Origin of the sequence: uncultured Shimia sp., from assembly GCF_947498095.1 — a bacterium.
Classification (GTDB): Bacteria; Pseudomonadota; Alphaproteobacteria; order Rhodobacterales; family Rhodobacteraceae; genus Shimia.
The window spans coordinates 283206-511982 of record NZ_CANMJE010000003.1; the positions used below are offsets into that span (position 1 = coordinate 283206).

Annotated in this window: 217 protein-coding genes, 1 pseudogene and 1 riboswitch (2 of these 219 running past the window's edge); of the genes and pseudogenes, 117 read left to right on the forward strand and 101 right to left on the reverse strand. The window is 57.5% G+C overall.

The window, feature by feature from the left end:
* Positions 1 to 44, reverse strand: partial view of an NAD(P)-dependent oxidoreductase gene (locus Q0932_RS07605; RefSeq protein ID WP_299351041.1) — the 5' end (the start) only. The gene continues 919 nt to the left of window position 1, outside the view; the window shows 44 of its 963 coding nt (coding positions 1-44); its start codon is at positions 42 to 44; its stop codon lies beyond the left edge, outside the window.
* Positions 45 to 169: 125 nt separating this feature from the next.
* Between Q0932_RS07605 and Q0932_RS07610 the strand changes: the two genes are divergently transcribed.
* Entirely contained in the window at positions 170 to 1045 is an 876-nt protein-coding gene (locus Q0932_RS07610) for a LysR family transcriptional regulator (RefSeq protein WP_299351043.1), read from the forward strand.
* Here the strand turns inward: Q0932_RS07610 and Q0932_RS07615 are convergent.
* Positions 1042 to 1944 carry a LysR substrate-binding domain-containing protein gene (locus tag Q0932_RS07615; RefSeq protein ID WP_299351045.1) on the reverse strand — a complete coding sequence of 301 codons (903 nt, stop codon included), beginning with the start codon at positions 1942 to 1944 and terminating at the stop codon, positions 1042 to 1044. The two genes, Q0932_RS07610 and Q0932_RS07615, sit on opposite strands and share 4 nt — an antisense overlap.
* A 120-nt stretch (positions 1945 to 2064) precedes the next feature.
* Here Q0932_RS07615 and Q0932_RS07620 point away from each other — a divergent pair, with 120 nt between their 5' ends.
* The 5 genes from Q0932_RS07620 (at position 2065) to Q0932_RS07640 (ending at position 7244) form a co-directional block, all read left to right on the forward strand.
* Positions 2065 to 3801 carry an amidohydrolase gene (locus Q0932_RS07620; RefSeq protein WP_299351048.1) on the forward strand — a complete coding sequence of 579 codons (1737 nt, stop codon included), beginning with the start codon at positions 2065 to 2067 and terminating at the stop codon, positions 3799 to 3801.
* Positions 3801 to 4736, forward strand: coding sequence for a GTP-binding protein (locus Q0932_RS07625; RefSeq protein ID WP_299351049.1), 936 nt, complete (start codon positions 3801 to 3803; stop codon positions 4734 to 4736). Before Q0932_RS07620 ends, Q0932_RS07625 begins: the two co-directional genes overlap by 1 nt.
* A gap of 293 nt (positions 4737 to 5029) precedes the next feature.
* Positions 5030 to 5734, forward strand: a complete 705-nt coding sequence (locus Q0932_RS07630) for an ABC transporter permease (protein WP_299351050.1) — start codon at positions 5030 to 5032, stop codon at positions 5732 to 5734.
* The gene (locus Q0932_RS07635; RefSeq protein WP_299351051.1) at positions 5731 to 6444 is read left to right on the forward strand and encodes an ATP-binding cassette domain-containing protein; all 714 of its coding nucleotides are present in this window, start codon (positions 5731 to 5733) and stop codon (positions 6442 to 6444) included. The genes Q0932_RS07630 and Q0932_RS07635 overlap by 4 nt, the downstream gene beginning before the upstream one ends.
* Positions 6441 to 7244 carry a substrate-binding domain-containing protein gene (locus Q0932_RS07640; RefSeq protein ID WP_299351053.1) on the forward strand — a complete coding sequence of 268 codons (804 nt, stop codon included), beginning with the start codon at positions 6441 to 6443 and terminating at the stop codon, positions 7242 to 7244. Before Q0932_RS07635 ends, Q0932_RS07640 begins: the two co-directional genes overlap by 4 nt.
* Positions 7245 to 7258: 14 nt before the next feature.
* On the opposite strand, the gene dmdD is transcribed toward Q0932_RS07640, so the two are convergent.
* From dmdD to Q0932_RS07670, 6 genes are all read right to left on the reverse strand, one after another.
* Positions 7259 to 8068 (reverse strand): methylthioacryloyl-CoA hydratase, encoded by an 810-nt coding sequence (gene dmdD / locus Q0932_RS07645; protein ID WP_299351055.1) that lies wholly within the window; start codon positions 8066 to 8068, stop codon positions 7259 to 7261.
* A gap of 236 nt (positions 8069 to 8304) precedes the next feature.
* Positions 8305 to 9123, reverse strand: a complete 819-nt coding sequence (locus Q0932_RS07650) for a universal stress protein (protein WP_299351056.1) — start codon at positions 9121 to 9123, stop codon at positions 8305 to 8307.
* Positions 9124 to 9295: 172 nt separating this feature from the next.
* Entirely contained in the window at positions 9296 to 10243 is a 948-nt protein-coding gene (locus Q0932_RS07655) for a Gfo/Idh/MocA family oxidoreductase (RefSeq protein ID WP_299351057.1), read from the reverse strand.
* 14 nt (positions 10244 to 10257) lie between these two features.
* On the reverse strand, positions 10258 to 11109 hold the full coding sequence (locus Q0932_RS07660; protein ID WP_299351059.1) for a class III extradiol dioxygenase subunit beta: 852 nt from the start codon (positions 11107 to 11109) through the stop codon (positions 10258 to 10260).
* Positions 11109 to 11501, reverse strand: a complete 393-nt coding sequence (ligA, locus tag Q0932_RS07665; protein WP_299351061.1) for a protocatechuate 4,5-dioxygenase subunit alpha — start codon at positions 11499 to 11501, stop codon at positions 11109 to 11111. Before ligA ends, Q0932_RS07660 begins: the two co-directional genes overlap by 1 nt.
* A 155-nt stretch (positions 11502 to 11656) precedes the next feature.
* A complete protein-coding gene (locus Q0932_RS07670) occupies positions 11657 to 12877 on the reverse strand; it encodes a LysR family transcriptional regulator (RefSeq protein ID WP_299351062.1) in 1221 nt (406 codons plus the stop codon).
* Positions 12878 to 13037: 160 nt separating this feature from the next.
* Here Q0932_RS07670 and Q0932_RS07675 point away from each other — a divergent pair, with 160 nt between their 5' ends.
* Genes Q0932_RS07675 through Q0932_RS07700 form a run of 6 tightly spaced genes read left to right on the forward strand, consistent with a single transcriptional unit; the run spans position 13038 to position 17621 of the window.
* The gene (locus tag Q0932_RS07675; protein WP_299351063.1) at positions 13038 to 13775 is read left to right on the forward strand and encodes a PIG-L deacetylase family protein; all 738 of its coding nucleotides are present in this window, start codon (positions 13038 to 13040) and stop codon (positions 13773 to 13775) included.
* Positions 13772 to 14464, forward strand: coding sequence for a 4-carboxy-4-hydroxy-2-oxoadipate aldolase/oxaloacetate decarboxylase (ligK, locus tag Q0932_RS07680; protein ID WP_299351066.1), 693 nt, complete (start codon positions 13772 to 13774; stop codon positions 14462 to 14464). Before Q0932_RS07675 ends, ligK begins: the two co-directional genes overlap by 4 nt.
* Complete coding sequence (locus tag Q0932_RS07685) at positions 14457 to 15500, forward strand: 4-oxalomesaconate tautomerase (RefSeq protein WP_299351068.1); 1044 nt, start codon at positions 14457 to 14459, stop codon at positions 15498 to 15500. The genes ligK and Q0932_RS07685 overlap by 8 nt, the downstream gene beginning before the upstream one ends.
* On the forward strand, positions 15497 to 16387 hold the full coding sequence (locus Q0932_RS07690; RefSeq protein ID WP_299351070.1) for an amidohydrolase family protein: 891 nt from the start codon (positions 15497 to 15499) through the stop codon (positions 16385 to 16387). The genes Q0932_RS07685 and Q0932_RS07690 overlap by 4 nt, the downstream gene beginning before the upstream one ends.
* Before the next feature lie 15 nt (positions 16388 to 16402).
* Complete coding sequence (locus tag Q0932_RS07695) at positions 16403 to 16762, forward strand: protocatechuate 4,5-dioxygenase subunit alpha (RefSeq protein WP_299351072.1); 360 nt, start codon at positions 16403 to 16405, stop codon at positions 16760 to 16762.
* A gap of 13 nt (positions 16763 to 16775) precedes the next feature.
* Complete coding sequence (locus tag Q0932_RS07700; protein WP_299351074.1) at positions 16776 to 17621, forward strand: class III extradiol dioxygenase family protein; 846 nt, start codon at positions 16776 to 16778, stop codon at positions 17619 to 17621.
* On the opposite strand, the gene Q0932_RS07705 is transcribed toward Q0932_RS07700, so the two are convergent.
* Positions 17618 to 18496 (reverse strand): helix-turn-helix domain-containing protein, encoded by an 879-nt coding sequence (locus tag Q0932_RS07705; RefSeq protein ID WP_299351076.1) that lies wholly within the window; start codon positions 18494 to 18496, stop codon positions 17618 to 17620. The genes Q0932_RS07700 and Q0932_RS07705 overlap by 4 nt on opposite strands.
* Before the next feature lie 59 nt (positions 18497 to 18555).
* Here Q0932_RS07705 and pobA point away from each other — a divergent pair, with 59 nt between their 5' ends.
* Positions 18556 to 19728 carry a 4-hydroxybenzoate 3-monooxygenase gene (gene pobA / locus Q0932_RS07710; RefSeq protein WP_299351454.1) on the forward strand — a complete coding sequence of 391 codons (1173 nt, stop codon included), beginning with the start codon at positions 18556 to 18558 and terminating at the stop codon, positions 19726 to 19728.
* 52 nt (positions 19729 to 19780) lie between these two features.
* Here pobA and Q0932_RS07715 read toward each other — a convergent pair whose 3' ends face one another.
* The gene (locus tag Q0932_RS07715) at positions 19781 to 20770 is read right to left on the reverse strand and encodes an aldo/keto reductase (RefSeq protein WP_299351078.1); all 990 of its coding nucleotides are present in this window, start codon (positions 20768 to 20770) and stop codon (positions 19781 to 19783) included.
* A gap of 101 nt (positions 20771 to 20871) precedes the next feature.
* Complete coding sequence (pta, locus tag Q0932_RS07720) at positions 20872 to 21879, reverse strand: phosphate acetyltransferase (protein WP_299351080.1); 1008 nt, start codon at positions 21877 to 21879, stop codon at positions 20872 to 20874.
* A 425-nt stretch (positions 21880 to 22304) separates the two neighbouring features.
* Between pta and Q0932_RS07725 the strand changes: the two genes are divergently transcribed.
* Entirely contained in the window at positions 22305 to 23081 is a 777-nt protein-coding gene (locus tag Q0932_RS07725; RefSeq protein ID WP_299351082.1) for an IclR family transcriptional regulator, read from the forward strand.
* A gap of 6 nt (positions 23082 to 23087) precedes the next feature.
* Here Q0932_RS07725 and Q0932_RS07730 read toward each other — a convergent pair.
* The 8 genes and pseudogenes from Q0932_RS07730 to Q0932_RS07765 all read right to left on the reverse strand — a co-directional run bounded on the left by Q0932_RS07730 (position 23088) and on the right by Q0932_RS07765 (position 32854).
* Positions 23088 to 24452 (reverse strand): annotated as a pseudogene (locus Q0932_RS07730) (tryptophanase).
* A 169-nt stretch (positions 24453 to 24621) separates the two neighbouring features.
* Positions 24622 to 25395 carry a cyclase family protein gene (locus Q0932_RS07735; RefSeq protein WP_299351084.1) on the reverse strand — a complete coding sequence of 258 codons (774 nt, stop codon included), beginning with the start codon at positions 25393 to 25395 and terminating at the stop codon, positions 24622 to 24624.
* Positions 25392 to 26645, reverse strand: a complete 1254-nt coding sequence (locus Q0932_RS07740; protein ID WP_299351086.1) for an SDR family NAD(P)-dependent oxidoreductase — start codon at positions 26643 to 26645, stop codon at positions 25392 to 25394. Before Q0932_RS07740 ends, Q0932_RS07735 begins: the two co-directional genes overlap by 4 nt.
* Positions 26642 to 27817 (reverse strand): thiolase family protein, encoded by a 1176-nt coding sequence (locus tag Q0932_RS07745; RefSeq protein ID WP_299351088.1) that lies wholly within the window; start codon positions 27815 to 27817, stop codon positions 26642 to 26644. Before Q0932_RS07745 ends, Q0932_RS07740 begins: the two co-directional genes overlap by 4 nt.
* Complete coding sequence (locus tag Q0932_RS07750; RefSeq protein WP_299351090.1) at positions 27814 to 29439, reverse strand: AMP-binding protein; 1626 nt, start codon at positions 29437 to 29439, stop codon at positions 27814 to 27816. Before Q0932_RS07750 ends, Q0932_RS07745 begins: the two co-directional genes overlap by 4 nt.
* The gene (locus Q0932_RS07755; RefSeq protein ID WP_299351092.1) at positions 29436 to 29915 is read right to left on the reverse strand and encodes an aromatic-ring-hydroxylating dioxygenase subunit beta; all 480 of its coding nucleotides are present in this window, start codon (positions 29913 to 29915) and stop codon (positions 29436 to 29438) included. Before Q0932_RS07755 ends, Q0932_RS07750 begins: the two co-directional genes overlap by 4 nt.
* Complete coding sequence (locus tag Q0932_RS07760; protein ID WP_299351094.1) at positions 29912 to 32248, reverse strand: Rieske 2Fe-2S domain-containing protein; 2337 nt, start codon at positions 32246 to 32248, stop codon at positions 29912 to 29914. Before Q0932_RS07760 ends, Q0932_RS07755 begins: the two co-directional genes overlap by 4 nt.
* Before the next feature lie 135 nt (positions 32249 to 32383).
* Positions 32384 to 32854 carry a MarR family winged helix-turn-helix transcriptional regulator gene (locus tag Q0932_RS07765; RefSeq protein WP_299351095.1) on the reverse strand — a complete coding sequence of 157 codons (471 nt, stop codon included), beginning with the start codon at positions 32852 to 32854 and terminating at the stop codon, positions 32384 to 32386.
* Positions 32855 to 33073: 219 nt separating this feature from the next.
* On the opposite strand from Q0932_RS07765, the gene Q0932_RS07770 reads away from it, so the two are divergent.
* The 5 genes from Q0932_RS07770 to nadC all read left to right on the forward strand — a co-directional run bounded on the left by Q0932_RS07770 (position 33074) and on the right by nadC (position 38303).
* Positions 33074 to 33577, forward strand: coding sequence for a MarR family transcriptional regulator (locus tag Q0932_RS07770; protein WP_299351096.1), 504 nt, complete (start codon positions 33074 to 33076; stop codon positions 33575 to 33577).
* A 163-nt stretch (positions 33578 to 33740) separates the two neighbouring features.
* The gene (locus tag Q0932_RS07775; protein ID WP_299351098.1) at positions 33741 to 34478 is read left to right on the forward strand and encodes an SDR family oxidoreductase; all 738 of its coding nucleotides are present in this window, start codon (positions 33741 to 33743) and stop codon (positions 34476 to 34478) included.
* A gap of 363 nt (positions 34479 to 34841) precedes the next feature.
* Positions 34842 to 35879 carry a quinolinate synthase NadA gene (gene nadA / locus Q0932_RS07780; protein WP_299351455.1) on the forward strand — a complete coding sequence of 346 codons (1038 nt, stop codon included), beginning with the start codon at positions 34842 to 34844 and terminating at the stop codon, positions 35877 to 35879.
* A gap of 7 nt (positions 35880 to 35886) precedes the next feature.
* Positions 35887 to 37458: an L-aspartate oxidase gene (locus Q0932_RS07785; RefSeq protein WP_299351100.1), complete on the forward strand. Its 1572-nt coding sequence runs from the start codon at positions 35887 to 35889 to the stop codon at positions 37456 to 37458.
* Positions 37455 to 38303, forward strand: coding sequence for a carboxylating nicotinate-nucleotide diphosphorylase (gene nadC / locus Q0932_RS07790; RefSeq protein WP_299351102.1), 849 nt, complete (start codon positions 37455 to 37457; stop codon positions 38301 to 38303). Before Q0932_RS07785 ends, nadC begins: the two co-directional genes overlap by 4 nt.
* An 8-nt stretch (positions 38304 to 38311) precedes the next feature.
* Here nadC and Q0932_RS07795 read toward each other — a convergent pair whose 3' ends face one another.
* From Q0932_RS07795 to Q0932_RS07820, 6 genes are all read right to left on the reverse strand, one after another.
* Positions 38312 to 39148: a 3-keto-5-aminohexanoate cleavage protein gene (locus tag Q0932_RS07795; RefSeq protein WP_299351104.1), complete on the reverse strand. Its 837-nt coding sequence runs from the start codon at positions 39146 to 39148 to the stop codon at positions 38312 to 38314.
* Between the two features lie 74 nt (positions 39149 to 39222).
* Complete coding sequence (locus Q0932_RS07800) at positions 39223 to 42363, reverse strand: efflux RND transporter permease subunit (RefSeq protein ID WP_299351106.1); 3141 nt, start codon at positions 42361 to 42363, stop codon at positions 39223 to 39225.
* A gap of 1 nt (position 42364) precedes the next feature.
* Positions 42365 to 43702: a biotin/lipoyl-binding protein gene (locus Q0932_RS07805; RefSeq protein ID WP_299351108.1), complete on the reverse strand. Its 1338-nt coding sequence runs from the start codon at positions 43700 to 43702 to the stop codon at positions 42365 to 42367.
* A 217-nt stretch (positions 43703 to 43919) separates the two neighbouring features.
* Positions 43920 to 44954 (reverse strand): ACP S-malonyltransferase, encoded by a 1035-nt coding sequence (locus Q0932_RS07810; RefSeq protein WP_299351110.1) that lies wholly within the window; start codon positions 44952 to 44954, stop codon positions 43920 to 43922.
* Positions 44951 to 47134, reverse strand: coding sequence for a thiamine pyrophosphate-dependent enzyme (locus Q0932_RS07815; protein ID WP_299351112.1), 2184 nt, complete (start codon positions 47132 to 47134; stop codon positions 44951 to 44953). The genes Q0932_RS07810 and Q0932_RS07815 overlap by 4 nt, the downstream gene beginning before the upstream one ends.
* Positions 47135 to 47148: 14 nt before the next feature.
* Positions 47149 to 48351, reverse strand: coding sequence for a pyridoxal phosphate-dependent aminotransferase (locus Q0932_RS07820; protein ID WP_299351114.1), 1203 nt, complete (start codon positions 48349 to 48351; stop codon positions 47149 to 47151).
* Between the two features lie 108 nt (positions 48352 to 48459).
* Between Q0932_RS07820 and Q0932_RS07825 the strand changes: the two genes are divergently transcribed.
* A complete protein-coding gene (locus Q0932_RS07825; protein WP_299351116.1) occupies positions 48460 to 49353 on the forward strand; it encodes a LysR substrate-binding domain-containing protein in 894 nt (297 codons plus the stop codon).
* Here Q0932_RS07825 and Q0932_RS07830 read toward each other — a convergent pair.
* Positions 49350 to 50258, reverse strand: coding sequence for a LysR substrate-binding domain-containing protein (locus Q0932_RS07830; RefSeq protein WP_299351117.1), 909 nt, complete (start codon positions 50256 to 50258; stop codon positions 49350 to 49352). The genes Q0932_RS07825 and Q0932_RS07830 overlap by 4 nt on opposite strands.
* 176 nt (positions 50259 to 50434) lie before the next feature.
* Here Q0932_RS07830 and katG point away from each other — a divergent pair, with 176 nt between their 5' ends.
* Complete coding sequence (katG, locus tag Q0932_RS07835; RefSeq protein ID WP_299351118.1) at positions 50435 to 52624, forward strand: catalase/peroxidase HPI; 2190 nt, start codon at positions 50435 to 50437, stop codon at positions 52622 to 52624.
* Positions 52625 to 52700: 76 nt separating this feature from the next.
* Here the strand turns inward: katG and Q0932_RS07840 are convergent, their stop codons facing one another.
* The 3 genes from Q0932_RS07840 to xylF all read right to left on the reverse strand — a co-directional run bounded on the left by Q0932_RS07840 (position 52701) and on the right by xylF (position 55905).
* On the reverse strand, positions 52701 to 53462 hold the full coding sequence (locus Q0932_RS07840; protein ID WP_299351119.1) for an ATP-binding cassette domain-containing protein: 762 nt from the start codon (positions 53460 to 53462) through the stop codon (positions 52701 to 52703).
* Between the two features lie 12 nt (positions 53463 to 53474).
* Positions 53475 to 54740: a sugar ABC transporter permease gene (locus Q0932_RS07845; RefSeq protein WP_299351120.1), complete on the reverse strand. Its 1266-nt coding sequence runs from the start codon at positions 54738 to 54740 to the stop codon at positions 53475 to 53477.
* Between the two features lie 142 nt (positions 54741 to 54882).
* Positions 54883 to 55905, reverse strand: coding sequence for a D-xylose ABC transporter substrate-binding protein (gene xylF, locus Q0932_RS07850; protein WP_299351121.1), 1023 nt, complete (start codon positions 55903 to 55905; stop codon positions 54883 to 54885).
* 200 nt (positions 55906 to 56105) lie between these two features.
* Here xylF and Q0932_RS07855 point away from each other — a divergent pair, with 200 nt between their 5' ends.
* A complete protein-coding gene (locus Q0932_RS07855) occupies positions 56106 to 57299 on the forward strand; it encodes an ROK family transcriptional regulator (protein ID WP_299351122.1) in 1194 nt (397 codons plus the stop codon).
* On the forward strand, positions 57289 to 58827 hold the full coding sequence (locus Q0932_RS07860) for a CRTAC1 family protein (protein ID WP_299351123.1): 1539 nt from the start codon (positions 57289 to 57291) through the stop codon (positions 58825 to 58827). The genes Q0932_RS07855 and Q0932_RS07860 overlap by 11 nt, the downstream gene beginning before the upstream one ends.
* On the opposite strand, the gene Q0932_RS07865 is transcribed toward Q0932_RS07860, so the two are convergent.
* The 5 genes from Q0932_RS07865 to Q0932_RS07885 form a co-directional block, all read right to left on the reverse strand.
* Entirely contained in the window at positions 58821 to 60125 is a 1305-nt protein-coding gene (locus Q0932_RS07865) for a cytochrome c peroxidase (RefSeq protein ID WP_299351124.1), read from the reverse strand. The two genes, Q0932_RS07860 and Q0932_RS07865, sit on opposite strands and share 7 nt — an antisense overlap.
* Positions 60122 to 61216 carry an aldose epimerase family protein gene (locus Q0932_RS07870; protein ID WP_299351456.1) on the reverse strand — a complete coding sequence of 365 codons (1095 nt, stop codon included), beginning with the start codon at positions 61214 to 61216 and terminating at the stop codon, positions 60122 to 60124. The genes Q0932_RS07865 and Q0932_RS07870 overlap by 4 nt, the downstream gene beginning before the upstream one ends.
* Positions 61113 to 62417 (reverse strand): xylose isomerase, encoded by a 1305-nt coding sequence (gene xylA / locus Q0932_RS07875; protein WP_299351125.1) that lies wholly within the window; start codon positions 62415 to 62417, stop codon positions 61113 to 61115. Before xylA ends, Q0932_RS07870 begins: the two co-directional genes overlap by 104 nt.
* Entirely contained in the window at positions 62414 to 63868 is a 1455-nt protein-coding gene (xylB, locus tag Q0932_RS07880) for a xylulokinase (protein WP_299351126.1), read from the reverse strand. Before xylB ends, xylA begins: the two co-directional genes overlap by 4 nt.
* 158 nt (positions 63869 to 64026) lie before the next feature.
* Positions 64027 to 65019: a LacI family DNA-binding transcriptional regulator gene (locus Q0932_RS07885; protein WP_299351127.1), complete on the reverse strand. Its 993-nt coding sequence runs from the start codon at positions 65017 to 65019 to the stop codon at positions 64027 to 64029.
* A 156-nt stretch (positions 65020 to 65175) separates the two neighbouring features.
* Between Q0932_RS07885 and gap the strand changes: the two genes are divergently transcribed.
* Genes gap through pgi form a run of 5 tightly spaced genes read left to right on the forward strand, consistent with a single transcriptional unit; the run spans position 65176 to position 71774 of the window.
* Positions 65176 to 66207 carry a type I glyceraldehyde-3-phosphate dehydrogenase gene (gene gap, locus Q0932_RS07890; protein ID WP_299351128.1) on the forward strand — a complete coding sequence of 344 codons (1032 nt, stop codon included), beginning with the start codon at positions 65176 to 65178 and terminating at the stop codon, positions 66205 to 66207.
* Positions 66208 to 66210: 3 nt separating this feature from the next.
* Entirely contained in the window at positions 66211 to 67662 is a 1452-nt protein-coding gene (gene zwf / locus Q0932_RS07895; RefSeq protein ID WP_299351129.1) for a glucose-6-phosphate dehydrogenase, read from the forward strand.
* Positions 67663 to 67701: 39 nt separating this feature from the next.
* Entirely contained in the window at positions 67702 to 69510 is a 1809-nt protein-coding gene (edd, locus tag Q0932_RS07900) for a phosphogluconate dehydratase (protein ID WP_299351130.1), read from the forward strand.
* Positions 69511 to 69513: 3 nt separating this feature from the next.
* Positions 69514 to 70158 (forward strand): bifunctional 4-hydroxy-2-oxoglutarate aldolase/2-dehydro-3-deoxy-phosphogluconate aldolase, encoded by a 645-nt coding sequence (locus Q0932_RS07905; RefSeq protein WP_299351132.1) that lies wholly within the window; start codon positions 69514 to 69516, stop codon positions 70156 to 70158.
* A gap of 8 nt (positions 70159 to 70166) precedes the next feature.
* Positions 70167 to 71774, forward strand: a complete 1608-nt coding sequence (pgi, locus tag Q0932_RS07910) for a glucose-6-phosphate isomerase (RefSeq protein ID WP_299351457.1) — start codon at positions 70167 to 70169, stop codon at positions 71772 to 71774.
* A 7-nt stretch (positions 71775 to 71781) separates the two neighbouring features.
* On the opposite strand, the gene Q0932_RS07915 is transcribed toward pgi, so the two are convergent.
* Positions 71782 to 72384 (reverse strand): TetR/AcrR family transcriptional regulator, encoded by a 603-nt coding sequence (locus tag Q0932_RS07915; RefSeq protein WP_366141396.1) that lies wholly within the window; start codon positions 72382 to 72384, stop codon positions 71782 to 71784.
* Positions 72385 to 72497: 113 nt separating this feature from the next.
* On the opposite strand from Q0932_RS07915, the gene Q0932_RS07920 reads away from it, so the two are divergent.
* The 4 genes from Q0932_RS07920 to Q0932_RS07935 are packed head-to-tail and all read left to right on the forward strand — an operon-like array spanning position 72498 to position 78826.
* The gene (locus tag Q0932_RS07920; protein WP_299351136.1) at positions 72498 to 74063 is read left to right on the forward strand and encodes a trimethylamine methyltransferase family protein; all 1566 of its coding nucleotides are present in this window, start codon (positions 72498 to 72500) and stop codon (positions 74061 to 74063) included.
* A 10-nt stretch (positions 74064 to 74073) separates the two neighbouring features.
* Positions 74074 to 76119 (forward strand): NADH:flavin oxidoreductase, encoded by a 2046-nt coding sequence (locus Q0932_RS07925; RefSeq protein ID WP_299351138.1) that lies wholly within the window; start codon positions 74074 to 74076, stop codon positions 76117 to 76119.
* Positions 76119 to 76850 carry an NAD(P)-binding domain-containing protein gene (locus tag Q0932_RS07930; protein ID WP_299351140.1) on the forward strand — a complete coding sequence of 244 codons (732 nt, stop codon included), beginning with the start codon at positions 76119 to 76121 and terminating at the stop codon, positions 76848 to 76850. The genes Q0932_RS07925 and Q0932_RS07930 overlap by 1 nt, the downstream gene beginning before the upstream one ends.
* Complete coding sequence (locus tag Q0932_RS07935; RefSeq protein WP_299351142.1) at positions 76847 to 78826, forward strand: FAD-dependent oxidoreductase; 1980 nt, start codon at positions 76847 to 76849, stop codon at positions 78824 to 78826. The genes Q0932_RS07930 and Q0932_RS07935 overlap by 4 nt, the downstream gene beginning before the upstream one ends.
* 1 nt (position 78827) lies before the next feature.
* Here the strand turns inward: Q0932_RS07935 and Q0932_RS07940 are convergent, their stop codons facing one another.
* Positions 78828 to 80042: an acyl-CoA dehydrogenase gene (locus tag Q0932_RS07940; RefSeq protein ID WP_299351144.1), complete on the reverse strand. Its 1215-nt coding sequence runs from the start codon at positions 80040 to 80042 to the stop codon at positions 78828 to 78830.
* A gap of 238 nt (positions 80043 to 80280) precedes the next feature.
* Between Q0932_RS07940 and Q0932_RS07945 the strand changes: the two genes are divergently transcribed.
* The 11 genes from Q0932_RS07945 (at position 80281) to guaD (ending at position 94160) form a co-directional block, all read left to right on the forward strand.
* On the forward strand, positions 80281 to 81117 hold the full coding sequence (locus Q0932_RS07945; RefSeq protein ID WP_299351146.1) for a LysR family transcriptional regulator: 837 nt from the start codon (positions 80281 to 80283) through the stop codon (positions 81115 to 81117).
* Positions 81118 to 81291: 174 nt separating this feature from the next.
* On the forward strand, positions 81292 to 82092 hold the full coding sequence (locus Q0932_RS07950; RefSeq protein WP_299351148.1) for an enoyl-CoA hydratase family protein: 801 nt from the start codon (positions 81292 to 81294) through the stop codon (positions 82090 to 82092).
* Positions 82093 to 82158: 66 nt separating this feature from the next.
* Entirely contained in the window at positions 82159 to 83313 is a 1155-nt protein-coding gene (locus tag Q0932_RS07955) for an acyl-CoA dehydrogenase family protein (protein WP_299351150.1), read from the forward strand.
* A 22-nt stretch (positions 83314 to 83335) separates the two neighbouring features.
* Complete coding sequence (locus Q0932_RS07960; RefSeq protein WP_299351152.1) at positions 83336 to 84955, forward strand: AMP-binding protein; 1620 nt, start codon at positions 83336 to 83338, stop codon at positions 84953 to 84955.
* On the forward strand, positions 84952 to 85791 hold the full coding sequence (gene kynA, locus Q0932_RS07965) for a tryptophan 2,3-dioxygenase (RefSeq protein ID WP_299351154.1): 840 nt from the start codon (positions 84952 to 84954) through the stop codon (positions 85789 to 85791). The genes Q0932_RS07960 and kynA overlap by 4 nt, the downstream gene beginning before the upstream one ends.
* A 66-nt stretch (positions 85792 to 85857) precedes the next feature.
* Entirely contained in the window at positions 85858 to 86256 is a 399-nt protein-coding gene (locus tag Q0932_RS07970; RefSeq protein WP_299351156.1) for a RidA family protein, read from the forward strand.
* Positions 86257 to 86460: 204 nt separating this feature from the next.
* Positions 86461 to 87918: a xanthine dehydrogenase small subunit gene (xdhA, locus tag Q0932_RS07975; RefSeq protein WP_299351158.1), complete on the forward strand. Its 1458-nt coding sequence runs from the start codon at positions 86461 to 86463 to the stop codon at positions 87916 to 87918.
* Positions 87919 to 87932: 14 nt separating this feature from the next.
* The gene (gene xdhB / locus Q0932_RS07980; RefSeq protein ID WP_299351160.1) at positions 87933 to 90248 is read left to right on the forward strand and encodes a xanthine dehydrogenase molybdopterin binding subunit; all 2316 of its coding nucleotides are present in this window, start codon (positions 87933 to 87935) and stop codon (positions 90246 to 90248) included.
* A gap of 4 nt (positions 90249 to 90252) precedes the next feature.
* The gene (gene xdhC / locus Q0932_RS07985; protein ID WP_299351162.1) at positions 90253 to 91143 is read left to right on the forward strand and encodes a xanthine dehydrogenase accessory protein XdhC; all 891 of its coding nucleotides are present in this window, start codon (positions 90253 to 90255) and stop codon (positions 91141 to 91143) included.
* Positions 91144 to 91173: 30 nt separating this feature from the next.
* Positions 91174 to 92745, forward strand: a complete 1572-nt coding sequence (locus Q0932_RS07990; RefSeq protein WP_299351164.1) for a xanthine/uracil/vitamin C permease — start codon at positions 91174 to 91176, stop codon at positions 92743 to 92745.
* 80 nt (positions 92746 to 92825) lie between these two features.
* Entirely contained in the window at positions 92826 to 94160 is a 1335-nt protein-coding gene (guaD, locus tag Q0932_RS07995) for a guanine deaminase (protein WP_299351166.1), read from the forward strand.
* A 4-nt stretch (positions 94161 to 94164) separates the two neighbouring features.
* On the opposite strand, the gene bhcR is transcribed toward guaD, so the two are convergent.
* The gene (gene bhcR, locus Q0932_RS08000) at positions 94165 to 94992 is read right to left on the reverse strand and encodes an HTH-type transcriptional regulator BhcR (RefSeq protein ID WP_299351168.1); all 828 of its coding nucleotides are present in this window, start codon (positions 94990 to 94992) and stop codon (positions 94165 to 94167) included.
* Between the two features lie 196 nt (positions 94993 to 95188).
* Between bhcR and bhcA the strand changes: the two genes are divergently transcribed.
* From bhcA to bhcD, 4 genes are all read left to right on the forward strand, one after another.
* Complete coding sequence (bhcA, locus tag Q0932_RS08005) at positions 95189 to 96379, forward strand: L-aspartate--glyoxylate aminotransferase BhcA (RefSeq protein ID WP_299351170.1); 1191 nt, start codon at positions 95189 to 95191, stop codon at positions 96377 to 96379.
* Positions 96379 to 97350, forward strand: a complete 972-nt coding sequence (gene bhcB / locus Q0932_RS08010) for a beta-hydroxyaspartate dehydratase BhcB (protein ID WP_299351458.1) — start codon at positions 96379 to 96381, stop codon at positions 97348 to 97350. The genes bhcA and bhcB overlap by 1 nt, the downstream gene beginning before the upstream one ends.
* A gap of 16 nt (positions 97351 to 97366) precedes the next feature.
* Positions 97367 to 98530 (forward strand): 3-hydroxy-D-aspartate aldolase BhcC, encoded by a 1164-nt coding sequence (bhcC, locus tag Q0932_RS08015; protein ID WP_299351172.1) that lies wholly within the window; start codon positions 97367 to 97369, stop codon positions 98528 to 98530.
* 72 nt (positions 98531 to 98602) lie between these two features.
* Positions 98603 to 99568, forward strand: coding sequence for an iminosuccinate reductase BhcD (gene bhcD, locus Q0932_RS08020; protein WP_299351174.1), 966 nt, complete (start codon positions 98603 to 98605; stop codon positions 99566 to 99568).
* 81 nt (positions 99569 to 99649) lie between these two features.
* On the opposite strand, the gene puuE is transcribed toward bhcD, so the two are convergent.
* The gene (puuE, locus tag Q0932_RS08025; protein ID WP_299351176.1) at positions 99650 to 101065 is read right to left on the reverse strand and encodes an allantoinase PuuE; all 1416 of its coding nucleotides are present in this window, start codon (positions 101063 to 101065) and stop codon (positions 99650 to 99652) included.
* Between the two features lie 181 nt (positions 101066 to 101246).
* Between puuE and Q0932_RS08030 the strand changes: the two genes are divergently transcribed.
* Both Q0932_RS08030 and Q0932_RS08035 read left to right on the forward strand, forming a co-directional pair.
* Positions 101247 to 101741 (forward strand): hypothetical protein, encoded by a 495-nt coding sequence (locus tag Q0932_RS08030; RefSeq protein ID WP_299351178.1) that lies wholly within the window; start codon positions 101247 to 101249, stop codon positions 101739 to 101741.
* Positions 101742 to 101966: 225 nt separating this feature from the next.
* A complete protein-coding gene (locus Q0932_RS08035) occupies positions 101967 to 102392 on the forward strand; it encodes a hypothetical protein (protein WP_299351180.1) in 426 nt (141 codons plus the stop codon).
* On the opposite strand, the gene Q0932_RS08040 is transcribed toward Q0932_RS08035, so the two are convergent.
* Positions 102311 to 103228: a LysR family transcriptional regulator gene (locus Q0932_RS08040; RefSeq protein ID WP_299351182.1), complete on the reverse strand. Its 918-nt coding sequence runs from the start codon at positions 103226 to 103228 to the stop codon at positions 102311 to 102313. The two genes, Q0932_RS08035 and Q0932_RS08040, sit on opposite strands and share 82 nt — an antisense overlap.
* A gap of 103 nt (positions 103229 to 103331) precedes the next feature.
* On the opposite strand from Q0932_RS08040, the gene Q0932_RS08045 reads away from it, so the two are divergent.
* From Q0932_RS08045 to Q0932_RS08055, 3 genes are all read left to right on the forward strand, one after another.
* The gene (locus tag Q0932_RS08045; protein ID WP_299351184.1) at positions 103332 to 104561 is read left to right on the forward strand and encodes a urate hydroxylase PuuD; all 1230 of its coding nucleotides are present in this window, start codon (positions 103332 to 103334) and stop codon (positions 104559 to 104561) included.
* Positions 104562 to 104723: 162 nt separating this feature from the next.
* Positions 104724 to 105788, forward strand: coding sequence for an AbrB family transcriptional regulator (locus Q0932_RS08050; protein ID WP_299351187.1), 1065 nt, complete (start codon positions 104724 to 104726; stop codon positions 105786 to 105788).
* Positions 105789 to 105878: 90 nt separating this feature from the next.
* Entirely contained in the window at positions 105879 to 107882 is a 2004-nt protein-coding gene (locus Q0932_RS08055) for a putative 2-aminoethylphosphonate ABC transporter permease subunit (protein ID WP_299351188.1), read from the forward strand.
* Between the two features lie 2 nt (positions 107883 to 107884).
* Here Q0932_RS08055 and Q0932_RS08060 read toward each other — a convergent pair whose 3' ends face one another.
* From Q0932_RS08060 to Q0932_RS08120, 13 genes are all read right to left on the reverse strand, one after another.
* Entirely contained in the window at positions 107885 to 108127 is a 243-nt protein-coding gene (locus Q0932_RS08060) for a hypothetical protein (RefSeq protein ID WP_299351190.1), read from the reverse strand.
* On the reverse strand, positions 108124 to 108867 hold the full coding sequence (locus Q0932_RS08065; RefSeq protein ID WP_299351192.1) for a CbiX/SirB N-terminal domain-containing protein: 744 nt from the start codon (positions 108865 to 108867) through the stop codon (positions 108124 to 108126). The genes Q0932_RS08060 and Q0932_RS08065 overlap by 4 nt, the downstream gene beginning before the upstream one ends.
* Entirely contained in the window at positions 108824 to 110338 is a 1515-nt protein-coding gene (locus Q0932_RS08070; RefSeq protein ID WP_299351459.1) for a cytochrome D1 domain-containing protein, read from the reverse strand. Before Q0932_RS08070 ends, Q0932_RS08065 begins: the two co-directional genes overlap by 44 nt.
* 52 nt (positions 110339 to 110390) lie before the next feature.
* Entirely contained in the window at positions 110391 to 111605 is a 1215-nt protein-coding gene (gene nirJ / locus Q0932_RS08075; RefSeq protein ID WP_299351195.1) for a heme d1 biosynthesis radical SAM protein NirJ, read from the reverse strand.
* 4 nt (positions 111606 to 111609) lie between these two features.
* Positions 111610 to 112095, reverse strand: coding sequence for an AsnC family transcriptional regulator (locus Q0932_RS08080; protein WP_299351196.1), 486 nt, complete (start codon positions 112093 to 112095; stop codon positions 111610 to 111612).
* Positions 112092 to 112544 (reverse strand): Lrp/AsnC family transcriptional regulator, encoded by a 453-nt coding sequence (locus tag Q0932_RS08085; protein ID WP_299351198.1) that lies wholly within the window; start codon positions 112542 to 112544, stop codon positions 112092 to 112094. Before Q0932_RS08085 ends, Q0932_RS08080 begins: the two co-directional genes overlap by 4 nt.
* Positions 112541 to 113539 carry an AsnC family transcriptional regulator gene (locus tag Q0932_RS08090; protein WP_299351200.1) on the reverse strand — a complete coding sequence of 333 codons (999 nt, stop codon included), beginning with the start codon at positions 113537 to 113539 and terminating at the stop codon, positions 112541 to 112543. Before Q0932_RS08090 ends, Q0932_RS08085 begins: the two co-directional genes overlap by 4 nt.
* 3 nt (positions 113540 to 113542) lie before the next feature.
* Positions 113543 to 114688, reverse strand: a complete 1146-nt coding sequence (locus Q0932_RS08095; RefSeq protein WP_299351202.1) for a cytochrome D1 domain-containing protein — start codon at positions 114686 to 114688, stop codon at positions 113543 to 113545.
* Positions 114685 to 115038, reverse strand: coding sequence for a cytochrome c (locus Q0932_RS08100; RefSeq protein ID WP_299351204.1), 354 nt, complete (start codon positions 115036 to 115038; stop codon positions 114685 to 114687). Before Q0932_RS08100 ends, Q0932_RS08095 begins: the two co-directional genes overlap by 4 nt.
* A complete protein-coding gene (gene cobA / locus Q0932_RS08105) occupies positions 115031 to 115798 on the reverse strand; it encodes a uroporphyrinogen-III C-methyltransferase (RefSeq protein WP_299351206.1) in 768 nt (255 codons plus the stop codon). Before cobA (Q0932_RS08105) ends, Q0932_RS08100 begins: the two co-directional genes overlap by 8 nt.
* Before the next feature lie 225 nt (positions 115799 to 116023).
* The gene (locus Q0932_RS08110) at positions 116024 to 116440 is read right to left on the reverse strand and encodes a plastocyanin/azurin family copper-binding protein (protein WP_299351208.1); all 417 of its coding nucleotides are present in this window, start codon (positions 116438 to 116440) and stop codon (positions 116024 to 116026) included.
* 71 nt (positions 116441 to 116511) lie between these two features.
* Positions 116512 to 118311, reverse strand: a complete 1800-nt coding sequence (locus Q0932_RS08115; RefSeq protein WP_299351210.1) for a NapC/NirT family cytochrome c — start codon at positions 118309 to 118311, stop codon at positions 116512 to 116514.
* A 192-nt stretch (positions 118312 to 118503) separates the two neighbouring features.
* Entirely contained in the window at positions 118504 to 120180 is a 1677-nt protein-coding gene (locus Q0932_RS08120) for a cytochrome D1 domain-containing protein (RefSeq protein WP_299351212.1), read from the reverse strand.
* 261 nt (positions 120181 to 120441) lie between these two features.
* On the opposite strand from Q0932_RS08120, the gene Q0932_RS08125 reads away from it, so the two are divergent.
* The 7 genes from Q0932_RS08125 to Q0932_RS08155 all read left to right on the forward strand — a co-directional run bounded on the left by Q0932_RS08125 (position 120442) and on the right by Q0932_RS08155 (position 127211).
* Positions 120442 to 121632 (forward strand): NnrS family protein, encoded by a 1191-nt coding sequence (locus tag Q0932_RS08125; RefSeq protein WP_299351213.1) that lies wholly within the window; start codon positions 120442 to 120444, stop codon positions 121630 to 121632.
* Positions 121633 to 121788: 156 nt separating this feature from the next.
* Positions 121789 to 122241: a cytochrome c gene (locus tag Q0932_RS08130; RefSeq protein ID WP_299351215.1), complete on the forward strand. Its 453-nt coding sequence runs from the start codon at positions 121789 to 121791 to the stop codon at positions 122239 to 122241.
* A gap of 13 nt (positions 122242 to 122254) precedes the next feature.
* Complete coding sequence (locus Q0932_RS08135) at positions 122255 to 123622, forward strand: cbb3-type cytochrome c oxidase subunit I (RefSeq protein ID WP_299351217.1); 1368 nt, start codon at positions 122255 to 122257, stop codon at positions 123620 to 123622.
* Entirely contained in the window at positions 123622 to 124440 is an 819-nt protein-coding gene (locus Q0932_RS08140) for a CbbQ/NirQ/NorQ/GpvN family protein (protein ID WP_299351218.1), read from the forward strand. The genes Q0932_RS08135 and Q0932_RS08140 overlap by 1 nt, the downstream gene beginning before the upstream one ends.
* Before the next feature lie 8 nt (positions 124441 to 124448).
* Entirely contained in the window at positions 124449 to 126386 is a 1938-nt protein-coding gene (locus tag Q0932_RS08145; RefSeq protein WP_299351220.1) for a VWA domain-containing protein, read from the forward strand.
* Positions 126383 to 126934, forward strand: a complete 552-nt coding sequence (locus Q0932_RS08150) for a cytochrome c oxidase subunit 3 (protein WP_299351222.1) — start codon at positions 126383 to 126385, stop codon at positions 126932 to 126934. Before Q0932_RS08145 ends, Q0932_RS08150 begins: the two co-directional genes overlap by 4 nt.
* A 4-nt stretch (positions 126935 to 126938) precedes the next feature.
* Positions 126939 to 127211, forward strand: a complete 273-nt coding sequence (locus Q0932_RS08155; protein WP_299351224.1) for a cytochrome C oxidase subunit IV family protein — start codon at positions 126939 to 126941, stop codon at positions 127209 to 127211.
* Here the strand turns inward: Q0932_RS08155 and Q0932_RS08160 are convergent.
* From Q0932_RS08160 to Q0932_RS08185, 6 genes are all read right to left on the reverse strand, one after another.
* Entirely contained in the window at positions 127201 to 127764 is a 564-nt protein-coding gene (locus Q0932_RS08160) for a DUF4202 domain-containing protein (RefSeq protein ID WP_299351226.1), read from the reverse strand. The two genes, Q0932_RS08155 and Q0932_RS08160, sit on opposite strands and share 11 nt — an antisense overlap.
* 7 nt (positions 127765 to 127771) lie before the next feature.
* A complete protein-coding gene (locus Q0932_RS08165) occupies positions 127772 to 128455 on the reverse strand; it encodes a Crp/Fnr family transcriptional regulator (protein ID WP_299351228.1) in 684 nt (227 codons plus the stop codon).
* A 222-nt stretch (positions 128456 to 128677) separates the two neighbouring features.
* Positions 128678 to 129193: a DUF2478 domain-containing protein gene (locus Q0932_RS08170; protein ID WP_299351229.1), complete on the reverse strand. Its 516-nt coding sequence runs from the start codon at positions 129191 to 129193 to the stop codon at positions 128678 to 128680.
* Positions 129194 to 129208: 15 nt separating this feature from the next.
* Positions 129209 to 130108 (reverse strand): U32 family peptidase, encoded by a 900-nt coding sequence (locus Q0932_RS08175; protein ID WP_299351230.1) that lies wholly within the window; start codon positions 130106 to 130108, stop codon positions 129209 to 129211.
* A 3-nt stretch (positions 130109 to 130111) separates the two neighbouring features.
* Complete coding sequence (locus Q0932_RS08180) at positions 130112 to 131089, reverse strand: peptidase U32 family protein (RefSeq protein WP_299351460.1); 978 nt, start codon at positions 131087 to 131089, stop codon at positions 130112 to 130114.
* A complete protein-coding gene (locus Q0932_RS08185; RefSeq protein WP_299351232.1) occupies positions 131089 to 131634 on the reverse strand; it encodes an SCP2 sterol-binding domain-containing protein in 546 nt (181 codons plus the stop codon). The genes Q0932_RS08180 and Q0932_RS08185 overlap by 1 nt, the downstream gene beginning before the upstream one ends.
* Before the next feature lie 137 nt (positions 131635 to 131771).
* On the opposite strand from Q0932_RS08185, the gene Q0932_RS08190 reads away from it, so the two are divergent.
* From Q0932_RS08190 to modC, 14 genes are all read left to right on the forward strand, one after another.
* A complete protein-coding gene (locus tag Q0932_RS08190; protein WP_299351234.1) occupies positions 131772 to 133280 on the forward strand; it encodes a UbiD family decarboxylase in 1509 nt (502 codons plus the stop codon).
* Positions 133277 to 133843: a UbiX family flavin prenyltransferase gene (locus Q0932_RS08195; RefSeq protein ID WP_299351236.1), complete on the forward strand. Its 567-nt coding sequence runs from the start codon at positions 133277 to 133279 to the stop codon at positions 133841 to 133843. The genes Q0932_RS08190 and Q0932_RS08195 overlap by 4 nt, the downstream gene beginning before the upstream one ends.
* A gap of 103 nt (positions 133844 to 133946) precedes the next feature.
* Positions 133947 to 134429 (forward strand): DUF2946 family protein, encoded by a 483-nt coding sequence (locus Q0932_RS08200; protein ID WP_299351238.1) that lies wholly within the window; start codon positions 133947 to 133949, stop codon positions 134427 to 134429.
* Positions 134426 to 136609, forward strand: coding sequence for a NosR/NirI family protein (locus tag Q0932_RS08205; RefSeq protein WP_299351240.1), 2184 nt, complete (start codon positions 134426 to 134428; stop codon positions 136607 to 136609). The genes Q0932_RS08200 and Q0932_RS08205 overlap by 4 nt, the downstream gene beginning before the upstream one ends.
* A 12-nt stretch (positions 136610 to 136621) precedes the next feature.
* Complete coding sequence (gene nosZ / locus Q0932_RS08210; protein WP_299351242.1) at positions 136622 to 138529, forward strand: TAT-dependent nitrous-oxide reductase; 1908 nt, start codon at positions 136622 to 136624, stop codon at positions 138527 to 138529.
* Positions 138530 to 138542: 13 nt separating this feature from the next.
* On the forward strand, positions 138543 to 139799 hold the full coding sequence (locus Q0932_RS08215) for a nitrous oxide reductase family maturation protein NosD (protein ID WP_299351244.1): 1257 nt from the start codon (positions 138543 to 138545) through the stop codon (positions 139797 to 139799).
* The gene (locus Q0932_RS08220; protein ID WP_299351246.1) at positions 139789 to 140682 is read left to right on the forward strand and encodes an ABC transporter ATP-binding protein; all 894 of its coding nucleotides are present in this window, start codon (positions 139789 to 139791) and stop codon (positions 140680 to 140682) included. Before Q0932_RS08215 ends, Q0932_RS08220 begins: the two co-directional genes overlap by 11 nt.
* Positions 140679 to 141500, forward strand: coding sequence for an ABC transporter permease subunit (locus Q0932_RS08225; protein ID WP_299351248.1), 822 nt, complete (start codon positions 140679 to 140681; stop codon positions 141498 to 141500). The genes Q0932_RS08220 and Q0932_RS08225 overlap by 4 nt, the downstream gene beginning before the upstream one ends.
* Positions 141497 to 142018, forward strand: a complete 522-nt coding sequence (locus tag Q0932_RS08230) for a nitrous oxide reductase accessory protein NosL (RefSeq protein ID WP_299351250.1) — start codon at positions 141497 to 141499, stop codon at positions 142016 to 142018. The genes Q0932_RS08225 and Q0932_RS08230 overlap by 4 nt, the downstream gene beginning before the upstream one ends.
* A complete protein-coding gene (locus Q0932_RS08235; protein ID WP_299351252.1) occupies positions 142015 to 142908 on the forward strand; it encodes an FAD:protein FMN transferase in 894 nt (297 codons plus the stop codon). Before Q0932_RS08230 ends, Q0932_RS08235 begins: the two co-directional genes overlap by 4 nt.
* 57 nt (positions 142909 to 142965) lie before the next feature.
* The gene (locus tag Q0932_RS08240) at positions 142966 to 143337 is read left to right on the forward strand and encodes a winged helix-turn-helix domain-containing protein (RefSeq protein WP_299351254.1); all 372 of its coding nucleotides are present in this window, start codon (positions 142966 to 142968) and stop codon (positions 143335 to 143337) included.
* Positions 143338 to 143400: 63 nt separating this feature from the next.
* Positions 143401 to 144180 carry a molybdate ABC transporter substrate-binding protein gene (gene modA / locus Q0932_RS08245; protein ID WP_299351256.1) on the forward strand — a complete coding sequence of 260 codons (780 nt, stop codon included), beginning with the start codon at positions 143401 to 143403 and terminating at the stop codon, positions 144178 to 144180.
* 3 nt (positions 144181 to 144183) lie between these two features.
* Positions 144184 to 144876 (forward strand): molybdate ABC transporter permease subunit, encoded by a 693-nt coding sequence (modB, locus tag Q0932_RS08250; RefSeq protein WP_299351258.1) that lies wholly within the window; start codon positions 144184 to 144186, stop codon positions 144874 to 144876.
* Positions 144876 to 145955, forward strand: a complete 1080-nt coding sequence (gene modC / locus Q0932_RS08255) for a molybdenum ABC transporter ATP-binding protein (protein WP_299351260.1) — start codon at positions 144876 to 144878, stop codon at positions 145953 to 145955. The genes modB and modC overlap by 1 nt, the downstream gene beginning before the upstream one ends.
* A gap of 74 nt (positions 145956 to 146029) precedes the next feature.
* Here modC and Q0932_RS08260 read toward each other — a convergent pair whose 3' ends face one another.
* Both Q0932_RS08260 and Q0932_RS08265 read right to left on the reverse strand, forming a co-directional pair.
* Positions 146030 to 146407: a Rap1a/Tai family immunity protein gene (locus tag Q0932_RS08260; protein WP_299351262.1), complete on the reverse strand. Its 378-nt coding sequence runs from the start codon at positions 146405 to 146407 to the stop codon at positions 146030 to 146032.
* Positions 146408 to 146474: 67 nt separating this feature from the next.
* Entirely contained in the window at positions 146475 to 148814 is a 2340-nt protein-coding gene (locus tag Q0932_RS08265; protein WP_299351263.1) for a hypothetical protein, read from the reverse strand.
* A 278-nt stretch (positions 148815 to 149092) separates the two neighbouring features.
* Between Q0932_RS08265 and Q0932_RS08270 the strand changes: the two genes are divergently transcribed.
* From Q0932_RS08270 to ccmI, 4 genes are read left to right on the forward strand one after another with little or no spacing between them, the layout of a single operon-like run.
* Complete coding sequence (locus Q0932_RS08270; RefSeq protein WP_299351265.1) at positions 149093 to 149875, forward strand: Crp/Fnr family transcriptional regulator; 783 nt, start codon at positions 149093 to 149095, stop codon at positions 149873 to 149875.
* Positions 149865 to 151844, forward strand: coding sequence for a heme lyase CcmF/NrfE family subunit (locus Q0932_RS08275; protein WP_299351267.1), 1980 nt, complete (start codon positions 149865 to 149867; stop codon positions 151842 to 151844). The genes Q0932_RS08270 and Q0932_RS08275 overlap by 11 nt, the downstream gene beginning before the upstream one ends.
* Before the next feature lie 11 nt (positions 151845 to 151855).
* Positions 151856 to 152326 carry a cytochrome c-type biogenesis protein CcmH gene (locus Q0932_RS08280; protein WP_299351269.1) on the forward strand — a complete coding sequence of 157 codons (471 nt, stop codon included), beginning with the start codon at positions 151856 to 151858 and terminating at the stop codon, positions 152324 to 152326.
* Positions 152323 to 153732 (forward strand): c-type cytochrome biogenesis protein CcmI, encoded by a 1410-nt coding sequence (gene ccmI, locus Q0932_RS08285; protein WP_299351271.1) that lies wholly within the window; start codon positions 152323 to 152325, stop codon positions 153730 to 153732. The genes Q0932_RS08280 and ccmI overlap by 4 nt, the downstream gene beginning before the upstream one ends.
* Here the strand turns inward: ccmI and cobF are convergent.
* Genes cobF through cbiE form a run of 6 tightly spaced genes read right to left on the reverse strand, consistent with a single transcriptional unit; the run spans position 153729 to position 158898 of the window.
* The gene (gene cobF, locus Q0932_RS08290; protein ID WP_299351273.1) at positions 153729 to 154481 is read right to left on the reverse strand and encodes a precorrin-6A synthase (deacetylating); all 753 of its coding nucleotides are present in this window, start codon (positions 154479 to 154481) and stop codon (positions 153729 to 153731) included. The genes ccmI and cobF overlap by 4 nt on opposite strands.
* 39 nt (positions 154482 to 154520) lie before the next feature.
* Positions 154521 to 155243, reverse strand: a complete 723-nt coding sequence (gene cobA / locus Q0932_RS08295; protein ID WP_299351275.1) for a uroporphyrinogen-III C-methyltransferase — start codon at positions 155241 to 155243, stop codon at positions 154521 to 154523.
* Positions 155240 to 156553: a cobyrinate a,c-diamide synthase gene (locus Q0932_RS08300; protein ID WP_299351277.1), complete on the reverse strand. Its 1314-nt coding sequence runs from the start codon at positions 156551 to 156553 to the stop codon at positions 155240 to 155242. Before Q0932_RS08300 ends, cobA (Q0932_RS08295) begins: the two co-directional genes overlap by 4 nt.
* A complete protein-coding gene (gene cobM, locus Q0932_RS08305; RefSeq protein ID WP_299351279.1) occupies positions 156546 to 157340 on the reverse strand; it encodes a precorrin-4 C(11)-methyltransferase in 795 nt (264 codons plus the stop codon). Before cobM ends, Q0932_RS08300 begins: the two co-directional genes overlap by 8 nt.
* Positions 157337 to 157702, reverse strand: coding sequence for a cobalamin biosynthesis protein (locus Q0932_RS08310; RefSeq protein WP_299351280.1), 366 nt, complete (start codon positions 157700 to 157702; stop codon positions 157337 to 157339). Before Q0932_RS08310 ends, cobM begins: the two co-directional genes overlap by 4 nt.
* On the reverse strand, positions 157699 to 158898 hold the full coding sequence (gene cbiE / locus Q0932_RS08315) for a precorrin-6y C5,15-methyltransferase (decarboxylating) subunit CbiE (RefSeq protein ID WP_299351282.1): 1200 nt from the start codon (positions 158896 to 158898) through the stop codon (positions 157699 to 157701). Before cbiE ends, Q0932_RS08310 begins: the two co-directional genes overlap by 4 nt.
* Between cbiE and Q0932_RS08320 the strand changes: the two genes are divergently transcribed.
* On the forward strand, positions 158897 to 159631 hold the full coding sequence (locus Q0932_RS08320; protein WP_299351284.1) for a cobalt-precorrin-6A reductase: 735 nt from the start codon (positions 158897 to 158899) through the stop codon (positions 159629 to 159631). The two genes, cbiE and Q0932_RS08320, sit on opposite strands and share 2 nt — an antisense overlap.
* A 90-nt stretch (positions 159632 to 159721) precedes the next feature.
* Here the strand turns inward: Q0932_RS08320 and cobJ are convergent, their stop codons facing one another.
* Genes cobJ through Q0932_RS08355 form a run of 7 tightly spaced genes read right to left on the reverse strand, consistent with a single transcriptional unit; the run spans position 159722 to position 167679 of the window.
* Positions 159722 to 160474, reverse strand: coding sequence for a precorrin-3B C(17)-methyltransferase (gene cobJ / locus Q0932_RS08325; protein ID WP_299351286.1), 753 nt, complete (start codon positions 160472 to 160474; stop codon positions 159722 to 159724).
* Positions 160471 to 161199 (reverse strand): precorrin-2 C(20)-methyltransferase, encoded by a 729-nt coding sequence (locus Q0932_RS08330; RefSeq protein WP_299351287.1) that lies wholly within the window; start codon positions 161197 to 161199, stop codon positions 160471 to 160473. Before Q0932_RS08330 ends, cobJ begins: the two co-directional genes overlap by 4 nt.
* The gene (locus tag Q0932_RS08335) at positions 161196 to 161825 is read right to left on the reverse strand and encodes a precorrin-8X methylmutase (protein ID WP_299351289.1); all 630 of its coding nucleotides are present in this window, start codon (positions 161823 to 161825) and stop codon (positions 161196 to 161198) included. Before Q0932_RS08335 ends, Q0932_RS08330 begins: the two co-directional genes overlap by 4 nt.
* Complete coding sequence (locus tag Q0932_RS08340; RefSeq protein ID WP_299351291.1) at positions 161825 to 162958, reverse strand: cobalamin biosynthesis protein CobG; 1134 nt, start codon at positions 162956 to 162958, stop codon at positions 161825 to 161827. The genes Q0932_RS08335 and Q0932_RS08340 overlap by 1 nt, the downstream gene beginning before the upstream one ends.
* Positions 162955 to 166257 carry a cobaltochelatase subunit CobN gene (gene cobN, locus Q0932_RS08345; RefSeq protein ID WP_299351293.1) on the reverse strand — a complete coding sequence of 1101 codons (3303 nt, stop codon included), beginning with the start codon at positions 166255 to 166257 and terminating at the stop codon, positions 162955 to 162957. Before cobN ends, Q0932_RS08340 begins: the two co-directional genes overlap by 4 nt.
* 5 nt (positions 166258 to 166262) lie before the next feature.
* Positions 166263 to 167300 carry a cobalamin biosynthesis protein CobW gene (gene cobW / locus Q0932_RS08350; protein ID WP_299351295.1) on the reverse strand — a complete coding sequence of 346 codons (1038 nt, stop codon included), beginning with the start codon at positions 167298 to 167300 and terminating at the stop codon, positions 166263 to 166265.
* Complete coding sequence (locus Q0932_RS08355) at positions 167293 to 167679, reverse strand: DUF1636 domain-containing protein (RefSeq protein ID WP_299351297.1); 387 nt, start codon at positions 167677 to 167679, stop codon at positions 167293 to 167295. Before Q0932_RS08355 ends, cobW begins: the two co-directional genes overlap by 8 nt.
* 76 nt (positions 167680 to 167755) lie before the next feature.
* A riboswitch (cobalamin riboswitch) is annotated at positions 167756 to 167978 on the reverse strand.
* Positions 167979 to 168013: 35 nt separating this feature from the next.
* Between Q0932_RS08355 and Q0932_RS08360 the strand changes: the two genes are divergently transcribed.
* The 5 genes from Q0932_RS08360 to Q0932_RS08380 all read left to right on the forward strand — a co-directional run bounded on the left by Q0932_RS08360 (position 168014) and on the right by Q0932_RS08380 (position 172220).
* The gene (locus Q0932_RS08360) at positions 168014 to 169168 is read left to right on the forward strand and encodes an NnrS family protein (protein ID WP_299351299.1); all 1155 of its coding nucleotides are present in this window, start codon (positions 168014 to 168016) and stop codon (positions 169166 to 169168) included.
* A 79-nt stretch (positions 169169 to 169247) separates the two neighbouring features.
* Positions 169248 to 169862 carry a cob(I)yrinic acid a,c-diamide adenosyltransferase gene (gene cobO, locus Q0932_RS08365; protein WP_299351301.1) on the forward strand — a complete coding sequence of 205 codons (615 nt, stop codon included), beginning with the start codon at positions 169248 to 169250 and terminating at the stop codon, positions 169860 to 169862.
* Positions 169863 to 169992: 130 nt separating this feature from the next.
* Positions 169993 to 170337, forward strand: a complete 345-nt coding sequence (locus tag Q0932_RS08370; protein ID WP_299351303.1) for a Lin0512 family protein — start codon at positions 169993 to 169995, stop codon at positions 170335 to 170337.
* Positions 170334 to 170678, forward strand: coding sequence for a Lin0512 family protein (locus Q0932_RS08375; RefSeq protein ID WP_299351304.1), 345 nt, complete (start codon positions 170334 to 170336; stop codon positions 170676 to 170678). Before Q0932_RS08370 ends, Q0932_RS08375 begins: the two co-directional genes overlap by 4 nt.
* Positions 170679 to 170771: 93 nt before the next feature.
* Positions 170772 to 172220: a cobyric acid synthase gene (locus Q0932_RS08380; RefSeq protein ID WP_299351306.1), complete on the forward strand. Its 1449-nt coding sequence runs from the start codon at positions 170772 to 170774 to the stop codon at positions 172218 to 172220.
* Positions 172221 to 172292: 72 nt separating this feature from the next.
* On the opposite strand, the gene Q0932_RS08385 is transcribed toward Q0932_RS08380, so the two are convergent.
* Genes Q0932_RS08385 through Q0932_RS08410 form a run of 6 tightly spaced genes read right to left on the reverse strand, consistent with a single transcriptional unit; the run spans position 172293 to position 178197 of the window.
* Entirely contained in the window at positions 172293 to 172664 is a 372-nt protein-coding gene (locus Q0932_RS08385; RefSeq protein ID WP_299351308.1) for a Na+/H+ antiporter subunit G, read from the reverse strand.
* Between the two features lie 10 nt (positions 172665 to 172674).
* The gene (locus Q0932_RS08390; protein ID WP_299351310.1) at positions 172675 to 172944 is read right to left on the reverse strand and encodes a K+/H+ antiporter subunit F; all 270 of its coding nucleotides are present in this window, start codon (positions 172942 to 172944) and stop codon (positions 172675 to 172677) included.
* A complete protein-coding gene (locus tag Q0932_RS08395; RefSeq protein WP_299351312.1) occupies positions 172941 to 173432 on the reverse strand; it encodes a Na+/H+ antiporter subunit E in 492 nt (163 codons plus the stop codon). The genes Q0932_RS08390 and Q0932_RS08395 overlap by 4 nt, the downstream gene beginning before the upstream one ends.
* A gap of 1 nt (position 173433) precedes the next feature.
* Complete coding sequence (locus tag Q0932_RS08400; protein ID WP_299351314.1) at positions 173434 to 174978, reverse strand: monovalent cation/H+ antiporter subunit D; 1545 nt, start codon at positions 174976 to 174978, stop codon at positions 173434 to 173436.
* Positions 174975 to 175331, reverse strand: coding sequence for a Na+/H+ antiporter subunit C (locus Q0932_RS08405; RefSeq protein ID WP_299351316.1), 357 nt, complete (start codon positions 175329 to 175331; stop codon positions 174975 to 174977). The genes Q0932_RS08400 and Q0932_RS08405 overlap by 4 nt, the downstream gene beginning before the upstream one ends.
* 1 nt (position 175332) lies before the next feature.
* Positions 175333 to 178197 carry a monovalent cation/H+ antiporter subunit A gene (locus tag Q0932_RS08410; protein WP_299351318.1) on the reverse strand — a complete coding sequence of 955 codons (2865 nt, stop codon included), beginning with the start codon at positions 178195 to 178197 and terminating at the stop codon, positions 175333 to 175335.
* A 322-nt stretch (positions 178198 to 178519) separates the two neighbouring features.
* Here Q0932_RS08410 and Q0932_RS08415 point away from each other — a divergent pair, with 322 nt between their 5' ends.
* The 5 genes from Q0932_RS08415 to Q0932_RS08435 are packed head-to-tail and all read left to right on the forward strand — an operon-like array spanning position 178520 to position 181756.
* Positions 178520 to 179125 (forward strand): VOC family protein, encoded by a 606-nt coding sequence (locus Q0932_RS08415; protein ID WP_299351320.1) that lies wholly within the window; start codon positions 178520 to 178522, stop codon positions 179123 to 179125.
* The gene (locus Q0932_RS08420) at positions 179122 to 179601 is read left to right on the forward strand and encodes a GNAT family N-acetyltransferase (protein WP_299351322.1); all 480 of its coding nucleotides are present in this window, start codon (positions 179122 to 179124) and stop codon (positions 179599 to 179601) included. Before Q0932_RS08415 ends, Q0932_RS08420 begins: the two co-directional genes overlap by 4 nt.
* Before the next feature lie 42 nt (positions 179602 to 179643).
* The gene (locus Q0932_RS08425) at positions 179644 to 180324 is read left to right on the forward strand and encodes a molecular chaperone DjiA (RefSeq protein ID WP_299351324.1); all 681 of its coding nucleotides are present in this window, start codon (positions 179644 to 179646) and stop codon (positions 180322 to 180324) included.
* Positions 180324 to 181349, forward strand: a complete 1026-nt coding sequence (locus Q0932_RS08430) for an endonuclease/exonuclease/phosphatase family protein (protein WP_299351326.1) — start codon at positions 180324 to 180326, stop codon at positions 181347 to 181349. The genes Q0932_RS08425 and Q0932_RS08430 overlap by 1 nt, the downstream gene beginning before the upstream one ends.
* Positions 181350 to 181387: 38 nt before the next feature.
* Positions 181388 to 181756 carry a hypothetical protein gene (locus Q0932_RS08435; protein ID WP_299351327.1) on the forward strand — a complete coding sequence of 123 codons (369 nt, stop codon included), beginning with the start codon at positions 181388 to 181390 and terminating at the stop codon, positions 181754 to 181756.
* Here the strand turns inward: Q0932_RS08435 and Q0932_RS08440 are convergent, their stop codons facing one another.
* From Q0932_RS08440 to Q0932_RS08455, 4 genes are all read right to left on the reverse strand, one after another.
* The gene (locus Q0932_RS08440; protein WP_299351329.1) at positions 181757 to 183298 is read right to left on the reverse strand and encodes a Ppx/GppA family phosphatase; all 1542 of its coding nucleotides are present in this window, start codon (positions 183296 to 183298) and stop codon (positions 181757 to 181759) included.
* 53 nt (positions 183299 to 183351) lie between these two features.
* Positions 183352 to 185526, reverse strand: a complete 2175-nt coding sequence (locus Q0932_RS08445; RefSeq protein ID WP_299351331.1) for an RNA degradosome polyphosphate kinase — start codon at positions 185524 to 185526, stop codon at positions 183352 to 183354.
* 86 nt (positions 185527 to 185612) lie between these two features.
* Positions 185613 to 186287: a DnaA/Hda family protein gene (locus tag Q0932_RS08450; protein ID WP_299351333.1), complete on the reverse strand. Its 675-nt coding sequence runs from the start codon at positions 186285 to 186287 to the stop codon at positions 185613 to 185615.
* Position 186288: 1 nt separating this feature from the next.
* Positions 186289 to 187380, reverse strand: a complete 1092-nt coding sequence (locus tag Q0932_RS08455) for an AI-2E family transporter (protein ID WP_299351335.1) — start codon at positions 187378 to 187380, stop codon at positions 186289 to 186291.
* A 134-nt stretch (positions 187381 to 187514) separates the two neighbouring features.
* Between Q0932_RS08455 and Q0932_RS08460 the strand changes: the two genes are divergently transcribed.
* Positions 187515 to 188045 carry a hypothetical protein gene (locus tag Q0932_RS08460; RefSeq protein WP_299351337.1) on the forward strand — a complete coding sequence of 177 codons (531 nt, stop codon included), beginning with the start codon at positions 187515 to 187517 and terminating at the stop codon, positions 188043 to 188045.
* Positions 188046 to 188050: 5 nt separating this feature from the next.
* Here the strand turns inward: Q0932_RS08460 and Q0932_RS08465 are convergent, their stop codons facing one another.
* Positions 188051 to 189934, reverse strand: a complete 1884-nt coding sequence (locus Q0932_RS08465; RefSeq protein ID WP_299351339.1) for an SLC13 family permease — start codon at positions 189932 to 189934, stop codon at positions 188051 to 188053.
* A 202-nt stretch (positions 189935 to 190136) separates the two neighbouring features.
* Here Q0932_RS08465 and proS point away from each other — a divergent pair, with 202 nt between their 5' ends.
* The 3 genes from proS (at position 190137) to Q0932_RS08480 (ending at position 193691) form a co-directional block, all read left to right on the forward strand.
* A complete protein-coding gene (gene proS / locus Q0932_RS08470; RefSeq protein ID WP_299351341.1) occupies positions 190137 to 191489 on the forward strand; it encodes a proline--tRNA ligase in 1353 nt (450 codons plus the stop codon).
* 239 nt (positions 191490 to 191728) lie between these two features.
* On the forward strand, positions 191729 to 193015 hold the full coding sequence (locus Q0932_RS08475) for a lipoprotein-releasing ABC transporter permease subunit (protein ID WP_299351343.1): 1287 nt from the start codon (positions 191729 to 191731) through the stop codon (positions 193013 to 193015).
* The gene (locus tag Q0932_RS08480) at positions 193008 to 193691 is read left to right on the forward strand and encodes an ABC transporter ATP-binding protein (RefSeq protein WP_299351345.1); all 684 of its coding nucleotides are present in this window, start codon (positions 193008 to 193010) and stop codon (positions 193689 to 193691) included. The genes Q0932_RS08475 and Q0932_RS08480 overlap by 8 nt, the downstream gene beginning before the upstream one ends.
* 3 nt (positions 193692 to 193694) lie before the next feature.
* Here Q0932_RS08480 and Q0932_RS08485 read toward each other — a convergent pair whose 3' ends face one another.
* Positions 193695 to 194141 carry a DMT family transporter gene (locus Q0932_RS08485; protein WP_299351347.1) on the reverse strand — a complete coding sequence of 149 codons (447 nt, stop codon included), beginning with the start codon at positions 194139 to 194141 and terminating at the stop codon, positions 193695 to 193697.
* Positions 194142 to 194149: 8 nt separating this feature from the next.
* On the reverse strand, positions 194150 to 194560 hold the full coding sequence (locus tag Q0932_RS08490; protein ID WP_299351349.1) for a PaaI family thioesterase: 411 nt from the start codon (positions 194558 to 194560) through the stop codon (positions 194150 to 194152).
* A gap of 129 nt (positions 194561 to 194689) precedes the next feature.
* On the opposite strand from Q0932_RS08490, the gene Q0932_RS08495 reads away from it, so the two are divergent.
* The 3 genes from Q0932_RS08495 to Q0932_RS08505 are packed head-to-tail and all read left to right on the forward strand — an operon-like array spanning position 194690 to position 195886.
* Positions 194690 to 195058: a cytochrome c gene (locus Q0932_RS08495; RefSeq protein WP_299351351.1), complete on the forward strand. Its 369-nt coding sequence runs from the start codon at positions 194690 to 194692 to the stop codon at positions 195056 to 195058.
* A gap of 28 nt (positions 195059 to 195086) precedes the next feature.
* Complete coding sequence (locus Q0932_RS08500; RefSeq protein WP_299351353.1) at positions 195087 to 195485, forward strand: cytochrome c; 399 nt, start codon at positions 195087 to 195089, stop codon at positions 195483 to 195485.
* Positions 195482 to 195886, forward strand: a complete 405-nt coding sequence (locus Q0932_RS08505; protein ID WP_299351355.1) for a cytochrome c — start codon at positions 195482 to 195484, stop codon at positions 195884 to 195886. The genes Q0932_RS08500 and Q0932_RS08505 overlap by 4 nt, the downstream gene beginning before the upstream one ends.
* A gap of 12 nt (positions 195887 to 195898) precedes the next feature.
* On the opposite strand, the gene Q0932_RS08510 is transcribed toward Q0932_RS08505, so the two are convergent.
* From Q0932_RS08510 to Q0932_RS08525, 4 genes are all read right to left on the reverse strand, one after another.
* Positions 195899 to 196555 (reverse strand): DNA-3-methyladenine glycosylase I, encoded by a 657-nt coding sequence (locus Q0932_RS08510; RefSeq protein WP_299351357.1) that lies wholly within the window; start codon positions 196553 to 196555, stop codon positions 195899 to 195901.
* Positions 196556 to 196572: 17 nt separating this feature from the next.
* Complete coding sequence (locus tag Q0932_RS08515; RefSeq protein ID WP_299351461.1) at positions 196573 to 197631, reverse strand: YeeE/YedE family protein; 1059 nt, start codon at positions 197629 to 197631, stop codon at positions 196573 to 196575.
* 61 nt (positions 197632 to 197692) lie between these two features.
* Positions 197693 to 198031: a metalloregulator ArsR/SmtB family transcription factor gene (locus Q0932_RS08520; RefSeq protein ID WP_299351359.1), complete on the reverse strand. Its 339-nt coding sequence runs from the start codon at positions 198029 to 198031 to the stop codon at positions 197693 to 197695.
* Between the two features lie 217 nt (positions 198032 to 198248).
* On the reverse strand, positions 198249 to 198611 hold the full coding sequence (locus Q0932_RS08525) for a hypothetical protein (protein ID WP_299351361.1): 363 nt from the start codon (positions 198609 to 198611) through the stop codon (positions 198249 to 198251).
* 76 nt (positions 198612 to 198687) lie between these two features.
* On the opposite strand from Q0932_RS08525, the gene Q0932_RS08530 reads away from it, so the two are divergent.
* From Q0932_RS08530 to Q0932_RS08580, 11 genes are all read left to right on the forward strand, one after another.
* Complete coding sequence (locus Q0932_RS08530) at positions 198688 to 199425, forward strand: cytochrome c biogenesis protein CcdA (protein WP_299351363.1); 738 nt, start codon at positions 198688 to 198690, stop codon at positions 199423 to 199425.
* A 25-nt stretch (positions 199426 to 199450) separates the two neighbouring features.
* The gene (locus Q0932_RS08535) at positions 199451 to 200029 is read left to right on the forward strand and encodes a thioredoxin family protein (protein ID WP_299351364.1); all 579 of its coding nucleotides are present in this window, start codon (positions 199451 to 199453) and stop codon (positions 200027 to 200029) included.
* Positions 200030 to 200211: 182 nt separating this feature from the next.
* Positions 200212 to 200691: a sulfur oxidation c-type cytochrome SoxX gene (gene soxX / locus Q0932_RS08540; RefSeq protein WP_299351366.1), complete on the forward strand. Its 480-nt coding sequence runs from the start codon at positions 200212 to 200214 to the stop codon at positions 200689 to 200691.
* A 32-nt stretch (positions 200692 to 200723) separates the two neighbouring features.
* Positions 200724 to 201140, forward strand: a complete 417-nt coding sequence (soxY, locus tag Q0932_RS08545; RefSeq protein WP_299351368.1) for a thiosulfate oxidation carrier protein SoxY — start codon at positions 200724 to 200726, stop codon at positions 201138 to 201140.
* 18 nt (positions 201141 to 201158) lie between these two features.
* The gene (gene soxZ, locus Q0932_RS08550) at positions 201159 to 201488 is read left to right on the forward strand and encodes a thiosulfate oxidation carrier complex protein SoxZ (RefSeq protein WP_299351369.1); all 330 of its coding nucleotides are present in this window, start codon (positions 201159 to 201161) and stop codon (positions 201486 to 201488) included.
* Between the two features lie 70 nt (positions 201489 to 201558).
* Positions 201559 to 202413: a sulfur oxidation c-type cytochrome SoxA gene (gene soxA / locus Q0932_RS08555; protein WP_299351371.1), complete on the forward strand. Its 855-nt coding sequence runs from the start codon at positions 201559 to 201561 to the stop codon at positions 202411 to 202413.
* Between the two features lie 101 nt (positions 202414 to 202514).
* Positions 202515 to 204212 (forward strand): thiosulfohydrolase SoxB, encoded by a 1698-nt coding sequence (gene soxB / locus Q0932_RS08560; protein WP_299351373.1) that lies wholly within the window; start codon positions 202515 to 202517, stop codon positions 204210 to 204212.
* 96 nt (positions 204213 to 204308) lie between these two features.
* A complete protein-coding gene (gene soxC / locus Q0932_RS08565; RefSeq protein ID WP_299351463.1) occupies positions 204309 to 205580 on the forward strand; it encodes a sulfite dehydrogenase in 1272 nt (423 codons plus the stop codon).
* Positions 205564 to 206622, forward strand: a complete 1059-nt coding sequence (locus tag Q0932_RS08570) for a c-type cytochrome (protein ID WP_299351375.1) — start codon at positions 205564 to 205566, stop codon at positions 206620 to 206622. Before soxC ends, Q0932_RS08570 begins: the two co-directional genes overlap by 17 nt.
* 3 nt (positions 206623 to 206625) lie before the next feature.
* Positions 206626 to 207336, forward strand: a complete 711-nt coding sequence (locus tag Q0932_RS08575) for a c-type cytochrome (protein ID WP_299351376.1) — start codon at positions 206626 to 206628, stop codon at positions 207334 to 207336.
* Positions 207337 to 207372: 36 nt separating this feature from the next.
* Positions 207373 to 208635, forward strand: coding sequence for an NAD(P)/FAD-dependent oxidoreductase (locus tag Q0932_RS08580; protein WP_299351378.1), 1263 nt, complete (start codon positions 207373 to 207375; stop codon positions 208633 to 208635).
* A 159-nt stretch (positions 208636 to 208794) separates the two neighbouring features.
* Here Q0932_RS08580 and Q0932_RS08585 read toward each other — a convergent pair whose 3' ends face one another.
* Complete coding sequence (locus tag Q0932_RS08585; RefSeq protein WP_299351380.1) at positions 208795 to 209589, reverse strand: LytTR family DNA-binding domain-containing protein; 795 nt, start codon at positions 209587 to 209589, stop codon at positions 208795 to 208797.
* Between the two features lie 165 nt (positions 209590 to 209754).
* Here Q0932_RS08585 and Q0932_RS08590 point away from each other — a divergent pair, with 165 nt between their 5' ends.
* The 6 genes from Q0932_RS08590 to Q0932_RS08615 all read left to right on the forward strand — a co-directional run bounded on the left by Q0932_RS08590 (position 209755) and on the right by Q0932_RS08615 (position 213766).
* Positions 209755 to 210090: a multidrug efflux SMR transporter gene (locus Q0932_RS08590; protein WP_299351382.1), complete on the forward strand. Its 336-nt coding sequence runs from the start codon at positions 209755 to 209757 to the stop codon at positions 210088 to 210090.
* Positions 210091 to 210281: 191 nt separating this feature from the next.
* Positions 210282 to 210914 (forward strand): ATP-dependent Clp protease proteolytic subunit, encoded by a 633-nt coding sequence (locus Q0932_RS08595; RefSeq protein WP_299351465.1) that lies wholly within the window; start codon positions 210282 to 210284, stop codon positions 210912 to 210914.
* Between the two features lie 122 nt (positions 210915 to 211036).
* Positions 211037 to 212299, forward strand: a complete 1263-nt coding sequence (gene clpX / locus Q0932_RS08600; RefSeq protein WP_299351384.1) for an ATP-dependent Clp protease ATP-binding subunit ClpX — start codon at positions 211037 to 211039, stop codon at positions 212297 to 212299.
* Positions 212300 to 212417: 118 nt separating this feature from the next.
* Positions 212418 to 212804, forward strand: coding sequence for an NADH:ubiquinone oxidoreductase subunit NDUFA12 (locus tag Q0932_RS08605; protein ID WP_299351386.1), 387 nt, complete (start codon positions 212418 to 212420; stop codon positions 212802 to 212804).
* A gap of 15 nt (positions 212805 to 212819) precedes the next feature.
* Positions 212820 to 213269 (forward strand): outer membrane lipid asymmetry maintenance protein MlaD, encoded by a 450-nt coding sequence (gene mlaD, locus Q0932_RS08610; protein WP_299351388.1) that lies wholly within the window; start codon positions 212820 to 212822, stop codon positions 213267 to 213269.
* Positions 213266 to 213766, forward strand: coding sequence for a DUF2155 domain-containing protein (locus Q0932_RS08615; protein ID WP_299351390.1), 501 nt, complete (start codon positions 213266 to 213268; stop codon positions 213764 to 213766). The genes mlaD and Q0932_RS08615 overlap by 4 nt, the downstream gene beginning before the upstream one ends.
* Here the strand turns inward: Q0932_RS08615 and aat are convergent.
* From aat to Q0932_RS08635, 4 genes are all read right to left on the reverse strand, one after another.
* A complete protein-coding gene (gene aat / locus Q0932_RS08620) occupies positions 213697 to 214368 on the reverse strand; it encodes a leucyl/phenylalanyl-tRNA--protein transferase (RefSeq protein ID WP_299351392.1) in 672 nt (223 codons plus the stop codon). The genes Q0932_RS08615 and aat overlap by 70 nt on opposite strands.
* Positions 214368 to 215720, reverse strand: a complete 1353-nt coding sequence (gene accC, locus Q0932_RS08625; protein WP_299351394.1) for an acetyl-CoA carboxylase biotin carboxylase subunit — start codon at positions 215718 to 215720, stop codon at positions 214368 to 214370. Before accC ends, aat begins: the two co-directional genes overlap by 1 nt.
* A gap of 9 nt (positions 215721 to 215729) precedes the next feature.
* Entirely contained in the window at positions 215730 to 216230 is a 501-nt protein-coding gene (gene accB / locus Q0932_RS08630) for an acetyl-CoA carboxylase biotin carboxyl carrier protein (protein ID WP_299351396.1), read from the reverse strand.
* 170 nt (positions 216231 to 216400) lie between these two features.
* A complete protein-coding gene (locus tag Q0932_RS08635; protein WP_299351467.1) occupies positions 216401 to 216937 on the reverse strand; it encodes a helix-turn-helix transcriptional regulator in 537 nt (178 codons plus the stop codon).
* A gap of 117 nt (positions 216938 to 217054) precedes the next feature.
* Between Q0932_RS08635 and Q0932_RS08640 the strand changes: the two genes are divergently transcribed.
* The 3 genes from Q0932_RS08640 to Q0932_RS08650 all read left to right on the forward strand — a co-directional run bounded on the left by Q0932_RS08640 (position 217055) and on the right by Q0932_RS08650 (position 220514).
* The gene (locus Q0932_RS08640; RefSeq protein WP_299351398.1) at positions 217055 to 218563 is read left to right on the forward strand and encodes an AMP-binding protein; all 1509 of its coding nucleotides are present in this window, start codon (positions 217055 to 217057) and stop codon (positions 218561 to 218563) included.
* Entirely contained in the window at positions 218564 to 219370 is an 807-nt protein-coding gene (locus Q0932_RS08645) for a 3-hydroxybutyrate dehydrogenase (RefSeq protein ID WP_299351399.1), read from the forward strand.
* A 64-nt stretch (positions 219371 to 219434) separates the two neighbouring features.
* Positions 219435 to 220514, forward strand: coding sequence for an ABC transporter substrate-binding protein (locus Q0932_RS08650; protein ID WP_299351401.1), 1080 nt, complete (start codon positions 219435 to 219437; stop codon positions 220512 to 220514).
* Positions 220515 to 220565: 51 nt separating this feature from the next.
* Here Q0932_RS08650 and Q0932_RS08655 read toward each other — a convergent pair whose 3' ends face one another.
* The 4 genes from Q0932_RS08655 to topA all read right to left on the reverse strand — a co-directional run bounded on the left by Q0932_RS08655 (position 220566) and on the right by topA (position 225298).
* Complete coding sequence (locus tag Q0932_RS08655) at positions 220566 to 221195, reverse strand: CoA transferase subunit B (protein WP_299351403.1); 630 nt, start codon at positions 221193 to 221195, stop codon at positions 220566 to 220568.
* Complete coding sequence (locus Q0932_RS08660) at positions 221195 to 221917, reverse strand: CoA transferase subunit A (protein ID WP_299351405.1); 723 nt, start codon at positions 221915 to 221917, stop codon at positions 221195 to 221197. Before Q0932_RS08660 ends, Q0932_RS08655 begins: the two co-directional genes overlap by 1 nt.
* A 132-nt stretch (positions 221918 to 222049) precedes the next feature.
* Positions 222050 to 222616: a L,D-transpeptidase gene (locus Q0932_RS08665; RefSeq protein ID WP_299351407.1), complete on the reverse strand. Its 567-nt coding sequence runs from the start codon at positions 222614 to 222616 to the stop codon at positions 222050 to 222052.
* A 132-nt stretch (positions 222617 to 222748) separates the two neighbouring features.
* On the reverse strand, positions 222749 to 225298 hold the full coding sequence (gene topA / locus Q0932_RS08670; RefSeq protein WP_299351409.1) for a type I DNA topoisomerase: 2550 nt from the start codon (positions 225296 to 225298) through the stop codon (positions 222749 to 222751).
* A gap of 142 nt (positions 225299 to 225440) precedes the next feature.
* Here topA and Q0932_RS08675 point away from each other — a divergent pair, with 142 nt between their 5' ends.
* Complete coding sequence (locus Q0932_RS08675) at positions 225441 to 225878, forward strand: hypothetical protein (protein ID WP_299351411.1); 438 nt, start codon at positions 225441 to 225443, stop codon at positions 225876 to 225878.
* A gap of 21 nt (positions 225879 to 225899) precedes the next feature.
* On the opposite strand, the gene dprA is transcribed toward Q0932_RS08675, so the two are convergent.
* Entirely contained in the window at positions 225900 to 227039 is a 1140-nt protein-coding gene (gene dprA, locus Q0932_RS08680) for a DNA-processing protein DprA (RefSeq protein WP_299351413.1), read from the reverse strand.
* 84 nt (positions 227040 to 227123) lie between these two features.
* On the reverse strand, positions 227124 to 228545 hold the full coding sequence (tldD, locus tag Q0932_RS08685; RefSeq protein ID WP_299351415.1) for a metalloprotease TldD: 1422 nt from the start codon (positions 228543 to 228545) through the stop codon (positions 227124 to 227126).
* 184 nt (positions 228546 to 228729) lie between these two features.
* Here tldD and coxB point away from each other — a divergent pair, with 184 nt between their 5' ends.
* On the forward strand, positions 228730 to 228777 hold the 5' portion of the coding sequence (gene coxB, locus Q0932_RS08690) for a cytochrome c oxidase subunit II (RefSeq protein ID WP_299351417.1). 810 nt of this gene lie beyond the right edge of the window; the window shows 48 of its 858 coding nt (coding positions 1-48); its start codon is at positions 228730 to 228732; the stop codon falls past the right edge of the window.

Below are 228777 nucleotides of genomic sequence, written 5' to 3' on the forward strand. Positions count from 1 at the left end.
AGTTTGTGGCCGACATTGCCGAGGCCGATGAAACCAACTTTCATGTGATGTTCTCCTGATGGTGGCCTGCAAGGCCTCATGGATTGTTCTTCATAAGAAATAGAGAGGTGACACAATGAAAGTAAAACGAGTAATAATTGCGATAAGCACAAAGAAAATTTGGTGATACATGAGCAAGCTGCCCAATTTGATCTGGCTCCGGTCGTTTGAAAGCGCGGCCCGGCATTTGAGTTTCACCCAAGCGGCAGAAGAACTGGGCATCACGCAGACTGCGCTGAGCCTGCATGTGCGCTCTCTTGAGGCCTCGTTAGGGTGCAAACTGTTCACCCGCCAAGCCCGCAATCTGACATTGACCGAAGTTGGGCAGGCCTATGCGTTTTCGTTGCGCCGGTCGCTCGGTGACATTGCCCTCAGCACGACCAGCCTGTTTGGCGCGAAAGGCGCGCAGGTGTTGACGGTCAGGGTGCCGATTTCCACGGCCGCCTTGTGGCTGGCACCGCGCTTGCCGCAGTTTGCCGAGCGTCATCCGGGCATTTCCGTGCGGATTGTGTCCAACATCTGGGCGGAATCCATCGACCAACAGGAGGTAGATGTTGAAATTCGGTTGGGACGGGGCGGTTGGACGGGCGTGGCCTATAAGAAAATCTCAACTGAGTGCATTGTGCCAATTTCGCGTGACAGCAACGCGGGGCAAAACGGCGCTGACCTTTTGAGTGCGGCCCCCTTGGTGCAAATTCTTGGGTATGAGGACATGTCGCAACTATACCTGAGCGCGCATGATCTGGTGCCATCGTCGCGCGTGCCGACCTATACCGTGGACACGACCATTGCGGCGATCGACATCGTTGCCGCCGGAGGGGGATGTGCTGTGGTGTTGGAGCGGTTTGCCGACTACGTCATTTCCAGCGGGCGGCCTATTGCCAAGATCGGCGCTCCGATCCCGATTGCCCAAAGTCATTACTTGGTTGGCGTGTCGCCACCCGAGGTCAATGACACGGCCAAGCAACTGTTTGAGGCCTGGCTGGAAGAGATCTTTGAGGATTAGAAGAACCGCTCGTAGAGGGAAACCTCTTCCAGCAACCAATCGCGAAAGGCGCGTTCCGGCTCACTCAGGCGGTCTTCTGGGGACGAGACGAGGTAATAGTTGGCCTTGGCTGAGAGTTTTCGGGCGAAAGGCTGGATTAGATCGCCGCTGAGAAAGGTTTGCGGGGCATAATAGTTGTCCGAGATCGCAAACCCCAACCCATTGCGTGCGATGGCCAAGGCGTCATGAGTGGACCCCGCATAGATGTGTTGCCGTGCATCAATCTGTGGTGCCCCTGCAGCGGTGAACCACTTGGCCCACGCCTCGCCTTCGTCGCTGTGAATGAGCGTGCTGTTTCTGAGATCGCGGACATCGTGGGTGTGCCGCAACCCTTCGTAACCCGGAGCGCAGACGGGAAACATCTGGCATTCAATCAGCGGTACAACCTGGTGGCCAGGAAACTGCGCTTCTTCGAAAACGATGGCCATCTGAGTTTTCAGGTCAAGCGGTTGCATGCCGGGCAGCCAAAGCGTGCGGCGAAATTGCAGCGTCGGATGCGCCGTCAGAAAGTTTGGCAAGCGTTGCGCCAGCCAAAGCGCAATAAACGAAGAGGGCATGGCAACCGTCAGCGTGCCTTCGGTTTCCTGCGCGCCGATGTTTTGAACGGCCGAGGAAATGTCGCGCAGTGCGCCCTGCAATGGGGCCAAAAGGGCATGCGCCTTGGATGAAATCGCAATGCGGCGCCCGGTTCGATCAAACAGCTGTGTTCCCAGCGCCTCTTCGAGATTGCGGATTTGGTGGCTCACGGCGCTGCGCGTTACCCCCAGTTCCTGCGCCGCCGCGCTGAGGTTCTGATGCCGGGCGGCGACCTCAAAGGTTTCAAGCGCCTTGAGGGGGATCCATCGGTTGTTGATTTTCATAATGGCACTCTTGTCAAATTTTTCTCACCTAATTGATGGAAAAAATACCATTTTCAACAAAAAAATCATCGTTAAAGTGTCGATTGGTTGGAAAGATATATCACAAGCGGGATGGATCACATGAGCACACATTACTCAACGAACGCGCCCGATGGGCTGCCGGGCGCCGAATTGGTGTTGACCAATGGGCGCATTTACACGGTCGATCCTGAACGCCCCTGGGTCGAGGCGGTCGCCATTCGCCGTGGCCGTTTCATGGCGATTGGCAACCATGACGAGGTGGCCGCTCATATCGAGAGCTACACCAAGGTACACGATCTGAACGGCGCCTTTGCGATGCCGGGTCTTTATGACATGCACACCCATCCGGATTTGGCCTTGGGGCCGAAGTATTCGGATTATCTGGATGTGGGGCTGGAGACGCCAACCGCCCAAGAGGTTAAAGACGCCGTCCTGAACTACGCCGCGGCGCATCCCGGCGACGGTTGGATCTTCGGCAAGCATTTTGTGCACTACAACCTGCGCAAAGTGGGCATTGAGCCGGGGCGTGAGTGGCTGGACAGCTTCATCCCTGATCGGCCTGTGGCAATCATGGACCGCATGTGGGGCAGCTGCATGGCGAACTCAAAGGCGCTTGAGTTGGCAGGGGTCGACAAAAACACGCAAGATCCCAACAACGGCTATATCGTGCGCGACAATATCACTGGCGAACCGAACGGCATTCTGGTCGATGGCGCCTATGCCCTGATTATGGCTGCAATGCCGCCGCCTCCAACCGAGGCCTTGATGCGGGCCTATGAGGAAGGCGCCCGGTTCCAATCAAGCCGGGGCGTTGTGGCGACCAAATATGTGCATGTGTGTGAGCAGCGATTGGAAGCCTTGCGTCGGGTTGATTTGGCAGGGCGTCTGCCCCTGCGCGTTGAGGCCGCAATCAGCTGGCAAGATGACATTTTCCCGGTGCGTCGGCGTTGGGAGCTCTTGGCGGGCGAGCGGCACTACTATCGCTCGGCACGCATCAATGCCAACGCGGTGAAGTTCCATTTTGACGGCACCTCTGAGCCGCGCACATCTTTTCTGTTGTCGCCCTGGCCGAATGAAAAAGACTGGCGCGGGGCGTTGAACCTGACGCCAGAGCATATTGCCGACATGGTGACCGATATGGATCGCAAGCGTATCCGGGTGATTGCGCATTGTACGGGTGATGGGTCGTCGGACATCTTCTTGGACGCGGTCGCCGAATGTCGCCGCCGAAACGGTCCGGGTATGCGCCACCAATGTGCGCACACGACCCTCTTGGACGAGGCGAACCTCGCGCGGTTTGCCGAGCTTGACGTGATTGCCGAGTTCTCTCCGGTCAGCTGGTATCCTTCGAACTTTACATATGGCGCGCGCTCGACGCTCGGAGACCGCATGCCCGAGATTTTCAACGTGCGCGGCGTGATGGATGCAGGAGGCGTGACGGTGATGGGTACCGACTGGCCCGTCAGCAGCATTGATCCTTGGATCGGGTTTGAAACATTGGCCACCCGTCAGAACCCCTTTGGTGAGATGGAAGGTCAATTGGGCCAGCCTATCACTATGGAAGAAACCATTCGCATGCTGACGATCAACGGGGCTTGGGCGATGGGGATCGAGGGCAGCTCAGGTTCAATCTCGGTTGGTAAGACAGCGGATATGATCGTGCTGGATCAGAATATTCTGGACGGTGATCCGCATGGGCGCGTTCACAAGACCGAGGTAGAATTCACCATGATCGAAGGCGAGGTTGTGCATGATCCAAATGGCTGGATGGCTGGCAGTGACTTTGAGTCGACGCTGAAGACGCCCGTGCCGAACTTTCGCCCGGTGGAACTGTGATGCGGGTACCTGTCACAATCGTCGCGGGATTTCTGGGTGCCGGAAAAACCACGCTTATCAATCAGTTGCTGCAAGGTGACCATGGCTTGAATATCACCGTGCTGGTCAATGACTTTGGCGCTGTGAACATTGATGCCGAGTTAATCGCCAAGCGTCAGCGGGATGTGATGGAGCTGTCCAACGGGTGTGTGTGCTGCTCGATCCAAGGCGATCTGGTAGTGCAATTGGAAGAGCTGTTCAGGTCAGACGAGCCGCCCGAATACCTGTTGATCGAGGCCAGTGGTGTGTCACAACCCGGACGGATTGCGGCAGTGTTTGGCTATCCTCAATTGCGGGAACACGCCCGGCTGGATGCTGTGGTGACATTGGTGGATGCCGCCAACACTGCAGAGCTGGCCAGGAACAGTGCTGATTTGGTGCAAAGCCAGATTGAAGCGGCGGATATCATCGTGCTGACAAAGACTGATCTTGCGGGACAGTCTGAGGTGTCGAAGCTGCGAAAGGACTGGTTGTTACCAGACCAGCCAGTATTTGAGGCGATCGACGGGCGCGTCCCGGCTGAGGTATTGCTGGATGTCGGACGTGGCGACGAAACTCGCGATCTGTCCCATACCGCTAACCCGGGATTGTCCTTTGCGAGCGCGAGTTGGACGTCAAAGACGCCTGTGCCCTATGCCCAGTTCAAAACGGTTTTGAAATCCCTGCCTCTGTCCGTCTATCGCGCTAAGGGTGTGCTGTATTGCGCCGACTTTCCGATAGAGCGAATCGCCTTTCAAAAGGTCGGTGCGCGGGTTGCGTTTCAACGCCTTGGCGCATGGCCCGACGCACCGCGCACGCAGATTGTAGGGATTGGGGATGGCAGCGCCTTTGACGCCGAGCAGTTTTCGACCATGCTGGACGCCGGTTTGCTGTCAGCCCCTTCGCTGCCCGCCTGACACTGGAGGACGGCACGCTTGCTGGGGCGGATTTGGGCCTGACAACGGCCCTGCGCGTACTTGGCGAAACACTGGACGTCCCCCCCCCGCCACGCTGTTGCCCTATGCTACAACTATCCCCGCCAATCTGATCGGCTTTCGCGAGGATCGGACACTTCTGTCGCAGATGATCCGTGTTAAGGCGGAATTCTCAAGTGTGGCACCGATTGATCCCTGTTAAACCCGTCTGATCGACCTTGTAGGCCCACGCATCAGGGTTCAGACAGAGTGTATCAAAGAGGGGTTGCCAGCATATGGGTGATTTGTGGGACGGTTTGTCCCAAGCCTTTTTCCTGCTCGTGACGCTGGATGCCGATCTGGTTGAGATCACCCTGCGTTCGCTGAGGGTGACGCTGACGGCGCTTGTCATTGCGACGGTGATCGCGCTGCCGCTTGGGGCTTTACTGGCTGTGCGCCGGTTTCGCATGCGCCGCTTTGTGATTGCGGTGATGAATGCCCTGATGGGATTACCGCCTGTCGTTGTGGGCCTGATCGTTTACCTGATGCTCAGCCGATCCGGGCCCTTTGGGGTTTTTGGGCTGTTGTTCACGCCCACGGCCATGATCGTCGCGCAGGTGATCATCATCGTGCCGCTGATTGCCTCGATCGCGCATCAGGCGCTGCGCGAGTTGTGGTCGGACTATCATGACCTGCTGCTTTCATTGAACACGAATCATGTTCAACGCATGTCAGCGCTGTTGTGGGACGGGCGTCGGGCGCTTTTAACGGCATCCCTTGCCGGATTTGGCCGTGCGATTGGCGAGGTTGGCGCGATCATGGTGGTCGGCGGCAACATCGACCATCACACACGTGTCCTAACGACAGCGATTGCACTGGAAACCGGCAAAGGTGATTTCGCCTTGGCACTGGCGCTTGGGTTTGTGCTGATCGGATTGGCCATCGCAGTCAATCTGGCAATCCACTGGTTGACCCAAACCGAGCGGGAGGGACGCTGGTGAGTGCACTGTTTCCTCTGATCGTCGAAGCTGCGGTGACACGACGCCATGGCAAAGTTTTGGTGGGTCCGGTTGATCTGACACTGGACGCCGGGGGCGCGACGATCGTCATTGGGCCAAACGGGGCGGGCAAGACATCCCTGTTGCGGATGTTGCACGGCATTGCGCGGTTGCACTCCGGTCGGATTGAGTGGGCCTGTGATCAGGACACAGCCCGGGCGCGTCAAGCCTTTGTGTTTCAGACCCCTGTCATGTTGCGACGGACGGTTCAGGACAATCTGGCCTATCCGTTGCGGCTGATTGGAATGCGACGCACCGAGTCCCGCGCCAAAGCTGCTGAGATGGCGGCCCGCATTGGTCTGGAAGAGGCGCTGGGCCGCCCGGCGACTGTGCTGTCCGGAGGTGAGCGCCAAAAGCTCGCACTGGGTCGCGCTTTGATCCGGTCACCCGATTTGCTGTTTTTGGATGAGCCTTGCGCATCGCTGGATGGGCGCGCCATGCGGGAAGTCGAAGACATTCTGACCACTGCCGTTCGCGATGGCACCCGGCTGATTATGTCGACCCACAACATGGGGCAGGCCAAAAGGCTTGCCAGCGACGTGGTGTTTCTGCTGGGCGGAAAAATCCATGAACAGGGCGACGCCAAAAGTTTTTTTGAGACCCCAAGCACTGCGCAAGCCCGCGCGTTTTTGAAAGGAGACATCGTCGAATGAAATCCCTGTTAGGTATGTTGAGCATCGTTGTTGCTATGATGTCGCCGGCCGCGGCAGAGCAGATGAAACTGGCGGTGACAACCTCGTTTCACAATTCCGGCCTGTCCGACGTTCTTTTGCCGGAAATTCAAAAAGACTTGGGGCTTGAGGTGCAGCTGCTGGTTGTTGGTACCGGACAGGCTTTGAGGCTTGGTGAGGCTGGCGACGTCGACGCCATTCTGGTGCACTCGCGCATGGCCGAAGAGGCGTTCATTGCGGCTGGGTTTGGCACCCATCGGCGCGAGATCATGTACAACGACTTTGTGGTCATCGGGCCGAAATCGGACGCGGCCGCCGTGGGGATCGCCCAGAACGCCAGCGATGCACTGCAAAAGATTGCAGGCGCCAAGGCCCCCTTTGTCAGCCGTGGAGATGACAGCGGCACCCATAAGAAGGAACTGAGCCTTTGGGCCAAGGCCGGGCTGGACGTCGATGGTTTTGGGGATTGGTACCGTGCGGTCGGCGCAGGGATGGGGGCAGCACTGAACACAGCTTCGGGCATGAACGCCTACATCATGAGTGACCGCGCCAGTTGGCTGAACTTTGGCAACAAGGGCGATCTGGCGTTGCTGTTCGCAGGCGATCCGGTTTTGTTCAACCAATATGCCTATATCCCGGTGAACCCGGCGCGGCATGATCACGTCAGAAACGATCTGGCGCTTCAGCTTGAGGCGTGGCTGGTTTCGGACGCTGCACAGGCCCTGATTGACGGGTATCAGATCAACGGTGAGACGCTGTTTGTGTTTAACGCGGTGCCGTAAGCACGCGCGCCTGCCTATCCGTCGTTTGGACGCACCCGGGCAGCGGTCCTGTTTGCAAAGGCTTCCAGCCGGGCGCGCGCGTCAGGCTGGGTGTTGACGATGCCGCCGACAAAAGCCTCGGCATAGGCCGCATCCATGCCGGACATGTTGTTCATATGGCTGACCGCCGAGCAGATCGCAAAGTTGGTCAGCGGCAGGTTCTGCGCCACTTTTGAGGCAAGCTCCATCGCCTTGTCCATGCTGGAGCCTTCGACCAAGTACTGCGCCAGTCCCAGGTCAACAGCCTCTTGTCCCTGATAGACGCGGCCCGTCAGAACCATGTCGATCATGCGATATTTGCCGATCATGTCGCTGACGCGAATGGTGGCGCCACCACCGGTAAAGATGCCGCGTTGGCCCTCGGGCAGGGCGAAATAGGTGGTGTCATCCATCACGCGTACGTGGGCGGCGCTGGCCAATTCCAAGCCACCTCCGACGACGGCCCCCTTAAGCGCGGCGATGATCGGCACCCCGCCGTATTCCATCTTGTTAAAGGCCTCGTGCCAGCGCAGGCAGACATGCATGAAATCGTCGGCGCTGCGGTCAGCTTTCCAGTGTTCAACCAGGTCAAGACCTGCACAGAAGTGGTCGCCTGCGCCAGCCAGCACCACGGCCTTGACCCCGGCAATCCGTGCGCCGCTGAAAAAGCGGATCAGCTCTTCGATGGTGACCACGTCCAGCGCATTGCGCTTTTCCGGGCGGTTCAGAGACAGAACGTAAAGGCCGTTATCATGCGCGGTGAGCGCGAGGCGTTCATAGGTGTCAGGGTTCACAACATCGTTCATGGTCGGGTCCTTTTGGCAGGCGCTTTTTTGGGGGTGGCACTTCTTCTGTGCGCCACTCTTTCAGGATGTCGGACCAATGAACAGCGCGACGGGGCGTCGTTTGGACGAAACGGACGTGGACATGAGGGCGTTCGGCTGGGGGCGTAAAATGGCCCGTTGGCCACTCGGGTCTGATGCAGCCCACATGCCTGCGGCCTGCATCCTTTTCGTGACGAAGCGGTGTCTTCTACCGCTTGTCAGTGCGACATGAACACGGGCACAGGAGAGTCCTTCATGATGTCGGTCGTCACGCCACCAAAGAAGTCATGGCTGAACTTGCTGTGCTCATAGGCGCCCATCACGATGAGCTCGGCGCCAACTTCATCCATGGTGTTCAAAACGGTTTGGCCAACCGATTTCTTGCGCGGACGCTCGGCGAATTCGGCGTTGATCCCGTGACGCTCGAGGTTCAGCAAGACACGGTCGATGCCCTCGGGCGCTTTTGAGCCAACGCTGAGGAGCGTAACCTTGGCCTTGTTCTCAAGGATCGGCATGGCATCGCCCAAGGCCCTAGCAGCTGCGCGTTTTCCATCCCAGGCCACGATGGCGTGTTTTGCCAGTCCTTCGCTTTTGTAAGCATTTGGGACAATCAGAACCGGGCGGCCACTTTGCAGGGCCAAGGTGTCAGGGTTGGCTGCTAGGTGTACATCGCCGGCATCCGAGGTCTGCACACCCGTCACCACCAGATCAAAGCTGCGGGCAAATTCGCTGAGCATCAGATTGCTGTCTTCTTCAAGCTCCACAAAGTCTGAGCGATCACGGTAGCCTGCGCGTTCGGCTTCGAGGTAAAAGCGTTTCCCCATGTTTTCCACGCGTTCCTGATCTGCGGCACGGATCTGTTCAATCACGTCACGGGGCAACTGTCCGCCAAAACGGGTCTGAATTGTGGGCGCGCTGTGGGGCACAACACCGGTCAACCAACCATCGTGATATTTGGCGATCTTGATTGCATAGCGCAAACCACTCAGGCGCGCTTCTTCACCGCTATAGGCGCATAGAATGTTGCGAGTCGTCATATCTGTCTCCAATAGGTTAATTTGTTTACTTGTTTCGACATTAAGTGAATGCGTTACCGTTCGTAATTGATCTTAAGCAAGTTGGTAACATTTGATGTGGCGTTACGATGAAACAAAAAAACAGAGCGTTGTTTCCAGCGCTCTGTTCAAAAAGTGTCAGTGGGTGAGCTGTTTAACTCGCGAATGATCGTTCGATTTTATCAAGAGTTTCCATCGCACCCAGAACATCGGCGACGGCACCATTGGGCTGGCGACCTTCTTGAATGGCCGAGATGAACTCTCGATCAATCAGTTCGATGCCGTTGTTGGACACGGCGACATCTGACAGGTCGATCTGGTTCTCATAGCCGTCATAAAGATCGTCATAGCGCGCGATATAGGTGCCTTCATCGCAAATGTAGCGGAAGAAAGTCCCCAGCGGGCCGTCGTTATTAAAGCTCAGAGACAAGGTGCAAATCGCGCCCGAAGGCACTTTCATCCCGATCGTCATATCCATTGCGATGCCAAGGTCAGGGTGATGTGGTCCTTGCAGGCCGAATGCCTCAGAGCAAGTCTGGCCGGTCTGATACTGGAACAGGTCCACCGTGTGACAGGCGTGGTGCCACAAAAGGTGGTCCGTCCACGAGCGCGGCTCGCCCTTGGCGTTCATGTTGGAGCGGCGGAAGAAATAGGTCTGTACGTCCATTTGCTGAATGTTCAGCTCTCCGGCTTCGATCTTGTTGTGAATCCACTGGTGACTGGGATTGAAACGGCGAACCTGACCGGCCATGGCGACCAGACCGGTTTCCTGTTGCACGCGTACAATTTCCTGGCTGTCGGCCAACGTGTCAGCCATCGGAATTTCCACCAGCACATGTTTGCCAGCCTTCATGCAGGCAATCGCCTGTTCGGCATGCAACTGGGTTGGGGTCGACAGGATCACCGCGTCCACATCGTCGCGAGCGAGGCAGTCTTCAAGCGTTGTGGCCGCGTGTGGCACTCCACGTTCAGCGGCAAACGCGTCGATCTTGGCCTTGGTGGGGCCCATGACCGAGGTGACGGTAACGCCATCGATCTGGGCGAGGGCGTCCATGTGTTTCATGCCAAAGGCGCCATAAGCACCGGCTACGCAAATCCGCATGGTATTGTCCTTTGTTAGTCGTGATTTTCCAAAATGAGATGCCCAACGGCGGTGTTTGAGGCCGGGACATGATAGTGGCGGTGAACCTCGGTCACTTTTTCATCCAGCGCGCCGCGCATCACCAGCCACATGACCATTTCAATGCCTTCTGATCCGGTCTCGCGCAGGTATTCAAGATGCGTAATCTGGCTGGCCTTGACCGGGTTTTGCGACACGTCGTCGAGAAATTGTTTGTCCCATTCTGCGTTGATAAGCCCGGCGCGTTCAGCCTGAAGCTGGTGGCTCATGCCGCCGGTGCCAAAGACCATGACGTTCAGGTCTTCGGGATAACTGTCGATGGCGCGGCGAATGGCTTTGCCAAGCTGATAGCAGCGGTTGCCGGTGGGGGCTGGGTATTGCACCACATTCACGGCCAACGGGATCACCAGACAGGGCCATTCGGCGTCCTTGTCGACCTCACCGAACATAACCGACATCGGCACGGTCAGGCCGTGGTCTACGTCCATCTCGTTCATGATGGTGAGATCGAATTCATCGAGGATCACCGACTGGGCGATGTGGCTGGCGAGCTTCTGGTGGCCTTTGACGACCGGCACGGGGCGTGGGCCCCAGCCTTCGTCGGCGGGGGTGAATTCGGCCGCACAGCCAAGCGCAAAGGTGGGGATGCAAGAGGCATCGAACGCGGTGCAGTGGTCGTTGTAGACCAGAAAGATCACGTCGGGTTTGTTGTCTTTCATCCATTGGCGGCTGAATTCAAATCCTTTGAACACCGGCTGCCAATAGGGCTGTTCGGTGATCCCGGTGTCCATCGCCACGCCAATGGCGGGCACGTGAGAGACGGCGACGCCTGCGGTTACCTTGGCCATCACTTATCCTCCCATTCGGATTTAGAACGGTTGCCCTCAATCGAGCGCCCGCCATTGAGCATCATGTCACGGTATTCCTCGCGGCTGACACCAGTCATCATCGCTGCGAGGTTTTGAAAGTTGATCCCGTCAAAAGCGGCCAGCTTGGACGTGTAATAAATGTTGCCGCCCAGCTCCAACAGCCGGTTCCATGCGCGGTCGCGCACGGCTTGCTTTTGCTCTTCGGTCATGGCGAATTTCGCCATATGCTCCTCAGGATCGTCCTTCATCTCTTGACGCGCCTCTGCGGTGCGCAAGGAAATGCAAAACTGGTTCAGCCAATACCCCTGACGTGAACGATCGGCATCAAACACGATCGTTCCGGGTATGTCGTCATAGTCTTTATCGGTCATGTCTTGTCCTTCAGGGCAGTCACGAAATGATCGGCCAGTACTCCGAGCTGTCATGTGGCATTTGGGAAAACAGTGTTCGGCGCAATCAGGTATTTTTACAAGCTAACGGCCATACGCCGGGATGGGAAATTGAATGCGGGGGGCAGATATAAGTTTTACGTATAAGGTGTGGTCGCCGCCGCACGCACAAGGTCCAGAAAACGGGCCTGCGTCGGCGTTGGCATCCAGCCGTCTCGCGTGGTGACCCCGATGCCTCTGAGGCTTGAGGGCAGGGCAATATCCAGCGGCACCATAAGGCCCTCTGCGCGTTCAATTGCGATCTGATGGCGTGACATGATGGTCACGTAATCTCCGCGTGCCAGAAGACCGCGTATCAACACCAGCGAGCTTGAAACGACCCGCACAGGCGTGTTGTCTAGACCACCAATTCCAAGCCTGCGATAGAGATAAGACCCGGACGGCGTGGTCCTGGGCGGGGCGATCCATGGGAATTGCATCGCGTCTTTCAGAGTGAGGTTGTTGCGTCCAGCCAAAGGATGCTGTGGCCCGGCCACAATAGCCAGTGGGTCATCAAACAGGGTTTCCTGCAGGACGTCGTCGCTGGGCGCAGGGTCACGCATGGCGCCGATCAGAAAATCGAGATCACCGTAACGAAGACTGCGCAGCAATTCGTCATAGGGGCCCTCGACCGTACGTATTTGAACGCCTGCATTCTCTTTCATGAGATCGTGAATGGACTGTGGCAGTATGGATGTGCGCGACAGGGGCATTGAGCCAACCGTAATGCGCGTGCTGTCCTGTCCGCGCGACAGGGTGATCTCATCATAGCCTTGCTGCAACTCTGCGGCGGCGATCTTGACGCTGCGGGCAAAGTCCTCGGCGGCCTGTGTCAGATCAACGCCCTTGCGGGACATGGTGTAAAAGGTCACGCCGGCCAGCTTTTCCAGATCGCGGGCTGCTCGATGAACCGAGGGCTGGGCAATTCCAACTTTTCGAGCGGCGAGGCTGAAGCTGCCGGTTTCCCAGATCGCGATCAGGGCGCGAAGCTGGCTGGCCGAGATTTTGTGCAAAAATGAGGTGTCTGCACCGCGTGACTTTGCCTTGGCCGACTGCGTGGCCTGGCGTGAGCCACTCTCCAGATGGTCAAACATGCGCTGGACTCGGGTTAAAAAAACCTGTCCTGCCGATGTCGCGAACATGCCTTCGGCACGGCGGTCAAACAGGCTAAGTTCAAGGCGGCTTTCAAGGCCGCCAATAGCCTGGGTCACCGCTGGCTGGCTTAGATGCACATGGGCAGCCGCGGCACTCACGCTTTGGCGCTCTGCGACTTCCTTGAATGCCCTTAGATGGCGAAGATTCGGAAATTCCACTGTCATTTCATAGGCTCAGGCACGAATTTGAAGTTCCTTGAGAGCATACCTATAGCAATATTTTATATCCTTTCACACCCTTTGAAATGGCAGACTCAGGGCGACTGCACCTACACCTGATGCCGATCCCTCGTGTGCATCCAGATCAAACAGATGGAGTTTCAGAATGTCCGCCAAGAAAACTGCCCTCGTCATCAGCGCCCATGCGGCTGACTTTGTCTGGCGCGCAGGAGGGGCCATCGCCCTGCATCAAGAGCAGGGGTATGACGTCACGGTGGCTTGTCTATCTTTTGGGGAACGTGGCGAAAGCGCCAAGCTCTGGAAGCAAGAGGGCATGACGCTGGAACGTGTAAAAGAGGCCCGCAAAGACGAGGCCCAGAATGCCGCTGTGGCCTTGGGTGTCAGTGATGTGCGGTTCCTTGATCTGGGCGACTATCCCCTCCGACTGGACCGCGATGCACAGGACCAGATGGTCGACATCATCCGCGAAGTTCAGCCCAAGTGGATGATGTCGCACTCGCGCTGGGATCCCTATAACACGGACCATATGAACACGACCCAGTTCGCGTTGGAATGTCGGATGATCGCACAGGCCTGGGGCCACAATCCGGGGCAAAAGGTGCTGGGTGCACCGCAGCTATACCTGTTTGAGCCGCACCAGACCGAGCAGATGGGCTGGAAGCCCAATGTCTTTCTCGACATCACGTCGGTTTGGGACAAAAAGCGGGCCGCGATCGAATGCATGCAAGGGCAAGAGCATCTGTGGAATTTCTACACCAACGTCGCTGAGAACCGGGGCAACCATTTACGCCGCAACTCGGGTGGTATGGCTGGTGGTCGCAAGGCTGAGTACGCCGAAGGATTCGAGATGATCTTTCCCCAGACCGTGGATGAGTTGGTATGAGTTACGCAGTTGGCACAACAGGCGTTGTCGTTCAGAACATTGCGCGCGCCGAACAGTCCGTGATCGATGGGCTGGCAGAATGTGGCGTCGCGACGGTGCACGAAGCGCAGGGCCGCAAAGGTCTGTTGGCCGATTACCTGCGCCCGATCTATCCCGGTGCGCGGGTTGCGGCGAGTGCTGTGACGATCCTTGCGCCTCCGTGTGACAACTGGATGCTGCATGTGGCGATTGAGCAGCTGCAGGCTGGTGATATTCTGGTGCTGGGCACGACCACGCCATCGAATGCCGGCTATTTTGGCGATCTTCTGGCGACCTCGGCAAAGGCGCGGGGATGCAAGGGGCTGATCATTGACGCAGGTGTGCGGGACGTGCGCGACCTGCAACAGATGGATTTTCCGGTTTGGTCCAAGGCTGTCCATGCCCAAGGCACCATCAAGGAAACGCTGGGCAGTGTGAACATTCCTGTGGTCTGCGCCGAAGAGCTGATCAATCCGGGCGACATCATTGTTGCAGACGATGACGGGGTCTGTGTGGTGCGCCGCGAAGAGGCGGCGGAGGTTCTGGAAAAGGCTCGCGCCCGCGAAGCCAATGAAACCGCGAAACGCGCACGGTTCGAAGCCGGGGAGCTGGGACTGGACATCTACGACATGCGCGGACGTCTGGCCGAAAAGGGTTTGAAGTATGTCTAACGGCATTCGGGCCATGTGGATTCGGGGAGGCACGTCGAAAGGCGGCTATTTCCTTGCATCTGATTTGCCCGACGACCGGGACGCAGCGCTTCTGAGCATCATGGGAAGCCCTGACATCCGTCAAATTGATGGGATGGGGGGGGCTGATCCGCTGACCTCAAAAGTGGCGGTGGTGCAAAAGTCGGAGCGTGAGGGCGTCGATGTGGACTACCTGTTCCTACAGGTGTTTGTGGATCAGCCGATCGTGACGGATGCGCAGAATTGCGGAAATATTCTGGCAGGCGTTGGCCCTTTTGCGATTGAGCGGGGATTGGTGGTGGCGCGGGATGAGGAGACCCCCGTCACGATTTACATGGAGAACACCGGTCAGATTGCGACCGCTATTGTGCAAACGCCCGGTGGGCACGTGACGTATCAGGGCGATGCGCAGATTGACGGAGCCCCCGGCACATCAGCGCCGATCCCGATCGCGTTCAAGGACACGGCGGGCAGTTCCTGCGGGGCGCTTTTACCGACGGGCAACGTTGTTGATGTGATAAACGGCGTTGAAGTGACCATGATCGACAACGGTATGCCTTGTGTGGTGATGCGGGCCGAGGACATGGGGATTTTTGGTGATGAAACGCCGGAGGACCTCGAAGAGAACGCCGATTTACGGGCCAAACTTGAGGTGATCCGCCTGACCTGTGGTCCGATGATGAACCTTGGTGATGTGACCAAAAAGTCGGTGCCAAAGATGACAATGGTGTCGGCGTCAAGAAAAGGCGGTGCCATCGCAACCCGCACGTTTATCCCGCATCGCTGCCACAAGACCATTGGCGTTCTGGGGGCGGTCAGCGTGGCCACCGCCTGTTTGCTCAAAGGTTCGGTTGCTTACGATCTGGCTGACAAGGGCGCTGGCGCCAAACGGGATCTGAAGATTGAACACCCAACGGGCGAGATGACGGTTGTGGCAAAGCTAGAGGGCAAGAGTGTTGCCTCGGCGGCGATCCTGCGGACCGCGCGCAAATTGATGGACGGAGAGGTGTTTCCATGAGCAACGACGCACAGATGATGGACGCTGATTGGCTGGAATTTCATCCCGATCCTAAGAGGCCCGACTTTGTGTTGCCTGAAGGGGCGGTGGATGCGCATTGCCATGTGTTCGGCCCAAGCTCCGAGTTTCCCTTTGCGTCCGAGCGCAAGTACACGCCCTGCAATGCGGGCAAAGAGAAGCTGTTTGAACTGCGTGATTTTCTAGGGTTCTCTCGCAATGTGATTGTGCAGGCGACCTGCCATGGCAAAGACAACCGCGCGATGGTAGATGCCTGCCGGACTGCCGGTGATCTGGCGCGGGGCGTGGCCTCGGTCGGAGCTGACATCACGCGGGACGAATTGGCCGAGATGCATGAAGCGGGCGTGCGCGGTGTGCGGTTCAACTTTGTCAAACGGCTGGTGGATGCAACGCCGAAAGAGGTCTTTGTCGGCATTGCGGATAAGATTCAGGAGTTTGGTTGGTCTATCGTTGTTTACTTTGAAGCGGCCGATCTTGAAGAACTAGAACCTTTTCTGAAGAATTTGCCCGGTATCATCGTGGTTGATCACATGGGGCGCCCGGATGTCACGAAGGGCGTCGATCACGCGGATTTTGCCCGGTTCATCAAGTTGATGGACGACAATGAGAACATCTGGACGAAGGTGACCTGCCCTGAGCGGTTGACCGTAGCCGGGGCGCCCTATGATGATGTGATCCCTTTCTATCAGACCATTGTCGACCGGTTTGAAGATCGGGTGCTCTGGGGCACGGACTGGCCACATCCCAATATGAAATCGCACATGCCCGATGATGGGGCCTTGGTCGATTACATCCCAAAAATCGCGCGAACGCCTGAGCAGCAACGCAAGTTGCTCGTGGACAACCCAATGCGTTTGTACTGGACGTAACAGAGGAGAGAGCCGATGCATGACATGCCCGGTCACGACTATCATATCGATATTCCAGGCACGACGATCTTTGACGGCAAGATGGCCATGAAAGGCTATGCGCTGAACAAGATGTGCTATTCGTTCAACAAGGCGGTCAACCGTGATGCCTTTAGGGACGATCCTGAAACCTACATGAACGACTACAATCTGACCGAGGCGCAAAAAGACGCGATCCGGTCGAGCAATATTCTGGCCATGATCGAAGAGGGTGGGAACATCTATTACCTCGCCAAGCTGGCCGGGATTTTCAAACTGGGTGTGCAGGATGTGGGTGGTTTGCAAACGGGCCGTACCACGGAAGAGTTCAAAGAATTCCTGTTGAGTCAGGCGTAGGGAGAAGAAAGCTATGGCAAAGATTCTCGGTGGCATTACCACGTCGCACATCCCCGCCGTGGGCAATGCAATTCAACAGGAACTCTATGACGATCCCTATTGGAAACCGTTTTTTGACGGCTATCCGAAGGTTCACGAATGGATCAAGGCGAACAAACCCGACTATGTGGTGAATATCTATAATGACCACGGATTGGGGTTCTTTCTGGACCAGATGCCGACATTCGCGATTGGCGCGGCCCATGAGTACAAGAACGAAGACGAAGGCTGGGGCCTGCCCGAACTGCCGCCGTTTCCCGGTGCGCCTGAGCTGAGCTGGCATATCATTGAAAGCATGGTGGCGGATGAGTTCGACATTACCTCATGCCAGGAACTGCCGGTGGATCATGGATTTGTTGTGCCGATGCAGCTGTTCTGGCCCGGCGCCCCGAACAATCCGGACATGCCGCGCGCGGTGCCAATCTCAGCCAACACCGTGCAGCACCCGATCCCGACGCTGAAGCGCGCGTTGAATTTTGGCAAGGCGCTGAGGAAGGCCATCGAAAGCTTTCCAGAAGATGCCAAAGTTGTCGTGCTTGGCACCGGTGGTCTGTCGCACCAGTTGGACGGTGAACGGGCCGGGTTCATCAACAAGGAGTTTGATGAATACTGCCTGAACAATATCGCCCATAACCCGGAAGAGCTGACCAAGATCACCCGGATGGAATTGGTCGAAAAAGCCGGCGCGCAGGGTACCGAGTTTTTGATGTGGATGATGATGCGCGGAGCGCTGGGTGACAATGTGACCGAGCTGACGCGTAATTATCACATTCCGATTTCCAATACCGGGGCCGGGACGCTGTTGTTGGAGTGTGCCTAGGTCTCGAGAGCGAGACGGAAATCGCGGGGTGACTGTCCGGTCGCCCGCCGAAAGACTCGGCTGAAATAGGCCGGGTCGGTATATCCCAGTTGATAGGCAATCTCGGAGATCGTCAGGTTCGAAAAGGCCAAGTGACGACGGGCTTCTCGGATCAATCGGGCCTCGATTGCAGCAGAGGCCGATTGGCCGGTTGCCTGTCGCATTATCCGGCTGAGATGGGTGGGCGTGACAGCCAGAAGATCGGCGTATTCGGCGACCCCCAGATGCTCAAGATGATGTTTTTCCAAGTAGGCTTCAAAACGTCGTTGCAAGCCGTGATCTGCACGGGCAGCCGTCGGAGTATGCGCCGAAAGAGCGCGTGCAACCAAACCTGCCAAGACGCCTGACAATGTGCGCAATATGTGGGCGCGGGCGAAGCTTCGGGTTGGGTATTCACGAAATACCGCCTGTACCATCTGTTTGATTTCTGGCGTGAAGCGCACAATAGAAGCGCTATTGAGCAAGGGACGCAAGCCTTCTCCGTCGCGCAGACTCTCTTCCAGAAGCTCGGAGGCCAACGTCACGACCCAGCCTTGTGTGCCGGGCTCAAACGAAAACCCATGCACAACTCCCATCGGCATGTTCACCAGATACCCAGCGGTGATGGGATGCTGCTTGTCTTCGATCTGTGCTAGGCCGCGTCCTGTGTCGATCAGCAGGAACTGGTGTAAGCGGGCATGGCGATGGGCTTTAAATTCCCAGTCATGCACCAGCGAGCGGGCCTCGATTGTCTCGCAGTGGACAACGTCTGGCAAATCTCTGCTTTCGCCGAACAGGTTGAAGTTCTCGATCTCGCTCATGTTCGATTTGTACCAGAGATGGCGTGAAATATCCATTCACTTGTTATCTGATTGCCCCCAGACTGATCTCAACTCAGGAGGATTGCGCCATGACCATGAAAACCAAAGTCGGCATTATCGGGGGCGGCCCGTCGGGGCTGATGCTGAGCCAGTTGCTCGATCTGAAAGGCATCGACAACATCGTGTTGGAAAAACACAGCCGCGAATATGTTCTGGGCCGCATTCGTGCTGGCGTTCTGGAACACGGGTTTGCCGAACTGATGCGCGAGGCAAATTGCGGCGAGCGCATGGATGCCGAGGGCGAGATCCACGATGGGTTCTATATCGCTGAGGGTGGTGAGAAACGTCGCGTTGATCTGGCAGGTCACACTGGAGGCAACTCGGTTGTGGTTTACGGCCAGACGGAACTGACCCGCGACCTTTATGATGCGCGTGAGAAGATGGGGGGCAACGTCATTCACAACGTGGATGATGTGAAATTGTTCGATCTGAAGTCGGACGCGCCCTACATCACCTATCGCAGTGGGGATGACATTATCCGCATCGATTGTGACTATGTGATTGGCGCCGACGGGTTCCACGGTGTGAGCCGCAAGTCGATCCCATCGGATGTGTTGCGGGAGTACGAAAAACTCTATCCATTTGGTTGGCTCGGGGTGCTGAGCCGCACCAAGCCCGTTTCGCCCGAGCTGATCTATGCCAAGAGCGACCGCGGCTTCGCGCTATGCTCGCTGCGCAGTCAAGTTCTTAGCCGCTATTACATTCAAGTTCCGCTGACAGATACGGTTGAAGACTGGTCGGACGAGGCTTTTTGGACCGAGCTTAAAGCCCGCCTGCCAAAAGACGTTGCCGATGGGTTGGAAACGGGTGACTCGATCGAGAAAAGCATCGCACCCTTGCGCAGTTTCGTGGCCGAGCCGATGCGCTATGGCAACTTGTTCCTGGCGGGCGACGCTGCCCATATCGTGCCGCCCACCGGCGCACGGGGTCTGAACTCGGCGGCCAGCGATATCTACTACCTCTACCACGCGATGGTGGACCATTATCAGAACGGCGACGACACGGGCCTCGAAAACTATAGCGAGAAAGCTCTGGCGCGGATTTGGAAAGCGCAGCGGTTCAGCTGGTGGATGACCACGCTGCTGCATACTTTCCCGGACAACATTGACTATGACAACAAGCTGCAACAGACCGATCTGGAGTACTTGTTCTCTTCCGAAGCGGCGCTGACGTCGCTGGCCGAAAACTATGTTGGGCTTCCCTTCTAACACTCACGGAAATCCAATGAAAAAGGGGGCCGATTGGCCCCCTTTTGTTTGTTCAGCAATAGCGTTCAGGTCCGGCCCATTGGCCAACTGAATACCGGTCTCCATGCGCCCAACCAACGGGAAGAACGGTTTCGATCCGGGCGATCTCTTCTGCGCTGAGGCCAATCTCGGCGCCCCATGCGACCTCTTTCAAGTGATCGACGCTGCGGGTGCCGGGGATGGGATGGATGTGGAGGCCCTGATGCAGCAACCATGCAATCGCGACAGAGGCAGCAGGATACCCCATGTCCGCCGCAAGCGCGCAGAATTTGGCATTGTAGGCTAGGTTGGCGCTGATGTTAGGTTCTTGGAAGCGCGGGTTGTTTTTCATCCAGTCGAACGTCTGAGCCGTCTCGGCGCTATGCGGGCGGTCGGTCAGAAGGGCCCGGCCAACCGGCGAGAAGGCAACGAGCGAAGCGCCGATCTCTTTACAGGTCTGCAGCAATCCCAACTCGGGCGAGCGTACCGAAAGCGAATACTCGGATTGCACGGCCGCGATGGGGTGAACGGCGTGTGCGCGGCGCAGGGACGAGGGTGCAATTTCTGAAAAGCCGATGGCCTTGACCTTGCCTGCTTTGACGAAGCTCGCCAGCGTTTCCGTGACTTCTTCAATCTCAAAGCGGGTGTCGCGGCGGTGGACATAGTAGAGGTCAATCTCCTCGACGCCCAAACGACTTAGACTGGCGTCCAGTGCCTCTTGCAGATGGGCGGAGTCATTGTTCAGACGTTGGTCGGGGTCACGGGTGATCGCGCCTTTTGTGGCGATGGTAAACGGGCTGGAGCCGCCGCGTTTTTTCAGCCAATCACCGATGATGGTTTCAGATTTCCCCATGCCATAGGCGTTCGCGGTGTCGATGTGAGTAATGCCAAGATCGACGCAGGCATCCAAAATGCGCATGGATCCCTCTTGGGTCGCCGGACCGTAGAAATTTGTGAAAGACATGGCCCCATAGCCGATGGCGCTGACCATTGGCCCGTTTTGGCCCAATTGACGTTTTTGCATTCCTGTTCGCCCCGATAGTCGTTGTTCGGATCGCCCGTATGGGGCGGTTACGACATCATTTCAGGAATGCGAATTAGAAGAAAGCGGCAATTGCGATTGGGCTATTCTTCCAGGGCTTCGGCCTGTGCGGCGGTCACGGCGACCATATGCATGACATCCTCGGCGGAACACCCGCGGGACAGATCATTGGCTGGTTTTGCAAGACCCTGAAGCACCGGGCCGATGGCAGCTGCGCCGCCGATCCTTTGGGCGATCTTGTAAGCAATGTTGCCACTTTCGAGGTTGGGGAACACAAATATGTTGGCATCCCCGCCAAGCGGCGAGTCGCTGGCCTTGGCGGCGGCCACATCCGGCACAAACGCCGCATCAAACTGCAACTCACCATCGATCATCAGGTCAGGGGCTGCCGCCTTGGCGATTTCCGTCGCTTTGACCACCTTGGACACAGCCGCATGCGAGGCACTGCCGCGCGTTGAGAAAGACAGCATCGCAACGCGGGCTTTTTCGGTGGTCAGGGCCTCAAACGAGCTGGCTGAGGCCAAGGCAATTTGCGCCATTTCTTCGGCGTTCGGATCGACGACAAGACCGCTATCGGCAAAGATATAGGCACCCTTTTTGGCGTGGTGTGATTCACAAAACAGCATCAGGAAAAAGCTCGAGACCATGCTTGCCCCAGGCGCAACGCCGATCACTTGGATCGCCGTGCGCACGATCTCTGCCGTTGTTGCGACCGCGCCGCCGACGGTGCCATCTGCATGACCCGCCTTAACCAACAAAGCCGCATAGACATGCGGTTGGGTTACAGCACGCAAAGCCTTTTCCAGCGTCATCCCTTTGTGTTTTCGCAACTCGTAATAGAGGACAGCCAATTCATCGTGATGCGGGGATGTGGCGGGGTCATGAATTTCGATCCCGTCATCTGGTTCCGCCTTGAGCAGTGAAAACTGCAGCTTTACGGTCAATTCTTCGCCCACAAGGATGATTTTCGCGATCCCCCTTTTGCGGACTTCCAATGCGGCTTCGACGATGCGTGGATCGGTGCCTTCGCTGAGTACGATTGTTTTCTGAGACCGGGCCGCGTTGCGCAACAGGGTTTCCAGCGGTTTCATCGTCGATCTCCTCGGCTAAGCGACAGTCAGTCGCTCCTAATTACGTCAATCCGGTTTTGCGGCTAGGGCCAAGCATTTATCCAGGTTAGGTCCAAATTGTCCCACCGCTGCCCAATGGCGTTGGTTTAAGGCTTTGTTCCCACTAAGCCAATCAATAATACACGAAATAGACAATAAATGATACATTTGGTATCAATAATGTGGATTAGTTGTTCTTTGTGCATTTCCCAAACACCGTGGCAGTTCTTGTTTTTCTAAAACTCTGGCGCTGACAACAACAGCCGGGCCGCAACAAAACGGTGTGGATATGTGCCCATGTTGAAACAAGGGAACACCCGGAGAAATCTGGCAAATCACGTGTTGATCCTCTCGACCTAGGATAGGGCCACGGGGTAGAGTGCCGCAGACTTAACGGTAGGGCAGATATGACCGACAGCGACAACAAAGACGGGAACATTCCAACCAACCTGCGTTTGCTGATGGTTCTTGAGGCCATGGCCGAAGCCGGAGTTCCTGTGACCCCCACCGAGGTTAACCATGACCTCGGCTTGCCCAAGCCAACGATACATCGCCTTTTTTCCACGCTTGAGGCCGAAGGTTTCATTCAGCGAGAAATCGATGGGCGCGGGTATTCGCCGGGTCTGAGGCTTCGGAAAATGTCGGCCGGCATCCTGTCGTCTCTTCGTATCCGGACCTCGCGGGTCGCGATCTTGAACAAACTGGCGGACGACGTGGGCGAGACCTGCAACATCGCACTGCCCGACCGCGACGCAATGGTTTATATCGACCGGGTCGAAACCAAGTGGCCATTGCGAATCCAATTGCCTGTTGGGACGCGCGTGCCCTTTTACTGCACGGCCAGTGGCAAAATGTATCTCAGCAGCCTGGATCGGCGACACCTCAGGAATTATGCAAACTCGGTTAAGTTCGAAGCCAAGACACCCAACACGATCACATCTCCGGAGCGTCTTATTGAAGAAGCCCTGAAAGTACGCGAACGCGGATATTCGGTGGATAACAGTGAATTCATGGAGGGCATGGTCGCGGTTGCGGTGCCGATCGTTGATGGTCACGGGCGGCTGGTCTCGACATTGTCAGTTCACGCCCCCGATCAACGCCTGATGCTCGAAGAAGCCGAGAGCCACGTGGATACCTTGAAAGCCGCAGCAGAGCAGCTTTCAAGTTTGTTGAACGACGTCTGAGACCGTTTAGTCGGGTTCAAACTGGCACGTAAAGTGGCGCATCAGGTTGGGTTGCCGTGTGATGCGAAACCCTTTCAGAGCGCCTCGGATCCGGGTCAGTTCCTCGAAGACTTCGACAATATAGTCCGCATGGGACTGTGTGTAGGTTCGTCGAGGAATGGCCAGTCTGACCAGATCCATAGCAGCGGCCCGTTCTGAGCCATCCGGTTGCTGACCGAACATCACAGTTCCAATCTCACAGCTTCGGATACCGCCCATCTCATAAAGTGCCACCGCCAGCGCCTGGCCGGGATACTGAAGCGGGTCGATGTGCGACAGCCAGGCCCGCGCGTCGATAAAGACCGCATGACCACCCGCCGGTTTGACGACCGGCACACCCATTTGGTCCAATTGCTCTGATATATAGGCGTTGGTCCGGATGCGGTACCGCAGATAATCTTCGTCGATAATCTCGCTCAGCCCCTGCGCCAGCGCTTCGAGGTCGCGACCAGAGAGGCCGCCATAAGTTGGAAAGCCTTCGGTGCGGATCAGGTGATTGCGCGCCTGTTCGGCGAGCGCTGCATCGTTGAGCGCTAACCAGCCGCCGATGTTGCCAAAGGCATCTTTTTTGGCGCTCATGGTCATGCCGTCGGCCTCCGCAAAACAATCCCGCACGATGTCGGGGATACTGCGATCTTGTTGCCCGGGCTCACGATCCTTGATGAACCACGCGTTCTAAGCAAAGCGGCATCCATCAATAAAGAAGGGCTTGTCAAACTTGCGCGCCAAAGCTGCTGTGCCTTGGATGTTTTCAAGGCTCACCGGCTGTCCGCCACCTGCATTGTTGGTGATGGTCAACATCACGCATGGCACGCTGTCGCCGTGCTTGGTCAGGTAGGCTTCGAGTTTTTCGAGATCCATATTGCCCTTGAACGGATGCATATTGGCCGGATCATGACCTTCCTTGATCACAAGGTCATGGCCTTCGGCGCCAGAGGCTTCGATATTGCCACGGGTCGTGTCGAAGTGCGTGTTGTTGGGGATGTTGCGCCCCGTGCCGCCGAACATCGAGAACAGGATTGCCTCGGCGGCGCGCCCTTGGTGAGTGGGGATGATGTGGTTGAACGGCATGAGGTTTTTGACCGCCGCTTCAAAGCGATAGAAGGATGGAGAACCAGCATAACTCTCGTCGCCACGCATGACGGCAGACCACTGCGCCGCGCTCATTGCGCCAGTACCGCTATCAGTCAAGAGGTCGATCAGCACGTCGTCGGAGTGCAGCGCGAACAGGTTGTAGTGGGCATCTCGGATCAGCTTTTTCCGCTCTTCGCGAGTGGTCATACGGATCGGTTCTACGGATTTGATGCGAAAGGGTTCGATGATTGTTTTCATCACAGGGCTCCTGAATTCGGCCCCATAGGATTCGCGGCAACGATTACACGAAGGAGCCGATGCGCTGCGGTTGTCCCAAGCGGACCGCGCTCAGCGCCCATTCGTTGCGCCTGTAACTTTTCAGGAAATGTCAGGGGCGTCAAAGGACAAGTTGTCGCTCTGACGAGGGTTACTTTTCGACCAGCGCCAAAACCCGCAAAGGGCTGCCTGTGCCGTTGCGAATTTTTAATGGGGGGGCGATCAGGATCGCACCTGTGGCAGGCAATTGGTCAAGGTTGGCAAGGCATTGCAGGCCCAGTTTGCCCGCGCCGTGCAGGATAAAGTGTGCAGGATAGGGGGGCGTGTAATGCGCGCCTTGTCCAGCGTCTGTGCCGACCGTTTCTGTGCCAAAGCCACGAATGTTGCGTTCTTCGGCCAGCAAGCGCATGGCGTCGGGGGTGGGGCCGGGAGAGTGTGGCCCGTCTTCGCGCATGTTCAGGTAGTCCGCGCCGCGCCGTTTGGACCAATCGGTGCGCATCAGAACCCAGGCGTCTTCGGGGATACGGCCATGCTCCGCTTCCCAGGCTTCGATAATCTCGGGCGTCAGTTCAAAATCGTCGTCCTGTGCAGATCCTTCTGAACAGTCGATCACCACGACCGGGCCAACGAGTTTTTCCGCCGGGATCTCGTCCACAGCACCATTTGGCACATCGCGGCCCGAAATCCAGTGAACGGGGGCGTCAAAGTGGGTGCCTGTGTGTTCGGACATAGAGATATTGTGCCACTTCCATGCCGGTCCGCGATGGTCATAAGCGCTGACCTCTTCCATGCGAAAGCGGGCGCATTGGCCGAACTCGGGTGGCAGGATGATGACCGGGAAATCGGGATCGAGCGTGTGGGTCAGATCAACGATCTCGACCTCGCCCGAGGCCATGCGCTGTGTCAGGTCGGTAAGCGTGCTCATCCCTGCTGTCCCTTTGTCATTTCTCGCTCAAGAATTTTGGGGCCCGCGCGGAAGCGTTCGATCATGTCTTTTGCCACGTCGCCGCAATAGACATCTTCCAGCCCATCCTTCAGCCCTTGCACAACTGACCGTGCAACGGCGGGCGGCAGAACCTTCGGTGGGGGCAATTCCTGATGCCAGTCGTCCTCGGTCGGGCCGACAAAGACGTTCATGACGCGCAATCCTGAGGCGCGGAAGTCATTGCGCAGGTTTTGACTGAGCGAATATGCGGCGGCGTTGGAGGCGGAAAAACAGCCGTAGTCGGCAGAGTTCACCAACGCGTAGGCCGAGAGAATATTGACCCAAGCCACGGCGGAATTCACGCCGTCGGCCGTGCGCGAACACATGCCTGGCCCAAAAGCCTGAGCCAGTCGCATGAGGCCAAAGTAATTCACTTCCATCTCGTCCTGGGCAAAGCCCACGTCACCACGGGCCATCGCGCCGCCGGGGCGGACAAATTGAGCGTTGTTGATGAGAATATCGAGCTTGCCGCCGATCTCGCCTGCGAGTTCCTTTACCGAGGTTGTGTCAGTGACGTCCAGCGCCATGATCTCGACCCCGGGAATGGCGGTGAGTGCGTCGCGCTGGGGATTGGGGAGCCATGATTCAGCCTCACCGACAAAGATCATCGTGGCGCCTGCGTCGTGCAGAGCCTTAGCCAGTGTTGGCGCATTAGGGTTGCGCGCGTCGGTGATCAGGACGCGGCGGTGTTTCGGATCGGAGGACATGGCGCGCAATTCGGGGTCGTCTTCCATATCGGGTGTCCTTTGTTCAGGCAGGGCCATCATGACGCCTTGGCCGGAGCGGTCCAGCCGGTTCGACAGGATCACGCGGGATTTAGGGGCGACGTCGCCGTGAACGTGGCAGATGATCGTCGGGCCGGCGTCGAGTTGCACCGAGCCGAGCCGCCACGGCGCGCGTTCGCGAAAGTAGAGATTGGTAGAGGTGCGCACAGTGGATTCCGCCAGCAGGGTGCCTGTGGGGGAGATGTCTTTCCATGGCAGATCGACCGACAGGCATTTGCAGCAGGCGTCGCGAGGCGGGTATTGCACGGTGCCGCACTCGGCGCAGGTTTGCAGCATGAAACGGCCTTCGGCGGCGGCCGCGGTGAGGCCAAGCGTGGCACGGGACCGCACGCCGGGGGGCGAGGTTGGCGTGAGGCTGCGTTTCAGCGGGTTCTTTTTGGGCGGTGGTGTCAGCGGCGTGGTCATGCGGCACCGCCTTTCAGGATCGCGGCACTTGAACAGACGCCCCGGTCATAATTGATCATGCCAAAACCTGAAACCATGGCGCGGGTGGCGCCTGCAACTTGGGTTGGCCCTGCAAATCCTGTCACCTGTCTGATGGCCTCGACAAGGCCGATAAAGCCGCCAGCCGCCCCGGCTTGACCGGCGCTAAGCTGGCCGCCAGAGGTGTTATGAGGGAAGTTTCCGGTGATGGTGAGATCGTGGTTGCGCACGAAGTCGGGGGCGCCGCCCTTGGAGCAAAAACCAAGGTCCTCGATCTGCATCATCGAGATGACGGGGTAATCGTCATAAGTCTGCAAAAGGTCGATGTCTGTGGGCGCGCACTGGGCTTGGTTGTAAAGCTCGTCAATGTCGACCGTCCAGCCGCCGCGCAGTTGGATGGGGTCACTGGCGTGGGCATTGTGGCGTTCGATGGCGCCCTCGATAGTGGCATAGCGCAGGCCGCGTTTTTGTGCTTCGTCCACGGTCATGACCAGAAAGGCCTCGGACCCCGCGCAGGGCATGACACAATCAAACAGCGCGATAGGGTCAGCGATGGGGCGGGCATCAATGTATTGCTGCAGCGTCAGGGGTTTCTTCATCAAAGCCCCGGGGTTCTTCAGGGCATTATCGCGTTGGGCGACCGCGATACGGCCAAAATCTTCGCGGGTGGCGCCGTACTCGTGCATGTAACGGTCTGTCAGCAATGCAAAATTCGCGTTGGGGCCGCCAAAGCCATAAGGATAAGACGCGTCCATTGCGAAGCGCGAAAAAGACGAGAGCAGCGCGCGGAAGCTGTCGATGTGGTTGGTGTCGCCCGAGACGCAGGCAACAATGTCGGCATCGCCGGATTGCACCGCGCGGGCGGCCTTGCGCAGCGAGATCACACCAGACGCGCCACCCATGGGAATGTGGTCCAGCCAGCGGGGGCTGAGGCCGAGGTGCTGGGTCAGGCCGACGGCGGTGTCGGGAAAAAGCGTGAAACTGGCCACGGAAAACCCATCAAGATCGGCCGGTTTCAAGCCCGCAGCATCCAACGATCCACGCAGCGCGCGGGCGATCCACCAATGGGCGGTTTCAATCGAATAGCGCTGATAGGGGATCGACACTGGCGCAACCAGTGCCACGCCCTCGTATGATTGCCGGGGTCTGGTCACGCAACTTGCCTTTTCTTCAGGTGGAGTGTGTTGACAGTTGCGGGATCGGTCAAGAGGGCTGCGGCCATCGCTTTGAGGTCGGCGCGCTGGATTTTCTGTGTTGAGGTCAGCGGCAAGGCGTCGACAAAGGCGACATAGCCCGGCACTTTGTAATAGGCCATTTGCTCCAGCGCCCAAGTCACGATCTCTTCAGCCTTGGCCGACGACGGGTTGGCGACAGTCAGACAGGCGAACACTTCGTCTCCGCGTACAAGGTCAGGCACAGGGGCGACAGCGGCGGCGGCGATATCGGGGTGGCGCATGAGGATGGATTCAACCTCGACCGCCGCGATGTTCTCGCCAGAGCGGCGGATCACGTTTTTCTTGCGGTCGACGAAAAAGACGAAACCGTCGGCATCGGCGCGAACAACGTCACCAGTGTGGAACCAGCCGTTTTCCCAAGCCTCATCGGTGGCCTCTGGGTTCTTGTAGTATTCGCTGAAGAAGCCAAGACGCGGGCTGTCGCCCTTGCGGCGGACGAGGAGTTCGCCAGGGTCGCCGGGGGTAACCTCAACGCCTGCGTCGTCGATGATCGAGACGTCGAGCCAGTCGGGGACTTGCCCTAGAGCGGATTGGCCGATGAGGCGGTCGTGGGTGTGGTTTGAGATCACTGCGCCTGCACCGGTCTCGGTCATGGCCCAGGCCTCCATCAGGGGGAAGCCGTAGCGATCCTCAAAGGCCCCGTGCAGTTTGGGATCAACACCTGCTCCAAAGCCAAAACGGACGGTGTGGTCGGTGTCCGTAGGGGCTGAGTCCATGCCCATCAGCATTGAGGGCATGACACCGAGGTAGTGCAGGCAAGTGGCGCGGCTATCTTTGACGTCTTGCCACCAGCTGCGGGGATGGAAACGGTCGAGGGCTGTGAGACAACCGCCGACGGTGACCATCGCCATAAAGGAATAGGCCATGGCGTTCATGTGGAAGATCGGCAGGGGCGTGATCATGCGCTCGCCCTCGGTCGTCAGCGAGACGATGCCGCCAAGGGTGGAATACCAGCGGCCTACCTCGAGAAAGTAGGCGTTGGCCAGCACACAGCCTTTGGGTTTTCCGGTGGTTCCAGAGGTGTAAAGCACGGCCGTTTCACGGTGGAACTCATCGGCCACGTCTGCGGCCACCACGGCATTTGCGCGGGGAGAGGGGAGATGCGCGTTAGGCGTGATGGCCGCAAGGGGGACGCCCGCCGCGTCGGCTGCGGCTTGCAGTTCGGCTTGGCGGGACGGGATGGAGATGATGAGGGCAGGCTCGGAGTGGCCGATCAGGTACTCCAGCTCGGCCGCGCGCAGGTCGGGGTTGATTGGTACGACCGAGGCTCCGAGTTTGTTGAGCGCGAGCCAGATCAGGAAAAATTCAGGCCGGTTCTCCAACAAGAGTGCGACGCGCATGCCGGTGCCGTAGCCTGCGTCTGTGAGGCGGGTGGCCCACTGATCGACCGCGTCCAATGCCTCGGCAAATGTGATTTCGCCCGGCGCGATGCCGTAGACCTCTGCCGTGGCGGGCAGGACGTTCAGCAAAGGGCGCACTCTGTAGGCGGAGGCCGAGGCCCGGAAGACCTCGTAAACCGTTTTCGTGTCAGATGGGATCATGGCAGCAGCTGGATATTCCCAAAAGCGGCGTCGGAGTTTAGGAGTTCCACGCGCTTGTTGGCGATGCGGAGCTTGCCGTCGACGAGCTTCAATTCATGGGTGGCGGTGATGGCGAGCAGGAATTGCTCGTCTAGCCGGGTTTCGATGTAGTGCATCGAAGTGTTGGTGACGAAATGGCCTGTGTCGAGGTCAAACTCATCCACAAAGGGGCGCTGGATCACGTGGTGACAGCGGCTTTTGGGCTTTTGGCTGAAGGTGCGCTCGCCGTTTAGGCGTTCCACCCGCAAACGCCGCATGAAGTCGTCTTCATAGAGCAGCGAAGTGACCAGATCCGGGTCTTTCTGCTTGTAGTCGAGCGGCATCCAGTAATGACCCTCAGGGATCCAGAGGTCGAGCCATTCCGAGAAACGACCTTCGTCTAGCATGCGGGCTTCGTCATAGATGAAGTCGATGATGTTGTCGCGGGTCAGGGTCATTCTGCGGCCTCCGTTTCCGGTTCCATGCTCATGGTCATGAACTTGACCCAGGCATTCATCTGGTTGCGCATCTGGCGTTCGGTGGTGCCATTTTCGACCGCGATTTCGTCGTAGTCTTCTTCCTCGGTATGCAGGCGCTGGATGTTGATCCATTCGGTGCTTTGGGCGTGCAGACCCTCTTGCGCGCGCTCGTACATTTCCAGATCATCATGACCGACCATGGAGGTCGGCGCGTTGATCAGGCGGTTGTACATGGCGGTGCGTTGCAACAGGTAGTCCGGCGCACCGACGAGGCGGTAGATATAGCTTTCTACAAGCGTCTTGTCGGGGCCGAGGGGGATGAAGTTCCGCAGCTGCTGAACCGGACCCTTTATCATGATGTTGGGCCAGTAGACGGTGTTGTGGCGGTTTTCGCCCAAAGTTTTCGCGGCCTTTTCCTCGCCATAGGCCTCAACCAGGGCATTCCAGTATTCGGGGTCTTGGGAATAGTCTGAGTGGATCGAGTGGTGCACGCCCGTATGGCCGTGGCCATTGGGCCAGGTGCGGATGCCCATTTCCTCGAAGAACTCATAAGGGCTCATGAAGGGGGCGATGATCTCCATCGCCATGGGTTTGGGTTTGTCCGCGGGCCAGTTGGCTTCCTCGAAGAGCCGCACGGCTGTGCCGGCGCTGGATTCATGGGCCACCATCGGGTGACAGGTGTCGGTTTGGTTGTCGACCAGCATTTTCCAGTTGCACTGGTGCATGTAGCGCAAGGGGGGACCGGCGACTTCCAGACGCCCAGCGGGCGCGCGGTCGACCATGTTGTCAAAGGACGACATGGCGTCGCCAAAGTAGTCCTCAAAGCTCATGCCCTCTTTGGCGAGGCGGGCAAAGACGAAGCCGCGGTAATTTTTGACCGCGCCAACGCTTTCCAGACCGTTGTTGGCTTCGCTGTCTTCAAAGTCGGTCTCGGCGTAGCCCTTTTTCAGCGGGATCGCGAGCAGGCAGCCGTCAGTTTTGAAGCTCCACGCGTGATAGGGGCAGCGGAAGAACTTGCCCGTGTTGCCCGAGCGGTCAATGGCGATCTTGGTGCCTTTGTGGGGGCAGCGGTTGTAGAGAACGTAGATCTGGTCGTCGGTATGGCGCACCATGATCACGGGCTGATTGCCGATCTGGGTGGTGATGTAATCACCTTGTGTGAGTGTCTGGCTGTCGTGGCCGACAAAGACCCAGGTGTTGGAGAAGAGATGCTTCATCTCCAGCTCGTAAATCTCTTTGTCGATGTAAGTATCGCGGTGGACCTGGTGCTGTTGGACCAGCGCCCGGATCGCGTCTGCGTCTGTGGTGTTGTTGCCCATGGTTGATCGTCTCTCAGCGGCGCGGGTTTTGGCCTTGCTGGCCGGGGCGCCGATGTCGAGTTTCAGACGGTTAGACTTGGCCCGGCTGACGCAGATCTGCATGACTTTGCCGCTGTCGCGTTCGGATTTGGAAAGGACGACATCGCGGTGGTCGGGGATGCCCCCGAGGACTTTGGTCTGGCAGATACCGCAATCGCCGCGTTGGCAGTCGAAGGTTGCGTCGATGCCTTTTGCTTCCAGCACTTCTACGATGGTTTTGTCAGCGGGGATGGTGAAAACCCGGCCGTCCGCAATTTCGACCTCAAAGGGCTTGTCGCCTTCATGGCCACGGGGAGAGGCGAAGAGTTCAAAGTGGATGTGATCCTTGGCGATGCCCTGAGCTTCGGCCAACTCGCGCACCGCCTCGATCATGCCTTTGGGGCCACAGCAGAAGAAATGGGCGCCAGAGGGGGCGTCAGCGATGATCGATTGGAGATCCATCTGGCTTTCGTTGTCAAACCAGAGCGTGAGCGCGTCAGCAAAGCGAGCAGTCAGGGCACCGGCAAAGGCGCAGTTTTCGCGGGAGCGGGTGGCGTAATGGAATTGGTACCTTGCCCCACGTGCGTGTAATTCCGCTGCGAAAGAAATGATCGGTGTCACGCCGATGCCGCCTGCGATCAGAATTGTAGGGGCCTCGCTGGAATGCAGTTCGAAGTCGTTCTTTGGCTCAGTTGTCTCGATCGTGTCACCGACTTCGAGCGCGTGCATGGCTTTGGAGCCACCATCGCCCTTGTCTTCGCGTTGCACGGCAACCTGGAGCTGGCGAGCGTTTCCAGCGCGTCTTTCAAAATCGATCAGCGAGTAGGAGCGCGTGCCAGCTGCGCCAAGCTCAAAGTCGAGATGCGCGCCTGCAGTGTAATTGGGCAGGGATGCGCCATCGATGGCTTCAAAGGTAAACAGATCAATCCGGTCGATAACCGAATCCTTTGCCGTGAGTTTGAGCGTCAAAGTCACTTGTTTTTCCTCCCGCTGTGCGCCCGACGTTGCGGACCCATGGCTATGCTGACTGATCAGGGCTCGAATCAGAGCTTAGCAAGTTTATTTGCAAATACATATTAAATTTCATGTAATATGTCAAAACCTCGTTTGTCACCTGGCTTGATCCACGTTGTCGAACATCTTGCTAAGCGTCCGCAAAGTGGTTTTTCGGTCTTCCTCGGAAATGCCCTGCATCATCTTGTTATTCATGCCCAAAATGACGGGCCAGACCTTTTCGGACATCTGATGGCCTTTGTCGGTGAGGTAGACTTGGCGAATGCGACTGTCGTCTTCGTGGACTTTTCGAAAGATCAATCCATCGGTTTCCAGACGGTCAAGTGCGTGACTCATCGTGGGTTGCTCGGAAATTGTATGAGAGCAGAGATCGTTGACGGTCAGACCCGGAAAAACACGCAGTGCTGCGATGACCCGCGTCGCAATTGTATTCAGCTTCACGGACTTCAATTCAGTTCGGATTGCCTTCATGTAACGGTGGCTGATCCGGGTTAACAGATAGGATGGAAGGCCGCGCAGATCGTCTGGCTGTTGTTCGGGATCGGTGGGGGTCTTGGCTTCGGACATGTGGACTCCGCTTTGCAAAACCGACGGGCAGTGTCGGTGACGACCTTGGGCGTGGTGCGGTCAGATTAAGCGGTCAAAGTTGAAATTGCTACTACCGGCTGTGCCTTATGTGGCCATTTCATTGCGCTTGCATGCAATTTTGGGTTGTTGTTTGGACGGCTCAATGGGATGCTTGCGGCAAAGTAGGGCCGCAATGGTCGTTGATAGGAATTAAGTGCGATGTCTCGGGGAACAGAGCTGGATCATGGTCTTGCTGATGTTGGCGTTGAACCGTCTTTGGGCGAAATCGGGCTATCCAGTTTTATTCCATATCTTCTGAACCGGATATCCTCGAGTTGGAATATGGAGCTGCAGGACCCTTTGCGGCGGCAAAAGCTCAACACGGTTCGGATGCGGACACTCGCTGTTTTGACCATCAAGAACGGGCTGTCGATCAAGGAACTGATCCAGCTCACCGTGATTGAACAATCTACGTTAAGCCGGGCTTTGGATGCGTTGGAAAATCAGGGCATGATCGAGCGTATTGCGTCAGAGGATGATCGCCGTGTGCGCACGATCCACATCACCGAAGATGGTCGTGCCTCGTTCGCGCGGCTTTGGCCGGATATGCATAGGGAATATCAGGATATGCTGGCCGGGATTGATGAGGATGAACGGCTTGCGTTGATCCAGACCCTGCACAAGATCCTCAAAAATTTCGGCATTCGCGAACCCGGAAAGTGACGCGTTTGGCGTGGTTCCAGGGCGGCGCTCCAGCGAAGTGACTTGCAAAATTCAATTGATTAAAATGAAAAATCATATAAATTCTCTCAATGTGAGAGACACGACTTTGGTGTCTGTCAGAGAACGTTTCGGTCCAGAGAGGGGCTGGTAAGGGAGAGGTGTCATGTCCCGATTTAACGGAAAAACTGCTTTGGTAACCGGGGCAAGCGCCGGAATTGGCAAGGAAATTTCCCAACACCTGCTCGCTGAAGGCGCACGGGTCATTTCGGTATCTCGCCGGGAACTCGAGATAGAGTCAGACAAGGTAACGTCGTTATGCGTCGACCTTGCGGACCCCGAGGCGGTCAAGGCTTGCGCAGATCATCTTCGCGCTTCTGAGCAGGTCGATATTCTAGTGAACAATGCGGGCGTCGTGCGGAATACGATGCTGGGGAAGATCACGGATGATGAGTTTGACATGCTGAACAACTTACATGTCCGTGCGGCGATCACCCTGTCTCAGGCGGTTCTGCCGAATATGAAGGCGAAGGGATTTGGACGTATCGTCAATATGTCCTCTCGTGCCGTTGTCGGGCTTCAGCAGCGCACCGTCTACGCCGCGACCAAGGCGGCGATGATCGCGATGACGCGCACTTGGGCGTTGGAGCTGGGGCCGCTCGGAATTACGGTGAACGCCATCGCGCCGGGCCCGGTTGTGACCGATATGCTGACGACAGACATCCCCGAAGAAAGTGACAAGGCAAAATCACTTGCCGCATCGCTACCGACGCGCCGTTTGGGCAAGGCCGAAGACGTTGCGCGCGCAACGCTGTTTTTTGCTGATCCGGACAACGGCTGGGTCACGGGGCAGACGTTGTTCGTGTGCGGTGGTGCAAGCTTGGGATCGTTGACGTCGATCTAAGCCTGGCGTCACGCCATTTGGGTGGTTCCGAGCGGCCGAGCTCGTGCGCTTGCAAGATGCCCGTAGAATGCAAACGCAAATAGTCGCGGTGATGCGCGAAACACCACGGTTACAAGCCCGCCTGTCCTCCACGAGCACGCAAAAGCCAGCGATTTCAGGGAATTTTTTGTGGTTTTTCCCATTCTGCGTTGCGGAATGTTGGTGAGACAGTTAGGACAACGCCATCTTTTGTGATGTCCGTATCGCGCCTTGGTTTTCTGACTGAAAACTTCCCTGGAGGAGGGGGGGCGCCGGGCCTCGTAACCAACCCGGAGCGCTCGCCCAGGTTCCGACAGAACGGAGACGACCCCGTTGCTTGATCAAATGCATGTCCGCAACGTGCTGTCCCAGCATTACGACCTTAGCCCAGACGTCAAACTCGCCGAGTCGATGAAGGACATTTACGACCGGATGGACCGGGTCGTGACGCCGCCGGACTGGGTGTCTTTCGCGCCCTATGTCAAAGCCATCAATGCGCTGAAAAAAGAACGCAACGCGGTGATCCTGGGCCACAACTACATGACGCCCGAGATTTTCCACGGGGTTTCGGATTTTGTGGGTGACAGCTTGCAACTGGCGATGAAGGCCACTGATGTCGATGCGGATGTCATCGTGCAATGTGGTGTGCATTTCATGGCCGAAACCTCGAAAATTCTCAGCCCAGAAAAGACGGTTTTGATGCCGGACATGGCGGCGGGATGCAGCCTTGCGGAAAGCATCACGGCGGACGGTGTCGAAGAGATGCGGGCCAAGTATCCCGGCGCGCCGGTTGTGTCCTATGTGAACACCACCGCAGAAGTCAAAGCCGCTTCGGATATCTGCTGTACGTCGTCCAATGCGCTGCAGATCGTCAACGCGATGGAGAGCGACACGGTCATCATGACGCCCGATCAGTATCTGGCGCAGAACATTGCCAACGAAAGCCACAAGACCGTGGTTTACTGGCCCGGCTCTTGCATCGTGCACGAGCAATACACGGCCAAGGATCTACGCGATTTTCGTGAATGGAACCCCCGTACGCGGCTGATTGCGCACCCCGAGTGCCCGCCGGATGTTGTGGCCGAGGCGGATTTCTCAGGCTCTACCAGTGGCATCCTGAAGTACGTGACCGAAGAAAAGCCGGAAAAGGCGATGCTGATCACCGAATGTTCGATGGCCTCGAATATTGCTGATGAGCTGCCCGAGGTCGAGTTTGTCGGTCCCTGCAACATGTGCCCCTACATGAAGAAAATCACGCTGGAAAAGGTGCTCTACGTTCTGCACACGATGGACAATCAGGTCGAAGTGGATGCTGCGGTCGCCGAAAAAGCGCGGCTGTCTGTCCAGCGCATGATTGATCTGTCCCGCGAACTGGGTATCTGACAGGGCCATGCAAGAGATCATCACAGACCGCATCGTTATCGTCGGCGCGGGGCTTGGCGCATTATATGCTGCGCTTAAGCTGGCGCCGCGGCCTGTGGTCCTGATCTCGCCGGAAACACTGGGGCAGGGGGCAAGTTCTGCCTGGGCGCAGGGTGGCGTGGCCGCCGCAATTGGTGAGGGCGACACGCCCCAAAACCACGCGGATGACACGCTTAAGGCCGGTGCCGGGACGGTGTCAGCCGAGGTGGCTGACCTCGTCACCCGTGAGGCACGTGACTATATCCTTGATCTGACCCGCATGGGCACGCCCTTTGATCGCACCGAAGACGGCAACTATGTCCTGTCACGCGAGGCGGCCCACAGTTTCGCGCGCGTTGTTCGGGTCAAGGGAGATCAGGCCGGTGCCGAGATTATGGCGGCGTTGATCGAACAGGTGCGAAACGCGCCCTCGGTTCAAGTGCTCGAAGGCACAATGGCTGTTTCGCTTGAGACACAGGACAACGTGGTCACTGGTGTTGCCATTCAAGCTGCAGATGCTGCGCGCTCAAATGCCGTCATGCTGCGAGGGGCAGCCTATCTTCTGGCCGGTGGTGGTTCAGGGGGATTATACGCGCTGACGACAAACCCTGCACGTATCCGCGGGCAAGTTATTGGCATGGCAGCGCGCGCTGGCGCCGAGATTTCAGACGCCGAATTTGTTCAGTTCCACCCCACTGCGATGGATGTTGGGGAAGACCCGGCGCCCTTGGCGACCGAAGCTCTGCGCGGAGAAGGCGCAACTTTGATCAACCGCCTTGGTGAGCGGTTTATGATGGCGTTGCACTCGGACGCGGAACTGGCCCCGCGCGATGTGGTCGCGCGCGAGATTTTTGCCCAAACGCAGGCGGGCAACCGGCCTATGCTGGATACCCGAGACGCCTTGGGCGCGCGCATCAAAACGCAATTTCCAGCTGTGGCAGAGGCCTGCGCACGCAACGGAATTGATCCGGCAGTTGACCCAATCCCGGTTGCAGCCGCAGCCCACTATCACATGGGCGGCATTGCCACGAGCACCGAAGGTCGCGCCAGTCTGGGCAATCTCTGGGTCTGTGGCGAAGCGTCATCCACCGGGTTGCATGGTGCCAACCGGCTTGCCTCAAACGGGTTGCTGGAGGCGCTGGTTTTTGCCCGCATATGTGCCGAAGGGATTGAGGCCGCTGTGCCCAACGCAGCCAATGATTGCGATCCGGTGACAATCACCTTTGGAAGCGGTGGCCATGCACCCGACCCGCAGGCAGTACAAAGCTTGCGCGAGACGATGACATCTTTGGTGGGTGTTGTCAGAACCGGCGAGGGGCTGCGCGCGGCCTTGAAACAGATTGCTGCGCTGGAAAAGGATTATGGGGAGAGCCCGTCGTTCCTGAACATGTGCGCAACGGCCACGTTGATTGCAGCGGCGGCGCTGCTGCGCGAAGAAAGTCGTGGCGCGCATGAGCGTTCAGACTTTCCTGACCCAGCCCCGGGGCCGGCCAAGCGATCGCATATGTATCTGCGTGACGCGCTCGCAGTGCGTGACCAGAACGGCAAGGAGACATCATGACCTACGCAACTGTTCCCGACCTTGTGCTTGAGCCGATTGTTCGCAATGCGTTGATGGAAGACCTCGGCAGCTATGGCGATGTGACCACCCGCGCGGTGATTCCGGCAGAAACCCAGTACCATGCTCGCATTAATGTGCGCGAGGACGCGGTTGTCTCAGGCATGCAGGTTGCGGCCTTGGCGTTTCGTCTGGTTGATCCAGCTCTTGAGATCACGACCCTGATTGGCGATGGGAGTTTTTGTGCCAAAGGCGACACGCTGATGGAGATCAAAGGATCGGCGGCATCGATCCTGTCGGGCGAGCGTGTTGCGTTGAATTTCGCCGGACGGCTAACGGGGATTGCGACCAAAACGGCCGGGTTTGTTGAGGCGGCCAAGGGCCACAAGGTACGCGTCACCTGCACACGGAAAACCACGCCGGGATTGCGGATTGTTGAGAAGCTGGCTGTGCTCCACGGCGGCGGTTTCAATCATCGCTATTCCTTGTCCGACGCCATCCTCATCAAGGACAACCACATCGCGGCGGCGGGGGGCGTAAGTGCCGTTCTGGAGGCGACCAAAGCACATGCCTCACACATGATGGCGGTTGAGATTGAAGTGGACCGGCTGGATCAACTGGCCGAAGTGCTTGAGGTTGGTGGTGCCAGCGTAGTGTTGTTGGACAACATGGACAACGACAGGCTGCGCGAAGCTGTCCGCATGGTGGATGGGCGAATGCTGACCGAGGCAAGCGGTAATGTCACGCTTGAACGTATCTCGTCGATTGCTGCAACCGGAGTTGATTACATCTCGTCGGGCGCGCTGACACACTCGGCCCGCACGGTTGATTTGGGACTGGATTTCTAAGAAATCGGTCAGACGTTTGCGGACCGTAGGCCAAGGATTTTCCGAGCGTCTTGCCATGTGGCAACCGGGCGCTCGTACTTCTCACACAGGTCTACGGCACGCTGCACTAGCGCGGCATTTGACGGCGCGAGCGTGTTGCGATCCAGCCGAACATTGTCTTCCAATCCGGTGCGGGTATGACCACCTGCGGCAATGGACCATTCATTGATCTCAATCTGGTGTCGGCCAATGCCGGCAGCGCACCATTCGGCCTCGGGCGCCAGTCGCTCCATCGTCTTGATGTAATAGTCAAAGACATCCCGATCCACGGGCATCGCGTTTTTTACGCCCATGACAAATTGCACGTACAAGGCACCGGGAATGCGGCCATCGCGGTTCATTGCCACTGCTTGATGGATGTGGCTGAGATCAAAGGCTTCGATCTCGGGTTTTACTTCGTATGTGCGCATTTCGCTGGCCAACCAATCCACAAGGTCGGGCGGGTTCTCATATACGCGCGTGGGAAAGTTGTTGGACCCCACTGAAAGCGAGGCCATATCCGGACGCAGTGGCAGCATGCCACCCCGAGCGGACCCGGCCCCGGACCGACCCCCGGTGGACAATTGCGTGATCATGCCCGGACAGTGGCGTTCAATCCCCTCTTTCAACAGGGCGAACTTGTCTGGGTCCGAGCTGGGGGTGCCGTCGTCATTGCGGACGTGGCAATGTGCGATGCTGGCGCCCGCTTCAAAGGATTCGTGCACACTTTCGATTTGTTCCGGCACGGTGATTGGCACTGCAGAGTTGTCATCCTTGGTGGCGACGGAACCAGTGATCGCAACACAGATAATACAGGGTTTGGTCATCATCGCCTCATTGCGCGTAGCTGAATATGGATTGGGCAGACCACGACAGCCTGCCCAGTTCCACCTAACATGCCCTATAGCGGGGCCAATGTGCCAGCACTGTCTTTGGGTTCTTCCACTGCATCAACAGGATCGAACTGACTGACCCATTTGCGCACCGAGGCCACGTCGAAGTAAATCGACAAGAGAGCGGGCAGTACAATGATCACGAGGATCATGGATGCGGTCAGACCAGCCGCAACAGCGACGACCAGAGGAACCATGATCTGAACCTGTGGGCTTGTGTCCAAAATCAGAGGCACCAGACCGACAACGGTTGTTCCCGTCGACAGCAGAATTGGCCGGAATCGGGCGCGCACGGCGTCCAGTGTCGCAGCCACATGGTCGTCTCCTTCCAAATGTGTCTGAAAGAACGTCAGGAACAGGATGGCGTTGTTCACGACGATCCCAGCAAGAGAGGCAAAACCGATCAAGGAGGGCATCGCCATGTCAATGCCCAGTGCCCAATGCCCAAGGATCGTTCCGATCAGGGCAAAGGGGATAGACAGCATGACGACCAGCGGCAGGGTATAGCTGCGAAACTGGAAGGCCAGCACCATGAACACGCCGCCAAGTCCGATCAACATCATCGTCATCATTGAAGACTGTGACTCGGCCTGATCTTCGGTTGCGCCGCCAATGCTGATCACAACACCGGGATACTTGGCTTGCAGTTCAGGGCCCAATTCATTCGTAACAACGCCTGAAAGGAGTGAGGACGTGGTGGCGCTTCGATCGATCTGACCAAGGATACGCGCAACCGCCAATCCGTTCTTTCTGGTAATGGCCGGATAGCTCTGGGTCAGTCTGATATCAGCAATGGATGACAGAACCGTCTGTTCGCCATTGCCAACAGACACCGGGAAGCTTTCTAGCAGGGTCAGGTTGGACACCGTGTCATCCAGTTGGACCTGTACGGCGACACTGGAGACACCCGTGCGGAAACTGTCGGTCTCGGATCCGGCAAAGGCACTACGAAGTTGATCCGCAAGGAATTGAGGCGTCAGACCGACGGAATAGCCATACTCATTCAGGGTCAGCTGGACCTCTTGCCGCCCACCATAAAAGTCGGTGAAGGCTTCAGTCACATCCGGTCGGGAAATGAGCGCGGCCAGCAGGTCGGCCGTGGCGTCTTCGACTTGCTCAAGATCACGCCCAGACACCTCAACATCCAGATCGGACCCGCCGGGGCCAACCTCGGCCTGCACAAAGCTGGCTTGGATCAGGTCCGGGATCGGTCCGGTTTCGTCGCGCCACATTGCCAACATGTCGTCAGCTGCAACGTTGCGCTGCGCGCTTTTCAACAGATCGACCGTAATCGTCGCAGTGTTTGAGCCGTTGTCTTTGACATCTGCGTTGGTGCCATATTGAACCAGAACCCGTTGAACCAGGGGCTGCTGACCTTCGGTGTTCTCTGAAAGTCGGGCGTCGACACGGTTCAGCGCTGCAACCAATTGGTCAACCGTGGTGACAGTGCGTTCGCGCGGAATTCCTGTGGTCAGCGAAACGCGGGCAACAACTGTGTCGCCTTCGACGGCAGGGAAACCGATCATTTTGACATAACCCGCAGGGATCAACCCAACCGTCATCACGAACAGGCCCACAACCGCGCCGATGGTGAAATAGCGCCAGCGCACAGCGGCGGCAGTAATCGGGATAACGAACTTGTCGCGGAAGCGTTCCAAAAGGCGTGCAGCGAGCCGTTCTTTGGGCGGTTCATCAGGATTAACGTGAACATGGCTCAGGTGGTTGGGCAGGATCAGGAACCCTTCGACGAGGGACAGGGCCAGTGTCAGCAACAAAACCATTGGAATGAATTGCAGGATCTGGCCCGTGTCACCGGACAGGAACATTAGGGGTGTAAAAACGCAGGCGGTGGTGAGAAAGGATGACGCAACGCCGGGAAACACTTCTTTGGTCCCACGTATCGCGGCCTCGCGGGGCGAAACCTTGAGACGCCAGCGTGCTATATTCTCGGCAATGACAATCGAGTCATCCATGATCAGGCCAACAGCCATCAATAGGGCGACAAGCGTAATCATGTTGATCGACAGCCCAAAGACTTGCATCAGGAACAACCCGCCGAGGAAGGAAACCGGCAAGGCAGCGGAAATCCAAAGCGCGTCTCGGAGATTAAAGAACATCCACATCACGGCAAACACCAGGATCAGACCAAGACCGGTGTTTTCCAGAATGAGCGACAGGCGTTCTGCCACGAGATCGGTCACATTGAAGGTGATCGTGATATCAAAAGGTTCGGGATAGGCGGCTCGTTCCTCGGCCAGCATCACTTCGACCTTGTCAAAGGTGCGCAAGGCGTCAGCTTCTTTGGATTTGTTGACATAGATAATCGCGGCTTGCCGACCATCTATGAAGGATTGCAGATTTTCATCCGCATCCACGATCCGAACTTCGGCCAGATCACCGAGGCGCACCATTCCACCGCCTGAGTTATGCAGGATGATGAGGTCCTGCAGTTCAGTGATAGAGCGCCGGGCGTCAGAGTAGCGTAAAACGAAATGGCCAGAGTCTGTTGAGACTTCGCCCAAAGGCTGACGCAGAGACCGCGCGTTGATCGCTGCGACGATATCGCTGCTGCTCAGATTGTATCGGCGCAGGGCCTGTTCTGTAAAAGTCACCCGCAACTCACGGTCGGTGATCCCTGTCACGGTAGCTTCGGTGACACCATCAATAGACTGAAGCTTGTCCGCCAGTGTGTCGGCGTACTCTTTCAGCCCTCGTTTTCCTTCGATTCCCGAAATAGCGATCATCGCGATCAAATCGGTGCGACCCACAAGGTTGACCGCAGGCGTTTCTGCGTCTGTTGGAAAGTCGTTGATGCCCGATACGGCGGAAAAAATATCGTTGTAGAACTCGATGGTGTCGCCACCTTCTTCAAGTTCCGCCGTTGCTGTTGCAAGGCCGTCAGTGGACAGGCAGTTCAGGTCATCCAGCCCGGATGTGCCGCTGATGGCGTCCTCTAAGGGTTCGCAAATCTCCTCGTCGACGTCCTGTGCAGACGCACCGGTGTAAACAACTGAAACCTGAACAGTAGACGGGGCAATTTCAGGAAAGGTTTCACGCTTGATGTTGAGCGCGAAAGTAACGCCCAACATGCAAATCAAAACCATGAACAGATTGGCAGCTACGGGGTGCCGAACAAACCAGCCAATCATGTTACTGACCCTCGCTTTGCACCAAGGTCAATGCCATGCCCAAAACGGGTGGATGTGGATCAGACAGCACCAGCGTTTCACCGCCGTTCAGGCCGTCTTCGACCAGAAGGTCGCCGCCAACGACCGTGCCAATACGAATGGCTTGTTTCACAAGTCGGTTGTCGGAGTTGGAGAGATACACAAAGGCGTCTCCCTCCTCGTCATAATGCACAGCATGCCGAGGAACGGTGATGAGGTTTTCGACTTCGGGCGTCGAGAAGGCCACTTCGACAAACGACCCCACATTGAGAGGGGGGCGATTGATCGGCCGTACGCCAGCAAGAGGTTCATCCACACGTACCACAATCCCGAGGCTGCCGGTGTCGACGTCCATAGTGCCGCGCATCCGCACAATTTTTGCCGACCAGCGCGCATTCAGCCCAGCCAGCGCCTGACTGACTTCAACCGTCAGGCCAATATTGTCAAAAATCTCAACGGCTTTTGTTGTGTCCATCACGACTTCACTGCCCCCGAGGTTTGCAAATGCAACACCCATCATAGGACCGAACGAAGAGGGTTGAACTTCGGCGGTGATCTCGACGGCCGAGATATCATCCAGAACCATCAATTTGTCGCCTGTGCGAACGAACTGGCCCTGATCGATGTTTTGTTCGGTAATCCGTGCCCGAAATGGCGCATGAAGTGTCACTTTAGAGATGGCTCGCTCTGCTTCGGCCAGTTCCGCCTCGCGGACAGAGAGCGTTGATTGCAGTGATTGACGCTTGGATGGATAGAGCGCCAGAGTGTTGTTCAGGTTGGTGACCGAGGAGGTTTGCAGCAAAAGCGTTTTGCGGGCGGTGTCCAGAGCCGCCATCGTGGACGTCCCTTTTTTGACCAACGAGTCTACGCGGTCAAATTCATCCTGCGCCACTTGTAGAATGCGCTCTTCCACCTCAAGTGAATGGCGGGTGTTTTCTTCCTGACGATCCAACTCGGTGATCTGGGCCTTGACCGAGGCGATGTTGGCCAAAGCCTTTTCCCGCGACAACTCGTAATCCGTGCGGTCGATTTCCACCAGCAGGGCGCCTTTTTCGACAATCGACCCGATGGCCAGCCCTTCAGGAACTTTCACTGCCCGCCCTTCAACTTCGGCCACGGCAGACCAATCGCGCACAGCCTCGACCCGGCCATATCCAATTGCGACGGCGCTGACAGGATGCGGCTCAATTGCCATCGCACGCACGGCCAAGCGGCCTTCTGGGGGGGCGGAAGGGGCAGGGGCCTTGCTCTGGTTCATCCAGAACGTGACGGCCGCGGCGATGGCAAGCGGGGGAATAATCAGCAGGGGGCGCAGGTTCATGGGCAACATCCGTATCCTAGTAAAAAGGGCCACCGAACTGGGACCCACACAAAACTTGAGCGGCATGATTGCACAGGGCGTCGCATCGAAAAAGCCCCAGTGTAAAAACAGCATGCGGCCAATTCAATACTGACTGACCCGCCCGGTTTGTCTATTCGGTACTTAACGTATGTGCCTCGCAACTCCGTCGCTGCAGATCAAAGGTTTTTGCGCTGAGCTAGCAGACTTGAGCGCGTTGATCTGGCAAGCTCATAGAGATCAGCTTTGGCTGCTGAGACTGCGCCGCCTGAAAGTCCGCCTTCGCGCGCCAACCTTTCCAAGTCCCAAGCGTCAGGGACTGCGCAACGGCCCCGCCCAGAGTCGTTCCTGGTCCGAGAACGATGAACAGATCGGGCATGAATTCGCGTGCTGCGCTGCGGATTGCGGTGGAAAAATCATAAGGTTCAACAACTTGGTGATTCAGGGTGTAATCCCAGAGTGCCGCAGGATCGCTCGCGTGCGGCCACCAAATCGCGCCGCGTCCATCGACAAGCGGAAGATCTGGCTGCTGGAACAGGTCTTTTGACAGGGCCTTTTGCCCCAAGGCTGCGACGGGCTTTTGCAACGCAGTATGAAAGCCTGCGTGGTTTTGCAGGCGCATGGGAAAACGGTCCTGAACGCGCGGCATTGCGGATTCAAACGCTTCCAACCCAGCGGCGTTGCCCGCAAGCACCAACATTCCGCCAAGATCAATAGACAGGCTCAGGGTGTGATCCTCCATCGCATCTATGCGGTCCATGATGTTCAGGATTTTTTGCTTGCGGTCAGGGATTGGTTGCCAGTTTTCATCAACAAAAGGATAGATCAACTGCCCCCCGATCAAGTGGTCTTGCATCAGTGTTCCCATGGTGTTTACAACCTGCAGCCCACCCATTGCTTCCAGCGCCCCGGCACACGCCAATGCGATGTACCAGCCCATTGAGTTGCCAGTTACGGCAACCACGTCGATGCGGTCGCGATCCAGAGAATGAAAATCCGAATAGGCACAGGCGTAGATCAAGGGCGAGGCGTTGTCCCCCCGCGTATGTGTCGGCCCGCTGAACCGCGCGGCCCTATCAAGGTCCGAGACAGTCTTTTGGCCTCGCGCCTCGCGGAATGCGTCGAATGAGCCGAGCAATGCGTTTTGCGATGCATGGTGGCGTTTCAAATAGCCAAGCTCAGGTTTGTTATAGGTGCCGCGTCCCGGCGCGACGACAACGGCCTTGAGGGTCATGAGGAGCTCCAGAGCGTTTGGGCTGCATCAACAATCGAGTCGCGTGATGGCATCGTGGCGGCATAGGCCGGGCCGGTGGCGATGAAACTGTCTTCGGCGGCCAGTCGCGCAAATGGCAGCGAGCAGTTTTCGGCCAGCATGGCCATCAGGGCCTCGGATTGACTGCCTGTGGTGCGACACTCGTCTACAACAAGCACTTTTTCAGCCCCATCAATGGCTTGCAGAATGCCCTCTTTTGGCAAGGGGGCCAGCCAACGCATGTCAATGATACGGGTTTCGATGCCTTGTTCGGACAGGATGCGCGCGGCTTGCTGGCTAAGGTAATGGCCATTGCCGTAGGTCACGATGGCTAGCGGGCCGTCCCCTGTAACGCCAACTTCACCCAGTGATATGATCTGATCTGGCGAAGGATACCGGCGCAACCAGCCGCCATCTTTCTCTTCGTGCAGGTCACGCATCGGATAGAGCGCGATGGGTTCAACAAACACCACGACGCGCTGTTCCTCGCGGGCCAGTCTGACGCATTCTCGCAGCATTTTTGCGCCGTCTTCTCCGTTCGAAGGGCAGGCGATGATGACGCCGGGAATGTCGCGCAATACGGCCAAGGAATTGTCATTGTGGAAATGGCCACCAAAACCCTTTTGATACCCAAGTCCGGCGATCCGCAGGACCATCGGGTTGGTGAACTGACCATTGGAAAAGAAGCTGAGCGTTGCAGCCTCGCCCCGGATCTGGTCTTCGGCATTGTGTAGATAGGCAAGGAACTGGATTTCCGGCATCGGCAAAAAGCCGTTGTGGGCCATCCCCATGGCCAACCCAAGGATGGATTGTTCGTCCAGCAAGGTGTCGATCATGCGATCCGCGCCAAACCGGTCGATCAGCTTTTGCGTCACACCATAGACACCGCCTTTGCGCCCGACGTCCTCGCCCATCATCACCAATTCGCCATGCTCGAGCATAAGATCGGTGAGCGCCCAGTTCAGCAGGCGCGACATGTGCTGTGGTGTCTCCAGTTGCTTGACGTCCGAGCCAAAGGCTGCGTCGCGTTCGGCAGCGGACGGGCCATTGCTTGGCGCACAAGCCCGCTTGGGTGGGATGAGGCTGGCCATAACATCGCCTGCCGATTTCAGTCGGGGTCGGGTGACAACTTCTGCTGCAACACGTTCGCAGCGTGCCTCGGCCTCGTCATAAATCCTTAATGCCTCTTTGGAACTCAGGATGCCCGCATCGATCAAGAGACGCGCTGAATGCATCAAAGGATCATCGGCTTCCCAGTCTTCAAAGACCTTCTTTGGAAGGTAAGCTTGCTGAAGGTCAGAGCCGGCATGCCCATAGAGCCGTACCAAAGTCAGGTGGAGGAACGCCGGTTTGCGGCAGGTTCTTACGTAAGCCGCCGCCTTTCGCGCAGCGCGATACGTGTCAAAGATATCCAACCCGTTGGCGTGGAAATACTTCAGACCGGGACGCTTGGAATAGTTAGCCCCAACCCATCCCCTTGGCGTGCGGGTCGAGATGCCAATGCCGTTGTCCTCGCACACGAACAGCATCGGCATCGGGACCGATTGGTAAGAGGTCCAGCACGCGCTGTTGATCGCGCCCTGAGCAGTTGAATGGTTGGACGACGCATCCCCGAACGAACACATGACAATGCTGTCATCAGCCAGAACCTTGTGTTCCGGGCTATGTCGCTTGGCGAGGCCGATGGAATAGGCTGCGCCGACAGCTTTCGGAAGGTGACTGGCAATTGTCGATGTCTGCGGCGGGATGTTCAACGCTTTGGAGCCCAGCACCTTGTGGCGCCCGCCCGACATCGGATCTTCGCGCGAGGTGGCAAAGCTGAGCAGCATATCCCAAGTCGGCGTTACACCGGGAACTTGTGCTGAGCGCATGGTCTGAAACGCCCCATCGCGATAGTGCAGAAAGGCCATGTCATCGGGGCGCAGTGCTGCAGCGACTGCGGCCATGCCTTCGTGACCGGATGAGCCGATGGTGTAATAGCCCTGACCAGCGGCCTGCATCTTGCGCGACCTGCGGTCAAGATTGCGGCTGAGGCATTGCGCCCTGAAAATGGTGACGGCCTCGGTCGCGTCAAGCGGCCCAGTGGCTACACCACCCTGAGGCAAGTCGTTGGTGTTCAGCCTCTGGCGAAACGCTTGGTCGACAACATCTGCACGATCCATGTCAGACCCTTTCCTTAGTCAGTCAGTTCCAAGATGGCGCGCTGCATTCGCGTGAGGCCTTCTTTGAGATCAGCCGTCCCATAAGCATAACTCATTCGGAAATGCCCCGGCAGACCAAATGCGCGGCCTGGAACTAGGGCCACAAGCGCGTCTTCCAGCAAGTACTGACAGAAGTCTGCGTCGCTTTCCAAAGTTGCACCACCTGGGGTGCGTTTTCCCATGAGGCCGGTGCAGCTGGGAAAAACATAAAATGCGCCGGAGGGCGTTTCGCACTCTAATCCCGGCATGTCGTTCAGGGAGGCCACAACCACGTCCCGCCGCGCCCGAAAATCATCACAGCGCGTCTGCAGCAGATCTTGTGGACCAGTCAATGCCGCCAAGGCGGCGGCTTGGCTGACTGAACTTGCGCCAGAAGTTGATTGCCCTTGCACGGCAACCATTGCACGGATCAACGGTTCAGGACCAATGCCCCAGCCCAAGCGCCAACCGGTCATGGCATAGGCCTTGCTCACGCCATTCACGATCAGGGTGCGGTCCGCAAGGTCCGGTGCCGCGCTGCGGAAAGACACGAAAGGGGCATAGCTGATGTGCTGGTAAATTTCGTCCGCGATGATCCAGACATGCGGATGTCTTCGCAGAACTTCCGCCAATGCTTCCAGATGATGCCGTTCATACATCGCACCCGATGGGTTGCCCGGTGAGTTCAGCATCAGCCAGCGTGTTTTGCCGGTGATCGCGTCTTCAAGTTGTTCAGGAGTAAGCCGGAATTGTGTGTCGCTCCCGCAGGGAACGTCGACCCGTGTTGCCTCGCAGAAATCCAGCATGTCCGAATAGCTGGCCCAAAACGGTGCGGGTACGATGACCTCGTCGCCGGGATCAAGCGTGGCCAGAAAGGCGTTGGACAGAACCTGCTTGGCGCCGGTGCTGACAATGATGTTTGCCGGGTCAACGTCAAAGCCTGCCTGACCCGCAATTGCAGCGCGAAGTGCTGGTGTGCCTTGAGTTGGTGGATAGGTGGTCTCGCCATGTCGAGCCGCATCCAGCGCGGCATCAATCACATGCGAGGGCGTTGGAAAGTCAGGCTCTCCGGTGCCAAAGGTCAGAACATCCTTGCCTGCCCGCTTGAGTGCTCCGGCAGCTTCAGAGATTTTGACAATTTCAGACAGGGATAGCGTCGCAGCGCGTTCAGAGCGGCGGAAAGTCTCAGGCGTAGGCATAATATTACACTTTGATATGTTTGGATGTGGCATTGATCTTCTTTTTACGCTTGTTTTTGTTGCGATACATCGACATTTTGACATTCAAACATTTCAGAATGGAATGATATGCACGTCCCGCGTCGATTTCTGCCCCCTTTGCCCTGGCTCTCCGCCTTTGAATCCGTTGCGCGGCTGGAATCCGTGACAGAAGCAGCTGTTGAGTTGGATTTGACCCAAGGCGCGGTCAGTCGGCAAATCCAAAAGCTCGAAGATCAGTTGGATGTGGCGTTGTTTCATCGAGAAAAACGGCGCCTGACGGTCACCCCGGCAGGTCGGGCCTATGCGGTCGAGGTGCAAAAGGCCCTGTCCGGGGTCGCCAATGCCACGCTGGCGCTCAAGGCCAATCCCGAAGGAGGCTTGTTAGAGCTGGCGATCCTGCCGGCGTTTGGGGCGCACTGGCTTGCCCCCCGGTTGCCCACTTTCCTCGCCGAGTATCCCGGTGTGACATTGAACCTAGCAACACGCACGGCGCCTTTTGAATTTGCCATCGATCAGTTTCATGCTGCGATCCATTTTGGTCAGGATGACTGGCCCGGCACGCAGTCTCTTAAGTTGATGGATGAAGAGGTTGTGCCGGTTGCGGCGCCTTCGATCTGTGGCGGCGTGCTGACGATGGGCCAATTGAAAACGCTGCCTCTATTACAGCTTCAGACACGCTCTTGGGCCTGGCAGCAATGGTTTGAGCGTCAGGGGCAGAATTATCGGCCCTCCAAGGGGATTGCCTTTGACCAGTTTGCAACCATGCTGCAGGCGACAGTGTTTGGTGCCGGGGCCGCGTTGATGCCGCGATATCTGGTCGAAGCGGATTTGGCCAAGGGCACATTGGTTAGTGACCCAAACGCAAGCCGGACATCACTGGGGGCCTACTACCTTGTCTGGCCCGATGCACTAAACGACCATCCCCCCATTGTGGCCTTGCGGACATGGGCCGCTGATCAGGTTTCAAAGGCCTCTGCCTAGGCGCCGTTTGTACGTCGATCTGAGGCCGCCTCCTTCACCACCTCGGCAATCTGCGCCAATCGTGCTTTTAGCGGGCTGGATTTTCGCCAGATCATGCCAACGCTGCGATTGGGTTGCGGGTCGGAAAAATGGTCAATCGCCACAGTTGCAGACCGTGTTTCAATCGGAACAGACATATCCGGTATGAGGGTCACACCGATCCCGGCGCTGACCATCTGCACCAAGGTTGAAAGCGAGCTGCCGTCCAGGCTTTCGCGGGGCAGCGCAGACTTAATATTGCAGAACGACAGGGCCTGATCGCGAAAGCAATGCCCCTCTTCCAGTAGCAACAACCGCATTTCTCGCAGTTTTTCGGCGCTGGGCACCGACTTGCCCTTTTCAGACGCTGGACGGACGAGAACGAAACTCTCTTCGAACAGCTCAACTTCTTCAAAGGCAGGCTCAGACACCGGCAGGGCCAGGATCGCTGTGTCCAGCCGACCATCGGCCAACTCCTGCATCAGTTTTGAGGTTTGTGTTTCACGCACGTGAATCTCAAGTTCGGGATAGGCGCGGGTCAAATGGCCGATAACACGTGGCAAAAGATAAGGCGCGATCGTGGGAATCACACCCAATCTCAGGCGACCGGTAAACCCGGTTCTCGCCGCGCGCGCCATGTCGCCAAGGTCATCGACGCTGCGAAGGATCGTGGCGGTGCGTTCGGCAAACTCCTCACCAAAGCTGGTTAAGCGGACATGCCGCGCCGAGCGTTCAAACAGTTTGAGCCCCAGAGCTTGCTCCAATTCCTTGATTTGTACGGAGAGCGCAGGCTGTGAAATGGCGCAGGCTTCGGCCGCACGTCCGAAATGAGCGTGCAGAGACAAGGCTTCGAAATAGCGCAATTGGCGAAGTGTGAGATTTACCATTAGAATAAGTTATCAATGCAATGAGAAAATGCAACTTCTGTTAATGGCTGTTGCGCACTACCTTTGACCTAGCGATGTCGAAACAGGGGGGAGCGTCCTGGCCGAATGGGTCAGCGGGGTTTCTCCTAAGGCGCGCTCTTTGGACCTGTTACAAACCTGAACACACGGAGAGCAAGATGGACGGAAATGATGTTGGCAAATGCCCAGTGATGCATGGGGCCGCGCGCGTGAATGTGCGCTCGAACCGCGATTGGTGGCCCAATCAGTTGAACCTGCGCATTCTTCACCAGAACTCGGCAAAGTCGGACCCGATGGGGGTGGATTTCGACTATGCGGAAGAGTTCAAGAAACTTGATCTTGAGGCGTTGAAAAAGGACCTGACCGCGCTGATGACCGACAGTCAGGATTGGTGGCCAGCGGACTATGGTCATTATGGCGGATTGTTCATCCGCATGGCGTGGCACAGTGCTGGCACTTACCGGACCGCAGATGGTCGCGGTGGTGGCGGTACGGGCCAGCAACGGTTTGCGCCGCTCAACAGCTGGCCGGACAACGGCAACCTCGACAAAGCCCGGCGTCTGCTGTGGCCGATCAAGAAAAAGTACGGAAACCAGATTTCCTGGGCTGACCTGATGATCCTTGCTGGCAACGTTGCGATTGAGTCGATGGGTGGCACCACCTTTGGGTTTGCCGGTGGACGCGCAGACGTGTGGGAGCCGGAAGAGGACGTCTATTGGGGCGCCGAAAATGAATGGCTGGCCCCGACTGACAACGAAAACAGCCGCTACACTGGCGATCGCGAGATGGACAACCCATTGGCCGCGGTTCAGATGGGTCTGATCTATGTGAACCCCGAAGGCCCGGACGGGCAGCCTGATGTTCTTGCCTCAGGACGGGATATTCGCGACACATTCGGCCGCATGTCGATGAACGACGAAGAGACCGTGGCGCTGGTTGCCGGGGGACACACGTTCGGTAAAGCCCATGGCGCGGGTGATCCCGGTCTGGTTGGACCCGAACCCGAAGCCGCGCCGATCGAGGCGATGGGCTTTGGCTGGATCAACGGGCATGGCACCGGCAAGGGTGATGATACCACGACCAGTGGCATCGAGGGTGCATGGACCGCTAATCCGACACAGTGGGATAACGGCTATTTTGATCTGTTGTTCGGTTACGACTGGAACCTGACCAAATCGCCTTCGGGTGCCTGGATTTGGGAACCGGCCAATGTGAAAGAAGAAGACATGGCGCCGCAGGCCCATGATCCGTCCAAGAAGGTGCCGACGATGATGACCACCGCCGATATGGCGATGCGTCTTGATCCGATCTATGGCCCGATCTCGAAGCGGTTCCATGAGAACCCGGCGGAGTTCGCGGACGCCTTTGCGCGTGCATGGTTCAAGCTGACCCATCGCGACATGGGACCGCGTTCGTTGTATCTGGGCGACGAAGTGCCGGCGGAAGAGCTGATCTGGCAGGACAATGTGCCCGCGGTGGATCATGACCTTGTGGATGATGCGGATGTTGCCGCGCTGAAAAGCAAGATCGCGGCATCCGGCCTTTCGGTGTCCGAAATGGTCTCGACGGCCTGGGCTTCGGCCTCGACTTTCCGTGGATCGGACAGGCGTGGTGGCGCCAATGGCGCACGTATCCGTCTTGCACCGCAAAAGGATTGGGACGTGAACCAGCCTGAGCAGTTGGCGCGTGTTCTCGGTGTGCTGGAAGGTATTCAGGCAGATTTTGGCAAGAAGGTTTCGATGGCTGACCTGATCGTTCTGGCTGGCGGTGTCGGCGTCGAGCAGGCGGCGGCGAATGCCGGGCTTGATATCTCGGTGCCTTTCGCGCCGGGTCGGACCGACGCCAGTCAGGAGCAGACAGATGTTGAAAGCTTTGGGTATCTCGAGCCGGAAGCCGATGGGTTCCGCAACTACCAAAAGGCACGCTACACGTCCTCGCCAGAAGAAATGCTGGTGGATAAGGCTCAACTTTTGACCCTGACCGCACCGGAAATGACGGTGCTGGTTGGCGGATTGCGGATGTTGGGTGCAAACCATGATGGATCATCCCATGGCGTGCTGACTGACAAGGCGGACACGTTGTCGACCGATTTCTTCGTCAACCTGACGGATATGTCCGTTGATTGGGCGCCGACATCAGAAGATGCGACGACCTATGAGGGGCGCGATCGCAGCTCGGGCGATGTGAAGTGGACGGCCACGCGGGTTGATCTCGTGTTCGGGTCCAACTCGCAACTGCGCGCCTTGGCCGAGGTTTATGCACAGGACGATGCAGGTGGGAAACTTGTTTCTGACTTTGTCGCCGCCTGGACCAAGGTGATGAACGCGGATCGCTTTGATCCGGCCTAACTGATCAGCACAAGACCAAAGCAAAGGCCCGGTGAAAACCGGGCCTTTTTTGTTGTGAGTGGTGGATGGTCAGTGGTCAGGAAACTTCAACCCCTTCGGGTTTCTTGCCCAGAATAATCATGCCCAAAAGGTCGTCATCGGTGACGTCTTTAACGTCAACCGTCCCGACCAACTCGCCATTTTTCATGACGCTGGCCCGGTCGCATAATTCCAGCACATCATGAATGTCGTGGCTGATCAGAAAAATGCCGATGCCTTCGGATTTCAACTGCTGGATCAGCTCCGACACCATCTGTGTTTCATGTGGGCCCAGGGCTGCTGTGGGTTCGTCCATGATCAGGATCTTGGCGTCGAAATAGACCGCCCGCGCAATCGCGACCGACTGACGTTGGCCGCCAGACAAGGCAGACACCGGTTCTGCGAACTTTTGAAAGTTCGGGTTTAGTCGCCCCATGATCTTGCGGCATTCGGCCTCCATCGCGTCATCATCGACAGTGCCAAACGAAGTCACCAATTCACGCCCGAGAAACAGGTTGGAGGCCGCATCAAGGTTATCGGCCAGCGCAAGTGTCTGATAGATCGTCTCGATATTGTATTTGCGAGCGTCGCGCGGGTTGTGAATTTCAGCCCTTTCACCGTTGACATAGATCTCTCCACCATCCGCAGCATAGGCGCCGGAGAGGATCTTGATCAGGGTCGATTTGCCAGCGCCATTGTGACCCAAGAGACCGACAACCTCACCGGGATATAGATCGACTGAAACATGGTCCACGGCCTTGATGCCGCCAAAAGAGATTTGCATGTCGCGCATCTCGACGAGAGGGGTTTGCGTGTTCATAACGTATCCTCCTTATGCGCCGGTGCGACGGCGATAGACAATGTCGACCCAGACGGCAAAAACCAGAACGATCCCGACAACGATGTTTTGCAAAGGTGCGTCGACACCGACCGAGGCCATGCCAGATTGCAGCGATTGCATGATCAACGCACCAATGACAGCGCCGTAAATCGTGCCAGCCCCACCGGAGAGGGCCGTTCCGCCAATAACCGCAGCCGCGATAACGCGCAGTTCGTCCAGTGTCCCAAGCCCCACATCAACTGCGTTCAAACGTGCCGAGGCGATGATTGATGCGATGCCTGTGAGCGCGCCCATCAGGGCAAAGACTTTGACCGTGAGCAGGCGGGTATTGATGCCAGACAGTTCGGCGGCTTCCGGGTTGCCGCCGGTTGCATAGACATAACGGCCAAAACGGGTGCGGCGCGCAATGATTGTCATGACGATCGCGACCACCAAGAGGATCAGAACCGGAATGGCGACGCCGTGGTTCCAGACCATTCCGTCTGTGTATTCAATGCCTTGCGCCTTGGTCATGCGCTTCATGGCGCCTTTGGGAATCGGATAGCTGTTCATGATCCAGACAAAACACATGATCAGACCTGCTGCGATGGCCATGAGAATACCCTCGGCCCAGGCTGGCTTGACGGTGAACCCGTGGCTTGCCTTGCGACGCCGGCTGAGCAGCATCATGGCGACGGCTGCAACCGAGGCAAAGAGACCAAAAGCCCAGCTCACAGTTTCACCCAATGTCCCTTCGGCGCCCCCACCCAAGAGGCGGAACGTGGGATCCAGTGGCGCTTGGGTCTGGCCTTGGGTGACCCACCACATTGCACCGCGATACACAAGGAAACCCCCGAGGGTCACGATAAACGCCGGGACGGTCAAATACCCGATGATCCAGCCCTGAAACGCGCCTATTGTTGCCCCCATTGCGATTGCAAAGAGGGCGGCAATGATCCAGATCGACCAGTGACCAAGGCCAAGAAAATCTGGCAGCACCTGCACCTGGAGGGCCGCGGTTGCCATTCCGATAAAGCCCAACAACGAGCCTACGGAAAGATCAATGTTGCGGGTCACAATGACAAAGACCATGCCGGTGGCCATGACGGCCACAGAAGCGCTTTGAACACTGACGTTGAAGAAGTTGCGGGGCGACAGGAATCGTCCGTCGGTGAAGACACCGAAAACGACCCAAATCACGACAAGGGCGCCGATCATCCCAAGCAGGCGGACGTCCAGCCCCAGCTTGTCGATCAAGGATTTCGCTTGAGTTTGCATATGCAGTACCTCGTCTGTGGCGGAATTCGGATGAGCGCAGTCGCTGCGCGCCAAATCTCGCGACAGTATAAGTCGATTGCCAAGTTGTAGAAGGGGTGTGTGGGGGATGCCCCTCTGATCGCTCAGAGGGGCAAGCCAAAGCTTATTGGCAAACAGCCAAAGTCGAACCAGCGCAAAGCACGTCTTTTTCGATCCAGCCCGCGTCGATGACGACGCTCAGGTTGTCCGCTGTTACTGGCACTGGTGCCAGGAAACGTGCGTGCATCTTGGTTCCGCCGGGCGACTGCCAGATAAGCGAGCTGTCGATTTCCGACAGGTTCTTGCCTTGTGCCATCTCAGCAGCGATTTGACCGGCCACTTTGCCCAGTTCACGTGCGTCTTTCCAAACCGAAACCGTCTGCGTTCCGGTGGCAACGCGGTTCAGCGCGGCGTGATCGCCATCCTGACCTGAGACAGCAATTCCTTCCATGCCTTGTGCGGTCAGCGCGGCTACGACACCGCCTGCAGTGCCATCATTGGAGGCCACGACAGCGTCGACTTTGTTGTCGTTGGCCGTCAGGATTTGCTCCATGTTGCGCTGTGCATTAGCAGGAACCCAGCCATCGGTATAGGCTTCGCCAACGATGGTGATATCGCCCGCATCGATGGCAGCCTGCAGCACTTCTTGCTGGCCGCCGCGCAGGAAATCAGCGTTCGGGTCAGTGGGTGATCCTTTGATCATCACATAGTTGCCCTTGGGCTGTGCTGCCAGAACGGCGCGCGCTTGCATACGTCCAACTTCGACATTGTCGAATGTCAGGTAAAAGGCACGTTCGTCTTCGATCAGACGGTCATAGGCGACGACACCGATGCCTTCGTCTGCTGCCGCTTGAACCGCTGGTCCAACGGCCGAGGCATCTTGTGCGAGAATGATAAGCGCATCCGCACCTTGTGCGATCAGGCTTTCAATGTCGGACAACTGTTTGCCCGATGAGCTCTGCGCGTCTGCCGAGATGTATTTCACACCAGCAGCATCCAGTGCAGCTTTGATCGCGGCTTCGTCAGTTTTCCAACGCTCTTCCTGAAAGTTGGACCAGCTCACGCCAACGATCATGTCTTCTGCGATGGCGGCTGTGCCGATGACAGCACCGGCGATCAGCGCCGCTGCTTTGGTAACTAGTTTCATGGTGTCCTCCCAAATTCGTTGCCTGGAATCATTGTCTTTGAGATCCGGGCTGACTCCATGTTAGCCAATTAAATTTGTAAATCAAATTAAATCGGCTAAGCTGAATTGGCGAGCGGCTGTTCAGGCCAGTCTTTTGCTTGTAAAACCGAAGGTATTGAATTGGCTTTGACGCCTGGCATGAGCAAATAGGGAAACGGTAAATGTCTGTTCAGCAAAGGGAAATTGGCCGAAAGACCTTGCTTGAAGAAATTCGCAAGAGCGCCCGCATTCCACGCATCGACCTCTCGGAAAAAACTGGAATCAGTCGCGCGACGGTCACGACCATCACGGCGGACTTGCTGCGTGAAGGCCTGATTGAAGAGGTGAGCGACGACTCACCTAGCAAGGACGCGCGACGCGGAAGACCCCGTGTCGATTTACAGATTCGTGGTGCCGCGCGCTTGATTGCTGGTGCAAAAATCTCGAGCAAAGCCGTGTCGTTGGTGCTTTTGGATTTTAGCGGCCACCAACTGGCAGATCTTGAGGTTGAGATCGAAAAGCCCGTGTTTGACTCAGAAGAACTTGCCGAAGTCTTGAAAGCGGCATGTGATCAGCTTGCACGTGACGCGGGGTTTAAACTCTTGGACCTTTCAGGTCTGGGTGTAGGGATTGCCGGTATCGTTGATGCTCCGCGTGGTTTTGTGCATTGGTCGCCATCCCTGAACGCGCGAAATGTAGAACTGAGCGAGGATCTCGGTGTGCGATTGGGCGTGCCGGTTTACGTGGACAATGACGCCAACCTTGTAGCGCTCGCAGAAAAGTACTTTGGCCTTGGGCGCGGTCATACCGACTTTATTGTCGTCACAATCGAAAGCGGTGTCGGTATGGGCATCGTGATTGGCGACGAGCTGTATCGCGGGACGCGCGGCTGTGGCGCCGAATTCGGTCATACCAAGGTGCACCTTGAGGGCGCCATGTGCCGGTGCGGACAGCGCGGATGTCTTGAGGCCTATGTCGCGGACTATGCTTTGTTGCGAGAGGCGACTTTTGCTGGCGGTGAGAGCGTTGAACAGGATGTCGAAGACTTACTGACTGCGGCACGGGATGGTGCCGGCGTGGCGCGCAGCATCGTAGAACGTGCCGGACGCATGTTTGCGATGGGCCTGGCCAACATCGTCAACATTTTTGATCCAGAGCTTATCATTCTGTCTGGCGAGCAAATGCGCTTTGACCATCTTTACGCGGAAGAGGTGATCGAAGCGATGCGCCGATCCATTGTTCAAGTGGACAAGGCGCCGCCCGAAGTGAAAATCCACAAATGGGGCGACCAGATGTGGGCGATGGGGGCGGCGGCCTATGCCTTGGATATGATCGCTGAGCAGGCCGCCATCGGAGCCGACACAGATGCGGCTTAAACTCGCTCTGGTGGCGCTGCTGGCTTCAAGCCCCTCGCTGGCCGAGCCAGTTTTTCAAAGAGAAGTTGTGCCGCACCACATCTATGGTGGCGGTTGGGAGCATTTTGTCGGCGGTGGGGTCGCCGTGTTTGACTGCAACGACGATCGTTTTCCTGACCTGTTTGTTGCCGGCGGGGAAAATCCGGCCCAGCTTTTGGTCAATACCTCCGAGCCGCGTGGATCCCTGACCTTTCAGCCACAAGCCGATGAGATGATCGCCGTGACAGGGGCCACTGGGGCCTATCCAATGGATGTGGATAATGACGGGGTGTTGGACCTCGTGGTGTTGCGCATTGGCGAAAACGTCATCCTCAAAGGGGGAGACTCCTGCAGTTTCGCGCCAATGACCCTGCCAAATCTCACCTTTGGTGATCGTTGGACTACTGCGTTCACTGCCACCTGGGAAAAGGGCTCCACGCTGCCAACACTAATGTTTGGCAACTATGTGGATCGCCAGAACCCCGAGGGGCCCTTTGAGGCTTGTGACACCAATGACCTTTTCCGTCCTGCCGCGGATGGATATGCAGAAACGCGTTTGCAGCCGGGCTATTGCCCGCTTTCCGCGTTGTTCAGTGACTGGAACCGAAATGGGCGGGCTGACCTGCGCCTAAGCAATGATCGTCACTACTATGTGCGCGGTGGTGCCGAACAGATGTGGGTGATGGAGCCAGAGCCACGGCTTTTGACCGAGGCAGAGGGATGGATCGATCATGAGCTGTGGGGCATGGGTATTGCGTCACGTGATCTGGACTTTGATGGCTTGCCTGAGGTGTTTCTGACATCGATGGGCGATCAAAGACTGCAAAAACTCACACAGGCCGATCTCCCCACTTGGAAGGACGTTCCGTATGAGATGGGGACGACAGCGCATCGCCCGCATGTCGGCGGTGACGGGCGGCCCTCGACGGGATGGCATGTGGCGTTTGGCGATTTGCAAAATGACGGTCTGGACGATGCGTTTATCGCCAAGGGCAACGTTGACCAAATGCCCGGCAGCGCGATGGATGACCCCAATAGTTTGTTGATGCAACGACCAGACGGGACATTTTTCGAAGCCGCCGAAGATGCAGGCATCGCCACCTTTGACCGGTCCCGTGGTGCGGCGCTGGTGGATCTGAATCGTGATGGCCTGTTGGATCTTGTCGTGGTCAATCGCCGCGCGCCGCTCGAGCTTTATCGCAATGCCACGGAGGGCACAGGCAACTGGGTGCGGTTCGCGCTGCGTCAGCAAACCCCGAACACGCAGGCCGTCGGAGCGTTTTTGGAACTTGATCTTGGCACGCATAAAGTGCTCCGTGAAGTCACGGTGGGCGGCGGGCATGCCGGTGGCACGGCCGTGCCAGAGCATTTTGGTCTTGGCCCATCCCAAGCTGTGCGGGTGCGCGTGATCTGGCCTGGTGGGGTGGCCTCGGATTGGGTTCCAGTGAAGGTAAACACGTCTTACGTTGCAACACGCGACGGTGATCAGGTCCACCTTCAGTCCTACTGATCCACCGGCAAGCCGCTGGGCACGGTTTCGGGAATGCCCAAGCGACCTTTCAGGGCACCTTCATCGTTAAGCGCATTGAGAAACGCCACAATGTCCGCGATCTCGAGGTCAGACAGCTGCATCGGCGCAAGGTCATTGGCCTTAGCAATGGCCTCTAATTCCTTCAGGTCGGCATAAATTCGGAAATCATCGGGAAATCTATCCCCCGGCAAAACGGCCATTTTCGGGTCGTAATTCAGCAAGGATGCCACCGGATCCAGATGGTGCCGGATGACTGCATCCAGCTTGGCATAGGCCCCGGCATGACCATAGGGCCCGGTGTGCACGATGTTGCGTAGAGAAGGCGTGCGGAAGCGGTAGGCATCTTCGGGTGCACCTGTTACCCGCATACGTCCGGTGTCACGGCTATGGCTTTCAAACCTTGCCGCTTTGCCCGGTCCGATTTGCGGCATGGCAATGGCGTGAAACCCATGATCCGTCTGGAACAGACCTGAATGGCATGCGTCGCATCCGGCTTTGCCATAAAACAACTCCAGCCCGGCCATGGCGTCGGCGGGCAGGGGGGCTGCGTCTCTCAGATAATGATCAAAGGGACTGTTGTCTGCGCGCCATTCAAACGCAATGAAGGCAGCAATGGCGTTGGCGATGTCTGCAAAGGTAATCGGCGCGTCCGGGCCATTAACCAGCGCAAAGCCGTCGCGGTACTCTGGAATTTCTGCGACACGCTTTGCAAGAAGGTCCCATGCGCCGCCTTTGCCGGTCAGGACACCACGCCGGACAGCCTGGGCCACTTCATTTTCTGAGTAGTGCCCCGCCATCTCATCACCGGATAGAACCGGGAACATGGCTTGCGCGGCAAGTGCCGAGTCAAACCCCTGCTCCATTTCCCTGCCCAAAGGCGTGCGGATACCACTGGGCCGTTCCGGGGCCGTTTCAAGCCGTCCGTCATGGAAAAACGTGGTGAACTCTTCGGCACCCAGATTGAACAGGGCAGGGGCGTTACGCGGGATCCGTTTTTCTGGAACGTTGTCCGGATCATGTTTACGATTTGGCCCCAACGCGATGCCGCCATCGCCCAGCCCAAGCGAAACGCCATCCGACGTTGCAAAGCGGGGGTGGTGGCATGTGGCGCAAGAGACAGTACCGGACCCGCTCAAAATGGGATCATAAAACAGCAGGCGACCCAGTGAGATTTCCGACATATCAGGAGGTGGAAAACTGGCCTCGGGCGATGGCAAGGGGCCTGCTGTGGCAGCAACGGCCATGAATCCAAAGGCTGTGAGCGTTTCGCGGATCATTGGGGGCCTTGTACAAAAATGCGCACGGACAGCCGCTGATGATAAGGGGCGTCCGGTGTGGTGATGATGTTGCCAAAGCTCGCAGTATTGATCGCATTTGGAAAGGTCTGTGGTTCAAGGCAAAGACCTGCGTAGGGGCCATGCTCTTGCCCGGGCAGAGGGGCGTGAACACGGCTCAGATGCTGCGCGGAATAGAGTTGCAGCCCCGGCTGGTCCGTCTCAAGCTCCAGACACAGACCGTTCGACGTTTGTATGCGAGCGGCTGGGGTGCCGGCGTTCAGGACGTAGTTTTGGTCATAGCCTTGCCCGTCAGGATCGGCGTCGTGAAGGCTGCGTGATGCGGCAAAGTCGAACCGTGTACCTGAGACGGGAGTGATGTCACCGTTCGGGATCATGTCCGCATCGGTTGGGGTCGTGTGATCTGCATTGATCTGCAGTGAGGCACCTTGCATGCCCTGCGATGCGCCGAGCGCGTAGTAGTTGTGTTGCGCGAGCGCGATGGGGGTTGGACGATCAACCGCGGCGGTCATGTCATAGGTTAGACGGTCTCCATTGAGGCTGATCCGAACTTCAAAGTCGACTGTTCCGGGAAACCCTTGATCTCCGTCCTCTGACCTCAGTCGCAAAAGAACACTCCCTGCGTCCGCCTCCATGTCCCAAAAACGCTGGCTCAGGCCCAACGGCCCGCCGTGCAACATGTGCGCGCCTTCGTTTGCACTTAAGGCATAGCTCTGCCCGTCTAACTGAAAGGCCGCGTCGCGAATACGGTTGGCAACACGACCGACGATCGCGCCCATAAAGGCCGGGTTGTGACGATAATCCTCGGCATTGGCATAGCCGAGGACCGCCGAAACCTGTTGATCGCCGAGCGGCACCCGCCATTCCTGTGTGATACAGCCAAGGTTGAGAATGGTCACAGAAACGCCCTGATCGCTCAGAACAAGGCCGTGAATGGTATCAGTTTTCGATATCAGGCTTCTCCTGGCTTCACACGAAACGATTAACGTAGTTTTCGAGGATTTCCTGCCGTCCGGATTTGGGAGCGGGCGAGATTTTTCCGTTATGGACGTCGGTGAAAATCGTGTCGAGATCGCTGGCCAGCATGGTTTTGGCTTCCGGGGTATCCCAGCCTGCATAACGTGTGTTCAGAGCCGTTTCCAATCCGCCATCTTCCATCATTGCCGCAGCTGCTTTCAAACCACGGGCGCAGATGTCCATCCCGCCAACATGAGCAGCAATCAGGTCTTCGGCGTCCAGAGACTGGCGGCGCAGTTTGGCGTCAAAATTGGTTCCGCCAGTGGTGAAGCCACCCGATTTCAGGATATGGTAATAACAGAGCGCCACTTCGGGGGTATTGTTGGGAAACTGATCCGTGTCCCAACCCGACTGATAGTCATTGCGGTTCATGTCGATGGATCCGAGCATACCTTCAGCGGTTGCTGTTGCGATCTCATGCTCAAAACTGTGACCGGCAAGGATCGCGTGGCCCTGCTCGAGGTTCAGCTTGACCTCGTTCTCCAGACCGTACTTGCGCAGAAAGCCGATGCATGTCGCGGCATCATAGTCATATTGATGCTTGGAGGGTTCCTGGGGCTTGGGTTCAACAAGGATCGCGCCTTTGAAACCAATCTTGTGCTTGTAGTCGACGACCATGTTCAGGAACCGGCCCATGTGGTCCAGCTCGCGGCCCAGATCGGTGTTGAGCAAGGTTTCATAACCTTCACGCCCGCCCCACAGCACATAGTTTTCACCGCCCAGACGCAGTGTGGCGTCCATGCAGGTTTTGACGGTTGCCGCTGAATAGGCAAAGACATCCGGATCAGGGTTGGTTGACGCTCCGGACATCCAGCGGCGATGGCTGAACATGTTGGCCGTGCCCCACAAGAGTTTGATCTTGCGGGTCGACATCTTTTCTTCGAAGTAACTCACGATTTCTTCAAAGTTCTTCAGGCTTTCGGCAAAGCTATCGCCTTCGGGGCGCACGTCGGCGTCGTGCCAGCAAAAATAGGGCTGGCCGAGAATATCAAACATCTCAAACGCGGCATCAGCCTTTAGTCTGGCCGTGTCCATGCGGTCCTGGGGGTGCCACGGGCGCTCAAACGTCTGGCCGCCAAAGGGGTCGTTGCCTTCCCATGCAAAGGAATGCCAATAGGCCACGGCAAAGCGCAGATGGTCTTCCATCCGTTTGCCCATCAGCATTTCATCCGGGTTGTAATGGCGAAAGGCCATCGGGTTTGTGCTTTCTGGCCCTTCATAGGCAATCGGGGCGATGTCGTGAAAAAAGGTGCTCATGAGGTCAGGGCCTTTATGCCAGGATATAGGGATTTGAACGAGGCATAAGCCTCTTGGTAGTCGGAGCTGAGATCACTGCGTGGTTCAATCGTGAGTGCGATCTCGGGTTTGGTCATGACGGTGTCTGGGCTGGCGCCGGTTGCGCCGCAGATGGCGAGACGCGCCGCACCCAAGGCAGCGCCAAACTCGCCTTTTTCGGGCAGGTGCAGCGGGATGCCGAGGATTGTGGCCACCAATTCCACCCAGTAGGGGGACTTTGATCCACCACCGATGGCAATCGCGCTGGTGAGTTGTGCTCCGGTGGATTGCAGCGCCTCCAGATTGTCACGCAGCGCAAAAGCCACGCCTTCCAAAACAGCCTGTGTCAAGGCCTCGGGACCGGTGTTGATGTCCAGCTCCAACAGAGCGCCGCGAATGGTGCTGTCGTTATGGGGTGTACGTTCGCCCGAGAGATAGGGCAGAAATTGCACACGTCCGGGTCCAGAGATGGTTTCTCCTAGGGCGGCGGTCAGGGTCTGGGCATCGTTTTGCAATGCGCGTGCCAACCAGTTCAGGCTATCTGTCGCTGCCAAAATCACGCCCATTTGGTACCAAGTGTTTGGAACCGCATGACAAAAGGTGTGGACGGCACTGGCCGGGCTGGGCGCATAGCTGTCGCGTGCCGCCAGAAGAACCCCAGAGGTACCAAGTGACACAAACCCGTCGCCCTCGTTCAGCGCGCCAATGCCACAGGCCGCCGCCGCATTGTCTCCGGCTCCGGCCACGATGATCACATCAGCCCCAACTCCCCAGCGGTTGGCCAGATCAGGACGCAGTGTCGCAACGGCCTCGCATCCTTCAAACAACTTTGGCATCTGATCGGCGCGCATGTTGCCGGCGTCCAAAAGTGTTTCAGACCAATCTCGTGCCTGCACGTCCAGCCAGGATGTGCCGGCGCTGTCGGACATGTCCGAGGCATAGGCGCCGGTTAGCCAAAAGTTCAAATAATCCTTGGGCAAAAGCACCTTGGCCGTCTTTTTGAATATCTCAGGCTCGTTGTTGCGGACCCAGCAAAGCTTGGGCGCCGTAAATCCGGGGAAGACGATATTGCCACTCAAGGCGCGGACGTTCTCAGTTGAATCAAGATCGCGGGCCTCAGCAGCGCTGCGGGTGTCATTCCAAAGGATACAGGGGCGCAAAACTTCGCCCTGATCGTCAAGCAACGTTGCGCCATGCATATGGCCCGAGATGCCGATCGCACGAAGGTGTCGGGTGGCGTCCGGTGCCTTTTCTGACAATTCGGACAGGATGTAGTCGCAAGCTTGGATCCAATGTGCTGGATCCTGTTCGCTCCAACCCGGATGCGGACGCTCGGTGCCATAAGAGGCCTCGGCCTCGGCCACGATCGATTGGTCCTCGCGAACCAGAACCCCGCGCATACCGGATGTGCCAAGATCCAATCCCAGATACATAGAAAGACGCCCTCCCAAGCAGTTCGTTAATTTAATTTTTGCGTCAAATTAAATAAAAGATCAAGCCCAACCTGCGGTTTCTTTTTGATTCAACTCGACGGAGAGGGATTTTGGGGGCTGGTTACGGTTTGCCGTATGCCGTGTCGTGGCCAATGGAGTTAGAGGGATTGCCCTATCGAAATGGTGGGGGCCAACTGGTCGCGTCTTAGAGGGCCTTCCAATCCTTGCAGAATGATTTCGGCGGCCTTTTGTCCGATTTCGAAACGATGCGCGTCAGTTGTTGCCAGTTCCAACGGCAGACCACGAAGCATTGGCAGATTGTTGAAGCCCGCAAGCGCCAGATCGTCTGGAACACTAAGTCCCGACGCGAGGCAATGCATATACCCACCAACCGCCATCACATCGCTCGAGTAGTAAATGCAATCGGTATCCTGGGATCGCGCCAGCATCGTCCCGGTCAGGTCACGCCCTGTTTCTATTGAGGATTGGCCTGCATAAAGCTCTTGATCTACAAGCTTGAGCCCATGTTCTCCGAGTGCTTCGATAAATCCATCCAGACGTTTTCGGGCTCTGAAATCCTGAGGCATCTTGGTGCCAATAAAGCCGATGTTCCGATAGCCACGCTGCACCACCGCTTCGGCCATTTCGCGACCTGCGGCGACGTGAGAAATACCGACGCAATGCGCGACGGCCTCTCCATCTACGTCCATGACTTCGACGACTGGGCAATCGGCTGCAGACAACAATGCGCGGGCAGGGGCCGTGTGTTCCAGCCCTGCCACCACCAGACCAGAGGGACGCCAGCTGAGCATCTCCCGGATCACGTCTTCTTCCTCATCCAGATCGTATCCGGTGACCCCGATCACAGGTTTTAGCGGGCTGCTCTCCAGCCCCGACGAGAGACCCGACAAAACCTCGGGAAAAACGAAACTGCTGAGAGAGGGAACGACAACACCAACCAGTTTTACGGATTGGGAGGCCAACGCGCCTGCAATGCGATTCGGCACGTAGCCGATCTCATTCGCGATCTCTTTGACCTTGTTGCGGGTCGCCTCAGAGACGTCCGGAGCATCGCGTAAGGCCCGGCTGGCCGTCATCTCGCTCACCCCGGCGAGCTGTGCAACATCTTTCAGGACTAGTCTTTTGGCCATGCCCAGATGGTTGGCCAGATTTCCGTTTTCTGCAAGGGAAATCGCGTCGTAGATCGTGCGGATCGATGTGGGTTGATTTTTGACAATTTGAACGCTATGGTAGCGCTAACGGTAACGCCACCGGTTACGCCACCGATGCGTGAGATGGAGACTGAGATGACGACAAGAATTGCAATCAATGGATTTGGCCGAATTGGCCGTGGTGTTTTGCGCGCGCTGGTAGAAACCGGCGCAACAGACGTAGAGGTTGTGGCAATCAATGATCTGTCGCCACCGGAAACCCTCGCGCATTTGCTGGAGTTCGACAGCGTGCATGGACGGCTCAAGGCGGACATCAAGGTTGATGGTGATACGATGGTTGTTAACGGCCAGCGCATTCGTCTGACTGCGATCCGCAACCCAGAAGAACTCCCCTGGAGCGACGTCGATATTGCCTATGAATGCACAGGCTTCTTCACGAAACGCGAAGATGCTGCGCGTCATCTGAAAAACGGATCTCGTCGGGTTTTGATCTCGGCGCCGGGGGCTGACGCCGATCGTACGGTGGTTTTTGGCGTGAACGACGCGGAACTTACCAAAGACGATGTCATCGTCTCCAATGCATCTTGCACCACCAATTGCCTTGCACCGATGGCAATGGTTTTGGATCGTGCCTTTGGCATTCGCACCGGGTATATGACAACCGTGCATTCCTTTACCGGGGATCAGCCCAGCCACGACAGCAGCCACAAAGATCTTTACCGTGCGCGGGCGGCATCTGTGTCGATGGTTCCGACCTCGACAGGTGCTGCGCGCGCAATTTCACTGGTTCTGCCACAGCTTAAGGGCAAGCTCGAAGGCTCTGCGATCCGCGTGCCAACACCGAACGTGTCACTGGTCGACCTGAGCTTTGTGCCAAATCGTTCTGTGACCGTTGAAGAGGTTAACAACGCCATTCGCGACGCCGCGGCCAAGGAACTGGCTGGTGTTCTGGCCTATGAAGACCGCCCGCTGGTCTCGATCGATTTCAACCATGATGCGCACTCCTCGGTCTTTGCCGCCGCGCAGACATCGGTCACAGCCGATGGTCTTGTTCGTGTCGTCAGCTGGTATGACAACGAATGGGGTTTTTCCAACCGCATGATCGACACGGGTCGCGTGATCGGGGGGCTGCTGAACGGCAAGCCTGCCCTGAAACTGGCTGGCTAAGTCATGGTTTCTCGCGTTATCCCTGTCGCGCCGTTTGATCTTGTCGTCTTTGGTGCGACAGGAGACTTGGCGCGCCGCAAGATTTTTCCGGGTTTGTTTCACCGTTTTGAGGTTGGACAGATGCCGTCCGAGGCGCGGATCGTAGGTGTTGCGCGCAGTGAAATGGACGTGGATGCCTTTCGCAATCTGTTGCGGGCCAGCCTGTTGGAATTTGCGGATCGTGCGCAGAATGCCGAAGATCGGGTTCAGGCCTTTCTGGAGTGCGTGTCCTATGTTCGCGTCGATGCAGCCGGTGAAGATGGTTGGGAGGCTCTCAGCAAACACATGCGCAAAGACGCTACTCGGGCGTTTTACCTGTCTGTGTCACCCTCGCTGTTTGGTGACATTGCCGACAGGTTGAGCGCCCATGGCATGGCAACCTCTGAAAGTCGCATCGTTGTTGAAAAACCCTTTGGTCAGGATCTGGCTTCGGCGCGGGCTTTGAACGCAACCTTGCGGCGGAGTTTCTCAGAACATCAGATCTATCGCATTGACCACTACTTGGGCAAAGAGACCGTCCAGAACCTGATGGCCTTGCGCTTTGCCAACTCGCTGTGGGAGCCCCTGTGGAATTCAACGCATATTGATCACGTGCAGATCACCGTTTCTGAAAGCATCGGGGTCGAGGGCCGAGGGGCCTATTATGATCGCTCGGGTGCGATGCGTGATATGGTTCAGAACCATTTGATGCAGCTTTTATGCCTGACCGCGATGGAACCGCCATCGAAGTACGATCCAGACGCGGTTCGAAACGAAAAAGTAAAAGTTATCAGCGCTTTGCAAGATGTTCCGCAAGAGGACATTGTGCGCGGTCAGTACCGGGAAACACCGGGGCAGCAAGACAGTTACTGCGACCATGCGGAAAATCCCGACAGCCGCACCGAGAGTTTTGTCGCGATGAAGGTCAATGTCGGAAACTGGCGTTGGAGTGGGACACCGTTCTATCTCAGAACCGGCAAGAAACTTCGGGCGCGCAGTTCGGAAATCGCCGTTGTATTCCGTGATCCACCGCACATGATCTTTCCAAAGATGGAAGGGCGTCGCGGCAATGCGTTGATCATCCGCCTGCAGCCTGACGAAGGCATCACATTACGCACGACCATCAAAGAGCCTGGCCCAGGTGGCTTGCGCCTGGCCGAGGTAACGTTGGACATGACCTTTGCCGAAGCGCTTGCGGGGGGCACCGACACGCAGGATGCTTACGAACGTCTTATCATGGACGTGATCCGCGGCGACCAGACATTGTTCATGCGCGGAGATGAGGTTGAAGCAGCCTGGTCATGGGCGGACCCGATCATTGCCGGTTGGGAAGCGTCCTCGCGTACACCAGAGAAATATGACGCAGGCGGTTCTGGTCCCGAAGATGCACTTATGTTGTTGCATCGTGAGGGTCGCCGCTGGAGAGAAATCGGCTAGGCTGATAACAGTCTGTCAGGTAATACTGGATCCAAGAAAATGACGCTTAACCCAACATTGGAACGGGTCACTGACCGGATCATCGTCCGCAGTGCCGCAACCCGCAGCGCTTATCTCGAAAGAATGCGTGCCGCACAGTCCAAAGGACCGTCGCGCGGGCATTTGTCTTGTAGCGGTCAGGCGCATGCCTATGCCGCTGCGGGGCCGGATCAATCCAGACTGGCCACTGAAAGTACCGGACATCTGGGCATAGTCACGGCCTATAATGATATGCTCTCGGCACATCAGCCCTTTGAAGGCTATCCTCAAATCATCCGTGACGCGGCCCGTGCCGTTGGCGGATCAGCTCAAGTTGCCGGCGGCGTGCCAGCCATGTGTGACGGTGTCACGCAGGGCGAGGCGGGTATGGAACTGAGCCTGTTTTCGCGCGATGTCATCGCCATGGCGACAGCCGTTGCCCTAAGTCACAACACCTTTGATGCGGCGATGTTTCTTGGGGTTTGCGACAAGATTGTTCCAGGCCTCGTAATCGGTGCTCAGAGCTTTGGGCATTTGCCTGCGGTATTTGCCCCAGCGGGCCCTATGAGCAGCGGCCTTGGTAATGAAGATAAAGCGCGGGTGCGCCGCCAGTTTGCCGCCGGAGAAGTCGGACGAGCAGACCTGATGGCCGCGGAAATGGCCGCTTATCACGGCCCCGGAACCTGCACGTTCTATGGCACGGCAAACACCAACCAGATGTTGATGGAGTTCATGGGGCTGCATCTGCCCGGTGCCAGCTTTGTGCCTCCCGACAGTGACTTGCGGCAAGCACTGACCGAAGAGGGCGCCCGCCGTGCGTTGAGCCTCTCGGCCTTGGGAGAAGCCTACACACCGGTCTGTGACATCCTCGACGAACGGGCTTTTGTGAATGGCATCGTGGGTTTGAATGCTACAGGCGGGTCAACCAACTTGTTGATCCATTTGGTAGCGATGGCGCGGGCCGGGGGCATCATCCTGGATTGGCAGGATTTCTCTGACTTGTCTGATGTCACACCGCTTTTGGCGCGGGTCTATCCAAATGGTCTGGCCGATGTGAACATGTTCCATGCCGCTGGCGGCTTGGGGTATCTCATTGGCCAATTGTTGGAGGTTGGCCTTTTGCATCCCGATACAAAGACAGTTGCCGGTGAAGGGCTGCAGGCCTACACACGCTCGCCGGTTTTGGAACAGGACGACCTGAGCTGGGGCGCGCCGATCACGGACAGCCTCAATCCTGCAATCTTGCGTCCGGCTGAGGAGGCTTTTCAGCCCAGTGGTGGACTGAAGCGCCTTGAAGGCGCTTTGGGTGAAGCCGTGATAAAGGTGTCTGCGGTCGACAAAAAACATCGCCTGATCGAAGCGCCTGTGCGTGTCTTTGACGATCAAAACGCCGTCAAAGAAGCCTTTAAGGCAGGCGAATTCACAGGGGACGTCATTGTGGTCGTTCGTTTTCAGGGCCCAAAAGCCAACGGGATGCCGGAACTGCACAGCCTGACACCTCTCTTGTCGATCCTTCAGGGGCGTGGTCATCAGGTTGCTTTGGTGACGGATGGGCGCATGTCAGGGGCCTCGGGCAAGGTTCCTGCGGCGATCCACGTTTGCCCCGAGGCTGCGGATGGTGGCTTGATTGCGCGGCTTCAAGACGGTGATATCATGCGGCTTGACGCCGAAGCTGGGCGACTGGATGTTCTGACCAAAGGTGTCGAAACCCGCGCCTTGGCTGACTATGATGCCAGTGCCAGCGCTGCTGGTTGTGGGCGTGAATTGTTCGGGGTGTTTCGCCAAAGTGTCGGAACGGCAAGCTCGGGCGCAACAGTTTTTGGAGAATAAGTGATGAGCCTATCTGCACATGAGGCCAGCCAGCGAACCCGTGCTTTATGCAATCTGGCCCCAATTGTCCCGGTTATTGTCGTGGACGATTTGGCCACGGCAGAACCATTGGCCGAAGCCCTTGTCGCGGGGGGGCTGCCGGTCCTTGAGGTGACTTTACGCACACCGGCGGCCTTGGACAGCATTCGCGCCATGTCGCGTGTGGCCGGTGGGCACGTGGGGGCAGGGACACTGATCACACCAGATGATGTCCGCGCCGCCAAAGAGGCAGGTGCCACTTTCGGCGTGTCTCCGGGCGCAACTGACGCGTTGTTGCAGGCTTGTGCAGATGAGGACCTGCCCCTGTTGCCGGGTGCCGCGACAGCGAGTGAGGCTATGGCGCTTTTGGAGCGGGGTTATGACATGCTCAAGTTCTTTCCTGCTGAGGCATCGGGCGGCGCACCGGCCCTTGCCGCGATTGGCGCACCTTTGCCGCAAATCAGCTTTTGCCCCACAGGTGGTGTCAGCCCTGAAAATGCGATGGATTACCTATCCCTGCCAAATGTGGTCTGCGCTGGCGGAAGCTGGGTTGCGCCAAAGGACGCGGTTCGGCAGGGTCAGTGGGATAAGATTGAAGAACTGGCCCGCGCGGCTGCGAAACTGGGATGAACAAAGCTATGATGGGTCTTTGGGACAAGCTGAGCGCCAATCAGACAGCAAATCAAGACCGGAGCATCGCGTCATTATTCAGTGATCCCTATAGGTTGGATCGCTTTTCCACCCAGGCTTGTGATGTGTTTCTGGATGCATCCAAGACAAACATCGACAATGCGGCACTGGACCTTTTGATCGGGCTCGTAACTGAGGCCGATGTGGCAGGCAAGCGTGACGCGATGTTTGCGGGCAAGAAAATCAACGACACAGAAGGGCGGGCCGTATTGCATACGGCGTTGCGAGCGAACAATTCTGACCCGCTCAATGTGGACGATGAAGATGTACGTCCGGGAATTGCAGAAACACTCAACCGGATGCGCCAATTTTGTGATGACGTGCGCACCGGAGCGATCACAACACCGGCAGGACAGCGGTTCACCGACGTGGTGAACATTGGCATCGGGGGATCTGACTTGGGTCCCGCAATGGCAGTCCAGGCGCTGGCACCCTATCACGACGGTCCCAAATGCCATTTCGTGTCAAATGTAGACGCCGCCCATATCCATGATGTTGTGGCCGCGCTTGACCCTGCCACAACATTGATCGTGATAGCCTCCAAGACCTTCACCACCATTGAAACCATGACCAATGCCCGCGCTGCGATGATGTGGCTAAAGGCTGGCGTTGGCGCACAAACCACCGGCCATTTGGCGGCAATTTCCAGCGCGGTCGACAAGACTGCGGCAATGGGAATTGACCCCGAACGTGTTTTTGGATTCGAAGAATGGGTTGGCGGGCGCTATTCGCTCTGGGGACCCATCGGGCTTGCTATCATGCTGGCGATTGGTGGGGATCGGTTTGCCGAATTTCTCGCCGGCGCCCGCGACATGGATGCCCATTTCCAAACTGCACCACTGGATCAAAACCTGCCTGTGATGTTGGCGTTGACCGGTTTGTGGCACCGCAATGTCTGTGGCTATCCGACCCGCGCTGTTCTGCCTTACGATCAACGCCTTAACCGGTTTCCGGCCTATCTTCAGCAGTTGGATATGGAAAGCAATGGCAAGCGCGTTACGCTGGCAGGTGAGACGCTGACCATAGCCTCTGGTCCGGTGGTCTGGGGCGAACCCGGAACCAACGGACAGCACGCATTCTACCAGCTGCTGCATCAGGGGACCGATGTCATACCGGCCGAATTTCTGATTGCCGCTGAAGGGCACGAACCGGATTTTCAAGACCACCACGAGTTGCTCAAAGCCAACTGTCTTGCGCAATCCGAAGCTTTGATGCTGGGCCGCAGTGCGACTGCTGCACGCGAAATCGCCGGAGACTTGGGGTTTACCGGGGCCGAGGCGGATCGGCAGGCTGCCCATCGTACTTTTCCCGGCAACCGACCCTCCGTCACGATTGCCTATCCAAAGCTTACCCCTCGCATGCTGGGGACACTGATTGCGCTATATGAGCACCGTGTCTTTGTTGAAGGGGCGGTTTGGGGGATCAATTCGTTTGACCAATGGGGCGTCGAGCTGGGTAAAGAGCTTGCCAAAGCCCTGTTGCCTATGGTGCGTTCCGGGCAGGCCGAAGGCAAAGATGCCTCAACCGCCGGACTGGTCACGTTCCTTAAGAAATAACGACACTTCAGCCTGTATGGCGCGCGAAAAAGCGGCGAATGTCGCTTTCGCTGGGACGTGAACCGGTGAACACTTCGACATAGTCCGGCATACGACGCAAACGGGCGTCTGGGTCTTCGATGACCTCCATCGAGAAATAGCCGATCTGGGTGTAAATCATCGTCATAGCGCGGGCATGCGCCTGTGCTGGATCATATCCGTGCCTGCTGAACATCTCGGTTAATGCGCGGCACCTTTCGATATCCGCAGCATCCAGACGCTCTTGCAATTCCGTTTCGTTGCGCGCCCAGTTGCGAATGGCCAATTCCAGAGGCGCATCAAAAAGATCGTTGTCCAGCCAGCAGTCAAACAGGTTGAACACGGCTTCTCCAATGCTTTCAGAATAGGCCGTACTGCGGGCGACAAGGTTACCGGTGTTTTTCTCTTCCCACCGGTGGATCATCGCCTCGAGCAACGCATCCCGATCCCGGAAATGCCAGTAAAAGCCTGTGCGGGACACTCCAAGCTTTTTTGCCAGCGGCATGACTTTGACGGCCTCAACGCCGTTCTCGGTCAGCAGTTGATAGGCTGCATCCAGCCATGCGGTTTCGGGGATCTTGGGTTTTTGCATTGTATTCATGAGAGAGGTTTAGCAGTACGAACAGGTATGCACAAGAAACTTGACACATATGTCGAGTTCGTGGACGCATATGTTTCAGATTTCGCATCCAGACAGGATTCGCCATGTGTGCTGAGACTTTGACCAAACCCCGCGGCCGCCGTCGCAATGCCAAAACCGCGCGCTCGGCCCAACCCGGTGCCAACGTTCATCTGAGGGTGCCGTTCATTTCGCGCAACGTTCCGACCTATGATCTTTTGAGCGAAGACAGCCTTGTAAAGATTGAAGCGACGGCGGATCGCATTCTTGCCGAGATTGGTATCGAGGTCCGCGAAGACCCTGAAGCGATGCGGCTATATCGCGAGGCAGGCGCCAAGGTGACTTCGGTGTCACAGGACGTTTGGAACGTCCGGTTTGAGCCGGGCATGGTGCGTGACATCCTGAAAACTGCACCTGCGCGCTTTACCCAACACGCCCGTAATCAAAAAAACTCGGTCGAAATTGGCGGTGATGCGATGGTCTTTGCGCCATCCTACGGATCGCCGTTCGTGATGGATATGGACAAGGGGCGGCGCTATGGGACGCTTGAGGATTTTGAGAACCTCGTAAAACTCGCGCAATCCTCACCCTGGCTGCACCATTCCGGCGGCACAATTTGTGAGCCGACGGATATTGCCGTCAACAAGCGCCATCTTGATATGGTTTACGCCCATATGCGCTATTCCGACCGGGCGTTTCTAGGATCCATCACGGCACCAGAACGCGCCCTAGACAGTATCGAGATGTGCCGCATCCTGTTCGGTACCGATTTTGTTGACCAGAACTGCGTGATCATGGGCAACTTTAACACCACCTCACCTTTGGTGTTGGATGGGGTCACCACTGCAGGCATTCGCGCTTATGCGGAAGCCGGGCAAGGTTCAATTCATTTGCCGTTTCTTTTGGGCGGCGCCGTGTCGCCATTAACCATGGCAGGGGCGGTTGCACAGTGCTTGGCGGAAACCATGGCTTCGGCGGCTCTGACGCAACTTGTTCGCCCCGGAGCCCCGGCCATCATCGCAGGTTTTTTGTCCTCAATGTCGCTGCGCTCTGGGTCTCCGACCTTTGGAACGCCCGAACCCGCATTGGGGTCACTCGTCATGGGGCAGCTCGCGCGCAGGCTGGACCTGCCTCTACGCTGTGCCGGAAACTTCTCGACGTCAAAATGCCCAGACGGGCAAGCCATGCAGCAGGCGATGATGTCTATGATGTCAGCCGTGCAGGGCGGGGCCAATTACATCCTGCACTCGGCTGGGTTCGTCGATGGGCTTTTGTCGATGTCCTATGAGAAATTTGTAATGGACACCGACCTGTGCGGAGCTTTGCACGCCTATCTGAACGGCATCGAAGTGACTGATGACGCACTGGGATTTGAGGCACTGGCGCAGAACGGCCCCGGCGAACACCTGTTTGGCACGGACCATACCCTGCGCCACTATGAAACCGCCTATTGGGATTCCGGCCTGAACGATGATCAGCCATTTGAAACCTGGGAAGAACAAGGCAGCATTGACTCAGCGCAGCGGGCGAACCAGCGTTGGAAAGAAACGCTGAACAGCTATGAGGCGCCAGCGTTGGACGAGGCCACGGATGAGGCACTCAAAGAGTTCATAGCGCGCAAAAAAGCGTCGATGCCAGACGCTTGGTACTGAGGAAAAGACAATGTCGAACGATCCGCTTTTGCAGCCGTATCAACTGAAACATCTGACTTTGCGCAATCGGATAATGACCACAAGCCACGAGCCGGCCTATCCAGAAGACGGTATGCCCAAGGAACGTTATGCCGCTTATCACGCCGAGCGGGCCAAGGCGGGGATCGCTCTGGCCATGACGGCAGGATCAGCGGCGGTTTCCAAAGACAGCCCGCCCGTTTTCAACAACATTCTGGCCTATCAGGATGAAGTTGTGCCGTGGATCCAGCAACTGACCGATGCGTGCCACGAACACGGCTGTGCTGTGATGATCCAGCTGACCCACCTCGGGCGCCGCACGAACTGGAACAAGGGTGATTGGCTGCCGTCGGTATCATCTTCCAAGCACCGCGAACCCGCGCACCGAGCATTTCCGAAACTGGCTGAAGACTGGGATATTGAACGCATCATCTCGGATTTTGCCGATGCAACCGAGCGTATGAAGGCGGGAGGCATGGATGGCGTGGAGTTGCAGGTCTACGGTCACTTGCTCGACCAATTCTGGTCTCCTCTGACCAATGACCTTGAGGGACCCTATGGCGGGCAGACGCTGGAAAGTCGATTGCAGTTTCCACTGGATGTCTTGAAAGCGATCCGCAAGCGGGTCGGGGACGAATTCATTGTCGGTCTGCGCTATACGGCGGACGAGGCGCAGGCAGGCGGCATCAGCCCCGAGGAAGGGATCGAGATTTCCAAACGGTTGGCAGATACCGGCATGGTCGACTTTTTGAACGTGATCCGTGGGCGCATTCACACAGACCCTGCAATGACGGATATCATTCCCGTGCAGGGTATGAAAAACGCACCGCATCTGGACTTTGCCGGAGAGGTGAAAAAGGCCACGGGCATGCCAACCTTTCATGCGGCGAAAATTCCCGATGTTGCCACGGCGCGCCATGCGGTTGCCTCAGGCCTTCTGGACATGGTTGGCATGACCCGCGCCCATATAGCGGACCCGCACATCGTGCGAAAAATCATCGAAGGGCGCGAAGATGACATTCGTCCGTGTGTCGGTGCAACCTATTGTCTGGACAGGATTTATCAGGCGGGTGAGGCCCTGTGCATGCACAATGCCGCGACGGGGCGCGAACTGACGATGCCGCACGAGGCAACGCCCGCAAAGACACGCCGCAAGGTGGTGATCGTTGGCGCGGGTCCCGCAGGGCTTGAGGCCGCACGTGTCGCCGCAGAGCGTGGCCATGATGTGACAGTGTTCGAAGCCCAGCCCGATCCTGGAGGGCAGGTACGTCTGACCGCACAGAACCCGCGCCGCCGCGAGATGATCTCGATCATCGACTGGCGCATGTCGCAATGTGCCGCACGGGATGTGGAGTTTCGGTTCAACACCTGGGCCGAGGCTGACGATATCACGGCACTGAACCCAGACGTGGTGATCGTTGCAACAGGCGGATTGCCCAATACGGAATTGTTCGAAAGCGGGCAGGAAAACGATCTGGTCGTCACGGCCTGGGACCTGATCTCGGGTGACGTCAAGCCCGGTCAAAACGTGCTGATCTATGACGAAAGTGGTGATCATCCCGGTCTGATGGCCGCTGAAACGGCGGCGAATGCCGGGTCAAGTGTCGAGGTGATGACCCCTGACCGGGTGTTTGCGCCGGATATCATGGGGATGAACCTCGTGCCCTATATGCGTGCACTGCAGGACAAGGACGTGACCTTTACCGTGACCCGCCGGTTGCTGGATGTGACGCGCGAGGGCAATTTGCTCAAGGCCCGGATCGGCACGGACTATAGCGATTTCACCTCAGAAAAGACCTATGATCAGGTCGTGGTGAACTATGGCACCTTGCCCCTTGCGGACCTCTATTTTGACCTTAAACCGCTGTCGTCCAATGAGGGCGCGGTGGACTATGACGCCTTGATCGAGGGGCGCAGCCAGACCGTCACGCGCAACCCGGACGGCACGTTTCAGCTGTTCCGCATCGGCGATGCGGTCAGTGCGCGTAACACCCACGCGGCGATTTATGACGCATTGCGACTGGTAAAGGATATCTGATGCGCATCGGGGTTCTGGGTACAGGCACAATTGCGACGGCTGTTGTGCATGGGATTGCGGATGACGGTCATAACATCACAGTTTCTGAGCGGTCTGCCGTGAATGCCACATCGCTCGCGGCGGCCTATGCGACGGTATCCATTGCGGACAATCAGGCCGTACTGGATCATTGCGACGTGGTGTTTCTGGGATTGATGGCAGAGACTGCTGGGCACCTCTTGCCCGATCTGACCTTTCGGTCTGACCACCGAGTGATTTCTTTCATGGCCGGAGCAAGCCTTGCACAGGTCACAGAATTGGTCGCGCCTGCCACTGCCGAGGCCGTCATGATGCCCTTTCCTGGCATCGCCCACGGCGGGTCGCCGATTTTGGCCCAGGGGAACACAGATCTGATCGAGATGATCTTTGGCGGCAAGAACAGTGTCTTTCCGGTTCGGGATGACAAGGAAATGTCGGCCTATCTTAGCGCGCAAGCCGTTCTGTCTCCCGTCGCGCGTATGGTCGAAACCGCGAGCACTTGGCTCGGCGATCGAGCAACCGCGCCAGAGCAAGGTGAGGCGTTTATGCGGGCGCTTGTGTCTTCATCACTTGAGCAGTCGAACTGCAGTGACCTGATCGAGGCACTGAACACGCCCGGCGGCTACAATCAACGGCTTCGCGTGCATATGGAAGACAGTGGTCAGAGGGCGGCGCTGACTAAAGGTCTTGATGATCTGGAGCGCGGGTCATGAGTTTTCGCCACATCTTTAATCCGGTGCAACTGCGTCACAAAACATTGGAAAACCGCATTGTTTTTGGTGCCCATACGACGAACATGGCGCAGGATGGTCTGCCCGGTGACCAGCATCTGGGCTATTACCGGGAACGCGCTCTTGGGGGCGCCGGGATGATCGTAGTTGAGCCGATGCCCGTCCACGCCGCGGCCGTATTGACGCGTGGCAATTTTCGCCATGACAGTGACGACGTGATCCCGCACTTCAAACGTATCACGCAAGCCTGTCAGGCCGAAGGTGCGGTGATGATCCAGCAACTTTATCACGTCGGTGCACATGGTGATTGGGACAACTCGTGGCACGCCAATTGGTCACCTTCGGGCGGGCCAAGCTATCACGACAATGACGGTAGCCACGCCATGAGCGTGGAAGAGATCGAAGAGTCGATTGAGGGCTTTGTTCAAGCGGCAATTCGTTGCCAAAAGGCAGGGTTTGATGGCGTTGAGGTCTGGGCCGCCTATCATTGTCTGCTGGACCAGTTCTGGACGCCGTTTTCCAACCAGCGCACGGATGATTGGGGTGGCAGCCTTGAAAACCGCACTCGTTTGTCTCGTGAGATCATGCGGCGCATCCGCTTGGCCTGTGGCGACGAGTTCATTGTCGGGCTGTCGGTCAATGACGACTCGGACAAAGAGGTGTGCCTGAGCCGTGATGAGATGGTCGAGATCGTCGGCTTGCACGACCGTGAAGGGCTAATGGACTATGTGACTGTCGGCGCAGGCAGCTATTTTGATTTCTACAAAATTCTGCCAAGCTTCCAGTATCCCGAGAACCTCGGGGCTGATCTGGCCTCGCGGCTGAAAAAGTCGGATCTTAGAGCGCTCGTGACGGCTGAGGCCAATATCCGAACGCCCGACAACGCCAACTCAGTGCTTGGGTCGGGACAGGCTGATCTTGTGTCGATCGTGCGTGGACAGATCGCCGATCCGCATCTTGTGACCAAGGCGCAAGAGGACCGGGCAGATGACATTCGCGGCTGTCTGAGCTGCAATCAGCAATGCTGGGGGAGGCGCGGACGCGATTACTATATCTCGTGCCTGGTCAATCCGTCCGCGGGGCATGAGTATCTTTGGGACGGGGACAGGTTCACCAAGGCACCATCGTCCAAATCCGTTCTGGTGGTCGGTGCGGGGCCTGCCGGTCTTGAAGCGGCCCGGGTGGCGGCCGAGCGTGGTCATCATGTGATCCTTGCCGAGGCTGCATCTGAGATTGGCGGGCAATTCCGGCTGGCCGGACTTCAGCCACGGCGTGCGCAGATCACCGATCTTATCCAATGGTTTGAACGCCAATTGGCGCAATTGGGCGTCGAGCTACGCCTGAACACCTATCTTGAAACCGAAGAAATTCTTGAGCTTCAATGTGATGCGGTTGTGCTGGCAACCGGAGCGCTTCCGGCTGGCACGGGCTTTCAAAAAGCCCTGCCGCATGTGCCTGAGATGCCCGGCGCATCTGGTGGCAATGTCTGGTCGGCCGAAGACGTCATGGGCCGTTCTGCCCGGCTGGGACGCGAAGTTGTCCTTCTGGACGAAGGCGGTCATTGGAAGGGTATCGGCACGGCGTGGCTCTTGGCTGAGCAGGGCCACGTCGTCACGATTGTCACGCCCGACGCCATGATCGCCAAGGAACTGGTGCGTTCGGCTACCGACTTTCCCGCCCGACAGACATTGGCAAAGCTGGGTACGCGTTTCACCACCGAAACTGTCATCACCTCTTGGTCGGATAGTGGCGCTGAAATCCAATCGCTTTTGACAGGCGAAAAGGATTTGCTACCTGCGCAATCGCTGGTTTTGGCGACGGGCAATCGGGCAGATCCGTCGTTGGCTGATGATTTGAGAGATCAAGGGCACACACCGATCGTGATTGGCGATGCAGACGCCCCAAGGTTGGCTGCGGCGGCAATCTTTGAAGGCCGCCGCGCCGGACTAGCGCTCTAAATCAGGCAAAAGCCTGCAAACCGGTCTGAGCCCGGCCCAGGATCAGGGCATGCACGTCATGTGTCCCTTCATATGTGTTCACGGTCTCAAGATTCACCATATGACGGATTACACCAAAAGATTGGCTGATGCCGTTGCCGCCGTGCATGTCGCGCGCCATCCGCGCAATATCCAAAGCTTTCCCGCAGTTGTTGCGCTTGATAATCGACACCATTTCGGGTGCGGCGCTGGCCTCATCCATAAGGCGACCCACACGCAAGGCAGCCTGAAGGCCCAGCGAGATCTCAGTTTGCATATTGGCCAGTTTTAGCTGGAACAGCTGGGTGTTGGCCAAGGGGCGGCCGAACTGCTTGCGATCCAGGCCATACTGGCGCGCCGCGTGCCAGCAGTATTCTGCGGCCCCCATCGCGCCCCATGCGATCCCAAATCGCGCGCGGTTCAGACAGCCAAACGGGCCTTTCAGACCGGCGACATTCGGCAGCAAGGCATCTTCGCCGACCTCAACATTCTCCATGACGATTTCACCGGTGATTGAGGCGCGCAACGACAATTTGCCTTCGATCTTCGGGGCGCTCAGGCCTTTCATACCCTTTTCAAGGACGAAACCTTTGATCTTGCCGTCATGCGCGTCGGACTTGGCCCAAACCACAAAAACATCCGCAATCGGCGAGTTTGAAATCCACATCTTGGCGCCGTTTAGCACGTAACCGCCTTCAGTCTTTTTTGCGGTGGTTTTCATCGAGCCAGGGTCAGACCCCGCATCAGGTTCGGTCAGACCAAAACATCCGATCAAACTGCCATCGGAAAGGCCGGGCAGGTATTTTTGACGTTGCTCGTCGGTGCCGTAGGCATAAATCGGATACATCACGAGGCTGGATTGCACCGACATCATCGAGCGGTACCCGGAGTCAACGCGCTCAACTTCGCGCGCGACCAGCCCATAGGTCACATAGCCAGCGCCAAGCCCGCCGTATTCCTCGGGGATCGTGGTGCCCAACAGGCCCATCTGACCCATTTCGCGAAAGATTTCGGGATCGGTTTCTTCCTTGTCAAACGCGTCCGTGACCCGTGGTTGAAGTTTTTCCTGCGCATAGGCCATGGCCGAGTCGCGGATCATGCGCTCGTCTTCTTCAAGCTGGCTTTCCAGCAGGAAAGGGTCTTCCCAGTTGAACGATGACAGGTCCGGGCGGGATTGCGGGGCGAGGTCACGCGACATGATGTGGTCCTTTCAGTCGGTTCTTGGACGGGCTCTGTCGGCGGTGATGGCAGAAAAAGCCGTGTGTTTGTAGTCTTTTATCTCGAACATCAGAGCAGCCAGCAAGCAGCAAGCGCTGGCACAAGATGCGTTGACGACATTAACTAGCTTGCAAAACTGCCAGAAAAAATCGAATTTCTGGTATAAGAACATTCTGAAAGGGAATGATTTGCAAGCGACGCGCAGATTAACTCCGCCAATGTCCACGCTCATCGCCTTTGAGGCGGTGGCGCGATTGGGGTCGGTGACAGAGGCCGCGGGCGAACTCAATCTGACGCAAAGCGCGGTCAGTCGGCAGATTCAAAAACTTGAGGACCAACTGGGTAGCCAGTTGTTCGAGCGGCAGCGTAAAAGGCTGTTTCTGACAGCGCATGGCGCGCGCTATGTTTCCGAAATTCGAGCAGCCCTCAATCAGATCAACAACGCCACGATGGCCTTGCGCACCAATCCGGACGGCGGCTCAGTCAACCTCGCCATCCTGCCCAGCTTGGGCACGCATTGGCTGGCGCCGCGTTTGCCGGACTTTTTTGCCTCCAATCCGGGGATCACGTTGAACATGTCGACACGGATTGAGCCCTTTGACTTTGCCTATGAGTCCTTTCATGCCGCGCTGCACTATGGGCGTTTGGCCTGGCCCGGCACCGAAAGCATGAAGCTTTTGGACGAACAGATGGTGGCGGTCGCCTCGCCAAAGCTAATTCAGGTTAATGGGATGCAGGATTTGCCGCGCCTGTCTCTGCAGACACGCGCCTATGCCTGGGAGGAATGGTCGAAGGACAACGGTTGGGGGGACGCGACGCAACCAGCAATGGTGTTTGACCAGTTCGCAACCATGATGCGCGCGGCGCAGTCGGGTTTGGGGGTGGCGTTGATGCCGGACTATCTGGTGGATGACGAGATCGCGCGGGGGACTTTGGTTGAATTGCCGGAAACTCTACGAGTTCGAATGGGGGCGTATTTGTTGGTTTGGCCAGAAGGAACCGGCGACTACCCGGCGCTTGCGGCGTTACGCCGATGGCTGGAAACGCAAACCTAAACAGGCGGTCGCCCAAAGCTTCAGGCTTGAAATTTTAAGCTTGAAATAAATTAAGAGTCCTCATAGGATTTGAGGATGCTTTCTGCGTCTTGGCCTTGGCGTTTTATGGGATGTGGAAAGATTTGCGCCGACAATTGATCGTGCGATTGAAGAGTTTGGGAAAAAGGGTGAGCCATGCGCAAGGACGTGACGCATTTCAAATGTGATATTGAAGACGGGATCGCTGTGGTGGCTCTCGACCGACCTGATCGCAAGAACCCACTGACCTTTGAAAGCTATGCAGAACTGCGAGATTGGTTCCGGGATTTGCATTATGACGATGAGGTCAAGGCCGTGGTCTTTGCGTCAAACGGCGGCAATTTTAGCTCGGGCGGGGATGTGCATGACATCATCGGCCCCTTGACCAAGATGAGCATGAAAGAGCTTTTGACCTTTACGCGCATGACCGGTGATCTGGTCAAGGCAATGGTGAATTGCGGCAAACCGATCATTGCCGCGGTGGATGGTGTCTGTGCCGGGGCGGGAGCGATCATTTCGATGGCGTCCGATTTGCGCGTCGCGACCCCCGAAGCGAAAACGGCTTTCCTGTTCAACCGCGTCGGGCTGGCGGGATGTGATATGGGCGCTTGTGCCATTCTTCCGCGGATCATCGGGCAGGGACGTGCGGCAGAACTGTTGTATCTCGGGCGGGCCATGACCGGCGAAGAGGGCCATGCATGGGGCTATTTCAACCGGCTGGTGTCGGCAGACTATTTGATGGGTGAGGCCATGAAACTGGCGCGCCGCATCGCGGATGGACCGGGCTTTGCCAACATGATGACCAAGACGATGCTGGCCCAGGAGTGGTGCATGTCGATTGAGCAGGCCATCGAGGCCGAAGCGCAGGCCCAGGCGATCTGTATGCAAGGCCAGGATTTCCACCGCGCCTATCATGCGTTTGTGGCCAAAGAAAAACCGGTGTTCGAAGGCGATTGAACCGGGCCGGGGGCCAGCCCCCGGACCCCCGAAGTATTTTGACCAAAATGAAGAATGGAATGAAGCATGGCCGACAAGACGTTCCTGAACTGGCCCTTTTTTGAACCGCGGCACCGGGCGATCTCGGAGGCCCTTGAGGGTTGGGCAGACAGTAATCTGCACGCGATTGATCATTCTGACACCGACGCGGCCTGTCGCGACTTGGTTGCAAAACTGGGAGCGGCTGGGTTTCTGCAGCATTCTGCCGTTGACCCAGCAACAGGTGGCAATCTGGATGTGCGCACGCTGTGCCTGATCCGGGAAACCTTGGCCCGGCATGATGGTCTGGCAGATTTTGCCTTTGCGATGCAGGGGTTGGGAACCGGCGCGATCTCATTGTTTGGCACGGACGCACAGAAACGCGAATGGCTGGATCAAACGCGCGTGGGCAAGGCGATTTCCGCCTTTGCATTGACCGAACCGCAATCAGGCTCAGACGTCGCCAATTCGACCATGACGGCGACGTTGGATGGGGATGATTTTATCCTGAACGGCGAGAAAACATGGATTTCGAATGGCGGCATCGCGGATGTCTACACGGTCTTTGCCCGAACCGGAGAGGCCCCCGGTGCCAAGGGCTTGTCGGCCTTCGTCGTGCCTGCGGATCTACCTGGATTTGAGGTGGTTGAGCGGCTTGAAACGATTGCCCCGCATCCTCTGGCAACATTACGTTTTACCGATTGCCGGATCCCCGCCAGTGCACTGATTGGGGCGCGGGGTGATGGGTTCAAAATTGCCATGTCGGTGCTGGACGTTTTTCGGTCAACCGTGGCCGCGGCGGCGTTGGGTTTTGCACGTCGCGCTTTGGATGAGGCCTTGGACCGGGTGACACAGCGCGAGGTTCAGGGCGCTCCTTTGTTCGATCTGCAGATGGTTCAAGGACATATCGCGGATATGGCGCTGGATGTGGATGCGGCGGCGCTGTTGGTCTATCGCGCGGCCTGGACCAAGGATTCCGGCGCCCTCCGCATCACTCGCGAGGCTGCGATGGCGAAGCTGTTCGCCACCGATCAGGCGCAAAAGGTGATCGACAAGGCGGTACAACTGCACGGTGGTGACGGGGTTAAATCCGGCGAAACGGTTGAGCGGCTTTATCGCGAAATCCGCGCGCTCAGAATTTACGAAGGCGCCTCGGATGTCCAGCGCGTGGTGATAGCGCGGCAAGCGCTGGGCAATCGGTGACGTGAGCAGGGGAGGGGAAGACATGCTGGGCAGTTCTGCACACGAGGATAGTTTCGCACGGGACAACCTTCCTGCCTTGGACACATGGCCGGACCTTTTGCTTGAGGGGTTTGACTATCCGGATCGCCTGAATGCCGCGGTGGAACTGACCGATGCGATGGTCGCGCGTGGATTTGGCGACAACACGGCACTGATCGGGAATGGCCGGCGCCGGACGTACAAAGAACTGGCGGATTGGACAAATCGGCTGGCGCATGTGCTGGTCGACGATCTCAAAGTGAAACCCGGCAATCGGGTGCTGATCCGATCGGCCAACAACCCGGCGATGGTCGCGTGCTGGCTGGCTGCAACCAAAGTTGGGGCCGTTGTGGTGAATACCATGCCGATGTTGCGCGCAGCAGAACTGGCCAAATACGTGGCCAAGGCTGAAATTAGCCACGCTTTGTGCGACACACGCCTGATGGACGAAATGACCGCCTGTGCCAAGGGCAGCAAAACGCTGACCACGGTTGTGGGGTTCGACGGAACCGCCAATCACGACGCCGAGTTGGACCGGTTGGCGCTGGAGAAATCAGTGACCTTTGAAGCGGTGCAAACCAGTCAGGATGATGTCGCTCTGATCGGTTTCACCAGTGGCAGCACGGGTGAGCCAAAGGGAACCATGCATTTTCACCGTGATCTTTTGGTCATTGCCGATGGCTATGCTCAAGAGGTGCTTGGCGTTAGCCCTGACGATGTGTTTGTTGGCTCTCCACCATTGGCCTTTACCTTTGGGTTGGGTGGGCTTGCGATCTTTCCCTTGCGGTTTGGCGCGGCGGCCACGTTGCTGGAACAGGCGACGCCGCCCAACATGATTGAGATCATCGAAAAATTTAAGGCAACTGTCTGTTTTACGGCGCCTACGGCCTATCGCGCGATGTTGGCCGCGATGGACGCGGGCGCGGACCTGTCCAGTCTGCGTGCGGCGGTATCAGCCGGAGAGACACTGCCGGCGCCGGTTTATGAGCAGTGGATTGAGAAGACGGGCAAACCGATGCTGGACGGGATCGGGGCAACTGAAATGCTGCACATCTTTCTGACCAACCGCTTTGAAGATCATCGCCCGGCCTGTACCGGCAAGCCTGTTACGGGCTACGAGGCTAAGATTGTGGGCGAGGATGGAGCAGAGTTGCCACGTGGCGAAGTCGGGCGCCTTGCCGTGCGTGGGCCAACAGGATGTCGCTATCTCGGTGGCGAAAAGCAACAGGCTTACGTGCTGGATGGCTGGAACCTTTCTGGCGATGCCTTCTCTCAGGATGCCGAGGGGTACTTCCATTTTGCCGCGCGCAACGATGATATGATTATCTCGGCGGGCTACAACATCGCCGGGCCCGAGGTTGAGGCGGCGATGCTGGCGCATGAGGCGGTATCCGAGTGCGCGGTGATCGGTGTGCCGGACGAGGCCCGCGGCGCAATTGTTGAGGCTCATGTTGTGCTGAACACCGGATCCGAAGCCTCGGACTTGATGGCCAAGGTGCTGCAAGATCATGTGAAACAGGCGATTGCGCCATACAAATATCCACGGTCCGTCGTTTTCCGCGAGACCCTGCCCAAAACCGAAACGGGCAAAATCCAACGTTTTAGATTGAGAGACGACGCATGAGTGATCAGGCCTATAACCCCGGTAGCGATGGCGCAAAGATGTCATTTAAGGACGCGATGTCTTATGGTGACTACCTGCATCTTGATGCGTTACTGGACCAGCAGCACCCGCAATCTGATGCCCATGATGAATTGCTCTTTGTCATCCAGCACCAAACCAGCGAATTGTGGATGAAGCTGGCAATCCATGAAATGGCGGCAGCGCGAGATGCGCTAAAATCCGGTGACATGGCGCATATGTTTAAGATGCTGGCGCGGGTTAGTCGCATCTTTGAGCAGCTCAACAATGCATGGGACGTGTTGCGCACCATGACTCCCGCGGATTACACGCGGTTTCGCGAAGCGCTGGGGCCATCGTCGGGCTTCCAGTCCTACCAATACCGCATGATCGAATACGTTTTGGGCAATCGAAATCCCAACATGTTGAAGCCTCATGAACATATGCCCGAAGTCCACCAGATGTTGGCCGACGAACTGACGCGACCCAGTTTCTACGACGAAGTGGTGCGTTTCTTGTTTCGCACCTTGGACGGGACCGAAGACAATCTGCCCGCGCCTCAGTTAGTGACGCCGCACCAAGCAGATCCTGAAATTCAGGCCCGCTGGAAGGAGGTTTATGAGAATGTTGATACCCATTGGAAACTCTACGAGCTGGGAGAAAAGCTTGTCGACCTCGAGGATTACTTCCGGCGCTGGCGCTTTAATCACGTCACGACCGTTGAGCGGGTCATCGGCTTTAAGCGGGGTACGGGTGGTACGTCAGGCGTGCAGTATCTCAGAAAGATGTTGAGCGTCGAACTGTTCCCCGAGCTGTGGCATCTGCGCGGCGAACTCTAGAGCAAGAAACCGAAATCAGACCAACTTGCCCGACGTGGGCAGGATGGCATTAAGAAAGGCAGAGACATGGGCCTCACACAAATTCACCCCGAGGGATGGGCGCCTGCATTGGGGTATGCCAATGGCATGCTGGCCGAGGATGGCACGCTGCACGTCGGGGGCCAGATTGGCTGGGATGAAAACAAAGAATTCGTCTCGGACGATTTCATCGGACAGATGGAGCAGGTGCTGCGTAACATCGTGGCAATCGTGGAAGCCGCGGGCGGTGAAGTGACGGACATCGCGCGGCTGACTTGGTTCGTAAAAGACAAGCAAGAGTATCTGGCGCGCCAGCGAGAAGTCGGACAAGCCTATCGGAACGTGATGGGTCGGCATTTTCCGGCCATGTCGATGCTTGTCATCAAGGAATTGATCGAAGATCGTGCGTTGATCGAAATCGAAGCCACAGCGCATATTTCCAAATAGTTTTAAGGCCTTTTGAGAGGGAGAACTAAGCGTTTCGTGACGCTGTTTTGGCTGTGCGAAGTCTGCCCCTATTCCCGCCCGTCCGTCTCTGTGCCATTATCAAATATTCCAAGATAGAGAATATCGACTGTTTGGATTTTCAATAAATGGATCCGTTGGTAGAGTCCTATCTTGTTTGAAATGCGCACGGATCGGAGGTCCTTGATGGCTGTTCGCCACGAAATTCGCTTTATGCTGAATGACCGGGACGTTTCTGTCTCGGACCTTGGGGCGTCAAACACGCTCTTGGACTTCCTGCGCCTCGATCAGCGGCTGACCGGCACGAAAGAAGGTTGTGCCGAAGGAGATTGCGGCGCCTGCACCGTCTTGGTCGGGCGGTTGCATGACGGCGAATTGCGCTATGAGGCCGTGAACGCCTGCATCCGGTTCTTGGCGTCTGTTGATGGATGTCACGTTGTCACTGTCGAGCATCTGCGTGGCGCAGATGGCGGGTTGCATCCAGTGCAACAGGCCATGGTTGACGAACACGGCAGCCAGTGTGGGTTCTGCACGCCCGGTTTTGTGATGTCGCTTTATGCGCTGTGGATGCAGGTGCCTGAACCAACTGAGTTACAGGTTGAAACCGCGCTTCAGGGCAACCTTTGCCGCTGCACAGGCTATTCGCCGATCATTCGCGCGGCCCACGCGATCAGCCGCCACGGCACGCCTGCTTCGGATTTTCTGATGCAAGAGCGCAAGGCCGTGACCACGAAACTGGCCGCCTTCGATGACGGCGCGCGGGTCGAAGTCGGACCAGACGACAATCGCGCGATTATTCCCGCTTCGGTCGCGGATCTGGCCGACGTGCTCACGGTCACTCCTGACGCGACGATTGTCGCCGGTGCTACGGATGTTGGCCTCTGGGTGACCAAGTTTCTGCGCCCCATTGGGCCTGCCGTATTCATCGGCCTGATTGATGGCTTGAAACGCATTGAGACCAAGGCGGATGGCATTCATCTGGGCGCTGGTGTCAGCTATTCCGAGGCCGAAGAGACATTGACCAAAGCCTTTCCGCATCTCGCCGACTACTGGTCGCGTATCGCGGGTTGGCAGGTGCGCAACATGGGCACGATTGGCGGCAATATCGCCAATGGCTCTCCTATCGGCGATACACCTCCGGTTCTGATCGCACTAGATGCGTCGATCATCTTGCGCTGCGGCGACAGCCAGCGGGTTGTGCCTCTCGCAGACTTCTTTGTCGACTACGGCAAACAGGATCGCGAGGCAGGAGATTTTGTTGAGGCGATCCATATCCCGACCTCAACTGAGGATTGGCGCCATGCGGCCTACAAGATTTCCAAACGCCGGGACGAAGACATCTCGTCGGTCGCGGCCGGGTTCGCGGTCAAAGTAGACAACAACGTAATCACCGAGGCCCGTCTGGCCTTTGGCGGCATGGCGGCGACACCCAAACGTGCAGCGGCTGCCGAAGCTGCCCTGGTTGGACTGGCCTTTGATGCAACTAGCTTTGAGACCGCTGCCAAGGCGCTCGCAAAGGATTTTTCACCGCTCACCGATTGGCGGGCAAGCGCAGACTATCGTCTGAAAGTGGCACAGAATCTTCTGAAACGCTTCTGGCTGGAACAAAGCGGCTCGGCAGAAGCCGTACGCCTCAGCGCGTGAGAGGAGAAGCAGAGATGACCACCGCAAGCACCATAAAAGGCGCCGTCAACACCGACCTGCGCCACGACAGCGCGACCAAACACGTGTCCGGCCGTGCGGAATACACCGATGACATTCCTGAACCGGCAGGTACGCTGCACGCCTATCTGGGCGTGTCCAATGTTGCCCATGCCACGTTGAACGGGGTTTATCTGGAAGCCGTTCGCAGCGCCGCCGGTGTGGTGGGCGTGCTGACGGCGGCTGACATTCCCGGTGTCAACGATGTGAGCCCGACCGGCCGCCATGACGAACCTGTGTTTCCGACCGAAAAGATCGAGTTCCACGGTCAACCGCTGTTTGCCGTTGTCGCCGATACCCGCGACAATGCCCGTCGCGCGGCGGAACTGGCCAAAGTGGATTGCGATGTGCTGCCCCATGCGTTGGACCCCATTGCCGCGCAAGATGCAGGCTATCCCCATATCACCGACAATCTGACCTTGGCGCGAGGCGATGCCGCAGGCGCGATGCCCAAGGCGCAACATCGCATTGCCGGGCGCATGGAGATTGGCGGTCAGGATCACATGTATCTGGAAGGCCATATTGCCTTTGCCATTCCGGGCGAAGATGACGATGTGATCGTGCATTGCTCAACCCAACACCCCTCTGAGGCACAGCATATGGTGGCCCACGTTCTGGGCGTGCCTTCGAACGCTGTAGTCGTGAACGTACGCCGTATGGGCGGCGGGTTTGGTGGTAAGGAAAGCCAGATGAACCTGTTCTGCGCTGTTGCTGCGATGGCCGCAAAGAAGTGGAACGTGCCGGTGAAAATTCGCCCCGACCGTGATCAGGACATGACCGCGACGGGCAAACGCCATGACTTTGTCGTTGATTACGAAGTTGGGTTTGACAATGACGGTCGCATCGAAGCCGTCAAAGGCGATTTTGCGGCCCGTTGCGGCTGGAGTTCGGACCTATCCGGCCCCGTCACCGATCGCGCGCTGTTTCATGCGGATAACGCCTATTTCTATCCGAATGTGAAACTCGTCAGCCAACCGATGAAGACCAACACGGTGTCAAACACCGCGTTTCGGGGCTTTGGTGGCCCGCAGGGGGTGGTGGCGGCTGAACGTATGATCGAAGAGATCGCCTATGCGCTGGGCAAGGACCCGTTAGAGGTGCGCAAAGCCAACTTCTATGGCGGAAAAGGGCGTGATCTGACACCATATCACCAAGAGGTTGAAGACAATATTCTCGACCGCCTGATTGGTGAGTTGGAGCAAAACTCAGACTATCAGGCGCGGCGCAAAGCCATCATCGCGCACAACGCCAAGGGCGGCATCATCCGCAAGGGGATTGCCCTGACGCCTGTCAAGTTCGGCATCTCGTTCACCGCCACATGGTACAATCAGGCAGGCGCCTTGGTGCATGTTTACAATGATGGGTCTATCCATCTGAACCACGGTGGCACTGAGATGGGACAGGGGTTGAACACCAAGGTGGCTCAGGTCGTTGCAGATGCCTTTCAGGTGGACTTTGACACCATCAAGATCACGAAGACCACGACTGAAAAGGTACCGAACACCTCGGCCACAGCGGCGTCGAGCGGTTCAGACCTCAATGGAATGGCAGCTTTGAATGCCTGCGACCAGATCAGGGAACGTCTGATCGCCTTCGCGGTTGAAAACTGGGGTGTTGCCGCGGATCAGGTCGCGTTCCTGCCCAATCAGGTTCAGGTTGGCGATCAGGTTTTTGCCTTTGGCGACTTTATCAAGCAAGCCTATATGGCACGCGTTCAGCTGTCGGCGGCCGGGTTCTACAAAACGCCTAAGATTCATTGGGATCGTGCGGCAGGCAAGGGCCGCCCGTTTTATTACTTTGCTTATGGCGCGGCCTGCTCTGAGGTCAGCATTGATACACTCACCGGAGAATACCGCGTTGACCGTACTGATATCCTGCATGACGTCGGCAGATCGTTGAATCCGATCCTCGACAAGGGCCAAGTTGAGGGTGCCTTCATTCAAGGCATGGGATGGTTGACCACAGAAGAGCTGTGGTGGGACGACAAGGGCGCGTTGCGAACACATGCGCCCTCAACCTACAAGATCCCGCTCGCCTCGGATCGCCCGCGCATTTTCAATGTGGACCTTGCCGATTGGTCCGAAAACCGCGAGCTGACCATCAAACGCTCCAAGGCCGTAGGTGAACCGCCCTTTATGCTGGGCATCGCCGTGCTCGAGGCGCTGTCGATGGCGGTGGCGTCTGTTGCGGATTACAAGGAATGCCCGCGTCTGGACGCCCCGGCGACGCCTGAACGTGTATTGATGGCCGTTGAACGGCTGCAAGGGGACTGACCTGATGGCCACCTGTGACTTCATCACCTTCCTGTCGCGGCATGACCGTATTGTGGAAGTGTGCCTGACCGACGTCCGGGGATCTTCTCCGCGCGAGGCAGGCACGATGATGTATGTCGCACCGGGCGGAATTTACGGCACCATTGGCGGTGGTCAGCTGGAATACATGGTCATTGATCACGCCCGCGCCATGCTGAAGCGTGGGGATATCAAGGGCGACATGGATGTGCCGTTGGGGCCCGAGATCGGCCAATGTTGCGGGGGGCGTGTCCAGGTTTCGTTGAAGCTCATGGGGGCGGCGGACCGGGCCGTCTCTCAAGCCGGCATCGAGACCGAAGACAAAGCCCTGCCGCATGTCTATGTGATGGGGGCAGGGCATGTGGGGCGTGCGTTGGCGGATCTCTTCCAGCACATGCCGGTGAAATGTATCCTGATCGACCAAAGGGCCGAAGAGCTGGGTCTGTCCGGTGCCAAGGTGGAAACCCGCCTGACGCCACTGCCCGAGGCAGACATCGCCAATGCCCCCGCGGGTAGCGCCTTTATCGTGCTAACCCACGATCACGCCCTTGATTTTCTGTTGTCATCCGCTGCGCTTGAGCGCGGGGATGCGGCCTATGTCGGGCTGATCGGCTCAAAAACCAAACGCGCCAAGTTCAAGAACTGGTGCAAAACCGAATGCGATGGCCTGTCCATCGACACACTAATCTGCCCCATCGGGGCAGGCGGTAGCCGCGACAAGCGGCCGTCCGTGATTGCCGCGCAAGTCGTGGCCGAAGTGATCACGGCATTGACCTCTGAACCTGCCGAAACCAGCGCCCCTTTGGGGGCAATTGAACCGCCTGAGGAGGGCGATCCAATGGTGAGGCAGAAGACATCCCGAAAGGACCGTGTCTGAGCCTCATCCAGTAACTGGAGGAGGTCCGTCATGACGGAGTTAAGTTACACCTACAAGCTGTTTCATCGCAGCGATTTCAGCGCGTTTTGGGCGCTGTTTACTGACAACCTGATCAACCTGATGGTTTTGGCCGGGGTGTGTCAGTTCGTATTTGGCATGCCAGCCGAGATCGTGTTTGGACGCATTGTTCCGGGCGCGGCGGTGGCCATTCTGGCCGGTATCGCGGTTTACGTGATGTTGGCCAAACGCGCCGCTGCACAACACGGGCGGGACGTGACCGCGTTGCCGTATGGCATCTCGACGCCGGTGATGTTCGTCTATCTTTTTGGCGTAATCGGACCGATCTACTGGGCGACAAATGACCCGGTTCTGGCGTGGCAGGTCGGGATTGGCGCCGGGTTCATGGGCGGTATCGTTGCGGCCTTTGGCGCCATCGTCGGCCCGTTTCTGAAACGGGTCACGCCGCGCGCAGGCATGTTGGGAACGCTCTGTGGCATTGCACTTGTTTTCATCGGGACGGTGCCACTGGCCACCATCTTTGAAGATCCGTTCATTGGTTTTGCTTCATTGATTATCATCCTCTGGGGCCTGGTTGGCCGGTTCAAACTGCCCTTCAACATTCCTGCAGGCCTTTTGGCGCTGATTATCGGGACCGTGGTGGCGCTTTTGACAGGCAAAGCGTCTGTTGGCTTTGAGGGCGTTGGTGTCTACTTGCCAATGCCATACTTTGGCGACCTAATCGCGGGCATCCAGCACCTCTTTGCCAACCCGGAACTGTTCTTGGTTCTGGTGCCGGTGCAGATCTACAACTTCATCGAAACCATGAACAACGTGGAAAGCGCCGAAGCCGCTGGCGATCATTATCCGGTGGCAACCTGTCAGGTGGTCGATGGGGCGGGCACGATGATTGGCGCGCTGTTTGGTTCACCCTTCCCGACAACCGCATACATCGGTCACCCGGCCTATAAGCGCATGGGCGCTCATTCAGGCTATATCATCGGTGTGGGGATCGTGATCCCGCTGGCGGCGTTCTTTGGGCTTCTAGCCTTTCTCAACAACCTGATCCCCGTGGCCGCCGCCGCGCCGGTTCTGGTGTTTGTCGCACTCAGCCTGATCACCAACACGGCGCATTCGGTGAAAACCGATCACATGGCTGCCGTGACACTGGCGATGATGCCGCATGTCTCGGCGTTCCTGATGATCAAATGGGGATCATTGATGAACGCCCTTGGCGCCACGGGAGTCGAAGGCTTACCCCGCTTGGGTGATGAGGCCCTGACCGCAGCCCTGCTGCAGCAGGGCGCGCATTTCCAGGGGCATCTGGCGCTGTCTCAGGGTGCGATCATCACCGGCCTTGTCTGGGGCGCGATTGTGGCTTCGGTCATTGACGGCAAATTCAAAAACGCCGGGGGCTTTGCACTGGCGGGCGCAGTGATGTCATCCATAGGCATCGTGCATTCCGCCAGCCTGCAGCTGCCCACACTGGATGGTGTAACGGCAGGCTATCTGATCGCCGCAGGCTTCCTGTTCATCTATCCGATGTTCCACAAGGACGATGAGTTGGAAAACCCGAACGTCGTCGTTGAGGAAGTTCCTGCTTAGTAATCCCCGATTGCCTTTGAACGTGTCTGTGGGCGGCATCCTTCGCCCACGGACGGCCCTATTTTAACCGGATGACCAAGATGACTGTTTCTGGACCCAAAAAACTGCTGCGCGGACGCGTGTTGAACTTTCACGCAGAACCCGTGGATGAAAACGACACGGATGCCTATGACTATTTCGAAGATGGTGCGTTGGTCGTTTCTGGCGGCAAGATCGAGGCCATTGGCGACTATGAAACGTTAAGGCAGCCCGGCTCGGTCGAAGTCGATCACCGCCCGCATTTTCTGATGGCTGGCTTCATCGACACCCACATCCATTTCCCGCAAGTGCAGGTCATTGCGAGTTGGGGTGACCAACTTTTGGACTGGCTGAACAACTACACCTTCCCCGAAGAGACACGCTTTGCCGATCACGGCCACGCCGCTGATATGGCGAGGGCGTTTTTTGATATTCTCACTGGCCACGGCACGACCACGGCGATGTCGTTTTGTTCGGTGCATGCGGGCTCAGCTGAGGCCTATTTCACCGAGGCCGCCCGACGCAACATGTGTATGGTCGGCGGCAAGGTCATGATGGACCGAAACGCGCCCGACGGGCTGCGTGATACGCCGCAATCGGGGTATGACGACAGCAAAGCTTTGATTCAGCGCTGGCATGGACAGGGCAGGGCGCAATATGCGATTTCCCCGCGTTTCGCGATCACGTCGACTCATGAACAGATGGAGATGGCAGGGGCTTTGGCGTCCGAGCATCCAGAGTGTTTCATCCAGACACACCTGTCTGAGAACAAGGATGAAATCGCCTATACCAAATCGCTCTATCCAGAGGCCCGTGATTATCTTGATGTCTACGAACGTTATGGGTTGGTGGGGCCAAAGAGTTTTCTTGGTCATGCTATCCATCTGGAAGAACGTGAGATCGCAAGTATCGCGGAACGTGGAGCCCACCCGGTGTTTTGCCCGACATCCAACCTGTTCTTAGGCAGTGGTCTGTTTGATGACGGGGGGCTGCGCGCCGAAGGAATAGGCAACGCAATTGCCACGGACATCGGTGCAGGCACCAGCTATTCCATGCTGCAAACCCTGAATGAAGGCTACAAAATCCTGCAGTTGCAGGGGCAAAAACTGCACCCTTTGCGCGCCTTTCATTGGATCACCCGAGGCAACGCTGCCTCGTTGGGGATGGAAGACCGTATCGGCACGCTGCACGCCGGATCAGACGCCGATATTGTTGTGTTGAATGCCTCCGCGACCGAGGCGACAGCCTTGCGATCCAAGCGCGCCGAAACCTTGTCGGAAGAGTTGTTCATCCTCCAAATCATGGGAGATGATCGCGCGGTTGAACAGGTCTATGTGGCGGGCCAGGCGCAAAAGTCCGGTACGCGACCTGAAGCGGCCATTCTGCGATCCGCCTGAGGCGCTAATCTTCGGAGTTGGGGGTATCTGCCCCCAGCCCGCGCGACAACTCTTGCGCGGCCTCACTTACCAAGGCTGCCACCTCGGGTATCCGGTCAGTTGTTAGGCGGCTGACCGGTCCGGACACCGAAATGCCTGCAACTGCCTCTCCGTAGAAATTCACGATAGGTGCCGCGACACAGCGCATCCCCAGGTTTTTCTCTTCATCATCGACCGCATAACCCAGCGTCCGAGCCTTTGCCATCTCGGCGCGAATGGTGTCCGGATCACTGAGAGTTTTGTCGGTGAAGCGTGTAAGCTGCTGCTCTCGGAGAAACCGGTCCATGCGACGTTCAGGAAACAAGCTTAGCAGGGCTTTGCCAATCCCGGATGCGTGCATCTGCGATTGGGTGCCGGGTGGAAAAAACGCCCGGATGGATTCATGCGTTTCAACCTGGCTGACAAACATCACTCGATTGTCTTTTTCAATGCCAAGGTTGGCGGTCTCACCCGTTGCCTCCACCAGTTTTCGCATCACGGGGCGGGCGCGCTCGACCACGCTCGACCGACGCAGGAAAGCCGACCCCAACCGGAAGGACACCGGACCAATATGCCACTCTTGCGTCTGTGGGTCGGTCTCAACAAAGCCGCGGGCCGATAGCGTGGACAAAACGCGGTACATGGTTGCCGGGGACTGGTCCAGCTCATCCGCCAGTTCTGACAAGGTCAGCCCCGAATGCATGCCAAGCGTTTCCAGCACGACCAACGCGCGATCCAGTGACTGAATCGGGTTTGTCGAGGCTTCCGAATTGAACGCCTTGGGGCGTCCTTTCTTGCGAAGGGGAGGTTGCATTTTTGGCCTCATTCACGGTTGGAAAGACAATTTCTTGAATACTTTGAAAATCAAATTCACACAATGAAAAAACATAAATATATGAAAAAAAACGATAATACTGCTTTTTTATGTAAATGAAAAACGTTTTCAAAAAAATTTACCTTAGGAAGTTGAAAACCTAAAGTCTTCGAGACATTCCTAAAAGGAGGCCATCATGAGCTTTCAGAATCCTGTTTTTATCCCCGGCCCGACCAACATGCCCGAAGCGCTGCGTCGCGCGGCTGATATGCCGACGCTTGATCACCGCTCGTCGCTGTTTGCCGACATTCTGCATCCCGCCCTTGACGGCGTGAAGCAAGTTTTGAAAACCACAAGCGCTGAAGTGTTCGTGTTTCCATCGACCGGGACCGGTGGATGGGAAACCGCACTGACAAACACATTGTCTGCTGGTGACAAGGTTCTGGCAGCCCGCAATGGCATGTTCAGCCACCGCTGGATCGACATGTGCACGCGCCACGGTCTGGACATGCAGGTCGTCGGGGCCGAGTGGGGTGCGGGCGTTCCGCTGGACCGCTACGAAGAGATTCTGCGCGCCGACAAGAACCACGACATCAAGGTTGTACTTGCCACGCATAACGAAACGGCGACGGGCGTTAAGAGCGACATTGCCGGTGTGCGCCGCGCACTGGACGCAGCAAGTCATCCGGCACTGCTGTATTTGGATGGCGTATCGTCGATTGGATCGATGGATTTCCGCATGGATGAATGGGGCGTCGACATTGCAGTCACCGGCTCGCAAAAAGGTTTCATGCTGCCTGCAGGACTGGCCATCGTGGCGTTCTCGCCCAAGGCCGTTGCCCTGACCGAAACTGCTCAGTTGCCGCGCACGTTCTTTGACATTCGTGACATGCGTGCAGGCTATGCCAATAACGCGTATCCCTACACCCCTGCCGTCGGGCTGTTGAACGGTCTGAAACTGGCCACCGAGATGCTTTTGGACGAGGGGCTAGAGAATGTCTTTGCCCGGCACAACCGCATCGCCAGCGGTGTGCGCGCCGCGGTGGAGGCTTGGGACCTGTCGCTCTGCGCCCAGTCCCCCGACCTCTACTCTGACAGTGTCAGCGCTATCCTTACCCCACAGGGGTTCAACGCAACCGATATCGTGACCCATGCCTCTGAGGTTTACGGCGTCGCCTTTGGTGTCGGCCTTGGCGAAGTAGCGGGCAAAGTGTTCCGCATCGGACACTTGGGATCGCTGACCGATGTGATGGCGCTTTCGGGCATTGCGACGGCTGAGATGTGCATGGTCGATCTGGGGCTGGATATCCAGCTTGGCTCGGGCGTTGCCGCTGCTCAGAACCTCTATCGCCAGTCCACCGGACATCCGATCAAAGCGGCTGCATGATGAAGGATCTGAGTACTATGACCCTGCCTACCTTTCAGGACATGTTGGACGCTCACAAGCGGATTGCCCCGCATGTCCGTCGCACGCCGGTGATGACCAGCGACTATCTCAATGATCTGACCGGCGCGGATCTGTACTTCAAGTGCGAGAACTTCCAAGAGGCCGGCGCGTTTAAAGTGCGCGGTGCGTCCAACGCCGTCTTTGGTCTGAGCGAGGCTGAGGCAGAAAAAGGCGTGTGCACACATTCTTCGGGCAATCACGCGCTGTCGCTGTCTTACGCGGCAGGTCGCCGTGGCATCCCGTGCAACGTGGTCATGCCGCGCACCGCTCCGCAGGCCAAGAAAGATGCTGTGCGTCGCTACGGCGGCACGATCACGGAATGTGAACCGTCCACGTCGTCGCGCGAGGCCGTGTTCGCTGAGGTACAGGCCGCGACCGGGGGCGACTTTGTGCATCCCTACAACGATCCGCGCGTTATCGCAGGGCAGGGCACCTGTTCGGCTGAGCTTCATGAACAAACCGGCGGTCTGGACGCAGTTATCGCACCAATCGGTGGCGGTGGTATGATCTCAGGCACCTGCCTGACGCTGTCGAACATCGCGCCCGGTACAGAGATTTTTGCAGCTGAACCCGAGCAAGCGGACGATGCCTATCGGAGCTTCAAGGCAGGACACATCATCGCCGATGATGCGCCGGTGACGGTGGCGGATGGGCTGAAAGTTCCGCTCAAGGAAAATACCTGGCACTTTGTGTCTAACCACGTGACCGACATCCTGACCGCCTCTGAAGAGGACATCGTCGAAGCGATGAAGATCACATGGAAGTATCTGCGCGTCGTCATGGAACCTTCCAGCGCCTTGCCGTTGGCAACAATTCTCAAAAACAAAGACACCTTCGCGGGCAAGCGTGTGGGCGTCATCATCACCGGTGGCAATGTCGACCTCGACGCGCTGCCGTGGATGAAAAGCTGACATCAGGAGCAAGACAATGAATGCACAAACCAAATTCGACGAATTGATCGTTGGCTACGACGTTCCGGCCGTGCCCGGCATGGATGCCGCTGACATTCAAACCCCGGCCTTGGTGCTGGATCTGGATGCACTAGAGCGCAACATCAAGAAGATGGGCGAATATGCCAAAGCCCATGGCATGCGCCACCGCGTGCACGGCAAAATGCACAAGTCTGTAGACGTGGCCAAGCTGCAAGAGAAGCTGGGCGGCGCCGTAGGTGTATGCTGTCAGAAAGTATCCGAAGCCGAGGTTTTTGTGCGTGGCGGGATCAAGGATGTTCTGGTTTCAAATCAGGTGCGGGACCCGGTGAAGATCGACCGTTTGGCGCAGCTTCCCAAGCTGGGCGCGCGCATCATCGTTTGTGTTGATGATGTTGCCAATGTGGCAGACCTGTCTGCCGCCGCACAGAAACACGGCACCACGCTGGAGACTTTTATCGAGATCGACTGTGGCGCGGGCCGTTGCGGTGTGAACACAACTCCAGCCGTGGTCGAAATCGCGCAGGCGATTGAGGCTGCCGATGGACTGAAGTTCACCGGCATTCAGGCTTACCAAGGTGCGATGCAGCACATGGATAATTTTGCAGACCGCAAAGCCAAATTGGATACCGCGATTGCGATGGTCGAAGATGCCGTCAATGGCCTCAAGGCCGAAGGCATTGATTGCGAGTTGGTTTCAGGTGGCGGCACCGGGTCTTACTATTTTGAAAGTAATTCAGGGGTTTACAATGAGCTCCAGTGTGGATCCTACGCCTTTATGGACGCGGACTATGGCCGCATTCTGGATGAAAAGGGCAACCGGATTGATCAGGGTGAATGGGAAAATGCGCTGTTTATTCTGACTTCGGTCATGAGCCACACCAAAGCAGACAAAGCCATTGTGGATGCAGGCCTTAAGGCCCAGTCGGTCGACAGCGGCCTTCCGGTGGTCTTTGGTCGCGACGATGTCGAATATCTGAAATGCTCCGATGAGCATGGGGTCGTTGGCGATCCGGACGGTGTCTTGAAAGTGAACGACAAGCTGCACCTGGTGCCGGGGCATTGTGATCCGACCTGCAATGTTCACGACTGGTACGTGGGTGTTCGCAACGGCAAAGTGGAAACCCTCTGGCCTGTGTCTGCACGCGGTAAGGCGTACTAAACGGGACAAGGCGCGAGGGGAAAGCCCCTCGCCATTCCCATGACTTTTCTGAAGAACTAAAGGAGCAGATCTATGTGGATCGTCCCCGAGCGTGAGATTGCGGATCTGATGACCCGCGAAGCTGCCTTTGCCGCGGTTGAAAATGTTTTTGCTGCCATGGCACGTGGTGATGCCTATAACTTCCCGGTGATCCGCGAAGCGATTGGCCACGAAGATGCCCTTTATGGTTTTAAGGGCGGTTTTGATCGGGCCGGAGGCGCCCTGGGTCTCAAGGCAGGTGGCTATTGGCCACACAACCTTGAACGGCGCCAGATCATCAACCACCAATCAACCGTGTTCCTGTTTGATCCGGATACCGGCAAGGCACAGGCCATGGTCGGTGGCAACCTGCTAACCGCGCTCAGAACCGCGGCAGCGTCATCTGTTTCGATCCGCCACTTGGCACGAAAAGACGCAAGAATTCTGGGCATGGTCGGAGCCGGGCATCAGGCGACATTCCAGCTGCGTGCCGCCCTAGAGCAACGCGCGTTTGACAAGGTGATTGGCTGGAACCTGCATCCTGACATGCTGCCAAACCTGGAAAAGGTCGCCGCAGAGTTCGGGCTGCCGTTTGAAGCCGTTGAGTTGGAGGGCCTGCGCGCAGCAGACGTCATCATCACCATCACCTCGTCTTTTGATGCGATCCTGATGTCCGAGCATGTCAGCGATGGCACACATATTGCCTGCATGGGTACCGACACGGTCGGCAAACAAGAGGTTGAGCCAGCACTGATCGCGCGCGCAACCGTGTTCACGGATGAGGTTGCCCAGTCTGTGACACTTGGTGAATGCCAACATGCCGTCGCCGCGGGAACAAAGGCTCAGGCCGATATCACCGAGCTAGGAGCAGTGATCAACGGCACGCATGCCGGACGTCAGAGTGAAGCAGAAGTCACCTTGTTTGACGGCACCGGCGTGGGGTTGCAGGATTTGGCCGTTGCGGCATCCGTTGTCGATCTCGCCATCGAAAAAGGCGTTGCGATCGAGGTCGATTTCTAAAGTCACTTTGGTGCCATAAAGCTCAAAGGCCGGTCACTGTTGGTGGCCGGCCTTTCTCGTTGTCATAAGATGTCATCCAGATCAGGGCAGGATGTCTTTCAACCGGTGAAGCGCGATGCGTTCAACTTGCGTGCAGGCCGTATTGAGCTCGGTCTGAGTATCGTTGCCGATACGCGTCTCAAAGGCTTGCATAATGGACGTTTTGGTATTGTCCCGCACGGCGATGATGAAAGGAAACCCATGTTTTTCAACATACTTTTCATTCAGTTGAGTAAAGGTGGCGCGTTCTTCGTCTGTTAACATGTCCAATCCGGCAGAGGCCTGTTCTGACGTGCTTTCGGCCGTCAGGCGACCGGCTGACGCCAGCTTGCCCGCCAGATCTGGGTGCGCGGTCAAAACCCCCAAACGCGCCTCATCAGAGGCAACGCGGAACACGCGGCAGAGCGCATTGTGCAAGCCGACCGCGTTGTCATGCGAGGCTCCAAGTTCCAGATCAAATGCCCCTTCGGCAATCCAGGCAGAGTGCTCAAAAATACCACCGTAGTTTTCCACAAATCGAGCGCGGTGCATCTGGCTGGGTCGCTCACGGCGCTGATGCGGGTGGGTCTTGGCCCAGTGGTCAGCAATGTCAATCCGGCGCGCACACCAGACGTCGTCAAACCCTTGGATGTAGTCGATGAACCTTTTGAGCCCGGCGATCTTGCCAGGTCGTCCGATCAGACGGCAGTGCAGACCGATTGACATCATTTTGGCAGCACCCTCCTGACCCTCGACATAGAGCGTGTCGAAAGCATCTTTGAGATAAACAAAGAACTGTTCACCTGTGATGTAACCGGGGGCCGTGGCAAAACGCATATCATTGGCCTCGAGCGTGTAAGGAATGACCAGTTGGTCGCGGTCACCTACCTCGATCCAATGCGGCAGGTCGTCGTCATAGATATCGCTGACATAGTCAAACCCACCCTCTTCCGCGACAAGCCTTACGGTGTTTTCAGAACAGCGGCCCGTGTACCAGCCACGCGGTCTTTCACCGGTCACTTCGGTGTGCAAACGCACGGCTTCGGCAATGGCTGTACGCTCGTCTTCTTCGGGCATATCCTTGTGTTCAACCCACTTCAGACCGTGACTGGCGATTTCCCAACCGGCGTCTTGCATCGCGGCAACCTGAACAGGGCTGCGAGCCAGCGCCGAAGCAACGCCATAGATCGTGAGAGGAATATCCGCACCAGTGAACAGACGATGCAGACGCCAGAAACCGGCGCGCGATCCATAGTCGTAGATCGACTCCATGTTCCAATGTCGCTTCCCGGGCCAAGATGCGGCTCCGGCAATGTCGCTCAGAAAGGCTTCGCTGCCCGCATCTCCGTGAAGGACGCAGTTTTCACCGCCTTCTTCATAATTTAGAACGAATTGCACGGCGACTTTGGCGTTGCCTGGCCACTGCGGATCGGGCGGGGTGGCACCATAGCCAACCATATCGCGGACATATCTGCGCACGATGTTTCTCCTATGTGTTGTTCACTATGGTCTATAGCCAAACAATCGCTGAGACTTTCGCAAAATTCCAGAAAGACTTCTATAGGATAGCCGCCCCCTCATTGAACAGTTTCAAAAAGAGACGGTTGGAGGGAAGCCATCTGGATGCTAACAAAATGTGAAGAGAATTCCGGGGGTAAAATTGTCTGAATATCCTAACGAACCGCGGCTGATTGTCGATCCATGCGTGATCGTCCCAGAAGATTTGTTGAAGCCATCTGTCTGTGAACCTCAGGCAGCACAGGCTTTGCAAAGCATGGCGCGCACTGAAGATATACGGTTTTCCAAAGACGGAAAAATGCTGGCTGTGTTGGGTTTTGCAAAACAATCCATCGCCATGTTTGAGATTGACTGGACAAACGACCAGGCCTGTAAGGGGATGCGGATCAAGCGGCACGTTTCTATCGTGTCGGACAGCTTTGTGAATCCTCATGGCATTGATTTTATTTATGATAAACGGTTTGTGGTTGCCAGCCGGAGCGGTGGAGCCGAGGTATATGAGTTGCCGACAAACGTGCCTTGGGGCAACACCATGCCCCTGATGCCAACGGCGGTGATAGACAAAATATCCGAGGATGATGCCGTGCACACACCAGGGTCGGTGGCCGTCATTCCCGAGGAAGGTGGAAGTGTCTAGGTTCTGTTGTGTAACAACTATGCCCATCGCGTCACCCGCCACAAACTTCATTGTTATCAGGATGCCAAGCCAGGTCATCCCAGTGTGGAAGTCGTCAATAGCGACATTGTTTTGGAAAAGGGACTAAAGATTCCGGACGGTGTCTCGCGCTGTCCTGTTTCTGGGACAATCGCCATATCCAATCACGAAACGCACGAGGTGTTCTTATACTCCAGCGTGGACCAGATGACGCCGGACAAGGACCCTGACGGGTATCTCATGCGTTTGGCTTACCCTCATGGGCTCCGATTTACGGCCGATGGTCGTTACATGTTTGTTGCGGATGCCGGGCTGCCCTTTGTACATGTTTATGCCCGTGGTGCCGGCTGGGAAGGCAGAAGACCTCCGGTGGCAAATATCCGCATCATGAGTGATTTTGACTACCTCAAAGGCCGCTACAATACCCAAGAGGGAGGCCCAAAAGGGCTAGAGATTGATGCGCAAAACCACCTGCTGTTGGTCACGAGCGAGTTCCAGCCGTTGGCGGCCTTCGACCTTCAAGCCATCATAGGCCAGATCGAAGCAGCCGATCAGTCGGGCGTTGCAACCCGCAATGCTTCGCGCATCCGCTCGACCATGAAATCGATGAAAAGGCGGGTCTTTGGATCCTGATGTTTGCGGTGTGTGTAAAGACACGCCATCTGGATCGGGACGGGCGGTGTATCTTGCAACACGGGCACCAGCGCCCCTGATGCCAGATGTTCGGCGATCTCAAACACTGGCTTGAGCACAACGCCATAGCCGTCGAGCGCCCAATTTGTCAGCACATCGCCATCGTCGGATTCAAAAGGGCCTTTGACGGCAAACTTCTGGATACCATTCACGGTGTTGAGCGCCCATTGAAACTCAGGTGCGCCGGGATATCGCAGGTTCAGGCTGTCATGTGTGCCGTTGCAAAGTTCGATGGGCGCGGTCGGTTCTCCGCGTTTCTCAAGATAATTGGGGGCCGCGCAAAGCACCCGATCGCAGTCTGCAATCTTGCGGATACGTAATGTGCTGTCCTCTGGCAGACCCAGAAAGAATGCCACGTCCAACCCTTCTGCGGTCAGGTCCAGTTTTCGATCCGAGAGCCTTAAGCGCAGATCAACTTGAGGATATTCATTTTTGAAATCAGGAACTTGCGGAGCGACAAGACGGCGACCTACGCCAAGCGGCGCGGCAACGCGCAGTGACCCACGCGGTGATCGTGTAACTGAGTTGACCGCCGCTTCGGCCTCTTCGATGGTTTCCAGGATTTTGCAGGCGCCGGTATAAAAAATCTCACCCTGTTCCGTGGCATTCAACTGCCGCGTCGTGCGCATGAATAACCGAACGTTCAGATAGTCCTCAAGCTGCGAAATCCGCGATGACGCCACTGCCGCCGAAATCCGCTGATCGCGGGCCGCGGCAGACATATTGCCCAATTCGTAGACGCGAACAAAGGTGCGGATGTTTTCAATATAGGACATGGCGATTATTAGGTTTTCTTTGAAGCTGTTCGGGTTTTTTCTATTATGGAAGAAAATAGAGCGCCAAGCTAACCTGCGTCAACAACCGAATGAGGGCTGCGAAATGGATGCGTTTTTTTTGATTGATTGGGCCGAGTTTGCACTGCGTTGGCTGCATGTGATCACCGCGATGGCGTGGATCGGATCGTCTTTCTACTTTATTGCACTGGACCTTGGATTGCGTCGTGACCGCGATCTAGGTGGCGCGGACGGCGAAGAATGGCAGGTTCATGGGGGTGGGTTTTATCACATCCAAAAATACCTCGTCGCACCTGAAAAAATGCCGGATCATCTGACGTGGTTCAAATGGGAGAGCTATTCTACATGGCTATCCGGTGCTGCGTTGCTGATGATTGTCTACTGGCTGGGTGGAGAGCTGTATCTGATCGATGCCAACAAGGTTGAGATGCCTCTGTGGCAGGGCGTGGTGCTGTCGGCTGTTTCCTTGACGATTGGCTGGTTGGTCTATGACCGTCTGTGCAAGTCAAAATTGGCTGAAAATCCTACCGTTCTGATGGTGCTATTGTTCGTGCTTCTTGTCGCCATGGGCTGGGGTTATACCCAAGTCTTCACCGGGCGTGCCATGATGCTGCATCTTGGGGCCTTCACCGCCACGATCATGACCGCCAATGTGTTCTTTATCATCATGCCGAACCAGCGCATCGTGGTGAAAGACCTGCAAGAGGGCCGCACGCCAGACCCGAAATACGGCAAGATCGCCAAACTGCGGTCGACGCATAATAACTATCTGACGCTGCCGGTCATCTTCCTGATGCTGTCGAACCACTATCCGCTGGCTTTTGCCACCGAATACAACTGGTTGATTGCTGCGCTGGTCTTCCTGATGGGTGTCACGATCCGGCATTTCTTTAACACCATGCATTCGCGTGGCGGCATGAAGTGGTGGACTTGGGCCGTAACCGTTGTCTTGTTCGTGGCAGCGATCATGCTGAGCCAGGCCGGGCCAGAGTACACGGACTACGACGAGGAAGAGGCACGGGCCTTTACACCTGCAGAGCAGGTCTATGCCAGTGCCGAAGGGTTTGAGGACGTGACAGACATCGTTCTCAGCCGGTGTTCCATGTGCCACACCCGCGAGCCGGGCTGGGACGGGATTACCCACGCGCCAAAGGATGTTCTGCTGGAAACACCGCAGGAAATCGCAGCGGAAGCAAAGCGCATTTTCCTGCATTCCGGCGTCAGTACCGCCATGCCGCCCGCCAACGTCAGCTGGATGGAGCGCGAAGAACGTGAAGCGATCGTGCGTTGGTTCAACGCAGCGCAAAAAGGCTGATCTCACAGGTCGGACAACCAAAAAGCCGACCCAACTTCGATCTTTCTTTTTTTCACGACACTGATTTTGGGCTTGCCTGTTGACGCTCGAGGCCGGAATAACATGGCCTTATGTGCCAAACCCTCAAATCTTTACGCATGATGTCACCCATACGGGGGCATCATGTTTGATTTGGCGCTCTCTGTTCTGGTGAAGCTGGCCGTTGGGTTTGTCGGTGGGGTGATCGCATGGCAACTTGGACTGCCGATGCCGTTCCTGACTGGGGCGCTGTTCATCACGGCCGCTGTAGCCCTAAGCCGGTCCAACACCCCAAAAACGGCCACGAGCTTTCCCCGCATTATCCGCCAGAGCTTTACCGCAATCATTGGCGTGATGATTGGGCAAAACTTCTCGCCTGAACTTTTTGGTATCCTCGACACGCTTTGGCTTTCGCTTGGGGCCATTCTGATCTTTGTGATTCTGTCGCACGGCATAGGATTTGTGATCTATCGCTATCTCGGGCGTTATGACCGTGAGACCGCGATTTTTGCCTCGGTTCCCGGTGGATTGATTGAGGCGATCACATTTGCAGAGCAATCCGGCGCCAAAGTGAACATCGTGACTGTTCAGCACTTTGCGCGGGTTATTCTGGTCATAACGATTGTCCCGCTGTTGTTCTTTGCCTGGACTGGCGAAGTTGTTGGAAGCGCAGCCGGAGTCGAAATGGCCGGGGCGAGTTACTCGCTTTGGGACATCGCTCTAACCGTTGTCGTGGCCGGTGTCGGCATGGTGGTTGGCAAGCGTCTGAAACTGCCAGCGGCAATCCTGATTGGCCCTTTGATCCTAAGCGCGGGCCTTCAATTGAGCGGTGTCCTACCCGCGCATGCGCCGACATGGCTGCTGACCGCCGCACAATTGGTGGTCGGTGTGGGGCTGGGAGCCGAATTTCAGGGGATTGGGCGGGCTCAACTGGTTCGGTCACTGGGGTTGGGGTTGGTGGCCATGGTGGCCTATCTCTTGTTGGCGCTTGGCTTTGCGGCAGCCCTTGTAGTGGTCGTGGACATCCCGTTTAGCGCCCTGTTCCTCAGCTTTGCGCCCGGCGGCGTGACCGAGATGAGCCTTGTGGCCCTCAGCCTGAATGTCGGGCCAATCATTGTTGCGACGCATCACGTGTTTCGCATATCGGTGACGGTTGTGATGATGACATTTTTAGTCAAGCGCTTGGGTCTGACGTCCTCCAAGACCTGAGGCCGAAAACGCGGCGCCATGGCGCTTGATGCCTTTCAAAGATGGTGTAGGTTTCGCCAACCGTTCTCGCAGCCCAAACAGGACGCCTTTGTGCCCAGGTCAAGCGATCAAATCCGCGCCATGCCCAAGCCGCCCCTGATGTCTCAGGCGCTGTCGACACGGCTATGGGTTGCGGTCATCGGGCTATACTTGATCGTGACGCTTGTGCTTCCATTGGGGTTGATGCTGTCAAAATCGCTGACCACATGGCGGTTTGATCTCACGGTTTTTGAGTTTCAGGTCAGCGACGAGGCGGGGCAGTTTCAGGCCGCCCCTGAGAGCGCCTCGGACATTAATGCGCGTTTGAGGATCTGGTCCGACGAAGACCTTGCCAGCGGGTCGGGCGGGCGCCTTGCCGCCGTATCCCTGTTCCCCGAATTCAGCTTTCGCAGCCCGGTTCTCTATCGGGTGCGCGATACCTCCGGCACGGCGGGCTTTCTGGTTGGATCCAAGTTACATCAAACAACCGATTGGGTCGAAGTGGATTCAAATACGTTTCGAAGGGTTCAGCTGCGCCCGATGCAGGATGTCGGGTTGGATAACTTTGGCACCTACTTCAAGACCCCGGCGCTATCTGCATCCATTCGAAATTCGCTGATTGTGGCCCTGTTGAGCACGGCCATTACAGTGTCTTTGGCTTTTGCCTTGGCCTATGGGCTGCACCGCAGTTGTGTGCGGTTCAAGGGTTTGTTTCGGACCATCGCAATGGCGCCCATTCTGGTGCCGTCCCTGTTGCCCGGCATTGCGCTGATCTATCTGTTCGGCAATCAGGGAGTGTTCAAGGAATTGCTATTTGGTGCCAGTATTTATGGGCCGATCGGAATTGTAATCGGGTCAGTGTTTTTCACCTTTCCCCATGCCTTCGTTATCCTCTCAGCGGCCTTAGCCATTTCAGATTCCCGGCTTCACGAGGCTGCAATCAGCCTGCGTGCCTCGCCTTTGCGCGTGTTTCGAACAGTGACTTTACCGGGTGCACGCTATGGTTTGATCTCGGCGTGTTTCGTGGTGTTCAACCTTGTGATTGCCGACTTTGGCTTGCCCAAGGTGATTGGCGGACAATTCAATGTTTTGGCCGTGGATATCTACAAGCAAGTTATTGGCCAACAGAACTTCGAAATGGGGGCCGTGGTGTCAGTGGTGCTGTTGATCCCCGCCATTCTGGCCTTTGGCGTCGATAGTTTTGTGCGCCGCAAACAGGCGGCTCAGGTTTCGGCACAGACAGTTCCCCTACGGCCCCAGCCAGCGCCTCGTCGTGATCGTATCTGGCTTGCCTACTGTGCAGTAATCAGCCTGTTTATCGTCGGTATTCTGGCGGTGTGCCAATTCGCGGCTCTGGTCAAGTTCTGGCCCTATGACCTTAGCCTGACACTGTCACACTATCAGTTTGATCTTGTAGATGGAGGCGGATGGCGCAGTTACCGCAATTCGCTAAAGCTGGGCTTGTTGACGGCCCTAATCGGGACTTTCGTGATCTTTTCCGGTGCCTATCTGGTCGAAAAATCCGCCGCGTCTCGTCCAGCGCGGGCTGGGTTGCATATGGCGGCCATGCTGCCGATGGCCGTGCCCGGGTTGGTTCTGGGGCTGGCCTATATCTTCTTTTTCAACGCGCCTGAGAACCCGATGAATGGTATTTACGGAACGATGGCCATTCTCGTGATCTGTACCGTCACGCATTTCTATACGGTACCACATCTCACGGCTCTCACGACCCTGCGCCAGATTGATCCGACATTTGAATCTGTTTCGGACTCGCTGGCGCAGCCCCGGCGCAAAGTGCTCCTGGGTGTGACATTGCCCATTTGCCTGCCAACGCTTCTGGATATCTCGATCTATCTGTTTGTAAACGCCATGACGACGGTATCAGCAGTGGTGTTCCTGTATTCACCCAAGACGGCGCTGGCGTCCGTGGCCATCCTGAATATGGATGATGCAGGTGACATTGCACCCGCGGCAGCGATGGGAATGATGATCTTTTACACCAACTTGCTGGCGCGACTATTCCATCTGTGGGTCAGCAAGGCGTTGCTGCGGCGCACGCAAGGCTGGCGCGGTTAACGCTATTTGCGCCCGTCGGCTTCGTCCATCAGGCCGCGCATCCAGCGCGCAAAAAGCCACGTGGCCGGAATCCCCAAAGGCAAGGACCAAAGGATCGCGTCAATCGGCTGAACCACCGGCCAGCCGATCGTTTGCCACATCAACCCGAGCAGAAACAGATTGAAGGCGACCGTCAGCGCACTGACAGGGTAGAGCCAAATCGCCAGCTTCAACACCGACCACGGTTCGTTCTCAGTTTCGGTCATGCGGCTTCTCTATCATTGATCTGCGTTTTCAGGGAGTTTGCGATGAGTTGCGGGATCGCTTTGGTTTGCCCCAAAGCCGGGAGGATTTCTCCCGCAAACCCAGCTTCGCGAAGGCCCTGCCGGACATCCTGTTTCATGTGATCCCCGTCCATCGCAAAGAACGGCAAACACAGCGAAGGTTCGCGAAGATCCTCTAGAACTTCGGTCAGGAACGGTGCCTGCTCAACAAAGCCCGGAAACACGCCCGCCAAGGCGATTTCATGCGAGAGCGCGCGGGCAAAACGATAGGCTGACTTTGCGGCAAGCCGCCCTTTGGCCGATCCATGAGCCGCCAAGAGGATACGAACGTCTCGGGGATCTTGACCCTGACTTTGCAAGGCATCCCGTATTACCTGTGCGGCCAAGCCGGGCAGGGCTGGTTCCAGTCCCAGCGGTGTCAGCAAGTGGCAGGGCGCGTCGCCCAAGCGTTTACGCAACGCGGTCTGGACGAACCAGCCATTCGCCATGAACAGCGGATACACCAACCCGCCTTTGCGCAGTGTTGCAACTGACTTTTCCAATGCATCACCATTGGCCATCGTGGCGGATGTCAGTGACATGTCCGGCAACAGGGCCTGCACCCGCTCGCAGAGCGCCCCTAGGGCCGCCTCTGCCGGAAGCGGATCAGACGGCTGACCATGCGCGACAATCAGCGCGTCAGTGGCTTGTGCCTTCGGAAAATGTGATCTTGTTCCAGACATTGTACTTCCCGGATGGTTTGCGCATTGGCAACCGTTTCACGATTTCCAGCGTTTCGGCATCATATACTAGGACTTCGCCGTCGTCTTCCCAGACTGAAACCAGCGCATAACGCCCGTCCTTGGTAAATTCAACGTGAGCCACGGTCTTGCCAATCGCCGGCTGCAGCGTTTTGACGATTTCAAGACTCTGCTTGTCGATGACGTGCATCAGGTCCCGGTTCGGGCCAAAGAAGACATCCGCCCAGATGTATTTAGAGTTCTCATGGCTGCGCACAAAGAACCCCGGTCCCATGGCTTCGATTTTCTTGATGGTTTTCCAAGTCGACATGTCGATCACTGAAACCACGCCTCCGCGCATGTGCGGGGTTGCCATGACGGTGGTGCCATTGCGTTCCCATGTGGTGCCGGAACTGAGGTGCGGCATGCCGGGTAGGTCGAGGTCAGCAATCTTGTGACCGATCACCAGATCCACCACTTGACCACCGGTGCCTTCGGCCCCGTCGCGCGACGCGCCCATGATGTATTCATAGGTCTGGTCAAAAAAGAAATCGTCCAGATAGTCGGGCAAGGTGATTTTACGCACCGGGAAGGGGATGTCGGTATGGGCCAGCCCCTCATCGCGCCAGTCATGGGCAAAGCCGAATTTGGGCGGGTTGGCACCGTAAAAGATTTCCCAGATTTCCGGCACGTCCTTAAGTGCCAGAACAAAGCTTTCGCGTGGTGGCACCTGATAGACTGCAGACACCCGGCTCGGTGTGCCATCCTTGCCTTTGACCATTTGCACTTTGCCGACGGTCAGGTCTTCGGTGTTCAGGATGGTTACCATATTGGGCAGATAACTTGCCACGGCAAGCCATTTGCCGTCACTGGACATGGCAATGTTGCGGCTGTTTAGGCCGGCGCGCACCTGACCGACGATTTGCAGGGCGTAGATGTCATACTTCTGCACCCAACCATCGCGCGACATGATGAACAGGTAGCGCCCCGTCGGGTCGTACTTTGGCCCACCATGCACAGCAAAGGGGGTCTGGAACCGATCCAGCACCTCAAAGGTGTCTCCATCCAACACACTCACGTGGTGGTCTCCGGTTTCCACCACCATGGTGATGTTCATGGGATCAGCATCCCAAACCGGTGCATCAACGGCGACATAATCGGGGTTCATCTCGCGGCTGGCGTTGATCTGGTCTTCGCCCCAAGGGGGAAGCACCTCAAGCGGGGTCTTCAGCAGCTCGACGATGGCGTCGGCGCCCTCCTGATCCAGATACTCGCTAAAACCGGGCATCTGTGTGGCGACGCGCCCATTCAGGATAACGTCTGCCAGATTGGGGCCGCGAATTTTGCGCAAGGTTTCAGGGATCAGGGCAGGGCCACTGCCGCCGAGACGGTCAGCACCGTGACAATCGGCACAGTGCTCGGCATAGGAGGCCGCAGGATCAGCTGCGGCCGATGTCACCAGCGACAGTGACATCAAGGCACCCGCCAGAGCCGCGCAAAGGATTTCACTCATTGGAAGGGAGCGTTCAGAAAAACTTGTGCTGCGGGTCATGGCTTTTGCCTCGAAACGGGGTGACATGCAGACGGTCGGCGTCGTCGATGCCGATCTCAGCATTAGAGAGGTAACAGGCCGGGTCTTCGGCCCAGGGGTTGCCGGTCAGCTGCAGGGCGCGGATGCGGGTGTTGCCGCCGCAGACATCTTTGAATTTGCAGGCACCACAGCGCCCTTCCAGTGGGCGGGGACGGGTGCGTAGCGTGGCAAGCATCGGATCGTCACCGGTCCAAAGCTCTGAAAATGCGTCATTTTTGACGTTTCCGATTGTGTAGTCAGACCAATAGGTGTCGGGGTGCACATTGCCCAGAAAATCGATGTTGGCGACGCCAAGGCCGGAAGAGTTACCGCCCCATGCCGCCAGATGTTCGCGCACATGGGCCACATTTTCACTGTCAAAATTGCGACGGATCCAATCCAGAAAATAGACCGCGTCGGCGTCATTGTTTCCCGTGACGATTTCCAGAGGGTGGCCTCCGTTCACGGATTGCCACGAGCGCTCCAACAGCATGTCCAACCCGGCACGGGTGCGTTTGTGTTCCGAGTCTTCGCCACGGTTCTTGTCGCCACGTCCGGCATAGACCAGGTGCGAAAGGTAAAACTTGTCCACGCCTTCGTCATCGCACAGCTTCAAGAGGTCGGGCAGATTGTGCTGCGTGCCTTCGGTCAGGCAAAACCGCAGGCCCACTTTGACGCCGCGCTTTTTCAACTCGCGAACGCCCCGCACGGCATCGTTAAAGGCGCCATCCACGCCGCGGAACCAGTCATTTGTGGCCCCAATGCCGTCGATTGAGATACCGACATAATCATAGCCGATCTCGGCCACTTCATCCGCGGCAGCGCCGTGAATTTTTGTACCATTGGTGGACAGCGCCAAGACACGCACCAGTTGGCGCGCGCGTTTTGCCAGTGGCGTCAAGTACTTGCAGTCCAGGGGTTCACCACCCGAGAGGATCAAGGCCGGGACGCGAAAGCGGCCAAGATCCTCAAGGGTTTCCATGGCTTGCTCGTGGCTGAGCTCGCCGGGGAAGTCGACATCCGCCGATACAGTGTAGCAATGCCGACACTTCAGATTGCAACGACGTGTGAGGTTCCAGATCACGACCGGCTTGGTCGGACCTGTGCCGCGCCGGACCCGCACAGGGGTCGGGGTCACGAGCTGGTGCATGTATTCGGTTAGGCGGAACATGGGATTACCCCCGCTTGCGGAGCCGCAGCCCCGTTTTCTTCAGGATTCGAGTCGAAACCAGAACGTCACTGGCCCGCAACGCGTCGCCAAGGATATCTTTGATCCGTGCGCGCTTTTCCTCGACCTCTTCACGGGATGATCCGTGGACCATGGCAAAAAGGTTATAAGGCCATTCGGGCAGGGCGCGCGGGCGCTCGTAGCAATGGGTGACAAACGGCAGCGCACCGATCAGCGCACCAAGCTCTGTGATCTGGTCGTCAGCAACATCCCAGACGGTCATGCCGTTGGCCGTCATGCCCAGTTTGTAGTGGTTTGGTGCCGCGGCAATCCGGCGGATCACGCCAGAAGCTTTCATCGCGGCGAGCCGTTCGGTTAGAGCGTCTTCGGGCAGGTTCAACTGTTCGGCCACCGCCGCATAAGGGGCGGGCACAAGTGGCAGCCCCGCTTGCAGCGCTTCGATGATTTGGCGATCTGTGGCATCCAGTGTCATGCAGCAACCCGAAACCCGATATAGAACTCTTGCAGTTTTGGAAAACAATGGACCGTCAGCCCGGTTTCCCGCTCAATCGCGTCAGCCGTATTGGGGATGCCCTCGGGCTTTTCCGTTGCCAGAACAAACCACATGTTCAGCCTGTGCGCGCGCTCATAATTATGCGCAACCTCGGCGTGGGCATTGACTTTGGTTAATACGTCATCGAATTTCTCGGCCGGAACAGCCATAGCGCAGAGACAAAAGGCGCCCCCCATGGCCGCGGCATCAAAAAACGGGCCAAAACGGGTGAGATACCCGTTTTCTTTCAATGCGTTGATCCGTGTCAGCACATCGGTTTCACTCAGCCCAACCTGGTCCGCAATCGCCTCAAACGGGCGATGTTCTAGCCCCAGATCATTTTGCAGAATATTGATGAGATCACGGTCGATCTGGTCAAGCTCACTCATGCTGCCACCTCGGGTTTGGCTGCGATCATCGCGCCGGTCTGTTTGAAACAGCGGGTCGAAAACAACGCTTTGTGTGGAACCCCTTTGAGCTCGGGTAAACTAGCGGCATTGGCAAGATGCTTCAGAGCCTCAAGACGGCTGCGGGCATGGATCATCGAGTACAAACGATACGGCCACATTCCGGCAACGGGGCGGCGCTCATAACAGAGCGTTACACCGGGTTGGTCAGCGAGAACCGGGCCAGCCCTGGTGATCCGGTCCGAGGGAAGGTCCCAGACCACCATTGCATTGGCGCGCCATCCAAGGGCGCGGTGGCGCACAATCACGCCAAAACGAGAGATGATGCCTGCGTCTATCAGGGACTGAACGCGCGCCAGAACCTCGTCTTCCTGACGCCCCAACCTCGCAGAAAGAACTGCGAAAGGTGATGCGACAATCGGCAGACCTTGGGTCAGGGCTTGCAACAGTTCTGAGTCTCCGGGGCGCAGTGCCTCGAGGTTCACAATGCGTGGTGTGGGGGGAATGCCCGGGGCATCGCCGCCATTCAGACGGAACCCCAGATCAACGTTGAAAGGGCGCTCGAGCCGCAAATCCATCACACGAAGCCCGCTTTGGGCCTCAATGCGGGTTAGTGTGCTATCGACAAATGCCCGATCGGGACCCGTGGCAACGAACCAAAGGTTCCAGTGATCTTCACGCTCATAAGAGTGGTTCACGCCTGGCTGTGCACCGATCAATGCTGCAACTTCCTCGAGCCTTTCGGCAGGTGCGGCAACGGCCGCCAACGTGCTGGCCGAAACTGTATTGGGTGCGCAGGTTGCCCCGACCCGTGTGATACGGCCGCTTTTACGCATCCGCTCAAGGCGTTCGATGACCTCGTCTTCTTCGATCTCCAACTGGGCGGCGAGGTCAGCAAAGGGCTGGGGCACGATGGGAAAGTCACGTTGCCATTTGTCCAGCAGATGGCGGTCAATCGGATCAGCGACGTTCTTCATTGCTCAAAGCCCCGTTCTGTGCGCGCGCGCTGTGAAAAAGATGCCCGAGGGGCTATCTGCGTCAATTTCGCGAATTTTTTCAAAGGTATGCGTGTCGTAGATCACGACTTTTCCGGCATCCCGAACGCTGATCCAGACTTCGTGACCGCGGGGTGTGAACTCCATGTGCAGCACGGCTGGGCCGGGTTTGAACTCGTGGATGATCTCTTTGGAAACCGAATCGATTACTTGGATGGTGTCGTTCAGCGGGTGAGCAAAGTTAACCCAAACATGCCGCCCATCCGGGCGCGCCATGGCAAAGACCGGTTGACCATATGTCTGGGTGCGGCCAGTTTCCGTCAGCGTATTGCCATCGATCCACAGAACTTCGTGGTGACCAACGGCGGGCAAGACAAATTCCGCGCCTGTGTGCGCCCAGCCTTCGAGGTGGGGCATTTTGTAGACCGGCATTTCCTTTTGCCCACGCCCATAATTTGGCAAGACACGGATTGGTTGTGGATTCTCGTCCCACAGGTCCAAAGCCGTCAGGCCGTCTTCACCGAACAGGCCGGTAATATAGGTGCGTCCATTGGATGTGATCAGCGCGTCATAAGGGTTATCGCCCATGTTGGGAATTTTGGTGATGTTCGGTGTGTCTCCGGACATATCGGCAATCCAGGTTTCACCGGTGTCCCACATGGTAAAGACGAACCGGCGGCCCGGCGCGTCGACGAGACCGATGGTTTTGCTGTCGGTGGGGATGTCCAGAACCATCTCCAGCGTGTCGGCGTCAAAGATCCGCACGCCACCGGGTTCATAGTTGGACACGGCAACCAGTTTACCATCATCCGAGATGGCACCACCAATTGCATTGCCTGCCTGAATGACGCGGTTCGCAATGGTACGCGTGACGATGTCGACCTTGGTGAGTCCGCCGTCACGGCCAAAAACATATGCAAAACGCTCATCCGGGCTATAGACGAGGGATGCGTGGCTGAGATCTCCTAGGCCTTCGATCCGGGCTAGAGCCGCGCGGTCGGATTGGTCAACCAACAGAACGGTCCCATTGGCGCGTTCAATAATTAGACCAAGGTCACCAGTGGCAGTAGGTTCCGCTATAGCTGTTGAGACAAAGAGCGCAGCCGCGAGGGTGAGGGCGAGCGATTTCATTCGGTGATCTCCGGATTTAGCAGGTAGCGCGCGACCCATTCGGCTTCTTCTTCGCTCATGAGCGGACGCCAAGGGGGCATTGCTGTGTCGGGCATACCGTCAAGAATGATGGTTTTTAGGCCTTCGACTTCGTAGTGGCTGATGGTGTCCGCCCGCAGGTCAGGCCCAAGCCCACCTTTGAGCGTCAACCCGTGGCAGGACCCGCAATCCTGATGCACCAAACGCTTTAGCGCCTGTGGATCAAGGGTTTCTGACGCAAGTGACGCGGTGGCGGCCACAAGTGCTGCTGCAAAGACAGCGCGGCCCAGCAAGCCAGAGGTCGGTTGGGATTTTTGTTTCAGGTCAGCCATTTGCACTCACCGCTTCCACGGCAAGGTCATGTGGGTTTTCGGCATAAAGCGAAACAACCTTGCCTATGATGAACAGGGTAGGGGCCTCCAGACCAGAGTCGCGAGCATCTTGTGCGACGCGACCGATGGTCGAGACCATGCGCGTTTCCTCAGGTGAGGTTGCGCGTGACACCGCCATAACCGGGGTGCTGGAAGACAAACCTTCGGTCATCAGCCCCACGGCAATCTTACCGATGTTTGAGACGCCCATATAAATCACAACCGTGGTGTCGGGATCCGCGAGGCGTTTCCAATCCAAATCAAGGGTTTTACCGGCCTGGCGGTGGCCGGTGACATATTGAACGCTGGTGGCCAGGCCGCGGTGGGTCAATGGCACGCCAGTTGAACAAGATGCGCCCTGTGCGGCTGTGATGCCGGGGGCGTAGACGACCTCAATACCGCGTTCGATCAAATAGGCTGCCTCTTCCGAGCCGCGCCCGAAGATCATGGGATCGCCACCTTTTAGGCGGGCAACCTTGCGGCCCATCATCGCCTGTTCATGCAGGATTTCGTTGATGCGGTCCTGAGTCACCAGATGGTTCTTGGGGCATTTCCCAACGGCAATCAGCTCTGCCTGATCGGGGCACAAAGCCATGATTTCATCCGAGACCAGACGGTCGTAGACCACAACATCGGCGTCTTTCAACATGCGCAAGGCGCGCAATGTCAAAAGATCCGGGTCACCGGGGCCTGCTCCTATCAAAAACACTTTACCGGTCATGGGAAATCTCACTTGCTGTCTGATGGATATTTGGCTGGAGCTGACCACACATGGATAGCTGGCCCTCGGCTCGCGGGGCGCAGCACCTGTCGGGTGAAAACCGTGCTGGGGAATCCTTGCGTCTCATGAGCAGAGATTGCCCCGTCGCAAAGATCGTTGCCTTGACAAAAGTTAAGGCGCGCCAGATTTTGACGCGCCTTTTATTTTTAGAATAATTCTAGAGAGTTAGGGTTCAACCGTTACCATGCCAATCATGTTTTGGGTTTCCCAGTGTGGACCGCATAGATAGTCCTGAGGACCAGGTTCAAGAAACGTGAATTCAATGACTTCTTCGGGAAACGCGCGGTCGGATTCAGGCTGGCCAGAGCCCTTGACCAGAACGCTGTGGCTGGTGCGTTTGTCGACATTGACCCAGCGCACGGTGGTGCCAACCGGAACAGTGATTTCAGCAGGGCAGAAATTGTATTTGTACATGGTGACAACAGTCACGCCCTCGGCCTCGGTCGACGCCGTTCCAAAGATCTCTACATAGCGTTCTTCGGCTTCTGCACAGAGCGCGGTTTGGTCTTCGTCACCTGCAAATGCGGGCAGGGCCAGCACAGCCGGAACCAATAGGGCGGGAAGGAATGAAGTTCTAATCATATCAGGGACCTTTCTACCAAAAGAATACGGCGGCCGACAGGATCGGCCGCCGCAAATGTCATAGAACTGACTTACTGACCGGTGACATTGATCTGGGCGTCAGCGCTGTCCAGAGCCATTGTCGTGTTCAGTGTCACGTGGTGGAACCGCGCATCGGCAAAGTCATCATGGATCGCAAAGCCAACCGTATAGGTCTTGCCTGCTTCCAGCGCGACATCACCGACCCCTCCGGCCAAGGGACGCGAGAAGACAATCGTCCACATCCCGGCTGAAAGCGTGGCCTCAGAGGCAAATGCGCCTTCGTTGTTCACCCGGTTCTCCAGAAGATAGCCATTTTCACCGCTACCATCAGCATAGACACGCATCAGGTCCATAAAGGTTCCATCCGCGAGATACTGCGCGATTTCGTCTTCGCTCTTCAGCTGATCCCAGCCACCCTGAGCCTTACCACGGCGGCCTTTGACTTCAACCTTGGTCCGGCTTTCGGTGAGATACTTGGTGATCGTACCTTCTGCTTGCAGGCGTGCGGCCACATCTCCATTGGCAGCAATGGCTTCAGCACCTGGATCAAACGGCATGTAGGTATTGTCCGCGTGACAGGTGGCCCAGCAACCGGCCTGTTCGCCCATTTCGATACCGTTGCCGGTGATCATCATTGCGACTTTGATCTGGTTGTCGGGATCCATCTTGCCGCCGTCCACGAAGGGTGCCGGCGAATGTGGCGTGTCTGGCCATTGCATGCGCACATAAAGGTTTTCACCGTCATGGGCCGCTTGCACGGTTGCAGCAATTGTGCCGCGCTTGCCGGGGATCGGGGTCGGCTCAAGCTCGTCCTCTTTGCCACCACCACCTGCGGCGATTTTAGTGCCGATGGCATCCAATTCCGCTGCGTGGCAAGTGGTGCAGGCGTCACCGCCTTTGGTCAAAGGACGGGCGCCGCCGTGCTGCTTGCCGTTTTGCACAAACTCGAATGATGCCTGACCCGGATAGAACAGGGTCATGTCAGCTTCGGGCACAGCGGCCCAATCGACATTTGGTGCAACCGTACCAGCGGCGCTGGCAGCTGCCGGGGCAGTGCCCGCGGCTTTGGCTTGCTCTTCAGCCACAGCCGCTTCAACCGCCGAGGCGATCTGTGCCTGCAAGGCCTCTTGCTGTGCTTTGGCGGCAGCCTTGGTCGCAGCGGCTTCTTCGGCCTCAATCGCCTCAATCTTGGCAAGACTTTCCAGATAGGCCTGCGGCACGTCACGCATAAACTTGGGGTTCGGCGCTTCCAGAGCTTCCAGATATTCCTCGTCCGCGCGATCACGCAGATCCGAGTGTGCAATACCCTTGTGGCAATCGATACAGGTCTGACCCGCTTTCATCGCGTTCAAGTGTTGTGCACGCGCACGCGGCTTTTGGAACTCGGGCAGCATGGAATCAAAGTGGTGACAGTTCCGGCATTCTACCGAGTCCGTCTTTTTCATCCGCTCCCATTCGTTCATCGCGAGTTGCAAGCGGTGCTTGTCGAACTTCTCAGGCGTGCTGATTTTGCCTGTGAGTTTGCCCCAGACCTCTTTCGAGGCCTTGATCTTGCGGATGATCTTATGCGTCCAGTCCTTGGGCACGTGGCAGTCAGAACAAACGGCGCCAACGCCGGATCTGTTCACGTCGTGAATGGTGCCCTTATACTCTTCGTACACATAGTCATTCATCTCGTGACACGAGATACAAAACTGTTTGGTGTTTGTGGCTTCCATTGCGGTGTTGAATCCGCCCCAGAAGATAATACCGGCGACAAAGGCCACCAGGACGCCTCCGATCGGCATGCCCCAGAGGACATAACGCCGCCAGAGGGGCTTTTTCTTTTCCGCTTCATTGGTCTGGGTCATCTCCAGGCTCCGTTTGGCTTATGTATTGCCTTGTTGTTCAAGGCTTTAGGTTTTTGGATTGTGAGGAGCGGGGGGCAATTTCCGGGTCTTCTTCGTTGGCCGGGTTGTCCCCCGGTCGCCACAATCCGGCACCGCGTTGAAAAGAAGGGCGGGCGCTGGGCCCGCCCTTCTAGAGGTCTATGATGTCAAACCTTAGGTGACGTGGTTCGAACGGTTGTAGACGTTGAACTTACCGGTCGGAGCATACAGCCCTTTGACACGACCGATTTCTTCAAGAGTCTTGGCGTCGTAGATCACCATTTCACCATTTGGCTCTTTCGAAGTCGCACGGTTCCATTTCGAAACCCAAACTTCGGTGCCGTCTTTGTTGAACTCGAAGTGAACAGCAACGTTGCCTTCTTCTTCAGTGATCTGGATCGTTTTCACGATTTCGCCGGTCTCTTTCGAGATGACTTGAACAGATTGCTGAACTTCAACTTCTGGGTGCTTTGTTTGGTCAGCCCAGTAGTAGTCCGAATTCGGGTGAGTCCGGATGAAGAGGCCTGCGCCGTCAGTTTCGACTTCGTAGCAGGTTTTCCATGCTTGATCAGGATGACCTTCTGGATCGTTACCCCAAACAGTTACAGTACCTTCACCAAGGTGAGTTGTACCGGCAACGGGGCCACAGTTAGGATCGTCCCAGTTCGCGCCGGGGCCGGGGTGCGGCAGCGGTGCGGTGTCGATCATGGCTTCCAGCTTGCGCTCTTTGGTGTCGACAACAACCATTTTGTTCGATGCGTTTGCAGCGATCTGGAAGTAACGACCTGTTGGGTCAAAGAACCCATCGTGCAGGAATTTTGCCGAGTTGATCTTGTCGATCCGCAGGTTGTCGAGATCCGAATAGTCAACTTGCCACAGTTGGCCAAGTTCTTTTACGGCTACGATCCAGCTGGTCTCATTAGGTGTTGTGTAGATGGCGGCCACACGGGCTTCTTCTACATAGTCACCGTCAACGTTCACACCACGTGTCGAAACAACTTTCAGTGGTTCCATGGTCATCGCGTCAACGATGGCGAAGTGTGGAGGCCAGTAAGCGCCACCGATGACATATTTACCGTCGCCGGAAACTGCCACGTCGCGGGCGTCATAGCCAATCGAGACTTCCGAAACCAACATCTTGTCTGGGGTTTGCCAGAGGTCGATTTTGGTCATCTTGCCGTCGCGACCCATGGTGTACCAGAAGCGGCCAGGGTTCTCAGGCTCGGTGACTTTGTGGTGCTCAGACGCTTTCAGAACGTGCACAGCATATCCTGTTGGGATGTGTGCCAGAACTTCTTTGGTGTCGCCGTCGATGACAGCTACTTTACCTACGTCACGCTCGATGACGACGAAGAAGTTTTCCCAGTTGCGGCCATGCAGTGGCTCGGTTGGGTAGTCAGCTTCTTCAACATAGACCTTGCGGGTCTCTTTCATCTGAGCCAGCGACATTTCTGGTGGTTTTGGCGGATCCATCTGGATGTAGGTCGCCATGTCTTTGATTTCTTGCTCGGTCATAATGTCCGAGAAGTTGTTCATCCCGCCTTCGGTTCCCCAGGCGATGATTTTTTCAAGGCGTTCCTGACCCAGTTTCAGGGTGCCAGATTCGGTTACAGTACCGTCTGCGTTCTTGCTCTTAACGACAGGCTCAAGGCTTTTGCCGGTAGCGCCTTTACGCAGAACGCCGTGGCAACCTGCGCAGCGTTCAAAGTACAGCTGTTTGGACGCTTCGAAGGCTTCCTCACTCAAAGAGGGGCCTTCCGCGAGCGCGGGCGCGGCTGCCGAGCCAAGCAGGAGTGCGAATCCGACTCCTAGTGCCCGACGAGATTTTTTGTAGGTGATTCCAAGCGACATGATCACTCTCCGTTTGCTGGTGAGGCAAGGGCGATATGATGGTCTTTCCCGATTCTGTTCCTTGACTTTCGTTAACTGCTCTCGCGATTTCGTGAAGTTCACTGCCGAAAATGCCTGCCAGCCTTTGACAAATGTTAAGTTCACAAGTTCACGGGACTCTATTGTGTGTGCAAAGGGCGCGCGTGATCTGGCGAGTATTGTCGTCATTGCGCGCCCTTGATCCGGATCACCTAAGATCCAAAACATGGCGGAGGTCATACCGTGACGGTACTCAAGAGGGTTTTCGGAGAAGGCTTTCGCATCTTTTTCCTCAGTGCGGGCATATACGGTGTTTTGACTGGTAGCGTTTGGGCCTTGTGGTTGATGGCGCAGGATGGGTCCGGTTGGGATCCATTGGTCGCCGCCAATCCGCAGATGTGGCACGCCCACGAGATGATCTTTGGCTACGCAACGGCTGCGCTGGGCGGTTTCTTCCTGACGGCAGTTCCTAATTGGACAAATACGCCCGCGGCACGAATAAACTATCTGACACTCGCCGCTTTGCTGTGGTTGATCGGTCGTGTGGCGATGTGGTTTTCGGGCCTCATCCCTGCCGGCGCGCTCGCGGTTTGTGATCTGGCCTTTGTTCCGGTTTTGGGCGTGAAAATCGCGTCGCAGCTGGTTAAGCGCCCCAAACCGCAAAACATGATGTTCCTGGCGATACTCTTGCTGCTTTGGGCCAGCAATCTGATGGTTCATCTGGACCGGATGGGCGCGATCGAGGATGGCGAATCCGCAGGGCTGCGCGGTGGCCTATTCTCACTTTGTGCGATGATTGCAATTCTGGGTGGGCGGATCACACCGGCCTTTACCCGAAATGCCATGAAGCGCGAGGGTGAACCCGAAAATCGCTGGCCAATGTCTTACAAACCTGTCGAGCGTGCGACAGTTGTCTTGGCGCTGGCATTGCCTGCTCTTGTGATCGCGCAAACGCCCGAAGCCTTGCCTGCCGTGGTAGCCATTGGCCTCGGCCTGCTTCAGGGCGCCAGGCTGCTGTCATGGCGTGGGGCATGGACACTGCGCCAACCGATTCTTTTTGCGCTGCACCTTGGTCTTGGCATGTTGGGCCTTGGGTTGTGTCTTTGGGGGCTCGCCGGGCTCGGGCTTGGGGATGAGGTCGCGGCCCTTCATCTTGTTGGAATTGGTGGCGTGGGCGGTATGACATTGGCTGTGATGAGTCGGGCTTCGCTCGGACATTCCGGACGCCCCCTGACGGCACCGCGTCCGGTGGCACTGGCCTATGGATTGCTGGCACTTACGGCAATTCTGCGCTGGTGGGGTGCTGGGTTGGAGGGAGACTCCTACCTGCCAGTTATGGCCCTAGTGTCCATCCTCTGGAGCCTCACTTTCCTGCTGTATCTGGTTGCCCTGTGGCCGACATGGTTGCTCCCGAAGCAACGCGGCGAGACCTAGCCCAATCCCCTTGTTTTTAGCGCTTCTCGCCCCAATTTTCGGGGCGTTTTGCGTTTGAAACCCGCTTTCCCACCCTTGCTTGACTTTGGTTAAGGAAGATCGGCGGTCTTCTGCCGATAACAGGTGCACTATTAACCTGGCGCAAAGGAGAGCCCAATGCGCGAAGTCATGACAAAAAGCATGGCCCGAAATATTTTCTATGGCGGGTCCCTGTTCTTCATCATTATCTTCCTGGGACTATCGTTCCACTCACATCGCTATATCGTCACAACCTCGACCAACGCGGAGACCCTCACTGAAGAGGTCGCTCTGGGTAAACGGGTTTGGGAAGATAAGGCGTGTATCAACTGTCATACGCTTATGGGCGAAGGCGCGTACTTTGCTCCTGAACTCGTGAACGTCATGACCCGCTGGGGCGTTGAAGACGACCCAGAGGGCGCTTTCGACACTCTGAAAGGCTGGATGGAAGCTCAGCCCACAGGCATCGAAGGCCGCCGCCAAATGCCCAACTTCAATCTTAGTGACGAAGAAATCCGTCACCTGGCCGAATTCTTCCTGTGGATCAACACGATCGATACTCAGGATTGGCCGCCGAATGATGCGGGTTAAGGAGGTCTGAACAATGAAATATAAATCTCAAAAAATCGCTCTGGTCTATTTTGCAGTCGCAATGGGCCTGTTCGCGATCCAGGTTCTGGGCGGTCTCTTGGCTGGCTGGATCTACGTTTCTCCGAACTTCGTGTCTGAACTTCTTCCGTTCAACATCGTTCGGATGCTTCACACCAACTCGCTGATCGTCTGGTTGCTCTTGGGCTTCTTTGGCGCAGCATATTTCCTGATCCCGGAAGAGTCCGAGCGGGAAATTCACAGCGAAAAGCTCGCCTATCTCCAACTGGCCATTCTGGTTCTGGGGACCCTCGGCGTGGTTGTCACCTATGTGTTCAACCTGTTCGAAGGTCACTGGCTGCTTGGTAAAGAGGGCCGCGAGTTCATCGAGCAACCCAAGTGGGTCAAAGCAGGTATCGTCGTTGCCGCGCTGATCTTCCTCTACAACGTCTCCATGACGGTTCTGCAGGGTAAGAAAACCGCGATCACCAACATCCTGCTCTTGGGTCTCTGGGGTCTGGCCCTGCTGTTCCTGTTCGCGTTCTACAACCCGCACAACCTGGCGCTCGACAAAATGTACTGGTGGTACATCGTGCACCTGTGGGTGGAAGGCACATGGGAATTGGTTATGGCCTCAATCCTGGCCTATCTGATGCTCAAGCTGACTGGTGTGGACCGCGAGGTCGTCGAGAAATGGCTCTATGTCATCGTCGCTGCTGCCCTGTTCTCGGGCATCCTCGGCACCGGCCACCACTACTACTATATCGGCACCCCCGGTTACTGGCAGTGGATCGGCTCGATCTTCTCGTCGCTCGAAGTTGTTCCGTTCTTTGCCATGATGGCCTTTGCCTTTGTCATGGTCTGGAAAGGGCGTCGTGACCACCCGAACAAAGCAGCTCTGCTGTGGTCGCTCGGTTGCGGTACGCTGGCCTTCTTTGGCGCAGGCGTCTGGGGCTTCCTGCACACTCTGCATGGCGTGAACTACTACACTCACGGTACTCAGATCACCGCTGCTCACGGCCACTTGGCCTTCTACGGAGCCTATGTCTGTCTGAACCTTGCGATCATCAGCTACGCACTTCCAGTGCTGCGCAACCGTGATCCCTACAACCAGGTTCTCAACATGGTGTCCTTCTGGATGATGACTTCGGGTATGGTCTTCATGACCTTCGTTCTGACCTTTGCTGGCACCGTGCAAACGCACATGCAGCGTGTTCTGGGCGAATACTTCATGGACGTACAAGACTCGGTTGCCATCTTCTACTGGATGCGTTTCGGCGCTGGCGCCGTGGTTGTTCTTGGTGCGATCCTGTTCATCTACGCGATGGCAGTACCGCGCAAAGAAATCATCGAAGCCGGCTCGGCTGAGACTCCTGCGGAGTGATGAAAATGGATGGTTCAATGAACCCCGAACTGAAGGGGGCGGCATCCGCCCCCTTCTATCTCGCCCAAAGCGACGAATGCGATGTGTTCGAAGCTGCCTCATCCAATAACCTGCCGGTGCTTCTGAAAGGACCAACCGGTTGTGGTAAGACCCGCTTTGTTGCCCACATGGCCGCAAAACTGGGCCGTCCCCTCTATACAGTTGCCTGCCATGATGACTTGGCGGCTGCTGACCTGATCGGGCGTTATCTGCTGAAAGGTGGAGAAACTGTCTGGGTCGACGGACCGCTGACCCGCGCTGTGCGCGAAGGGGCGATCTGTTATCTCGACGAAGTGGTCGAAGCACGCAAGGACGTGACTGTGGTGTTGCACCCGCTCACCGATGATCGCCGCCTCCTGCCCATCGATCGCACTGGCGAAGAACTTGAGGCTGCACCCGGTTTCATGCTCGTCGCGTCGTATAACCCTGGATACCAGAATATCCTTAAAACGCTGAAACCATCGACACGTCAGCGTTTCATCTCGGTCGAATTCGATTTCCCCGCACCCAATCTCGAGGAAAAAGTTGTCGCCGAAGAAAGTGGTCTGGACATTGAGCGGGTGAAACCACTCGTGCGTCTGGCCAACAAATTGCGCGGCCTTAAGGGGCAGGATCTGGAAGAGGGGGTTTCTACCCGGCTCGTGGTCTATGCCGCCACCTTGATTGCGCAAGGCATGTCCGTTGATCGCGCCGTGCGCGCGGCGATGGTCGAACCGCTGACTGATGACGAGGACATCAAACGCGGCCTCTTCGATCTTGTCACTGCTGTCTTTGGGTGAGGCCGGTAATGGCTAGGATCGAGTTTGAGCCATGGGAACCCGAAGAAACGGTCGGGAAACTGTGGCACAATTTTGCCAGTCGTCTTGATGCGCCACAAGCGCATGATGAGGCCGGAGTCGACCTTACTGAGGTTGGCGGGCGACTGGCAGTTCTTTTCCGGGGATTGGGGGGCAGTTCCAGCGTGGAATTGCGCCCCGTCTCCGACGAAGTTTCCCATCACCGCCTAAGCTGGCGCCGCCGCCTTGCGACCGAGGTCGAGGCGATGCCGCGCACCAGCTTTGACGGTGAAATTCTGCGCCTGCCATCGCGACTGGCCGTGTTGCCAAGCCGCGAAGCCAATGGCGCGATGTATGTTTGGCTGGCCGCCTCGGCCGCTCACGCTCCCGACCGGATTGACGAAGACGACGCCTTGCACGCAGACCTGCGGGCCCTGGCCGCTTCGCATCGCATGGTTCAGGCCACGTTGGAAGACGCGCCAGGCTTGGGCGAGCTTTATGCCGCTCTTTGTCAGGGTATCCTGCACTATCGTGCTGAATTGGACCTGCCCGAGGACGAGGCAGCTGTTGAGGCCATTATTCGCCATCTCTTGGGCGAAGACCTGCCCGGATTTGCCAAGCCTTATTGGGACGCGATGCAGTCCGGTGAGATGGGTGATCTGGATGCGCCACGCAGTTATCAGACCTATCGACCCGTGCCACTTTGGCCCGAGTTGCGTCCGGTACAGTTCTCCGAAGGCCACGAGGTCGAGAACCGTGAAACCGAAGGCACGCCGGAAGAAGGCGACACCAACGAAAAAACTCACCGTGCTCGCCGCCGCAAGTCGGATCAGGCAGAGCGGACAGACAGTTTCATCCTGCATAAGTTTGAGGCCATTCTCAGCTGGGCTGAGTTCCTGAACCTGAACCGCCGCGTGGACGATGATGATCCGGACAATGCAAAGAAAGCCGCTGACGATCAGGACGAGATTGGCTTGGGACAAATCTCCAAAGCTCCGCCAACCAAACTAAAGCTGCACCTTGACCTCGCACCCGAAGACGTCGACCGCGAACGCCTGTCAGGTAAAGTCATGTATCCCGAATGGGATGTGCGTTCGGGTCAATACCTGCAAGACCATGTGTGTGTGCTGACCAGCGATGCCGAAGCACTCGAAGAAAACATGGCCTATGCGCAGGACCCTGCGGCAGCACGCCGAATTCGCGCGGTGAAACGCCAGTTCGAGGCACTGCGTCCGGGCCGTATCACAACGCGTGGCCATTTGGATGGCGACGCCTTGGACATGGACGCCGCGGTGCGCTCGCAGGTTGATCGGATTGCCGACGGCGAAGGCTCAGACCGTGTCTGGCTTCAATCCCGCCCAGAGGCCCGTGATCTGGCGGTGTCAATCCTGTTGGATGTCAGCCGATCTACGGAAAGTGCGGTCTGCGGACGCGCCGTAATCGATATTGAACGCGAAGCCTTGGATGCCTTGGCATGGGGGCTGAATGCCTGTGGCGATGATTTCGCCATTCATGCTTTCAGCTCACTCAAGCGCGACCGGGTCTATATCCAGAAATGCAAAGGCTTTGATGAGCCGATGAGCCATCTGGTTGAGCAGAAAATCGGCTCGTTGCGCCCCGGGTTCTACACCCGGTTGGGTGCTGCGATCCGCCATGTGTCTGCCGACTTGTCCGAGCAGACACGTAAACGTCGCCTGCTTTTGGTGATCACGGATGGCAAACCCAACGATCTGGACCACTACGAAGGTCGTCACGGCATCGAAGACACTGCAATGGCCGTGCGCGAGGCGCGCCGAGCCGGGCATTCGGTCTACGGCGTCACCGTGGATCGTGACGGAAAGTCATGGTTTGCCCGCATGTTTGGGCAGGGGGCCTTTTCCATCGTGGCCGACCCGGACAAGCTGATCTACGCACTTCCGCAAATCTATAGGCAGTTGGTCACGGGATGAGCACACAGCCTTCCTTGCTGGATGAAGTTCCCGGCGAGTTGATGATGTGGGTTCTCATCGTCAGCGAACTCTTGGTGTTCGGGGCCGGCCTTGCCGTGTTCTTGAGCGTGCGTCTGACCGATCCGACCATGTTTGCCGAGTCTCAGGACTATTTGCACCGCACAGGCGCTGCGCTGAACACCATCGTATTGGTCACCAGCGGTTTTCTCGCCGCCCGTGCGTTACATTGGCGCGAAACAGCGGACCGTTTCAAAGCGCGTGTCGCCCTGATCGCGGCTGCCGCACTTGGCGCGGTCTTTCTGGTCATCAAGGGCATGGAGTACGCGGATAAGGCGGCACAGGGCATAGGCCCGGAAACAAACGCTTTTTTCACCTTTTACTACCTGCTCACCGGGTTCCATGCTGCGCATGTCGTGGCAGGGATTGTGATCCTGATGCTCGTCGCGTGGAAGGATGAGCCGCGCAATATCGAAACCGGCGCGCAGTTCTGGCACATGGTCGACCTTGTGTGGGTGCTGTTGTTCCCAGTTGTTTATCTATTGGGGTGATGTGATGCCGTATGACGCCCTGACCAAAGCCTGGATCTGGCTTATTGCGCTCAGCGCCGGGTCGGCTGTCGTCGCCATGTTGGTGGCTCAGGGTATGGACCGACGTATCGCGGGGGCCGCGATCCTCGTGTTGGCACTGCTCAAGTCGCGCACGATCCTCACCCGTTACCTTGGGTTGTCAGAAGCGCCGTCTTTGCGCCGCGGGTTCAACCTCGTCCTAACGCTTTACTGTGTCTTATTGCTGGGTTTGTACCTGATTGGCGGCACTAGTCTGTAAAGACGGCGGCCAATTCGGCAGGCAAATCAAACTCTTGCAACACGCGCGCACGGGCAGATGCAGACATCTTGCGTGCGGTTTTCTCGACAATACGCAAAACCTTTTCAGGGCTGTGTTTGGCGGCAAAAGGCGCAAAATACCATTTTACAAAGGTCATGCAGATCACGTCTTCAAGCGCTTGCACCAGATCATCGCGTTTGATGCCTTGCTTGCGCAACATGCGAGCAACCTGATCCACATCGTCTGTGCCATATCCCTGTTCGGTCATAAGCTCACCTACCCGTCCGGCATGGTGGTCTGCCAGATCGCGGCGCCACGTCAGATACCCGGTGCGCCCTTCTGGATAATCGGCACGTTTCAGCACCCAGCGCTCGATGTGTTGGCCCCGCGACGCGATTTGCAAAAGTGGATCGGCCTCAGGAAACAGACGGTCACATTCCGCGCCCATACGTTGGCCATAAAGCAGCGCTTCAGGTTGGCCTTCGTCCAAACGCGGATCAAGAGCATTGGCGGCATCGATTGCCGCGAGGGTCAGGGTCAGTTTGTTGGTCATATGGGCCTCAGGCTTCGTCTTCGACATAGGCGCGCAAGACATTGATATCTTTTATCAATGCGTGGTTCTTCTCAATCGTAACACCGACCTGCTTCAACCGTGAAAAGGCTCGGCTCAGGCTTTCAGGTTTCATCCCCAGTTTTCCGGCGATGAGAACTTTGTCATAGGGCATCGTTACGGTGCAGCCCCCGGTTTCGCCTCGGCTGAGATCCAGTAAGAATTCGGCCACACGCTGCGCGCCGGTTTGCGCCTTTAGCTGTTCCAGCTGCGCGACAAGCGAGTGTAGGTGGTTAAAGGTCGAAGACAGGATCGACAGGCCAACCTCGGCGTCGCGTTTGATCAGGTCGATCAATACGGAGGAGGGGATATGCATCACTTCGCTGGGCGTCGCGCTTTCCCCGGAGACCGGATAGGGCATGTTCCGCAAAGCGACCGCCTCTCCAAAACTCTCGCCGCGGGTAAAGACACTCACCACCGCTTCGCTGCCGCTAGGGGTCATGCGATAAAGCTTGACCCAACCGTCCAGAACGATGTGAATCGCGGTGGCTTCTTCGTCCTGCAAAAACAGGGTTTCACCACGATCATAGTGGCGCCAGATCGCCTTAGTGACCAAGAGGTCAACATGCTGCTCCGGCAAAGAGCGCATCAACAACGAGTTGCGTGCAATCGCTTTATGAATCTCATGTGGCACTCGGCAGCCCCCCAAAAAAACCATCCCCGACTGCGATCCCCACAGACACCGGGTTTGATGGTCCGATAGCCTTCTCTAGCCCAGACTTTACCGAGGGTCCATGTCCTTTCATCAAAGGTATGATTGCAAAAAATTGAATATTTACGGTCGTTTGGTAACGGATCGACCTTTGGAACCCCTTCATTGGCAGACCGTGTATCTGCCTCAAGAAAGGTGTTCTTTTCAGGCCTTGCTCATCGCCTCCTGGCACCAAGTTTCGATCGCCTTGTTGTCGGGTGCGAGGGCTTGACCCAGCTCCGCGGTAAAACTGTTAAAGGCCGCGCGTGTTCCCTGCGTGACGCCAACCAATACGGGAATGCCCTGTTCAAGTGCGGCGGCTATCGCGTCGCGAAACCCGCGTCCCTCGGCCTCTTGCGGCCCGAATTTGTTCAAGACAAACAAGTCGGTTTTGCTCTTTGCAGACCGTTCAACCGCTGCGACAGCCTCAACAATGGCCTCAGGGTTCAGGCGGCATCCTTCTGAGCCATCTCCCAGCGACTGGGTGATCTTGATGGTCTCTTCCCCGGGCAGAACCCGCACGCTCATGTCGCAATGATGGCTGCCTTCGGGCTGGACCTCATCCAGCACCTTCACGATGCCGGAGAGCTGGGCGCCCTGCGCAACCAGCGACATCGCGGTTTCACTAATCAGCCGGTCGGTTTCTCCGCGCCCCTCGGCGCTGACAATCCCAATTTTCATGTTGTGTCTCCTGTTTTACGCGGCTTTGCCGGACCAATCCGCACCACGCGCGCCGGTCAGAAGTCCGTCCGACAGACGCATGCCGCCCGAGACACTGACCAATTCATCCGAGAGATGATCGGCGTCAATCTCGCCCTCAATGGCTTGCCGGTAGAGCGCGCACGTCTGAACAAACCCCTTTGATTGCGGAGAAAGCCGCAAGGCCGAAACTCCGGCCTGTGACAGGGCATCGATGTGATAGGCCATGCTGGCACAGCTGTCTGACAACGTCTGTACCCCGTTCATAGACAAAAACGGTTCGCCGTCTGATGTTGCGACTTCAAGGCCGTCGGGATCATCCTCGCAGGCAAACTGGCAATTGTCCTTTATGCGGCCATGAAGCCGCGCGTGATAGCACCGCCCCGAGATCGCCAATGGAATGCGACCGTGGCCCCAGACCTCGATCGCGACACCCGCTTCTTGGCCGGCTTTTGCCAGTGTTTCGACCGAGGCCAGTGGCAATTCAGGGGGCAGGCAGATGCGCGTCGCACCCCGAGACACCAGCCATCGCAGCGTGCCTTCGTTATAGACATTGACCAATGGGCCAACCGAAAAGCTCATGCCTTTCGGCAGATGCGCAAGCACCGTTAGGTCGTTGATTTCCACCTCCACGCCAGCTTCGGCCAGATCATGGGTCATCTTGCTTTCGCGCTTGAGTGTGACCAGAGCCAGCGAGGTTAGCGCGACCTCTTTGCCAGCGTTTACAAGGGTTTCGACGGCAGGAAGGATGGCGTCCTGATAAAACGGCAGGCGTTTTGAGCACACCAATTCTCCCAGCACCACGCGATTTACCGGCGCTTGGGCCAAATCGTCATAAAGCGTGCTCCAGTCTTCGGCTTTCCAGAAAAACTGATTGGGTCCAACTGTGAGTTCCATGACCTACCTCCACGTCTTTTTATAGGCGCCGCTGGTCACGGCTTGCCCTTCGGAGAGACGCGCGAGCATGCCTTCGGGCAGAGCGCGACCTTGATCTACGGCTTCAACCGCGGCGCGGAAGTTTTTGACGACCTGCGCCACGTAAGACCGCGACCGCTGGCGGCCCTCGATCTTCAGCGCGGTCACGCCAGCTTTGGCCAGTTGGGGGATCAGGTGCTCAGCATTCAGGCTCACCGGGTCTTCGAACAAGTGAGCGGTTTTTTCCCCGGCGCTGAAACAGCCCTTGCACAGGGTGGGGTAGGGGGCGGGTTCGCCTGCACCAACGGAATGGATCGTGTAGCCGCCCAGTTTGGCCGACAAGGCACCGTGATCTTCGACATATTCGACATGGCTGGCCGGAGAACATACGCCATTCATGTTGGGAGACAGACCGGTGGCATAGGACGACAGAGAACAGCGCCCTTCGGCCATCACGCAAAGCCCGCCAAAGACAAAGACTTCGGTCTCGATATCGGTCTCATTGTTGATTGCGGCAATCTCTGGCACCGACAGGACCCGAGGTAGCACCACCCGTTTCACGCCAAACTCGGCCCCATAAAAGTTGATGATGTCGGCATTGGCCGCGGCGGCCTGAACGGACAAGTGGCGGCGCAGATCGCTGTGATGCTCGGCGGCATAGGCCAAAAGGCCCGGGTCGGCGAGGATCACCGCATCGGCCCCTGCGATCTTGGCGTCGCGCACGGCAGCGTGCCATAAATCTTCGCTACCGGCACGTGGAAAGGTGTTGATCGCCACCAAGACCTTGCTGCCGTGTTGGTGGGCAAAGGCTACGCCTTCGACCATTTCGTCACGGGAGAAATTCAGCCCCGGAAAGTTGCGCGCATTGGTTTCATCGGCAAAGCCACAATAGATCGTGTGCGCCCCGGCTTTGACCGCGGCCCGCAAGGCGGCCGGTGTGCCTGCCGGGCAGACAATTTCCATTACCACAACAGGTCCTCCTCGTGGCGGGTCAGGGCAACGCCTGTTCGGCGTTCGGCGATGTCGATCAGCTTGTGTAGCGGGCGGGCAAAGGGGCCGGAAAAGGCCTCGATCTCAGCGGCCATATCCAGTTCGGCATCATCCACCGCATTACGCAAGGCAAGGGCTGCGGCGGTGTCGCCTTCGATCACCAGATCACGTGAAAAGAACAACGCGTCGCCGTCATAGGCTCCGTGCACAAGGCCGATCAGCGCTGCGAGTGGCCCGGCAATCCGGGCATCTGCTATCGGTGGGGTCCGATACAATGTCACTTTCGGTCGACCCGAGCGGGGCTCAAGACAGAGCGTGACCGGGAGGTCTGTTGGGTTCAGTAGAAAGGTTGCATCCGCATGTGCGCCAAGGCGGCGGAACATGGCCTCATGGCGCTTGGCCATGCTTTGTGTGAGCCGCGTGAGCGCCACAGACACAGGCATCAGCGGCAGATAGCGCAACGTGCGCGCCAGGGCGGACGGAAAGCGCGGAATAGCTTGGGGGGTGTCGTGTTCCAATCGGGACTCGTGAGGTTATGAGGCGCGGTCCATGATGTCTTCTAAGGTGCTTGCTGATTTCTCAACTTGACCTTGGTCAAGCGGGCCTCGGCAATTGGGTGTTAGAGCCGGGCGGAAGCCAAAATAATGAGGCAGCCATGCGCGACCTTCCAGAATTCGCCGATTTGCGGGACTTTCTCGCGTGGTGCGAAGGGCAGGGCAACCTGGCCACGATTTCCGAGCCCGTCCCACTGGCTCATGCGATGACAGCCGTGCATCGCAAGGTCCTGGAACAGGGTGGGCCAGTTTTACGGTTCACACAGCCGATTGATGGAGCTGGAAGACGGCTGAAAATGCCGGTTGTTTCCAACCTGTTTGGCACACCAGAGCGCGTCTGCGCGGGACTGGGTGTTACACTCGAAAAACTGGATGATCTCGGGGCGTTCCTGGCGGCTTTGCGCGCGCCGCAGCCACCGGAAAATGCGCGTGACGCCCTCTCGTGCTGGCCGATGTTGAAAGCCGCACTGGCAACTCGTCCCAAGGTCATCAAACGCGCCGACGTACAGTCCGTCTGTCTTGAAGACGACGACGTTGATCTGGCGCGTATCCCGGTGCAGACTCACTGGCCGGGAGATGCCGGACCTTTGATCACGTGGCCTGTGGTTCTGACGCGCCCGTTCGGAACGGATGCGGCTGACATGCATCGCTATAACGCCGGTGTCTATCGGGCGCAGGTGATCGAGCGGGATCGGCTGATCATGCGCTGGCTCGAACATCGCGGTGGGGCGGCCCATATGCGCTCTTGGCACAAGTCAGGAGAGCCCATGCCGGTTGCGATTGCGTTGGGCGCGGATCCTGCGACCTTGCTGTCCGCAGCGCTTCCCCTGCCGGAAACCGTGTCCGAGATCACCTTTGCCGGTGCACTGGCAGGTCGCCGCCCACGCATGACACCGGCAAGAACCGTCCCGATGATGGTGCCTGCCAATGCCGAGATTGTCGTTGAAGGCTGGGTTTATCCTGATGACGTGGCCCCCGAAGGACCCTTTGGAGATCACACGGGCTATTACAATTCGGTGGAACCCTTTCCGGTGATGCGGGTCACAGCGATCACGACGCGGAAAGACCCGATCTATCTGTCGACCTATACCGGGCGACCGCCGGATGAACCCTCGGCCATTGGTGAGGTGTTCAACCAGTTGAGCCTCCCGGTGATCCGGGCGCAAATCCCTGAAATTCGCGATCTGTGGTTGCCGCCTGCAGCTTGCAGCTACCGCATGGCCGTGATCTCAATCGACAAACGCTATCCGGGACAGGCGCGGCGGGTGATGATGGGGCTTTGGGGAATGCTGCCGCAGTTCAGCTATACCAAGATGATCGTCGTGGTGGATGATGACATCGATCCGCGTAATTGGGACGACATTGCCTGGGCGATGGCAACCCGCATGGACCCGGCGCGCGATGTCATGGTGCTGGATCGCACCCCCATGGATTATCTGGATTTTGCCGCACCCGAAGCGGGCCTGGCGGGCAAAATCGGCATTGATGCGACTAACAAGATCGGCTCTGAAACCATGCGTGAATGGGGAAATGTCATGAAAACCGCACCAGAAGATGCGGCCTTTGCCACGGACCTTGTCGCGCGCTGCTTGCCGGAGTTAGGTCGATGAAGAAACGTGTTGTTCTGGGGGTGTCCGGTGCGTCCGGGGCCGCCTTGTCATTGGCCACCGCCCGGCATCTGCGCGCGCTTGAGGTCGAGGTTGATCTGGTGGTCAGCGCGTCGGCCCGGCGGACGCTGACCGAAGAATGCGGTGAAACGGCCTATGACACGTTGTCGGCGCAGGCATCCCGTGTCCACGACATCGCCGATATTGGTGCTGCCGTGGCTTCAGGATCCGTCCCAATTGCCGGGATGATCGTGGCCCCCTGTTCGATGCGCAGCCTTGCGGCCATTGCCCATGGGTTGGACGACAATCTGTTGACACGCGCCGCCGGCGTTCAGCTGAAAGAGCGGCGACGTGTCGTCCTGATCGCCCGGGAATCCCCTCTGACCTTGGCGCATCTGCGCAACATGACGGCTGTGACAGAGATGGGGGGAATCATCCTTCCTCCCGTGCCTGCGTTCTATTTGAACCCGCCCTCTGTCGCGGCGGCGGTGGATCAGATTGCCGCCCGCGCCGTGGACCTTTTGAGCCTTGCAAACCCTGTTTCACAAGGCTGGAACCCCGCGTAAAGCGCCGCGTAACGCGTTTTCGAAGACCCCCTTAACAATAGTCAAGTCGCCGCAACTAAGCCCGATTTAAACCCATTGGCATACTGCAACTTCGGAGTCGCGTATGCCTGTCCATTGGACATCCCTTTTCCAAAGCAAGTGGAATGCGCCTTTGCGCAAACCACTGTTGCGTCGCTTTGCGGGGATTTTGGCCGTTCTGTCGCTGATGTTTCAAATGCTGGCCCCGTCCCTTGCCAGCGCATCACAAGGCGATTGGATCGAGATCTGTTCGGAATACGGGACTGTTCTGAAACAGATAGACCTGTCCAATGGAGAGCGCCCCCCAGCCTCTGAGCATATCGATTGCGAAGATTGTACGTTCTGCGCGTTTGCCGCGCCAATGAGCCCGCCCATCGGGCCGGAATTCGACCTACCTGATGCGTCTTTGGGTATGGCTGTCCGGTGGGCGGAGCTCATGTCTGATGGCGTCGAGCGCTATAAATGGCCCGAAAGCCGTGGCCCTCCAGCCGCGCCCCAAGATCACAATGCGATGCGCGAATGTCGCGCGTCCACAGCGTTAACCAACTTTCAAGGAGGTGCGCTGTGAACGCAAAGCGCGCAATCTTTTCATGGCTGAGTGCCGTGGTGTTTATTCTCTCCGCAATTACCGCGGTTGAAACACGTGCAGACAGTCTCGCCAGTTTCCTCACAGACCTGGAACCTTCTGAACTCGCGCCCGGTGCAGACGCGTTTGGTCCTGTGCGCGACGACGTTAAGGTCGCGCCGGTCCTAAAGGGTGGCGAGACCGTTGCCTGGGCTTTCCTGACTTCGGATTTTGTCGGCACGACCGGATATTCCGGCAAGCCGATCCACGTTGTTGCTGCGATTGACAGCGACGCTGTCTTGACCGGTGTTCGTCTGGTCAAACACTCTGAGCCGATTGTTTTGATCGGTATTCCCAATTCCAAGATGGTCGCCCTGACCGAAAGCTATGCGGGGCTTGATCTCAAGATCGAAGCCGAGACAGGCGGCGAGGGCCATGACCTCGACATCATCTCGGGTGCCACGGTTACGATCATGGTGATCGACGACAGTCTTGTGCGCGGTGGCATCAAAGTCGCGCGGGCGCTTGGACTTGGTGGTCTAGCACCTGTGCAGTTGGGTCCGAAACGCGAGTTGGACATGGCCCGCGACACCGTCGAAAGCTGGGAGAAATTGGCAGGTGACGGCTCAATTCGGCGCATGACGCTGGATGTTGGGCAGGTCAATCAGGCCTTTGCCGAAACCGGAGATGAACGCGCAATCGCGCGGCCCGAGCCGGGAGAGCCGGGAGATACCTTCATCGATATGCATATGGCCTTGGTGTCGGTGCCCTCTATTGGTCGCTCGCTTTTGGGGGATGCGGAATACAAGAACCTCGTGGAATGGCTGGAACCCGGCGAACACGCTATTCTGGTGCTGGGTCGTGGTGCCTATAGCTTCAAAGGCTCTGGCTATGTGCGGGGTGGCATTTTCGACCGCATCCAACTTATCCAAGGCGACAACTCGGTACGTTTCTTTGACAAGATGCAACTGCGAGTCCGCGAAGTGGATGCCGCGGACAGCCCTGCGTTTGTAGAGCTGGACTTGTTCAAAATCCCCGTCGACAGCGAGTTTGATCCCGCCCAACCCTTCCGTCTGCAGCTTTTGGTGCAACGTGCGGTTGGCGCTCTGGATCGCGTGTTCCTGACATGGGACCTCGGCTACAAACTGCCCGAACACTACTTGTTGCCGCAACAGCCTGTGACAGTGCTGGATGATGCAACCGGTGAAGCGGCGGCCAAATCCGCCCTATGGAAGCGTATCTGGAAAGACAAAACCGTTGAGATCGGCGGCCTGGCGGCGATGCTTCTGGTGCTGACCGGCGTGTTCTTTTTTCAATTCCATGCCACTGCCAACCCTCGCACCTTCTTTTGGTTCCGAGTTGGGTTTCTATCCGTGTCGCTGGTCTTTCTTGGCTGGCACACCAACGCGCAGCTTTCCGTTGTGAACCTGATGGCGTTGGCTGGCTCTTTGCGGTCAGGGTTTAGCTGGGATGCCTTCCTGATGGATCCCTTGGTATTTATCCAATGGTTTGCCATCGCGGCAGCGCTTTTGTTCTGGGGCCGTGGCGCCTATTGCGGTTGGCTCTGTCCCTTTGGGGCATTGCAGGAATTGCTGAACAAGGCCGCCAAAGCCCTGAAGGTACCGCAGTGGACCTTGCCTTGGGGTCTGCATGAACGCCTCTGGCCACTGAAATACATGATCTTTCTTGGGCTCTTTGGCCTGTCGATGGTGTCGATCCCGATGGCGGAAACCTATGCCGAGATCGAACCCTTCAAAACCGCGATCATCCTCAAGTTCGTGCGCGAATGGCCCTTTGTGGTCTTTGCTCTGATCCTGTTGCTGGCCGGTCTCTTTATCGAGCGCTTTTACTGCCGCTATCTGTGCCCATTGGGCGCAGCACTGGCGATCCCGGCACGTATCCGCATGTTCGACTGGCTGCGTCGCTATAAGGAATGCGGCAGCCCCTGTCAGACCTGCGCAAACGAATGCCCCGTTCAGGCGATCCACCCCACAGGTGAGATTAATCCAAACGAATGCGTGAACTGTCTGCACTGTCAGGTTCTCTACCAGTCAGACACCAAATGTCCGGTCATCATCCGCCAGCTTAAGCGGCGGGAAAAAACCGGCTCGGCGGACATCAAAATACCGTCCAAAGCTCCGCCGAAAAACCACCCGAACTCTAAAACTTCAACGGCTTCTTAAAAGGAGGAAACCATGACAGAAGAAATCAAAAAGGGCCTGTCCATGACACGCAGAGGCGTGTTGGGCACGGCAGCGACCGGGGCCGTAGCGGCCACGGCCGGTGTTGGCTCGACCATGTTGGGTGCAAGCCCCGCGAAAGCATCAGGCGACTATGCCCTCGAACCAGGTGAACTGGACGAGTATTATGGCTTCTGGTCTTCTGGCCAGGCTGGCGAAATGCGTGTTCTGGGCGTTCCGTCCATGCGCGAACTCATGCGTGTGCCGGTGTTTAACCGCTGCTCGGCAACGGGTTGGGGTCAAACCAACGAGTCCAAGAAAATCATGACCGAAAACCTGCTGCCTGAAACCAAGGCTATGCTGGCAGCAAACGGTAAGGACAACTACGACAACGGTGACCTTCACCACCCCCACATGTCCTTTACCGACGGGACCTATGACGGTCGCTTCCTGTTCATGAATGACAAAGCCAACACTCGGGTTGCCCGTGTGCGCTGCGACATCATGAAATGCGACCAGATGATCGAAATCCCCAACGCACATGACATCCACGGCCTGCGTCCGCAGAAGTTCCCGCGTACCGGGTATGTCTTTGCCAACGGTGAGCACGAAGCACCTTTGGTCAACGACGGTAAGATCCTCGACGATCCTTCCCAATACGTGAACATCTTTACCGCCATTGATGGCGACGAGATGAAAGTGGCTTGGCAGGTGATGGTCTCGGGCAACCTTGATAACACCGACTGTGACTATCAGGGCAAATATGCCTTCTCGACCTCGTACAACTCGGAAATGGGTATGAACCTGGCCGAAATGACCGAAGCCGAGATGGACCACGTTGTTGTGTTCAACCTGAAAGAAATCGAAGCGGGTATCGCGGCTGGTGACTATCAGGAACTGAATGGTGTCAAAGTGATTGATGGCCGTAAAGGTCAGAACAAAAACTACACCCGCTACATCCCGATCCCGAACTCGCCACACGGCGTGAACGCGGCTCCGGATAAGAAACACATCATGATCGCCGGTAAACTGTCGCCGACCGTGTCTGTGATTTCTGTGGAAAAAGTCGACGCACTGTTCTCTGACAACGCCGACGAGCGCTCGGCCATCGTGGCAGAGCCTCAGCTGGGTCTTGGCCCACTCCACACCGCGTTTGACAACAAAGGCAACGCCTACACCACGCTGTTCCTCGACAGTCAGGTGGTGAAGTGGGACATCGCAAAAGCCATTGAGGCTTATGCAGGCGCAGACGTTGATCCAATCCTCGACAAAGTGGACGTGCAGTATCAGCCGGGTCACAACTCGACTTCGATGGGTGAAACGGCGGAAGCCGACGGCAAGTGGCTGATTTCGATGAACAAGTTCTCGAAAGACCGCTTCCTGAACGTGGGTCCGCTTAAGCCGGAAAACGAGCAGTTGATCGATATTTCGGGCGACAAGATGAAGGTGGTCCACGATGGTCCAACCTTTGCCGAGCCGCACGACTCGATCATCGTTCACCGCTCGAAAGTGAACCCTTCGGAAACCTATGATCGTAACGACCCAATCTGGGCCGATGCACGGGCACAGGCCGAAGCAGATGGCGTGGACATCGATGACTATCAGGACACTGTCATTCGTGACGGCAACAAAGTCCGCGTCTGGATGTCGAGCCAAGCTCCCAGCTTCTCGCTGGAGCAGTTCACTGTCAAACAGGGTGATGAGGTGACCGTCTATGTCACCAACCTTGATGACATTGATGACCTGACACACGGCTTCTGCATGGCGAACTATGGCGTCGCGATGGAAATTGGGCCGCAGGCGACCGCTTCGGTCACCTTCGTTGCCGAACGTCCGGGTGTACACTGGTTCTATTGCCAGTGGTTCTGCCACGCACTGCACATGGAAATGCGCGGTCGTATGCTCGTTGAGCCTCGTGCGTAACTAAGGAAGTCTCATGAAACGGTTCCTGTCCCTACTGCTAATCCTCTCTGCCGCCTCTCTCCATGCGGAAGAATGGGATGTGCCTGTGCGGGCAGGGGCCATTTCTGAAACACTGGCCCAGACGGCGGATGGCGACATCCTTCGGCTGGGTGCCGGCATCTACACAGAAAACGTGGTGCTGGACCGTCCCGTAACCCTTGATGGCCAGGGACATGCCACGATTGACGCCCAGGGTTTTGGCAGCGTTATCACCGTCACCAGCGACGGCGTGACCGTAAAGGGCGTGACCACCATCGGGTCGGGGTCGTCCCATGACACGATCGACAGTGGCATCAAACTAACCAAGACGGCCTATGCGCCGCAAATTCTGAACAATGTGGTTCTGGGCAACCTCTACGGGATTGATATCCACGGCGCCAAAGATGCGCTGGTGGCAGACAACCGTATCGAAGGTCGGCTCGATCACCGCATGAACGATCGTGGCAATGGCGTTTACATCTGGAACGCCCCCGGCGCTATCGTTGATGGCAATGACATTCGCTATGGTCGAGATGGCATTTTCGTCAACTCCAGTCGCGATAACGTATTTAAAAACAACGTTTTCCGGGAATTGCGCTTTGCCGTGCATTTCATGTACGCCAATGGTAGCACGGTCTCGGGAAATCTGTCGGTAGGCAACGATCTTGGCTATGCGATCATGTTCACGAAGAATGTGGAAGTGATCGGCAACGTCTCGATTGATGACCGCGAACATGGCATCGCGTTCAACTACACCAACAGCTCTGACATCCGTGACAACTATGTACGCGGCGCGAAAGAGAAATGCGCCTTTCTCTACAACAGTCACAAGAACGATTTCTCCGGCAACTGGTTTGAGGGCTGCTCAATCGGTATCCACTTTACCGGCTCGGACAAGAACCGCATCGTCGGCAACAGCTTTATTGCCAATCGCACTCAGGTCAAACTCGTCACCACCAAATGGTACGAATGGTCCGAAGACGGCGCCGGTAATTATTACAGCGACAATGCTGCTTACGATGTGAACGGTGACGGCATCGCCGATGCCCCATACCGCCCCAATGACAGCATGGATCACGTGCTGTGGACTCAGCCCGCCGCCAAACTGTTGCTCGGATCACCCGCCGTGCAACTGGTGCGCTGGTCTCAATCTGCCTTTCCGGCGCTTCTGCCCGGAGGTGTGATCGACTCTCACCCCCTAATGAAACCCGTCAAACCTGACGTGAATGGAAAACTTCCTCATGACGGATAACATCCTCAACATTGAAGGCCTGTGTAAGGATCGCGGTAAAACGCGCGTTCTGCATGACGTCTCGCTGACCGTTTCCCCGGGCGAGCGCGTGGCACTTCTGGGCCACAACGGCGCGGGGAAATCCACACTTATCAAAATCGTTCTGGGACTGACACCCGGCAACGGCGGCACGATCTCGGTCGCGGGCCATAAGCCCGGCTCTGGTGCGGCGCGTTCGGCCACGGCGTTTCTGCCCGAAGCGGTCAGTTTTCACCCGGCTTTGACAGGGCGCGAACAGATGAAACTGTTTGCCAGCCTTTCCGGCGAAAAGGCGGACATTCCCGGTCTCTTGGACCGTGTTGGTCTGGGCGATGCCCTTGATCGCCGGATCGGCACATATTCCAAAGGGATGCGCCAGCGCCTCGGCCTGGCACAGGTGTTGCTGGGCAAGCCGCAAGTTGCGCTGCTCGACGAGCCCACCAGTGGTCTTGACCCCATCTCGCGGCAGGACCTCTATGCCATCATCGATGAATTGGCCGACGGCGGTTGCGCTGTCCTGATTGCCAGTCACGCCCTGACCGAGGTTGAGGCCCGCACCGACCGCATCGCCATCATGCGCAAGGGCCACCTCGTCGCGAATGACACGCTCGAGGGACTTAGCGCTAAGGCGGGCCTCAAGACTCGCCTGCGCGTGCGAGCCACTCAGAATGCTGACGAGATCGCTAGCCAGATCGGCGGCACCCGGATCAACGGCGCCTCGGTCGAGATCCTCTGTGGTCCCGACGAAAAGATGGCCGAGTTGCGCCGCATCACTGCGCTGGGCGAGGCCGTGGCTGATCTTGAGATCACACCACCGCGTCTGGATGATCTCTATCGCCACTACGCAAAGGAGGGCGTCCAATGACCCGTTTCTTTGCCGTCGCTCGCGCCGAAATGCGCATTCTCCAGCGCAATCGCTGGCTATTAATGGCAACGTTGATCATGGTGCTCTTTGCGCTGGCTCTGACCTTTGCAGGCAGCGCGCCCACGGGATCTCTGGGCGTTGACATGCTGACTGTCTCGGTCGCCTCAATGACCACGTTGTCGGTTTACCTCGCACCGCTGTTGGCTCTGATGATCTCGTTTGATGCCGTGGCCGGTGAGACCGACCGGGGCAGTCTGGGCCTTCTCCTGTCCTATCCGGCAGGACGGGGTGAAATCCTGCTGGGCAAATTCGCCGCCCACCTCGCGGCACTGGCTTTTGCCATGTTGATCGGGTTCGGCTGTGCCGGAGCCGTGGCCGCATGGTCCGGCGGCGCTGGCCCTGACAGCCTGATCGCGCTGGCCCGCCTGATTGCGACATCGATCCTCTTGGGGGCCGTGTTCCTGACATTTGGCTACCTCGTGTCTTCTTTGGCACGCTCTACCACGGCCGCCGCAGGGATGAGCGCTGGTCTCTGGTTGATTTTTGTTGTGCTCTACGATCTCGGCCTTCTAGGGGCCGTCGTCGTGGACGCCGGTGGCAGCTTTACCCGCCACGTCTTTCCTTGGGTCATGGTGGCCAATCCGGCCGACGCCTTTCGTCTCTGGAACATCGCTGCTTCTGACAGCGTCGCCCTTAGCAGTGGCATGACCGGCGCGGCGCAGGCCCTGCCGATTTGGGCCGCGCCCCTGTCGCTGTTGATCTGGCCATTGATCGGCTTTGCTGCAGCACGAGGCGCCTTTCGGAGGGTAGAACCATGAGGCCGTTTTTGATCCTCGCCCTCGCGTTTGGGCTCATCGCCTGCAAAGAAGACACTGCCAAGGCTCCGCCACCACCCGTTGATCTGACCGAAGAGGCGCTGAGCTATTTCTGCCAGATGAACATTGCCGATCACGGCGGCCCCAAAGGGCAAATTCACCTTGAAGGGCTGCCAGCACCTATCTTTTTTGCGCAGGTGCGCGACATGGTGGCCTACCTCAAAAGCCCCGAGCGTGATGCCGAAGTTGTGGCGATTTATGTCAGCGACATGGGTCAGGCGACCACGTGGGAAATGCCCGGTCAGTCCAATTGGATCGACGCCAATGACGCCGCCTTTGTGGTTGGGGCTCCCGTGGCCGGGGGTATGGGCGCGCCAGAGATCGTGCCTTTCGCTCAAACAGCTGATGCAGAAATCTTCATAGCGCAATACGGCGGCACATCCATGCCGCTGACGGACATTCCTGACGATGCTGCCATTGGTGCAGTCGACCTTGATTTGAAACTGGAGACACCTTCATGACCGTATTGACGCGTCGCCGTTTTCTAAGCATCACCGCTGCCTCTGCGGCGTTGCCTGCGATGGCCGCCACGCCGCTGACCGCGACATGGCGCGGGAATGCGATGGGCGCAAAAGTCTCAATGAAACTTGCTGGTCTCTCACAAGAGGCTGCCGCGCCGATTTTTCACGCGGTCGAGGCCGAATTGTCCCGCCTCGAAGGGATCTTTTCGCTCTACAGAACCGAGTCTCAGCTCAGCCAATTGAACCGCGAAGGCATTTTGCACGTTCCGGCACCCGAATTGTTGCAAGTTCTCAGCCTGAGCGACCGTCTGAACACAGCGAGCAACGGCGCCTTTGATCCAACCATCCAAACCCTTTGGATGGCAACAGCGCGCGGGGAAACAGGCAAAGACCTCGACGCCGCACGCAAGCTTGTCGGTTGGCAAGAGGTGCAGTTCGACACCTCTGCAGCCCGACTGTCCAAACCCGGCCAGGCTTTGACCCTGAACGGCATCGCGCAAGGCTACATCACGGACCGCATTGCTGCGCTGCTCAAGCGCCACCAATTGCAGAACGTGCTGCTGGATATGGGCGAAGTTGCTGCTTTGGGCCAATCGAACACCGGCGTTTGGTCGGTTGGTATCGCAGCACCCGACGGCGCGATCGTCAAGCGTCTGCAGATGCAGGATCGCGCGTTGGCGACCTCGGCGCCTATGGGCACACCACTTGGGTCCGCAGGCCATATCCTTAGCCCACAAGGGCAGGGAACACAGCGGGCGCTGGTGTCGGTGTCTGCCGATCAGGCGGCTGTTGCCGATGGTCTGTCCACAACGCTGTGCCTGCTGGATGAAGAAGCTGGAGCAAGCCTTGTCGCCAGCTTCCCAAATGCCAAAGTCGAGGTGTCCGTGTAAGTCTGAACGGCTTGGACAAGGGTTGCGTATGCGTGCCAATCGCGGCACGTTCAAGCGATGAGCACACCCGCCAATAATCCGCGCTTTCGTCTGCGCCTTGTGTTCGGACCCGAAGACTGGATGGGTCCGGGCAAGGCCGAACTATTGGAACATATCGAAGAGACAGGCTCAATTTCGGCGGCGGGTCGGGCCATGGGCATGAGCTATAAACGCGCGTGGCAGTTGGTCGATACGATGAATGCCATGTTCCGCGCACCCTTGGTGCAAAGCTCGCGCGGCGGCGCCAGCGGAGGCGGAGCCGTATTGACCGAAGATGGCCATGCGGTACTGGCGGAGTATCGCGCGCTTGAGGAAAAAGCCCAAGAGGCCGGGGCTGACAACATTGCAAGGTTGCAATCGATGCTGGTCGATATTCCTGGCGGGAAATAACGGTTGTCAGGACCCGCGGAACTTCGTTATATCCAACAGGGAATAACGATTGGAGCACAGGACATGATCCGCCATTTGGGCAGAGGGATGATCGGGGCTTTTGCTCTGTGCGCGGTCTTGGCTGGCCCCGTTTCTGCCCGCGCCGACACGATCACGGTCTTTGCCGCCGCGAGCCTGAAAACTGCGTTGGACCAGATTGCGGATCAATTCACCAAAGACACAGGGGACGACTTGCGTCTGTCTCTGGCGGGATCTTCGGTGCTTGCGCGTCAGATTCAGCTGGGCGCCCCGGCGGATGTGTTTATCTCGGCCAATCCGGGGTGGATGGATCTGCTGCAGGCCGAAGGGCTGCTCTACGATGAGACACGGTTTGATATGATCGCTAACCAATTGGTGGTGATCGCGCCGGTGGACAACCCGACGCCCGTAGACCTCTCCAAACCCGGTGCAGTGGCAGAACGCCTCACCGACGGCCCTTTGGCGATGGGGCTTGTCTCGGCTGTTCCGGCCGGAATTTATGGTAAAGAGGCCATGGAATCTTTGGGCCATTGGGCCGAGGTTGCTCCGAAAGTGGCCCAGACCGACAACGTGCGTGCCGCCTTGGCCTTGGTCTCGGCGGGCGAGGTGCCATTGGGGGTGGTCTATGCTTCTGATGTGCGCGCCGATCCGGATGTTGTCGTGGTTGCCGAGGTTCCCGATACGGCCCACAGCCCAATCCTTTATGCTGCGGCCGCCCTTCAAGGTGGCAATCGCGCCGTTGCATCAGAGTTTTTGGACTATTTGCGGCGGCCGAATAGCCAATCTATCCTAACCCGGCAGGGTTTCCTGCCGCTCGGAGAGTAGCTGATGGATTGGCTTGGACCCGAAGAATGGCAAGCGGTGGCGCTCTCGCTCAAGGTGGCGCTTTGGGCGACGCTTGGTGGATTGCCGCTAGGCCTGTTCGTGGCCTATGCGCTCGCGCGCTGGACCTTTCCGGGCAAGCAATTGCTCAATGGGATCGTGCATTTGCCGCTGATCCTGCCTCCTGTCGTGACTGGATACTTGTTGCTGTTGACCTTTGGCACGCGCGGTCCGGTTGGCGGATTTCTTCAGGACTTGGGGCTTGTCTTTGCCTTTCGCTGGACTGGCGCGGCGCTGGCCGCAGGCGTGATGGCGTTTCCTTTGATGGTGCGCGCCATGCGTCTGTCTATTGAGGCGGTGGACCCCAAGCTGGAAGAGGCTGCCGCAACACTGGGCGCTTCGCGTCTTTGGGTGTTCGTGACCGTAACGTTGCCGATGATCCTGCCCGGTGTGATCGCGGGCGCGATCCTCGCCTTTGCGAAAGCCATGGGCGAGTTCGGAGCGACGATCACCTTTGTCTCGAACATCCCCGGCCAGACGCAGACGCTACCGTCGGCGATCTACGCCTTTCTGCAAGTGCCGGGCGGTGAAAACTCGGCCATGAAGCTGGTCTTGATCTCAGTCGCTGTAGCCATGTCTGCGCTGTTGCTGTCGGAACTGCTCGCGCGCCGGATCAGCAAGCGGATGGAGGGGGGCTGATGCTGTCTGTTGATGTCTCTCATCCGATGCAGGGTTTTGACCTGAACGTCGCCTTTGAGGCCCCTCCGGGGCTAACCGTGCTGTTTGGGCGTTCGGGGTCGGGAAAGACAACGGTGATCAATGCCGTGGCCGGGCTTTTGCGGGCCGAACGCGCGCGTGTTGCGGTCAATGGCCAAGTCCTGAGCGACACGGATCAAGCGCTCTGGCAACCCCCTCACAAGCGCCGCCTGGGTTACGTGTTCCAAGAGGGACGCCTGTTCCCGCACTTGTCGGTCAAACAGAACCTGCGATTTGGCCAGTGGTTCGCACCCAAGGACGCACCGCAAGAAGATATGGCCCGCGTGGTTGAAATGCTGGGGATCGGGGATCTGCTATCCCGCCGACCGGCCAGCCTGTCGGGGGGAGAAAAACAGCGTGTTGCCATTGGCCGAGCGCTTCTGGCCAGTCCACGCCTGATCCTTGCCGACGAACCGTTGGCTGCTCTGGACGAGGCCCGCAAGGCCGAGATCCTGCCTTACTTTGAGCGGCTCCGGGACGAGACAGGTGTTCCCATCCTCTATGTCAGCCACTCACCGACAGAAGTGGCGCGATTGGCGACCACCCTTGTGGCTCTGGACGAAGGCAGGGTGGTTCAACAGGGGCCAGCCATCGAAGTGCTGGGTGACCCATTGTTCACCCCATCCGGCGTGCGCTCGGTTGGTGCTGTGATCGAAGCCCGCATCGCGCAGCATCATGATGATAGCCTCAGCGAATTAGAGGCGGGTGGCATTCCGCTTTTTCTGCCGCATGTCGGTCTGGATCTAGGCACACCCTTGCGGGTTCGGATCGCAGCACAGGATGTGATGTTGTCCCTTGAAAAGCCCACCGGCATCTCGGCGCTCAACATCCTTGAAGGCCGCATCGATCAGGTGCGCAGCGGCGAAGGTCCGGTGGCTATCGTGTCGCTCGATACCTCTGCGGGCCGCGTGCTGGCCCGTGTCACCCGCCGATCGGTCGAGGCGATGGGGCTGGCCCCGGGCCTGAAGGTCTATGCCGTGGTTAAGACGGTCTCAATCGCGCCGCAGGACGTTGGAGGTTAGACTGGTGTTTTGCCAGTGGCTGACAAAAAAGGGCGCCGAAGAAGGCGCCCTTTTCTATGCTTTGTTTCCGTGGTTTAGTTGCAAGGGAACTCATCTTTCAGGGTTCCCAAGACGGCCTCATCCGCAGGCATCGCTCTGCGGGCGGAATAGTCTTTGTACACCCAGCGGATGAAGGCCCAGCGAACTTCGTCCGCCGTGTTCACCTCGGGGGCGCAGATGCCCATTGTTGCTTTCGCGTCGACTGCTTTTAGGGCCCCGACAAAGCCGAGCATGTATTGCTCACACTCCAGTTCGGGAACCTCGCCGTTGCGGGCGTCACTGTCGGCTTCCTGGCAGGGTGCCATGAGTTCGCCAGCCAGATAAGGCGTGCCGCCGTGGCCATCGGCAAACGCCGGGGCTGCCGCGATTGCGCCTGCGAGGGCCAATGGTGCGATAGTTAGAAAAGCGCGCATATGTGTGTGCTCCTCGTTGAATTGGTGGGGTCCGGCGACCGATTGGCCGCCGGACTGTGGCTTTGGCTTACTCGCCTGCAAGCGAGTGGATGGCCTTGTCCATGACTTCCTTGTGCTGCTCATTGGTCAGGAACGCCGGAGTGTTCACTTTGTTCCAAAGAGTTTCATCAGTCATGTTCTGGTGACATCCCATACACAGGCCAGTGCGTTCCATCTTCTCGCGCATGTCCTGCGGGAGAGGACCGGTCAGATCCCAGTGGGAGCCGACGGTGACCAGCTGCTCGCCGTCTTCGGTGACGATGCGGCTAAGGTCGTGGTCCAAGGTCGGAACAGGCTGCGACTGATACTGATACTGGTCAGGCAGGATGGTGCCGTCCGCAGCTTTCAGATCGATCACAAAGCCTTTGTCGTAGCCTTGCAGGAAGCGACCGCCAGAGATGCCGTAGCCCAATGCTTTCGGGTTGTTATGGCAGCTCTCGCAGGTGCGGGCTTCGCGGCCAGCAGTGTGCGGTTGCACGGCTGCATGGTCGAGGCCCTTGGTGCCGCCTGCGTCCGGTGTCATCCAGGTCTCGTTGTGGACGATGGTATTGCCGTCCTTATCGATTACCGTGGTGATAACCTGACAGCCTGGCATCAGCGGGCTGACGCGGCCTTCACCGTTGATCCCGAGGGTCGGCTCTTCCCAACGCAGGTAAGAGCGTGTCTCGGACACTTTACCGGCAGAGGTCAGACCATTGGTGCCAAGCGGGGCATCACCTGTGAGACCATTGTCCTCGCGGGCATTGGCGTTGGTGATCCAGTCGACATCGGTTTTGCCTTCGGAATAGTCCACGGTGATGTGGCAGCCATAGCACTGCGGTGCCCAGTCAGCGTGACAGGCATAGCATTCCATGCTTTCCATGTGCTGGCCAACTGATTGCATCGCAACCTGTGCATCAGGCGATTTCCACGTGCCGTTGTCGGCGATGGTTTTCAGAACCGGGATTTCAAAGTCCAGACCCGAAGCCGAGTGCAGGATGACCTTGTCGCCATCTTTCACAACGTTACCCAGCGGGTTGCCGCGTGCCGACAAGAGGAAGCCATCGCGGGCCTCATAGTCGGTGGCAAACATCACGGTTTCATCCTGAGCGTCTTCGCTCAAACCCCGCGCTGGCCAGTCAGACGTATCGGCCTGGAATTCCTCACCATACCCCAGCGGAAGATCCCAAGGTGCTGCCGAAACAGTCCCGTGACAGTCTTCACACTCGATTTCCACCTGTGCAAGCGTGGTGCCCGGCAAGTTGCCGTCGCCGTGCATGTCGATGGTGGTGTGGCAGTCCTGACAGAGCAATCCACCTTCGGGGTTGCCCGGACGCGATTCCGTCGCGTGGTGCAGGTCTTCCTTGATGTACAGGTACTTTTTGGTGTGCAGCTTAGGTTGCTTGCCACCTGTTGGGCTGTACGGAGAGCCATAGGGGAATTCCATGATACCCTGATAGCTGACGCCAATCCGCTTGCCGCGGTTGTGGCAGCTCACGCAGGATTCAGTCGGGATACCGGACCATTCCTTGTCACCATGCACAACTTTCGACTTGCGTGTCGCCTGCATCTGGTGAGTCAACAGCTTGCCGGGTTGCTCTTTTGAGATTGTGGGGTCGCCACCTTCATAAAGACCTTCGTTCGAGTAGGGCACGTGACAGGACGAACAGCCTGCACCGCGATAATCACCGCGTTTCTCACGACCATTTACACCAACATGACAGCGCTGACATTGCTGACGCGAATAGGTAATACCGGCCAGGTTCGGGTGTTCTGAGATGGCGTCGACATCAACTTCCGGTACTTGCTCCATCGAGTCGACCAACTGGTCGGGATGGGCCGCGGCATAAGCCACCATGTACTCTTTATAGGCGTCGGTCCCGATCTGAGGCTCAAAGCCATCTTCGTCGACCAGATCGTAGTTGCCGTAAACGGACCGGCGCGTGTCGATCACACCCCAGCTCCAAAGGTTGCCCTGCAGTTTACCGGCTTCGGTGTTCATCAGCGACAGTTTCAGACGTTCCGCATAACCATCGTGACATTGGCCACAGGACTTGTCGGCAATCCACACCGCACCCGGATCCGGATAGAAGGTGTGTGGGCCGTCGGCTTCGGCCAGATCAGCGACCGTGCCTGAGTGGGCTTCTTCTGCGGTGAGACCCGTAGGGGTACCACCGTGGCAGATCACGCAGCCAGCGGGATCGCCGTAATCAGGCCCGAGGGCCTCAATCTGTTCCATCATGATGCCGCCGGTGAATTTTTCAATTCCCTCGTGGCAGCTAAGGCAGCCTTTTTCGTTGGCTACCGCCTCATCGACCGTCTCTGGAACACCTTCGGCATAAGCTGCCGTTCCAAAGAGAATCGAGAGCAAGAAAACGAGTTTTCTCAAGGCTTAGCTCCCTTCCAATTAGAGTTATCCTCGCGAGAAGGGTAGCGACGGGGGCAGAGTCGTTCCCTGATAATTATCAGGAAAACGTGATTTGGCCTTTTTGATTTGCGGTCGGAATTATTGTTTCCCGTGTCTCAGAAACTCGTGAACATATTCCAAACCTGGATTTGATCTGGCTCATTTGATGACCCTAAAATACCCTTTATAATCAGCGACAACACTAGAAATGAATCCTTGGGACGCACTGCGCGGCATCGCCGCCGCAGAGGGGTGAAGCTATGTATGACGCAAACACGAGGCCAAGTTCGGCCTCGGCTTGCCCCTTGCGGGCAAACCTATGCAAGAACCCTGTTTGTGGCAGTGTTCCTGAGATTGCCAAACGGTCTAACCAAGACATGATTGCGCTCAAACGCGGTGAGCGACTGACCGTGCGAGACGGGGCGTGTCAAAGGATTTGGGTGGTCATCTCCGGCGTTGCGGCCACATGCGCGGGGATGGAGGATGGTCGCCGCCAGATCATCGGCCTTGAAACGCCCGGCCATGTGGTCTGCGGGCTGGCATCCGTAACAAATTCCGAAAACTGGCTTGAGGCGCTGAGCGACTGCAACATCTGCGAGTTAAGCCTCGAAGGGGTAACCGGACCGCTTGATGACTACCCCGAACTGGTCTCCAGTCTGTTTTGGCTGATCCACGGTCGACTGCAGGCCGGAGCTTCGCAGATGGTGATGTTGGGGCGCCTCGATTCCGTTGAAAGGGTGACCCTGTTCCTTTTGGAAATGGCCATGCGCATTGGGACAGCCGCAGTTGGCGGCGTACGGGTCGACCTGCCCATGACCCGCGAAGATGTGGCCGACTACCTTGGCCTCAACACCGAAACCGTGAGCCGTCTCTTTACCAAGTTGAAAAAACGCGGCCTCGTGAGTTTTCCCAACCGAAGCACCTTTGTCGTGCCGGAAATCGAGGCACTGGAACGGCGTTTGCCGGTGCAATACGCCCAGCCCCAATACACGCTGCCCCCTCAGGTGGTTGCGGCAGCCCAGGAGCATTACAATGTACGCTGAGATTGGGCACTTCGCCCTTATTCTGGCGCTCGTCGCCGCCGTTTTGCAATCTGTCATCCCGATCTGGGGTGTGCGCGCCGAAAATGCCGCCGCCATGCGCTTTGCCGATAATGCCGCACAGATTCAGTTCCTTGGGGTGGCTGTCGCCTTTGCCATGCTGACGCGCGCCTATGTGGTGTCGGACTTCAGCCTTGTGAACGTGGCGATGAACAGTCACTCGGCGAAACCGATGCTCTACAAAGTCACCGGCGTCTGGGCCAATCACGAAGGCTCTATGCTGCTCTGGGTGCTGATCCTGACGCTCTTTGGCGTGTTGATCTCGATCTTTGGCCGCTCGGTGCCGGTGACGATGCGATCTGTGGTTCTGGCCGTACAGGCGATGATCGGCGTCGCCTTTCTTCTATTTATCCTGTTGACTTCTAACCCCTTTGACAGGCTGCCCAATCCACCGCTGGACGGGCAAGGCATGAACCCCTTGCTGCAAGACATCGGCGTCGCGTTGCACCCACCACTTTTGTACTTGGGCTATGTCGGTTTCTCGACGGCCTTTTCCTTTGCGGTTGCGGCGCTGGTCCGGGGTCAGGTCGACCCAAGCTGGGCGCGCTGGATGCGTCCCTGGGTGCTTTTGGCTTGGGCGGGCCTGACGGCAGGGATCGCTCTAGGGTCCTGGTGGGCTTATTACGAACTTGGCTGGGGCGGGTTCTGGTTCTGGGATCCGGTCGAGAACGCCTCGTTCATGCCGTGGCTCTTGGGGACGGCGCTGTTGCACTCGGCCATCGTGGTTGAGAAACGCGCCTCACTTCTGGCCTGGACCATTCTCTTGGCCATTCTGACCTTTGCGCTCTCGCTTATTGGAACTTTCCTTGTGCGCTCGGGCATCCTGTCGTCCGTGCACGCCTTTGCCAATGATCCCGAGCGCGGCGTCTTTATCCTCTTGATCCTGTGCATCGCCATCGGTGGCGCGCTTACGCTCTTTGCCGCGCGCACCAACAAACTGACCGAGGGCGGGTATTTCGCAATGGTCAGCCGCGAAGGTGGGCTGTTGTTGAACAACGTCCTCTTGTCTGCAGCCACAGCCATTGTCTTTGTTGGCACGCTTTACCCTTTGGCGCTGGAATTGGTGACTGGTGACAAAATCACGGTCGGCGCGCCCTACTTTAATCAGGCCTTCCTGCCTGTCTTTGGCTTTGCCATGATGTTTGCGGCCATTGGCCCGTTCCTGTCGTGGAAACGCGCCAACAAGACCCGGGCGGCGCGGCTCACGACGCTGGCTGCGGTCACAACCGCGACCCTTGGCGTTGTCATCATCGCCATATTTGGCGTGCCAGACGTGGTCAGCCTATTCGGCATCGCTGTTGCCCTGTTCCTTGCTGTTGCGACGCTGATTGACCTTGGTCAGCGTATCGGCATCGGAAAATCGCCCTTTGCCACGTCGCTGCGCCGCATGGTCGGTCTGCCGCGGTCTGCTTGGGGGCTGTATCTGGGACACCTCGGTCTTGCCATCGCCGCGGCAGGAGTTGTGGCCGCAGGTCTTTGGAAAGTCGAAGAAATTCAGGTCACCCAGATCGGAACTCCGGTGTCTGTCGGAGCCTATGAATTCACGTTGACAGGTGTTGAGAGTGCCAAGGGCCCCAACTATCAGTCTTCGCTTGCCACGGTCACGGTCACGCGTGGTGGTGACTTTGTCACCAACCTGCACCCCGAGCGCCGCTGGTATCCAGTTGAGAAAAAACCGACCACCGAGGCGGGCATCGTCACCGTCTGGCATGGCGACTACTACGCCGTGCTCGGCGACCCTGCCGCGGCAGGCGGCTTCGTGACCCGCTATTACTACAATCCGGGCGTGCCGTGGATGTGGCTTGGCGCTGTCATTATGACCCTTGCCGGTTTGATATCTCTGGCAGATCGCCGCCTGCGCGTGGGCGTGCCTTCGGCACAGCGCCGCTTGGCAGCGCAACCGGCGGAATGAGGAGCGAACCGATGTTGAAGTTTCTTTGCTCAGCCCTTGTCGCCCTGACCCTCGCCACACCGGCGTTTTCGATCAATCCCGGCGAGATGTTCGAAGACCCCGCCCAAGAGGCCCGCGCGCGCGAGATTGGTCGCCAACTTCGGTGTATGGTCTGTCAGAACCAATCGATCTTTGACTCTAACGCAGGCCTCGCCAACGACCTGCGCGTCTTGGTGCGCGAGCGGATGCTCGAGGGTGATACGGACGACGAAGTGCTTTCCTATGTGGCCGACCGCTATGGCGACTACGTGTTGCTGGAACCTACCAAGTCCGCCAAAAACGCGATCCTGTGGCTGACCCCGGCTGGTGCTCTCATTTTTGGACTACTGGGCTTTGCCCTCTACATTCGGCAGCGCAAAGAGCCTCAGGCCGTTGAGGCTCTGACGGACGCGGATCGGGCCGCTGCCAAGCACCTTCTCAAACAAAGGGATTCTAAGCCATGATCTGGGCCGTTCTTTCCCTCATCGCCTTGCTTGCCGCCCTCTGGCTGGCATTGCCCTTCCTGCGCAAACGCCAGATGGAAACGCTTGAAAGCGACTCGATCCTGTCCGTTTACCGCGATCAAGCCGAAGAGGTCGAACGCGATCTAGAAAGCGGCATGATCACCGAGGCCGAGTTTGACGCCGCCCAGGCTGAGATCGAAGCCCGCACCCTCAAGGCTGCCCGCCGCATGGACAGTGGCCTCTCGGTCTCGGGCCAGATGCCGGTGATGGCAGGCAGTATCATCGCTTTCACACTCGCCGCCGGTCTCGCGGCCTATTCTCAATTGGGCCGACCACAAATCCCTGACATGGCCTTGGCAGACCGCAAGGAAGAAGTGTTGATCCGGCGCGCTGAAGGTGGTGACATCAAGAGTCGCATTACTCTTTTGGAAGAAGCAACGGAAGAAACCCCCGACGATTTTGATACTTGGTGGATGTTAGCCCGCAGCTATGCATCGATAGAAGAACATGCTGGTGCCGCAGAGGCTTACAAACATGCCGCCCGACTTTCCAACGACAATCCCGGTGTTCTGTCCGCCTATGCCGAGGCGCTGACGCAGGCCAATGGCAACAAGGTACCACCCGCCGCACGGATCGTCTTTGAACAGGTTTTGCGTGAAAGCGAGGTGCCTGATCCTCGGGCGCGGTACTATGTGGCGCTTGCCAAGGCACAGGCGCAGGACTTTGACGGGGCGTTGCATGATTGGGCTATGCTGGCCGCCGATTCCAAACCTTCCGATCCCTGGATGGGCATGGTGCGCAGAGACATCGTCAATATGGTGAAATTCACCGAAGGGGACGTGTTGAATTACCTGCCCAACGCCAGTGACGAGGAAATCATCGCCTCGGGTGGAGAAGTCAAACCACCCGATACTGGTGCCATGGCCGCACGCATTGTCGATTTGCAAATTGCTCTGGATGCCGACCCCAAGAACTGGGAAGGCTGGATGGAAATGGCCGAGTTGCAGGCAGTGTTGGGAATGACCGATGCTGCCCGCGCGACCATCGAAACCGGGAAGTCCCATTTTGAGGCGGCGCCTTTCGTGCTCCAGCAGTTCGACACAGCTCTGGCCATTCTGGACGGCGAGGAACGTCGTGGCCCTGATGCCGAAGACATCGCCTCAGCTCAGGAAATGACAGCCGAGGAACAGGCCGACATGGTCGATGGCATGGTCGCAGGCCTCGCGTTACGATTGGAAGAGGATCCAGACGATGTTGCTGGTTGGGTGATGCTGATCCGGTCTTATGATGTCATGGGCCGCGCCGACCGGGCCGAGGCCGCTTACGACACGGCGGCAAACTTCTTCGCAGACCGTCCTGAGGACCTGCGCGCCATTCGATTGGAAACTGGCTACGGGGCGAATTAAGGTTTACGGATCAGATAGATATCCATGATCCATCCGTGTTTTGCTCGCGCCTCGGCGCGGGCTTCGACAATTTTTGGGCCTGTGTCTTTCAGTGGGCCAGCCATCAGCAATTGGTCCGGCATGCCCACATAGGCGCCCCACCAAATGTCGAAACCTTCGGTCTGAAGGCTTTGGAAAGAGCATTCGCCATCCAGCATCACGGCAACCGTGTCGACCCCCTCTGGCCAGCCATGATCGCGCAATTGTCTGCCCGTGGTGATTTGCACCGGCGCCCCAAGTGAGTTCAACGGAATGGCATGGGCGGCCGTCAGCATCTGCAATGAGGTGATCCCCGGCACCACGCGAACCTCCACGTCTATGCCTTGTGCTATCACGCGTTCAGCAATCCGCAGCGTGCTGTCGTAGAGCGAAGGATCGCCCCAGACCATCAGCGCAACATGCCCTGTGTCGGGGGCATATTCACCGATCAATTGCCCCCAAATCGCACCAAGGGCATCATGCCAGGTATTTACGCCGTCGAGATACTTGGGCGTATTTGCATCTCGTACCGGATAGTCAAACTCAACGATCCTTGGGTTGGTTTTCAGCACATTCCGCGCAATCGTCCGGCGCAAATCGGCCAGTTCGGTTTTCTCATCACCCTTACGCGGCAAAAGGATCACATCCGCGCTTTCCAACACGCGGATGGCCTCGAGGGTCAGGTGTTCGGGGTTACCAGAGCCGATACCGACGAGAGAGAGTTTGATCATGGGACGCCTCCGGCGGGAGTATTTGGGCCAAAATGAAGCTTAGCGGCTTTCTGCCAGCTCACCAAACAGGATGATCCCCGGGGCCGTGGTGATTTCTTTCGACAATTGGTCTGCCAAAGCCTCCATCGTTGTGCGGGTCAGGGTCTGGTCCGGGTGGCTAACGTTCTCGGCCAACAAGGCCGGGCAGTCGCGGCGCAGGCCGGTCTCAAAGAGTTTCTCTGCCAGCGCTGGAAAGGTGCGCTTGGGCATGAACAATACTGTTGTGGCGCCGGGGTCGGCGAGGGATTGCAGGTGCAGATCACCTGGTAAGGCACCTGCCACATCGTGGCCGGTCACAAATTGAACGCGACGGGCCATCAAGCGGCGGGTCAGTGGGATTTGCGCGGCGGCGGCGGCGGCACTGGCCGAAGTCACACCGGGGACGATCTCAAAGTCGATCCCTGCTTCGCGCAGCGCAGTGATTTCTTCTTCAAGCCGCCCAAAGATGCCGCTGTCGCCGGATTTCAGCCGCACCACACGGCCGCCCTGTTGGGCATATTCCACCAACAGGCGGCTGACATGGTCCTGCTTGGGAGAGGGGCGCCCCGCGCGTTTGCCAACCCCCACGAGATCCGCGTCTTTCGCCGCGTGCTCTAGGATCGGACCGGAAGACAAGTCGTCGAACAGTACCGCATCGGCCTTTTGAAGCCGGTTCACGGCCTTCAAGGTCAGCAACTCGGGATCACCGGGGCCTGAGCTTACGAAACTGACGAAACCGCTCATGTGCTTGCCTCTGCAATCAAGTGAAAGAACGTGCCCGTGGCATTGCCTTTGATAGATCCGGTCTCTGGCACCGGATTGCCGTCGGCATCGCCTACCGCCGCCAGGGGCGCGTCAGGTTCTTCCAGAATGGTGGTGTAGTGAAACTCGTGCCCGCGCAGGCGTGCGCCACTGTCAAATCCGGGCATCGGCGCGTGCAACGTGGCTTGACGATAGCCAAGGTGGAATTTGCGTTTCTCATAGCTTGTCACAAGCCCCAAAAGACCAGCCATCTTGTGCTTGATGCCGTTCTTGTCGATCAACACGTCCCCTAAAGCCATGTACCCCCCGCATTCGCCATGCACGGGGCGGGTCTCAGCGTGTTTCTTGAGGCCTGTCAGATAGTTGGAGGCTGCTGCGAGTGTGCCCGCGTGCAGTTCCGGGTACCCTCCGGGCAGCCAGACAAGATCCGCATCCGGGGCTGGGGCCTCATCCGCCAGCGGTGAGAACGGCAGGATTTCTGCACCCGCATTGCGCCATCCGGTCAGGACATGCGGATAGGTGAAGCTGAATGCCGCATCCTGTGCCAGCGCGATACGTTGCGCCGGTGGCTTGGGCAGGGTGCCGGTCGCCGCAGGACCAGCTTTGGCCGCTGCCTTGATCGCGTCCAGATCAACATTGTCGCGCAAGAAGGCCGCATAGCCCTGAATGGCCGCTTCCAGATCAGGATGTTCTACGGCCTGGATCAATCCCAGATGCCGCTCTGGCAGTGCGAGGTCTCCGCGACGGGGCAACACGCCCAACACTTTGACGCCCGCCTGATCCATGCCCAAACGCGCCAGACGTTCATGGCGGGGAGAGGCACAGCGGTTCAGGATCACTCCGGCAAAGGGCAGGTCCGGGTTATAGGACCGGAACCCCAAGGCGGTCGCTGCGGCCGATTGCGCCTGACCGCCCACGTCGATCACCAGAACCACGGGCCAGCCCATTTTCAGCGCGGTTTCCGCTGAGGAGCCAAAGCCACTTTCACCGCGCGTGGCGACGCCATCAAACAACCCCATCGAGCCTTCGGCGACGATGATATCCGCGCCCGCCGATTGCTCGGAAATGCCACCAACCAACCCCTCGTGCATCGCCCATGTGTCGATGTTGAATGACGGGCGGTGCGCTGCGGCGCGGTGAAAGGCCGGGTCGATGTAATCGGGGCCGGATTTGAACGGCTGTACGGTCAACCCGTCCTCGGCCAAAGCTCGCAAGAGGCCAAGCATTACAGTGGTTTTGCCTGTGCCAGAAGACGGAGCGGATATCAGAATGCCAGGGGCTGTTTTAGTCATCACCATGTCTCCAACTGGACCAGGGGCTATCGGCGTTTTGCGGGCGATAGCGGCGATCGTATTCGCTTGCGTAGAGGCAGCTTTCATCAAAGCCTTCGCCCGCCAGAGCAGGCCCTACAAGGATCAACGCTGTGCGCGTGATATTCTCGGTCACATCACCTTTTAGATGGGCGAGGTCCGTGCGAATGACCTGCTGATCCGGCCAACTTGCACGGTAGACCACGGCCACCGGGCAATCTGCCCCATATGCTGGGGTCAGATCGGCAATCACATTGTCGAGATTGCCAATCGACAGGTGGATGGCCAGTGTCGCGCCGGTGGCAGCAAAGTTGGTGAGTGTCTCGCCTTCGGGCATGGTTGACGCGCGTCCCGGCGTGCGAGTCAGGATGACGGATTGTGCAAGGCCCGGCAGCGTTAGCTCGGTCTGCAGCGCGGCCGCGGCGGCGGCAAAACTGGGCACACCAGGTGTGACGGAAACCGGTATACCGGCTTCCCGCAACCGGCGGATTTGTTCGCCCATAGCCGACCAGACAGACAGGTCGCCGGAATGCAATCGCGCCACGTCTTGTCCCGCGTCGTGTGCAGTCTTGCACTGATCGATGATGGCATCGAGATCCAATGGCGCTGTGTTCACTATTTTTGCGCCCTCGGGGCAGTGGGACAGGATGCCCTCTGGCACCAATGACCCGGCATAGAGGCACACCGGACAAGACGCGATCAGGTCGCGGCCACGCAGGGTGATCAGATCTGCAGCACCCGGTCCGGCGCCAATGAAATGCACGGTCATGCGCTTGCTCCGATAGCAATGGCACAGGTCGCCAGACGGTCGGACGACACCTGCCTGTGAGTGACAAGTTCGGCTTGTGACCCAGCGGCGGCCAGAGCGCAAGCCTCGGCCACGCTGCCGGTCCCGCGATGCGTTTGGCTGGCGGCGGATTGCGTGGCGGTGTCCATTGACCGCAACGTTTCGGAATTTACCCGTGACACAGGCAGTGACAGTTCATCGACAAGGGCTGTAAAACAATCCGCGTGCGATTTGTCTAAAGGAATAGCCAGCATTTCTACGTCTTCCGCACCGGTCGCGGCAAGGGCGTCACGTAACGACTCAATCGTTGCTTTCTCGCGAAATCCAAAGCCCGCGACGATCATTTGACGACGCTCCACTGCACGATGGGATAGGATGATTTCCAACCGCGTTTGCGACCCAAAGGCTGCGATTGCGCCAACTCAACACGTAGCATGTCACCACCTTTGGCCTCATGCCATTGCGCCAAAAGCGCTTCGGCCTCCAGCGTGACCGCATTGGCCACCAGTCGCGCGCCTTTTGGCATGGCCGCCCAGACGGTCTCAAGCATCTCGTCGCTAATTCCGCCGCCGATGAATACGGCATCAGGCGCAGGTAAATCGGCCAACGCCTCAGGTGCGCTGCCGGTCACGACTTGCAGTCGATCGACGCCCAGATGGGCCGCATTTTGTGTAATGCGCGCAGCGCGTTCCGGGTTGATCTCAACTGTGGTGGCGGCACAGGTCGGGTGCGCCAAAAGCCATTCAATGCCGATGGACCCAGAGCCACCGCCAATGTCCCAAAGATGTTCGCCGGGGCAGGGGGCCAGGGCGGACAAGGTCAAGGCCCGCACCGGACGCTTGGTGATCTGCCCATCATTGTCGAACAGAGTATCAGAACGACCCGAGGCCAGAGAAACAGTTGCGCCAGTTCCAGCAACCTCAAGGCCCAGGCAAACCGGGTGTAGCACATTGATCAGATCATAGGTGCTTGCAAGTGCCGACCGAACTCGCTCGCGTGGCCCGCCGAGGGCTTCTAAGACGTGCAAGGTGGTGTCGCCAAAGCCAGCGTCGCGCAGCCACTGCGCCAACTCTGCAACGGCTGCGCCATCGCGCAATGTGGTCAGCAGCTTCTGGCCGGTGAACAGATGCGGTCGCAACCGTGCAAAGGGGGCAGCATGTAACCCGAAACACGGTGTCTTTTCCAACGCCCAACCCAAAGTCGCAGCCGCCCGAGAGAAGGTTGAGGGCGCGGGCAGGGTGCGCCACTCGCTGGGGTTCAGATGGCGGGCGATCACGGCGCCGGCGCCAAACCAAAAAGGATCACCCGAAGCCAGCACCACCACGCGCCGTCCCCGCAGGGACAGCAGCTTTGGGATGCCGTCGGAAAATGGCACTGGCCAGGTCACGGTTTCTGCCGACAGATCTGGCAGCAAGTCCAGATGCCGGGCAGCGCCCATGACGATTTCAGCGTTTTGAAGAGCGGCATGGCTTGCAGGCGACAGGCCATCCGGTCCATCTTCGCCAAGACCGACGATGGTCAGCCACGGAGTCTCAGACATGGGCGCCAACCTCCTTGTTCTTGGCGGCACAACCGAAGCCAGCGCCTTGGCGCGCGCCCTTGCGGTTAGGGGCGTTCAGGCCACGTTCAGCTATGCGGGTCGTGTCGATACCCCGCGCGCTCAGCCGATCCCACACCGGGTCGGCGGCTTTGGAGGTGTCGACGGGCTGGCCCGCTACATTGCGGAGCATAACATCAGCCATGTCATTGACGCCACACACCCTTTTGCCGCGCAGATGAGCTGGAACGCCTTTCATGCCTGTCGGGCGGAAGCGGTTCCGTTGTTGGCGCTGACCCGACCCCCTTGGGCTGCGCAAGCGGGCGATACCTGGCACCACGTCCCCGATATGGACGCCGCCGTGGCGACGCTGAATGGCCCGGCTGAACGGGTTATGTTGGCCCTTGGCCGCTTGCACATGGAGGCATTCGCCGCCCAAACCCAGCATCATTATGTCTTGCGCCTCGTAGATACGCCCAAAACACCGCCCGCCTTGCCACATCATACGGTGATCGTGGCCCGTGGCCCGTTCACGATCGATGGAGACACCGCGCTTTTTACTGAGCATGCCATTGACCGGGTGGTCTGCAAGAATGCAGGTGGCGCCGGCGCCGAGGCCAAACTGCATGCTGCCCGCGCGCTGGGTCTGCCGGTTGTGATGATCGACCGACCCGAGCTGCCGGATCGCGAGACCGTGGCGACGGTCGACGGCGTATTTGAATGGCTTGAACAATAACAGAATGATGCGTCCGACCGAGAGGCGTGCGAATGCACCCGCCTGGGGGGCGGGCGGGCGCATCCCGGATCGCTGGCGATCCGAGGCCATTTATTCGCCCACCGAGCGCGGCGTATAGACCAACGGCGCACCGTCGCGCTCAATGATCCGCGTTTGCGACGAGCCCAACAGGACCACTGTGCGCATATCCGCCATATCCTCTTGCACTTCATTCAGCGGTACAATGCGGATCGTCTGATCCGGGCGCGAGACATTGCGGGCAAAGATCATTGGGCGGTTATCGCCACAGGCATCCTGTAGCGTTTTCAACGCCTTACCAAACCCCTCAGGGCGTGATTTCGAGCGCGGATTATAGAACGCCATCGCGAAATCTGCTTCCGCCGCCAGCCGCAGTCGTTTCTCGATCAGGGCCCAAGGCTTCATGTTGTCGCTGAGGTTGATCGCACAGAAATCATGACCCAAAGGCGCGCCACAGGCCGCCGCCGCCGCCAGCATCGCCGTGATCCCCGGCAACACGCGGATGTCGAGGTCGCGCCATGCAGGCGCACCATGTTCCACCGCTTCCAGCACCGCTGCGGCCATTGCAAAGACACCCGGATCGCCAGATGAAACCACAACCACACGCTTGCCGTCGCTGGCCATCTCAAGCGCGTGGCGCGAGCGGTCGATTTCAACGCGGTTGTCGCTGGGGTGCAGCGTGAGACCCTCTCGCGGCGCGACCCGCGCCACGTAAGGAATATAGCCAACAATATCCGTGGCCTGATCCAGCGCGTCCTGCACTTCGGGCGTCACCAGCGCGTCATCTCCCGGCCCAAGCCCCGCTATGACGATCCAGCCTGTCACGGGCGGCGTCCCTGACCATGCACCACGATGATTGAGAAATAGGGTGTTACCTTTTCCGTCATCTCTGACAGTTTGCAGATCGTTTGGTTTGGCATGGTCGCAAACTGCACGATCCAAGCATCGTCATACTTGCCCGACACTTTCAACGCCCGCACCACCTTGTCGAAATTGCGCCCGATCTTCATCACCACCAGCGCATCCGTGTCATCCATGTGCCGCACGAGGTCTTTTTCCTCAAGTGTGCCCATCAATACGGTCAACACATCGTCGCCCCATGTGATCGGCGCGCCGGTCGCGGTCCAGGCGCCACTCATGCCGGTGATGGCGGGGACCACCTCGACATCTACCAAATGGTTCAGGCGCGTGTAGAGATGCATGAATGAGCCATAGAAAAACGGATCACCCTCGCACAGCACCACGACGTCTTCACCGGATTCAGCCAGCGAGCGCAGATGCACGGAAACCTCGGCATAAAACGCGGACAAAAGCTCATTATAGCGCGGGTCCGTGACTGGGATTTCCGTGGTTACCGGGTATTCCATCGGGAATTCGATCACGCCCTCGGGCAGCAACCCGTCGACCATCTTGCGCGCCTGACCAGATCGGCCCTTTTTGCGGAAAAAAGCCACATGCTTGGCGTTTGTCAGCAAGCGGTGGGTTTTCAGGCTCATCAATTCGGGGTCACCGGGGCCAAGGCCTAACCCATAAATCTTACCCATGCTCATTCCTTACGGCTCGCGATTGCATTGATGGCAGCAACGGTCATCGCCGAGCCACCCAACCTGCCCTCAACAATCATGCACGGCACCGGTTGATCCGCCCATAGCGCGTCTTTGCTTTCACGCGCCCCTACAAACCCCACGGGACAACCGATGATCGCGGCGGGGCGCGGGCAGGTGGGATCTTCCAACATGTTCAACAAGTGAAAAAGCGCGGTCGGGGCATTGCCAATAGCAACAATCGACCCACCCAGACGGTCACGCCAATGCTCTAATGCGGCGGCAGACCGTGTGTTGCCGATTTTGGCGGCCAGATCATGGATGCCATCCGCGTGCAATGTGCAGATCACCTCGTTGTCGGCGGGAAGGCGCGGGCGGGTGACGCCACCAGACACCATGCGCGCATCGCAGAAGATCGGCGCACCGTTTTCCATCGCAGTACGGGCGGCGGCGACCATGCCGGGGGTGAACTTTACATGGTCCTCGAGCCCGACCATGCCTGCCGCGTGGATCATCCGTACAACGACCTGTTCTTCGTCTTTGTCAAACCCGTCCAGCTTGGCCTCACGGCGGATGGTGGCAAAGCTTTCATCATAGATCGCCTGGCCGTTTTTCTCGTATTCATACGGCATCATTTCTCTCCGATGCGGTCGGTCAAAGTGTCGGGCGCAAGGCCAGTTAGTCGGGGCTCATCCCACGGCACGCCATCGCGGACAAGATCGAAAGCGCCATTGCGGCCCACCAATGTCGTGCGGCATTTGCGTGGCATGGCGCAGCCCTTGGCACAGCCCGAGATATGCAGCGGCCCCGTGATCACATGGGCTAGCTCGCGCGCGATGCCGCGCGTGTCGACGCTTGCGGCGGTACAAAACGGCGTGCCCGGGCAGGCATTGACCCTAAGCAGAGGGTCTTGACCGTCGGTGATGAAATCCACGCTGTCGACCTCGGCGCCGTTTTCCAACAGAAACAACCGCCACGGCGTCACCCTAAGGGCCGTTGCGTCCGTCTGGTTCAATAGCCTTTTCAGAGCCTTGGCCTCGATTTGTCCAAAGGCGACGCCATAAGCCGTGCCCAATTCATGCGCTCCGGGAACCAGCGTTTCCTCCGTCTTGGCCGGGGCTGTCGTTGACCAAGCCGAAGGTAGGGACATCTTGTCCAAATGTGGGGCCATGCGCCGGTTAGTGGGACCGCCAGTGTCGACGAACCAGTGCGCCATATCGATCAGCGATGTGACTGCCGTCTCGACCGTCACGGGCCGGCCCAATGCTGCACCGTCCGCCCGTAAAATCAATCCACCAAGTTCATCCCGTTCAATCCGGAAGTCCGCCGAATTTGTGCTTAGCACCGGTGTCTTCCCCGTATCCACCGCGAACCCGACCTTGGCGGGCAGAGGGGGCAGTTCCGCCAGTCGCTTCATCAGCTCAGATGTGATGCGATATGTGTCATCGTCCATCTGCCATGTGGGGGCCATCAGGATATTGCGACGGGCCTCAAGGTCGGGATCGTCCTTCAGCAGGCCGAGGTCCGCGAGGTCTTGCAGCAAAGCCTCATGGTCGTCCTCACCAACGCCACGGATTTGCAGGTTCGCCCGCGAGGTCAGGTCGATCAGCCCAGAGCCGTAGGTCAGGGACAGATCACACAATCCCTGTATCTGTGCACGGGTGAGCCGCGCAAACTCGGGTCGCACGCGTACCACCAGACCATCGCCAGACATCATTGGTCGATAGGCGCCGGGGCACCAGCCTTTGGGGTCGGGGCGCGTCATGAGAGCGTCTCCAGATCAGCCAGAATTGAATTGCGGCGCGTGGCCCAGAGGCCTGCGGCATGCAATGCATTGAAGCGATCTTTCATCGCGGCCAGCGCTTTGGGGTTCTCGCGTTCAAGAAAGGCCAGGATGTCCTCATTGCCCAGCGTGGCATCGTGATAGGCATCAAACAATTGCGGTGGCACGGCGCCTGCCAGATGCGCGAAAGATGCCATGTGGTCCAAAGTTGCGGCAATCTCGGCCCCCCCCCGGAACCCGTGTCGCATCATGCCGGCCAGCCAGTCCGGGTTGGTTGCGCGCGCATGCACGACACGGGCAATTTCCTCGGGCAGGGTGCGCGCACGCGGTGTATCGGGGTTAGTGTTGTCTATGTGATAGAGCGCGGCCTCTTTGCCGCCGGTGATCTTTTGCGCAGCGGCAAAGCCTGCCTCATGCGCAGCATAGTCACTGGCCAGCAAGAGATCGGTTTCCGGCATGTCCTGTAAATGTACAAATGTATCGGCTTCGGCGACACGGTCGCGAATGCCATCACGGTCCCGCACAGGTATCTCGCGGTCCAATGCAAAGGACGAAGCAGTCAGCCAGGCTTCACCTGCTTCACGTCGGCCTTCGTCGGTGTAGTCCTCAAGACTGTGGCCCATGCCGAGCCCATAGCTGCCGGGAGCCGGGCCATAGACACGGGGCGCGGTCACGCGACCCGCAAAGGGGTTCCAATCTGCAGCCTCATCCCGGTCTGCAAGGGCTTTGACGGCTTGCGTGAACAGTGCCGAGAGTGTCGGGAACACGTCACGAAACAGACCAGACACCCGCAGCGTGACGTCGATCCGGGGCCGATCCAGCAACGCGATAGGCAGGATTTCAACCCCTGAGACCCGCTCGCTGCCTTCATCCCAGACGGGTTTCGCGCCCAAAAGATGCAGGGCCATGGCAAATTCTTCACCCGCCGTGCGCATGGTGGCCGAGCCCCAGAGATCAACAATCAGGGTCTTTGGATAGTCGCCCTCTTCCTGCAGATGCCGCCGTACCAGTTCTTCTGCCAGCGCCACGCCTTGGGCATAGGCGGCCCGTGTCGGGACAGACCGCGGGTCTGTGGTGAAAAGGTTGCGCCCGGTTGGCAGCACATCCGTGCGCCCGCGATAAGGCGAGCCGGACGGCCCCGCCGCAATACGTTTGCCCGCCAAGGCGTCGAGTAGCGCGGCGCGTTCGGATTGGGCCGAGGCCGTGGCGTCAAACGCGCCGGCCGTTTCGGGTGCGCGACCAAACACATGCAGCCCATCGCCAAACTGGCTCTCTTTGATGTCGCACACGAAGGTATCGATCCGGGTGATGGTCTCGGCCAGAGAGGTTGCAGCGTCCAGCCCCAGCTCATCCCCCAAGCCCAAGGCCTGCGCCTCATCGCGAATATCCGCCTGCAAGCGGTCACGCCGTTTCGGGTCCAGCCCGTCGGCGTTTGAGAACTCGTCCAGCAAGCTTTCCAGTCGTGAGAACCGCTGCGGCGTTGCGCTGACCTTCAACGGAGGCGGCACATGGCCCAATGTCAGCGCGCCAATGCGCCGTTTAGCCTGTGCAGCCTCGCCGGGGTCGTTGACGATAAACGGATAGATTACAGGCAAGTTTCCAATGAGTGCCTCAGGCCAGCATGCGTCGGACAAGGCGACCGATTTCCCGGGCAACCACTCCAAGGTGCCATGCGCGCCCACGTGGATCAGCGCGTTGGCCTGATGGGCTTGGCGCAGCCAGAGATAAAACGCCACGTAAGAATGGCGCGGTGTGCGGCTTAGGTCGTGATATTCGTCGTCCCGTGCTTCTGGCGTGCCGCGCTCGGGCTGCAAGGCAACCAGCGCATTGCCGCGCGTCGTGGCAGCGAAATGGATCGCCCCATTGCGGCAGGCCGGATCATCTTCCACGGCACCCCATGTCTCGGTCAGATCATCGCGCAGAGCTTGGGGCAGGGAGGCCAAGGCAGCTTTGTAGTCATCCACTCCCCAACTCAGCGTTTCAGTCAACAGGGCGTCCGACAAAGGAACACTCCCGCCTTGGGGGGGGAGTCCGATTTGATACCCGGCGCCTGCCAAATCCTCCAGCATGGCCTCGACACTCGCCAGCGGGTCCAACCCTACGGCGTGGGCCATGTTCCAATCGCGCCCCGGATAGGTCGATAGCACAAAGACAGGCCGCATTTTCGCAGATGGCTTGGCCGTCAGCCGTACCCATCCATCGACATGATCGACGATCGCTGAAACCCGCTGCGGATCTGCAGAGTGCGCGATCCGGGCAAACTCAAGCTCGGCGTCGCGGGTTCCGGATTCCTTGAAAGACGCCACGCCCGCAAACAGCCGCCCGTCTACTTCCGGCAACACCACATGCATCGCCAGATCTGCAGGCGACAACCCGCGCTCGGCTTCGGCCCATGCCTTTTGGGTTGAGGTCGCCAACGCCACCTGAAACACCGGCGCGCCCGTGCCATCCAGCGGTGATATCCCGTCATTGCCCTTGCCAGAAAAGGCGGTCGCATTGACGATGGCCGCAGGCTTCAGAGCATTGAGATAGAGCGACATCGCCGTGCGTCCGCACGGTGCCTTTAACGAAGGCGCAAACAAGCCGATCACGTCATAACCCCGGCCGCGAAACTCTTGGAACAGGGCTTCAATCGGCTGCGTGTCTGCGGCGGTTAGATAGGCGCGATAAAAGGTCAGCGCGATCAGCGGCTTGCTGGGGTCACGCATATCTTTTGGCGCGCAAACCCCGGATTCCGGGGTCCAGCCGCCAACCAAAGGCAGTGTCTTGCGTCCCGGCACGGGTTTAGCATAGAGCCCCGCCGCAAGCGCCAGCTGAGCCAGCGCGGCTTGTGCCGCAACGGCGCCGCCAGTGTCACAGAGATGAGTCAGCCGATGTAGGGTCGACGCGGGCAGGGTCGAGACATCATCCAACCGCGCATCTGGTCGCCCATCCGCAGGCAAAACGGCCAGTGCGATGCCTTTTTCGCGCGCCAAGGTCTCAATCTGCTGGATGCCATAAGGCCAATAGGAAATCCCGCCGATCAACCGGATCAAAATCGCCTTAGCTCCAACGAGCGTCTGCTCGATGTATGTGTCGACCGACAAGGGATGTTTCAGCGCGGCAATGTTGGCCAGCCGCAATGTTGGCAGATCATCCTTGCCACGATGCCAGCCTGCCGCGAAAGCCCCAAGGTCACTGTCAGAAAATGACAACACCACCAGATCCGCTGGGCTTTGGCCCAGATCGGTGGGGGTTTCAGATTCCTCTAACCCGTGGCTTTCACGAAAGACGACATGCATGTCTGTTAATCAACCAACGCCGCGCGGATCACTGCCTCATTCACGTCGTCGTGCTCGGCAATCACGACCATGCGGCCCTGACGGCCTTCCTCGGGCTTCCAGGGGCGATCAAACTGATGCCGCACCCGCGCGCCAACGGCCTGAACCAGCAGGCGCATCGGTTTGCCTGTAACGGCGGCATACCCTTTGATCCGCAGGATGTTCTGATCCTTGGCCAGCTTTTCGATCTTGGCCGCAAAGGCTGCAGGGTCAGCCTGCTCTGGAATGTCGATCACAACGCTTTCAAAGTCATCATGCTCGTGATCGTCATGGCCATCATGATGGCTCGGGCGATTGTCCATGTCATCTTCGGCAGCCGCTTCCAGCCCAAGGATCACGCGTGCATCCACAACGCCTTCGGCCACTTCCACGACGGGCAGGGCGCGCGGCGCTTCGGCCAGAACAATGGCCCTGGCTTTGGCCACGCCATCGGCGCCCGCCAGATCCGGCTTGGTCAACAGCACGATGTCCGCGCAAGACACCTGATCTTCAAAAACTTCGCTGAGCGGGGTTTCGTGGTCCAGCGAGTCATCGGCCTCGCGCTGGGCGTCGACGGCAGCCACGTTTGGGGCAAAACGTCCATCGGCAACAGCTTCGGCATCTGCCAGCGCAATCACACCGTCAACGGTGATCTTTGAGCGAATATCGGGCCAGTCAAACGCCTTGAGCAGTGGCTTCGGCAGCGCCAGTCCCGAGGTCTCGATCACGATATGATCAGGACGCGGCTCCAGCGCCATCAACTGTTCGATGGTGGGAATGAAATCATCGGCCACGGTGCAACAGATGCATCCGTTGGATAGCTCCATGATGTTTTCTTCCGGGCAATCGGGAATGGCGCAGGATTTCAGGATTTCACCATCCACACCGACGTCGCCAAACTCATTGACCACAATCGCCAGTCGTTTGCCCTGCGGGTTCTGCATCAGGTTGCGGATCAGCGTGGTTTTACCTGACCCAAGAAAGCCGGTGATCACGGTGACGGGAAGTTTTTCGAGGTTAGACATCAGGGGCCTCCAGGGGCGGAATACGAGCGATACAGTTTTTGCGGAAATGGATAGAACGCTCACGCCACGGGACCAACCCGTCGGCGGTGGCGGCATACTTGCTGGCCCCTTCGGCGACCAGCGCGACATCGTCGGCGCCGGTAAAGTTGCCATAGACATAAGTCCAACGTCCTTCACCGCCGCGCAACGTGATCGAGCAGCCAAAGTCGCAGTTGGAAAAACACTCAACCGGGGTCAGCGTCACGTGTTCCGGCAAATCGCTGGCTTGCAGGGCCTCGAAAAGCCTTGCACCGGGGCGGGGGCCTTCCACATCAGTGGGCTGGCCCGCCCGGCAGGTCGTACAGACCATCAGTTCAACTGGCGCGTTCGCGTCCGCCATGTCTCATCCCTCATATGGGGCGGGGAAAAGGACGGGAAGCCATGTGACAGCCCGACACCGAAACACCCCGTCCGGTTAACGTCATCTCTGTGCTGGCAGGTCTCCCGGCTTGCGGATTCCGGCTTTCGCCTGCGGTCACCCTGCCTTCCCGAACATGTCAGTGGCAGCGGGCAACCTCTCCGGTCACGGTCGCGGGGGCGGCTGCGCTTTGGGGGCGTGCCACAACCCTGTGTCACAATCCCGTATCGCATTCCCTATTCACCTGTCCTAAAACAGGCACCAGCCTACCCAACTGAGGCAGGCGCAGGCCCTTTGTCAAGCAGGAGACACCCCTTTGGCAGCCGAGGTGACCAGTTCCGACCGGGTTTGGCCTAAAACCGGCCTTTGGGCTGCATCTTATCGTGTCATGTTTCCTTTGGCGGCCCTTTGGGCTGCGCTTTGTGTGGGGCTTTGGCAGTGGGTCGCGAATCTGGACCTCTCGCTTGGCTGGCACATTCATGAGATGACCTTTGGGTTTGCCGGGGCTGCACTTGCGGGCTATCTGCTGACGGCGTGTCCCAGCTGGACGGTGCGGGCACCCCCTTCGGGCTGGCCGCTTATGCTGCTGGCATTGCTATGGGTGGCCACGCGGCTGGGTCTGCTCACAGGGCTCTATCCTCTCAGCGCGGTCACATCGCTGGCGTTCTTCATTGTGATTGCCTTAGTGCTACGTGCCGAGACCCGCAAAGGCGGCAAACCGGGGCGCCCCGGTTTTCTCATGTTCTGCCTTGCGGCCGGTGTGGGCTCTGCTCTCTGGATCACCAAGCTCCACACCACCGCGCTGCCCCTTTGGGCGCCCTATCTGCCCATCCTTGGCTTCAGCCTCCTTTTGATCGTGGTGGGTGGCCAATTGGTTCCGGCCTTCCTCTCACGGGCGGCCATCTTGCGTGGGCAAACCCCGCACGACGAACCGGCCTGGCTCTCCCCTCTGGCAATTGCTGCGCTTCTTATGGCGGTCATGGGCCTTGTCACCGCGCGCCCGGAGATTGCCGGAGGGTTCCTGCGTCTCACGGCCCTCTTGCTGATCGCCCGCATGGCCTTCTGGTCTCTAAAAAGCACACTCCATAATCCGCTTCTCGCCATCCTTGCCCTTGGCTTTCTCTGGCTGCCCACCGGCACCTATCTCTGGGGGGCGTCGCTGAACGGCACTGGCCCCCTTACCGAACCGCAAGCCCTCCACGCCCTGATCATGGGCGCCATGGGTGGGTTGATCCTCGCCGTCTCGGCACGGTCCATTGCGCGGCGCACCCCTGATGGTTTGCGTCCCCGCGCGGGCATAGTCCTGGCCTTTGGCTGCATCTGGGTGGCCACTTGGGCGCGCATGTTCGATGCGCTGGACCTTGCGGCACTGCTGTGGTGCGTGGGCTGGCTGCTTTATGCGGCCCTTTTCCTGCCCGCTCTGCACGGGCCGGTGCCCCGCCCGGTCTTCAGTGGCGCGCGCAATACCTGATGTGTCGCGCGCCTGCTTGTGCTTGGTGATCTGCTATGCTTCTGTGCCCTCCTGAAACCGCGACCCCCACGAGGCCCCCATGTCCGAGACCGACCAAAACGCCCGCCACACTGAAAAGATGAAGAAAATCAAGGCTGCCCGCGACCGCATGATGGAGGGGAAGACCGACGAAAAGGGCCTCATCATCGTCCACACCGGCCCCGGAAAAGGCAAGTCATCCTCAGGGTTTGGCATGATCATGCGTTGCATCGCCCATGGAATGCCCGTCGCCGTTGTGCAGTTCATCAAAGGCAACTGGGCCACCGGCGAGCGTGCATTTCTGGAAGAGCACTTCCCGAAAGAGGTGAAATTCCACGTCTCCGGAGAAGGCTTTACATGGGAAACCCAGGACCGCGAGCGCGACATTGCCAAGGCCGAGGCAGGCTGGGAACTTGCCAAACAACTGATCCGCGATCCCGCCAATCAATTCGTCATGCTGGACGAGATCAACATCGCGCTGCGCAACGACTATCTGAACATCGACGACGTTGTCGATTTCCTCCTCACCGAGAAACCCGATATGACCCACGTCCTGCTGACCGGTCGCAACGCCAAACCCGAACTGATTGAAACCGCCGATCTGGTCACCGAAATGACCCTGCTGAAACATCCCTTCCGGGACGGCATCAAGGCGCAGAAGGGGGTGGAGTTTTGATGACCGCTCTCCAAGATACAGACCGGGCGATCCGCCCGGTCAGCGCCCGACCCGCCCCCCTGGCGGGCGCTTTGCACCCACCTCGGGACGTGCGCTGCCCTATGCCAGTTAACACAGTGGAGGCTGAAGCATGAAAAAACGCCTGCTCACCGAATTTGGTATGGGCTCATCGCTGCGTCGTCAGGATTACACCCAAGCTGCTTGTCGTGCCGTGAAAGATGCGCTTTGGCACAACTCGATCAACCTCGCGGAACTCTTTGGCAAAGAAAAAGAAGAGATGATCATCACGGTGGAGGTCGGCGTTCAGCAGCCCGACCAGATCGACACCGCCAAGGTTGCCGAGATCTTCCCCTATGGTCAGGTCACCGTCACCCCGGTTGCGGGGGGCCTCGACGTGCCGCGCCCGGTCGGCAATCCCACCGTCATCGCCAATGTCGCCATCTCCGTGGCACTTGATCTGGAGGTCTCCTCATGAGCGATCAGCGTTTCATCATCGAAATGGGCATGGGCAACGACCAATACGGGCAGGACTATACCAAGGCCGCCGCCCGTGCCATCGAAGACGCCATCCGCCATTCCTCGATCCCGATGTTCGATGCGCTGGGCTTGGATCACGCCCAGATGCGCGTGCAGGTCACCGTTGGCGTGCAGGACCCGGATCAGGTGGATATTGCCGCCCTGACCGCCAAACTCCCGCGCGGACAGGCGACCGTTACCGCCACTTTCGGCGGCCTCAACGTCACCAATCCCGACACTGGCAATGTACTGATCATCGCCTCGGCCGCAGTCGAGGCGTTTTTGCCGAAACAGGCTTGATTGGGTCATGTCCGCTAACAGAAATCTAAGTGGAAAACGGAAAAAACGGGGTTTGAAGAATGTACAGAACGGTACAAACGGGCTTCTGAGCATATGACCCGCGCGTTGATGATCCAGGGCACCGGCTCGAATGTTGGCAAGTCCATGCTGGTCGCGGGCCTTTGTCGCGCGGCTACCCGCCAGGGTCTCTCTGTCGCCCCGTTCAAGCCCCAGAATATGTCCAACAATGCCGCCGTGACCTCGGATGGGGGCGAGATCGGACGGGCACAGGCGTTGCAGGCGCTGGCTTGTGGCAAGCCTATGATAACAGATATGAATCCGGTTCTTTTGAAGCCCGAAACTGATGTCGGGTCTCAAGTTGTGGTGCAGGGGCGACGGCTGACCACCGTCAAGGCGCGCGACTATGCGGCGCTGAAGCCCAGCTTGATGGAAAAGGTGCTTGAGAGCTTCAACCGTTTAAAATCAAGCAATGATCTGGTGATTGTTGAGGGCGCGGGCAGCCCCGCCGAGGTCAACCTCCGCGCTGGTGACATCGCCAATATGGGATTTGCCCAAGCCGCTGATATTCCCGTCATTTTGGCCTGTGATATCGATCGCGGAGGCGTAATTGCACAGATCGTTGGCACACAGGCCGTGATCTCTGCCGAAGACGCCGCGCTGGTCGCCGGTTTCATGGTCAACAAGTTCCGTGGTGACCCGAGCCTGTTTGACGACGGCTACGCCATGATTGAACAGCAGACTGGATGGCCGGGATTTGGCGTTTTTCCATATTTTCCAGAGGCTTGGAAGTTGCCTGCTGAGGATGGTCTGGACATCGCGAATGGCAAGGGAACAGGTGATCTGAACATCGTCTGCCTCGGTCTATCACGTATCGCCAACTTTGATGACCTCGATCCCTTGGCGCAGGAAGACAGCGTAAGCCTGACCATGCTGCGCGCCGGTCAGCCGATCCCGGGTGACACCGACCTCGTTATCATCCCCGGTAGCAAATCCACCCGTGGCGACCTTGCATTCTTGCGCGAGCAGGGATGGGACGTCGATCTTCAGGCGCATGTGCGACGCGGTGGGCATGTGCTTGGGATTTGCGGGGGATATCAGATGCTTGGCCAGATGATCCGCGACCCCGAGGGGATCGAAGGTCCCGCAGGCGAGGTAGAAGGGCTGGGCCTATTGCAGGTTGAAACGGTCATGACCGGGGACAAACAACTGACCGAGACACGCGCTGTACACGCGGCCTCTCATACCCCGTTTCATGGCTATGAGATTCACATCGGTCGCACCACAGGTTCCGATCGATCCCGCCCCTTTGCCATGGTCGAGGGCCGCGAAGAAGGGGCGCAGAGCGCCGATGGTTGCATTGCTGGCAGTTACTTGCACGGCATGTTCCGTGATGATGATTTTCGTGCTGCGTGGCTGGCATCGCTTGGCGCCGCGTCTTCTGGCGTAGGCTATGATGCAACGGTCGAAGCGACGCTCGATCTTCTGGCGGACCACATGGAACGTCATCTCAACGTTGCGGGCCTGTTGGCCGTCGCAAAATGAAAACGGCCCCGTTATGGGGCCGCGTTGTGTTTGCTCTTCTGCTTTGTCAGACACAGGCTAACGCTGCGAGGGTCATTCGCCCTTGGTGGGGGGCGGATCGTCGTAAACCGACCAACCATACTCTGATTGCGAGCCTGGCAGGTCGTCTTCTTTGATGTTCCTGATGATATAAGTTTTGGCGACAAAGTTCGCGGTTATTGGTGCCGTCAGGAAGAGAAACAGGGTGATCAGGAGTTCGTGAAACGAAACGGTATCCTTGACCAAAAGCGCATAGAGCATGGAGGCGATGAGCACACAACCGATCCCGAGCGTCGTCGCTTTGGTCGGGCCGTGCAGACGCTGCATAGACTCACGCAGTTTGATCAGACCAAAGGACCCGACCAGACCAAACAGACCTCCACAGACAATGAAAAAGGCGATCAAGATTTCTGAAACAGATGCCACAGTGGTCCCCTCACTCGATGATGTCGCCGCGCAGTACAAAGCGGCAATAGGCGACGGTGGAAACAAAACCGACCATTGCGACCAGCATGGCCGCCTCGAAATAGATCGCCGTCCCTTTCAGAATGCCATAGAGCACCAAAAGCGCGATGACGTTGATCACCATGGTGTCCAGGGCAAGGATCCGATCCGCAGAGTCCGTTCCCACCAGCATTCGCCAGAGGCACATCAGCAATCCGACGCCAAAGCAGGCAAAGGCAAACAACAAGGCTGCAGTGATCATTCGAATATCTCCTTCAGGGGTCTTTCGTAGCGCTGCTTGATGTTGGCGACCTCGCCCTCAGGGTCTTCGGTATGAAGGCAGTGAACCAGAATTGAACTTGCATCAGCCGACAGCATTGCCGACAGGGTACCGGGTGTCATGGTGATTGTACCAGCCAGCACGGTGATGGCCTCGGGAGAGGTCAGCTCCAGCGGGACGGTGATCCAACGGGATTTGAAATTGGCATTGGGCTTAAACGCGATCATCAGAGCCACCTGAACATTGGCTACAACGATGTCCGAAAGTGCGACAAGGATGTATCGAACGACGACCAAGGGGCGGCGCAGCGTCGGTTGATCCGGCCAATAGGGCGCAGTGATCATGGGAACGACCAACCCGAAGATGGCGCCAAGCAACAGGTTGCCGGGCGTTACCTTGTTCACGAGGCCCAGCCAGACCAATGTCAGGGTGATGCTCAGAAGCGGATGTGGGATCAGCCTGCTGATCATGTCATTCCTCCCCCTCGGTGCCGAGGACAGATGTCACATAGCCGTCGCGGTCAAACAACTGCTCGGTCGCCCCGTCGAGGTAGTTTGAGACCGGTCCCGCCAAAACAGTCAGCGCGGCCAGAACTGCGAGTGCTACCACGGTAGGCGCGACTTCGGTGGCTCCGGCGGGGCGCTTCGTTGGATCCTCGTCAGCTTCGGGTGTTTCTTCGTCTGCGTCGTCATTGGTAACGCTGACCGATTTCCAGAACAGCTGGCTGCCCGCACGTGCCAAACCCACAATGGTTAAGAGAGAACCGAGCAGGATGGCGGCCCAGGCCCACACCATGGTGCCGGGATCGCGCAGGGCATCTAGGACCAAAAGTTTGCCGAGGAAGCCACTGAGGGGTGGCATGCCAGCCATGGCGATGGCGGCGGCAAAGAACAATGCTGCGAAGAGGCCATTCTGCACGGTCGCCGGTTGTACAGCGAGACTGTCTCTGCCACGGCGTGTGACAACCAGATCTGCAACGAGGAACAGCACCGCCGCGGCGAAGGTCGAATGCACCAGATAATAGAGAGCGGCCGTTGTCGCCTCGGGTGTAAAGGCCGAGATTGCAGCCATCAGTGTCCCCATCGAGCCGACAACCGAGAAGGCGATCAATGGCATCAGACGGCGCGCGCCAAGCACTCCAATTGCGCCAATCGCGATGGTGACAATGGCAGCGGGCAAAAGCCATGTCTGTACAAGTCCATCGGTCGCGTCGATGCCAGGGCCAAACACCACCGTGTGTATGCGCAGGATCGCATAGGCACCGACTTTGGTCATGATCGCGAACAGTGCAGCGACCGGGGCAGGGGCGTTGGCGTATGTGGCCGGCAGCCAGAATTGAACCGGGAACAAGGCCGCCTTGAGGCCGAAGACGATCAATAAGAGCATCGCGGCGACGCGGACCAGCGCCGCTTCTTCGGGAGGGATCTCTTGCAGTCTCAGCGCCAGATCGGCGATGTTCAGCGTGCCTGTCGTCGCATACAACACACCCAGCGCAAACAGGAACAGGGTGGAACCGGCAAGGTTTATCACCACATATTGCAGGCCAGCGCGCATCCGATCTTTGCCACCAGAGTGGATCATCAGACCATAAGAGGCGATCAGCAGGATTTCGAAGAACACAAAGAGGTTGAAGATATCGCCGGTCAGAAAGGCGCCGACGATGCCCATCAGCTGGAACTGGAACAGGGCGTGAAAATGCCGTCCCCGGCTGTCCCAGCCCGTCGCAACCGCATGTAACAGCACAATCAGTGCCAAGACGCTGGTCAACAACACCATTACCGCAGACAAACGGTCCAGCACGAGCACGATGCCAAACGGTGCAGGCCAGTTGCCCAAGTAGTAAACCTGAGGATCGCCACCGGACATAACGAAAAGCCCTACGGCGATAGCCAGCATCGCAACGGCGCCAAAAATCGAAGCCGTACGCGCCAACACGATGTCGTGGCGCATAACGAAGCCAATAACAGGGGCAAGAAGCGCCGGAAGTACGACGGGCGCAATGATCCAGTGATTCATGGCGCGTTGCCCTCCTCGGTCTCGTCAGGGCTGTCCATGTCTATCTTGTCGTCATCGGATTCCACAAATGCGCCAAGGGCCACCATCACGAGTACCGCGGTCATGCCAAAGGAAATCACGATCGCGGTCAGCACCAGCGCCTGGGGCAGCGGGTCGGTATAGCCGGCATCGCCGTATTTCGAAAGGATCGGTGGCAGGTCGATGGCCAAGCGGCCCGAGGAAAACAGGAAGACGTTCACCGCATAGGACAGAAGCGCAAGACCCAGGATCGTAGCAAACGTCCTCAATCTCAGGATCAGGTAAACCCCGGCAGCTGTCAGGGCAGCCACGGAGCTGGCGACAACTATTTCCATATCAGTTTTCCTTCTCTTCCGCCTGACCGTGGTCAGACGGGTCGTAGTCCATCGGCTCGACATTCACGGTTTCACCGGCAAAGCGCGCGATCCGCGACAACGAATGCAACATCAGCATGACGGCACCAAGCACGGCGAGGAACACTCCAAGGTCAAAGAAAAAGGCGGTTCCGATGCCAAATTTCTCGATGAGTGGGAGCTTCACATAACCATAAAGACTGGTGAGGAACGGCGAGGCATAGAGCCATGCTGCGGCTCCGGTAAGCCCGGCCACCAAAACGCCCCAGCCGATGAACGAGTGGTAATGGATGCGCTGACGCATTTGCGTCCATGCAAACCCTGACGCCATGTATTGCATCAAGAGCGCGATCGAGATGACAAGGCCTGCAACAAATCCACCGCCCGGCTGGTTGTGGCCGCGCAGGAAGATATAAGCGCCAACCATAAACGCCACCGGCATCATTACCCGCGTCGCGATCACCATCATCAAGGGGTGGCGGTCGCGGGAGCGGTCAGCTGAGAAATCTGCATTGCGCAATTTGCGGGCAGCGGGCCCGTTCAGCAGGGCCTCAATCACTGCGTAGATGATCAGCCCGGCGATGCCCAGAACGATGATCTCGCCATAGGTGTCGTAACCCCGGAAGTCCACGAGGATAACGTTGACAACGTTGGTGCCGCCACCGCCCTCGTAAGAGTTGTCCAGATGGTATTGCGAAATCGTCGAGGTATTGCGCAGCATGAAGCTATAGGCCAGCGCACCTACGCCACCGCCTGCTGCCAGCGCAATCACACCGTCTCGTAAACGACGTCCTGTGCCACTTTCAATGGGCGAGGATTTGGGCATGTAGTGCAACGCGAGAAGCAGCAACATAATTGTGACGGTTTCAACCGAAATCTGGGTCAGCGCGAGGTCGGGTGCCGAGAGGTACACGAACCCGACCGAGATGGTCAGGCCAATAACGCCGATCACAACCAGCGCCAGGAACCGCTGGCGGTGCAAGAAGACGACCGAAACCGTGGCCGCAAGCAGAAGGATCCAGCCTACGAAAACCAGCGGTGGGATCGGCAAAAGCTCACGCGTTGGTGCGGGCATGCCGGCATCGCGCCAGGCAAGGTAGCCAAGCGCGGTTGTGGCCACAACGAAGATCGCCAGATAGCGCGACATCGCTCCGTCATGCGTGGCTTCGCTGATCCTGCGTGAGACGGCGACCAGCGCTGCGATCAGCCGATCAAAGATGGCCTTGGCCTCGGGACGCGGCATCGCAGCCCAAATCCGGTCAAGCGGCGCATGCATGAGCAACAGAATGAAACCCGCCAGCGTCGCAAAGCCGGACATGTAGAGCGCGGGGGTAAATCCATGCCAGATCTTGAGGTGGAAATAGGGCATGTCTCCGCCCGTGACCGCATAGGCGGCGGTCTTGACCAGCGGCTCAGCGAGGAAGGGCATCAAACCGATCAGCACGACCAGCACGACCAGCAATGCCGGCGCGGCCCACAGACCAAAGGGCGGGTCATGGGGCTTGGACGGATAGTCGTCCCGTACAGGCCCCAGGAATACGTGGCCGATAAAGCGGAACGAATAGGCCACGGACAACAGCGCGCCAATCGTGGCCATGACCGGAACGGCATAGTAGCTGCCCGCCCATTTGGTATGGGCGGCTTCCTCGAGCATCAACTCTTTCGACAGAAACCCGTTCAAGAGCGGAATTCCCGCCATCGACAGCGCCGCCAACGTTCCAATCACAAAGGTGATCGGCATCAATTTGCGCAAACCACCCAGCCGTTTGATGTCGCGGGTATGGGTCTCATGATCGACGATACCCGCGGTCATAAACAGCGCTGCCTTGAACGTCAGGTGGTTGATAATATGGAAGACAGCGGCCATCGCTGCGAGCGGCGTGCCAAAGCCCAAAAGCATCGTCAAAAGGCCAAGATGGCTGACAGTCGAGTACGCGAGAAGCGCCTTGAGGTCATCCTTGAACAGCGCGATCAGCGCGCCGATGACCATTGTGACTAGGCCGGTGGTGGCGACAATGTAGAACCAGGCGTCAGTTCCTGCCAAAGCAGGCCACATCCGCGCCATCAGGAAAACACCCGCTTTCACCATGGTGGCTGAGTGCAGATAGGCCGACACCGGTGTTGGCGCGGCCATCGCGTGGGGCAGCCAGAAATGGAACGGGAACTGGGCCGACTTGGTAAAGGCACCCAATAAGATCAAGATCAATGCTGGCATGTACCAGTCCGAAGCACGGATCAGGTCTCCTGCTTTCAGGATATCGGTCAGGTTGTAGCTGCCCACGATATTGCCAAGGATCAGCATGCCACCGATCATCGCCAATCCACCTGCACCGGTCACGGCCAGAGCCATGCGCGCGCCCTGACGGCCTTCAGGCAGGTGCTTCCAATAACCGATCAACAGGAATGAGCTAAGCGACGTCAATTCCCAAAAAATCAACAAAAGAAGGATGTTGTCAGAAAGAACAATGCCCAGCATTGCGCCCTGGAACAGCAGCAAAAATGTATAGAACTGTCCCATCGGGTCATCGCCCGACAGGTAGAAACGCGCATAAAGCGTAATCAAAAGCCCAACGCCAAGGATCATCCCGGCAAAGAGCAGTCCAAGGCCGTCCAGGAAGAAGGAGGCCGACAAGCCCAGTTGCGGCAACCATTCGATCTCGGCCGTGATAACCTGTCCGCTCATGACCGCCGGCGCTTTGACCAAAAGCATGATCAGGGCCAGCGCCGTCGGTACCGCAGTGAACGTGGCGCAAGCGTTCCGGCCAGCGCGGATCATGATCCCGGGAACGAGCGCCCCGATAAATGGCAACAGTGCGATGATGATGAGCAAATGGTCGTCTATGGTCACTGACACTTCCTGTTCCTTAGCCTATGTTGCCATAAACGTGGTGATCTGCACAATTCATGACGAGATATGCCAGTCTGTAACCAAAATCAATCGAGCCACGCGCGGAGTCGGTCAAAAAAGGGCGTCTTGGCAAAATACCTCGGTTTCTTGGTCCCAGAGGCTCGGATTTACCCCGCAATGAATATGCCTTGACGCTGAGTTGCCGCCGGAGCCGATTGTTTCGTTTTCACAATCATCAGTCTTTCACTTTCTCAGAACATAAGGTCATGATGCGCGGGAGCGGTCGATCTTTTTTCGGCCTAAAAGGCTTTGGGAGCTTCAAGTGATTTTTGACCATTTTGCCGTATCAGCACTGACTCTGGATGAGGCCGTGTCTCATGTCGAAGAAAGTCTGGGCGTCAAAATGGGTGCGGGAGGGCAGCACGCCCATTTTGCCACGCATAATCGCCTGATCGGTCTTGAGGATGGGCTCTATCTTGAATCGATTGCCGCCGATCCAACGGTGCCGGCCCCGTCCTATCCGCGGTGGTTTGACCTTGATGTTTTCAAAGGCGGGCCGCGGATCACCAATTGGATTTGCCGTGTTGATGATCTGGAGAGCGCTTTGGAAGGTCTGCCTAAAGGGGCAGGAGACCCCGTTGCCCTGACCCGCGGTGATCTTCGCTGGAAAATGGCCGTGCCTGCGAATGGTAAGTTGCCCTGTGACGGGGCGTTTCCAGCCTTGATTCAGTGGCAGGTTGAAAATTTGCCGGGGCTGTCGCTGCCATCCGCCGGGCTGCGCTTGATGCGTCTTGAGATTGCTCATCCCGAAGCCAAGTGGCTGAGCGAAACCGTCCCTCTGAATGATCCAAGAGTGGTGTTTGTTTCTGGCGATTTCGACATGCAAGCCACGTTTGATGGCCCAAACGGCACACGAGTTCTGCGATGATTTTGCGTCCAGCCATTCCAAAAGACGCTCCGGTCATCGCACAAATCTGGAACCGGGAAATCTGCGATGGCGTCAGCACGTTCAACTCGGTTGAAAAACCGGACGATGAGGTCGCGTCGCAGATCGCGGCGTGTGGCCCTGCGTTTCGGGTTGCAGAACTGGGCGATCAAGTCATTGGTTTTGCAACATTCTTTCCATTCAGAAACGGCGTTGGTTACGCCCACACAATGGAACACACAATCTATTTGGATCAGAGCGCACGAGGGAAGGGCGCAGGCCGAGCATTGATGTTAGAGTTGGAGCAAGTCGCGAAGGGTCAGGGCGTACATGCCTTGGTCGCAGGGATTGGCGGAGAAAACGCTGCGGCGATTGCCTTTCACGCGGCGATTGGATTTGAGCAGGTCGGAAAGATGCCTCAGGTCGGCCGCAAGTTTGATCGTTGGATGGATCTTGTGCTGATGCAGAAAATCCTCTGATGTCGCGATGACATTCCTTTCATGAGCACATAAGCTGTCGTCATGTCGATCTGGACCCGCATCAGCAATGTCGTCGCGTCGTTGGCCAAAGGCGAGAGCCTTGCCAATGTCTTTGAGCATTTAAGAACGCCGCCCGAGCGCTCGGTCGCCTTTGCAATTGCCGTCGTGGCCTTGGGCGCCAAGATGGCTAAGGCCGACGGTTTGGTAACGCGTGATGAAGTCACCGCCTTTCGCGAGGTGTTTCAAATCGCACGCAGTGACGAAGCTGGTGCTGCGCGCGTATTCAACCTTGCCCGACAGGACGTCGCCGGATTTGAAGAATACGCGCTGCGGATCAAGGGACTTTTCGGCGAAGAGCACGAAAGCTACCTCGACCTGATGGAAGGGCTGTTCCACATCGCGATGGCGGATGGGGAATACCACGAGAACGAGAATGCCTTTCTCGCACGGGTCGGTGACATCTTTGGTATGAGCGAGCTTGAGTTTCGCGCCTTGCGTGCCCGGTTTGTGCCCGATGCCGACAACGATCCGTTTACGATTCTTGGTGTGCCTTCCGATATGCCGTTGGAAGAAATTCGCAAAGTTTGGCGCAAGTTGGTTCGCGAAACGCACCCTGACAGCATGATTGCACGCGGTGTCCCAGAAGAGGCTGTGAAACTGGCTGAGAAACGCATGAGCGACATCAACCGTGCCTGGGATGAGATCAACGGATCCGGCGGCTGATGCGCATTGCCACCTATAACGTCGAATGGTTTTCGAACCTGTTTGACAGCACCGACCGCCTTTTGATGGACGATGGCTGGTCCGGGCGACAGGACGTCACACGCGCCCAGCAGATCGAAGCACTGGGCATCGTGTTCACGGCCATTGATGCCGATGCGATCATGGTGATTGAGGCACCGGATGAGAACGGCCGTCATTCGTCTGTTATGGCACTGGAGAGCTTTGCCAATGCCTTCAGACTGCGCAGCAACACGGCTTTGATCGGCTTTGGCAATGACACCCAGCAGGAAATCGCGCTGCTGTATGACCCTCAAAAACTGAGTGCCCGCCATGACCCGCAAGGGCATGAAACCGGTAAGAAAGGCGCCAAGGATGCGCCGCGTTTCGACGGGGTCTTTCGAATTGATCTTGATGTGGATGCGACTGAAGACATGGTGCGGTTTTCCAAACCACCGCTCGAGGTTGCCCTGACCACCCAAAAGGGAACGGATCTGCGCCTGATAGGCGCGCATCTCAAATCCAAGGCTCCGCATGGCGCGCGTGGCCGTGACGAGATTATGAAGATGTCGATCGCCAACCGACGCAAACAACTGGCTCAGGCCATTTGGCTGCGGCATCGCGTTGAGCAGCACCTTGAAGCTGGCGAGCCATTGATTGTTTTGGGGGATCTCAATGATGGTCCCGGTCTGGATGAGTACGAAGATCTGTTCGGACGTTCATCGGTTGAGATCATCATGGGCGAATTGGGCCACGATTGCCTATATGACCCACACGCGAGGCAGGCTATGCAGGCCCGCTTTGGGGCGCAGGCGTCGACCTCGCGTTTCTACATTGCCCAGAAAAAGCGCTATATTCAGGCCCTTCTGGACTATGTGATGATTTCACCGGACTTGCGCTCAAAGTCCCCTGAATGGCGCATCTGGCATCCCTTCGATGATCCGGACTGTTATGCCTTGCCAGAGCTAAGGGATGCGCTTTTGACCGCGTCAGATCATTTCCCAGTCGTGCTGGATATCGACGTCTGAGCCTTTAAACGAAAGCGTTCGATGGTTATATCTAAGCCATGAAACCTGTGTCCCTGTTACCCCGTGTCGCCCTGATCGCAACCCTTGCCGCTGGCCCTGCCTTGGCCACTGATGAGACCGAAGGCCGGTCCATGATGGAACACGGCCTGTTGCTGTTTCTGGAAGGGTTGCAAAAACAGATGGAACCAGCGCTGAAGGATCTTGGGGATCTGGCGGAAGAGTTTGGGCCGGCATTGGACTCGTTTGCCAATGAAATGGGGCCAGCATTGGCTGACCTCTTGGAACAGGTGGAGGACTGGAGCGCTTATGAAGCGCCAGAAGTACTTCCAAATGGCGATATCATTATTCGTCGTAAGCCAGTCGAAGAGACCCCGGACGAGGCCGAAGACGGCGCGACAGACATCTGACTACTTTGAAATCCGCACTTCTCCGGTGGCGTTCAGCGCATCCAATAACGACTGGAACCGAGCTTTGGCGACCTCGCCATAAAGGGCAGCGGCGGTAGGTGGCAATGTCAGCTGCAGATGGCGTTTCTTGGGACGCCATTTTAGCTCGCCAGTGTCCGCTGAATTGTCCATCCAAAGCATTGCACCAAAGCGCAGCGCCTTGCCGAGCACCTCGGCCTGTTTCTTTTGTTTGTCGTCCAGAACGGCGAACATATCCTCAAACCGGGTGCCTTCATATTTGTTGCGATAGCGGTGCAACAAAGCCATTCCCAGAAAGACGCGCTCGGAATGACGCAACCCACCCAGATTCGCGCGGGTTGCATAGTCAAAACAGGTTTCCGCCCGATAGTCTGGATGCGCGCGCCAACTGACATCATGCAAAAGACACGCCGCTTTGATGATGCGGCGCCGATCCTCGTTGGCGGCATTGAATAGGGGTTGAATGAACTGGAACAGCACCTTGCCGCACCCCGGGATGCGGGCATCCTTGGCTTCGGCAAATCGGCAGGCTTCGATCAAAGGATCACGCCGACGCAGACGATCGGGCATCTGCTCATAGAGCATGCCTTCGCGGATACCATAAGAACTGACTGCGATATCATGCGGTTTGAACCGTCGTATTACGCCCTTCAGCACATCGATGGCATAGGGCACAAGGGCCATGCGGCTGGCCGAGACCCCACATTTCTGTCGCAACTCTTCGGGGTCATGATCTTTGATGAATTCCGCCGTGGCATTAATTGCCTTTGCGCTCATCCGGTATTCATGCAGGACGTGCAGTGGATAACCGCGACGATACATGTCGATCCGGGCAATGGCGCGCCAGGAACCGCCAACCAGAAATAGCCGATTTCGCTGGCTGCCCATTTCTTCCTTAAGGGCATCCAAAGTCTCGTTGATATAGGCGCGGCGCCCTTTCTTTCCGCCTTTGATGTCCTTGAGTTTGAGAGGGCCCAAAGCCGAGGTCACCCGTTTGCCGACAGTGTCGCGGTCGATCTCTGCCAGCTCCATGGAAGATCCGCCGATGTCGCACACGAGGCCATATGATCCGGGCCAACCCAGAAGCACACCTTGCGCCGACAACCGGGCCTCTTCCTGTCCGTCGATTACGTGCACCTTTAGCCCGGTTTCACGAAGAACCTCTTCACAGAAATCCGGCCCATCTTCGGCCTCGCGCACCGCAGCAGTGGCAACGGCGGTCAGCTCACCGTGACAAATCTGACGAGCGACTTCCTGGAAACGGCGGATTGCGGAAAGGGCTCGCTCGCGTCCTTCGGGGTTCAAACGTCCTGTTTCTGACAGCCCGGCACCCAAGGCACACATGATTTTTTCATTGTAGAAATAGGCCGGGCTTCGGGCAGCGCCGTCAAACACCACAAGCCGAACCGAGTTCGATCCTACATCGACCACGCCAACACGGCTGAGCGCGCGTGCTGAATGGTCGTCAAACAGGGGTCGACCAAAAGGTCCCCATTCCTGTGTGGTGTCGGTCGTTCCGTCCATGGCGTTCCCCAAGACCCGTGCGGACACCAATCTGCGTCAGCGCGCGGGCTGGGTCAATCTTCGGTGTGCGTCAGTTTGGGCACATCCGACGCGCCAGCCGATCCGCGCCCAGACAGGGAAGGGTTCTCCATAAAGAACCTGTGGCAATTGAACGCAAACTCTCCCTCGGGGACAACACATCGGTCAAACGACCCATCCGGGTTCATCACCCAGCTTTGGGCGACATCCGCGAGATTCGCGGCCATGATCTGGCTGACGATCTGCGCTTTGACCGTGGCATTGCCGACCTCGACAAGCGTTTCAACTCGGCGATTGAGGTTGCGGCCCATCCAGTCAGCGGAACTGATATAGACCCGCGCCTTTTTGGATGGCAGGCCATAGCCGTTGCCGAAACAGGCAATTCTCGAGTGTTCCAGAAAGCGGCCGACAATCGATTTGACCCGGATGTTCTCGCTGAGACCCTTCACGCCGGGGCGCAACCCGCAGATGCCACGCACAACAAGGTGAATTTTCACGCCGGCCTGGCTGGCGGCATAAAGCGCGTCGATGACCTCGGGCTCGATCAGCGAGTTCATCTTGGCCCAGATCTGGGCGGGCTTGCCAGCCTTGGCATGTGCGATTTCGTCATGAATTCGCTCAATCAGCGTTGATTTCAACGAATGCGGTGAGATCGCGATGTTTTCGAGTTTTTCGGGCTGAACATAGCCGGATAAATAGTTGAACACCTTGGTCGCATCCCGCCCAAGGGCGGCATCACAGGTGAAAAAGCTAAGGTCGGTGTAAATCTTGGCCGTGATCGGGTGATAGTTGCCGGTTCCATAGTGAGTATAGGTCACCAACTTATCGCCTTCACGGCGCACCACGGTCGAGATTTTGGCGTGGGTTTTCCACTCGGTAAAACCATAGACGACATGCGCGCCGGCACGTTCCAAACGTCGCGATTGGCGGATGTTGGCGGCCTCGTCAAACCGGGCCTTCAACTCGACCAGCGCGGTGACCGACTTGCCATCTTCTGCGGCTTCGCAAAGCGCCTCCACGATGGGAGAGTATTTTGAAGTTCGATAGAGCGTTTGTTTGATCGCCAGCACGTTGGGATCTGTCGCCGCTTGTTTGAGGAACCGCACGACCATGTCAAAGGTCTCATAAGGGTGATGCAGCAGCATGTCCTTTTGCTTGATCGCTGCAAACATATCGCCGTCGTGGTCCTGCACGCGCTCTGGTACACGTGGCGCGAAAGACGGCCACAAGAGATCGGGGCGCTCGTCCAATACCAGCTCACTCAGGTCTGAGACGCCAATCATACCTTCGATTTCGACCATTTCCTCAGGGTCGACATGCAATTCATGCATGATGGTGTTTTTTAAAGACTGAGGCGCATTGGCCGACATCTTGAGCCGCACCACCTCACCCCGACGCCGCCGTTTTAGCGCGACTTCAAATTCGCGCACGAGGTCTTCGGCTTCTTCTTCGACCTCTAGATCACTGTCACGCAAAACCCGAAAGGTACAATGTCCCTTGGTGCTGTATCCAGGGAACAGACTGTCGAGGTGCAACAGCAAGAGGTCTTCCAGCGGAAGGAAGCGCTGGGTGCCATCGCGCGAAGGCAGGCGCACAAAGCGGTCAATCTGATGGGGAATTGGCAGCAGGGCTTTTAGCCCTTTCTTGTTCTTCTTCCGCTCCAGTTGCAGGGCCAGTGAATAGCCTGTGTTTGGGATGAATGGGAACGGATGTGCCGGATCAATGGCCAGTGGCGACAGGATTGGGAACACCTGATTCATAAAGACGTCAGACAGGAAATCCCGATCCTGCTCGTCAATGTTTTCGTGATCCAACAAGAGGATGCCTTCGGCTTCCATCTCTTGCTTCAGAACGCCAAACACGCGTTGCTGTGCCATCATCAGATTGCGTGCGTCTTCGTTGATCAGCAGCAATTGATCCGTGGGGCTCAGGCCATCTTGTGCCGGGTTGGTGTGACCTTCGCGTTGCAATTCTCGCAGGCCTGCGACACGAACGGTGTAGAACTCGTCCAGATTGGTTGCCGAGATCGACAGGAACCGCAGCCGCTCGAGCAATGGAACCCTCAGGTTTTCGGCTTCTTCCAGCACCCGCCAGTTAAACCCCAGCCAACTTAGCTCGCGGTTATAGAACCGCCCCGGACCGGTCAGATCGATGTCGGGCAGATCAACAGGGGTCGGAAAATCGGATTTCAAAAAGTCAGCATGGGTCATGGACGAACTCTGCCATCTGAGGATCACAAAAACATGAAGGGACGGGCAGTATCTGCCTGTTTTTGCAGGAAGTCCAGTCCCAGACGCTAACCTGTTGACGCGTCCAGAACCCTTTTGGCCAATGCGCGGGTGACGGGGCGCTTTTCGCTCAGGGATAGGTGGTCTAGCGCTGACACCAGTGATTGTGCGGCCTCAAACGAACGATCCATCTGGCGCACCAAATAGGGGATCGTATCTGGGTGAGGTGTCAGCTGGCGGTCGTTGAACAGTTTAGCCAGCACTACGGTCAACAATGTGTCGTCGGGTTGATCCAGAGTTGCAACGGTGGTGCCCTGCATACGGCTGTTGAGGTCCGGCAAAGTCAGTCCCCAGTGTTTGGGGTCGCGGTCGCCGGTCAAAAGCAGGGTGTGCCCCTCGGCCAGGGTCAGATTGTGTAGATGAAACAATGCAGCCTCGACCTCAGCGTTACCGGCAATCTCCGGGACATCTTCAACCGCAACCGGGCTTTGGCTCAAGTCAGGGATCAGGTCTTGGGTCAGGTCACTTGCGGCAACAATCCTGGCATCACAGAGGGCGGCCCAGACATGCACAAGGTGCGTTTTGCCAGCGCCATGCGGCCCTGCGATCACCAGTTTGCCGCCTGGCCAATTGGGCCAGCTTTCAACAAGCCCCAATGCCATTGCATTGGCCGGGCTTACAAAAAAGTCATCCCGTCCCAGCGCGGTACGCACTGGTAAAGTCAAATTCAGTTGCTCGGCCATATTACTCGTCTTGTACGTCGTCTGTCTCGAGCGGTGCCATGCCGGCAAGACCCGTGTAGAGCTTTGAACCTTTGTACTGCGCGATAAAGAACCGCGCCAACACACCTATCGCAGCGGCCAACGGTACGGCGATCAACATCCCGACAAAACCGAATAGCGCTCCGAATACTGACAAAGCAAAGATCAGCCAAACCGGGTGCAAGCCTACGGACGAGCCGACCAACTTGGGGGTGAGGACATTGCCTTCGATCACCTGGCCAAAGACAAAAATCGCGCCGACCAGCCCCAGCGACACCCAGTCTCCCCAGAACTGGAACAAGCCCAGCCCTATGGCCAGCGCGCCGCCGATCAAGGCCCCGACGTAGGGGATGAACGTCAAAGCCCCTGCCACAAAGCCCACAACCAATCCAAATTGCAGCCCCACCAGCATCAGTGCGATGGCATAATAGGCGCCCAGCATCATGCAAACCGACCCCATGCCGCGAATGAACGCAGCCAAGGTGTGGTCGACTTGGCGCGCCAAAAGGCGGATCGTTGGCGCATAATCGCGGGGCAAGAGGCTGTCCACAACTTCCACCATGTTGTCCCAGTCCAGCAGCAAATAAAACGCCACAACCGGCACAATCACCATAAGGGCGACAATGTTGATCACGGAGACCGCCGACGTTAGCACACCCTGCAACAGGTCACCGCCGTGTTCCTGGATGGCGTCACCGAGAGAAATCAAAGACTGCTGTACAACAGATCCTTCTTTCAAAAGGTCCGGGAATCTCGTGTTGATGAAGGTCATGAAATCACGCGAAAATTGCGGCGCCAGCTCGACCAAGGCGATGGTTTGTTCGATCAGCATTGGCACAATCGCGACCAACACGATCGCCGCGATCATCAGCGACACCAGTGTGATAACAGCTGTTGCCATCACCCGGGAAAGGCCCATTTTCTCTAATCGATCAGCGACCGGATCCAGAAAATACGCAATCGCGCCTCCCATAACAAAGGGCAACATGATGTCCCCAAGGTACCAAAGCGCCATTGCGAACAATGCCATTGCAATGCCCCAATAGGTAACCTGTTGTCTGACTGGTAGTGCCATGATGCCCTCTCACACTCGCAATGGGTCAGTTTTTGCCCATGCAGCTGTTGGGGGCAAGGGTAAACGGCTGGACCAAGGTGCCATTGCCGTGCTTGAGTGGCCCTGACACCCGTCCAGCCGAAGAGGATCAGGCGATGAGCGTAGACACCATCGTGGCCCAATTGCGGGCTGCTGCCGCCGGAAAAACGCCGATCAAAGACGTTAGGACCATTGTTGAAACCTTGGTTGCAGACCCGGAAAGGGCCGCGAACACTTTTGGCGATCCGGGCGAAGACGTCATCCTGTTCGAGGATGAAACCGTGTCAATTTGGTACTGCCACTTTCACCCTGGCATGTCTGTGCCTGCGCATGATCACCAAGTCTCGGGCACAATCGGCGTTTTTCGTGGCCGTGAACGCAATGATTTCTTTGAAGCTGATCCGTCTGGCGGCTTGCGCAAAAGTTCGGATGTTTTTCTGGGCCCCGGGGACACGCTGTCGTTTGGCCCCAGTGCCATTCATTCGGTGTCTTGCGTGTCTGAGACTCCCTGCAATGGGTTACATGTCTATCTTGGCCCGCTGACTACAGTTGAGCGCACCCTATTTGATATCGACAAGGGTGCAGAGATGCCGTTTGACGACGAAAACTATGATCGGTTGATGGCGTCGGATCGGTTTACGGCCTGAATGGCCTAGAACACGACGTTTAGCATCACCAGCGACACCACAAGAAAGATCACGGTCATGATCGTGCCGGATCGGATGAAGTCTTTGACCTTATAGCCCGCAGGACCCATGACCAGCGCGTTCACCTGATGGGTCGGAATGATGAAACTGTTTGACGTCGAGATAGCGACCGTCAGGGCAAAAATTGCCGGGTTTCCACCCGCCGCCACAGCAATCGATATTGCCAATGGGACTAGTAGAACGGTCGCGCCTACGTTCGACATTACCAGCGAGAACCCGGTGGCCAGAATAGCGACGCCAGTCTGAAGCGCCCAGATCGGCCACCCATCGAGTACGCTCAAAACGCTCTGAGCGATCCAGGCCGCCGTGCCTGTATTCTGTACAGCCTGCCCCAAGGGGATCAGACAGGCCAAAAGAAAGACCGTGTTCCACCCCACTGCGCGGTACGCTTCGTCAATCGACAAAACGCGGGTCAGCAACATGCCCACAGCTCCTGTGAGTAGGCACAAGGACAAACGTACATCCGAGAACAGGATCAGCGACAAAGAGATCAGGAAAAACGTCACCGCCCATCCCACCTTTTGCGGGCGCAGTTCTTCCTGAGGGAAGTCTGACGTCACAACGATAAGATCGGAATTTTGCTTAAGCTTGGTCAGGGCTTCCCATCTGGAATGCACCACCAGCATGTCGCCGGCCTGAAACTTGACCAGACCAATTTGGGTTGGCTCATGTTCGGGCGTCTGCACATGGCTGAGCGTGTCCTCCCCCCGGTGAATGGCCAAGAGGGAAACGCCTGTCGCTTTGCGCAACTGCAATTCACGTGGGCATTTGCCGATCATGTCGCTGTCGGGCGGGATCACCAACTCGGCAATCCCGGCATTTGTCAGGGCAAATTCTTCGGAAAATACCTCAAGCTGAGGCAGGATTTTGAGCCCGTAAGACTCAGCAAACTCCTCGACAACGCGGCCCTTGCCGATGATGGCCAATCGGCAGGGAGCGGCGATTTCTGCGGTCAGGATTTGCAGCATAGAAACCTTGCCGCGATAGCTGGTCGAGATGATGTAAAGGTGATGTTCGTGGTTGATATCCGCAATGATTTGCCCAACCAGGTCACTGTCCTCTGGCACTTCAACCTCAAAAACATCTGCACGGATCCCATAGACGCGTTTCAGGTAGTCTTTGGTGTCCTTGCCCGAAGTTGCGTCCGACAGGGATTCTGTGTTGGGCAGCACCCAGCGTCCCAGCAAGAGGAAGTAGAGGATGCCAGAGATGATTAGGACAAAACCGATTGGCGTCACCGAGAACAGTCCGAATTCTTCCATCTGCATGTCTGCGGGCAGGTTGTCATTCGCCGAACGCACTAGGTCGTTCAAAAGGATCAACGGCGAAGACCCCACCATCGTCATGGTGCCGCCCAGAATGGCGCAGAAACCCATCGGCATCAAAAGGCGCGACAGGGGAATGCCGGACCGGGCCGAAATCCGGCTGACCACAGGCATGAAAAGTGCGGCGGCACCAACGTTTTGCATGAAAGACGAAATCACCCCGACTGTGCCTGAGACAATCGGCAGGATGCGGGCTTCGGTGCCGCCGCCAACCTTCAGGATTTTGGCGGCAACTTTGTTCATGATCCCGGTCTTGTCCAAGCCTGATCCGAGGATCATGACTGCAATAATGGAAATCACGGCGTTTGAGGCGAACCCGTCGAACAAGAGATTTACATCGGCAAGATTTTCAAGACCGGGCGCGTAGGATAACAAGCCGACAATCACGAGGATCAGGATCGCTGTCAGATCGATACGGATCCACTCTGACACAAACAGAAATACGGTTAATCCCAATACGGCCAACACGACGGCCATCTCATACGTGAAAATCACGGGTTCCAAATCTATACCTCGTCTGGTTCAAAATACCCTTTGCACCCAAGCAATACGGTCGATCTGACACTATTGAGGGCGTTCTGTCACTTGTTTTGCGAAAATCCAGACCTCTCGCGCTTGTCAGGGCGGGCAGGCTGGCCTAAACCGCTGAGCGACAAATACGCGAGCCCAACAAGGGCCCGATCGGATGCAATGAGAAAGTGAACACATGCGCCTCTCCCGCTATTTTCTGCCCGTTCTGAAAGAAACGCCCTCCGAGGCTCAGATCGTGAGCCACCGCTACATGCTGCGCGCCGGTATGATCAAACAGCAATCGGCTGGTATTTATTCGTGGCTGCCGATGGGCTTCAAAGTGCTACGCAAAATTGAAAACATCGTGCACGAAGAGCAGATGCGCGCGGGCCATATTCCGATCCAGATGCCGATCCTGCAGGGCGCCGACCTCTGGCGGGAGTCTGGGCGCTACGATGACTACGGACAAGAGATGTTGCGGATGCAGGATCGTCACGGACGCGATCTTTTGTATACGCCCACCGCAGAAGAAATGGTCACGGACATCTTCCGCAGCCATGTGTCATCCTACAAGGATCTGCCGCTGACCCTCTATCAGATCCAGTGGAAGTTCCGCGATGAAATCCGCCCGCGCTTTGGCGTGATGCGGGGGCGCGAGTTCTACATGAAAGACGGCTACAACTTTGATCTGACCAAAGAAGACGCGCTGCACGCCTATAACCGCCACTTGGTAAGCTATTTGCGGACCTACGAGCGTATGGGGCTTCAGGCGATCCCGATGCGCGCCGATTCCGGCCCCATCGGCGGCGATGACACGCATGAATTCCTGGTGTTGGCCGATACAGGCGAGTCAGAAGTCTTTTATGACAGCGCCGTCACCGATCTGTCGTTTGGTGACCGTGAGATCGACTATGACGATCACGCGCAATGCGCCGGTGTGTTGGAAGAGTTTACCTCGAAATATGCTCGGACCGATGAAACCCATGACGAGGCTCTGTTCAGTCAGGTGCCTGAAGACCGTCGCCGCACTGCACGCGGTATCGAAGTTGGGCAAATCTTCTATTTCGGCACCAAGTATTCCGAAGCTATGGGCGCCACAGTTCAGGGGCCGGATGGCAAGCCTACGCCCGTGCACATGGGCTCGCACGGGATTGGCGTCTCGCGCCTGTTGGGTGCAATTATTGAAGCCAGCCACGACGACAAGGGCATCATCTGGCCCGAAGGCGTGACCCCGTTCCATTGCGGTATCGTGAACTTGAAGCAGGGTGATGACGAGGCGGATGCCGCCTGCAACGCACTCTACAAATCCTTGACTGCGCTGGGCCTTGAGCCTCTTTACGATGACCGCAAAGAGCGGGCAGGCGGCAAATTCGCCACGATGGACCTGATTGGTCTGCCATGGCGCATCACCGTGGGGCCGCGTGGTTTGAAGAACGGTGTGGTTGAACTGACCTGTCGCCGCACGGGTGAAAGCGAAGAGATGCCGCCGGAACAGGCCGTGGCCAAAGTGGCCGAAATCTACCAGGGCCACATGGTGCGCGGACTGTAAGCCAAATGTGCGCCCCAAGGGGCGCGCAGGTTTGTCTCGGCCCCTGTTGGGGCCTCGGGATACGCCTCTCGCAGGAAGCATTTTCACAAGATGAAGAAGGGGCGCTTGGTGCGCCCCTTCTTGTTTTGGGCAAAAGCTGATGTATCGGCAGCTGTTTCTTGTGGTCATGCGGGCTGACGTTGGCTTGACCCGGCAACGGCCTCTCACTAGGTTGCGCGCAATCACAAGCCGGAGCAGTCATGGCAGGCACCCCCCCTCCTTTCGCGCCATTTGAATGGATGATCGCGTGGCGCTACTTGCGCGCGCGGCGCACCGAAGGCGGTGTCAGTGTCATGACGTGGATCAGCCTGATTGGCATCACGCTGGCGGTGTTTGCGTTGATTGCTACGCTGGCCGTGCGGTCCGGGTTCCGGGCCGAGTTTGTCGACACGATCCTAGGTGCCAACGCCCATGTCACTGTGTACCAGTCCGGTATTGTAGATTCCGCTGGCCGTATCGACAGGACCATCGCCGACTATCAAGAGATGGCGGAACGACTGCGTCAGGTCGACGGTGTGGTCCGTACAGCTCCTTTGGTCAAAGGTCAGGTCATGGCCAATCTGCGTAGCCGCAACTCTGGCGTGGAAGTCTATGGGATCGCACTGGAAAACCTAAAGGAGCTTCCACGCATAGCCGATCCCGAAACAGGTCGAGGGGACATCGAACGGTTCGATCAGGGCATTGCGATTGGGTCCGGCGTCGCGCGGGAATTGGGGGCCATCGTTGGTGACAAGATCAAACTGATCTCGCCCAATGGGGTTAAAACAGCATTCGGAACCTCGCCGCGCATCAACGCTTATGAGGTCGTCTATATCTTCTCTGCTGGGCGTTATGACATCGACCGAACACGGGCATATTTGCCTTTTGCAGAGGCGCAGAACTATTTCAATCGCGACGGTGTAGCCGACGAAATTGAAGTGATGGTTGAAGAGCCGGAAGCGGTTGACACGCTGATGTTGGATCTGATCCGTGTTGGAGGTGATAGAACGCTTTTGTGGACGTGGCGAGATGCGTCAGGCGGCTTTCTTCGGGCACTGGAGGTGGAAGACAACGTGATGTTCATCATCTTGTCGATCCTTGTGCTGATTGCGGCGATGAATATCGTGTCTGGCCTGATAATGTTGGTAAAGAACAAGGGCCGTGACATCGGAATATTGCGCACTGTCGGACTGACTGAAGGGTCGGTGCTCAGAGTCTTTTTTATCTGTGGGGCCTTTACGGGTTGTCTTGGTACTCTTTTCGGCGTCGCGCTGGGATGTCTCTTTGCAATCTATATCGATCCCGTGTTCGGATTCGTAAACTTCATTATGGGTGGCGGAACCTGGGATCCGGCTATTCGCGGGATTTATCACCTCCCGGCCAAGCTGGAACTGTTTGACGTCTTGAGTGCCGTCGGCCTGTCCCTGGGTTTGTCATTTATCGTGACAATCTTCCCAGCACGCCGTGCAGCGCGTCTGAATCCGGTGGAGGCCCTGCGCTATGAGTGACTTGGTGTTGCGCCTAGAAGGGTTGGAAAAAAGCTATAACAAGGGCTTGCCGGGCGAAGTCAATGTACTTCGGGGTGTTGATTTAAGCCTTGAGGCTGGGGAAGTTGTGGCGCTGGTTGCGCCTTCGGGTGCAGGGAAATCAACGCTCTTGCATATCGCCGGTTTGCTGGACCAACCCGATAGTGGTGTGGTGGAAATCGCCGGGCAGCCCTTCAGCGAGAAATCCGACCGGCGGCGCACAATCGCGCGCAGACAGGATGTAGGTTTTGTCTATCAATTCCATCACTTGCTGCCAGAGTTTAATGCACTTGAAAACATCGTTCTTCCGCAACTCGCCGCTGGAGTACCGCGTGCCGCCGCCGAGGCGCGGGCGCATGATCTGCTGACGCGTGTTGGCGTGGAAAAACGTGCCGATCACCGGCCTGCGGCCTTGTCAGGAGGCGAACAGCAGCGTGTTGCCTTTTGCCGTGCTCTGGCCAATGCGCCGCGAGTTTTGCTGGCGGATGAACCAACGGGTAACCTGGATCCCGGAACATCGGATCAGGTGTTCAAAGCCTTGATGCAATTGGTCCGTGAAACGGGCTTATCCGCCTTGATTGCGACCCACAATCTTGAGCTTGCCGCCCGTATGGATCGCGTTCTGAGGCTTGAGAATGGTCGGGTTGCGGCCGACTAACGTTCAGGCCGCTTGTGTCATCCAAACTCCTGCGGCCATCAGCGCGATGCCACCGGCCCGCGCAAGTGACGAGGGACTGATCTGAGCGCCGAACAATCCGAAATGGTCGATCGCGGCGGCTGAGATCAATTGTCCAAGCAACACGAAGAAAACCGCATTGCCGATGCCAAACTTTGGTGCGACCCAGGTGATCGACAGAACGTAGAACGCGACCAGAAAACCCCCCAGAAACAGATGCTTTGGGGCGGCGCTTAACCCCGCCAAATGGCTGGCACTTCCGCTTAAGAACAGCACCAGAACCGCCGCTAAAAGTGCGACACAGAACAACACGACGCCAGCGGCAAAGGGATGGCCCAACCGTTGACCAAGGGCTGCGTTGAGTGCTGCGAGAACCGGGATACCGATCCCGGCAAGCAACATGATCAGGGCATATTGGAACGTCTGGGACATGATGAACCTCAGGGTACAAAGAATGTGGCGGTGGCTGTGGCGACGTCCTTGCCAGAGGGCAAGGATGTCATTGTGGCACGGGCGAAGATCAATGCTTTCCCGGCGCGGACAATTTCTGCGCGACATTGAATGGTATCGCCAGTGCCGGGGCGCAGAAATTGCGTGTCGAGATTGGTGGTGGCAACCGGACGTGGCTCTTGCAGGTGGCCGAATGCCGCAAACACCATGGCCGTGTCCGCCATGGCCGCCAGCGCTTGACCCGAAATAATACCCCCTACTCGGGCCAGATCGGGTGTGATCGGCATGGTCAGCGTCGCGCCAGATGGATCAATCTCTGTGATTGTCAGATTCAGGGCTTGGACCCACGGAGCAAAATTGTCCTCAAAGATCTTTTGTGCATCGGTTGGGGTTAGGGCCATGTCATCCTCATTCGGGTCATTGAGCCGAGAATGGCGGTTGTTCGCCTGCTTGTCACCTGCCTATGATCGGAATCAAAGTGAGTTGTTATGGTTCGTTTAGGATCGAGGTGTAGCAGGTAGGAGAAGGCCATGAGGATCGCATTCGGCGTGTTGGGGATCTTAGTGATGACAGGAGCGCTTGTGGCCTGCGCGCAAAACGCTGCGATGGGTCAATCGGTCTATGACAAGCATTGCAGCATGTGCCACGGGCCAACTGGGCAGGGCGACGGCGATTTTGTCGATAAGCTTTTGATTTTGCCACCTGATCTGACCACACTGAGCCGTGTGAACGGCGGTGACTTTCCTCGCCTCAGGGTGAGTGAGGCCATTATTGGCAGTGGTCGAGGTGAACATTTCAGTGGCGCGATGCCAGAGTTTTCCGAGGTTGCAGGAACTGGCACATTGGCCGACTATCGGCTTGAAGCGCTGTTAACCTATCTGGAGTCTATCCAGATCTAGGATGACGTGCAGATTTAGGAGGAGAAAGATGCGAGTTTCGTTAAGCGCTACAGTGGTATTGGTGATGATGGCTCAACCACTTTGGGCTATGGATGCCGAAGAGGGGGCCGCACTTTTTCTCGAGCATTGTGCTGCGTGTCACGGCGTTGATGCAGATGGACAGGGGCCAATGGCTGGGGTCATGACCATCAAGCCATCAGATCTCACGTCGCTGGTGTCACGTTATGAGGGCGCATTCCCCTACGAGCGGGTGATAAAGCGTATTGATGGCCGTGACCCGTTGGTGGCGCATGGCAGCCCAATGCCGGTGTATGGGCATTTCTTTGAGGGGGGCGCTGCAGCGTTGAAAACGAAATCAGGCCAGCCGATTATGACAAGTCGGCCAATTGCCGACCTCGTGGCCTATTTGGAAGGCATCCAGCAATGAAGTGGCGTGTAATCCTGTTTCTCGCGGCGGGCGTCCTTTGGGCCTGTACGTCTACAGACATGCCCGATCAGATCGAAGGCGAACGCGTCTATGAGGCCAATTGCGAGGCTTGCCACGGAAGTTCGGGGCAAGGTGACGGAAGATTGGCGGCAACAATGAACCCTGCGCCTGCCGACCTGTCAACGTTATCTGCCGACAATGGCGGCGCGTTTCCGGTGTCTGCGGTGTTGAGCAAAATCGATGGCTATGCCTCTGACGAAACCGCTCAGGCGGCAATGCCGACCTTTGGGGATTTGCTGTCAGGAGATACAGTTCCGGTCGAAACCGACGATGGCGTTCTAACGCCCACGCCTCGGCAATTGGCTGCTTTGCTCTCCTATCTGGAGACGCTTCAACAATAAAGCGCGCCGAGTTTAGAGGGTAAAGGCCAGGACACGGCTGATCTCGGTCAGGCCACGGCCCGATTGATCCATCCAAGTGTTGAACGCCGCCTGGACGGCCTTCATCGCGGTTTTGGATGAGGCCGGTTTGTCGATCACCCCTTCGGCGATCAACCGACCGGTGACGTCGCGGCTGAGAATGAAGGCATCGCGACCGGCAAAGCGCATGGCGTATTGTCCGGTCATCCCCCCAAGTCGGGCACCGTCTTTTTTCATGTAATCCAACAGGCCGATGAAATCGGTCGAAGGCCATCCCCCCAAGACTTTGCCGGCACCACCCTGATCGCGCATGGATTGTAGGAAATGGGCGTTGTCGATGATGGTGCGGATTTTGGGGCCGTTTCGCACAATGCCCTTGTCGGACATCAGGCGATCCATGTCTTCGTCATGCAAAAACGCGCATCGATCGACGTCAAAGCCGTGAAACGCGGCTTCAAATCCATCCCATTTATTCTCGATCACCTTCCAGTTAAATCCAGCTTGAAAGATGCATTTGGTCATGGTGGCCAGCCAACGATCTTCTGGCATTTCCGTGACATTGGGATCGGGCAAGGAGATCATTGTTTCCAGAGCGTCTTTGCCACCCTTACGCTCGCTGGCAATGGCGTAAAGCTCGTCATAGCTGCGCATCAGACATCCCCAAATGGTTACTCAGCAGGCTGAAAGCCTTCGATCAGCTGGCGCAACCCGACTGCGGCTCCGGCAAAGATTGCCAAGAACGTCACAGGTGCAGAGAACGCCAGAAGCGAGAAGGCCGTCAGGCCCTGTCCCACGGTGCAGCCAATGGCGAGGATGGCGCCGATGCCCATAACGATGGCCCCAAAAATCTGGCGGCGCAGTTCGCGCGGGTCTTCACAGGCTTCCCACCGGAAGTGGCCTTTGACCGTCGAGCCGATAAAGGCCCCTAACCAGACGCCACCCACCGAGCCCACGGCAAAGGACAGGGGGCGTACCGATCCGTTCATCGCAAACAATATGGTCTCTCCGACGGGGGCTGAGAAACTGTGCGAAACAACAGGTAGAGCGTCAAATCCATTGGTCGTTACCCATTGGCTGCCTGCCCAACCGGACACCACGGCGACCGCAACCACAAGCGACCAGAAAATCGCGCCTGCGTCTTTCAGGAATTCGCGGGATGCCAGCGCGCCGATCATGATGGCCAAGCCGATAGCAATTCCAATGGGGACAGGAGACATTCCGGTAAATGCGCCGATCTGATGGGCAATGCCGGGCGGTACCGGGGCCGTGACATCGATCTGAGGAAAGGCCCAGTTGCGCAATGGAGCGAGCGGACCTGCCAAAACGAAATAGGCTGACACGCCCATGACCAGAACGATAACAAATGACCGCAGATCACCGCCGCCAAGCCGGGCAATCGCGCCGTATCCGCAATTGCCGGCAAGCGCCATGCCATAGCCGAACATCAACCCGCCCAGTACACCGGCCAGCGGCATCCAGCGAATGGAATAGTAAAAGGACAACTCTGCCTCTAACAGTTCCGCGCCAATCAGGGAAAATGCGCCTACGATCGAGGCACCGATTGCCAGCACATACATGCGCATGCGTTGAGAAGACCCACCATAAAGCAGGTCTTCGATGGCGCCGAGCGTGCAAAACCGGCCTATCCGGGCCGCCAGCCCCAATAGTATGCCACCCAGCGCGCCCATCAGCGCGACGGTGTTGCTGTCTCCGATAGTATCGAGCAAAGCCTGCATGATCAGGACCTCTCTTCGCGAAACGGTGCGACGGTCCAGATCGGGGGTGAGTTCAACTGTCGTCGTTGCAGAACAGATCGTAGACCAGTTCCAGCATACGCCGTGGACGGTGATCTGCCAAACGGTAATAGATGGTTTTGCCATCCCGACGCGGGATCACCAGCCCTTCAAGACGAAGGCGCGAGAGCTGTTGCGAGACCGCGGCCTGGCGCGCCGAGATCAACTCTTCCAGTTCGGTGACAGATTTTTCACCGCTGACAAGATGACAAAGGATCATCAGTCGACCCTCGTGGCTGATGGCTTTGAGGAAGTTCGACGCCGTGGTGGCATTATCCACCATGCGGTCCATCTCTTCATCGCTGATATCGTCCTTGAACACCGGAAGTGCCATGGTACATCCTTTTCTCGTCGCCCGCGGTCGTGGGCGTCTCTTTCGCGGCCCCGGTTCTAATGCCAGATCGCCGCGTTTCCCGTTGTTTGGCGCTTATTCATGCCGCCCGGTTTAACTGCGCCATAAATCAAACCGGTATCAAATGAAACCTTCGCTGGCTTCTGGTGCGTTTTCACCTAGACCGAGTGTCGCGCCTTGGCCACGGTATTTCGCGTTTTTACTTGGTTGCGCCCTTAAATCCAGCATGCTCAGTCAGCAGGTTTTCAATGTGCCACCAAAAGAAATCCTCACCCGGATACCCCTCTAGACGTGCAATTTCCTGCCCGTCCTCGATCAGGATAAAGGTCGGTGTATAGTTCACCGCGCGGTCATAGGTCAGGTCATCCGGGCGGTGATTGAGTTGTTCGCGGCGCAAAGGCGCCATGGCTCCGGCTTCGGTATTGGGATAGATCGGGGCGATCTCAGCGTTCCATTGCTTGCAAGTATAACACCCCGGTTGTTCGACCATGACCAATTCCACCGCCCATCCGGGCATGGCGGTCGCCAGAAAAACTGACGTAGCGGAAAGAAAACGACGCATGCAACGAAACCCATTGATTGACGAACGCATAACGCACAACATAATATGAATATGTGCATAAATCAAGGAGAGTGACATGCTCGAGATATCCTTTGCGGGTGCTGCGCTGGCTGGTCTGCTCTCATTCTTTACACCATGCATTCTGCCGATGGTGCCGTTTTATCTGTGCTATATGGCCGGGATTTCCATGTCCGAATTGCAGGGTGATGGCGCCATTGCTCCGGGTGCGCAGAGACGCCTTGTAATTTCGGCGATATTCTTTGCGCTGGGTGTAACCACAATCTTTGTGTTGCTGGGCATGGGGGCGACCGCACTAGGGCAGGCCTTTGCCCAGTGGAAGCAGCCGCTTTCTTATGTAGCGGCCGGTATCCTCGCGATATTTGGTCTTCACTTTCTTGGGGTGATCCGCATCGGTCTCTTGTATCGCGAGGCCCGCATTGAAACCCAGACGGAACCCACCACCGTTCTTGGTGCCTATGTCATGGGACTGGCCTTTGGCTTTGGCTGGACGCCCTGCGTCGGCCCGGCACTGGCCTCGATCCTGATGGTGGCCTCGGGCATGGGTGATCTGTGGCGCGGCGCACTCTTGCTGATGGTCTATGGCCTTGCCATGACCGCGCCCTTTATCATCGCTGCGCTCTTTGCCCGGCCATTCCTGCGCTGGATGCACCGCAACCGCAAATACTTGCCTTATGTGGAAAAGGTGATGGGAGGCATGCTGTTGCTCTTTGCGCTCTTGATCGCCACCAACACCGTGAATCGCATCGCTGACCTAATGATCCGGTATTTTCCGGGCATGACGGGACTTGGCTGACCTGAACTCAACGGGAGGAAACAAGATGAAGAAACTCATGATGATGCTGGCCGCGCTTGTGATTGGCGCGCCGGTCGTGGTCGCCGAACTGGGCGACGATGGGCTGCACAAAACCCACTGGTTCCGAGACACTTTCAAGGACCTGCAGGAAGACTTTGAAGAGGCGAACGCCGAAGGAAAACGCGTGGTTCTCATCATCGAACAGCGCGGCTGCATCTATTGCAAGGCGATGCATGAAGATGCGTTTCTCGACCCGCGTGTCATGAAGATGCTGGAAGAGGATTACTTCCCGATCCAGTTGGATCTTTATGGTGCGAACGAAATGACTGACACCGATGGCGAAGCGCTTGAGGAACGTGCAGCGGCGCGCAAATGGGGGGTGATGTTCACGCCCACGATGATCTTCCTTCCACCCGAAGTGGATCCCGATAAGTCCGCCATGCAGCAGGCTGTCGCGGTGCTGCCCGGCGCCTTTAAGGGTGGTACGACCAACGACATGCTGACCTGGGTTCTGGAAGAACGTTACATCGATCAATCTGAAGAGGATTTCCAGCGTTACCACGCCCGTATGATTCGCGAGCGCAACGATGGGGATGGTCACTGACTCGCCCGTGGAGTATTGTTGCGCAGGCTTTGATGCATTTATAACATGTGGAAAGCCTGCCTCTTTTTCCAAAAATACACTCAATAATTCATTTCTATGAATTTGTTGTTGCGTTCAGTATAGACGGTCGACTACGGTACACCGAGCTTACCGGCGAACACAGGTAGCCCGAGGGAGGAAACATGAAGCTTACAACTCTGACACTGGCAGCGACATTCGCAGCTGGCGCTGCTTTTGCGGGGGGCAAGGTTGCTCCTGCGGACGTTACGTTCACCGAGGATGGTGCTGTGCAAGCATCTCTTTCCGGCATGGCGGGCGATCCGACAAACGGCGCCAAGATCATGAAAACGAAATCACAAGGCAATTGTATTGCCTGCCACGAAGTCACAGCCCTGAATGACGCTCCGTTCCATGGAGAGGTTGGTCCGATGCTGGATGGTGTGGCAGATCGCTGGAACGAAGCCGAACTGCGTGGCATCCTGTCGGACGCCAAACGCACTTATGACGGCACAGTGATGCCCGCCTACTACAAGGTCGACGGCTTCACCCGTCCTGGCAAAGCCTATACCGGCAAGGCGCCTGATGGCCCGCTGGATCCGCTTTTGAGCGCGCAAGAAATCGAAGACGTGGTCGCGTTCCTGATGACTCTCAAAGACGAGTGATCGAACGAGACTTTAATTCCAAGGAGATACAGATGAACTTCACAAGACGTGAAACTCTGGCACTCGGGGTAGGGGCCGCAGCACTGACTGTGCTTCCATTCCGTGTGCACGCTGCCGCCGACGAGGCGATTGCCGCATTCACCGGTGGCGCAGAGGTTGGCGAAGGCGGCATCGAGCTGACCGCGCCGGAAATCGCCGAGAACGGCAACACTGTGCCAATCGGTGTCAGCGCACCGGGTGCTGTTGCCATCACGGTTCTGGCGACCGGCAACCCAACTCCGGGCGTCGTGACCTTTAACTTCGGCGCCGGAGCTGCCTCACAGGCAGCCTCGACCCGTATTCGTCTGGCAGGCACGCAAGATGTCGTGGCCATCGCCAAAATGGCCGACGGCAGCTTCGTTCAGGCCGCTTCGACCATCAAAGTCACCATCGGCGGCTGCGGCGGCTAATCAGAGGAGAATGGAAACATGGCATCTGGTGTAAAACCCCGCGTTAAGGTCCCAAAGACAGCAGCAGCTGGTGAGGCGATCACCATCAAGACCCTGATTTCACATAAAATGGAATCGGGTCAGCGCAAGGACAAAGAGGGCAACGTAATCCCTCGCTCGATCATCAACCGTTTCACCTGTGAGTTTAACGGTGAGTCGGTGATCGACGTGACCCTTGAGCCGGCGATCTCGACCAACCCCTACATTGAATTTGATGCGACCGTGCCTGAGGCCGGCGAATTCAAGTTCACCTGGTACGACGATGACGGCGACGTCTACGACACAGCCAAGAAAGTCGCTATCGGCTAAACGGCCGATGCACCCACCAAAAGCACCTTGCCCTGTCGCGGGGCGAGGTGACACTCAGGGAGGAAACGCGATGAAATTCAAGGCAATGACAGCGATTGCTGCATTGGTTATCTCGGCGCCGTTCATGGCATCGGCCGAAGCAGATGATGACGAGTTGATCGTCAATGACGAGATTACCATGGTTACCAAGACCGCCGCCCCGGCACACTTGGCAGATGATGTTGACGAGATCATTTCGGGCTGGCACTTCCGCTCGGACGAGACTCAGATCATGCAGGCCGACGACTTTGACAACCCCGGTATGATCTTTGTCGAACAGGCGATGGACGACTGGAACACCGTGATGGGCAGCAAGGACAAGTCCTGCGCCTCGTGCCACGGCGATGTTGAAGAAAGCATGGTTGGCGTCCGCACGGTTTACCCAAAGTGGAACGATGCCAAGGAAACCGTCTATACCATGGAGATGCAGATCAACGACTGCCTCACCGATGGCATGGGGGCTGAAGCTTGGAAAAAGTCTGGCTCAAAAATGGCGCGCATGGAAGCTTTGATTTCCGTTCAGTCGCGCGGCATGCCAATGAATGTCGCCATTGACGGTCCGGCCGAGGCAACTTGGGAAGAGGGTAAAGAGCTTTATTACACGCGCACCGGTCAGTTGGATCTCAGCTGTGCGTCTTGCCATGAGGAAAACTATGGCAACCGCATCCGCTCGGACCACCTCAGCCAGGGCCAGACCAATGGTTTCCCGGTGTATCGCCTGAAAAACGCCAAGCTGACGACCGCTCATGGCCGCTTTAAGGGGTGCGTGCGTGACACCCGCGCCGAAACTTACAATCCCGGAAGCCCAGAGTTCATCGCGCTTGAGCTTTATGTGGCCTCGCGCGGCAACGGCCTCTCGGTCGAAGCCCCGTCAGTCCGTAACTAAACATCTTACCCGCCCCGGTGTTGCACTGGGGCGGGTTTTCTCGGTTTTGACAAATTCATAAAAATGAATTTGAAATACAGGTTCAGAAAGGCTCTTCGCCCATGATCTCTCGTCGCGATTTCCTTCAGGTTTCCATGGCAGCTTCGGCCATGGTGGGGGCCTCCGGTTTCGGCAACTGGTCCCGTCTGGCAGCGCAACAGTCGCTGACCCAAGACGACCTCTTGCAGTTCGATACCTACGGCAATGTTTCGTTGATCCACATCACCGATATTCATGCGCAGCTGAAGCCCATCTATTTCCGAGAGCCCGAGATCAACCTCGGTGTTGGCGAAGCCAATGGGCACGTCCCACACATCACCGGGGCCGATTTTCGCAAACTCTATGGAATCGCCGATGGCTCTCCCAGTGCTTACGCGCTGACCTACAACGACTTTACATCGCTGGCGCAGACCTATGGCCGCGTTGGTGGGATGGATCGCGTGTCGACTGTGATCAATGCCATCCGAGCTGACCGACCAGACGCGCTGCTCTTGGACGGTGGCGACACATGGCACGGGTCCTACACCTGTCACCAGACCCAAGGTCAGGATGTGGTGAACGTCATGAACGCGTTGAAACCGGATGCGATGACGTTCCACTGGGAATTCACCCTAGGATCTGACCGGGTAAATGAAATCGTCGAAGGTCTTCCGTTTGCGGCACTCGGTCAGAACATCTTTGACGCTGAGTGGGATGAACCCGCCGAGTTGTTCAAGCCTTACAAGTTCTTTGAGCGTGGTGGCGTTAAGATCGCTGTCATCGGTCAGGCGTTTCCTTACATGCCCATCGCCAACCCGCGCTGGATGTTCCCCGAGTATTCGTTTGGTATTCGCGAAGAGAACATGCAGGCTATGGTGGACGAAGTCCGCGGCATGGGCGCCGAACTGGTTGTCATGCTTTCGCACAACGGCTTTGACGTGGACAAAAAGATGGCAGGCCGTGTCCAAGGTCTCGACGTCATCCTGTCGGGTCACACCCACGACGCATTGCCCGAGCCGGTTCTGGTCGGTGAAACCATTGTTGTGGCCTCGGGCTCAAACGGCAAGTTCGTCAGCCGCGTTGATCTGGACGTGCGGGATGGCAAGATGATGGGCTTCCGCACCAAGTTGATCCCGATTTTCTCAGACGTCATCACCCCCGATCCCGTCATCACCAAGCTGATCGACGAACAACGCGCGCCTTACATCAATGAGCTGACCGAGGTGATCGGCAAATCAGACTCGCTCTTGTATCGTCGTGGCAACTTTAACGGTACATGGGACGACCTGATCTGCGAGGCGCTCATTCAGGAACGTGACGCCGATATCTCCATGTCGCCCGGCGTACGCTGGGGGCCATCGATCCTGCCCGGTCAGGACATCACCCGTGAAGACATCTGGAACGTGACCTCGATGTCTTATGGAGAAGCCTATCGCACTGAAATGACAGGTGAATTCATCCATGTCATCCTCGAGGACGTGGCCGACAACCTGTTCAACACCGACCCCTATTATCAGCAGGGCGGCGACATGGTGCGCATCGGTGGCATGGGCTACAAGATCGACATTTCCAAACCGCAGGGCAGCCGTATCAGCGACATGACCTTGCTTAAGACAGGCGAGAAGATCGACGCTGCCAAGACCTATCAGGTCGCTGGCTGGGCTTCGGTCAACGAAGGCACCGAAGGTCCGATGATCTGGGATGTCGTCGAAAGCTATATCCGCAAACAGGGCACCGTTTCGGTCGCCCCACACGAAAACGTAAAGGTTTCGGGCGTCTAAAAAGACGTCCCCGCGACCCTTTGACAGGTTAATCCAGAATATCGAATTCATTAAAATGAATTTGATGATGTATTGGGGAGAAACAGCCAGATGACAATGAGCTTCAAAGGCAAACCCTCGCGCCGTGCTTTCCTGAAGGGGGCGGTCGCCGCCACCGGAAGCATCGCGGGCGCCAGCATGGCGAACGCAGCCGGCGATCCGCTGATTACGCAAGTCCAGGAATGGGCGAGCGGCACCGGAGATGGCGTAGATGCCACACTATATGGAATGCCGATCCAATTCGAGTCGGATGTGATCCGTCGCAATGTTGAGTGGCTCACCGCCGACACGATCTCGTCGATCAACTTCACGCCGATCCACGCGCTCGACGGCACGATCACCCCGCAAGGCTGCGCGTTCGAGCGTCACCATTCGGGCGCGATTGAGCTGTCCAAGGCTGACTATCGTCTGATGATCAACGGTCTGGTCGATACCCCTCTGGTCTTTACCTACGAAGATCTTGAGCGGTTCCCGCGTGAGAACCACGTCTATTTCTGCGAATGTGCCGCCAACACCGGCATGGAATGGGCCGGTGCACAGTTGAATGGTGCGCAATTCACCCACGGCATGATCCACAACATGGAATACTCTGGGATCCCGCTCCGCGCGCTCTTGGAAGAGGCCGGTCTAGACGCCGCAGGCGACCTGAAAGACAAGTGGGTCTATGTCGAGGGTGCGGATGCCTCGTCGAACGGCCGCTCGATCCCGATGGAAAAAGCCCTGGACGACGTGCTGGTTGCGTTCAAAGCCAATGGTGAAGCCCTGCGTAAAGAGCACGGGTATCCAGTGCGCCTCGTCGTGCCCGGTTGGGAAGGCAACATGTGGATTAAGTGGCTGCGTCGCATCGAAGTGACCACCCAAGCGATTGAAAGCCGTGAAGAAACCTCGAAATACACCGACACGCTCGAAGACGGCACAAGCCGCAAGTGGACCTGGGTTATGGACGCCAAATCGGTTGTGACTTCGCCCAGCCCACAGGCTCCGATCAAGCACGGTCACGGCCCGTTGGTTATCACCGGCCTTGCGTGGTCTGGTCGCGGCTCCATCACAGGCGTGGATGTCTCGATCGACGGTGGCAAGAATTGGCAAGAGGCACGGCTTGGTGCGCCCGGCACTGACAAGGCGCTCAGTCGCTTCTATCTCGACATTGATTGGAACGGTGAAGAGATGTTCCTGCAGTCACGTGCACGAGACTCCAGCGGCTATGTTCAACCCTCGAAAGAGGAACTGCGCGAGGTGCGCGGGTTGAACTCGATCTATCACAACAACTGCATCCAGACATGGTGGGTTAAAGCAGACGGAGAGGCGGAAAATGTCGAAGTTTCTTAAACTTATCGCGGGAACCACGCTGGCATCGACCTTGATTTCGGCCCCGGCAATGGCTGAAAAAATGGGCCTTGGCCGCGCGGCAACGCCGGATGAGATTGCCGCGTGGGACATTGACGTGGCCCCGGACGGCACCGGTTTGCCTGTCGGCTCGGGCGACGTGTTCACCGGCGAAGAGGTCTTTGCCGAACATTGCGCGATCTGCCACGGCGACTTTGCCGAAGGCGTCGACAACTGGCCGAAACTCGCAGGCGGCGCGGACACGCTCGACCACGAGGATCCTCTGAAAACCGTCGGTTCTTACTGGCCGTATCTCTCGACCACATGGGACTATGTGAACCGCTCCATGCCATTCGGTGCCGCGCAAACCATGTCCACAGACGATGTCTATGCGATCGTGGCCTACATCCTTTACTCGAACGATCTTGTTGATGATGAGTTCGTTCTTTCGAACGAGAATTTCCTCGACGTGGAAATGCCCAACGCGAGCGGTTTCATCCTTGATGATCGCGAGACCTCTGAAGCGCATTTCTGGAAAGCCGAACCCTGCATGACCAATTGCAAGGACAGCGTCGAGATCACCATGCGCGCAGCTGTCTTGGACGTGACCCCGGATGAGGGCGGAACTGAAGAAGCCGCCGCCCCCGCCGAGGAGGCAGCTGCCGCACCTGCTTCTACCGAGGCTGCCGACGCAGCGGCCCCGGTAGAGCAGGCTGCAATTGACCCTGAACTGATGAAAAAAGGTGAGAAGGTCTTTAAGAAATGCAAAGCCTGCCATCAGGTTGGCGAGGGTGCCAAATCTAAGACAGGTCCAATCCTGAACGGCATTGTCGGCGCGTCCGTCGGCGCAGTTGATGGATTCAAATACTCTAAGCCCATGAAAGGTTTGGCCGACTCTGGCGCGACCTGGACAGAAGAAGAACTGGCCGCCTTCCTTGCCAAGCCCAAGAAGTATCTAAAAGGGACCAAGATGTCTTTTGCCGGCTTGAAAAAGGAAGACGATATTGTCGCTGTTACGGCTTACCTGAAGAGCTTTCAGAACTAAGCGATGCGGCTTGCGATTTCGATCATAACACTCTGGGCGGCGCTGACAGGTGCCGCCCTTGGCGAAGAAAGTGCCGAGGCGATTGGGGATTCCGAGCGCGGCGCCAAGATGTTCAAGAAGTGCAAGTCGTGCCATCAGCTGGGTGACGGGGCCAAACACAAGATCGGGCCGCACTTGAATGGCATTTTCTTTCGCCCTGCGGCGACGTTTGACGACTTTAAATACTCCAAAGGTATGTACGCGGCGCGCGAGGCGGGTCTTGTCTGGGACATTGATGGGCTGAGCCGGTTTATCGAAGACCCACGCGGCACGGTGCCGGGCACAAAGATGAGCTTTCACGGGCTGCCCAAGGAAAAAGATCGCTTTGATTTGCTGGCGTTCCTGCGCATCTATTCCGATAACCCACAAAACATCCCTGAAGCCGCGCCAACGGCAATCAAAGTTGAAGTCGAGTTGTCGCCTGAGATCCTGGCGATTGTTGGCGACCCAGATTACGGCGAATACCTCGCGACGGAATGCACGACCTGTCATCAATCCAGTGGGGATTTTGACGGTATTCCCGGCATTGTCGGCTGGCCGAACGAAGACTTTGTGATCGCCATGCATGCCTACAAGCTGAAAAAACGTGACCACCCGGTGATGCAGATGATGGCCGGACGTTTGGCAGATGACGAGATCGCGGCACTGGCCGCCTATTTCGGGAATTTGAATTAAGCTCGCGAACTTTCATGATCAGGGGAGGAATGATCTATGACTTTGAATCGACGTAATTTTCTAGGGGCAGGGGCCGCCGTTGCGGCATCGCTGTCTGCACCGATGGTATTGGGCGCCGGCAAGCCGCGTGTTGTTGTGATTGGCGGTGGCGCAGGTGGGGCAACAGCAGCGCGATACATCGCCAAAGGCTCCAAGGGGGCGATTGATGTCACCCTCGTGGAACCCAGCCGCACCTACTACACCTGCTTCTTCTCAAACCTCTATATCGGAGGCTTTCGTGAGTTGTCTTCGATAGCCCACAGCTACGGTAAACTGGCCTCGGACTATGGCATTAACGTGGTGCATGACTGGGCCATCGGCATTGACCGCGACGCCAAGACTGTCTCGCTCGCGGGCGGGGCCAAGCTGCCCTATGACCGACTGGTGCTGTCGCCAGGTATCGATTTTGTTGATGGCGCTGTCCCCGGCTGGGACGTCAGCAGCCAGAACAAGATGCCGCACGCCTATAAGGCCGGCTCGCAGACCGAACTGCTGAAAGCGCAGGTTGAGGCGATGCCCGAGGGCGGCACCTTTGCCATGGTCGCGCCACCCAACCCGTTCCGCTGCCCTCCTGGGCCATATGAGCGGGTTTCGATGATCGCGCACGTTCTGAAAGAAAAGAACCCAACAGCCAAGATCATCGTGGCCGACCCTAAGCCGAAGTTTTCAAAAATGGGGCTGTTCCAAGAAGGTTGGGCCAACCACTACGATGGTATGATCGATTGGATTGGTCAGGACTTTGGTGGTGACGTTGTCGAGGTAAATGCGGACGAGATGACTGTTAGCATTGACGGTGAAGTGACCAAGGTCGACGCCTGCAACGTGATCCCAGCCATGAAAGCCGGTAAAATCTGTGAAATGGCCAGCATCACCGAGGGCAACTGGGCTCCGGTCATTGGTCACACGATGCAGAGCCGCATTGACGAGAACATCCACGTATTGGGCGATGCCTGCGCGCAGGGTGACATGCCGAAATCTGGTTTCTCGGCCAACTCTCAGGCCAAGGTGGCCGCGATGGCGATCCGTGGCGCTCTGACCGGCTCCAAAGTATTCCCTGCCAAATTCTCGAACACGTGCTGGTCGCTCATCGACACTGACGACGGTGTCAAAGTGGGCGCGACTTACGAGGCCACGGACGAAAAGATTGCCAAGGTTGATGGTTTCATTTCGCAAACCGGTGAAAGTGGGGATCTGCGCAAGCAAACCTTCGAGGAATCAGTTGGTTGGTATGCAGGGATTACATCCGACATGTTCGGCTGATCCCAGCGAAACAGTTTACTCCCTCTGGGTCGCCCTCGGGCGGCCCTTTTTTGCATTCGGATTGTGCGCGATCAATCCGCAACCACAGGTCTGATGACCACGAGGATGAACTGGGTCGCACCGAAACCCATCTGCAAATTGGTTTCTGCTCAGCCGAAGTTAATTTGGAACAGTCTGGATGAGGGCAGTTCTAACCGCACGGCGATAGGTGCGGCCTATTGGTAATTCGCGACCGTCTTGCAAAACCACAACGCTGCCCCCACCGCGAGACCTGAGGGCTTTGATTGCGCCGCGTGATACCCACCACGACCGATGTACCCGCAGGCCATAGTCGCCTAAGGCGTCTGATGCGTCTTGCAGCCCGGTCCGGATCAGGGTCTCGCCCAGTTTTGTTTCGGCTTTGACATAGTGATCCTGAGCTTGAAGAAGGATCAGATCGCGCCCCAAATAACCCGGCAATTGTTCAAGCCATGACGGTGTGGACTTGTGATCCAACTCTTTTACTGGCGTGACGTCGTTTGGCCCAAGATGCTCGGACAAAACTGCGACAATGACCGAGATGACCCCGACAAATGGAAAAAGGCGAAACAATTCGTCCCAGAACTGCGCAGACCCGGTCAAACTGTGAAAGCCTGCCAGCCATGCAGCGACAGGAGCACTTGCGACCGTGGCGCCGATTGCGAGGCTGAATGTGTTCCCAATGCCAATGCGTTCAGCCAAGGTGGCCGTGGCGAAAGAGACTGCATAGCCGATCCAGAATGTCGTTCCCACAATGATCAGCCAATAGGCGCTACGTTCCAGTAGGGTCATGCTGTCAAAAGTACCGAAAGGGCCGGTCAGGCCAATCAACAAGCCGACACCAAACAACCCAAACCAGACCCACCGTTGGCAGGCAAGGGCATAGACCTCATGACATGTCTCAGCGAAAATGCTGTCGTTCGCGACTTTTGTCATGTCGTTGGCGCCAATCCCATTTCCCTAACTCGAACCTGAGAGTAGCGGGTTGCAAAACTACCCGCAACGCGACGGTGCACGGCCGGAAGCGATCGAGATGCTCACAACTCAGGTTTCTTTCCATTGCGCGTCGTCAGAAACACTTGACCCAATCAGGAGACTATTGTGCCAACTCACTACCTTTACCTCCTTGCCTCTGTCATTGCCGAGGCAATCGGTTATTCAGCGCTCAATGCCAGCGCGCAGTTCAGTAAGCTTTTGCCTTCGCTTCTCGTGTTCGCAGGCTTCGCAGGATCTTTCTATTTCCTGACTTTAGCGCTCAAATATATGCCACTGGGAATAACTTATGCGCTGGCATCAGGATTGGGCATCGTCTTTGTTGCCTTGGCTGGCGTCATTGTTTTTGGCCAACGTCTTGACCTGGCAGGAATTGCCGGGCTCTCTTTGATTATTGCAGGAATGGTGGTTATCAACGCATTTTCTGATCTGGCAGTGCACTAGAAGTTCTTAACATCATCATTTTCCAACTTTCCCTTTTGCAGCTCAGCAGGGAAGTGGTCGGTCTTGCCGCTATCGTTCAGTCGGACATTGTTCATATTTTCTCCGGCTGCCCTTGCAGCCCCTCTAGGGCAATACTAAGACTCTCTTAGAGGCTTTGGCCTATGGATGACGCGAACAACAGGCAGGCGGATATGAACGACCCAATCGACACATATATGAACACCCTCGTTCCCATGGTGGTTGAACAAACCAGCCGGGGAGAGCGGGCCTACGATATTTTCTCGCGTCTTTTGAAAGAACGCATCATTTTCCTCAACGGTCCGGTGCATGACGGCATGTCGTCGCTGATCGTGGCGCAGCTGTTGCACCTTGAGGCGGAGAATCCCTCGAAAGAGATTTCGATGTACATCAACTCGCCCGGTGGCGTGGTGACGTCCGGTCTCTCGATCTATGACACAATGCAATACATCAAACCCAAGGTCTCGACCCTGGTGATTGGTCAGGCGGCGTCGATGGGCTCTCTTTTGTTGACCGCAGGCGAGCAAGGCATGCGTTTCTCGCTGCCCAATTCCCGCGTCATGGTGCACCAGCCTTCGGGCGGCTATCAGGGTCAGGCTACGGATATCATGATCCACGCCCAGGAAACCCAGAAGCTGAAGGATCGTTTGAACGAGATCTACGTCAAACACACCGGTCAGAAGATGAAAGCGGTGGTTGACGCTCTTGAACGCGACAACTTCATGTCCCCGGAAGAAGCCAAGGACTGGGGCCTCATCGATGAGATCGTCGAGAGCCGCGCCAAAGGCGACGACGAAGAGAGCTGACAAGCTCGTGCCCCGGCGTGATCGCGTTCGGGGCACTTTCCACATTGTACTCGGTTTGTGGCTGGCCTAAGCTGACCGGGACAGGGCGGCCCAGACGATATTCGGAGGCCTGAAAGGACGACATGGCGAGCAATTCCGGCGACAGCAAAAACACCCTCTATTGCAGCTTTTGCGGCAAGAGCCAGCACGAAGTGCGCAAACTGATCGCCGGTCCGACGGTGTTCATTTGTGACGAATGCGTCGAGCTTTGCATGGACATCATCCGTGAAGAAACCAAAGCCAGTGGGCTGAAAGCTTCCGAAGGTGTGCCGACTCCATTGGAAATCTGCAATGTATTGGATGATTACGTCATCGGTCAGGCCGTGGCGAAACGCGTTCTCTCGGTGGCGGTACACAACCACTACAAACGCCTGAACCACGCGCAGAAATCCGGCGATATCGAGCTGGCCAAGTCTAACATCCTGCTGATCGGCCCGACCGGTTGCGGTAAAACGCTGTTGGCTCAAACTCTCGCACGTATTCTCGACGTGCCCTTCACCATGGCTGACGCCACCACGCTGACCGAAGCGGGTTACGTGGGTGAAGACGTGGAAAACATCATCCTGAAGCTGCTGCAGGCTTCGGAATACAACGTCGAACGTGCGCAGCGCGGCATCGTGTATATTGACGAAGTCGACAAGATCACCCGCAAGTCGGAAAACCCCTCGATCACCCGCGACGTGTCGGGTGAGGGGGTGCAGCAGGCTCTGCTGAAGCTGATGGAAGGCACCGTGGCCTCGGTTCCACCCCAAGGTGGCCGCAAGCATCCGCAGCAGGAATTCCTGCAGGTGGACACCACCAACATCCTGTTCATCTGCGGCGGCGCCTTTGCCGGCCTCGACCGGATCATTGCACAGCGCGGCAAGGGCTCGGCAATGGGCTTTGGCGCCGACGTGCGCGACAATGACGAACGCGGTGTGGGCGAGATCTTCCAAGAGCTCGAACCCGAGGATCTATTGAAGTTTGGCCTGATCCCGGAATTCGTCGGACGTTTGCCGGTTCTGGCCACGCTTGAAGACCTGGACGAAGATGCGCTGGTCACCATTCTGACCGAACCCAAAAACGCTCTAATCAAACAGTACCAACGCCTGTTTGAACTGGAAGATACGCAGCTCTCATTTACCGATGACGCGCTCAGCGCCATCGCCAAACGTGCCATCCAGCGCAAAACCGGTGCCCGTGGTCTGCGTTCGATCCTTGAAGACATTCTTCTTGATACAATGTTCGATTTGCCTGGCATGGACAGCGTCACCGAAGTGGTGGTGAACGAAGAGGCCGTGACCTCGGATGCCAACCCGCTGATGATCCACGCGGAGGCTGAGAAAGAGCCGGCCAACGCGGGCTAAGCGGAAATTCACACAAAGTTATCGGGGCGGGCAATTTGTCCGCCCCTTTTCGTTGCGCGCGATACTGGACCTTTGGCTGGGAATGAGTCATACGGGAAGGGAATTTGCGGAGGCATCCATGGGCATTCTGAGCACGATCAACAGCGTTTTCTCTTGGTGGAACGGCGCCACGCTGAACACCCGTCTTTTCACCAGCCGCAAGGGCGTGAAAGTGGGCGAAGACGATCAGGGCAATGTTTTTTATCGAACCAAAGACGACAGCAAACGCTGGGTGATCTTTAACGGTTACGTGGAAGCAAGCCGCGTCAGCCCCGATTGGCATGGCTGGCTGCACCGCACGTATGATGATGCGCCCTCGGAGAAACCGCTGGCGCATAAGGACTGGGAAAAGCCACATCAGGAAAACCTGTCTGGCTCGGAGGGCGCCTATGCGCCTGCAGGCTCGATTCGCAAAGCAGCGGCCCCTGTCGCGCGCAGCGATTACGAAGCCTGGGTTCCTGAATAAGGCCGGGTTGGACATTTGTCCGCCGTTCGCACGGAAATCGCAGTCGGAGCTGCCGTTGTCGCAGTGGCCGTTGGCTTTTTGTTTTATGCCAGCAAAGTCGCCGACTTTGGCGGTGCATCTGAAGGCTATTCGCTAACCGCCTCCTTTCGCTCAATCGAAGGGGTATCTGTTGGTACTGATGTGCGGCTGGCCGGTGTCAAAATCGGGTCCGTAACGGATGTTGCCTTGAACCCGCAAACCTTTCGTGCCGACACAAGCATGAGCATTAACGACGGCATCGAACTGCCGGATGACAGCGCCATCGTGATTTCGTCCGAAGGACTTTTGGGTGGCAACTTTGTAGAAGTCTTGCCCGGCGGTTCGCCGTTCAACTTTGAACCGGGTGCCGAGATCGAAGACACGCAAAGTTCCGTCAGCCTTGTCGGTCTGTTGATGAAGTTCGTCACGGGCGGAGACGACGAATGATACGCGCTGCTTTGGCTTTCATGCTCATGGCGAGTGTTGCACAGGCGCAAGAAATCACCGTTGAAACCTTGGACTCGGAAGCTGGGCCGCAGATCGTCATCGTTCCGCAACAGCCGGAAGTGTTTTCGTTGCAGCGTGATCTTGGAACGGCAACTTCTGAAATTGCCAGTGTTGCTGTCAAAGGCGAGGGCGCGCTGCTGCGAGGCCTTGATAAGCTAAATGGCGATGTTGTCGATCTTGAGTTGGACAACGGCTATAGCGTGGCTTTTGGTGATCTGCGTGTCGACATGGCCGAGTGCCGCCATCCCGAAGACAATGCGACCGGTGAAGCTTTTGCGTTTCTGACGATCTATGATGGGACAGAGACAGTTGATCCGCTGTTTCAGGGCTGGATGGTGGCCTCATCCCCAGCGCTGAACGCGCTGGATCACGCGCGCTTTGACATCTGGGTGTTGCGCTGTAAAACCTCAGCGCCCGAGGAAACCGTCAGCGAGTGACCGAACCGCGCGGTGCCCTTGGTGGCTTCTATCAAAAGCTGATGATAGGCCTCTCGCGGGATTTCAACCGCGCCTAGGGATGCCAAATGTGGTGTGATGAACTGTGTATCGAACAGGGTAAACCCTGTAGCATTGAGATGCGCGATCAACCAGGACAGTGCGATTTTTGAAGCATTGGTCGCACGTGAGAACATGCTTTCACCAAAAAACGCGCTGCCCAAGGTAACGCCGTACACTCCGCCAATCAGAACCTCATCGCGCCATACCTCAATAGACTGGGCTCGGGATTGTGCGTGTAATGTACTGTAAAGGTTGCGTATTTCCGCGTTGATCCATGTGTCTGCACGGTCGGCACAGCCGTCAACAACGCCTTCAAAGTCTTGATTGATCGTGACGGTGTAGTCATCGCGGCGCAACGCCCGCGCAAGCGATCGCGAAATGTGAAATCCATCCAATGGGAACACCCCGCGACGGTGCGGATCGACCCAGAATATCTCTGGGTCGTCGCGATGTTCAGACATGGGAAAAATTCCCATCTCGTAGGCACGCATCAGCAGGTCGGGTGTGATTTCGTCCTGCCAACCTTGCGTGCCGTGGGGCATCAGCCCTCGGCCAGGTTGTCGTCCAGCCAGCGTTCAAGCCAGTGGATGTTATAGTCGCCCGAGTGGATGTCCTCTTCGGCCAAAAGCGCATGGAACAGTGGGATCGTGGTGTCGATTCCATCCACGATCAATTCGCCCAAGGCCCGATTCAGTCGTGCCAATGCTTCGGGGCGGTCGCGCCCATGCACGATCAACTTGCCGATCAACGAGTCGTAAAAGGGCGGGATCGAATAGCCATCATAAAGCGCCGAATCCATCCGCACACCCAGCCCACCGGGGGCATGGTATTGTGAAATCTTGCCGGGGCACGGTGCAAAGTTGGGCAACCGTTCAGCATTGATGCGCACTTCGATGGCGTGGCCGTTGATCTCAAGATCATCCTGGCCAAACGACATGTCCATGCCCGAGGCAACGCGGATTTGCTCGCGCACCAGATCGACGCCAAAGATTGCTTCGGTGACCGGATGTTCCACCTGCAGGCGCGTGTTCATCTCAATGAAGTAGAACTCGCCGTTTTCGTAGAGAAACTCGATTGTGCCTGCACCAATGTAGTTGATGCGGGCGCATGCGTCGGCGCAGACCTTGCCAATGGCTGCGCGTTCTTCGGCTGAAATGGCCGGGCCGGGGGCTTCTTCGAAGACCTTCTGGTGGCGGCGCTGAAGCGAGCAGTCCCGTTCGCCCAGATGCACGGCTTTGCCTTTGCCGTCGCCAAAGACCTGAATCTCGATATGGCGCGGCGTGGTGAGATATTTTTCGATGTAGACTTCGTCATTGCCAAAGTTGGCTTTGCCTTCGGCACGCGCGGTCTGAAAGGCTGATTTCATCTCGTCGGCGTTATTGGCCACTTTCATGCCTTTACCGCCGCCACCTGCCGTGGCTTTGATGATAACCGGATAGCCGAATTCTTCGCCGATCTTCAGGGCGTCTTCGACTGTCGGAACACCGCCATCTGATCCAGGCACGCAAGGCACGCCCAGTTCTTTCATTGTATCCTTGGCGGTGATTTTGTCACCCATCACTCGGATATGTTCGGCGGTGGGGCCGATAAATGTCAGATCGTGGTCTTCGACGATCTGAACAAAGTTGGCGTTTTCCGAGAGAAAACCATAGCCCGGGTGGATCGCTTGGGCGCCAGTGACTTCACAGGCGGCAATGATCGAGGCCATATTGAGGTAGCTTTCGGTCCCCGAAGGAGGGCCAATGCAAACGGCCTCGTCCGCCATACGTACGTGCATCGCGTCGGCATCCGCGGTCGAATGGACGGCGACCGACTGGATACCCATTTCGCGACACGCGCGGATCACGCGCAGGGCGATTTCTCCGCGGTTGGCGATCAGGATTTTATCAAACATGTCAGTGCCTTATTCGATGATGACCAGAGGTGCGCCATATTCAACAGTGTCGCCGTCACCAACAAGGATGCGCTTGACTGTGCCTGATTTGGGGGCCGGAATATGGTTCATGGTCTTCATGGCTTCGACGATCAGGATGGTGTCGCCTTCGGCCACTTGCGCGCCGACGCTGACAAAGGCGGGCGAACCCGGCTCGGCCTGCAGATACACGGTGCCGACCATTGGTGAGGTCACGGCGCCGGGATGGCTGGCTGGATCGTCGCCTGCGGCGGCTTCTGCGGCCGGGGCTGCAGCGGGTGCAGCGGCGGCTGCAGGCGCGGCAGCGACAGGAGCCGCGGCAGGTGCAACAACGGTGGTGGCAACTTGGGTCTGGCGACTGACACGCACGTTCAGGCTGTCGTCTTGCCCATACTCGCGCATGACCTCAAGTTCGGTCAGGTCGTTTTCGCGCAGCAATTCTGCCAGGGCCTGAATAAAGCCAACATCGCTATCGTGGTTTTTCTTGCTCATGTTTTTCTATCCTCTTTGGCGCTTCGCCGCGCCTGTCTCGAGTCTTTTGGTTTCCCCTGCGTCGCCTTATATGGCATCCCGGCGCCCGTGAAAAGCGCACTCGCACGTCCCTCTATGTGGGAATTCGCGGGCAATTTGCGAGGGGTATCTTTGCCAATGGATTGCAAGGGTCATAGCGGCATCCCTGACAGCTTGGCGACCAGTTCTGCCAGCTTACGTGCTCCAAATTTTCGCAAAAGTCGGGCACGGTATTCTTCAACGGTGCGGTAGGACAAGTCCAATTCCAGCCCGATCTCTTTGCTGGTCATGCCGCGACATGTCAAAATCGCCACTTCGCGTTCGCGCTGGGTCAGCTCTACAACCGGCCGTTCGTCCGAAAGATCGGCAAAGGTCCAAATCCCACGTTGAAAGGGTTGATCCGGCGTTAATGATTGCCCTCGTGCGCGGCACCAGAAGAACGTGCCATCACGGCGTTGCATGATGCGCTCGTCATTGTATCGCCCTGTTCGGCGCATCGAGGCCAGTCCTCGTTCACCAATCATGTGAAAATCTTTTTCGGACGGGTAGAATTCACCCAAAGAGACGCCTTCGCATTTTGCCGGGTCTTCCAGAAACATTTCACCAAACGCTCGGTTACAGCGGCGAATGATCCGGTTCTCCAGAATAGCGAGACCGATGGGGGCGTGTTCAAAGGCCAGAGCGTCCAATTCCATAAGCCACCATGACCATAAACAGGCGAAAAGGCCAAGGCCTCGCGCCGTATTTCTACCAATTGCCCCTTATGCTCGTCGGGGGTTTACTCTGGCCCAACGAGGAGGGATGCCATGAACATCGCATGCTGGCTTGAGCGCAGTGCGCAGGCAGAGGCCGATAGGCCTGCGCTGTTTCTTGGCAAAGACTGTGTGGCCACCTACGGGGACTTTCACGCTCAGGCCATGAAAGTGGCCGGTTGGTTGCAGAGCCAAGGCATCAAACCGGGTGATCGGGTTGGCCTTTTCATGAAGAACCTTCCTGCCTACCTGATTGCGCAGTATGGCGTCTGGGCGCTTGGGGCTGTGGTTGTGCCGATCAACGCCAAACTGCATGGGCGCGAGGCCGCGTGGATTCTTGAGAACGCTGGTGCGTCCTTGTGCTTTACTTCGGCTGGTCTGCACGATGCCCTCAGCGCGGTCAGTGACGTGGCATGTCTGGATGTGACCTCTGCAGATTGGGATACGGTCATGGTCGCATCATCGCTTGAAAGCGTGGCTGCGGCTCAGCCCGATGATTTGGCCTGGTTGTTCTATACCTCGGGCACGACGGGTCGCCCAAAGGGCGTGATGATCACGCACCGGATGCTGCAAGCGATGGCCTTAAGCTATTTCGCCGATGTTGACGAAGTGACGGGCGCAGACATGGCACTTTATGCAGCACCACTTAGTCACGGAGCGGGGATTTATAACCTGATGCATGTGCTAAAAGGCGCCCGCCATGTTCTGCCTGCCACGGGTGGTTTTGACGAGGCGGAAATCTTTGACCTCGCCCGCCATCATGGACGCGTTCACATGTTCTGTGCCCCGACCATGGTCAAACGCATGACCGAGGCCGCCAAGACCTCTGGCGAGGACGGGCAGGGGCTGCGCACCATCGTTTATGGCGGCGGGCCGATGTATGTCTCGGACATCGTCGAAGCCGTGGACCATTTTGGCCCGATCTTTGTACAGATTTACGGGCAGGGCGAATGCCCCATGTGCATTTCGGCCCTGTCGCGGGTGGACGTGACAGATCGCAGCCACCCGGACTGGCAGGCTCGCCTGGCTTCGGTAGGTCGTGCGCAATCCGTGGTCGAGATTGCGATCGGGGATGATGCCGGACAACCCTTGCTTCCGGGTGAGGTGGGCGAGATCATGGTGCGTGGCGACGCAGTCATGCCCGGTTATTGGCAAAACCCAGAGGCCACTGCCAAGGCCATCCGCGATGGCTGGCTGATGACCGGTGACATGGGCACATTGGATGCCGCAGGTTATCTGACGCTCAAAGACCGCTCAAAGGACATGATCATCTCTGGCGGCACCAACATCTATCCGCGCGAAGTGGAAGAGGCGCTTTTGCTGCACCCTTCCGTGCGAGAGGTTTCCGTGGTGGGGCGCCCACACCCTGAGTGGGGCGAAGATGTTGTGGCTTTTATCGTGACAAATGGCGATCTGGACACAAGCATTCTGGACGCTCATTGTCTGGATCAGATCGCCCGGTTCAAACGCCCCAAGGCCTATTTCGCGATGCCGGAATTGCCCAAGAATAACTATGGCAAGGTTTTGAAGACCGAACTTCGCCAAAAGCTGGAGGAGATGTAAGTGACAGATTTATCAGGAAAAACAGCCCTGGTCACAGGATCGGTGCAGGGGATTGGTCTGGCGATTGCCGGAGAGTTGGCCAAGGCGGGCGCACGTATTGCCGTGCATGGCATCGCCGGTGACGCTCAGATCGAAGAGGCTTGCCAGCATCTGCGGGATCTTGGTGCGCCACAGGCCGAGTTCTTTCGCGGCGATATGCGCCACCCCGATCAAATTGCCGACCTGATGACAGCGGTCGAGGCTTGGGGTGGGGCGGATATTCTGGTGAACAACGCAGGCATTCAGCACACTGCCCCGATCGCCGAGATGCCAACCGAGAAGTGGGATGCCATCATGGCGATCAACCTTTCGGCGGCCTTCCATACTATGCAACATGCCATGCCGATTATGGCTGAACGCGGCTATGGTCGTGTCATCAACATTTCCAGTGTTCATGGTCTGATTGCCAGCCCTGAGAAAGCGCCCTACACGGCGGCTAAATTCGGTCTGATCGGTCTTAGCAAGGTTGCGGCACTGGAATATGCGCAGGCCGGAAACCGCGGGTCGGGCGGCGTGACCGTGAACTGCATCTGCCCCGGCTGGACCGAAACTGCGATTATCGAGCCGCAGATCACGGCCCGCGCTGCCGCATTGGGCGGTGTAGATCGGGACGCGGCAATCGCCGACCTTCTATCCGAGAAACAGCCTTCGCGTCGGACCAATACACCTGAAGAGATTGGGGCGCTGACGTTGTGGCTCTGTAATCCAGTTGCCCATAACATAACCGGCACGGCCATCCCCATGGACGGAGGCTGGACCTCGCAGTAGATGCTTGGAAATGGCTCGAAAAGGGCTAGACTCATCCCAAGTGTATCAACTTGGGACATCAGCCATGCAGCGACGCCATTTTCTTGCCCTGAGCGCAGCCACGCTCGCAACCCCCGCCATCTTGCGGTCCGGACAGGGTGATCTGAAGCTTTCGGTTGGCGGCTACAGGCTGGACAGAACGGCAGCCCTGTTTGATGGCAAGATCGCCATTGAAGGGGCCAGCGCCGAGTTTCAGGCACAGGGCATAGGCGATCTGAACACGCTCGCATTTTCCGGTGAAGGACCGCACGGGCTGACCGAAATTGGCCTGCACCCCTTTATGCTGGCCCATGCCAATGACGCGGCGCAGGACTATGCGCTTTTGCCGGTCTTCCTGTTGCGCCAGTTCCGTCACAAAAGCATCTTTGTAAGAACAGATGCGGGGATCACCTCGCCAGCGGACCTCAAAGGACGCCGTATCGGATCGCCCGGCTATTCGTCTTCGTCGCTCACGTGGATTCGCGGCATTATGGAGGATGAGTACGGCGTGAAACCCACGGATGTGGACTGGGTGACTGCAAAGAAAGACAGTTCCGCAGACGCTGCGGGCAAAGTCTCGGCGCAAGAGACGATGGTCCCCGAAGGTATCTCCATGTCTGAAGGCCCCGAAGGTATGGATGAATCTGAAATGCTGCTGGCGGGCGAGGTGGATGCGTTGTTTCACGCTGCCACACCCGCCGCCTTTATCGAAGGCGATCCTCGTATTTCGCGCCTTTTTACCGACGTGCGCGCAGTTGAACAGGATTATTACAAACGCACTGGGATTTTCCCGATCATGCATGTTTTGGCCATTCGCCGCGATCTTGCAGCACAGGAACCCTGGCTGGCACGGGCCGCCTTTGACGCCTATGTGAAGTCTAAGCAGGCGGCCTATCAACTGAAGGATCGTCTGACTTGGGCCACCGATATGATGCCGTGGTATTCGGCGGAACTTGATGCAACCCGCGCGCTGATGGGGCGGAATTTCTATAGCTACGGTCTGGAAGGCAATCGCAAGACTCTTGAGACGTTCTTTGGGTATTCCTATCGTCAGGGACTGGCGTCGCGCGAGCTTACGTTGGATGAATTATTCCTGCCGGGCTCACTGGAGTTCGAAGACGCCTAAAACGAAAAAGCCCGGCACGATGGCCGGGCTTTTGCTAAATTTTGCAGTGCCTTAGTTAACCAGAGTGGCCTCGGTCGCGGCGCGGAACTCGTCTTCCGAGACGCCTTCCGCCAGTTCAACCAGCTTCAAGCCACCTTCGACGACGTCCATCACACCGAGGTTGGTGATGATACGGTCGACCACGCCTTTTCCGGTCAGGGGCAGGGTGCATTCCTTCAGGACTTTGGACACACCGTGTTTGTTGGCGTGATCCATAACGACGACCACGCGGCCAACACCAGCCACCAGATCCATCGCACCGCCCATGCCTTTGACCAGCTTGCCGGGGATCATCCAGTTTGCGAGGTCGCCGTTTTCGGCAACTTCCATTGCGCCGAGGATGGCCATAGCGATCTTGCCACCACGGATCATTGCGAAGCTTTGCGCAGAGTCGAAATAGGCGGTCTGCGGCAGCTCGGTAATGGTTTGCTTGCCCGCATTGATCAGGTCTGCATCTTCCTCACCCTCGTAAGGGAAGGGGCCCATGCCCAGCATGCCGTTCTCGGATTGCAGGGTCACTTCGACACCTTCGGGGATGTAGTTCGACACCAGCGTCGGGATGCCGATGCCAAGGTTCACATACCAGCCGTCTTGCAGTTCCTGAGCCGCACGTGCGGCCATTTGGTTACGATCCCAAGCCATTACGATGCCTCCTTCTGACGGACAGTGCGCTGTTCGATGCGTTTCTCGTGATCGCCTTTGATGATACGGTGCACATAGATGCCGGGCAGGTGGATCGAATCCGGGTCAAGCGAGCCGGTCGGCACGATCTCTTCGACTTCAACCACACAGACTTTGCCACAAGTGGCGGCTGGCGCGTTGAAGTTGCGTGCAGTCTTACGGAACACGAGGTTTCCGGTCTCATCTGCTTTCCAGGCCTTCACGATGGCCAGGTCCGCAAAGATACCTTCTTCCATGATATAGTCTTCCATCGCGCCATCGGCGCCGGTGGGGAACTGTTTTTCAAACTTGCCATCGGCAATCACGGTGCCCACGCCGGTTTTGGTAAAGAAACCAGGAATACCTGCACCACCGGCACGCATACGCTCGGCCAGTGTGCCTTGGGGATTGAATTCAAGCTCCAGCTCACCAGACAGATACTGACGCATGAATTCTGCGTTTTCACCCACGTAGGATGAGATCATTTTGCTGACCTGTTTGGTTTGCAGAAGGATGCCGATACCAAAATCATCAACGCCTGCGTTGTTGGACGCAAATGTCAGATCCTTGACGCCGGATTGCTTGATAGCTTCGAGCAGCAGTTCGGGGATGCCACAGAGGCCGAACCCGCCCGAGGCGATGAACATGCCATCCGTCAGCAGCCCGTCGAGTGCCTCAGCGGCATTCGCATAGACTTTTTTCATGGAAATCTCCCTCAAATACGGAATTTGTGCCGTTGTGACCCTGCGTTGCCACAGAGTCAATGCGGACAGGCGCAGGCCGTATTACTACGGGCCGCGATACGTAGTCGGGGGAAGGCTTTGTAGGTGTGCCGGTTAGATCAGGCGGACTTGGGTACCCACAGGCGTAATCTCGTAAAGCTCAGCAATGGCCTCATTGAACAAACCAATACACCCACTTGAGCTTCGGCGCCCGATCTTGCGTGTGTCATGAGTGCCGTGGATCAGGTAGGCAGGCCAATCCAGATACATAGCGTGGGTGCCAAGTGGATTGTCAGGACCCGGGGGCATGTACTTCAGATCGGGATCGCGTTTCAGCATGTCAGGGGTCGGAGTCCAGTCAGGACCAACCCGTTTGCGCACAACTTTGGTATAGCCGCGCTTGGTCAGCTCTTCCGACATTGGCACCGAGGTTGGGAACAGCCGGTAGTCGCTGCCATCTCCGCTCCAATAGTGCAACGCGCGGGATGCGGTGTCTGCCACAATCGTCGCCGTTCCCAGCGTGTCAAAGTGGTCGCGCCAGTCCTGCGTTCGGAAACTGGAAATGTTGCGCGGTGCGGTCTCGACTGCTTCCTCGTCCTGCGCCAATGCGAACCTTGTCGTGAGGAGTGTCGCGGGCGCTGCCAACAGCACTGCCCGACGGGAGATTTTCGAATTGCTCATGGCCTGCCCTTGAACTGCGGTTCTTGCCTGCAACATGTGCAGCGATGGGATGACGTGCAATTCACATCTGGTTGAACACAAAAAAAGGCGGGCTTGTGAGCCCGCCTGTCTTTCGTATTCTGGTTTGCGCCGCTACTTAGCCGCCGCCTTTTTGGTTGCTTTCTTCTTGGCGGGGGCCTTGCGTTTGGCGGGCTTTTTCTTGGCTGCTTTCTCGGCAATCCATTGCACCGCCTGCTCCATGGTCACGTCCTTGGCCTCAATGTCTTTGGGAATGGTTGCGTTGACCTTTTCCCATTTCACATAGGCGCCATAACGTCCGTCCATCACATTGACTGGGCCGCCGCTTTCTGGATGTTCTCCGAGTTCTTTCAATGGCTTGGCTGCAGCGCTACCACCGCGACGTCCAGGGTTGGCACGCTTTTCGGCAAGGATTTCAACAGCGCGGTTCATACCGATCTCAAAGACATCATTGGGGTCTTTGACGTTGGCATAGACCGGCTTAACCTCGTCGGGTAACTTGTGCATGACATAGGGACCAAAGCGACCAAAGTTCGACGTGATCATGCCCCCGTCCGGATGTTCACCGATCTCGCGAGGCAGGCTGAGCAGGGTCAGCGCTTTTTCGAGATCCATGTCCTCTTTGTTCCAGCCGCGCGGCAAAGAGGCCCGAGGTGGTTTCTTGTTCTCAGGTGTCGGTTCACCGCGCTGCACATAGGGGCCGAAACGCCCGGCTTTCAGCCAAATCTCGTCGCCCGCATCTTCACCCAACACACGTTCGTCGCCGTCGGCGCCTTCGCCAGCGATCGGGCGGGTATAGGTGCACTCCGGGTAGTTGCCGCAGCCGACAAAGCCGCCCGTGCGCGAGGATTTCAGGTGCAACTGGCCCTGACCGCATTTTGGACAAATGCGCGGGTCTGATCCGTCTTCTTTCGGCGGATAGAGTTGCGGAGCCAAGGCGTCATCCAATACGTCCAACACTTGAGCAATGCGCAATTCCGATGTTTCAGCAATCGCCGCCGAGAAATCTTTCCAGAAACGGCCCAGCACATTCTTGTAATTGCGCTCGCCAGCTGAAACATCGTCCAGCTCTTCTTCCAGATTGGCGGTAAATTCGTAGCCGACGTATTGGCGGAAGAAGTTCAGCAAAAAGATCGTGACGATCCGGCCTTTATCTTCGGGGAACAGGCGGTTCTTGTCCTTGCGAACATACTCACGGTCTTGAATCGTGGTGATGACACTGGCGTAGGTCGATGGGCGACCAATGCCCAATTCTTCCATGCGTTTAACCAGCGTCGCCTCGGTATAGCGGGGCGGGGGCTGGGTGAAATGCTGTTCCGGTGTCACCGATTTTTTGGCTGTCGCTTCGCCCTGCATGATCTGTGGCAGACGCTTGTCGTCATCATCTACGACGTCGTCGCGGCCTTCTTCATAGACACGCAGGAAACCATCGAACAATACGACCTGACCGGTAGCGCGCAGGCCGACCTGACCGTCATCGCTGGCGATATCAACCGTTGTGCGTTCCAATCGCGCGCCTTCCATCTGGCAGGCGATGGTGCGTTTCCAGATCAGATCATAGAGCTTGCGTTGATCCGCTTCGAGCGCCTTGAGGTCATCCGCCGTGCGCATCATGTCCGTGGGGCGAACACACTCGTGCGCTTCCTGGGCGTTCTTGGCCTTGTTCTTGTAGATCCGCGGGCTTGAGGGCACGTATTCTGCACCATAACGCGCCTTGATCGCATCGCGGGTCGCGGTCACGGCCTCGGGGGCCATGTCGATGCCGTCGGTCCGCATATAGGTGATGTAACCGGCCTCATAAAGGCGTTGCGCAGTGCTCATACACTGGCGCGCACCCATGCCGAACTTGCGGCTGGCTTCCTGTTGCAGCGTCGAGGTCATAAAGGGCGCAGACGGGTTGCGGCTGGCCGGTTTGGCCTCAACTTTGGCGACAGACAGGTCACGAGACTGAATGGCCTGAACCGCAAGCTCGGCTGCAGTGCTGTTTTCCAGACCGAATTTGTCCAGCTTGTCGCCGCCAAGAACTGTCAGGCGCGCCTCAAACTCCTGCCCACGCGGTGTGGCAAGCAGTGCCTTAACGCTCCAGTATTCCCGGGCGTTGAAGGCTTCGATTTCCATCTCACGTTCAACGATCAGTCGCAGGCAGACCGATTGAACGCGTCCGGCTGAACGCGCCCCCGGCAGCTTGCGCCACAACACGGGTGAGAGATTAAATCCAACCAGATAGTCCAGTGCGCGACGTGCAAGATAGGCATCCACCAGGGGCTGGTCGACTTGCCGCGGATTTTGCATCGCTTCGGTGACGGCGGATTTGGTGATTGCGTTGAACACCACGCGGCTGACCGGCGTGTCTTTTTTGATTGCGCGGCGTTTGCGCAGCGCCTCTTCAAGGTGCCAGCTGATGGCCTCTCCCTCGCGGTCAGGGTCGGTCGCGAGAATGAGGTTGTTGTCGTCTTTCAGAGCGTCGGCAATGGCTTTGACGTGCTTACGCGAGTCGTTTCCGACCTCCCATGTCATGTCAAAATCGTTGTCTGTATCGACTGACCCGTCTTTGGGGGGAAGGTCGCGCACGTGGCCGTAAGACGCCAGCACGGTATAATCGGACCCCAAGTATTTATTGATGGTTTTGGCTTTTGCCGGGGATTCGACAACGACGACTGGCATGAAATTTCCTCTCGACTCGGAGCGGCTGTTATGGCGGCGAAAAATGTGGGGTGGAAGGGGGGAATGTCAATGAGGTGCGGTTTTTGTTGTGACAATTTTGACGCGACGGGTAATCTACGGGTTCATTTGGAGGGAATTTGATATGCGTTGGATGGTGGCTTTTTGGATGATGATGGCTGGCGCTGTGTCGGCCGCAGATTGGAGTGAGCCTGCCCGGGGATCTGTCGATCGCAAGGGCATGATCGACGCGGTGCGCCCCCATGCGGAATGGTTGTTTGGGGCGCCCGTCCAGTTCATCGTGCATGAACTTCGGCAGGCTGGACCCATTGGCTTTGGTGTGCTGACGGCGCAACGCCCCGGTGGCAAGCCCATCGATATGCGAATGACGCCCGGAGCGCAGAACGGCGATGTTGACGTCGAGATGGAAGATCAGGAAGAGTTTCAAATTCTCTATCGCAAGTCCGGTGACACCTGGGTGGCTGTACATTGGTCAAATGGCGCCCAGGATGTTTGGTTTGCGTGGGAGCCACTGTGCGCAGAATACCGTGCCGTCATCTCCGAGGCGTGTCAGGGTCTCTGATCTTCCGCGTGAGCCAATCTCTCACACCTTGGACAATAGACCACCGGCCTGACGCGTGATCCTGCCTTCGAGCTCGAGATCGACCAACACTGGCGTAACCTCGCGGGCCGGAGTTGCCAAATCCCGGATCAATTGATCTTCGGCGACCGGCGCTGGGCCAAGTTTGTTCAGGATTTGCATGTGCAAGTCGGAAGTTTCACGCAAACTTCGGGGTTTCGGCTCATCCAATGGTAATTTGTCCTGCGGCTCTGAGATTGTTGCTTCATGCGCTTCGCCGATTGCCTCAATCACATCCTGTGCGGACCGTATCAGAGTTGCACCATCTCGGATCAGCATATTGCAGCCTGATGCGCGGGCATCAAACGGATGGCCGGGCACAGCCAGCACATCGCGGCCCTGATCCAGCGCTTCGCGTGCCGTAATCAGACTTCCAGAGCGCGCCGCAGCCTCTACTACGATCACAGCGCGCGCCATGCCTGAGATAATGCGATTGCGTGCCGGGAAGTGACGCGCCTGTGGAACGGTGCCAATCGGGCTTTCTGACAAGCGAAGCCCGCGGGTTGCCAGTGATTCTGCCAAAGGCGTGTTCTCTGCCGGGTAAATCACGTCGACGCCACCCGCCTGCACAGCAATCGTTCCAGTCTCAAGGCTGGCGTGATGAGAGGTTGCGTCAATACCGCGGGCCAGACCTGAAACCACAACAAACCCCGCTTCGCCCAACTCACGAGCCAGCGATTTTGCCATGCGGTGTCCAAGCGAAGACGCGTTGCGTGCGCCAACCATGGCGATCAGGGGTTTGGTGGCGAGTGCCCGGTTGCCAATCATCCACAAAAGCGGAGGAGCGTCCGAGATTTGTGCCAAAAGAGCGGGGTAGTCAGCCTCTCCCAGTGCGACGAGTTTGGCGCCCGCAGCGGCCCCGGCGGCCAATTCTTGCGCAACACGGGTCGGATCGCAGGGGGCATAATTGGTTTCGCCCGCTTCCTCGGCAATTTCGGGTAGAGCTTTCAGCGCAGAATCCGCATCGCCGAATTCGCGCAGCAATCTGTGAAAGGTCATAACGCCAACCCGGCGGGATCGCAAAAGGCGGAGCCACGAAAACCGTTGTTCTTCCGTGGTGGGTGGGAGTTGGGGGTGAGTGGAAGAAATGTGGGTTCCGGTCATCCGTGACTCCGCCTGCTTGCAGAATCACATCTACCGCGCGTCTGGTTAACAGCGCGTAAACCAACCTCTAAAAGCTTTGTTGGATCAGGTGGCTGATCCCCCCACGGTCAATCCATCCATCAATACGGTTGGCTGGCCCACGCCCACAGGCACCCATTGTCCGGCTTTGCCGCAATTGCCCATACCGGGGTCCAGCGCCATGTCGTTGCCAAGCCCGCGGATCTTTTTCATGGCTGTGGCTCCGTCTCCGATCAAGGTCGCCCCAGTCACCGCCGCGCCGACCTTGCCGTTTTCCACGCGATAGGCTTCGGTGCAGGAAAAGACGAATTTGCCATTGGTAATGTCGACCTGTCCGCCGCCAAATCCAACCGCGTAAATTCCATCTATAAGCGAGGCCACCAAATCCGCCGGGTCTGCCGAGCCGCCCTCCAAGTAGGTATTGGTCATACGTGGCATTGGCGGGTGAGCAAAGCTTTCGCGGCGTCCGTTTCCGGTTGGATCCACACCCATAAGACGGGCGTTTTGGCGGTCCTGCATGTAGCCGACCAGAATGCCATCTTCGATCAGGACGTTGCGCCGTGACGGTGTGCCTTCGTCATCCACCGTGATGGAACCGCGCCGATCTGGAATTGTGCCGTCATCCACCACTGTAACACCCGCTGAGGCCACACGCTCGCCCATGCGACCGGAAAACTTTGAACTGCCCTTGCGATTAAAGTCCCCCTCAAGCCCATGCCCAACGGCTTCGTGCAAGAGGATGCCGGGCCATCCGGGCCCCAAAACCACCTGCATGGCGCCCGCCGGGGCAGGGACGGCATCAAGGTTGACCAGAGCAATGCGCAGGGCTTCTTTGGTTTTGGCCTGCCAGTCAGCGGGATCAATCAATCCGTCCAGACCCAATCTGCCGCCACCGCCAGCCGATCCGCTTTCGCGACGGCCATCTTTTTCGACGATGACCGACACGTTCACGCGGGTCATGGGGCGGATGTCATCAACCTGCTGACCATCGGGCCGCAGAATAATCACCTCTTGGTGCGAAGCGGCGAGTGTGGCCGACACCTGAACAACGCGCGGATCGAGATCGCGGGCAAAGGCATCAATCTCGCGCAGCGTGTCGATCTTGACGGGCAGCGGTGCGCCTGCGATCGGGTCTTCGTCGGTGTAGAGCTTGCGGTTGGTTGACATGGGGCCGTCTGACATGCTGCCACCACCCTGACCCACGGCAAGGCGCGCGGTCTCGACGGCACGGCTGAGCGCGCCTTCTGAAATTTCGGAGGAATGTGCATACCCGGAAACATCACCGCGCACCGCACGCAGGCCGAATCCTTCGGACGCATCATAAGAGGCCGTTTTGAGCCGGCCGTCATCAAACACCAATGCCTCGGATCGACGCCGTTCAAGGAACAATTCGCCGTCATCCGCCCCGTCCGTCGCCGCCCGAAGTTGCCCAAGCGCAAATTCCGGGTCCAGAACTGTCTCAAAAGGGCGAAATTTGATCTGCGTCATATAGATTTTCCTTCCGGAATTTGATCTAAGTCAAAAAAAGCGTCCGTTTGACGCGGGCTGACTTCTTTATTTGGCTGATAGAATATGGTTTCTAACAGCGATACAACAGCGAGATTCCGCCCTGGTGGGTGGTTTTTTGCAAGGACCGAGACAGAAACAACACCGCAACCGATCAGGGTGAACTATGCGAATTCTAACGAAAATCCTGGGCCTTATGGCTGCTTTCACTGCG

What these genes read in the sequence shown, in the direction of transcription:
- bhcR (WP_299351168.1), bottom strand. Translation starts at nt 94,992, where the DNA reads ATGCAACCTCCCCTTCGCAAGAAAGGACGCCCCAAGGCGTTCAATTCG.
- Q0932_RS08450 (WP_299351333.1), bottom strand. Translation starts at nt 186,287, where the DNA reads ATGGCCGAGCAACTGAATTTGACTTTACCAGTGCGTACCGCGCTGGGA.
- soxA (WP_299351371.1), top strand. Translation starts at nt 201,559, where the DNA reads ATGAAATTCAAGGCAATGACAGCGATTGCTGCATTGGTTATCTCGGCG.
- Q0932_RS07700 (WP_299351074.1), top strand. Translation starts at nt 16,776, where the DNA reads ATGGCAAAGATTCTCGGTGGCATTACCACGTCGCACATCCCCGCCGTG.
- Q0932_RS07775 (WP_299351098.1), top strand. Translation starts at nt 33,741, where the DNA reads ATGTCCCGATTTAACGGAAAAACTGCTTTGGTAACCGGGGCAAGCGCC.
- Q0932_RS08090 (WP_299351200.1), bottom strand. Translation starts at nt 113,539, where the DNA reads ATGAAGAACGTCGCTGATCCGATTGACCGCCATCTGCTGGACAAATGG.
- katG (WP_299351118.1), top strand. Translation starts at nt 50,435, where the DNA reads ATGGACGGAAATGATGTTGGCAAATGCCCAGTGATGCATGGGGCCGCG.
- Q0932_RS08310 (WP_299351280.1), bottom strand. Translation starts at nt 157,702, where the DNA reads ATGATCGTCGCGGGCTTTGGATTTCGCGAGAAAGCAACGATTGAGTCG.
- nosZ (WP_299351242.1), top strand. Translation starts at nt 136,622, where the DNA reads ATGACAGAAGAAATCAAAAAGGGCCTGTCCATGACACGCAGAGGCGTG.
- Q0932_RS07820 (WP_299351114.1), bottom strand. Translation starts at nt 48,351, where the DNA reads ATGCCTACGCCTGAGACTTTCCGCCGCTCTGAACGCGCTGCGACGCTA.
- cobF (WP_299351273.1), bottom strand. Translation starts at nt 154,481, where the DNA reads ATGATCAAACTCTCTCTCGTCGGTATCGGCTCTGGTAACCCCGAACAC.
- Q0932_RS08395 (WP_299351312.1), bottom strand. Translation starts at nt 173,432, where the DNA reads ATGATCAGCAGGCTGATCCCACATCCGCTTCTGAGCATCACCCTGACA.
- Q0932_RS08040 (WP_299351182.1), bottom strand. Translation starts at nt 103,228, where the DNA reads ATGTCCTATATTGAAAACATCCGCACCTTTGTTCGCGTCTACGAATTG.
- ccmI (WP_299351271.1), top strand. Translation starts at nt 152,323, where the DNA reads ATGATCTGGGCCGTTCTTTCCCTCATCGCCTTGCTTGCCGCCCTCTGG.
- Q0932_RS08405 (WP_299351316.1), bottom strand. Translation starts at nt 175,331, where the DNA reads ATGGAAATAGTTGTCGCCAGCTCCGTGGCTGCCCTGACAGCTGCCGGG.
- Q0932_RS07620 (WP_299351048.1), top strand. Translation starts at nt 2,065, where the DNA reads ATGAGCACACATTACTCAACGAACGCGCCCGATGGGCTGCCGGGCGCC.
- Q0932_RS07615 (WP_299351045.1), bottom strand. Translation starts at nt 1,944, where the DNA reads ATGAAAATCAACAACCGATGGATCCCCCTCAAGGCGCTTGAAACCTTT.
- nadC (WP_299351102.1), top strand. Translation starts at nt 37,455, where the DNA reads ATGACCTACGCAACTGTTCCCGACCTTGTGCTTGAGCCGATTGTTCGC.
- Q0932_RS08230 (WP_299351250.1), top strand. Translation starts at nt 141,497, where the DNA reads ATGAGGCCGTTTTTGATCCTCGCCCTCGCGTTTGGGCTCATCGCCTGC.
- Q0932_RS08355 (WP_299351297.1), bottom strand. Translation starts at nt 167,679, where the DNA reads ATGGCGGACGCGAACGCGCCAGTTGAACTGATGGTCTGTACGACCTGC.
- cobA (WP_299351206.1), bottom strand. Translation starts at nt 115,798, where the DNA reads ATGACCGGTAAAGTGTTTTTGATAGGAGCAGGCCCCGGTGACCCGGAT.
- Q0932_RS07770 (WP_299351096.1), top strand. Translation starts at nt 33,074, where the DNA reads ATGTCTCGGGGAACAGAGCTGGATCATGGTCTTGCTGATGTTGGCGTT.
- soxC (WP_299351463.1), top strand. Translation starts at nt 204,309, where the DNA reads ATGAGCTTCAAAGGCAAACCCTCGCGCCGTGCTTTCCTGAAGGGGGCG.
- topA (WP_299351409.1), bottom strand. Translation starts at nt 225,298, where the DNA reads ATGCCAGTCGTCGTTGTCGAATCCCCGGCAAAAGCCAAAACCATCAAT.
- Q0932_RS08115 (WP_299351210.1), bottom strand. Translation starts at nt 118,311, where the DNA reads ATGACCCAGACCAATGAAGCGGAAAAGAAAAAGCCCCTCTGGCGGCGT.
- Q0932_RS07925 (WP_299351138.1), top strand. Translation starts at nt 74,074, where the DNA reads ATGTCGAACGATCCGCTTTTGCAGCCGTATCAACTGAAACATCTGACT.
- soxY (WP_299351368.1), top strand. Translation starts at nt 200,724, where the DNA reads ATGAACTTCACAAGACGTGAAACTCTGGCACTCGGGGTAGGGGCCGCA.
- Q0932_RS07990 (WP_299351164.1), top strand. Translation starts at nt 91,174, where the DNA reads ATGACGGAGTTAAGTTACACCTACAAGCTGTTTCATCGCAGCGATTTC.
- Q0932_RS07805 (WP_299351108.1), bottom strand. Translation starts at nt 43,702, where the DNA reads ATGAACCTGCGCCCCCTGCTGATTATTCCCCCGCTTGCCATCGCCGCG.
- Q0932_RS07930 (WP_299351140.1), top strand. Translation starts at nt 76,119, where the DNA reads ATGCGCATCGGGGTTCTGGGTACAGGCACAATTGCGACGGCTGTTGTG.
- Q0932_RS08235 (WP_299351252.1), top strand. Translation starts at nt 142,015, where the DNA reads ATGACCGTATTGACGCGTCGCCGTTTTCTAAGCATCACCGCTGCCTCT.
- Q0932_RS08615 (WP_299351390.1), top strand. Translation starts at nt 213,266, where the DNA reads ATGATACGCGCTGCTTTGGCTTTCATGCTCATGGCGAGTGTTGCACAG.
- Q0932_RS08145 (WP_299351220.1), top strand. Translation starts at nt 124,449, where the DNA reads ATGGCTAGGATCGAGTTTGAGCCATGGGAACCCGAAGAAACGGTCGGG.
- Q0932_RS08175 (WP_299351230.1), bottom strand. Translation starts at nt 130,108, where the DNA reads ATGGAACTCACAGTTGGACCCAATCAGTTTTTCTGGAAAGCCGAAGAC.
- Q0932_RS07630 (WP_299351050.1), top strand. Translation starts at nt 5,030, where the DNA reads ATGGGTGATTTGTGGGACGGTTTGTCCCAAGCCTTTTTCCTGCTCGTG.
- Q0932_RS08390 (WP_299351310.1), bottom strand. Translation starts at nt 172,944, where the DNA reads ATGATCACTGCAGCCTTGTTGTTTGCCTTTGCCTGCTTTGGCGTCGGA.
- Q0932_RS08660 (WP_299351405.1), bottom strand. Translation starts at nt 221,917, where the DNA reads ATGAAAAAAGTCTATGCGAATGCCGCTGAGGCACTCGACGGGCTGCTG.
- xylF (WP_299351121.1), bottom strand. Translation starts at nt 55,905, where the DNA reads ATGAAACTAGTTACCAAAGCAGCGGCGCTGATCGCCGGTGCTGTCATC.
- Q0932_RS07885 (WP_299351127.1), bottom strand. Translation starts at nt 65,019, where the DNA reads ATGGCCAAAAGACTAGTCCTGAAAGATGTTGCACAGCTCGCCGGGGTG.
- Q0932_RS08655 (WP_299351403.1), bottom strand. Translation starts at nt 221,195, where the DNA reads ATGGCTTGGGATCGTAACCAAATGGCCGCACGTGCGGCTCAGGAACTG.
- Q0932_RS07750 (WP_299351090.1), bottom strand. Translation starts at nt 29,439, where the DNA reads ATGATCCCATCTGACACGAAAACGGTTTACGAGGTCTTCCGGGCCTCG.
- Q0932_RS08155 (WP_299351224.1), top strand. Translation starts at nt 126,939, where the DNA reads ATGCCGTATGACGCCCTGACCAAAGCCTGGATCTGGCTTATTGCGCTC.
- Q0932_RS07905 (WP_299351132.1), top strand. Translation starts at nt 69,514, where the DNA reads ATGAGCCTATCTGCACATGAGGCCAGCCAGCGAACCCGTGCTTTATGC.
- Q0932_RS07915 (WP_366141396.1), bottom strand. Translation starts at nt 72,384, where the DNA reads ATGCAAAAACCCAAGATCCCCGAAACCGCATGGCTGGATGCAGCCTAT.
- Q0932_RS08160 (WP_299351226.1), bottom strand. Translation starts at nt 127,764, where the DNA reads ATGACCAACAAACTGACCCTGACCCTCGCGGCAATCGATGCCGCCAAT.
- Q0932_RS07650 (WP_299351056.1), bottom strand. Translation starts at nt 9,123, where the DNA reads ATGACGACTCGCAACATTCTATGCGCCTATAGCGGTGAAGAAGCGCGC.
- Q0932_RS08665 (WP_299351407.1), bottom strand. Translation starts at nt 222,616, where the DNA reads ATGAGCAATTCGAAAATCTCCCGTCGGGCAGTGCTGTTGGCAGCGCCC.
- Q0932_RS08605 (WP_299351386.1), top strand. Translation starts at nt 212,418, where the DNA reads ATGGGCATTCTGAGCACGATCAACAGCGTTTTCTCTTGGTGGAACGGC.
- Q0932_RS07725 (WP_299351082.1), top strand. Translation starts at nt 22,305, where the DNA reads ATGACCGACAGCGACAACAAAGACGGGAACATTCCAACCAACCTGCGT.
- Q0932_RS08475 (WP_299351343.1), top strand. Translation starts at nt 191,729, where the DNA reads ATGGCAGGCACCCCCCCTCCTTTCGCGCCATTTGAATGGATGATCGCG.
- Q0932_RS07825 (WP_299351116.1), top strand. Translation starts at nt 48,460, where the DNA reads ATGCACGTCCCGCGTCGATTTCTGCCCCCTTTGCCCTGGCTCTCCGCC.
- xdhC (WP_299351162.1), top strand. Translation starts at nt 90,253, where the DNA reads ATGGCCACCTGTGACTTCATCACCTTCCTGTCGCGGCATGACCGTATT.
- Q0932_RS08225 (WP_299351248.1), top strand. Translation starts at nt 140,679, where the DNA reads ATGACCCGTTTCTTTGCCGTCGCTCGCGCCGAAATGCGCATTCTCCAG.
- Q0932_RS07855 (WP_299351122.1), top strand. Translation starts at nt 56,106, where the DNA reads ATGTCTGTTCAGCAAAGGGAAATTGGCCGAAAGACCTTGCTTGAAGAA.
- Q0932_RS07685 (WP_299351068.1), top strand. Translation starts at nt 14,457, where the DNA reads ATGTCTAACGGCATTCGGGCCATGTGGATTCGGGGAGGCACGTCGAAA.
- bhcB (WP_299351458.1), top strand. Translation starts at nt 96,379, where the DNA reads ATGAAGGATCTGAGTACTATGACCCTGCCTACCTTTCAGGACATGTTG.
- Q0932_RS07625 (WP_299351049.1), top strand. Translation starts at nt 3,801, where the DNA reads ATGCGGGTACCTGTCACAATCGTCGCGGGATTTCTGGGTGCCGGAAAA.
- Q0932_RS07675 (WP_299351063.1), top strand. Translation starts at nt 13,038, where the DNA reads ATGTCCGCCAAGAAAACTGCCCTCGTCATCAGCGCCCATGCGGCTGAC.
- Q0932_RS08585 (WP_299351380.1), bottom strand. Translation starts at nt 209,589, where the DNA reads ATGACAAAAGTCGCGAACGACAGCATTTTCGCTGAGACATGTCATGAG.
- Q0932_RS08110 (WP_299351208.1), bottom strand. Translation starts at nt 116,440, where the DNA reads ATGATTAGAACTTCATTCCTTCCCGCCCTATTGGTTCCGGCTGTGCTG.
- Q0932_RS07935 (WP_299351142.1), top strand. Translation starts at nt 76,847, where the DNA reads ATGAGTTTTCGCCACATCTTTAATCCGGTGCAACTGCGTCACAAAACA.
- accC (WP_299351394.1), bottom strand. Translation starts at nt 215,720, where the DNA reads ATGTTTGATAAAATCCTGATCGCCAACCGCGGAGAAATCGCCCTGCGC.
- clpX (WP_299351384.1), top strand. Translation starts at nt 211,037, where the DNA reads ATGGCGAGCAATTCCGGCGACAGCAAAAACACCCTCTATTGCAGCTTT.
- xylA (WP_299351125.1), bottom strand. Translation starts at nt 62,417, where the DNA reads ATGAGCACCTTTTTTCACGACATCGCCCCGATTGCCTATGAAGGGCCA.
- Q0932_RS08300 (WP_299351277.1), bottom strand. Translation starts at nt 156,553, where the DNA reads ATGACTAAAACAGCCCCTGGCATTCTGATATCCGCTCCGTCTTCTGGC.
- proS (WP_299351341.1), top strand. Translation starts at nt 190,137, where the DNA reads ATGCGCCTCTCCCGCTATTTTCTGCCCGTTCTGAAAGAAACGCCCTCC.
- Q0932_RS08260 (WP_299351262.1), bottom strand. Translation starts at nt 146,407, where the DNA reads ATGCGCGCTTTTCTAACTATCGCACCATTGGCCCTCGCAGGCGCAATC.
- Q0932_RS08095 (WP_299351202.1), bottom strand. Translation starts at nt 114,688, where the DNA reads ATGAAATCGCTCGCCCTCACCCTCGCGGCTGCGCTCTTTGTCTCAACA.
- pgi (WP_299351457.1), top strand. Translation starts at nt 70,167, where the DNA reads ATGATGGGTCTTTGGGACAAGCTGAGCGCCAATCAGACAGCAAATCAA.
- zwf (WP_299351129.1), top strand. Translation starts at nt 66,211, where the DNA reads ATGGTTTCTCGCGTTATCCCTGTCGCGCCGTTTGATCTTGTCGTCTTT.
- Q0932_RS07695 (WP_299351072.1), top strand. Translation starts at nt 16,403, where the DNA reads ATGCATGACATGCCCGGTCACGACTATCATATCGATATTCCAGGCACG.
- modA (WP_299351256.1), top strand. Translation starts at nt 143,401, where the DNA reads ATGATCCGCCATTTGGGCAGAGGGATGATCGGGGCTTTTGCTCTGTGC.
- Q0932_RS07655 (WP_299351057.1), bottom strand. Translation starts at nt 10,243, where the DNA reads ATGCGGATTTGCGTAGCCGGTGCTTATGGCGCCTTTGGCATGAAACAC.
- cobO (WP_299351301.1), top strand. Translation starts at nt 169,248, where the DNA reads ATGTCCGAGACCGACCAAAACGCCCGCCACACTGAAAAGATGAAGAAA.
- xdhA (WP_299351158.1), top strand. Translation starts at nt 86,461, where the DNA reads ATGGCTGTTCGCCACGAAATTCGCTTTATGCTGAATGACCGGGACGTT.
- Q0932_RS07860 (WP_299351123.1), top strand. Translation starts at nt 57,289, where the DNA reads ATGCGGCTTAAACTCGCTCTGGTGGCGCTGCTGGCTTCAAGCCCCTCG.
- Q0932_RS07690 (WP_299351070.1), top strand. Translation starts at nt 15,497, where the DNA reads ATGAGCAACGACGCACAGATGATGGACGCTGATTGGCTGGAATTTCAT.
- Q0932_RS08570 (WP_299351375.1), top strand. Translation starts at nt 205,564, where the DNA reads ATGTCGAAGTTTCTTAAACTTATCGCGGGAACCACGCTGGCATCGACC.
- Q0932_RS08535 (WP_299351364.1), top strand. Translation starts at nt 199,451, where the DNA reads ATGAAGAAACTCATGATGATGCTGGCCGCGCTTGTGATTGGCGCGCCG.
- Q0932_RS08080 (WP_299351196.1), bottom strand. Translation starts at nt 112,095, where the DNA reads ATGACACTGGATGCCACAGATCGCCAAATCATCGAAGCGCTGCAAGCG.
- Q0932_RS07840 (WP_299351119.1), bottom strand. Translation starts at nt 53,462, where the DNA reads ATGAACACGCAAACCCCTCTCGTCGAGATGCGCGACATGCAAATCTCT.
- cbiE (WP_299351282.1), bottom strand. Translation starts at nt 158,898, where the DNA reads ATGTCTGAGACTCCGTGGCTGACCATCGTCGGTCTTGGCGAAGATGGA.
- xylB (WP_299351126.1), bottom strand. Translation starts at nt 63,868, where the DNA reads ATGTATCTGGGATTGGATCTTGGCACATCCGGTATGCGCGGGGTTCTG.
- Q0932_RS08455 (WP_299351335.1), bottom strand. Translation starts at nt 187,380, where the DNA reads ATGGCACTACCAGTCAGACAACAGGTTACCTATTGGGGCATTGCAATG.
- Q0932_RS07920 (WP_299351136.1), top strand. Translation starts at nt 72,498, where the DNA reads ATGTGTGCTGAGACTTTGACCAAACCCCGCGGCCGCCGTCGCAATGCC.
- Q0932_RS08070 (WP_299351459.1), bottom strand. Translation starts at nt 110,338, where the DNA reads ATGTCACTGTCGCTGGTGACATCGGCCGCAGCTGATCCTGCGGCCTCC.
- Q0932_RS07810 (WP_299351110.1), bottom strand. Translation starts at nt 44,954, where the DNA reads ATGACCCTCAAGGCCGTTGTCGTCGCGCCGGGACGCGGCACCTATAAC.
- bhcD (WP_299351174.1), top strand. Translation starts at nt 98,603, where the DNA reads ATGTGGATCGTCCCCGAGCGTGAGATTGCGGATCTGATGACCCGCGAA.
- Q0932_RS08375 (WP_299351304.1), top strand. Translation starts at nt 170,334, where the DNA reads ATGAGCGATCAGCGTTTCATCATCGAAATGGGCATGGGCAACGACCAA.
- Q0932_RS08335 (WP_299351289.1), bottom strand. Translation starts at nt 161,825, where the DNA reads ATGCCGTATGAATACGAGAAAAACGGCCAGGCGATCTATGATGAAAGC.
- Q0932_RS08505 (WP_299351355.1), top strand. Translation starts at nt 195,482, where the DNA reads ATGAAGTGGCGTGTAATCCTGTTTCTCGCGGCGGGCGTCCTTTGGGCC.
- soxX (WP_299351366.1), top strand. Translation starts at nt 200,212, where the DNA reads ATGAAGCTTACAACTCTGACACTGGCAGCGACATTCGCAGCTGGCGCT.
- Q0932_RS08045 (WP_299351184.1), top strand. Translation starts at nt 103,332, where the DNA reads ATGGATGCGTTTTTTTTGATTGATTGGGCCGAGTTTGCACTGCGTTGG.
- pta (WP_299351080.1), bottom strand. Translation starts at nt 21,879, where the DNA reads ATGAAACCGCTGGAAACCCTGTTGCGCAACGCGGCCCGGTCTCAGAAA.
- Q0932_RS08320 (WP_299351284.1), top strand. Translation starts at nt 158,897, where the DNA reads ATGGGCGCCAACCTCCTTGTTCTTGGCGGCACAACCGAAGCCAGCGCC.
- Q0932_RS07755 (WP_299351092.1), bottom strand. Translation starts at nt 29,915, where the DNA reads ATGACCCTGACCCGCGACAACATCATCGACTTCATCTATGACGAAGCC.
- soxZ (WP_299351369.1), top strand. Translation starts at nt 201,159, where the DNA reads ATGGCATCTGGTGTAAAACCCCGCGTTAAGGTCCCAAAGACAGCAGCA.
- Q0932_RS07830 (WP_299351117.1), bottom strand. Translation starts at nt 50,258, where the DNA reads ATGGTAAATCTCACACTTCGCCAATTGCGCTATTTCGAAGCCTTGTCT.
- Q0932_RS08430 (WP_299351326.1), top strand. Translation starts at nt 180,324, where the DNA reads ATGCGCATTGCCACCTATAACGTCGAATGGTTTTCGAACCTGTTTGAC.
- Q0932_RS07945 (WP_299351146.1), top strand. Translation starts at nt 80,281, where the DNA reads ATGTCCACGCTCATCGCCTTTGAGGCGGTGGCGCGATTGGGGTCGGTG.
- cobM (WP_299351279.1), bottom strand. Translation starts at nt 157,340, where the DNA reads ATGACCGTGCATTTCATTGGCGCCGGACCGGGTGCTGCAGATCTGATC.
- Q0932_RS07735 (WP_299351084.1), bottom strand. Translation starts at nt 25,395, where the DNA reads ATGAGCACGCTTACCGACCTGACACAGCGCATGGCCTCGGGCGAGGTC.
- Q0932_RS08675 (WP_299351411.1), top strand. Translation starts at nt 225,441, where the DNA reads ATGCGTTGGATGGTGGCTTTTTGGATGATGATGGCTGGCGCTGTGTCG.
- xdhB (WP_299351160.1), top strand. Translation starts at nt 87,933, where the DNA reads ATGACCACCGCAAGCACCATAAAAGGCGCCGTCAACACCGACCTGCGC.
- ligK (WP_299351066.1), top strand. Translation starts at nt 13,772, where the DNA reads ATGAGTTACGCAGTTGGCACAACAGGCGTTGTCGTTCAGAACATTGCG.
- Q0932_RS08650 (WP_299351401.1), top strand. Translation starts at nt 219,435, where the DNA reads ATGCAGCGACGCCATTTTCTTGCCCTGAGCGCAGCCACGCTCGCAACC.
- Q0932_RS08580 (WP_299351378.1), top strand. Translation starts at nt 207,373, where the DNA reads ATGACTTTGAATCGACGTAATTTTCTAGGGGCAGGGGCCGCCGTTGCG.
- Q0932_RS08490 (WP_299351349.1), bottom strand. Translation starts at nt 194,560, where the DNA reads ATGGCCCTAACCCCAACCGATGCACAAAAGATCTTTGAGGACAATTTT.
- ligA (WP_299351061.1), bottom strand. Translation starts at nt 11,501, where the DNA reads ATGACCGATAAAGACTATGACGACATACCCGGAACGATCGTGTTTGAT.
- dmdD (WP_299351055.1), bottom strand. Translation starts at nt 8,068, where the DNA reads ATGAACGATGTTGTGAACCCTGACACCTATGAACGCCTCGCGCTCACC.
- Q0932_RS08520 (WP_299351359.1), bottom strand. Translation starts at nt 198,031, where the DNA reads ATGGCACTTCCGGTGTTCAAGGACGATATCAGCGATGAAGAGATGGAC.
- Q0932_RS08480 (WP_299351345.1), top strand. Translation starts at nt 193,008, where the DNA reads ATGAGTGACTTGGTGTTGCGCCTAGAAGGGTTGGAAAAAAGCTATAAC.
- Q0932_RS07795 (WP_299351104.1), bottom strand. Translation starts at nt 39,148, where the DNA reads ATGACCAAACCCTGTATTATCTGTGTTGCGATCACTGGTTCCGTCGCC.
- Q0932_RS08200 (WP_299351238.1), top strand. Translation starts at nt 133,947, where the DNA reads ATGCCTGTCCATTGGACATCCCTTTTCCAAAGCAAGTGGAATGCGCCT.
- Q0932_RS08190 (WP_299351234.1), top strand. Translation starts at nt 131,772, where the DNA reads ATGCGCGACCTTCCAGAATTCGCCGATTTGCGGGACTTTCTCGCGTGG.
- nadA (WP_299351455.1), top strand. Translation starts at nt 34,842, where the DNA reads ATGCATGTCCGCAACGTGCTGTCCCAGCATTACGACCTTAGCCCAGAC.
- kynA (WP_299351154.1), top strand. Translation starts at nt 84,952, where the DNA reads ATGAGTGATCAGGCCTATAACCCCGGTAGCGATGGCGCAAAGATGTCA.
- Q0932_RS08330 (WP_299351287.1), bottom strand. Translation starts at nt 161,199, where the DNA reads ATGAGCATGGGTAAGATTTATGGGTTAGGCCTTGGCCCCGGTGACCCC.
- Q0932_RS08340 (WP_299351291.1), bottom strand. Translation starts at nt 162,958, where the DNA reads ATGACGCGCCCCGACCCCAAAGGCTGGTGCCCCGGCGCCTATCGACCA.
- dprA (WP_299351413.1), bottom strand. Translation starts at nt 227,039, where the DNA reads ATGACCGGAACCCACATTTCTTCCACTCACCCCCAACTCCCACCCACC.
- Q0932_RS08220 (WP_299351246.1), top strand. Translation starts at nt 139,789, where the DNA reads ATGACGGATAACATCCTCAACATTGAAGGCCTGTGTAAGGATCGCGGT.
- Q0932_RS08130 (WP_299351215.1), top strand. Translation starts at nt 121,789, where the DNA reads ATGCGCGAAGTCATGACAAAAAGCATGGCCCGAAATATTTTCTATGGC.
- Q0932_RS08420 (WP_299351322.1), top strand. Translation starts at nt 179,122, where the DNA reads ATGATTTTGCGTCCAGCCATTCCAAAAGACGCTCCGGTCATCGCACAA.
- Q0932_RS08435 (WP_299351327.1), top strand. Translation starts at nt 181,388, where the DNA reads ATGAAACCTGTGTCCCTGTTACCCCGTGTCGCCCTGATCGCAACCCTT.
- Q0932_RS07740 (WP_299351086.1), bottom strand. Translation starts at nt 26,645, where the DNA reads ATGACCACGCCGCTGACACCACCGCCCAAAAAGAACCCGCTGAAACGC.
- Q0932_RS07845 (WP_299351120.1), bottom strand. Translation starts at nt 54,740, where the DNA reads ATGCAAACTCAAGCGAAATCCTTGATCGACAAGCTGGGGCTGGACGTC.
- Q0932_RS08485 (WP_299351347.1), bottom strand. Translation starts at nt 194,141, where the DNA reads ATGTCCCAGACGTTCCAATATGCCCTGATCATGTTGCTTGCCGGGATC.
- cobN (WP_299351293.1), bottom strand. Translation starts at nt 166,257, where the DNA reads ATGCATGTCGTCTTTCGTGAAAGCCACGGGTTAGAGGAATCTGAAACC.
- edd (WP_299351130.1), top strand. Translation starts at nt 67,702, where the DNA reads ATGACGCTTAACCCAACATTGGAACGGGTCACTGACCGGATCATCGTC.
- Q0932_RS07950 (WP_299351148.1), top strand. Translation starts at nt 81,292, where the DNA reads ATGCGCAAGGACGTGACGCATTTCAAATGTGATATTGAAGACGGGATC.
- Q0932_RS08575 (WP_299351376.1), top strand. Translation starts at nt 206,626, where the DNA reads ATGCGGCTTGCGATTTCGATCATAACACTCTGGGCGGCGCTGACAGGT.
- Q0932_RS08425 (WP_299351324.1), top strand. Translation starts at nt 179,644, where the DNA reads ATGTCGATCTGGACCCGCATCAGCAATGTCGTCGCGTCGTTGGCCAAA.
- Q0932_RS07815 (WP_299351112.1), bottom strand. Translation starts at nt 47,134, where the DNA reads ATGGATCGTGCAGATGTTGTCGACCAAGCGTTTCGCCAGAGGCTGAAC.
- Q0932_RS08530 (WP_299351363.1), top strand. Translation starts at nt 198,688, where the DNA reads ATGCTCGAGATATCCTTTGCGGGTGCTGCGCTGGCTGGTCTGCTCTCA.
- Q0932_RS07670 (WP_299351062.1), bottom strand. Translation starts at nt 12,877, where the DNA reads ATGACAGTGGAATTTCCGAATCTTCGCCATCTAAGGGCATTCAAGGAA.
- Q0932_RS08445 (WP_299351331.1), bottom strand. Translation starts at nt 185,526, where the DNA reads ATGACCCATGCTGACTTTTTGAAATCCGATTTTCCGACCCCTGTTGAT.
- Q0932_RS08035 (WP_299351180.1), top strand. Translation starts at nt 101,967, where the DNA reads ATGACGCCGGACAAGGACCCTGACGGGTATCTCATGCGTTTGGCTTAC.
- Q0932_RS08195 (WP_299351236.1), top strand. Translation starts at nt 133,277, where the DNA reads ATGAAGAAACGTGTTGTTCTGGGGGTGTCCGGTGCGTCCGGGGCCGCC.
- Q0932_RS08495 (WP_299351351.1), top strand. Translation starts at nt 194,690, where the DNA reads ATGAGGATCGCATTCGGCGTGTTGGGGATCTTAGTGATGACAGGAGCG.
- bhcA (WP_299351170.1), top strand. Translation starts at nt 95,189, where the DNA reads ATGAGCTTTCAGAATCCTGTTTTTATCCCCGGCCCGACCAACATGCCC.
- Q0932_RS07765 (WP_299351095.1), bottom strand. Translation starts at nt 32,854, where the DNA reads ATGTCCGAAGCCAAGACCCCCACCGATCCCGAACAACAGCCAGACGAT.
- Q0932_RS08380 (WP_299351306.1), top strand. Translation starts at nt 170,772, where the DNA reads ATGACCCGCGCGTTGATGATCCAGGGCACCGGCTCGAATGTTGGCAAG.
- gap (WP_299351128.1), top strand. Translation starts at nt 65,176, where the DNA reads ATGACGACAAGAATTGCAATCAATGGATTTGGCCGAATTGGCCGTGGT.
- Q0932_RS08060 (WP_299351190.1), bottom strand. Translation starts at nt 108,127, where the DNA reads ATGACCGAAACTGAGAACGAACCGTGGTCGGTGTTGAAGCTGGCGATT.
- accB (WP_299351396.1), bottom strand. Translation starts at nt 216,230, where the DNA reads ATGAGCAAGAAAAACCACGATAGCGATGTTGGCTTTATTCAGGCCCTG.
- Q0932_RS08460 (WP_299351337.1), top strand. Translation starts at nt 187,515, where the DNA reads ATGAGCGTAGACACCATCGTGGCCCAATTGCGGGCTGCTGCCGCCGGA.
- cobA (WP_299351275.1), bottom strand. Translation starts at nt 155,243, where the DNA reads ATGAGCGGTTTCGTCAGTTTCGTAAGCTCAGGCCCCGGTGATCCCGAG.
- Q0932_RS07955 (WP_299351150.1), top strand. Translation starts at nt 82,159, where the DNA reads ATGGCCGACAAGACGTTCCTGAACTGGCCCTTTTTTGAACCGCGGCAC.
- Q0932_RS08120 (WP_299351212.1), bottom strand. Translation starts at nt 120,180, where the DNA reads ATGTCGCTTGGAATCACCTACAAAAAATCTCGTCGGGCACTAGGAGTC.
- Q0932_RS08215 (WP_299351244.1), top strand. Translation starts at nt 138,543, where the DNA reads ATGAAACGGTTCCTGTCCCTACTGCTAATCCTCTCTGCCGCCTCTCTC.
- Q0932_RS08510 (WP_299351357.1), bottom strand. Translation starts at nt 196,555, where the DNA reads ATGCGCAGCTATGACGAGCTTTACGCCATTGCCAGCGAGCGTAAGGGT.
- nirJ (WP_299351195.1), bottom strand. Translation starts at nt 111,605, where the DNA reads ATGTTCCGCCTAACCGAATACATGCACCAGCTCGTGACCCCGACCCCT.
- Q0932_RS07610 (WP_299351043.1), top strand. Translation starts at nt 170, where the DNA reads ATGAGCAAGCTGCCCAATTTGATCTGGCTCCGGTCGTTTGAAAGCGCG.
- Q0932_RS08180 (WP_299351460.1), bottom strand. Translation starts at nt 131,089, where the DNA reads ATGGAAATTGTCTGCCCGGCAGGCACACCGGCCGCCTTGCGGGCCGCG.
- Q0932_RS08085 (WP_299351198.1), bottom strand. Translation starts at nt 112,544, where the DNA reads ATGAGTGAGCTTGACCAGATCGACCGTGATCTCATCAATATTCTGCAA.
- Q0932_RS07705 (WP_299351076.1), bottom strand. Translation starts at nt 18,496, where the DNA reads ATGGATATTTCACGCCATCTCTGGTACAAATCGAACATGAGCGAGATC.
- Q0932_RS08440 (WP_299351329.1), bottom strand. Translation starts at nt 183,298, where the DNA reads ATGGACGGAACGACCGACACCACACAGGAATGGGGACCTTTTGGTCGA.
- Q0932_RS08500 (WP_299351353.1), top strand. Translation starts at nt 195,087, where the DNA reads ATGCGAGTTTCGTTAAGCGCTACAGTGGTATTGGTGATGATGGCTCAA.
- Q0932_RS08270 (WP_299351265.1), top strand. Translation starts at nt 149,093, where the DNA reads ATGTATGACGCAAACACGAGGCCAAGTTCGGCCTCGGCTTGCCCCTTG.
- Q0932_RS08370 (WP_299351303.1), top strand. Translation starts at nt 169,993, where the DNA reads ATGAAAAAACGCCTGCTCACCGAATTTGGTATGGGCTCATCGCTGCGT.
- Q0932_RS08280 (WP_299351269.1), top strand. Translation starts at nt 151,856, where the DNA reads ATGTTGAAGTTTCTTTGCTCAGCCCTTGTCGCCCTGACCCTCGCCACA.
- Q0932_RS07660 (WP_299351059.1), bottom strand. Translation starts at nt 11,109, where the DNA reads ATGGCCAAGGTAACCGCAGGCGTCGCCGTCTCTCACGTGCCCGCCATT.
- cobW (WP_299351295.1), bottom strand. Translation starts at nt 167,300, where the DNA reads ATGTCTAACCTCGAAAAACTTCCCGTCACCGTGATCACCGGCTTTCTT.
- soxB (WP_299351373.1), top strand. Translation starts at nt 202,515, where the DNA reads ATGATCTCTCGTCGCGATTTCCTTCAGGTTTCCATGGCAGCTTCGGCC.
- modB (WP_299351258.1), top strand. Translation starts at nt 144,184, where the DNA reads ATGGATTGGCTTGGACCCGAAGAATGGCAAGCGGTGGCGCTCTCGCTC.
- Q0932_RS08640 (WP_299351398.1), top strand. Translation starts at nt 217,055, where the DNA reads ATGAACATCGCATGCTGGCTTGAGCGCAGTGCGCAGGCAGAGGCCGAT.
- Q0932_RS08275 (WP_299351267.1), top strand. Translation starts at nt 149,865, where the DNA reads ATGTACGCTGAGATTGGGCACTTCGCCCTTATTCTGGCGCTCGTCGCC.
- Q0932_RS07940 (WP_299351144.1), bottom strand. Translation starts at nt 80,042, where the DNA reads ATGTCGCGTGACCTCGCCCCGCAATCCCGCCCGGACCTGTCATCGTTC.
- Q0932_RS08595 (WP_299351465.1), top strand. Translation starts at nt 210,282, where the DNA reads ATGAACGACCCAATCGACACATATATGAACACCCTCGTTCCCATGGTG.
- Q0932_RS07800 (WP_299351106.1), bottom strand. Translation starts at nt 42,363, where the DNA reads ATGATTGGCTGGTTTGTTCGGCACCCCGTAGCTGCCAATCTGTTCATG.
- Q0932_RS07640 (WP_299351053.1), top strand. Translation starts at nt 6,441, where the DNA reads ATGAAATCCCTGTTAGGTATGTTGAGCATCGTTGTTGCTATGATGTCG.
- Q0932_RS08140 (WP_299351218.1), top strand. Translation starts at nt 123,622, where the DNA reads ATGAAAATGGATGGTTCAATGAACCCCGAACTGAAGGGGGCGGCATCC.
- Q0932_RS08135 (WP_299351217.1), top strand. Translation starts at nt 122,255, where the DNA reads ATGAAATATAAATCTCAAAAAATCGCTCTGGTCTATTTTGCAGTCGCA.
- Q0932_RS08065 (WP_299351192.1), bottom strand. Translation starts at nt 108,867, where the DNA reads ATGTCTGGAACAAGATCACATTTTCCGAAGGCACAAGCCACTGACGCG.
- Q0932_RS08100 (WP_299351204.1), bottom strand. Translation starts at nt 115,038, where the DNA reads ATGGCTGACCTGAAACAAAAATCCCAACCGACCTCTGGCTTGCTGGGC.
- Q0932_RS08400 (WP_299351314.1), bottom strand. Translation starts at nt 174,978, where the DNA reads ATGAATCACTGGATCATTGCGCCCGTCGTACTTCCGGCGCTTCTTGCC.
- tldD (WP_299351415.1), bottom strand. Translation starts at nt 228,545, where the DNA reads ATGACGCAGATCAAATTTCGCCCTTTTGAGACAGTTCTGGACCCGGAA.
- bhcC (WP_299351172.1), top strand. Translation starts at nt 97,367, where the DNA reads ATGAATGCACAAACCAAATTCGACGAATTGATCGTTGGCTACGACGTT.
- pobA (WP_299351454.1), top strand. Translation starts at nt 18,556, where the DNA reads ATGAAAACCAAAGTCGGCATTATCGGGGGCGGCCCGTCGGGGCTGATG.
- Q0932_RS07715 (WP_299351078.1), bottom strand. Translation starts at nt 20,770, where the DNA reads ATGCAAAAACGTCAATTGGGCCAAAACGGGCCAATGGTCAGCGCCATC.
- aat (WP_299351392.1), bottom strand. Translation starts at nt 214,368, where the DNA reads ATGCCCCACGGCACGCAAGGTTGGCAGGACGAAATCACACCCGACCTG.
- Q0932_RS08050 (WP_299351187.1), top strand. Translation starts at nt 104,724, where the DNA reads ATGTTTGATTTGGCGCTCTCTGTTCTGGTGAAGCTGGCCGTTGGGTTT.
- guaD (WP_299351166.1), top strand. Translation starts at nt 92,826, where the DNA reads ATGACTGTTTCTGGACCCAAAAAACTGCTGCGCGGACGCGTGTTGAAC.
- Q0932_RS07970 (WP_299351156.1), top strand. Translation starts at nt 85,858, where the DNA reads ATGGGCCTCACACAAATTCACCCCGAGGGATGGGCGCCTGCATTGGGG.
- modC (WP_299351260.1), top strand. Translation starts at nt 144,876, where the DNA reads ATGCTGTCTGTTGATGTCTCTCATCCGATGCAGGGTTTTGACCTGAAC.
- Q0932_RS07960 (WP_299351152.1), top strand. Translation starts at nt 83,336, where the DNA reads ATGCTGGGCAGTTCTGCACACGAGGATAGTTTCGCACGGGACAACCTT.
- Q0932_RS08240 (WP_299351254.1), top strand. Translation starts at nt 142,966, where the DNA reads ATGAGCACACCCGCCAATAATCCGCGCTTTCGTCTGCGCCTTGTGTTC.
- Q0932_RS08150 (WP_299351222.1), top strand. Translation starts at nt 126,383, where the DNA reads ATGAGCACACAGCCTTCCTTGCTGGATGAAGTTCCCGGCGAGTTGATG.
- Q0932_RS07865 (WP_299351124.1), bottom strand. Translation starts at nt 60,125, where the DNA reads ATGATCCGCGAAACGCTCACAGCCTTTGGATTCATGGCCGTTGCTGCC.
- Q0932_RS08525 (WP_299351361.1), bottom strand. Translation starts at nt 198,611, where the DNA reads ATGCGTCGTTTTCTTTCCGCTACGTCAGTTTTTCTGGCGACCGCCATG.
- Q0932_RS07785 (WP_299351100.1), top strand. Translation starts at nt 35,887, where the DNA reads ATGCAAGAGATCATCACAGACCGCATCGTTATCGTCGGCGCGGGGCTT.
- Q0932_RS08170 (WP_299351229.1), bottom strand. Translation starts at nt 129,193, where the DNA reads ATGAAAATTGGGATTGTCAGCGCCGAGGGGCGCGGAGAAACCGACCGG.